This is a genomic window from Enterobacter sp. RCC_40, from assembly GCF_041360735.1.
Classification (GTDB): domain Bacteria; phylum Pseudomonadota; class Gammaproteobacteria; order Enterobacterales; family Enterobacteriaceae; genus Enterobacter; species Enterobacter ludwigii.
The window spans coordinates 1-209,743 of record NZ_JBFUPR010000006.1 but is presented as its reverse complement, the minus strand read 5'-3'; the positions used below and the strand labels follow the sequence as shown (position 1 = coordinate 209,743).

At 56.0% G+C, this 209,743-nt stretch carries 196 protein-coding genes; 79 read left to right on the top strand and 117 right to left on the bottom strand.

The annotated features are described in order from the left end of the window. From AB6731_RS19155 to fkpA, 9 genes are all read right to left on the bottom strand, one after another. Positions 1–287 (bottom strand): GTP-binding protein (locus tag AB6731_RS19155; RefSeq protein ID WP_000031683.1); only part of this gene is annotated, 287 nt, incomplete at its 3' end. A gap of 69 nt (positions 288–356) precedes the next feature. Next, complete coding sequence (gene fusA, locus AB6731_RS19150; RefSeq protein ID WP_014171904.1) at positions 357–2,471, bottom strand: elongation factor G; 2,115 nt, start codon at positions 2,469–2,471, stop codon at positions 357–359. Positions 2,472–2,567: 96 nt separating this feature from the next. Further along, the gene (gene rpsG / locus AB6731_RS19145) at positions 2,568–3,038 is read right to left on the bottom strand and encodes a 30S ribosomal protein S7 (protein WP_003861706.1); all 471 of its coding nucleotides are present in this window, start codon (positions 3,036–3,038) and stop codon (positions 2,568–2,570) included. Between the two features lie 96 nt (positions 3,039–3,134). Next, the gene (gene rpsL, locus AB6731_RS19140) at positions 3,135–3,509 is read right to left on the bottom strand and encodes a 30S ribosomal protein S12 (protein ID WP_000246815.1); all 375 of its coding nucleotides are present in this window, start codon (positions 3,507–3,509) and stop codon (positions 3,135–3,137) included. Positions 3,510–3,633: 124 nt separating this feature from the next. After that, positions 3,634–3,921 carry a sulfurtransferase complex subunit TusB gene (gene tusB / locus AB6731_RS19135; RefSeq protein ID WP_014171906.1) on the bottom strand — a complete coding sequence of 96 codons (288 nt, stop codon included), beginning with the start codon at positions 3,919–3,921 and terminating at the stop codon, positions 3,634–3,636. Between the two features lie 7 nt (positions 3,922–3,928). Beyond that, on the bottom strand, positions 3,929–4,288 hold the full coding sequence (tusC, locus tag AB6731_RS19130) for a sulfurtransferase complex subunit TusC (RefSeq protein WP_014171907.1): 360 nt from the start codon (positions 4,286–4,288) through the stop codon (positions 3,929–3,931). Continuing rightward, positions 4,288–4,674 carry a sulfurtransferase complex subunit TusD gene (tusD, locus tag AB6731_RS19125; RefSeq protein ID WP_020884604.1) on the bottom strand — a complete coding sequence of 129 codons (387 nt, stop codon included), beginning with the start codon at positions 4,672–4,674 and terminating at the stop codon, positions 4,288–4,290. The genes tusC and tusD overlap by 1 nt, the downstream gene beginning before the upstream one ends. Then, positions 4,674–5,396 (bottom strand): transcriptional regulator, encoded by a 723-nt coding sequence (locus tag AB6731_RS19120; protein WP_014171909.1) that lies wholly within the window; start codon positions 5,394–5,396, stop codon positions 4,674–4,676. Before AB6731_RS19120 ends, tusD begins: the two co-directional genes overlap by 1 nt. Before the next feature lie 166 nt (positions 5,397–5,562). Beyond that, positions 5,563–6,384 (bottom strand): FKBP-type peptidyl-prolyl cis-trans isomerase, encoded by an 822-nt coding sequence (gene fkpA / locus AB6731_RS19115; RefSeq protein ID WP_014171910.1) that lies wholly within the window; start codon positions 6,382–6,384, stop codon positions 5,563–5,565. Positions 6,385–6,621: 237 nt separating this feature from the next. Between fkpA and AB6731_RS19110 the strand changes: the two genes are divergently transcribed. Continuing rightward, positions 6,622–6,840: a protein SlyX gene (locus tag AB6731_RS19110; protein ID WP_020884603.1), complete on the top strand. Its 219-nt coding sequence runs from the start codon at positions 6,622–6,624 to the stop codon at positions 6,838–6,840. Between the two features lie 54 nt (positions 6,841–6,894). Here the strand turns inward: AB6731_RS19110 and slyD are convergent, their stop codons facing one another. The 4 genes from slyD to kefG all read right to left on the bottom strand — a co-directional run bounded on the left by slyD (position 6,895) and on the right by kefG (position 10,150). Next, entirely contained in the window at positions 6,895–7,485 is a 591-nt protein-coding gene (slyD, locus tag AB6731_RS19105; protein ID WP_014171912.1) for a peptidylprolyl isomerase, read from the bottom strand. 94 nt (positions 7,486–7,579) lie between these two features. After that, entirely contained in the window at positions 7,580–7,780 is a 201-nt protein-coding gene (locus tag AB6731_RS19100) for a YheV family putative zinc ribbon protein (RefSeq protein WP_013099038.1), read from the bottom strand. A gap of 13 nt (positions 7,781–7,793) precedes the next feature. After that, a complete protein-coding gene (gene kefB / locus AB6731_RS19095) occupies positions 7,794–9,599 on the bottom strand; it encodes a glutathione-regulated potassium-efflux system protein KefB (RefSeq protein ID WP_020884602.1) in 1,806 nt (601 codons plus the stop codon). Further along, positions 9,599–10,150 carry a glutathione-regulated potassium-efflux system ancillary protein KefG gene (gene kefG / locus AB6731_RS19090; protein ID WP_020884601.1) on the bottom strand — a complete coding sequence of 184 codons (552 nt, stop codon included), beginning with the start codon at positions 10,148–10,150 and terminating at the stop codon, positions 9,599–9,601. Before kefG ends, kefB begins: the two co-directional genes overlap by 1 nt. Before the next feature lie 138 nt (positions 10,151–10,288). Between kefG and AB6731_RS19085 the strand changes: the two genes are divergently transcribed. Continuing rightward, positions 10,289–12,193, top strand: a complete 1,905-nt coding sequence (locus tag AB6731_RS19085; RefSeq protein ID WP_073397612.1) for an ABC transporter ATP-binding protein — start codon at positions 10,289–10,291, stop codon at positions 12,191–12,193. A gap of 15 nt (positions 12,194–12,208) precedes the next feature. Continuing rightward, a complete protein-coding gene (locus AB6731_RS19080) occupies positions 12,209–13,159 on the top strand; it encodes a LysR family transcriptional regulator (protein ID WP_020884599.1) in 951 nt (316 codons plus the stop codon). On the opposite strand, the gene mdcH is transcribed toward AB6731_RS19080, so the two are convergent. The 8 genes from mdcH to mdcA all read right to left on the bottom strand — a co-directional run bounded on the left by mdcH (position 13,148) and on the right by mdcA (position 20,193). After that, a complete protein-coding gene (gene mdcH, locus AB6731_RS19075) occupies positions 13,148–14,044 on the bottom strand; it encodes a malonate decarboxylase subunit epsilon (protein WP_020884598.1) in 897 nt (298 codons plus the stop codon). The two genes, AB6731_RS19080 and mdcH, sit on opposite strands and share 12 nt — an antisense overlap. Continuing rightward, positions 14,044–14,661 (bottom strand): malonate decarboxylase holo-ACP synthase, encoded by a 618-nt coding sequence (locus AB6731_RS19070; protein ID WP_371006671.1) that lies wholly within the window; start codon positions 14,659–14,661, stop codon positions 14,044–14,046. The genes mdcH and AB6731_RS19070 overlap by 1 nt, the downstream gene beginning before the upstream one ends. A gap of 2 nt (positions 14,662–14,663) precedes the next feature. Beyond that, positions 14,664–15,623 carry an AEC family transporter gene (locus tag AB6731_RS19065; RefSeq protein WP_014171919.1) on the bottom strand — a complete coding sequence of 320 codons (960 nt, stop codon included), beginning with the start codon at positions 15,621–15,623 and terminating at the stop codon, positions 14,664–14,666. 122 nt (positions 15,624–15,745) lie between these two features. Beyond that, positions 15,746–16,546 carry a biotin-independent malonate decarboxylase subunit gamma gene (gene mdcE, locus AB6731_RS19060; RefSeq protein ID WP_032670503.1) on the bottom strand — a complete coding sequence of 267 codons (801 nt, stop codon included), beginning with the start codon at positions 16,544–16,546 and terminating at the stop codon, positions 15,746–15,748. Beyond that, positions 16,546–17,379, bottom strand: a complete 834-nt coding sequence (locus AB6731_RS19055) for a biotin-independent malonate decarboxylase subunit beta (RefSeq protein ID WP_014171921.1) — start codon at positions 17,377–17,379, stop codon at positions 16,546–16,548. Before AB6731_RS19055 ends, mdcE begins: the two co-directional genes overlap by 1 nt. Continuing rightward, positions 17,372–17,671: a malonate decarboxylase acyl carrier protein gene (mdcC, locus tag AB6731_RS19050; protein ID WP_371006670.1), complete on the bottom strand. Its 300-nt coding sequence runs from the start codon at positions 17,669–17,671 to the stop codon at positions 17,372–17,374. The genes AB6731_RS19055 and mdcC overlap by 8 nt, the downstream gene beginning before the upstream one ends. Before the next feature lie 9 nt (positions 17,672–17,680). Next, positions 17,681–18,538, bottom strand: a complete 858-nt coding sequence (locus AB6731_RS19045) for a triphosphoribosyl-dephospho-CoA synthase (RefSeq protein WP_371006668.1) — start codon at positions 18,536–18,538, stop codon at positions 17,681–17,683. Then, entirely contained in the window at positions 18,538–20,193 is a 1,656-nt protein-coding gene (mdcA, locus tag AB6731_RS19040) for a malonate decarboxylase subunit alpha (protein ID WP_014171924.1), read from the bottom strand. Before mdcA ends, AB6731_RS19045 begins: the two co-directional genes overlap by 1 nt. Positions 20,194–20,421: 228 nt before the next feature. Between mdcA and AB6731_RS19035 the strand changes: the two genes are divergently transcribed. Genes AB6731_RS19035 through AB6731_RS19025 form a run of 3 tightly spaced genes read left to right on the top strand, consistent with a single transcriptional unit; the run spans position 20,422 to position 22,559 of the window. Beyond that, positions 20,422–21,444 carry a hydrolase gene (locus AB6731_RS19035; RefSeq protein WP_014171925.1) on the top strand — a complete coding sequence of 341 codons (1,023 nt, stop codon included), beginning with the start codon at positions 20,422–20,424 and terminating at the stop codon, positions 21,442–21,444. Further along, entirely contained in the window at positions 21,441–21,659 is a 219-nt protein-coding gene (locus tag AB6731_RS19030) for a YheU family protein (RefSeq protein WP_003861664.1), read from the top strand. Before AB6731_RS19035 ends, AB6731_RS19030 begins: the two co-directional genes overlap by 4 nt. A 30-nt stretch (positions 21,660–21,689) precedes the next feature. Continuing rightward, a complete protein-coding gene (locus tag AB6731_RS19025; RefSeq protein ID WP_014171927.1) occupies positions 21,690–22,559 on the top strand; it encodes a phosphoribulokinase in 870 nt (289 codons plus the stop codon). 65 nt (positions 22,560–22,624) lie between these two features. On the opposite strand, the gene AB6731_RS19020 is transcribed toward AB6731_RS19025, so the two are convergent. Then, positions 22,625–23,029 carry an OsmC family protein gene (locus tag AB6731_RS19020; RefSeq protein ID WP_025202873.1) on the bottom strand — a complete coding sequence of 135 codons (405 nt, stop codon included), beginning with the start codon at positions 23,027–23,029 and terminating at the stop codon, positions 22,625–22,627. 311 nt (positions 23,030–23,340) lie between these two features. Here AB6731_RS19020 and crp point away from each other — a divergent pair, with 311 nt between their 5' ends. Beyond that, positions 23,341–23,973 (top strand): cAMP-activated global transcriptional regulator CRP, encoded by a 633-nt coding sequence (gene crp / locus AB6731_RS19015; RefSeq protein ID WP_000242758.1) that lies wholly within the window; start codon positions 23,341–23,343, stop codon positions 23,971–23,973. Positions 23,974–24,030: 57 nt separating this feature from the next. Then, complete coding sequence (locus AB6731_RS19010; protein ID WP_020884592.1) at positions 24,031–26,118, top strand: YccS/YhfK family putative transporter; 2,088 nt, start codon at positions 24,031–24,033, stop codon at positions 26,116–26,118. Here the strand turns inward: AB6731_RS19010 and AB6731_RS19005 are convergent. The 5 genes from AB6731_RS19005 to ppiA form a co-directional block, all read right to left on the bottom strand. Then, positions 26,115–27,335: an aspartate aminotransferase family protein gene (locus AB6731_RS19005; protein ID WP_252068777.1), complete on the bottom strand. Its 1,221-nt coding sequence runs from the start codon at positions 27,333–27,335 to the stop codon at positions 26,115–26,117. The genes AB6731_RS19010 and AB6731_RS19005 overlap by 4 nt on opposite strands. Positions 27,336–27,421: 86 nt before the next feature. Further along, a complete protein-coding gene (gene pabA, locus AB6731_RS19000; RefSeq protein WP_063215511.1) occupies positions 27,422–27,985 on the bottom strand; it encodes an aminodeoxychorismate synthase component 2 in 564 nt (187 codons plus the stop codon). A 30-nt stretch (positions 27,986–28,015) separates the two neighbouring features. Further along, on the bottom strand, positions 28,016–28,618 hold the full coding sequence (locus AB6731_RS18995; RefSeq protein WP_025202869.1) for a putative adenosine monophosphate-protein transferase Fic: 603 nt from the start codon (positions 28,616–28,618) through the stop codon (positions 28,016–28,018). Then, entirely contained in the window at positions 28,608–28,775 is a 168-nt protein-coding gene (locus tag AB6731_RS18990) for a YhfG family protein (RefSeq protein WP_014171935.1), read from the bottom strand. Before AB6731_RS18990 ends, AB6731_RS18995 begins: the two co-directional genes overlap by 11 nt. A gap of 107 nt (positions 28,776–28,882) precedes the next feature. After that, positions 28,883–29,455, bottom strand: coding sequence for a peptidylprolyl isomerase A (gene ppiA / locus AB6731_RS18985; protein WP_014171936.1), 573 nt, complete (start codon positions 29,453–29,455; stop codon positions 28,883–28,885). Between the two features lie 278 nt (positions 29,456–29,733). On the opposite strand from ppiA, the gene tsgA reads away from it, so the two are divergent. Then, positions 29,734–30,918: an MFS transporter TsgA gene (gene tsgA, locus AB6731_RS18980; RefSeq protein WP_371006667.1), complete on the top strand. Its 1,185-nt coding sequence runs from the start codon at positions 29,734–29,736 to the stop codon at positions 30,916–30,918. 4 nt (positions 30,919–30,922) lie between these two features. Here tsgA and AB6731_RS18975 read toward each other — a convergent pair whose 3' ends face one another. Continuing rightward, a complete protein-coding gene (locus AB6731_RS18975) occupies positions 30,923–32,239 on the bottom strand; it encodes a cytosine deaminase (protein WP_078774742.1) in 1,317 nt (438 codons plus the stop codon). 240 nt (positions 32,240–32,479) lie between these two features. Here AB6731_RS18975 and nirB point away from each other — a divergent pair, with 240 nt between their 5' ends. The 4 genes from nirB to AB6731_RS18955 all read left to right on the top strand — a co-directional run bounded on the left by nirB (position 32,480) and on the right by AB6731_RS18955 (position 37,172). After that, positions 32,480–35,023: a nitrite reductase large subunit NirB gene (gene nirB, locus AB6731_RS18970; protein ID WP_223398680.1), complete on the top strand. Its 2,544-nt coding sequence runs from the start codon at positions 32,480–32,482 to the stop codon at positions 35,021–35,023. Next, entirely contained in the window at positions 35,020–35,346 is a 327-nt protein-coding gene (gene nirD / locus AB6731_RS18965; protein WP_014171940.1) for a nitrite reductase small subunit NirD, read from the top strand. Before nirB ends, nirD begins: the two co-directional genes overlap by 4 nt. A gap of 136 nt (positions 35,347–35,482) precedes the next feature. Then, positions 35,483–36,856: a siroheme synthase CysG gene (gene cysG / locus AB6731_RS18960; protein WP_020884584.1), complete on the top strand. Its 1,374-nt coding sequence runs from the start codon at positions 35,483–35,485 to the stop codon at positions 36,854–36,856. A gap of 145 nt (positions 36,857–37,001) precedes the next feature. After that, the gene (locus tag AB6731_RS18955) at positions 37,002–37,172 is read left to right on the top strand and encodes a YhfL family protein (protein WP_148576885.1); all 171 of its coding nucleotides are present in this window, start codon (positions 37,002–37,004) and stop codon (positions 37,170–37,172) included. Positions 37,173–37,272: 100 nt separating this feature from the next. Here AB6731_RS18955 and trpS read toward each other — a convergent pair whose 3' ends face one another. The 12 genes from trpS to AB6731_RS18895 all read right to left on the bottom strand — a co-directional run bounded on the left by trpS (position 37,273) and on the right by AB6731_RS18895 (position 47,271). Continuing rightward, positions 37,273–38,277 carry a tryptophan--tRNA ligase gene (gene trpS, locus AB6731_RS18950; RefSeq protein ID WP_014171943.1) on the bottom strand — a complete coding sequence of 335 codons (1,005 nt, stop codon included), beginning with the start codon at positions 38,275–38,277 and terminating at the stop codon, positions 37,273–37,275. After that, positions 38,270–39,031 (bottom strand): phosphoglycolate phosphatase, encoded by a 762-nt coding sequence (gph, locus tag AB6731_RS18945; RefSeq protein WP_020884582.1) that lies wholly within the window; start codon positions 39,029–39,031, stop codon positions 38,270–38,272. Before gph ends, trpS begins: the two co-directional genes overlap by 8 nt. Continuing rightward, a complete protein-coding gene (gene rpe, locus AB6731_RS18940; RefSeq protein ID WP_014885523.1) occupies positions 39,024–39,701 on the bottom strand; it encodes a ribulose-phosphate 3-epimerase in 678 nt (225 codons plus the stop codon). Before rpe ends, gph begins: the two co-directional genes overlap by 8 nt. A 41-nt stretch (positions 39,702–39,742) precedes the next feature. After that, positions 39,743–40,555 carry an adenine-specific DNA-methyltransferase gene (dam, locus tag AB6731_RS18935; protein ID WP_014171946.1) on the bottom strand — a complete coding sequence of 271 codons (813 nt, stop codon included), beginning with the start codon at positions 40,553–40,555 and terminating at the stop codon, positions 39,743–39,745. Positions 40,556–40,622: 67 nt separating this feature from the next. After that, positions 40,623–41,948 carry a cell division protein DamX gene (gene damX / locus AB6731_RS18930; protein ID WP_371006666.1) on the bottom strand — a complete coding sequence of 442 codons (1,326 nt, stop codon included), beginning with the start codon at positions 41,946–41,948 and terminating at the stop codon, positions 40,623–40,625. Positions 41,949–42,040: 92 nt separating this feature from the next. Next, positions 42,041–43,129, bottom strand: a complete 1,089-nt coding sequence (gene aroB, locus AB6731_RS18925) for a 3-dehydroquinate synthase (protein ID WP_020884580.1) — start codon at positions 43,127–43,129, stop codon at positions 42,041–42,043. A 57-nt stretch (positions 43,130–43,186) separates the two neighbouring features. Next, positions 43,187–43,708: a shikimate kinase AroK gene (aroK, locus tag AB6731_RS18920; RefSeq protein ID WP_003861630.1), complete on the bottom strand. Its 522-nt coding sequence runs from the start codon at positions 43,706–43,708 to the stop codon at positions 43,187–43,189. Between the two features lie 286 nt (positions 43,709–43,994). Continuing rightward, the gene (gene hofQ / locus AB6731_RS18915) at positions 43,995–45,233 is read right to left on the bottom strand and encodes a DNA uptake porin HofQ (protein WP_371006665.1); all 1,239 of its coding nucleotides are present in this window, start codon (positions 45,231–45,233) and stop codon (positions 43,995–43,997) included. Beyond that, positions 45,145–45,549 (bottom strand): HofP DNA utilization family protein, encoded by a 405-nt coding sequence (locus AB6731_RS18910; RefSeq protein ID WP_371006664.1) that lies wholly within the window; start codon positions 45,547–45,549, stop codon positions 45,145–45,147. The genes hofQ and AB6731_RS18910 overlap by 89 nt, the downstream gene beginning before the upstream one ends. Beyond that, a complete protein-coding gene (locus AB6731_RS18905; protein ID WP_371006663.1) occupies positions 45,539–46,000 on the bottom strand; it encodes a HofO in 462 nt (153 codons plus the stop codon). Before AB6731_RS18905 ends, AB6731_RS18910 begins: the two co-directional genes overlap by 11 nt. A gap of 3 nt (positions 46,001–46,003) precedes the next feature. After that, the gene (locus AB6731_RS18900) at positions 46,004–46,498 is read right to left on the bottom strand and encodes a PilN domain-containing protein (protein WP_311382921.1); all 495 of its coding nucleotides are present in this window, start codon (positions 46,496–46,498) and stop codon (positions 46,004–46,006) included. Next, entirely contained in the window at positions 46,495–47,271 is a 777-nt protein-coding gene (locus AB6731_RS18895; RefSeq protein ID WP_311382922.1) for a DNA utilization protein HofM, read from the bottom strand. The genes AB6731_RS18900 and AB6731_RS18895 overlap by 4 nt, the downstream gene beginning before the upstream one ends. A 119-nt stretch (positions 47,272–47,390) precedes the next feature. Here AB6731_RS18895 and mrcA point away from each other — a divergent pair, with 119 nt between their 5' ends. Further along, the gene (gene mrcA / locus AB6731_RS18890; RefSeq protein WP_020884575.1) at positions 47,391–49,943 is read left to right on the top strand and encodes a peptidoglycan glycosyltransferase/peptidoglycan DD-transpeptidase MrcA; all 2,553 of its coding nucleotides are present in this window, start codon (positions 47,391–47,393) and stop codon (positions 49,941–49,943) included. Between the two features lie 71 nt (positions 49,944–50,014). Here mrcA and nudE read toward each other — a convergent pair whose 3' ends face one another. After that, on the bottom strand, positions 50,015–50,575 hold the full coding sequence (gene nudE, locus AB6731_RS18885) for an ADP compounds hydrolase NudE (RefSeq protein ID WP_014171956.1): 561 nt from the start codon (positions 50,573–50,575) through the stop codon (positions 50,015–50,017). A gap of 326 nt (positions 50,576–50,901) precedes the next feature. Between nudE and AB6731_RS18880 the strand changes: the two genes are divergently transcribed. The 5 genes from AB6731_RS18880 (at position 50,902) to pckA (ending at position 57,062) form a co-directional block, all read left to right on the top strand. Continuing rightward, on the top strand, positions 50,902–53,037 hold the full coding sequence (locus AB6731_RS18880; protein WP_371006662.1) for an intracellular growth attenuator family protein: 2,136 nt from the start codon (positions 50,902–50,904) through the stop codon (positions 53,035–53,037). Between the two features lie 67 nt (positions 53,038–53,104). Next, positions 53,105–53,788 (top strand): GMP/IMP nucleotidase, encoded by a 684-nt coding sequence (gene yrfG, locus AB6731_RS18875; protein WP_138014209.1) that lies wholly within the window; start codon positions 53,105–53,107, stop codon positions 53,786–53,788. Then, on the top strand, positions 53,785–54,186 hold the full coding sequence (hslR, locus tag AB6731_RS18870) for a ribosome-associated heat shock protein Hsp15 (RefSeq protein WP_371006661.1): 402 nt from the start codon (positions 53,785–53,787) through the stop codon (positions 54,184–54,186). Before yrfG ends, hslR begins: the two co-directional genes overlap by 4 nt. 24 nt (positions 54,187–54,210) lie before the next feature. Beyond that, positions 54,211–55,089: an Hsp33 family molecular chaperone HslO gene (gene hslO / locus AB6731_RS18865; RefSeq protein WP_014171960.1), complete on the top strand. Its 879-nt coding sequence runs from the start codon at positions 54,211–54,213 to the stop codon at positions 55,087–55,089. 353 nt (positions 55,090–55,442) lie between these two features. After that, on the top strand, positions 55,443–57,062 hold the full coding sequence (gene pckA, locus AB6731_RS18860; RefSeq protein WP_032680145.1) for a phosphoenolpyruvate carboxykinase (ATP): 1,620 nt from the start codon (positions 55,443–55,445) through the stop codon (positions 57,060–57,062). 47 nt (positions 57,063–57,109) lie between these two features. Here pckA and envZ read toward each other — a convergent pair whose 3' ends face one another. Both envZ and ompR read right to left on the bottom strand, forming a co-directional pair. Then, positions 57,110–58,456, bottom strand: a complete 1,347-nt coding sequence (gene envZ, locus AB6731_RS18855) for a two-component system sensor histidine kinase EnvZ (RefSeq protein ID WP_014171962.1) — start codon at positions 58,454–58,456, stop codon at positions 57,110–57,112. Next, on the bottom strand, positions 58,453–59,172 hold the full coding sequence (gene ompR, locus AB6731_RS18850; RefSeq protein ID WP_006177890.1) for a two-component system response regulator OmpR: 720 nt from the start codon (positions 59,170–59,172) through the stop codon (positions 58,453–58,455). The genes envZ and ompR overlap by 4 nt, the downstream gene beginning before the upstream one ends. A gap of 232 nt (positions 59,173–59,404) precedes the next feature. Here ompR and greB point away from each other — a divergent pair, with 232 nt between their 5' ends. The 5 genes from greB (at position 59,405) to feoC (ending at position 65,416) form a co-directional block, all read left to right on the top strand. Continuing rightward, positions 59,405–59,878, top strand: a complete 474-nt coding sequence (gene greB / locus AB6731_RS18845) for a transcription elongation factor GreB (protein ID WP_014171964.1) — start codon at positions 59,405–59,407, stop codon at positions 59,876–59,878. 88 nt (positions 59,879–59,966) lie between these two features. After that, entirely contained in the window at positions 59,967–62,297 is a 2,331-nt protein-coding gene (locus AB6731_RS18840; protein WP_014171965.1) for a Tex family protein, read from the top strand. A 292-nt stretch (positions 62,298–62,589) separates the two neighbouring features. Continuing rightward, positions 62,590–62,817 carry a ferrous iron transporter A gene (gene feoA / locus AB6731_RS18835; protein ID WP_020884570.1) on the top strand — a complete coding sequence of 76 codons (228 nt, stop codon included), beginning with the start codon at positions 62,590–62,592 and terminating at the stop codon, positions 62,815–62,817. A 30-nt stretch (positions 62,818–62,847) separates the two neighbouring features. Beyond that, a complete protein-coding gene (feoB, locus tag AB6731_RS18830; RefSeq protein WP_078774753.1) occupies positions 62,848–65,166 on the top strand; it encodes a Fe(2+) transporter permease subunit FeoB in 2,319 nt (772 codons plus the stop codon). Positions 65,167–65,176: 10 nt separating this feature from the next. After that, the gene (feoC, locus tag AB6731_RS18825; protein WP_014171968.1) at positions 65,177–65,416 is read left to right on the top strand and encodes a [Fe-S]-dependent transcriptional repressor FeoC; all 240 of its coding nucleotides are present in this window, start codon (positions 65,177–65,179) and stop codon (positions 65,414–65,416) included. 30 nt (positions 65,417–65,446) lie between these two features. Here the strand turns inward: feoC and AB6731_RS18820 are convergent, their stop codons facing one another. Further along, on the bottom strand, positions 65,447–65,716 hold the full coding sequence (locus AB6731_RS18820) for a YdgH/BhsA/McbA-like domain containing protein (protein WP_020884569.1): 270 nt from the start codon (positions 65,714–65,716) through the stop codon (positions 65,447–65,449). 111 nt (positions 65,717–65,827) lie between these two features. Then, positions 65,828–66,601, bottom strand: a complete 774-nt coding sequence (gene bioH / locus AB6731_RS18815; protein ID WP_371006660.1) for a pimeloyl-ACP methyl ester esterase BioH — start codon at positions 66,599–66,601, stop codon at positions 65,828–65,830. A gap of 36 nt (positions 66,602–66,637) precedes the next feature. Here bioH and gntX point away from each other — a divergent pair, with 36 nt between their 5' ends. From gntX to gntT, 3 genes are all read left to right on the top strand, one after another. Continuing rightward, positions 66,638–67,321 (top strand): DNA utilization protein GntX, encoded by a 684-nt coding sequence (gntX, locus tag AB6731_RS18810; RefSeq protein WP_020884567.1) that lies wholly within the window; start codon positions 66,638–66,640, stop codon positions 67,319–67,321. Between the two features lie 61 nt (positions 67,322–67,382). After that, entirely contained in the window at positions 67,383–67,958 is a 576-nt protein-coding gene (nfuA, locus tag AB6731_RS18805) for a Fe-S biogenesis protein NfuA (RefSeq protein WP_003861601.1), read from the top strand. A gap of 307 nt (positions 67,959–68,265) precedes the next feature. Continuing rightward, on the top strand, positions 68,266–69,582 hold the full coding sequence (gene gntT / locus AB6731_RS18800; protein WP_014171973.1) for a gluconate transporter: 1,317 nt from the start codon (positions 68,266–68,268) through the stop codon (positions 69,580–69,582). 52 nt (positions 69,583–69,634) lie between these two features. On the opposite strand, the gene malQ is transcribed toward gntT, so the two are convergent. Beyond that, positions 69,635–71,716 (bottom strand): 4-alpha-glucanotransferase, encoded by a 2,082-nt coding sequence (gene malQ / locus AB6731_RS18795; protein ID WP_047355675.1) that lies wholly within the window; start codon positions 71,714–71,716, stop codon positions 69,635–69,637. Between the two features lie 9 nt (positions 71,717–71,725). Beyond that, a complete protein-coding gene (gene malP / locus AB6731_RS18790) occupies positions 71,726–74,119 on the bottom strand; it encodes a maltodextrin phosphorylase (RefSeq protein ID WP_025202851.1) in 2,394 nt (797 codons plus the stop codon). Positions 74,120–74,704: 585 nt separating this feature from the next. On the opposite strand from malP, the gene malT reads away from it, so the two are divergent. Further along, complete coding sequence (gene malT, locus AB6731_RS18785) at positions 74,705–77,410, top strand: HTH-type transcriptional regulator MalT (RefSeq protein WP_020884564.1); 2,706 nt, start codon at positions 74,705–74,707, stop codon at positions 77,408–77,410. An 84-nt stretch (positions 77,411–77,494) separates the two neighbouring features. Here the strand turns inward: malT and AB6731_RS18780 are convergent, their stop codons facing one another. The 3 genes from AB6731_RS18780 to glpE are packed head-to-tail and all read right to left on the bottom strand — an operon-like array spanning position 77,495 to position 79,480. After that, positions 77,495–78,253, bottom strand: coding sequence for a DeoR/GlpR family transcriptional regulator (locus AB6731_RS18780; RefSeq protein ID WP_008503060.1), 759 nt, complete (start codon positions 78,251–78,253; stop codon positions 77,495–77,497). 16 nt (positions 78,254–78,269) lie between these two features. After that, the gene (gene glpG, locus AB6731_RS18775) at positions 78,270–79,100 is read right to left on the bottom strand and encodes a rhomboid family intramembrane serine protease GlpG (RefSeq protein WP_106503540.1); all 831 of its coding nucleotides are present in this window, start codon (positions 79,098–79,100) and stop codon (positions 78,270–78,272) included. Positions 79,101–79,147: 47 nt separating this feature from the next. After that, positions 79,148–79,480, bottom strand: a complete 333-nt coding sequence (gene glpE / locus AB6731_RS18770; protein ID WP_020884562.1) for a thiosulfate sulfurtransferase GlpE — start codon at positions 79,478–79,480, stop codon at positions 79,148–79,150. 252 nt (positions 79,481–79,732) lie between these two features. Here glpE and glpD point away from each other — a divergent pair, with 252 nt between their 5' ends. Further along, positions 79,733–81,241: a glycerol-3-phosphate dehydrogenase gene (glpD, locus tag AB6731_RS18765; RefSeq protein ID WP_020884561.1), complete on the top strand. Its 1,509-nt coding sequence runs from the start codon at positions 79,733–79,735 to the stop codon at positions 81,239–81,241. An 87-nt stretch (positions 81,242–81,328) separates the two neighbouring features. On the opposite strand, the gene glgP is transcribed toward glpD, so the two are convergent. The 6 genes from glgP to asd form a co-directional block, all read right to left on the bottom strand. Beyond that, complete coding sequence (glgP, locus tag AB6731_RS18760; protein ID WP_014171981.1) at positions 81,329–83,776, bottom strand: glycogen phosphorylase; 2,448 nt, start codon at positions 83,774–83,776, stop codon at positions 81,329–81,331. A gap of 18 nt (positions 83,777–83,794) precedes the next feature. Continuing rightward, the gene (gene glgA / locus AB6731_RS18755) at positions 83,795–85,228 is read right to left on the bottom strand and encodes a glycogen synthase GlgA (protein WP_371006658.1); all 1,434 of its coding nucleotides are present in this window, start codon (positions 85,226–85,228) and stop codon (positions 83,795–83,797) included. After that, complete coding sequence (gene glgC / locus AB6731_RS18750) at positions 85,228–86,523, bottom strand: glucose-1-phosphate adenylyltransferase (RefSeq protein ID WP_020884559.1); 1,296 nt, start codon at positions 86,521–86,523, stop codon at positions 85,228–85,230. The genes glgA and glgC overlap by 1 nt, the downstream gene beginning before the upstream one ends. Positions 86,524–86,540: 17 nt before the next feature. Beyond that, on the bottom strand, positions 86,541–88,514 hold the full coding sequence (gene glgX / locus AB6731_RS18745) for a glycogen debranching protein GlgX (protein ID WP_371006657.1): 1,974 nt from the start codon (positions 88,512–88,514) through the stop codon (positions 86,541–86,543). After that, positions 88,511–90,697, bottom strand: coding sequence for a 1,4-alpha-glucan branching enzyme (glgB, locus tag AB6731_RS18740; protein ID WP_086462856.1), 2,187 nt, complete (start codon positions 90,695–90,697; stop codon positions 88,511–88,513). Before glgB ends, glgX begins: the two co-directional genes overlap by 4 nt. Positions 90,698–90,928: 231 nt before the next feature. Continuing rightward, positions 90,929–92,032, bottom strand: coding sequence for an aspartate-semialdehyde dehydrogenase (gene asd, locus AB6731_RS18735; protein WP_371006656.1), 1,104 nt, complete (start codon positions 92,030–92,032; stop codon positions 90,929–90,931). A 177-nt stretch (positions 92,033–92,209) separates the two neighbouring features. Between asd and yhgN the strand changes: the two genes are divergently transcribed. Further along, positions 92,210–92,803, top strand: a complete 594-nt coding sequence (gene yhgN, locus AB6731_RS18730; protein WP_003861574.1) for an NAAT family transporter YhgN — start codon at positions 92,210–92,212, stop codon at positions 92,801–92,803. Positions 92,804–92,853: 50 nt separating this feature from the next. Here the strand turns inward: yhgN and gntU are convergent, their stop codons facing one another. The 5 genes from gntU to AB6731_RS18705 all read right to left on the bottom strand — a co-directional run bounded on the left by gntU (position 92,854) and on the right by AB6731_RS18705 (position 97,803). Next, positions 92,854–94,194: a gluconate transporter gene (gene gntU, locus AB6731_RS18725; RefSeq protein ID WP_014171987.1), complete on the bottom strand. Its 1,341-nt coding sequence runs from the start codon at positions 94,192–94,194 to the stop codon at positions 92,854–92,856. A gap of 3 nt (positions 94,195–94,197) precedes the next feature. Further along, positions 94,198–94,725 (bottom strand): gluconokinase, encoded by a 528-nt coding sequence (gntK, locus tag AB6731_RS18720; protein ID WP_020884556.1) that lies wholly within the window; start codon positions 94,723–94,725, stop codon positions 94,198–94,200. A gap of 126 nt (positions 94,726–94,851) precedes the next feature. Further along, entirely contained in the window at positions 94,852–95,847 is a 996-nt protein-coding gene (gntR, locus tag AB6731_RS18715; protein ID WP_014171989.1) for a gluconate operon transcriptional repressor GntR, read from the bottom strand. A 100-nt stretch (positions 95,848–95,947) separates the two neighbouring features. Continuing rightward, entirely contained in the window at positions 95,948–96,643 is a 696-nt protein-coding gene (locus AB6731_RS18710; protein WP_014171990.1) for a pirin family protein, read from the bottom strand. Between the two features lie 122 nt (positions 96,644–96,765). Further along, positions 96,766–97,803: an oxidoreductase gene (locus AB6731_RS18705; protein WP_371006655.1), complete on the bottom strand. Its 1,038-nt coding sequence runs from the start codon at positions 97,801–97,803 to the stop codon at positions 96,766–96,768. 255 nt (positions 97,804–98,058) lie between these two features. On the opposite strand from AB6731_RS18705, the gene yhhY reads away from it, so the two are divergent. Beyond that, positions 98,059–98,547, top strand: a complete 489-nt coding sequence (gene yhhY / locus AB6731_RS18700) for an N-acetyltransferase (RefSeq protein WP_014171992.1) — start codon at positions 98,059–98,061, stop codon at positions 98,545–98,547. Positions 98,548–98,586: 39 nt separating this feature from the next. On the opposite strand, the gene ggt is transcribed toward yhhY, so the two are convergent. Beyond that, the gene (ggt, locus tag AB6731_RS18695; protein WP_371006673.1) at positions 98,587–100,329 is read right to left on the bottom strand and encodes a gamma-glutamyltransferase; all 1,743 of its coding nucleotides are present in this window, start codon (positions 100,327–100,329) and stop codon (positions 98,587–98,589) included. 126 nt (positions 100,330–100,455) lie between these two features. Here ggt and AB6731_RS18690 point away from each other — a divergent pair, with 126 nt between their 5' ends. Continuing rightward, the gene (locus tag AB6731_RS18690) at positions 100,456–100,842 is read left to right on the top strand and encodes a DUF2756 family protein (protein ID WP_025202844.1); all 387 of its coding nucleotides are present in this window, start codon (positions 100,456–100,458) and stop codon (positions 100,840–100,842) included. On the opposite strand, the gene ugpQ is transcribed toward AB6731_RS18690, so the two are convergent. From ugpQ to livK, 10 genes are all read right to left on the bottom strand, one after another. Next, positions 100,823–101,572, bottom strand: coding sequence for a glycerophosphodiester phosphodiesterase (gene ugpQ, locus AB6731_RS18685; RefSeq protein WP_025202843.1), 750 nt, complete (start codon positions 101,570–101,572; stop codon positions 100,823–100,825). The genes AB6731_RS18690 and ugpQ overlap by 20 nt on opposite strands. After that, complete coding sequence (locus AB6731_RS18680; RefSeq protein WP_020884551.1) at positions 101,569–102,639, bottom strand: sn-glycerol-3-phosphate import ATP-binding protein UgpC; 1,071 nt, start codon at positions 102,637–102,639, stop codon at positions 101,569–101,571. The genes ugpQ and AB6731_RS18680 overlap by 4 nt, the downstream gene beginning before the upstream one ends. Position 102,640: 1 nt before the next feature. After that, the gene (ugpE, locus tag AB6731_RS18675) at positions 102,641–103,486 is read right to left on the bottom strand and encodes a sn-glycerol-3-phosphate ABC transporter permease UgpE (protein WP_371006654.1); all 846 of its coding nucleotides are present in this window, start codon (positions 103,484–103,486) and stop codon (positions 102,641–102,643) included. Then, positions 103,483–104,370 carry a sn-glycerol-3-phosphate ABC transporter permease UgpA gene (gene ugpA, locus AB6731_RS18670; RefSeq protein WP_014171998.1) on the bottom strand — a complete coding sequence of 296 codons (888 nt, stop codon included), beginning with the start codon at positions 104,368–104,370 and terminating at the stop codon, positions 103,483–103,485. Before ugpA ends, ugpE begins: the two co-directional genes overlap by 4 nt. Positions 104,371–104,443: 73 nt before the next feature. Then, positions 104,444–105,760, bottom strand: a complete 1,317-nt coding sequence (gene ugpB / locus AB6731_RS18665) for a sn-glycerol-3-phosphate ABC transporter substrate-binding protein UgpB (RefSeq protein WP_371006653.1) — start codon at positions 105,758–105,760, stop codon at positions 104,444–104,446. A gap of 227 nt (positions 105,761–105,987) precedes the next feature. Next, positions 105,988–106,701 carry a high-affinity branched-chain amino acid ABC transporter ATP-binding protein LivF gene (gene livF, locus AB6731_RS18660; protein WP_020884549.1) on the bottom strand — a complete coding sequence of 238 codons (714 nt, stop codon included), beginning with the start codon at positions 106,699–106,701 and terminating at the stop codon, positions 105,988–105,990. A gap of 1 nt (position 106,702) precedes the next feature. Beyond that, entirely contained in the window at positions 106,703–107,470 is a 768-nt protein-coding gene (gene livG, locus AB6731_RS18655) for a high-affinity branched-chain amino acid ABC transporter ATP-binding protein LivG (protein WP_014172002.1), read from the bottom strand. Next, positions 107,467–108,744, bottom strand: coding sequence for a branched chain amino acid ABC transporter permease LivM (gene livM, locus AB6731_RS18650; protein WP_014172003.1), 1,278 nt, complete (start codon positions 108,742–108,744; stop codon positions 107,467–107,469). Before livM ends, livG begins: the two co-directional genes overlap by 4 nt. Then, a complete protein-coding gene (livH, locus tag AB6731_RS18645; protein ID WP_020884547.1) occupies positions 108,741–109,667 on the bottom strand; it encodes a high-affinity branched-chain amino acid ABC transporter permease LivH in 927 nt (308 codons plus the stop codon). Before livH ends, livM begins: the two co-directional genes overlap by 4 nt. Positions 109,668–109,713: 46 nt before the next feature. After that, on the bottom strand, positions 109,714–110,823 hold the full coding sequence (gene livK, locus AB6731_RS18640; RefSeq protein ID WP_049022901.1) for a high-affinity branched-chain amino acid ABC transporter substrate-binding protein LivK: 1,110 nt from the start codon (positions 110,821–110,823) through the stop codon (positions 109,714–109,716). 424 nt (positions 110,824–111,247) lie between these two features. Here livK and panM point away from each other — a divergent pair, with 424 nt between their 5' ends. Continuing rightward, positions 111,248–111,640: an aspartate 1-decarboxylase autocleavage activator PanM gene (gene panM / locus AB6731_RS18635; RefSeq protein WP_020884545.1), complete on the top strand. Its 393-nt coding sequence runs from the start codon at positions 111,248–111,250 to the stop codon at positions 111,638–111,640. Between the two features lie 86 nt (positions 111,641–111,726). On the opposite strand, the gene livJ is transcribed toward panM, so the two are convergent. The 6 genes from livJ to ftsY all read right to left on the bottom strand — a co-directional run bounded on the left by livJ (position 111,727) and on the right by ftsY (position 118,716). After that, on the bottom strand, positions 111,727–112,827 hold the full coding sequence (gene livJ, locus AB6731_RS18630; protein WP_072126534.1) for a branched chain amino acid ABC transporter substrate-binding protein LivJ: 1,101 nt from the start codon (positions 112,825–112,827) through the stop codon (positions 111,727–111,729). Between the two features lie 196 nt (positions 112,828–113,023). Continuing rightward, positions 113,024–114,289 carry a 4-aminobutyrate--2-oxoglutarate transaminase gene (locus AB6731_RS18625; protein ID WP_032679136.1) on the bottom strand — a complete coding sequence of 422 codons (1,266 nt, stop codon included), beginning with the start codon at positions 114,287–114,289 and terminating at the stop codon, positions 113,024–113,026. Between the two features lie 135 nt (positions 114,290–114,424). Continuing rightward, positions 114,425–115,282, bottom strand: a complete 858-nt coding sequence (gene rpoH, locus AB6731_RS18620) for an RNA polymerase sigma factor RpoH (RefSeq protein WP_014172011.1) — start codon at positions 115,280–115,282, stop codon at positions 114,425–114,427. Positions 115,283–115,533: 251 nt separating this feature from the next. After that, positions 115,534–116,589: a permease-like cell division protein FtsX gene (gene ftsX, locus AB6731_RS18615; protein ID WP_014172012.1), complete on the bottom strand. Its 1,056-nt coding sequence runs from the start codon at positions 116,587–116,589 to the stop codon at positions 115,534–115,536. After that, on the bottom strand, positions 116,582–117,247 hold the full coding sequence (ftsE, locus tag AB6731_RS18610; RefSeq protein ID WP_014172013.1) for a cell division ATP-binding protein FtsE: 666 nt from the start codon (positions 117,245–117,247) through the stop codon (positions 116,582–116,584). Before ftsE ends, ftsX begins: the two co-directional genes overlap by 8 nt. 2 nt (positions 117,248–117,249) lie before the next feature. Next, positions 117,250–118,716 carry a signal recognition particle-docking protein FtsY gene (gene ftsY / locus AB6731_RS18605; protein WP_371006652.1) on the bottom strand — a complete coding sequence of 489 codons (1,467 nt, stop codon included), beginning with the start codon at positions 118,714–118,716 and terminating at the stop codon, positions 117,250–117,252. Positions 118,717–118,843: 127 nt separating this feature from the next. Between ftsY and rsmD the strand changes: the two genes are divergently transcribed. Next, complete coding sequence (gene rsmD, locus AB6731_RS18600) at positions 118,844–119,446, top strand: 16S rRNA (guanine(966)-N(2))-methyltransferase (protein ID WP_020884541.1); 603 nt, start codon at positions 118,844–118,846, stop codon at positions 119,444–119,446. Continuing rightward, positions 119,430–119,711, top strand: coding sequence for a DUF1145 family protein (locus tag AB6731_RS18595; RefSeq protein WP_014172016.1), 282 nt, complete (start codon positions 119,430–119,432; stop codon positions 119,709–119,711). The genes rsmD and AB6731_RS18595 overlap by 17 nt, the downstream gene beginning before the upstream one ends. Before the next feature lie 47 nt (positions 119,712–119,758). Here AB6731_RS18595 and AB6731_RS18590 read toward each other — a convergent pair whose 3' ends face one another. Continuing rightward, entirely contained in the window at positions 119,759–120,118 is a 360-nt protein-coding gene (locus AB6731_RS18590; RefSeq protein WP_032679142.1) for a DUF2500 domain-containing protein, read from the bottom strand. A gap of 129 nt (positions 120,119–120,247) precedes the next feature. Between AB6731_RS18590 and AB6731_RS18585 the strand changes: the two genes are divergently transcribed. Next, positions 120,248–120,874 carry a lysoplasmalogenase gene (locus tag AB6731_RS18585; RefSeq protein ID WP_014172018.1) on the top strand — a complete coding sequence of 209 codons (627 nt, stop codon included), beginning with the start codon at positions 120,248–120,250 and terminating at the stop codon, positions 120,872–120,874. Between the two features lie 76 nt (positions 120,875–120,950). Then, a complete protein-coding gene (gene zntA / locus AB6731_RS18580) occupies positions 120,951–123,137 on the top strand; it encodes a Zn(II)/Cd(II)/Pb(II) translocating P-type ATPase ZntA (RefSeq protein WP_371006651.1) in 2,187 nt (728 codons plus the stop codon). Between the two features lie 42 nt (positions 123,138–123,179). Here the strand turns inward: zntA and AB6731_RS18575 are convergent, their stop codons facing one another. The 4 genes from AB6731_RS18575 to tusA form a co-directional block, all read right to left on the bottom strand. After that, positions 123,180–124,466 (bottom strand): TRAP transporter large permease, encoded by a 1,287-nt coding sequence (locus AB6731_RS18575; protein WP_014172020.1) that lies wholly within the window; start codon positions 124,464–124,466, stop codon positions 123,180–123,182. Positions 124,467–124,476: 10 nt separating this feature from the next. After that, entirely contained in the window at positions 124,477–124,986 is a 510-nt protein-coding gene (locus AB6731_RS18570; protein ID WP_014172021.1) for a TRAP transporter small permease, read from the bottom strand. A gap of 11 nt (positions 124,987–124,997) precedes the next feature. After that, positions 124,998–125,969: a TRAP transporter substrate-binding protein gene (locus AB6731_RS18565; protein ID WP_346590180.1), complete on the bottom strand. Its 972-nt coding sequence runs from the start codon at positions 125,967–125,969 to the stop codon at positions 124,998–125,000. A gap of 191 nt (positions 125,970–126,160) precedes the next feature. Further along, positions 126,161–126,403 carry a sulfurtransferase TusA gene (gene tusA, locus AB6731_RS18560; RefSeq protein WP_020884537.1) on the bottom strand — a complete coding sequence of 81 codons (243 nt, stop codon included), beginning with the start codon at positions 126,401–126,403 and terminating at the stop codon, positions 126,161–126,163. Between the two features lie 166 nt (positions 126,404–126,569). On the opposite strand from tusA, the gene AB6731_RS18555 reads away from it, so the two are divergent. Beyond that, positions 126,570–127,235, top strand: a complete 666-nt coding sequence (locus tag AB6731_RS18555) for a 7-cyano-7-deazaguanine/7-aminomethyl-7-deazaguanine transporter (RefSeq protein ID WP_020884536.1) — start codon at positions 126,570–126,572, stop codon at positions 127,233–127,235. A 72-nt stretch (positions 127,236–127,307) separates the two neighbouring features. Then, entirely contained in the window at positions 127,308–127,865 is a 558-nt protein-coding gene (locus AB6731_RS18550) for a DcrB family lipoprotein (RefSeq protein WP_014172025.1), read from the top strand. Positions 127,866–127,869: 4 nt separating this feature from the next. Here AB6731_RS18550 and AB6731_RS18545 read toward each other — a convergent pair whose 3' ends face one another. Beyond that, the gene (locus AB6731_RS18545) at positions 127,870–129,087 is read right to left on the bottom strand and encodes an MFS transporter (RefSeq protein WP_324285060.1); all 1,218 of its coding nucleotides are present in this window, start codon (positions 129,085–129,087) and stop codon (positions 127,870–127,872) included. A 144-nt stretch (positions 129,088–129,231) separates the two neighbouring features. Here AB6731_RS18545 and AB6731_RS18540 point away from each other — a divergent pair, with 144 nt between their 5' ends. From AB6731_RS18540 to acpT, 20 genes are all read left to right on the top strand, one after another. After that, positions 129,232–130,281: an AI-2E family transporter gene (locus AB6731_RS18540; RefSeq protein ID WP_014172027.1), complete on the top strand. Its 1,050-nt coding sequence runs from the start codon at positions 129,232–129,234 to the stop codon at positions 130,279–130,281. Positions 130,282–130,604: 323 nt separating this feature from the next. Next, positions 130,605–130,994 (top strand): hypothetical protein, encoded by a 390-nt coding sequence (locus AB6731_RS18535; RefSeq protein WP_020884534.1) that lies wholly within the window; start codon positions 130,605–130,607, stop codon positions 130,992–130,994. 67 nt (positions 130,995–131,061) lie between these two features. Then, positions 131,062–132,126 (top strand): methyltransferase, encoded by a 1,065-nt coding sequence (locus tag AB6731_RS18530; RefSeq protein ID WP_014172029.1) that lies wholly within the window; start codon positions 131,062–131,064, stop codon positions 132,124–132,126. Between the two features lie 64 nt (positions 132,127–132,190). Then, positions 132,191–132,913 carry a beta-ketoacyl synthase chain length factor gene (locus tag AB6731_RS18525; RefSeq protein ID WP_371006649.1) on the top strand — a complete coding sequence of 241 codons (723 nt, stop codon included), beginning with the start codon at positions 132,191–132,193 and terminating at the stop codon, positions 132,911–132,913. Then, the gene (locus tag AB6731_RS18520) at positions 132,910–133,725 is read left to right on the top strand and encodes a 1-acyl-sn-glycerol-3-phosphate acyltransferase (RefSeq protein ID WP_078774767.1); all 816 of its coding nucleotides are present in this window, start codon (positions 132,910–132,912) and stop codon (positions 133,723–133,725) included. Before AB6731_RS18525 ends, AB6731_RS18520 begins: the two co-directional genes overlap by 4 nt. Beyond that, complete coding sequence (locus tag AB6731_RS18515; protein ID WP_020884530.1) at positions 133,706–133,963, top strand: phosphopantetheine-binding protein; 258 nt, start codon at positions 133,706–133,708, stop codon at positions 133,961–133,963. Before AB6731_RS18520 ends, AB6731_RS18515 begins: the two co-directional genes overlap by 20 nt. 13 nt (positions 133,964–133,976) lie before the next feature. Beyond that, positions 133,977–134,228 carry an acyl carrier protein gene (locus tag AB6731_RS18510; RefSeq protein WP_014172033.1) on the top strand — a complete coding sequence of 84 codons (252 nt, stop codon included), beginning with the start codon at positions 133,977–133,979 and terminating at the stop codon, positions 134,226–134,228. A gap of 6 nt (positions 134,229–134,234) precedes the next feature. Next, complete coding sequence (locus AB6731_RS18505; protein WP_014172034.1) at positions 134,235–134,822, top strand: hypothetical protein; 588 nt, start codon at positions 134,235–134,237, stop codon at positions 134,820–134,822. Continuing rightward, entirely contained in the window at positions 134,815–136,176 is a 1,362-nt protein-coding gene (locus AB6731_RS18500) for an AMP-binding protein (protein WP_221716997.1), read from the top strand. The genes AB6731_RS18505 and AB6731_RS18500 overlap by 8 nt, the downstream gene beginning before the upstream one ends. Continuing rightward, positions 136,163–136,516, top strand: a complete 354-nt coding sequence (locus AB6731_RS18495; protein WP_020884527.1) for a beta-hydroxyacyl-ACP dehydratase — start codon at positions 136,163–136,165, stop codon at positions 136,514–136,516. Before AB6731_RS18500 ends, AB6731_RS18495 begins: the two co-directional genes overlap by 14 nt. After that, the gene (locus AB6731_RS18490) at positions 136,507–138,198 is read left to right on the top strand and encodes a glycosyltransferase (RefSeq protein ID WP_025202833.1); all 1,692 of its coding nucleotides are present in this window, start codon (positions 136,507–136,509) and stop codon (positions 138,196–138,198) included. Before AB6731_RS18495 ends, AB6731_RS18490 begins: the two co-directional genes overlap by 10 nt. Positions 138,199–138,201: 3 nt before the next feature. After that, positions 138,202–138,624, top strand: a complete 423-nt coding sequence (locus AB6731_RS18485; RefSeq protein WP_014172038.1) for a thioesterase family protein — start codon at positions 138,202–138,204, stop codon at positions 138,622–138,624. Continuing rightward, positions 138,621–139,226 carry an outer membrane lipoprotein carrier protein LolA gene (locus AB6731_RS18480; RefSeq protein WP_025202832.1) on the top strand — a complete coding sequence of 202 codons (606 nt, stop codon included), beginning with the start codon at positions 138,621–138,623 and terminating at the stop codon, positions 139,224–139,226. Before AB6731_RS18485 ends, AB6731_RS18480 begins: the two co-directional genes overlap by 4 nt. Beyond that, the gene (locus tag AB6731_RS18475; RefSeq protein ID WP_371006648.1) at positions 139,195–141,519 is read left to right on the top strand and encodes an MMPL family transporter; all 2,325 of its coding nucleotides are present in this window, start codon (positions 139,195–139,197) and stop codon (positions 141,517–141,519) included. The genes AB6731_RS18480 and AB6731_RS18475 overlap by 32 nt, the downstream gene beginning before the upstream one ends. Next, positions 141,516–142,094 carry a DUF3261 domain-containing protein gene (locus AB6731_RS18470; protein ID WP_014172042.1) on the top strand — a complete coding sequence of 193 codons (579 nt, stop codon included), beginning with the start codon at positions 141,516–141,518 and terminating at the stop codon, positions 142,092–142,094. Before AB6731_RS18475 ends, AB6731_RS18470 begins: the two co-directional genes overlap by 4 nt. A gap of 1 nt (position 142,095) precedes the next feature. Next, entirely contained in the window at positions 142,096–143,265 is a 1,170-nt protein-coding gene (locus AB6731_RS18465) for a beta-ketoacyl-[acyl-carrier-protein] synthase family protein (protein WP_047355831.1), read from the top strand. Continuing rightward, the gene (locus AB6731_RS18460; protein WP_025202828.1) at positions 143,262–143,735 is read left to right on the top strand and encodes a 3-hydroxy-fatty acyl-ACP dehydratase; all 474 of its coding nucleotides are present in this window, start codon (positions 143,262–143,264) and stop codon (positions 143,733–143,735) included. Before AB6731_RS18465 ends, AB6731_RS18460 begins: the two co-directional genes overlap by 4 nt. Beyond that, on the top strand, positions 143,732–144,463 hold the full coding sequence (locus AB6731_RS18455) for a 3-ketoacyl-ACP reductase FabG2 (RefSeq protein WP_014172045.1): 732 nt from the start codon (positions 143,732–143,734) through the stop codon (positions 144,461–144,463). Before AB6731_RS18460 ends, AB6731_RS18455 begins: the two co-directional genes overlap by 4 nt. Beyond that, a complete protein-coding gene (locus tag AB6731_RS18450; protein WP_014172046.1) occupies positions 144,460–145,689 on the top strand; it encodes a beta-ketoacyl-ACP synthase in 1,230 nt (409 codons plus the stop codon). Before AB6731_RS18455 ends, AB6731_RS18450 begins: the two co-directional genes overlap by 4 nt. A 2-nt stretch (positions 145,690–145,691) precedes the next feature. Further along, positions 145,692–146,285, top strand: coding sequence for a 4'-phosphopantetheinyl transferase AcpT (gene acpT, locus AB6731_RS18445; RefSeq protein ID WP_025202827.1), 594 nt, complete (start codon positions 145,692–145,694; stop codon positions 146,283–146,285). Here the strand turns inward: acpT and arnF are convergent. The 8 genes from arnF to AB6731_RS18405 all read right to left on the bottom strand — a co-directional run bounded on the left by arnF (position 146,242) and on the right by AB6731_RS18405 (position 154,461). After that, positions 146,242–146,646 (bottom strand): 4-amino-4-deoxy-L-arabinose-phosphoundecaprenol flippase subunit ArnF, encoded by a 405-nt coding sequence (gene arnF, locus AB6731_RS18440; RefSeq protein WP_049021795.1) that lies wholly within the window; start codon positions 146,644–146,646, stop codon positions 146,242–146,244. The two genes, acpT and arnF, sit on opposite strands and share 44 nt — an antisense overlap. Then, positions 146,643–146,981 (bottom strand): 4-amino-4-deoxy-L-arabinose-phosphoundecaprenol flippase subunit ArnE, encoded by a 339-nt coding sequence (gene arnE / locus AB6731_RS18435; protein WP_014172049.1) that lies wholly within the window; start codon positions 146,979–146,981, stop codon positions 146,643–146,645. Before arnE ends, arnF begins: the two co-directional genes overlap by 4 nt. Next, positions 146,978–148,633, bottom strand: a complete 1,656-nt coding sequence (gene arnT, locus AB6731_RS18430) for a lipid IV(A) 4-amino-4-deoxy-L-arabinosyltransferase (protein WP_063435118.1) — start codon at positions 148,631–148,633, stop codon at positions 146,978–146,980. Before arnT ends, arnE begins: the two co-directional genes overlap by 4 nt. Next, positions 148,630–149,532 (bottom strand): 4-deoxy-4-formamido-L-arabinose-phosphoundecaprenol deformylase, encoded by a 903-nt coding sequence (arnD, locus tag AB6731_RS18425; protein ID WP_063215119.1) that lies wholly within the window; start codon positions 149,530–149,532, stop codon positions 148,630–148,632. The genes arnT and arnD overlap by 4 nt, the downstream gene beginning before the upstream one ends. After that, the gene (gene arnA, locus AB6731_RS18420) at positions 149,529–151,511 is read right to left on the bottom strand and encodes a bifunctional UDP-4-amino-4-deoxy-L-arabinose formyltransferase/UDP-glucuronic acid oxidase ArnA (RefSeq protein WP_371006647.1); all 1,983 of its coding nucleotides are present in this window, start codon (positions 151,509–151,511) and stop codon (positions 149,529–149,531) included. Before arnA ends, arnD begins: the two co-directional genes overlap by 4 nt. Further along, positions 151,508–152,491, bottom strand: a complete 984-nt coding sequence (arnC, locus tag AB6731_RS18415) for an undecaprenyl-phosphate 4-deoxy-4-formamido-L-arabinose transferase (protein WP_044858896.1) — start codon at positions 152,489–152,491, stop codon at positions 151,508–151,510. The genes arnA and arnC overlap by 4 nt, the downstream gene beginning before the upstream one ends. A gap of 1 nt (position 152,492) precedes the next feature. Beyond that, positions 152,493–153,632 carry a UDP-4-amino-4-deoxy-L-arabinose aminotransferase gene (arnB, locus tag AB6731_RS18410; protein WP_371006646.1) on the bottom strand — a complete coding sequence of 380 codons (1,140 nt, stop codon included), beginning with the start codon at positions 153,630–153,632 and terminating at the stop codon, positions 152,493–152,495. Positions 153,633–153,954: 322 nt separating this feature from the next. Next, on the bottom strand, positions 153,955–154,461 hold the full coding sequence (locus tag AB6731_RS18405) for a phenolic acid decarboxylase (RefSeq protein ID WP_020884514.1): 507 nt from the start codon (positions 154,459–154,461) through the stop codon (positions 153,955–153,957). Positions 154,462–154,560: 99 nt separating this feature from the next. Here AB6731_RS18405 and AB6731_RS18400 point away from each other — a divergent pair, with 99 nt between their 5' ends. Continuing rightward, positions 154,561–155,442, top strand: coding sequence for a LysR family transcriptional regulator (locus AB6731_RS18400; RefSeq protein WP_020884513.1), 882 nt, complete (start codon positions 154,561–154,563; stop codon positions 155,440–155,442). Between the two features lie 33 nt (positions 155,443–155,475). Further along, positions 155,476–156,270, top strand: a complete 795-nt coding sequence (locus AB6731_RS18395) for an SDR family NAD(P)-dependent oxidoreductase (RefSeq protein ID WP_025202822.1) — start codon at positions 155,476–155,478, stop codon at positions 156,268–156,270. Positions 156,271–156,274: 4 nt separating this feature from the next. Here AB6731_RS18395 and AB6731_RS18390 read toward each other — a convergent pair whose 3' ends face one another. Next, the gene (locus tag AB6731_RS18390; RefSeq protein ID WP_371006645.1) at positions 156,275–156,802 is read right to left on the bottom strand and encodes an NlpC/P60 family protein; all 528 of its coding nucleotides are present in this window, start codon (positions 156,800–156,802) and stop codon (positions 156,275–156,277) included. A 240-nt stretch (positions 156,803–157,042) separates the two neighbouring features. On the opposite strand from AB6731_RS18390, the gene AB6731_RS18385 reads away from it, so the two are divergent. Beyond that, positions 157,043–157,705 (top strand): HAD family hydrolase, encoded by a 663-nt coding sequence (locus tag AB6731_RS18385; RefSeq protein WP_014172059.1) that lies wholly within the window; start codon positions 157,043–157,045, stop codon positions 157,703–157,705. 45 nt (positions 157,706–157,750) lie between these two features. On the opposite strand, the gene AB6731_RS18380 is transcribed toward AB6731_RS18385, so the two are convergent. Then, positions 157,751–158,779: a TerC/Alx family metal homeostasis membrane protein gene (locus tag AB6731_RS18380; RefSeq protein ID WP_025202820.1), complete on the bottom strand. Its 1,029-nt coding sequence runs from the start codon at positions 158,777–158,779 to the stop codon at positions 157,751–157,753. Positions 158,780–158,944: 165 nt separating this feature from the next. Further along, the gene (locus AB6731_RS18375; RefSeq protein ID WP_020884509.1) at positions 158,945–159,343 is read right to left on the bottom strand and encodes a potassium channel family protein; all 399 of its coding nucleotides are present in this window, start codon (positions 159,341–159,343) and stop codon (positions 158,945–158,947) included. A gap of 334 nt (positions 159,344–159,677) precedes the next feature. Between AB6731_RS18375 and AB6731_RS18370 the strand changes: the two genes are divergently transcribed. Next, on the top strand, positions 159,678–161,012 hold the full coding sequence (locus AB6731_RS18370) for an MFS transporter (protein WP_371006644.1): 1,335 nt from the start codon (positions 159,678–159,680) through the stop codon (positions 161,010–161,012). A 37-nt stretch (positions 161,013–161,049) separates the two neighbouring features. Here AB6731_RS18370 and AB6731_RS18365 read toward each other — a convergent pair whose 3' ends face one another. Further along, a complete protein-coding gene (locus AB6731_RS18365) occupies positions 161,050–161,787 on the bottom strand; it encodes an IclR family transcriptional regulator (protein ID WP_068795387.1) in 738 nt (245 codons plus the stop codon). 169 nt (positions 161,788–161,956) lie between these two features. Here AB6731_RS18365 and AB6731_RS18360 point away from each other — a divergent pair, with 169 nt between their 5' ends. Both AB6731_RS18360 and AB6731_RS18355 read left to right on the top strand, forming a co-directional pair. Beyond that, a complete protein-coding gene (locus tag AB6731_RS18360) occupies positions 161,957–162,649 on the top strand; it encodes an RraA family protein (protein ID WP_371006642.1) in 693 nt (230 codons plus the stop codon). Beyond that, positions 162,649–163,587: an NAD(P)-dependent oxidoreductase gene (locus AB6731_RS18355; protein ID WP_371006641.1), complete on the top strand. Its 939-nt coding sequence runs from the start codon at positions 162,649–162,651 to the stop codon at positions 163,585–163,587. The genes AB6731_RS18360 and AB6731_RS18355 overlap by 1 nt, the downstream gene beginning before the upstream one ends. Positions 163,588–163,619: 32 nt before the next feature. Here AB6731_RS18355 and AB6731_RS18350 read toward each other — a convergent pair whose 3' ends face one another. Next, positions 163,620–164,816 (bottom strand): NAD(P)/FAD-dependent oxidoreductase, encoded by a 1,197-nt coding sequence (locus AB6731_RS18350; protein WP_049021804.1) that lies wholly within the window; start codon positions 164,814–164,816, stop codon positions 163,620–163,622. Between the two features lie 229 nt (positions 164,817–165,045). Here AB6731_RS18350 and pitA point away from each other — a divergent pair, with 229 nt between their 5' ends. Beyond that, complete coding sequence (pitA, locus tag AB6731_RS18345; protein WP_025202815.1) at positions 165,046–166,545, top strand: inorganic phosphate transporter PitA; 1,500 nt, start codon at positions 165,046–165,048, stop codon at positions 166,543–166,545. A gap of 54 nt (positions 166,546–166,599) precedes the next feature. Here the strand turns inward: pitA and uspB are convergent, their stop codons facing one another. After that, on the bottom strand, positions 166,600–166,935 hold the full coding sequence (gene uspB, locus AB6731_RS18340) for a universal stress protein UspB (protein ID WP_003861224.1): 336 nt from the start codon (positions 166,933–166,935) through the stop codon (positions 166,600–166,602). 283 nt (positions 166,936–167,218) lie between these two features. Here uspB and uspA point away from each other — a divergent pair, with 283 nt between their 5' ends. Then, the gene (gene uspA, locus AB6731_RS18335; protein WP_003861223.1) at positions 167,219–167,656 is read left to right on the top strand and encodes a universal stress protein UspA; all 438 of its coding nucleotides are present in this window, start codon (positions 167,219–167,221) and stop codon (positions 167,654–167,656) included. An 86-nt stretch (positions 167,657–167,742) separates the two neighbouring features. Here uspA and rsmJ read toward each other — a convergent pair whose 3' ends face one another. Then, positions 167,743–168,504 carry a 16S rRNA (guanine(1516)-N(2))-methyltransferase RsmJ gene (rsmJ, locus tag AB6731_RS18330; RefSeq protein WP_025202814.1) on the bottom strand — a complete coding sequence of 254 codons (762 nt, stop codon included), beginning with the start codon at positions 168,502–168,504 and terminating at the stop codon, positions 167,743–167,745. A 7-nt stretch (positions 168,505–168,511) separates the two neighbouring features. Further along, positions 168,512–170,554 carry an oligopeptidase A gene (gene prlC / locus AB6731_RS18325; protein WP_025202813.1) on the bottom strand — a complete coding sequence of 681 codons (2,043 nt, stop codon included), beginning with the start codon at positions 170,552–170,554 and terminating at the stop codon, positions 168,512–168,514. Between the two features lie 214 nt (positions 170,555–170,768). On the opposite strand from prlC, the gene AB6731_RS18320 reads away from it, so the two are divergent. The 3 genes from AB6731_RS18320 to AB6731_RS18310 all read left to right on the top strand — a co-directional run bounded on the left by AB6731_RS18320 (position 170,769) and on the right by AB6731_RS18310 (position 174,956). Continuing rightward, a complete protein-coding gene (locus tag AB6731_RS18320) occupies positions 170,769–171,611 on the top strand; it encodes a 23S rRNA (adenine(2030)-N(6))-methyltransferase RlmJ (RefSeq protein WP_020884500.1) in 843 nt (280 codons plus the stop codon). A gap of 71 nt (positions 171,612–171,682) precedes the next feature. After that, positions 171,683–173,035, top strand: a complete 1,353-nt coding sequence (gene gorA / locus AB6731_RS18315) for a glutathione-disulfide reductase (RefSeq protein ID WP_014172073.1) — start codon at positions 171,683–171,685, stop codon at positions 173,033–173,035. A 271-nt stretch (positions 173,036–173,306) separates the two neighbouring features. Then, entirely contained in the window at positions 173,307–174,956 is a 1,650-nt protein-coding gene (locus AB6731_RS18310; RefSeq protein WP_149376922.1) for an alpha,alpha-trehalase, read from the top strand. 61 nt (positions 174,957–175,017) lie between these two features. Here AB6731_RS18310 and AB6731_RS18305 read toward each other — a convergent pair whose 3' ends face one another. After that, positions 175,018–176,607: an STY4199 family HEPN domain-containing protein gene (locus AB6731_RS18305; RefSeq protein WP_032679187.1), complete on the bottom strand. Its 1,590-nt coding sequence runs from the start codon at positions 176,605–176,607 to the stop codon at positions 175,018–175,020. A gap of 148 nt (positions 176,608–176,755) precedes the next feature. Between AB6731_RS18305 and AB6731_RS18300 the strand changes: the two genes are divergently transcribed. Together AB6731_RS18300 and AB6731_RS18295 are read left to right on the top strand one after the other, a co-directional pair. Next, a complete protein-coding gene (locus AB6731_RS18300; RefSeq protein WP_032679188.1) occupies positions 176,756–177,295 on the top strand; it encodes a GNAT family N-acetyltransferase in 540 nt (179 codons plus the stop codon). Between the two features lie 71 nt (positions 177,296–177,366). Next, positions 177,367–177,705, top strand: coding sequence for a lysozyme (locus tag AB6731_RS18295; protein ID WP_020884495.1), 339 nt, complete (start codon positions 177,367–177,369; stop codon positions 177,703–177,705). Here the strand turns inward: AB6731_RS18295 and AB6731_RS18290 are convergent. Together AB6731_RS18290 and AB6731_RS18285 are read right to left on the bottom strand one after the other, a co-directional pair. After that, the gene (locus AB6731_RS18290) at positions 177,684–178,286 is read right to left on the bottom strand and encodes a response regulator transcription factor (RefSeq protein WP_020884494.1); all 603 of its coding nucleotides are present in this window, start codon (positions 178,284–178,286) and stop codon (positions 177,684–177,686) included. The two genes, AB6731_RS18295 and AB6731_RS18290, sit on opposite strands and share 22 nt — an antisense overlap. 173 nt (positions 178,287–178,459) lie before the next feature. Then, positions 178,460–179,218, bottom strand: coding sequence for an SDR family NAD(P)-dependent oxidoreductase (locus AB6731_RS18285; protein WP_371006640.1), 759 nt, complete (start codon positions 179,216–179,218; stop codon positions 178,460–178,462). Between the two features lie 119 nt (positions 179,219–179,337). Between AB6731_RS18285 and AB6731_RS18280 the strand changes: the two genes are divergently transcribed. The 3 genes from AB6731_RS18280 to AB6731_RS18270 all read left to right on the top strand — a co-directional run bounded on the left by AB6731_RS18280 (position 179,338) and on the right by AB6731_RS18270 (position 182,897). Further along, a complete protein-coding gene (locus tag AB6731_RS18280) occupies positions 179,338–180,237 on the top strand; it encodes a LysR family transcriptional regulator (protein WP_014172080.1) in 900 nt (299 codons plus the stop codon). 50 nt (positions 180,238–180,287) lie between these two features. Next, the gene (gene yhjD / locus AB6731_RS18275) at positions 180,288–181,313 is read left to right on the top strand and encodes an inner membrane protein YhjD (RefSeq protein ID WP_020884492.1); all 1,026 of its coding nucleotides are present in this window, start codon (positions 180,288–180,290) and stop codon (positions 181,311–181,313) included. 261 nt (positions 181,314–181,574) lie between these two features. After that, positions 181,575–182,897: an MFS transporter gene (locus AB6731_RS18270; protein ID WP_014172082.1), complete on the top strand. Its 1,323-nt coding sequence runs from the start codon at positions 181,575–181,577 to the stop codon at positions 182,895–182,897. A 60-nt stretch (positions 182,898–182,957) separates the two neighbouring features. Here the strand turns inward: AB6731_RS18270 and AB6731_RS18265 are convergent, their stop codons facing one another. Together AB6731_RS18265 and pdeH are read right to left on the bottom strand one after the other, a co-directional pair. Then, entirely contained in the window at positions 182,958–185,000 is a 2,043-nt protein-coding gene (locus AB6731_RS18265; RefSeq protein WP_371006639.1) for an AsmA family protein, read from the bottom strand. A gap of 65 nt (positions 185,001–185,065) precedes the next feature. Further along, positions 185,066–185,839 (bottom strand): cyclic-guanylate-specific phosphodiesterase, encoded by a 774-nt coding sequence (gene pdeH, locus AB6731_RS18260; protein ID WP_020884490.1) that lies wholly within the window; start codon positions 185,837–185,839, stop codon positions 185,066–185,068. 228 nt (positions 185,840–186,067) lie between these two features. Here pdeH and AB6731_RS18255 point away from each other — a divergent pair, with 228 nt between their 5' ends. After that, complete coding sequence (locus tag AB6731_RS18255) at positions 186,068–186,997, top strand: sugar kinase (RefSeq protein ID WP_063925797.1); 930 nt, start codon at positions 186,068–186,070, stop codon at positions 186,995–186,997. A 43-nt stretch (positions 186,998–187,040) separates the two neighbouring features. On the opposite strand, the gene AB6731_RS18250 is transcribed toward AB6731_RS18255, so the two are convergent. From AB6731_RS18250 to bcsR, 9 genes are all read right to left on the bottom strand, one after another. Further along, on the bottom strand, positions 187,041–188,534 hold the full coding sequence (locus tag AB6731_RS18250; RefSeq protein WP_371006638.1) for a M16 family metallopeptidase: 1,494 nt from the start codon (positions 188,532–188,534) through the stop codon (positions 187,041–187,043). 226 nt (positions 188,535–188,760) lie between these two features. Continuing rightward, positions 188,761–190,047: a dicarboxylate/amino acid:cation symporter gene (locus tag AB6731_RS18245; RefSeq protein WP_014172087.1), complete on the bottom strand. Its 1,287-nt coding sequence runs from the start codon at positions 190,045–190,047 to the stop codon at positions 188,761–188,763. 159 nt (positions 190,048–190,206) lie between these two features. Further along, positions 190,207–192,213 carry a biofilm formation regulator HmsP gene (gene hmsP / locus AB6731_RS18240; RefSeq protein WP_025202803.1) on the bottom strand — a complete coding sequence of 669 codons (2,007 nt, stop codon included), beginning with the start codon at positions 192,211–192,213 and terminating at the stop codon, positions 190,207–190,209. A gap of 119 nt (positions 192,214–192,332) precedes the next feature. Further along, a complete protein-coding gene (bcsC, locus tag AB6731_RS18235; protein ID WP_371006637.1) occupies positions 192,333–195,815 on the bottom strand; it encodes a cellulose synthase complex outer membrane protein BcsC in 3,483 nt (1,160 codons plus the stop codon). Next, on the bottom strand, positions 195,797–196,903 hold the full coding sequence (gene bcsZ / locus AB6731_RS18230) for a cellulose synthase complex periplasmic endoglucanase BcsZ (RefSeq protein WP_371006672.1): 1,107 nt from the start codon (positions 196,901–196,903) through the stop codon (positions 195,797–195,799). Before bcsZ ends, bcsC begins: the two co-directional genes overlap by 19 nt. A gap of 6 nt (positions 196,904–196,909) precedes the next feature. Further along, positions 196,910–199,330: a cellulose biosynthesis cyclic di-GMP-binding regulatory protein BcsB gene (bcsB, locus tag AB6731_RS18225; RefSeq protein ID WP_041162902.1), complete on the bottom strand. Its 2,421-nt coding sequence runs from the start codon at positions 199,328–199,330 to the stop codon at positions 196,910–196,912. A gap of 10 nt (positions 199,331–199,340) precedes the next feature. Then, positions 199,341–201,956, bottom strand: a complete 2,616-nt coding sequence (bcsA, locus tag AB6731_RS18220; protein ID WP_025202799.1) for a UDP-forming cellulose synthase catalytic subunit — start codon at positions 201,954–201,956, stop codon at positions 199,341–199,343. Beyond that, positions 201,953–202,705 (bottom strand): cellulose biosynthesis protein BcsQ, encoded by a 753-nt coding sequence (bcsQ, locus tag AB6731_RS18215; protein WP_020884482.1) that lies wholly within the window; start codon positions 202,703–202,705, stop codon positions 201,953–201,955. The genes bcsA and bcsQ overlap by 4 nt, the downstream gene beginning before the upstream one ends. Before the next feature lie 11 nt (positions 202,706–202,716). Beyond that, on the bottom strand, positions 202,717–202,905 hold the full coding sequence (gene bcsR / locus AB6731_RS18210) for a cellulose biosynthesis protein BcsR (RefSeq protein WP_020884481.1): 189 nt from the start codon (positions 202,903–202,905) through the stop codon (positions 202,717–202,719). 173 nt (positions 202,906–203,078) lie between these two features. Between bcsR and bcsE the strand changes: the two genes are divergently transcribed. Genes bcsE through bcsG form a run of 3 tightly spaced genes read left to right on the top strand, consistent with a single transcriptional unit; the run spans position 203,079 to position 206,504 of the window. Further along, positions 203,079–204,641 carry a cellulose biosynthesis c-di-GMP-binding protein BcsE gene (gene bcsE, locus AB6731_RS18205; protein WP_371006636.1) on the top strand — a complete coding sequence of 521 codons (1,563 nt, stop codon included), beginning with the start codon at positions 203,079–203,081 and terminating at the stop codon, positions 204,639–204,641. Further along, a complete protein-coding gene (bcsF, locus tag AB6731_RS18200; RefSeq protein WP_025202797.1) occupies positions 204,635–204,832 on the top strand; it encodes a cellulose biosynthesis protein BcsF in 198 nt (65 codons plus the stop codon). The genes bcsE and bcsF overlap by 7 nt, the downstream gene beginning before the upstream one ends. Then, the gene (bcsG, locus tag AB6731_RS18195) at positions 204,825–206,504 is read left to right on the top strand and encodes a cellulose biosynthesis protein BcsG (protein WP_020884479.1); all 1,680 of its coding nucleotides are present in this window, start codon (positions 204,825–204,827) and stop codon (positions 206,502–206,504) included. The genes bcsF and bcsG overlap by 8 nt, the downstream gene beginning before the upstream one ends. A gap of 45 nt (positions 206,505–206,549) precedes the next feature. Here the strand turns inward: bcsG and AB6731_RS18190 are convergent, their stop codons facing one another. From AB6731_RS18190 to murB, 3 genes are read right to left on the bottom strand one after another with little or no spacing between them, the layout of a single operon-like run. After that, positions 206,550–207,545: a glycosyl hydrolase family 8 gene (locus tag AB6731_RS18190; RefSeq protein ID WP_078774786.1), complete on the bottom strand. Its 996-nt coding sequence runs from the start codon at positions 207,543–207,545 to the stop codon at positions 206,550–206,552. Between the two features lie 6 nt (positions 207,546–207,551). Continuing rightward, on the bottom strand, positions 207,552–208,514 hold the full coding sequence (gene birA, locus AB6731_RS18185; RefSeq protein WP_032680102.1) for a bifunctional biotin--[acetyl-CoA-carboxylase] ligase/biotin operon repressor BirA: 963 nt from the start codon (positions 208,512–208,514) through the stop codon (positions 207,552–207,554). Continuing rightward, the gene (murB, locus tag AB6731_RS18180; protein WP_371006635.1) at positions 208,511–209,539 is read right to left on the bottom strand and encodes a UDP-N-acetylmuramate dehydrogenase; all 1,029 of its coding nucleotides are present in this window, start codon (positions 209,537–209,539) and stop codon (positions 208,511–208,513) included. Before murB ends, birA begins: the two co-directional genes overlap by 4 nt. Positions 209,540–209,743 lie beyond the last annotated feature (204 nt).

The following is a 209,743-nucleotide window of genomic DNA, read 5'->3' as shown; positions in this document are numbered from 1 at the left end:
GCACCGGTGATCATGTTTTTAACATAGTCGGCGTGGCCTGGGCAGTCTACGTGTGCGTAGTGGCGAGTCGGGGTGTCATATTCAACGTGAGAAGTGTTGATGGTGATACCACGCGCTTTTTCTTCTGGTGCGTTATCGATCTGGTCGAATGCACGAGCAGCACCGCCGTAGGTTTTAGCCAGTACGGTAGTGATTGCAGCGGTCAGGGTAGTTTTACCATGGTCAACGTGGCCGATAGTACCAACGTTGACGTGCGGTTTTGTACGTTCAAATTTTTCTTTAGACACGGCTATATTCCTTACTATAGTGCTCTCCCCTTCGGAGAGAGCACGGGACTTAGGTTTTAATCCTGTGGATTACTTACCACGGGCTTCGATAACGGCCTGAGCAACGTTGTTAGGCGCATCATCATACTTCAGGAATTCCATGGTGTATGATGCACGACCTTTGGTCAGAGAACGCAGCTGAGTTGCATATCCGAACATTTCAGACAGCGGAACTTCAGCATGGATCTTAACGCCAGTTACTTCGGATTCCTGACCGCGCAGCATACCGCGACGACGGCTCAAGTCACCGATAACGTCACCGGTGTTCTCTTCAGGAGTCTCTACTTCAACCTTCATGATTGGCTCAAGCAGAACTGGTTTTGCTTTCTTAAAGCCTTCTTTAAAGGCAATAGACGCAGCCAGTTTAAACGCCAGTTCAGAGGAGTCAACGTCGTGGTAAGAACCGAAGTGCAGACGGACACCCATGTCAACAACCGGATAGCCAGCCAGAGGGCCCGCTTTCAGCTGTTCCTGGATACCTTTATCAACGGCTGGGATGTATTCGCCAGGAATTACACCACCTTTGATGTCGTTGATGAACTCGTAACCTTTAGGGTTAGAGCCCGGCTCCAGTGGGTACATGTCGATCACAACGTGACCGTACTGACCGCGACCACCAGACTGCTTAGCGTGTTTACCTTCAACATCGGTAACTTTCGCACGAATCGCTTCGCGGTAAGCAACCTGAGGTTTACCCACGTTCGCTTCAACGTTGAATTCACGCTTCATACGGTCAACGATGATGTCCAGGTGCAGTTCACCCATACCAGCGATGATGGTCTGGTTAGATTCTTCATCAGTCCATACGCGGAATGATGGGTCTTCTTTCGCCAGACGGCCCAGAGCCAGACCCATTTTTTCCTGGTCAGCTTTGGTTTTTGGTTCAACCGCGATGGAGATTACCGGCTCAGGGAATTCCATACGCTCCAGAATGATCGGGTGATCCGGGTCACACAGGGTGTCACCAGTAGTCACGTCTTTCAGACCGATTGCTGCAGCGATGTCGCCCGCACGAACTTCTTTGATCTCTTCACGTTTGTTAGCGTGCATCTGTACGATACGGCCAAAACGTTCACGCGCCGTTTTCACGGAGTTCAGGATGGTGTCACCGGAGTTAACCACACCAGAGTAAACGCGGAAGAAGGTCAGGTTACCCACGAATGGGTCGGTAGCAATTTTGAACGCCAGTGCAGAGAACGGCTCTTCGTCGCTTGCGTGACGTTCAGCCGGAGTATCTTTACCGTCGTCCAGGATGCCGTTGATCGCAGGAACGTCAACCGGGGATGGCAGGTAATCAATTACCGCATCCAGCATCGCCTGAACACCTTTGTTCTTGAATGCAGAACCACAGGTTACCAGGATGATTTCGTTGTTCAGAACACGCTGACGCAGAGCTTTTTTGATCTCTTCTTCAGTCAGTTCTTCACCACCCAGGTATTTCTCCATCAGCTCTTCAGAAGCTTCAGCAGCGGATTCGATCAGGTTCTGGTGCCATTCGTCAGCCAGGTCCTGCATCTCAGCTGGGATATCTTCGTATTCGAAGGTAACGCCCTGGTCTGCATCGTTCCAGTTGATGGCTTTCATTTTCACCAGGTCGATAACGCCGGTGAAGCCTTCTTCAGCACCAATTGCCAGCTGCAGCGGAACAGGGTTCGCGCCCAGACGGGATTTGATCTGACCAACAACTTTCAGGAAGTTAGCACCCATACGGTCCATTTTGTTAACGAACGCGATGCGTGGAACTTTATATTTGTTCGCCTGACGCCATACGGTCTCAGACTGTGGCTGAACACCACCAACTGCGCAATAAACCATTACCGCGCCGTCAAGAACACGCATGGAACGTTCTACTTCGATGGTGAAGTCAACGTGCCCTGGGGTGTCGATGATGTTAACGCGATGCGGTTCGTACTGCTTAGCCATACCTGACCAGAATGCAGTAGTCGCTGCGGAGGTGATAGTAATACCACGCTCCTGCTCCTGTTCCATCCAGTCCATGGTGGCTGCGCCGTCATGAACTTCACCGATTTTATGGTTTACACCGGTGTAGAACAGAATACGTTCGGTAGTAGTGGTCTTACCGGCGTCGATGTGCGCACTGATACCAATGTTACGGTAACGTGCGATGGGTGTTGTACGAGCCATTTGATTCCTCGTTTGTTTCTTTAGGCGTTCAGTTAAGTAACCCAGGACGGGCAGCTTCGCTGAAGCGCCCGCCTGGTGACTAATACTCCGAAGGGATTACCAACGGTAGTGTGCGAACGCCTTGTTGGCTTCTGCCATACGGTGAACGTCTTCACGTTTCTTAACTGCAGTACCTTTGTTTTCTGCAGCATCAGAAAGTTCGTTCGCCAGACGCAGAGCCATGGATTTATCACCGCGTTTACGAGCAGCTTCAACGATCCAACGCATTGCCAGAGCATTACGACGAACCGGACGAACTTCAACTGGAACCTGATAAGTAGAACCACCAACGCGGCGAGACTTAACTTCTACAGTCGGGCGCACGTTGTCGAGAGCGACTTCGAAAGCTTCCAGTTCATTTTTACCAGAGCGCTGAGCCAGGGTCTCCAGCGCGCTGTATACGATTGCTTCTGCAGTAGATTTTTTACCATCTACCATCAGGATATTTACAAATTTTGCCAGCAGTTCTGATCCGAATTTCGGATCTGGAAGAATTTTACGCTGACCAATGACGCGACGACGTGGCATGGGAATACTCCGTTGTTAATTCAGGATTGTCCAAAACTCTACGAGTTTAGTTTGACATTAAGATAAATCAGTTTGGCCTTACTTAACGGAGAACCATTAAGCCTTAGGACGCTTCACGCCGTACTTGGAGCGAGCCTGCTTACGGTCTTTAACACCTGAGCAGTCCAGCGCACCACGAACGGTGTGGTAACGAACACCCGGAAGGTCTTTAACACGACCGCCACGGATCAGGATCACGGAGTGCTCCTGCAGGTTGTGACCTTCACCACCGATGTAGGAAGTCACTTCGAAACCGTTAGTCAAACGCACACGGCATACTTTACGCAGTGCGGAGTTTGGTTTTTTAGGAGTGGTGGTATATACACGAGTACATACGCCACGTTTCTGCGGGCAGGCTTCCAGTGCAGGCACGTTGCTTTTTGCAACTTTGCGCGCACGTGGTTTGCGTACCAGCTGGTTAACTGTTGCCATTAAATAGCTCCTGGTTTTAGCTTTTGCTTCGTAAACACGTAATAAAACGACCTCATACAATATGAGGACGCGAAATTTTAGGGCTACGTCGAAAAGGTGTCAAGAAATATACAGCGATCTCGGATCACCAGTTCATTTGACTGGCGTGCGTCACAGTAAGATTGACGAAATCAGTATAGCCAACCACGTCAATTTTGGCTGAAATTTGACCAGAAAGACCTCGCGCCTCAAGATCGTCTTTCAGCGCAGAGACGGATATGGGGGCATTGCTGAGAATTTCAACGAAACGACTCCCTTCAAGCGCAGCCAGTACGCCATCCTGAATCAGCAGCAGGTCATCACCTTCGCGCAGCATACTCAGTAATGCGTCGATATCACAATGCCACGGTGAACGGCTCAGGGTATGGAGCATGTTAGCCTCAGAAATTCAGAACAGTGTCGTAATGGGAAAGTTGGTCGCGCAGCGCGTCGGCCGGGAGGAGTGTTACATCCAGCACGAAAGACGTCTTATCGCTCAGACCGCGCGCAGCAAGAGAATCAGCGCAGACAAAAAAGGTTTCAATGTCGTAAAGCGGCAGCACTTTAAAGGTCGCGATGTAATCCCGCGCCAGAATAGCCTGCGGCTGCTGGCCTGCCAGAAGCTGAAACACGCCATCCCCTAAAAAGAAGACACCGATGTCTTCGGTCAGTGCTGATGTTGCGAGCAACGCATCCAGCCCTTCTCTGCCGGACGCACTACCGTGCGGAGCAGATGAAAAAACAAACGCCACGCGTTTCATCAGAATTGCACCACTCTGTCGCAGGTTAACGCAGCCTGTGCCAGTGCGCCCAGACCGCTCAACGTAAACCCCGGCTGCAGGTTGGCCCCTGGCAAGCCAAGACGTTCAGCTTCGGTGGCATCGGTCACGCCGCGACGCAGGGCTGCCGCCACGCAGATATGCAGCGCAACCCCCCTTGTCTCGTTCAGCGTCTGCCAGGCGCGCACCAGATCAAATTCATCGCTGGCCGGTGAGGTAAACTGGTTGGCGTTATACACCCCTTCCCGATAAAAGAAGACGCTCACCAGCTCATGTCCGGCAGCCAGTAACGCATGCGCAAACTGCAGCGCGCTGCTGGCCTGCTGAGTACCATACGCCGGGCCTGTCACCATCAGCGAAAAACGCATTACTTGTCTTGCCCCTGGAAATCACCGCTTTTGAACTGGCGGATGTAGAGGTAGACCGTATGCTTGGAAATGTTCAGGCGATCGGCCACCTGGTTAATGGCGTCTTTGATGTCAAAAATCCCTTTCTCATAGAGATTCAGCACGATCTGACGATTCTTGGCGTTGTTCGATACGTTGCGATCGGCATTCACCTCTTCGATAGTGAACTCAAGCGTCTGCGTCACCAGATCTTCAACCGAGGAGGCAAAGTTAACTGAGGAGCCAACGTCCGGCGTTTCAGGCGGTATGAAAGTGCTCATGATTTGCGAGAACGGCACATCAAGGTTCATGTTGATGCACAACAGACCGATCACGCGATGCTCGCGATTACGAATCGCGATGGTTTCTGATTTCATCAGTACGCCGCTTTTGGCGCGGGTGAAATAACATTTGGAGACGCTGCTGTCCGCGCCGGTCATGTCATGCAGCATACGCAATGCAAGGTCGGTGATTGGCGAACCAATTTTACGGCCAGTATGCTCACCATTAGCAATGCGGATGGCGGAACACTTAAGATCTTGCAGGGAGTGCAATACGATTTCGCAGTGGGACCCAATGAGCATCGCTAACCCGTCCACTACCGCCTCGTAGGATTTCAGAATATCGAAGTCGGTCTGGTCGAAAGGACGTTGATCCAGTAAATCAAGTTCACTGGTTTCGTTGGTTAAAAGCGACCTGGACATGAAAAAAACACTCCTTTTCAGGAGCCTGTCGTTAGGTTTTCAGGGCAGGCTCATTATCTACACGGACAACTAAATTAATACAGCGTGCATAACGCTTTCCAGTGTTAATTATATCTGCCCCACAATAAAAAAAACCGCCGCCTTAAAGGCGGCGGTTTTCATTCCATTACTTCTTCGCGTCTGTCGCAGCTTTCTGTTCTGCCTGCGCTTCTGGTTTCGCATCAGCTTTCGGCGCTGGCTTGATATCCAGCAGCTCTACGTCAAAGACCAGGGTAGAGTTAGCAGGGATACCTGGAACGCCGGTTTTGCCATATGCCAGATCCGGTGGAATAACCAGTTTGATCTTGCCACCTTTCTTGATGTTTTTCAGACCTTCAGTCCAGCCTGGGATCACACCATCCAGACGGAAGGAGAGAGGCTCACCACGGGTGTAAGAGTTATCGAACTCTTTACCGTCGATCAGCGTACCTTTGTAGTTAACCACGACAGTATCGCTGTCTTTAGGCGCATCACCGGTACCTTCTTTCTCAACTTTGTACACCAGACCCGTAGAGGAGGTTTTCACGCCCTTCTCTTTAGCAAAGGTATCGCGGTAGGCTTTGCCTTTCGCTTCGTTGTCTTTTGCATCCGCTTCCATCTTAGTCTGAGCGGCACCTTTCACACGTGCTTCGAACGCCTGCAGAGTCTGTTCAATTTCCTGGTCAGACAGTTTGCTCTTATCTGCAAATGCGTCCTGAACGCCCGCGATCAGCTGAGCTTTGTCCAGTTTAATGCCCAGTTTCTCTTGTTCTTTCAGAGAGTTTTCCATGTAACGACCCAGAGATGCGCCAAGTGCGTAGGCGGATTTCTGGTCGTCATTTTTGAACGCCGCTTTGCTGTCTGCAGTTGCAGCAGGCTTCGCAGCAGTATCAGCAGCGAAGGACAGCGGCGCGTTCAGCGCAACAGCCATCGTCGTCGCCAGCAGCGTTACTTTAAACAGTGATTTCATCCATATCTCCAGGGCCTGGGGACTCTCACCCCAGCGTTAAACGTAAATGAGTTACGTACTATAAAACGTTGCGGAAGAAATCTACAGACAGACTCTCCCGATTCTCGCCACTTTTCAGACTATTTTTGTTTAAATAAGTTTCTTGCCAAGGGGATAGATACTGAACTTAAGGATAAACTCAGTTAAACTTCGCCGCCGCTGGCCGATTGTGGTTAATGAGATACAACGAGGTGAATGATGAAGGACACAATGTTAGAAGCGAGAATGGCTGAGCTGGAAAGCCGCCTGGCTTTTCAGGACATCACCATCGAAGAACTAAACCAGACAGTGACCGCACATGAACTGGAAATGGCGAAACTGCGGGATCTCATGCGCCTGCTGACGGACAAACTGAAGGCCACACAGCCGTCACATATTGCCTCTCAGTCAGAAGAGACGCCACCACCTCATTATTGAGGCGTAAAAAAAGCGGGATTATTATCCCGCTTTTTTATTTTCCGCATAACGGAATTAGTGGCAACCGCAGCCGCCGTTACCGCAACCACCTTTACCGTGGTCGTGACCATGGTCGTGATCGTGGCCGTGACCACCGCAGCAGCCGTCGTGGCCGTGATCGTGGTCATGGTCGTGACCGTGTGCACCGTGAACGTGGCCATGAGCCAGCTCTTCTTCGGTCGCTTCACGGATCGCAACAACTTCTACGTTGAATTTCAGGTTCTGGCCAGCCAGCATGTGGTTGCCGTCAACCACAACGTGGTCGTCTTCCACTTCAGTGATTTCAACAGGAACCGGACCCTGGTCAGTTTCAGCCAGGAAGCGCATGCCAACCTGCAGTTCGTCAACGCCCATGAACACGTCTTTAGGAACGCGCTGCACCAGGTTGTCGTCGTACTGACCGTAAGCGTCGTTCGCGCCAACAGCAACGTCGAATTTGTCGCCAACGTCGTGACCTTCCAGCGCGTTTTCCAGGCCGGAAATCAGGGAACCGTGACCATGCAGGTAGTCAAGCGGCGCACTCACCGGAGACTCATCAACCAACACACCGTCTTCTGTACGTACCTGATAGGCCAGGCTGACCACCAGGTCTTTTGCTACTTTCATGATATCTCCTGAGCAAGGGAAAATTGCTGGCGCAGATTGTAGCGGAAATCTGCACCCGTGTACCCTTTAGCTTAAAAAAACTCAGGGCATATCGCTAGTCCGGATGAAAAATCCCGATAACTTGCTCTTCTTTGCGAACATGATCGCGGGCTTCTTTATCCGCCTCGCGCATCTGATGACCGCACTTAACACACTCTACGACATCAATATTATTTTCCCGCCACATCGCCAGCGTATCTTGCGCCTGGCAGCTCGGGCATTTTGCGCCCGCAATAAAGCGTTTACGTACAGCCATCTTTCGTTACCCTTTATTCAAATTCATCCCAGCCATCGAGCTGGCGTCGTTCCTGTTGCATCTCTCGCTGGAAAATTTCTTCCAGCTCGCGACGCGCTTCCCGCACGCGGGAGATCTGCGCCGTATCAGAGTGTACCGGCATTAATTCGCGCAGCATTCGCATGTCCAGCCGGCGAAAATGCATCTGGGCCCGCTGAGCCTGATGAGGATGCATGCCCAGCGAAATCAGCGCTTTACGTCCCAACTCCAGCGCACTGGAAAATGTCTCACGGGAGAAGTGCTTCACACCTGCCTGCAGCAGTTCGTGCGCTTCAACACGTCCACGCGCACGCGCCAGAATATGCAGATGCGGGAAATGCTGCTGACACAGTTCCACCAGCTTCATCGTATCTTCCGGATCGTTGCAGGTAATCACGATGGATTCTGCCGCTTCTGCCCCCGCTGAACGCAACAGTTCGAGCTGGGTCGCGTCGCCGTAGTAAACCTTGTAGCCGTATTTACGCATCAGGTTCACCGCGCTGATATCGCGCTCCAGTACCGTAATGCGCATTTTGTTCGCCATCAGCAGACGTCCAATCACCTGCCCAAAGCGGCCAAAGCCCACCACAATCACCTGCGGCTTATCATCCTCCACCCACGGCATCTCATCTTCATCCTCTGTCGGATTTAAGCGTCGCGAGAGCAGCTTATCCACCAGCCTGATGAGCAGCGGGGTGGTCATCATCGACAGCGTGACCGTCACCAGCAACAGCGCCATCTGATCGTCTTTAAACAGCTTCTGGGAGGAGGCGGTGGAGAACAGCACGAACGCGAACTCTCCGCCCTGACTTAAGACGCTGGCAAACTGCATGCGCTCGGAACTGCGCAGCCCGTATATCCGTGCCATGACGTACAGCACCAGCGTTTTTACCGCCACCAGCACAACAACGCTCATCACCACCCACAGCAAATGGGTATAGAGCACGCCCAGGTTGAGCGCCATTCCCACCGAAATAAAGAACAACCCTAACAGCAGCCCTTTAAACGGATCGATAGCCGTTTCCAGTTCGTGACGATATTCGCTTTCAGCAAGGAGCACCCCGGCGATAAACGTACCGAGCGCCATCGACAGCCCCAGCGCGTCCATAAACAATGCCGAGCCCAGCACCAGCAGCAGCGTCGCGGCAGTAAACACCTCGCGCACGCCAGAGGCGGCAATAAAACGAAACACCGGCCGCAGCAGGAAACGTCCGCCAATCAGCATGCCGGCGAAGGCCAGCACCTTCATGGAGATTTTGACCCAGTCAAAATGATCGTCACCAGAGCCTGCCAGTAACGGCACCAGTGCCAGCGCCGGGATCACGGCCAGGTCCTGAAACAGCAGTACCGAAAAGCCCAGCTGTCCTGCCTCGTTGCGGTTCATCCCTTTGTCACGCATTAACTGCAGCGCCATCGCTGTCGACGACATCGCAAGACCTATTCCGCCGATCACCGCCGCCTGCCACGAGAAGTTGGTCAGCATTAACAGCCCGGCCAGAATTGCGGCACTGAACAAGACCTGCGCCGCCCCCACGCCAAATATCGATCGCCGGAGCTGCCACAGTTTTGACGGGTTCAGTTCGAGGCCAATGATGAACATCAGGAACACTACGCCCAGTTCAGAGAAGTGGAGAATTTCATCCACATCGCTGATGAATCCCAGCCCCCAGGGGCCAATGGCGATCCCGGCCAGCAGGTAGCCCAGCACCGCGCCAATGCCCAGCCGGGCGGCCAGCGGAACCGCCACCACTGCGGCAAATAAAAACAGCACGCCGGCCAGGAGTAAATTCGATCCTTCCATTAGCGACCTCCCGCCGATATCGGTGATGCCAGCCAATCGCCATACGCTCTGGCGTGGCTCGCCAGCGCTTCAGGCTTCTGGCGACGCGCCCAGTAGACAATAATCGGGCTCATCCAGTGCATGCGGCACATCGCAGCCGTCAGCTCAAACGGCCGCAGGATATCACTCATGGGATAACGGTTAAGACCGTCGTGGCGGTAAGCGCTCTCTGGCTCACCGGTCGTAATGACACTGCGCCAGTACTTTCCCGCCAGCTGGTTGCCCCCCACCCCGCTGGAGAACCCCCGGCTCAGCACACGGTCCAGCCACTCTTTCAGCAGTGCCGGACAGCTATAGGTATAAAGCGGATGCTGGAACACAATCACGTCATGCTGACGCAGCAGTTCCTGCTCGTAAGGAATATCAATAAAGAAATCAGGATAGTGCGCGTAGAGATCGTGCACCGTCACATTGCTGAGCTGAGTAGCCGGCTTAAGCAGAACCCGGTTTGCCACCGAGTCCTGAGATTCCGGATGGGCATACAGCAGCAGCACTTTCGCTGTCTGAGACATCACTCCCCTCCCGGTTCTGTTTCTGTTTTTGTGTATCGTCGTTGTTTTGGGCTACCATGGCGGCCCGGTGCGGAAAATGGCCCACACCTTACATTATCATAATGACAAATTAACATAGTCGGAACATACGGCGCTTCTATGATTGTTTTCTCCTCGTTACAAATTCGCCGCGGCGTGCGCGTCCTGCTGGATAACGCCTCCGCCACCATCAATCCCGGTCAAAAAGTGGGTCTGGTCGGCAAAAACGGCTGCGGAAAATCGACCCTGCTTGCGCTGCTGAAAAACGAGATTAGCGCTGACGGCGGTAACTTTACCTATCCGGGTAACTGGCAGCTTGCCTGGGTAAATCAGGAGACGCCTGCCCTGAGCGAACCCGCTCTCGACTATGTTATCGACGGCGATCGTGAATACCGTAAGCTGGAAGCTGAACTGAACGCCGCCAACGAGCGTAATGACGGTCATGCTATCGCCACCGTCCACGGTAAGCTGGACGCCATCGACGCATGGACCATTCGCTCCCGCGCCTCCAGCCTGCTGCACGGTCTGGGTTTCAGCAACGAACAGCTTGAACGCCCCGTCAGCGACTTCTCCGGCGGCTGGCGTATGCGCCTTAACCTGGCGCAGGCACTGATTTGCCGTTCCGACCTGCTGCTGCTTGATGAACCCACTAACCACCTCGATCTCGATGCGGTTATTTGGCTGGAGAAGTGGCTCAAGAGCTATCAGGGCACTCTGATTCTGATCTCCCACGACCGCGACTTCCTCGACCCGGTGGTGGATAAAATCATTCATATCGAACAGCAAAACCTGTTTGAATACACCGGCAACTACAGCTCATTCGAGCGCCAGCGCGCGACGCGCCTTGCTCAACAGCAGGCGATGTACGAAAGCCAGCAGCAGCGCGTGGCGCATCTGCAAAGCTTTGTTGACCGCTTCAAGGCAAAAGCCTCTAAAGCCAAGCAGGCCCAGAGCCGCATCAAGATGCTGGAACGCATGGAGATGATCGCCCCGGCGCACGTCGATAACCCGTTCCACTTCAGTTTTCGCGAGCCCGAGAGCCTGCCGAACCCACTGCTGAAGATGGAAAAGGTGAGTGCTGGCTACGGCGATCGCATTATTCTCGACTCCATCAAGCTCAACCTGGTGCCGGGTTCACGTATTGGTCTGCTGGGGCGTAACGGCGCCGGTAAATCGACGCTGATTAAACTGCTGGCGGGCGAGCTTAACCCGGTCAGCGGCGAGATCGGCCTGGCAAAAGGCATTAAGCTTGGCTACTTCGCCCAGCATCAGCTGGAATTCTTACGCGCGGATGAATCGCCCATCCAACACCTCGCGCGACTGGCGCCGCAGGAGATGGAGCAGAAGCTGCGCGATTACCTTGGCGGCTTTGGCTTCCAGGGCGATAAAGTCACCGAAAACACCGAACGTTTCTCCGGCGGCGAGAAAGCGCGTCTGGTGCTGGCGCTTATCGTCTGGCAGCGTCCGAACCTGCTGCTGCTCGATGAACCTACAAACCACCTCGATCTCGACATGCGTCAGGCGCTGACCGAAGCGTTAATTGAGTTTGAAGGCGCGCTGGTTGTCGTCTCGCACGATCGTCACCTGATCCGCTCCACAACGGACGATCTCTATTTAGTGCACGATGGCAAAGTCGAGCCGTTCGATGGCGATCTGGAAGACTACCAGCAGTGGCTAACGGACGTGCAGAAGCAGGAAAACCAGCCGGACGACTCGTCGAAAGATAACGCCAACAGCGCCCAGGCGCGTAAAGACCAGAAGCGCCGTGAAGCGGAACTGCGTACTCAGACCCAGCCGCTGCGTAAAGAGATTGCCCGTCTCGAAAAGGAGATGGAGAAACTTAACGCTCTGCTGGCTACCGTTGAAGAGAAGCTGGGCGACAGCGGTCTGTATGACCAGAGCCGTAAGGCGGAACTGACCGACTGCCTGCAGACACAGGCGAAGACGAAATCCAGCCTCGAAGCGTGCGAGATGGCGTGGCTGGACGCCCAGGAACAGCTGGAAGCCATGCTGCAGGCCGACTAAATCCCCGGGAGGGTTATGAGTTTCGATATCACGAGCGACATTACATTTCGTAAACTCAGCATCTTCATGACCTTTATGGAGAAGGGCAACATCGCCCGTACCGCCGAAGCGCTTGGCCTGAGCGGCGTTAGCGTGCACCGCGCGCTGCATACTCTCGAAGAAAATGTGCGCTGCCCGCTCTTTACGCACAAAGGTCGCAATCTCATTGCGCTGCCTTCAGCCTGGACGCTGCTGGAATATTGTCAGGAAGTGATGCAGGTAATGGCGCGCGGGCTGGAAGAAGCGCGCAAAACGGCCGGTGTTGGCCAGGGACGACTGCGCGTCGGCACGCTCTACTCGCTGACGCTGGAAACCGTGCCACGCCTGATTATGGGGATGAAACTGCGCCGTCCGGACCTGGAGATGGACCTGACGATGGGCTCTAACGAGACCCTGTTGCGTATGCTGGACGACGGTTTGCTCGACGCCATCCTCATCTCTATTTCCGAAAGCGATATCGACCGCAACAGTCTGGAAGTGCTCCCCCTGTTCCATGACGACATTTTTCTTGCCGCACCGGCCTCTGCCACGCTGAACACCAGCGGGCCTGCCGACTTACGTGATTACAAAGACCAGAAGTTTGTCGCGCTGTCGGAAGGGTTTGCCACCTACGCCGGGTTTCAGGAGGCGTTTCATATTGCCGGTTTCGAACCGGAAATCGTCACCCGCGTAAATGACATTTTCTCGATGCTGAGTCTGGTGCAGGCGGGCGTGGGCTTTACGCTCATGCCAGGCAGAATGAAGAAAGTGTATGAGAACTCAGTACAGCTACTGAAGCTGGCCCAGCCGTATCAGATGCAGCAGTTGATTGCCATTGTGTTTGCCCGCAACCGCGAGCAAGACCCCAGCCTGCGGGCACTGGCAGCCGAAGGGCGAATGTATGCCCGCAGTATCGCCATCGACCCTGCGCAGACCCTACCGCTGTAGCCGCTTAGCGAGGTGTACCGCCACGTCTACACCACTGCGCTCCAGCGAAACCGACTCCCCTTCCCAGGCCGCCTGACGCGTCAGGCAGGTCAGTACTCCGCCTGGTGGCATTTCAATCGCCAGCCGAGCTTCACGCTCGTTGGCAGAAATCACCGCTTCCTGCCAGCGCACCGTGCGCGCCATATTCATCGCCAGATCGTCCGCGATTTTCTCAGGCGTCCAGAGCACGCGTCCTGTGCTGCCGCTCAGGTAAGCACAGCGCGGGCGTGTGAGCGTGACGGATGTGAATGCCTCCACCAGCTTGTGCGCCGGCTCCGCCAACAGCTCGCAATGGGAAGGCACGCTGACGGTCAGCCGATGCGCCTTATTAGCCCCTTTTGCAAGCGCGCGTTTCGCCACCTGCGCCATCCCCTCATCGGTGCCGGCGATCACAATCTGCGTTTCCGCGTTCAGATTGGCGATATACGTTCCGGTGCCTTCCAGCAACGCTTCAACCTGAGGCAGGGTCAGACCCATTATCGCGGTCAGGCCATAACCGTGCGGATAGGCTTGCTCCATGAGATCGCCACGCAGCGCGACCAGCTTCAGCGCGTCGGCAAATTCCAGCGCACCGGCAATGACCGCGGCCGGATACGCGCCAATAGACAGACCGCTGACGATATCCGGTGCCACGCCGCGTTGTTCAAGCTCACGCGCCCAGGCAACACCGGCAATTAACAACGAAAGCTGAACGGCTCGCGTGTGGGTTAACGCTGCCGCGGTATCCAGCGTATCGACTTCGCCACCCAATACCTCGCGGGCCTGCTCCAGCGTCGTGCCAGGCAGGTTTTGCAGCATACCGACATGCTGGGTGCCCTGCCCTGGAAAGGTAAACAGTATTTTCATCACTCCTCCCTGTGCCACGGGTCCGCCACCAGACGTGGCCCACGGCGGGCCTTCAGCAACGTTTTGCCGTCGCGCAGCCACTCCGTCAGCGCAAAGCCGCCTTCAGGGGTGTCGACCTGGGTGTCTGCCCGACATAACGCGCGGCTGAGCTGTGACGCCCAGACACGAAAAGCGTCAGCCGACAGAGGCTGAGGGGCTCGCACCAGCAAATCGAGATCGCTGTCGGCATGAATGACCGGAATACCGGTCGCCAGGGCGTAGCCCGTGCTGCCCGTAATTCCCCACGTCCATGGCCATGACTGCTGAGAAAGTTGCAACGCCACCTGAACCGGTGGCTGAGTCACAAACGGTGAACGCAGAAGATCGGCGGTCACGCTCAACGCCTCGGGTGAGATCACCCGCACGACGTTGTCTGGCTTCACCCAACCGGCCGACCGCTGGTCGCGGCGTAAACCGCGCACGCCAACGGGAATACGGCCAGCGTTATCAACATCACGCCGCACGACCACCGGTAAACCGGTATGCCATACCGCATCCACCCAGTCGTCAGTGATACCTTCCAGCGCGTCACGCGCGTTAAGCCAGATGAGGTCGTGAGGGCGTAATGTTGTGGTCATGATTACATTCCTGAAGTCAGCGAGATAAACAGTGGCAGCGACAGGATACACAGTACCGAGCTTAACAGCAGCACCGCTTCCGCATCCGGAGACTGCACGCCAAAGCGGTTACCGAACACCACGCCGAAGAAACCGGCTGAGAGCGCAATCATCAGGATAGCGGTGATCGCCACGGAGCCGTGCAGACCGAAGATCAGAACGATACCCCAGGCAATCGCAGGCTGGATCAGCAGCTTGGCTACGGTTGAGGTAATCACCATGGTGTTGATCTGCAGCTTACGCGCAGAGAGGATCACCCCGGTCAGGAACAGCGCGGCAGCCGTTGCAGAAAGGCCCAGTGGCTTAATGGCGGCCAGAACAAGTTCAGGCATTTTGATGCCGATAGCAGACAAAATCACACCCAGCAGGGGACCCATCACAATCGGTTTTTTAATCGAGCGCCACATCAGCACCGGCAGCATCGAGAGCGTTGAACCGGAGTTATTGCCTTCGGCACGCGCTTTTTCACGTTCCAGAATCAGCAGGCAGAACGGCGTCATCAGTACCGAACCACAGGCAATAGAGACCGCCACGGACAGTGAGGTTGAAGAGCTTTCACCCAGCACACTGCCCAGAATCGGCAAGCCAAGCGCGGCATAGTTTGGCAGCGCAACCGTCAGCGTAAGCACGGCGGCATCCTGTGGGGATTTTTTAAAGACGCTGGTCGCGAGGAAGTAAATGGCCGCGTAGGTTATCCACATCGCCAGGGTCAGCACCAGAATCAGCGGCGACTGGGCTACGATGCCGGTCCACGGGGTTTGCACCGTGGCGCTGAACAGCGCGGCAGGCAAAGCAAAATCCATGACGAAGATATTGAGCAGGGAGACATTTTTGTTATCGACCATCTTTGCCTTACCGGCCCAGAATCCCAGCAGCATGATGACGAAAATCGGTGCAAGAGCATGAACAATTACGTAAGTCATAATTCACCTGTAGTAAAAAAGTTTAAGCACTGGCGCGATGATTATTATTTTCAGGATGCAGGTTCCCGCGCGGACGTAACGGTTACGTCCGCGGGGAGTGCATCTGGCAGGTCTCTTTTTACTTACCAGCTTGCCCGCATGCGTTCGCGTACGAGGGCAGAGCTGCGGCGATTGTCAGCACCGAGACGGTTTTTCAGGGTGTTGTCCTGACGAGCGTCATGGATGGCCTGTTGCAGCGTGGTTTTCACCTGCGTCAGATCGTTTTCAGAAGGGGCATCCGGGTTGCTGATGTCCAGCAGGTTGGAAAGCAGCCCCAGTGTGGCGTAGTTGCTGATGTCATAGGCCATTGGCGGGATCGTTGCCGCCAGTTTTTCCAGCGCGTCCACGGTACGTAGCGTAATACGCGCCGCAGACTCTTTACCCATGGCATGGATCAGCACGCCTTTATCGTTAAAGGCAATCAGGCGGTTTGCCTGGTACCCGTGCGCCAGAAACGCGCCGGACATCGCTTTACCAACGATAAGCCCAATCACCGGATGACCGGCCAGACGCGCGTTAGCATAGGCCGCCGCCGCGCCGGCCAACGCCTGGTGAATACCAAATGCCTCTTCACGACGGCCATAGGCCTGGCTTGGCACGTCAATCACCGCCACGATCGGGCGCTTCACGGCGCTGTTGGCATCGGCGGCAACGGTTTCGCTCACCACTTTTGCCAGCGTCCAGCCTTCCAGCAGACCGACTTCCCCTTTCGCCGCGCGCGGGAAGTGGTTGTTGGCATCCGGTACCACGGCAACAAAACGTACCGTTTCACCGTTAAGTTCACCATCGGCCGCCTGTACGGACGGGCATAAACCCTCCAGGCGTCTGGCGTTCGGCGCGAGCGTTTGCAGCCAGAGTTCGCCACGGCTTACTGAGTTAGTCATCATTTCACCTCCCGGGCAAAGAGCGCTTTAATCTGTTCGGCATCGGCCTGTTTGCGGGTGTCGAAATTCGTCAGACGGTTCAGGTAATCGTCATAGTTATCGGTGCGATGTTTCGCAGGCACGCCTTTGGCAATCGCGTCGTTCATCGCCGCTTTCACCGCGTTCACGCCATCGCCAACCAGTGCATCCACCAGGCCGCTTTCATAGCGGACTTCGCCACCGGTCATGCTCCAGATAAACGGACGGTCGCGGGAGTCATACTCTTCAATCCCCGCTTCCTGCTCGATAACCTGAGGACCATTCAGACCGAGACGCGCTTCGCGGGTGACAATCAGGTAGCTGCACAGTGCAGCAGCGATAGACATCCCACCGAAGCAGCCCACGGTCCCGGCCACAATCCCGACCACCGGGGTGTAACGGCGCAGATCAACAATTGCCGCATGAATATCGGCAATGGCCGCCAGGCCCAGGTTGGCTTCCTGCAGACGCACGCCGCCGGTTTCGAGACACAGTACCGCCTGCGTCGGGATCCCGTTGCGGTTATCTTCTGCCGCCAGCTCCAGCGCCGCTGCCATTTTGGCGCCGGACACTTCGCCCATGCTGCCGCCCTGGAACGCACCTTCGATCGCCACCACTACCGCAGGCTGACCGTTGAGGGTGCCTTTGGCGACCACCATGCCGTCATCGGCCTGAGGAACGATGCCCTGCGGCCCCAGCCACGGGGAGATAATGCCTTCAAAAGGATCCAGCAGTTCGCGATAGCTCCCGTCGTCCAGCAATGCCTGCGCACGCTGGCGAGCTTTTAATTCAATAAAACTCCGATCATCACGCATGGCTCACCCCTTCAAAAACCTGTTCGATACGAATGCGTACCACCCCCGGCGTCGCGCCAAAGTCGTGGATCGTCAGTTTTCCTGCAGGCAGGCTGCTGACGATGTGCAGGCGGTTGAACAACGCCTCCCAGCGACCGCGGCTGTTGTCGACGGACGTGGTGATATCAATGGTTAACGTCTGGCCCGGTTCGGCGGCAAACAGCACCTCCATATCCCCGGAACCAACAACCCCTGAGAGCGCTTTGCCGCTTAACGCGCGGCTCGCTGGCATGGTTAATGTGATTTTTTCCATAACATCCTCTTAATGCTTTGAATAAGGCGTTTCGATGCGATCGAGAAACAGCGTGGCGGCAAGCAGGTCGGCAGCTCCGCCCGGTGAGGCATTGAGTGCCAGCATGTGACGGTCTAATCTCGCCAGCGCCATCTGGCCTGCGGATGTCGCGCATCCTCCGGTGCTCAGCACCGCACGCGCACCGTTCTGCATGGCCTCCAGCCCCGCCATCCCGGCGCGCGACAGCACGCAGGTGTCGGTAAGCGACGTCATGATGGCCATCAGCGCATCGAGCCTTGCGTACGTTTCGCTGCTGCCGTTAAGACGGCTCAGACGAAGCCGCGGCAGAGCACGCTGCATCACGTGTGGAAATGCCTGCTGAGCCTCTTCACGTGCGCCCGGAACCCGGTAGCGGCGCGTGGCGCGTAGCCCTTTGCTGAACACTTTCGGCGCCGCGTCATCGGGCAGTTTCGCCAGCTGTGCCGCGGTATTCGCTACCGCCTGCGCGCTGGCATCGCCACCGAGCATCGCCACGGCACTGACCAGCAGCCCCAGCGCCCAAATCGCGCCGCGGTGGGTATTTACACCGTCGGTAGCCGCCATCATCTGCTGCTCACCTTCACGGCCGAGTCGCCCTATGGTTTGCCTGAGCGCAATATCCGCCGGACGCTGCCAGCTGTGTTGCGCCAGCGCCTGAAACGTGGGGGTCAGGCTGCGCGCGGAACGCTCCATCAACGCGAGCGACAGATCGTGGTGCGCGCCGTTCCCCCGACTGTCCACCAGACCGGGTTTCGGGCTTAACTGTGCTTCGTCAATCAGACACTGCGTGGCGGTTCGCGCCAGCCATTCGGCACCGCCTTCAACCTGAATCTGGGGCAGAAGTTTCATTACCAGCTCCGGAATTTCGCAGGTGGGTTGTAAAGACCGCCAGACCATTCAACCAGGTCTGACACGCTGCCTGCTGCCAGCAGAGAACGGGTGGCGTCGGTGCGGCGAATCCCCATATCTTCCGGGTAAACCACTTTGCCGCTCTGGCGCAACTGCGCCACGCGCTTGGCATCGACGCCCAGACCGATATCGGTGATCCCCGCGACGGCCGCAACCATCGCCCGGCGCTCTTCAAGACTTTCTGCGCGATAGAGGTAAGCAATCCCCTCTTCCGTCAGCACATGTGTCACGTCGTCGCCGTAGATCATGACCGGAGCCAGAGGCATCCCGGACGCTTTCGCAACGTCAACAGCATCGAGTTTTTCCACAAAGGTCGGTTTCACGCCTGCCTGGAAGGTTTCCACCATCTGGACGACGAGTTTTTTACCGCGCTGCATCGGATCAGGTTCGGTGATCATGTTCAGCCAGGCCGGGGTGGCATGACGACGACCATGCGGGTCATGGCCCATGTTTGGCGCACCGCCGAAACCAGAGAGACGACCACGGGTCACGGTTGAGGAGTTGGCATACCCGTCAACCTGCAGGGTTGAGCCGATGAACATATCAACGGCGTACTGGCCTGCCAGCTGACAGAAGGCGCGGTTGGAACGCATAGAGCCGTCGGCACCGGTAAAGAAGATATCCGGACGTGCACGAATGTACTCTTCCATCCCCAGTTCGCCGCCGAAGCAGTGCACGCTTTCCACCCAGCCGCTTTCAATCGCCGGGATCAGGGTTGGGTGCGGGTTAAGGGTCCAGTGTTTACAGATTTTGCCTTTCAGGCCGAGCTGTTCACCGTAGGTCGGCAGCAGCAGTTCAATCGCCGCGGTATTGAAACCAATCCCGTGGTTCAGGGATTGCACCTGATGTTCCGCATAAATGCCCTTAATGGCCATCATCGCCATCAGGATATGTTCCTGTTTGATGAGACGCGGGTCGCGGGTAAACAGCGGTTCGATAAAGAACGGTTTGTCGGCCACCACCACGAAGTCAATCCAGGAGCCGGGAATATCAACGCGCGGCAGGTCGCATTCGTCGTCCACCAGCTCATTCACCTGTGCGATGACAATGCCGTCATGGAACGCGGCCGCTTCCACCAGCGCGGGAGTATCTTCGGTGCTTGCACCGGTATAAAGATTACCTTTTCGGTCCGCTTTAAAGCCGGCAATCAGCGCCACGTTTGGCGAGAGATCCACGTACAGACGTGAATAGAGTTCTATGTAGGTATGGATAGCGCCAATTTCGAGCTGACCATCTTCCAGCAGCTGCGAGATGCGCAGGCTCTGGGTACCGGAGAAGGAGAAGTCCAGCTTGCGGGCGATACCTTTCTCAAAGATATCCAGATGCTCACTACGGCCCACGCTTGGCATAATCATGTGCAGGTCATGCACGATTTGCGGGTTCACTTCAGCCAGCGAGCGTGAAAGGAAATCGGCCTGCTTCTGGTTATTACCTTCCAGAACGACTTTGTCGCCAGGCGCGATCAGTTTTTCCAGCATGGCGACAAGATCGCCGGTTGGCAGTACCTTGCCCTGCACCGGTACGGAGGCCAGACGACGCGCTTTCTCGGTGCGTCGTGTGTTCCATTGCCGGGTGGGTGTTTGCCCAGATAACATTATTAACCTCCTGATTCAGCACATCATTCTGATTTGCTTAACGTTGAGTAAAGTGTGCGCTGTGCCGAGGAAGTCATCAATTAAGCGCAGGGCGGAATCATTAGCCTGAGAGTAATAATCAAGGTAAATATTTGTGATCGAGATCAGTTCATGTTTCGGAAAACCAGGCTAAACGGGGTACAATTCGGAAAGAACAGAAAATAACTGACAAGAATTAGCATCGCCGTTATGAGCCAAATCATTCCATCAGACTTCGACATCATCGCCGAAGACAGCACCGAGTTCGTGCCCATGCGCGGCGTGGCCAATTGCCATCTGCAGACCATGCTGCCGCGACTCATCCGCCGTAAGGTTCAGTTCACGCCGCACTGGCAACGGCTGGACTTACCGGACGGTGACTTTCTGGACCTGGCATGGAGCGAAGAGCCAGAACAGGCGCGCCACAAGCCGCGTCTGGTGGTCTTTCACGGTCTGGAAGGCAGTCTGCACAGCCCCTATGCACACGGGCTCATCCAGGCAGCCAAAGCGCGGGGCTGGCTCGGCGTGGTGATGCACTTTCGCGGCTGTAGCGGCGAACCGAATCGCCAGAAGCGCATCTATCACTCGGGTGAAACCGAAGACGGCACCTGGTTTTTACACTGGTTACGGGAAAACTTTGGTACCGTCCCGACAGCGGCCGTGGGCTACTCGCTGGGCGGCAATATGCTGGCCTGCCTGCTGGCAAAAGAGGGCGACACCGTGCCGCTGGATGCGGCCGTCATTGTCTCCGCGCCCTTTATGCTGGAGCAGTGCAGCTACCATATGGAGAAAGGCTTTTCCCGGGTCTATCAGCGTTACCTGCTCAACCTGCTGAAAGCCAACGCGGCGCGCAAGCTGAAAGCCTATCCGGATACGCTGCCGGTGAGCCTGCGTCAGTTGAAAAAGGTCCGTCGCATCCGCGAATTCGACGATCTGATCACCGCCAAAATTCACGGTTTTGCCGATGCGATTGACTACTATCGTCAGTGCAGCGCCATGCCGCTGCTCAGTAAGATCACGCAACCGACGCTTATCATTCATGCCAAAGATGACCCGTTTATGGATCATCACTCTATTCCCGCGCAGGAATTTCTGCCTGCCAACGTTCACTATCAGCTGACAGAGCATGGTGGTCACGTGGGGTTCATCGGTGGAACGTTGCGTCGCCCGAAAATGTGGCTGGAGTCGCGTATTCCTGACTGGCTTACCCCTTATCTGGACGGTGCAAAATGATTATTCCGTGGCAGGACCTCTCCCCCGAAACGCTCGATAATCTGATTGAAAGCTTTGTCTTGCGCGAAGGTACCGATTATGGTGAACATGAACGTTCGCTTGAGCAAAAGGTCAACGATGTGAAGCGCCAGCTCAAAAGCGGCGACGTGGTGCTGGTATGGTCTGAACTGCATGAGACGGTCAATATCATGCCCCGCAACGCGTTTCATGGCTGATCTTTAAACCTTTCCAGTCAGGGAGTTGCTATGTCTGCCAGACATCCGGTTATTGCCGTTACGGGTTCGAGTGGTGCGGGAACCACCACGACCAGCCTCGCTTTTCGTAAGATTTTCGCCCAACTGAATCTCCGTGCGGCGGAGGTCGAAGGTGATAGCTTTCACCGCTACACGCGCCCGGAGATGGATATGGCTATCCGCAAGGCGCGCGATCTGGGTAAACACATTAGCTACTTCGGCCCGGAGGCCAATGACTTCGGCCTGCTGGAGCAAACCTTTCAGGAGTACGGCCAGAGCGGCAAGGGGCAGTCACGCAAATATCTGCACACCTACGATGAAGCCGTTCCCTGGAACCAGGTGCCCGGCACCTTTACCCCCTGGCAACCGCTGCCGGAACCGACCGACGTCCTGTTTTACGAAGGGTTGCACGGTGGCGTGGTGACGCCGCAGCATGACGTGGCGCGTCACGTGGATCTGCTGGTTGGCGTGGTGCCCATCGTGAACCTTGAGTGGATCCAGAAGCTGACGCGTGACATCAGCGAGCGCGGCCATTCACGCGAGGCGGTGATGGATTCCGTCGTGCGCTCCATGGAAGACTACATTACTTACCTGACGCCGCAGTTCTCCCGCACGCATATCAACTTCCAGCGCGTACCGACAGTGGACACCTCTAACCCGTTCGCCGCCAAAAGTATCCCGTCGCTGGATGAGAGCTTTGTGGTTATCCACTTCCGCAATCTCGACGGCATTGATTACCCCTGGCTGCTGGCGATGCTGCAGGGCTCGTTTATTTCGCACATGAATACGTTAGTGGTTCCGGGCGGAAAAATGGGGCTGGCAATGGAATTAATTATGATGCCGCTGGTGCAGCGGTTGATAGAAGGGAAGAAAATCGCCTGATGATTTCCCTCTCCGCGTGGGAGAGGGTTTCGGTGAGGGCATCGGGGTGAACGATGCCCCCAATATCAGGCGTCGATCACTTCATACGAATGCGTAATTTTTACCGCTTTCTCGAGCATTAAGGCGACCGAGCAGTATTTCTCCGCTGAAAGATCGACCGCGCGTGAGACCGCCGCGTCTTTCAGTTCTTTCCCGCTGACGATGAAATGCAGGTTAATGTGGGTGAACAGACGTGGTGCCTCTTCGCGGCGTTCTGAGGTGAGTTTTACTTCGCAGTCGGTCACATCGTGACGGCCTTTTTGCAGGATCGACACCACATCAATTGCGCTGCATCCACCTGCTGCCATCAGCACCATTTCCATTGGGCTTGGTGCTTTATCGCCGGAGTTACCATCCATCAAAATCTGGTGTCCTGAAGCGGACTCGCCCAGGAACGTTAAACCTTCAACCCATTTCACACGCGCTTGCATATTCACTCACTCCAACGTTGCATTTTTGGTGACAGATTACGCGTGCGTTACATTTCTCGCAATGGAAGGCGACCTGCGTCATGCTGAAGCGAGACACCAGGAGACACGCGGCGAAAGCTATGCTAAAACACTCAGGATGCTACAGTAATACATTGACGTTACACATGTATGCAGAGGACATCAAACTTTACTGGCTGCGAAACGTTACGATAGCCGACTTCCCAGGGTATGGGTAAGAATTCGATTGCAACCCCAGAGTCCGGATGCATCTTATGACTCTGGTGACAGCTTATAACAGAGGATAACAGCGCATGGTGCTTGGCAAACCGCAAACAGACCCGACTCTCGAATGGTTCTTGTCTCATTGCCACATTCATAAGTACCCATCGAAGAGCACGCTGATTCACCAGGGTGAAAAAGCGGAAACGTTGTATTACATCGTCAAAGGCTCGGTGGCAGTGCTGATCAAAGATGAAGAAGGGAAAGAGATGATCCTTTCTTATCTGAACCAGGGCGATTTCATCGGTGAACTGGGCCTGTTTGAAGAAGGCCAGGAACGTAGCGCCTGGGTTCGTGCAAAGACAGCATGTGAAGTGGCTGAAATTTCCTACAAGAAATTCCGTCAGTTGATTCAGGTTAACCCTGACATCCTGATGCGTCTTTCTTCGCAGATGGCGCGCCGTCTGCAGGTGACATCTGAGAAAGTGGGTAACCTCGCCTTCCTGGACGTGACCGGCCGTATCGCTCAGACCCTGCTGAATCTGGCGAAACAACCCGATGCGATGACTCACCCTGATGGCATGCAAATTAAAATTACCCGTCAGGAAATCGGTCAGATTGTCGGTTGCTCCCGTGAAACAGTAGGCCGTATTCTGAAAATGCTGGAAGATCAGAACCTGATCTCCGCACACGGTAAAACCATCGTGGTTTACGGAACGCGTTAATTCCGCTCAAACGGCGTGCCATCGCAAGGTGTCACGCCGTTTTTGTCTCTATTCCCCATGTGGCGCAGGCTGATTTATCACCCGGAAGTTAACTACGCACTGCGACAAACGCTGGTGTTGTGCCTTCCTGTGGCCGTAGGCCTGATTCTGGGCCATCTTCAGCAAGGTCTGCTCTTCTCTCTTGTTCCCGCCTGCTGCAACATTGCCGGTCTGGATACACCGCATAAGCGCTTTTTCAAACGGCTGATCGTGGGCGGCTCGCTGTTTGCGGGCTGTAGCCTCGCCGTGCAGCTTTTGCTGGCCCGCGATATCCCGCTGCCGCTGATCCTCACCGTCCTGGCGATGACCCTGGGCGTAACCGCTGAAATCAGCTCACTGCACGCGCGTTTGCTTCCCGCGTCGCTGATTGCCGCCATCTTCACGCTGAGCCTTGCGGGTAACATGCCGGTGTGGGAGCCGCTGCTGATCTACGCCCTCGGTACGCTGTGGTACGGACTGTTTAACTGGTTTTGGTTCTGGCTGTGGCGGGAACAGCCGCTGCGGGAATCCCTGAGCCTGCTCTACGTGCAGCTGGCGGATTACTGTGAAGCCAAATACACCTTGCTCACCCAGCATACCGATCCAGAAAAATCACTGCCGCCGCTGCTGACGCGTCAGCAAAAGGTGGTGGACCTGATAAGCCAGTGTTATCAGCAGCTGCATATGCTCGCCGCCAATAAGAACCACGAATATAAGCGGCTGCTGCGCGTCTTCCAGGTGGGGCTGGACTTACAGGAGCATATCTCCGTGAGCCTGCACCAGCCGCAGGAGGTGCAAAAACTGGTCGAGCGCAGCCATGCCGAAGCGGTGATCCGCTGGAACGCGCAAACCGTCTCCGCGCGCCTTCGGGTGCTGGCTGACGATATTCTGTATCACCGCTACCCCACGCGCTTTAACATGGACAAACAGCTCGGCGCGCTGGAGAAGATTGCCCGTCAGCATGAAGACAACCCGGTGGGTCAGTTTGCCGCCTGGCACTTCAGCCGTATCGCCCGCGTGTTACGAACCCAGCGTCCGCTTTATCCGCGCGACCTGATGGCCGACAAACAAAAACGCCTGCCGCTGCTGCCGGCGCTCAGAAGCTACCTCTCCCTTAAATCATCTGCCCTGCGCAACGCCGCGCGAATTAGCGTGATGCTGAGCATTGCCAGCCTGATGGGCATGGCGCTGCATCTGCCCAAACCGTACTGGATTTTAATGACCATCCTGTTTGTCACCCAGAACGGCTATGGCGCGACGCGGGTGCGCATTCTGCACCGGGCAGGCGGAACGATGGCGGGGCTGATCATTGCGGGCGTTACGCTGCACTTTCACGTGCCGGAAGGCTATACGCTGGCAGGGATGCTGGTGATCACGATGGTGAGCTACCTGATCATCCGCAAAAACTACGGCTGGGCGATGGTGGGCTTTACGGTAACGGCGGTGTATACCCTGCAGTTGCTCACGCTCAACGGCGAGCAGTTTATTATCGCCAGGCTGGTCGATACCCTGATCGGCTGCCTGATTGCCTTTGGCGGCATGGTCTGGCTGTGGCCTCAGTGGCAAAGCGGGCTGCTCAGACAGAACGCCCACGATGCGCTGGAGGCCGACCAGCAGGCCATTCGCCTGATCCTGAGTGACGACCCGCAGCCCTCCCCGCTGGCGTATCAGCGGATGAAGGTCAACCAGGCGCATAACGCCCTGTTTAACTCGCTGAATCAGGCCATGCAGGAGCCCGGCTTTAACTCGCACTATCTGGCGGACATGAAGCTCTGGGTGACGCACAGCCAATTTATCGTTGAGCACATCAACGCCATGACCACGCTGGCGCGGGAACATACGATGCTGACGCCCGATCTGGCGCAGCGCTACCTGCAGTCGTGTGAGATTGCCCTGCAGCGGTGTCAGCAGCGACTCGAGTATGACGCGCCTGGCGAGTCAGGGGATTCGAACATTCTGGAGGCGCCAGAGACGCTCACCCACGGGCCAATGAGTACCCTGGAGCAGCATCTGCAGCGCGTTCTCGGGCATCTGAACACCATGCACACCATTTCGTCGGTAGCATGGCGTCAGCGCCCTCACCACGGGATATGGTTAACCCGTCGCTTAACGAGAACGGAGTCTTAAGCGTTTACGATCTTCGCGACCGCCGCGGCAAAACGGTTTAACCCGTCTTCAATGTCCTGAGTTTCGACCACCAGCGACGGCGCAAAGCGCATCACGTCCGGTCCGGCATTGAGCACCATCACCCCTTCATGGGCGGCGGCGTGCAGGAAATCGCGCGCACGGCCTTTGTACTGTGGCTTCAGCTCCGCGCCGATCAGTAACCCCATCCCGCGGATCTCGCTGAAGACGTCATACTGGTCATCAATCTGCTGTAAATGCTTCACGAAAAGCTCACGCTTCGCGTTGACGCCGCTCAGAACCTCAGGGGTGTTGATAATGTCGAACGCGGCACCCGCGACGGCACTCGCCAGCGGGTTGCCGCCGTATGTGGAGCCGTGGGAACCCACGTGGAACGCGGAGGCAATCTCCTGCGTCGTTAATACCGCACTGACCGGGAAGCCGCCGCCGAGCGCTTTGGCGCTGGTCAGAATATCCGGCGTCACGCCGTAATGCATGTAGGCAAACAGGGAGCCGGTACGGCCCATCCCGCACTGCACTTCATCAAATACCAGCAGCGCCTGATGCTCATCGCACAGGTCGCGCAGCCCTTTCAGGAACTCAGGCGTGGCAGCCGTTACGCCGCCTTCTCCCTGGATCGGCTCCACCACCACCGCACAGGTGTGATCATCCATTACCGCTTTTACCGCATGGAGATCGTTAAACGGCACATGGATAATATCGGCCGGTTTTGGTCCAAAACCGTCGGAATACTTTGGCTGTCCGCCGACGGAAACGGTAAACAGCGAGCGACCGTGGAAGGCGTTGTGGAAAGCAATGATTTTGGTTTTGTACGGGCTGTGACGCGTGGAGGCATAGTAGCGCGCCAGCTTGAAGGCGGTTTCGTTCGCTTCGGTACCGGAGTTCATAAACAGCACGCGTTCGGCGAAAGTCGCGCTGATTAACTTACGGCCCAGACGCAGCGCCGGTTCGTTGGTAAAGACGTTGCTGGTATGCCACAGGGTTTCCCCCTGGGTTTTCAGCGCCTCTACCAGCGCAGGATGGCAATGACCCAGCGCCGTCACCGCAATCCCACCGGCGAAATCAACATACTCTTTCCCCTGCTGATCCCAGACTCGGCTGCCTTTCCCTTTTACCGGGATAAACTCAGCCGGTGCATAAATCGGCAGAATGACTTCATCGAATGTCGCGCGGGTAATTGCAGATTGTTCAGTTGCCATGTCATGACCATCCATTTTATGTCACAGTGATTGTGAAAATATAATCACAAAATATGCATAAAAAATCACAGCAAGGCAACCACTATTCAACGATTGAGGAAATTTGCCAGCAGCTGGTGTCCCTGCTCGCTGAGGATACTCTCCGGGTGGAATTGCACCCCTTCGAGGTCCCATTCACGATGTCGGATCCCCATGATCTCCCGGGTATCGCTCCAGGCGGTAATCTCAAAGCATTCCGGCAGCGTTGACGGGTCAATGACCAGCGAATGGTAGCGCGTCACGATAAGCGGATTATTAAGCCCCGTAAACACGCCCGTGCCGGTATGGGTCACCGGCGCGGTTTTGCCATGCATCACTTTGGCGGCGCGCACAATGGTGGCACCAAACACCTGCCCAATAGCCTGATGGCCCAGGCAGACGCCAAGAATGGGCAGCTTACCGGCGTAGTGACGAATGACATCCAGCGAAATGCCCGATTCCGACGGCGTGCAGGGCCCCGGCGAGATAACGATTTTCTGCGGGGCAAGCGCGTCGATTTCGGCCAGGCTGATGTCGTCGTTGCGGCGGACCACCACCTCTGCACCCAGTTCACAAAAATACTGGTAAAGGTTCCAGGTGAAGGAATCGTAGTTATCAATCAGCAGAATCATGGCGGCTCCAGAAAAACGTGCCGCCCTATTCTACTCAGTTTCCCGCGCTTCGCTCACTACTTTGGCAAAGATGGCGTTCAGGGCCGTTAAATCGCCCATTGCGCCGCTCTGGTTGGCCGCCGCCCATTTGCCCGGGTCGATATCTTTCCAGCTCAGCTGATAGCCTGCATGGATGGCAAGTTGTTCGAAGAAGATCCGCTGAGCGATACCGTTGCCAATCCGGAAGGGATGGAGCACGTTGATCTCACAGTAGTAGTGACTCAGGCGGGCCACAAACTCCTCTTTCTGCAGACCGTTGAGATACCCTTCTTCCTCGAGATCCTGCATCAGGACATTGCCCTCTTTCTCGATGTAGGCGAAGTGGCAGAAGCGGGTGTCGCCCTGATAAATATCGATTTCGCGGATATCGCCCGCCCAGTCAAAAATATCCTGATAAAGGTGGCGGTGGATTGCACAGAGATGCGGCAACCCCGGCGCCGACGGGCCTAAGCCGAGCGTCGCCACCCGCAGCGCGGTGATCTCATAGGATGCCTTTGCAAGACGGTCAGCCTGGCGGATATTCAGACGGTTACGCATCACATTCAGACCCGGGTAGAGATACGGGTCACGATCGTCACCGATTTTATCGCTCATAGTGCCTCCTGAGTTCTTCAAGACGGCTTTGCGCATCCTGGGCGTTTAGCGTAACGAGCGGGCTATCAACCCCCTCAAGGCGGCGGCTGGCCTGGAAATTACTGTTTCGCTGCTGCTCCCAGAGACGGGATTTTTGCTTATCGGTGAGTTTTTTCACTTAACGCCCCCCTGAAGATGTCCGTGTGCCACAAGTATAAGCAGCAAAACGCGCTTTCGCAGGGAGGGGAGCGAAACACGGGCGAGAAGCGCCCGTGTCAAAGAAGGTTACGGCAGAACTTTTGCAGAGAGGATCACAACCGGTTTTGTCGGCACATTCTGGTATGGGCCAACGTCATGGGACTGCACCTGAGAAATCTTGTCAGCCACATCCATCCCTTTCACCACTTTACCGAAGACCGCGTAACCGAAGTCGCGCTGGCCGTGGTCGAGGAAGGCGTTATCCGCCACGTTGATAAAGAACTGGCTGGTGGCGCTGTCTTTATCTGCCGTACGCGCCATAGAGATGGTACCGCGGGTGTTGCGCAGGCCGTTATCCGCTTCGTTTTTAATCGGTGCGTTAGGCTGCTTTTGCTGCATTTGCTCGTTAAAACCACCGCCCTGCACCATAAAGCCCGGGATCACACGGTGGAATGTGGTGCCGTTATAGAAACCGTTATTCACGTAGTCGAGGAAGTTTTTCACAGAAACCGGAGCTTTCTGGCTATTCAGTTCCAGCTCAATATTCCCGGCGGAGGTGGTCAGCAGAACGTGAGGGTCTCCTTTGGCTGCCAGCGCAGCAGGGGAAACGGCAGAAAGAGCAAACACAGCTGCGACAGCCGCCAGCGTTGATTTGAGCATGAGAATTCCTTAACAAAGCGCAGTATAAAAAGCGAATGGCTTGATTCTAAAGAGCAGTATGAACGGAGACCAGCCTTTTACCTAATTTTACGAAATTGAAACAGTTGTAACCACGCAAACGATTGGTTATGACGCCTATTAATGTGATCTGAATCACATAAAAACCTGCAATAGCGATAGAATTTCTCTTAAAAGATATGAATGGATCACTTTAATGTCTAAAATCTGCCCGCTCTCAGCGCCCCTCGGGCGCTTTTCTTTTCCTGAACAGGCCAGACATGACTAACAGCAATCGTATCAAGCTCACATGGATCAGCTTCTTCTCCTACGCCCTGACCGGCGCGTTGGTGATCGTCACCGGGATGGTGATGGGTAATATCGCAGATTACTTCCAGCTGCCCGTTTCCAGCATGAGTAACACCTTTACCTTCCTCAACGCCGGGATCCTGATCTCCATTTTCCTGAATGCCTGGCTGATGGAAATTGTTCCACTGAAAACGCAGCTGCGTTTTGGTTTCGTGCTGATGGTCGCCGCGGTCGCGGGTTTAATGGTGAGCCACAGCATCGCCCTGTTCTCTGCCGCCATGTTTGTGCTGGGTCTGGTGAGCGGTATTACGATGTCCATCGGTACGTTCCTGATTACCCATATGTATGAAGGTCGTCAGCGTGGCGCACGTCTGCTGTTTACCGACTCCTTCTTCAGCATGGCGGGGATGATTTTCCCGATGGTAGCGGCCGTTCTGCTGGCACGCAGCATTGAGTGGTACTGGGTTTATGCCTGTATCGGTCTGGTCTACGTGGCAATCTTTATTCTGACCTTCGGCTGTGAATTCCCGGTTCTGGGCAAAAAAGCGCAATCCACGGACGAGCCGGTCGCGAAAGAGAAATGGGGTATCGGCGTACTGTTCCTCTCCGTTGCCGCACTGTGCTACATCCTCGGTCAGCTGGGCTTTATCTCCTGGGTACCGGAATACGCCAAAGGCCTGGGCATGAGTCTGAACGACGCGGGTAAACTGGTGAGCGATTTCTGGATGTCTTACATGTTCGGCATGTGGGCGTTTAGCTTCATCCTGCGCTTCTTCGACCTGCAGCGCATTCTGACTGTGCTGGCAGGCATGGCAACCGTGCTGATGTACCTGTTCATTAACGGTTCACCGGAGCATATGCCGTGGTTCATCCTGACCCTGGGCTTCTTCTCCAGTGCGATTTACACCTCTATCATTACGCTGGGCTCTCTGCAGACTAAAGTGGCGTCACCGAAACTGGTGAACTTCGTGCTGACCTGCGGCACCATCGGCACCATGCTGACCTTCGTGGTCACCGGCCCGATCGTCGCCCACAGCGGCCCGCTGGCCGCGCTGCATACCGCTAACGGTTTGTACGCGGTGGTGTTTGTGATGTGCCTGGTTCTGGGCTTTGTGACCCGCCACCGCCAGCATAATATGGCAGCGGCGTCCCACTGATCCCCTACGCCCCTTTGCGCTCAGCGAAGGGGCTGTTTTTCGTGAAGATGTGCTCTTCCGCAACGTCGTCCATTTTGATCCACGTCTGCGCAAGCTGCGTCGTGGCAATCACTCGCCCCTCCCGAATCGACCAGCGCGCCGGCACCTGGCAGCGCACCGCTTCAAACCCGCTCTCCGCAGGCAGCACGATCAGGTTAGCCAGATTTCCCGTTTCGATACCGTAATCCGTCAGGCCGAAGGTTCGGGCGCTGTTGTGGGTTATCAGGTTCAAACCGTTGTCGATTTGCGAATACCCCATCATCTGACACACATGCAGCCCCATATGCAGTACCTGCAGCATATTGCCGGTGCCAAGCGGGTACCACGGGTCGAAGACATCATCATGCCCGAAACAGACGTTGATCCCCGCCTCCAGCAGCTCCTTCACTCGGGTAATCCCGCGTCGTTTGGGATAATCGTCAAAGCGTCCCTGTAAATGGATATTCACCAGTGGATTGGCGACAAAGTTGATGCCTGACATCTTCAGCAGGCGGAAAAGCCGCGAGGTGTATGCCCCGTTATAGGAGTGCATCGCCGTGGTATGGCTGGCCGTGACCCGCGGGCCTATCCCTGATTCATAAGCCAGGGTGGCCACCGTTTCCAGAAATCGGGACTGCTCATCGTCAATTTCATCGCAGTGGATATCCAGCGGACGGTCATATTTCTTCGCCAGTTCAAAGGCAATGTGCAGCGATTGCACGCCATACTCGCGGGTGAATTCAAAATGCGGGATAGCCCCGACCACATCGGCGCCCAGCTTCAACGCCTCCTCAAGCAGCGCCGCGCCGTCCGGGTAAGAAAGGATGCCTTCCTGCGGGAACGCCACGATTTGCAGCGTGATCCACGGCGCAACCTCCTGCTTCACCTCCAGCATGGCCTTCAGGGCGGTGAGCGTCGGGTCAGAGACGTCCACGTGGGTGCGCACAAACTGAATACCGTTGGCAATTTGCCCTTTCAGCGTTTTCCAGGCGCGCGCTTTTACATCCTCATGGCTAAGCAGTGCCTTACGCTCCGCCCAGCGCTCAATGCCTTCAAACAGCGTACCGGACTGGTTCCAGCTCGGCTCGCCTGCCGTCTGGGTGGTATCAAGGTGGATATGCGGTTCAATAAACGGGGGGATGGCAAGGCCGCCACGCGCGTTTAAGATTCTTACGTTTTCGTCTTCGGTATCGCCCATCGGCGTAATGCCACCAAAACGGCCCTGCTCAATGGCGATTTGCCACAGCCCTTCGCGACCCGGTAAGCGAACATTCTGGATAAGCCCAAGCGGTGTTGTAGACATGCCTTTCCCCTGAAAAACGCGGCTGAAATTTGGGAGTACGCATTTTTGACAATGCGCCCCTTAATTTGTACACAAAATCGGCGACCTCGAAAAGCCAGCGATTTCCACAACTTATAAAAATCCTGACAAATCAGTCATATACCACCTAAGGAGTAGGCGAAGGCGTATTTGATTTGCATCAATAAGTGCCCCTGCTGAATCGTTAAGGTAGGCAGTAATAGAAAAGAAATCGAGGCAAAAATGAGCAAAGTCAGACTCGCTATCATCGGTAACGGCATGGTCGGCCACCGCTTTATTGAGGATCTTCTCGATAAAGCCGATGCTAACCAGTTCGATATTACCGTGTTCTGTGAAGAACCCCGCAAGGCGTACGACCGTGTGCACTTGTCTTCCTACTTCTCCCATCATACCGCTGAAGAGCTCTCTCTGGTGCGCGATGGTTTCTACGAGAAGCATGGCGTGAAAGTGCTGGTGGGCGAACGCGCTATCACCATCAACCGTCAGGAAAAAGTGATCCACTCCAGCGCCGGACGTACGGTTTTTTACGACAAGCTGATCATGGCGACTGGCTCGTACCCGTGGATCCCGCCGATCAAAGGCTCGGAAACGCAGGATTGCTTCGTTTATCGTACCATCGAAGATCTCAATGCGATCGAATCATGTGCCCGCCGCAGTAAACGTGGCGCCGTGGTCGGGGGGGGGCTGCTGGGTCTGGAAGCCGCCGGTGCGCTGAAAAACCTCGGTGTTGAAACCCACGTCATCGAATTTGCCCCGATGCTGATGGCAGAGCAGCTTGACCACATGGGTGGTGACCAGCTGCGCCGTAAAATCGAAAGCATGGGCGTGAAGGTTCACACCAGCAAAAATACCAAAGAGATTGTGCAGGAAGGCACCGAAGCGCGGAAAACCATGCGCTTTGCCGATGGCAGCGAACTGGAAGTGGACTTTATCGTCTTCTCTACCGGTATTCGCCCGCGCGACAAGCTGGCCACCCAGTGCGGTCTGGCCGTCGCTCAGCGCGGCGGGATCATGATTAACGATACCTGCCAGACCTCCGACCCGAATATCTACGCCATCGGCGAATGCGCCAGCTGGAACAACCGCGTGTACGGTCTGGTCGCGCCTGGCTACAAAATGGCGCAGGTGGCCGTTGACCATATTCTCGGCAACCAGAACGCCTTCGAAGGGGCTGACCTGAGCGCCAAGCTGAAACTGCTGGGCGTAGACGTAGGCGGTATTGGCGATGCGCATGGCCGCACGCCGGGCGCACGCAGCTATGTTTACCTCGATGAAAGCAAAGAGGTGTACAAACGTCTTATCGTCAGTCAGGACAACAAAACCCTGCTCGGCGCGGTGCTGGTGGGCGATACCAGCGACTACGGTAACCTGCTTCAGCTGGTATTGAACGCCATCGAACTGCCGGAAAACCCGGACGCGCTGATCCTTCCGGCGCATGCGTCCAGCGGTAAGCCGTCCATCGGCGTGGATAAACTGCCCGACAGCGCGCAGATTTGCTCCTGCTTCGATGTGACCAAAGGCATGCTGATTTCGGCCATCAATAAAGGCTGCCATACCGTCGCGGCCCTGAAGGCGGAAACCAAAGCCGGTACCGGCTGCGGTGGGTGTATCCCGCTGGTCACACAGGTTCTGAACGCAGAACTGGCGAAACAGGGTATCGAAGTCAACAATAACCTGTGCGAGCATTTCGCTTACTCTCGCCAGGAGCTGTACCACCTGATCCGCGTGGAAGGCATCAAATCCTTCGACGAACTGCTGGCGAAACACGGCCAGGGTTATGGCTGTGAAGTGTGTAAACCGACCGTGGGTTCCCTGCTGGCCTCCTGCTGGAACGAGTACGTTCTCAAACCAGAGCACACGCCGCTGCAGGATACCAACGATAACTTCCTGGCGAACATTCAGAAAGACGGGACTTACTCCGTCATCCCACGCTCCGCCGGTGGCGAAATCACCCCGGAAGGGCTGGTCGCCGTTGGCCGTATCGCGCGTGAATTTAACCTGTATACCAAAATCACCGGCTCTCAGCGTATCGGCCTGTTTGGTGCACAAAAAGATGACCTGCCTGAAATCTGGCGTCAGCTGATTGAAGCAGGATTCGAAACCGGCCACGCCTACGCGAAAGCGCTGCGTATGGCAAAAACCTGTGTGGGCAGTACCTGGTGCCGCTACGGCGTAGGCGACAGCGTCGGCTTCGGTGTGGAGCTGGAGAACCGCTACAAAGGCATCCGTACACCGCATAAAATGAAGTTTGGCGTCTCCGGCTGTACCCGCGAATGTGCGGAAGCGCAGGGTAAAGATGTGGGTATCATTGCCACCGAGAAAGGCTGGAACCTGTACGTCTGTGGTAACGGCGGCATGAAACCACGCCATGCAGATCTGCTGGCTGCAGACCTCGACCGCGATACGCTGATTCAGTATCTCGACCGCTTTATGATGTTCTACATCCGTACCGCCGATAAGCTGACCCGTACCGCGTCCTGGCTCGATAACCTGGAAGGCGGTATCGAGTACCTGAAATCGGTCATCATTGACGACAAACTGGGCCTGAACGACCATCTGGAAGCGGAAATGGCGCGCCTGCGCGAGGCGGTGATCTGCGAGTGGACTGAAACCGTCAACACCCCGGCGGCGCAGACTCGCTTCAGACACTTTATCAACAGCACCCAGCGCGACCCGAATGTGCAGGTTGTGGCAGAACGCGAGCAGCATCGTCCGGCGACACCTTATGAACGTATTCCGGTGACTCTGGTGGAGGAAAACGCATGAGCCAGTGGGTAAACATCTGCAACATTAACGACATTCTGCCTGCCACCGGGGTCTGTGCCCTGCTGGGTAACGAGCAGGTCGCGATATTCCGCCCTCGCCATGATGAACAGGTTTTTGCCATCAGCAATGTCGACCCGTTCTTTGAGGCCAGCGTCCTGTCCCGGGGATTAATCGCAGAGCATCAGGGTGAACTCTGGGTCGCCAGCCCGTTGAAGAAACAGCGTTTTCGTTTACGCGACGGGTATTGCATGGAAGATGAGCGTTATTCCGTGAAGCCCTACGATGTCCGCGTGAAGGACGGTAAGGTGCAGCTGAAAGGCTAATCTCTCGCCTTTTCAATATGAAAAGCTTATGACCCCTTATGGGTAGCGGCAGGAAAAACCGTATGTTCTGTACGATTCCTGCTGTTATCCTGACCTCAATTTCTTACCCCCTCCTTGAATGCTGTGAGGTAATGTCGTGGACCACCTGCCGATTTTCTGTCAATTACGCCATCGCGACTGTCTGCTTGTAGGCGGCGGCGATGTGGCTGAACGCAAAGCGCGCTTGCTGTTAGAAGCAGGAGCCCGACTCACCGTTAACGCCCTGGCCTTCGCCCCGCAGTTTGAGGCCTGGGAAAAAGAAGGGATGCTCACGCTGGTGCAGGGGGGGTTTAATGAATCCCTGCTTGATACCTGCTGGCTGACCATAGCCGCCACGGATGACGATGAAGTGAATCAGCGCGTCAGCGACGCCTGTGAAGCGCGCCGCATCTTCTGTAACGTGGTGGATGCCCCGAAGGAAGCCAGCTTTATCATGCCGTCGATCATTGACCGTTCGCCGCTGATGATTGCGGTATCGTCCGGCGGCCGCTCTCCCGTTCTGGCCCGCCTGCTGCGGGAAAAACTGGAAGCCATTCTGCCGCAGCATCTTGGCCAGATTGCCCACTATGCCGGGCAGCTGCGTTCACGGGTTAAGCAAACCTTCGCGACCGTGGGTGAACGCCGTCGCTTCTGGGAAAAATTCTTTGTGAATGACAGGCTGGCCCAGTCGCTGGCGAATCAGGATCATAAAGCGGTGGAAGAGACGACGGCGCAGTTGCTCTGCGAGCCGCTGGATCATCGCGGTGAAGTGGTGCTGGTGGGTGCCGGCCCGGGCGATGCCGGTTTGCTGACGCTGAAAGGGCTGCAGCAGATCCAGCAGGCGGATATTGTGGTTTATGACCGTCTGGTCTCCGATGAGATAATGAACCTGGTCCGCCGCGATGCTGATCGCGTATTTGTCGGTAAACGTGCCGGGTACCACTGTGTACCGCAGGAGGAGATTAACCAGATCCTGCTGCGCGAAGCGCAAAAAGGAAAACGCGTGGTGCGCCTCAAGGGTGGCGATCCGTTTATCTTTGGTCGCGGCGGTGAAGAGCTGGAAACGTTGTGCAACGCGGGCATTCCGTTTTCCGTGGTGCCGGGCATCACGGCAGCTTCCGGCTGCTCAGCTTACTCGGGCATTCCGCTAACCCACCGTGACTATGCCCAGAGCGTACGCCTGGTGACGGGGCACCTGAAAACCGGCAGTGAGCTGGACTGGCATAACCTGGCCGCCGAAAAACAGACGCTGGTGTTCTATATGGGGTTAAACCAGGCCGCGACCATTCAGGCCAAACTGCTTGAGCACGGCATGGAAGAGGATATGTCCGTCGCGCTGGTGGAAAACGGCACGTCCATTAAGCAGCGCGTGGTGAACGGCGTGCTGACACAGTTAGGTGAGCTGGCACAGCAGGTTGAAAGCCCGGCGCTGATTATTGTCGGACGCGTGGTGGAGCTGCGCGATAAACTGAACTGGTTCTCGAATCACTAACGCATATTCCCCCTTCCCGGAGTAGTCCTTATGCGGACTACTCCCCTCTTACCGCTCCCGATAACATACCGCCCGCGAAATGGAATTTTTCCATTTATTCCCTCACGTTAGATCCAATTTTCGTTTTTTCAGACAAGGAATGCTTATGTTTAAACTGGCAAAAGCCGCCGTTCTGGTAGGCATATTATCGACTCTGACCGCCTGCACCGGTCACGTTCAAAATACCAAAAATAACTGCAGCTATGATTACCTGCTGCACCCGGCAATTTCCATTTCGAAGATCATCGGTGGCTGCGGCCCGGCCGCACAGCAGTAAGCGTTTTTCAGGCGTAAAAAAACCGGGAATGTCCCGGTTTTTTGTCTGGCTCAGCGCGTTTTTTGTCGGGGAGCGCTCATGCTTACCCGACAAAACAGGGTTACGGTTTACCCACAAACCCAATCGCCTGGTACACCGCTTTAAGGGTTTCAGACGCGCGGGCACTGGCTTTTTCCGCGCCCTCTTTCATCACTTTCTGCAGGAAAGCTTCGTCGTTACGGTAGCGGTGATAACGCTCCTGCAGCTCGGTCAGCATGCCGGAAACAGCATCCGCCACTTCCCCTTTCAGGTGACCATACATCTTGCCTTCGAAGTGTTGTTCCAGCTCAGGAATGCTCTGACCCGTCACACCGGAGAGGATATCCAGCAGGTTGGAGACGCCCGCTTTGTTCTGCACGTCGTAACGCACAACAGGTGGCTCATCGGAGTCGGTCACCGCACGCTTGAGCTTTTTAACCACCGATTTCGGGTCTTCCAGCAGGCCGATAACGTTGTTGCGGTTATCGTCAGACTTGGACATCTTCTTGGTTGGCTCCAGCAGCGACATCACGCGTGCGCCGGATTTCGGAATGAACGGCTCAGGCACTTTGAACACGTCGCCGTACAGCGCGTTAAAGCGCTGGGCGATATCGCGGCTCAGTTCCAGATGCTGTTTCTGATCTTCGCCAACCGGCACCTGGTTGGTCTGGTACAGCAGAATGTCTGCTGCCATCAGTACCGGGTAATCAAACAGACCGGCGTTGATGTTTTCTGAGTAGCGCGCGGATTTATCCTTGAACTGCGTCATGCGGCTCAGTTCGCCGAAGTAGGTGTAGCAGTTCAGCGCCCAGCCCAGCTGCGCATGCTCTGGAACGTGAGACTGAACGAAAATGGTGCTCTTCTCAGGATCAATTCCGCAGGCCAGATACAGCGCCAGGGTGTCCAGGGTGGCCTTACGCAGCTTCTCAGGATCCTGACGTGCAGTGATAGCATGCAGATCCACGATGCAGTAAATGCAATGGTAATCATCCTGCATGCTAACCCACTGACGTAACGCACCCATGTAGTTACCAATGGTCAATTCACCTGACGGCTGTGCGCCACTAAAAACGATGGGCTTAGTCATTATTCAATTCCTGATTATCACTGTGCGAAAGCCCGAGTGCGGGCAACAAATCTTTGAAGTGGTCGAACACGACGTCCGGCTCACTCAGCGTGATGGCCTCACCGTAGTTGTAGCCATAGGTTAATCCCACTGAAGGACAACCCGCCGCTCTGGCAGCCAGAATATCATTGCGGGAATCACCGACAAAGAGCAGCTCCGCGGGCGTTAAGGATAATTTTCCTGCCACCAGCAGTAACGGTTCCGGATGCGGCTTTTTGTTCTGCACATCATCACCGCCAACAATGACGGAAAAATACTTTGCGATGTCCAGCGCTTCCAGCAGAGGGGCGACAAAAGGTGTCGGTTTGTTTGTCACCAGCCCCAGCGGAATGCCGTTGGCATGAAGCGCACTCAGCGTTTCTGCGACATCCGGGAACAGGAAACTGCCCTCTTCGACCGTCTCTTCATAGAAACGATTGAACAATTTACGCAGGATACGCAGCTGTTCTTCCTGCGGGATATCCGCATGATCCACGCTCGGTTTACCCTGTGCGGAACGCTGGGACACACGCTCCTGGCGGGCCCATGTCAACGCGCGCTCCATCAGGACATCGGCGCCATTGCCAATCCACGTGATGACACGCTCTTCGCCCGCAACGGGCAGTTCAAGAGCATACAGCGCCTGGTCTACGGCGCTGGTTAAGCCCGGCGCGCTGTCAACCAGCGTGCCGTCGAGGTCAAATGCGATACCCCGGGTTGCCTGCAATTTATCCATGACTTACCTTCGCCAGTTCACGGCGCATTTCATCAATGACTTTTTTGTAATCCGGTTGGTCGAAAATCGCTGAACCTGCAACGAACATATCCGCGCCCGCTGCCGCAATTTCACCAATGTTATTCACTTTTACGCCACCGTCGACTTCCAGACGAATGTCGTAACCTGACTCATCAATACGACGGCGCACTTCACGCAGTTTATCCAGCGTATGAGGGATAAACGACTGACCGCCAAAGCCCGGGTTAACGGACATCAGCAAAATGACATCCAGCTTATCCATCACATGGTCGAGATAGCTCAGCGGGGTAGCCGGGTTGAAAACCAGACCTGCTTTACAGCCATTCTCTTTGATGAGCTGCAGCGTGCGATCCACATGTTCAGACGCTTCAGGGTGGAAGGTGATGATACTGGCTCCCGCAGCGGCAAAATCAGGCACGATACGGTCAACAGGCTTCACCATCAGATGGACGTCAATCGGCGCGGTAATACCGTAGTTACGCAGCGCTTTAAGCACCATCGGGCCAATGGTCAGATTAGGAACGTAGTGGTTATCCATAACGTCGAAATGGACGACATCTGCGCCCGCCGCGAGTGCTTTTGCAGTGTCTTCACCCAGGCGGGCAAAATCGGCCGACAGAATTGAGGGAGCAATCAAAAACTGTTTCATCCGCATCTCCTTGAAATGTGTTTACCGGCGGGCAAAACGGCTCAGGGGCGATAAAGAGCCAGGAGTTCGTCCACCTTTTTACGTGTGCCGCCGTTGCTGCTTATGCTACGCCGCACTTTGACCTGAAAATGCTTCGCGGCTTTGTACCATTCGCGCGTATCAGGGGTATCGTGATTCGAAATTAACACCGGAATTCTTTTGCTGACCAGCTTTTCCGCCATCTCCGCCAGACGGGCCTGCTCGGCCGGACTGAAGCTGTTGGTGTGATAAGCGGTGAAATTTGCCGTCGCAGACAACGGTGCGTAAGGCGGGTCGCAATAGACCACCGAGTTTACGCCTGCCAGCTCCATGCACTCTTCATAGGAGAGGCAGTGGAATTCGGCATTCTGCGCTTTTTTAGCAAAGTGATACAACTCATCCTGTGGGAAATACGGACGCTTATAACGGCCAAACGGCACGTTAAATTCACCACGAAGATTATACCGGCACAGACCGTTGTAGCCGTGTCGATTGAGATAGAGGAACAACAGCGCCCGGCGGAACGGATCCTGACTTTGATTAAATTCAGTGCGGAACTGGTAGTAAACGTCCGGATTATTGTGCTCGGGTGTAAACAGCTTCCGAGCCTCTTCCACGTACTCGTCGGTCCGCAGCTTGACGATGTTGTAGAGGCTAATGAGGTCGCTGTTAATATCCGCCAGGATATAACGAGAAAAATCGGTATTCAGGAATACCGATCCAGCGCCCACAAAGGGCTCGATAAGACACTCGCCTTTCGGCAGGTGCTTTTTAATATCATCGAGCAGGGGGTATTTCCCCCCTGCCCATTTCAGAAAAGCGCGATTTTTTTTCATGCTGACTAACTGATTACACCTTCTCCGGCTGTGGAGAAAGCTCCGACAGCATCCTGCGCTTTAAACATTACTTCAGATCAGCCTGAACCTGATGAATTGGCTTAGCCCATGGGTTTTTCGCCTGAACGTCGGCGGGCAGCGTTGCGACAGCACGTTTTGCTTCATCTTTTGAAGCATAAACGCCACTTACCAGCACGTACCACGGCTGACCATTACGGGTCGTCTGATAAACCACATAGTTTTTCAGATTTGTTTTCTTCGCCCAACCGTTGAGGTTGTCATAGTTAGACGAACTGCTCAGCTGCAGCGTGTAATTGCTGGACGGGGCTGACTTCAGTGAACCGACGTTACCTGCAGTCTTGCCTGCTGCGGCGCTGGTTGTTGCCGTCGCTGCAGGTGCAGTTGCAGTAGGCGCAGTTGCAGCTGGTGCCGAAGTGGCAGCCGGTGCCGTGGTGGTCGCCGTTGCTTTCGGTGCAGTCTGCGTAACCGGTGCTTTTGCCGGTTCGCTCACCGTCGTTTCAGTACGTTTTGTCTGAGCCGGCGCTTTCACTTCAGGCGCTTTGACGACTGCCTGAGGTTTGGTTTCACGCTTAGGTTCAATCACAGCCTGCTTACGTTCAGGACGGGTCGCAGGTTGCGTCTGGCGCGGTTTGGTTTCGGTTGCAGCCGTTTGCGGCTGAGCGTTACCACCGCGGATCGGCGCAACGGTCGCAGGTTCAGTTGGCAGCGTAGAGTTAACCACGGCATTGTCCACCTGCGCCTGATTTTGCGGCTGCGTCAGGGCATTGTTCAGGTCGCCCTGAACTTCTACACGCTGCTGGCCTTCCGGCGTGGCAGGTGCCTGACCCTGTGCGGGGGTAGAAGAAACTGGCGGCAGAGAAACATCCTGCGGCTGTGTTGTATTTCCGGCAGTCTGCTCGGCGGAGGTGGTACCCGGCGCTGGCTGCGCACCATTCGCCTGATCGGTCGCATCGTTACCAGAGAGGCTGATGCTCTTCTCAGTGGATGCCGCTTGCTCACCGGAAGGGGTCGAAGGCGCTTTTAGCGCAGAACCAATACCGACAATCAGCAGCACGAGCACCAGAACGCCGAGTCCCATCATGATGTACTGGCGGGAGGCGGGTTTCTGCGCAGCGGCTTTTTTACGTTTACGTGGGCGACGCTCTACAGGCTCTTCGTCCATTGAATCTTCTTCGGACTCATAACCCTCTTCTTCTTCTCGCTCATCACGTGCGTTGCGGCTACGCGAAGGGCGACGATCGTCTGCATCCAGATCAACATCGTCAAAGTTGATCTGCGGCTCGTTATCACGTTCTGAAGATTGACGAGAACGACCAGTACGACGATCGCTGGGATCGGGTTTCAGCTCGTCTTCTGGTTTGAATTCATCCATTTAACACCCCACTCAAAGGCTTATGCCAACGACTTTGCATTTCGCCTGAAGCTAAACGACCACCTGTAACAGTGGCCTGACCTTTCTAGTTGTTACGCCTGCTGACAGTCAGCAATAGCGCCAAGAACCACATCATGCGGCACTCCGCCGCGTACTTCACTCTTCCCTATTGCAAGCGGGAGTACAAGACGCATCTCACCTGCCAATACTTTTTTATCGCGCATCATGTGGGGTAAATACGCTTGTGCCGACATCTCTTTCGGCCCGGTTACCGGCAAGCCCGCACGCTCAAGCAGCGTGATGATGCGTGCCGTCTCTTCCGGTTTAAACTGCCCCAGACGTTCAGAAGTGCGGGCAGCCATTACCATTCCGGCAGCGACTGCTTCACCGTGAAGCCAGTTACCGTAACCCATTTCGGCTTCAATCGCGTGACCAAACGTATGCCCAAGATTCAGTAAAGCACGTAAGCCCGTTTCACGCTCGTCTGCAGCGACAACTTCCGCTTTCAGCTCACAACAACGACGAATGCAGTAAGCCAGTTTCGCCTCATCCAGGCGCAGCAACGCATCCATATTCTCTTCCAGCCAGTCAAAGAACTCGCCATCCAGAATAATGCCGTATTTGATCACTTCAGCCAGACCGGAAGCCAGCTCGCGTTTCGGTAGGGTTTTCAGACAGTCGAGATCCACCACCACCGATGCCGGCTGGTAGAACGCGCCAATCATATTTTTACCGAGCGGATGGTTAACGGCCGTTTTGCCGCCGACAGAAGAGTCGACCTGAGACAGTAACGTGGTAGGGATTTGAATAAAACGCACACCACGTTGATAACTTGCAGCCGCAAAGCCCGTCAGATCGCCCACAACACCGCCGCCCAGGGCAAGCAGTGTTGTATCGCGACCATGCGGTTTTTGCAGCAATGCGGTAAAGACGGTATCCAGTACCGCCAGGCTTTTATACTGCTCGCCATCGGGCAGAATCACACTGTCGACTTTAACGCCCGCCTGTTCAAGCAGGTGGCGAACGCGGTCGAGATAAAGCGGAGCCAGCGTCTCATTGGTGACCAGCATCGCCTGATCACCCGCTTTCAGTGGTAAAAAGGAAGCTGGGTCGTTAAACAAACCAGCCGCGATGGTGATTGGGTAACTACGTTCCCCGAGAGTAACTGTAATCCTCTCCATGACGCGACATCCACCTTTAATGCTTTTACCCGCAGGCGATTGTATATAAAGCCAGAATCAGTTGCTTTCCAGCATATGAATAATCTGGTTTGCAACCACTTTAGCGCTCTGATCGTCAGTACGAATGGTCACATCAGCAATCTCTTCGTACAGCGGATTGCGTTCATCGGCCAACGCTTCCAGAACTTCGCGTGGTGGCGTTTCAACCTGCAGCAGCGGGCGCTTTTTATCGCGCTGCGTACGTGCCAGCTGTTTTTCGATGGTCGTCTCGAGATAGACCACTACGCCACGGGCGGAGAGACGGTTGCGGGTTTCGCGAGATTTGACAGAGCCACCGCCTGTTGCCAGAACAATGCCCTGCTTTTCCGTGAGTTCGTTGATCACTTTTTCTTCTCGGTCACGGAAACCTTCTTCGCCTTCTACGTCGAAAACCCAGCCCACATCAGCTCCGGTTCGTTTCTCAATCTCTTGATCAGAATCGTAAAATTCCATATTGAGTTGTTGAGCTAACTGACGCCCAATAGTGCTTTTGCCGGCACCCATAGGCCCAACCAGAAAGATATTGCGTTTCTCTGCCATTTTATCGGTACTACTAAGACTATTCGTTAATGGTAATCCCCGCTTCGCAGACACCCGGCGTAGCAGGACATGAACTGAAACCTCATATGCAATAGAGCGAGAGTCAGACTAAAAATTATCTCAATACTCCGGCTTGTTTGGCAACTGATTAAATCACCGCACCAGACGCATAAGGCAATAAGACGTAAGTCCAACTCAAATCGGTACTCCTTGTATGCTAATTCATGCCCCACGTCAAACATCTGCAACAATCTGAATGCAAAATCATTGGGAGGATCGTGACTCTTCAGCGAATACCGACCAGTCGTGGTGTAATAAACACCACTAACTCCCGTCGTTCATTGTCCTTTCCGTCATGGCGAAAAAGCTGTCCAAGCCACGGGATGTTGCCCAGCCCAGGCACGCGATCGCTTCCGGTTTTATTCTTTTGCGAAAAAATTCCGCCCAGCGCCAGCGTTTCTCCGCTTTTTACTTCCACCTGGGTTTCAATTTCTTGTTTATCGATGGCGAGCGTTTCACCATCGGCCTGCTGTAGCACCTGTCCTGGCATATTTTCACTGATGTGCAGCTTCAGGCGTACGCGACCGCCGGGCAGCACCACCGGCGTCACCTCCATGCCTAACACCGCCTCTTTGAATTCCACGGAGGTCGCCCCGCTGTCACCGCTGGAGACCTGATATGGGATTTCACTGCCCTGCTTAATACTGGCCGGTTGCATATGCGAGGCCAGCAGTCGTGGGCTGGCGATGATATCGACCTGCTGCTTTTGCTCCAGCGCCGACAATTCCAAATCCAGCAGCCTGCCGTTAATCCGCCCAATGTTAAAACCCACATGGGTGGTGGCGTTTGCCACGGACAGATCGCTGCCAAGCGTTGTGAGTTGCCCGACCTTGCCCGCCTCCGTTGCGTCGGCGAGATTCCACTTCACCCCCAGCTCACGCAGGCTTTTTTCATTGATGGTCACGATATGCGCCGCCAGTTCCACCTGCTCGACAGGGATATCCATCTGCGTCGCCCAGTGCTGCAGCGTATCAAGCACCACCTGGTTATCCCGTATCAGCAGACGGTTCGTGCGCTTGTCGACAGACAAACTCCCTTTTGGGCTGAGCAGTTTTTCCGCCGCTTTTTGCAGTTCCCCGGCGTCAGCGTAAGAAAAAGGTATGCTGTGCGAGACCAGCGGCGCATCAAGCTGTCGGCGTGTCCGCTCCTGCTCTTTGCGTTCCAGCTGTTCACGCTGCCAGGCTGCGGTGTGAACATAAAAAATGCCCCCTTCTTCATGCAGAACAAGCCCGGCGCTGGTGACGACCGTCTGTAGCGCCTGTCGCCAGGGGACGCGTGTCAGATTGAGCGACAGCGTGCCGCTGACATCTGGCGATACCACCAGATTACGGTTCTCCTGTGCAACCATCGCCTGTAGCACCTGCACCACCGGTACCTCATCCACCACCAGCGTGATCGGCTTTGGCGCGGCGGCCCACAGCGGATGACTGAACGCCAGCAGCCACAGCGTTATCCTTATGTTCATTCTTTTTCGTTCCTTCTCGTTGCCACGTCCATTGTCTGGGTTCACATGCATCCCCCACATCGACGACCAGTTCCCTTTCATTGAGGGCCGTTACCCGCCAGCCCACCGGGAGATGCTGTTGCGGTGTCAGGCGATGCCAGCGCTTTTGCCCGTCCTGTAAAATGCCAGTGTCCTGCGTGCTGCCCACCATCCCGTGGTAATGCCACTGCGCCAGTTGCCCTACCGCACAAGGGTCATCCGGCGGGCGAAAAGGATCCCGCATCCCGGTCACTAACAGGGCGCAACACACCAGCAGGCAACGCGCGCTATTTTGCATGCGGCTCCTCCAGCTCCACCCGCAGGCGTAATGCCGAACCCTGTGCAGAGAGAGCAAAGGCGGCAACCTGAACATCCCACTGCGCCAGCCGGGTGAAAACTGTCGGGATGGCCTGCCATTCAGCATCCAGCGTCAGTTCCCCTCCGTTTTGCAACGGCTTCCAGTGAACCAGTCTTGTGCCCGCCCCCTGAAACTCGAGTGGCGAAAAAGGCGTCATTACCGTGGCTTCACGGGGTGCGTGACGCCGCGGCACCTGACTGGCGGCGGGCCATAGCGAGACATTAGCCTGTGCGGCCTCGCTGACCTGCCGCTGAAGTTCAGCCACCTGCTTTGCTACCGGTCGAAGCACCATGCCCCACGTCGTACTCCCCAGAAAGAGAACGCTCAGACACCAGCACAGCACCCGCCATCGGGGGCTGCTTTCGCACCAGCGTTCGAACAAGGTTTCCACGCATTAGCCCTCGCTTCGCAGATGAAAGGTGAACATCCAGCGCCCCAGGTCATCCTGCTGTAATTCCCCCGTCGGCCCCGCGGTAAACCCCGCCATCTTTCCGAGCCCATCCCGCAGAGCAGAGAGCGCGGGGAGTGTTGCGGCATATCCGGTTAACATCAGTGTAGGGGGCTGATAGCGCAGTTCGGTCAGCCAGACCTGGGATGGCATCATCCCGGCAAAGGACTCCAGCACCGGCTGCCAGGCGCGTCGTTGAGGCGCTGGCGCGGGCGTCGGCGTCTCTGTGCCTGACCTTGTACGAGACACCAGCGCCTGCTGCACGGACTGCATGCCCGCCAGTTGAATATGCAGCGCACGTGTCATCACGAGAGGATTCATCCGCAGGCTGAAAACCCCCATCAGTATCAGCAGCCACGTAGCGACAAACAGTACGCCCCAGAATCGCAGGCAGCGCACGCGTCGCTGCCGCCGCCACGGCAAAAAATTCGTCATGCTCATTCCGGCACCTCACTCATGGCCAGCGCCAGCGCGACGGTATAATCAGCGCCGCATGCCGGCAGAGGAGCATGGCAACGAACCAGGGCGTCCCAGGGGTCTCGCTGACTATCAAAGAGGGCAATGTCCTGCGGCGTGAGGGCCAGTAGTGCCGCGAGATCGGCCACGTTTTCCGCTTCCGTGGTAAAACGCCGTCCCCACTGATGGCGCATCGCCCACAGCCACTGATGCCCATCCCGCCAGGCGACACACTGCGCCGGCGCTACCGCAGGGAGAAGGTTCGCCAGCGCACTGGCATCCGGGGTGATCGTCACGAGCCGTAAACGCAATATCTTTGCCAGCGTCAGCAGGGGGTGAATCTCGTTGTTTTGTGCCGCGGTGACATGGAATGTATTGCTGAACGTATCCTGCGCATAATCAAAACAGAGCGTGTCAGCAGCCATCTCCAGTTCACGCGAGAGTGTCGCCCCCAGCCAGGAGAGCTGTTCGCTGTCGCGCAGCGCCACGCCCGGACGGGGAAGCGATCGTTGCAGCGTGCGTGCCGCCGGAAATGAGAGAAACACCCGGTGGGAGTGTGGCAACGTTTTCCGCCAGTCGCGCAAGGCGTCAACCAGTTGTTCAGGCTGGCAAATTTTGCCATCCCGGATAATCCCGTCGGCCAGAGTGATAGCCCACCAGCGGCACAAACGCCAGCCCGACCGCTCCCGGGCCAGCGCCACTATCTGCACCCTATCCTGTTGAATATGAACGCCTGTTTGCCATGTTTTAAAAGCCATGCTTCACGATCTCCTTATCGCCCGTCAGGTGACGGCTATATCAATGAATCAGGCTTGCCTTTATACTACCGCGCGATTGTTTAGAAACTGCCCAAGTGAAACCAAATGGGAAATCTCCGGTGAAGTTCGTAAAGTATTTATTAATCCTTGCAGTCTGTTGCATTCTGCTGGGAGCAGGCTCGATTTATGGTTTGTACAAATATATTGAGCCGCAGCTGCCTGATGTCGCTACGCTTCGCGATGTGCGACTCCAGATCCCGATGCAGGTCTACAGCGCCGATGGCGAGTTAATGGCGCAGTACGGCGAAAAGCGTCGTATCCCGCTGACCTTAAATCAAATTCCGCCCGTGATGGTCAAAGCCTTTATCGCTACCGAGGACAGCCGTTTTTACGAGCACCACGGTGTCGATCCGGTGGGGATTTTCCGTGCTGCAAGTATTGCGCTGTTCTCCGGTCATGCCTCTCAGGGGGCAAGTACCATTACACAGCAGCTGGCGCGTAACTTCTTCCTTAGCCCAGAAAAGACCCTGACCCGTAAGATCAAAGAGGTGTTCCTTGCGATCCGTATAGAGCAGTTGTTGAGCAAAGACGAGATCCTTGAGCTGTACCTCAATAAAATCTACCTCGGCTACCGCGCCTACGGTGTTGGTGCGGCCGCGCAGGTGTACTTTGGTAAACCTGTCGAGCAGCTGACGTTAAGCGAAATGGCGACCATTGCCGGTCTGCCTAAAGCGCCATCGACCTTCAACCCGCTCTACTCGCTTGAACGCGCTACGGCGCGTCGTAACGTCGTCCTGTCACGTATGCTGAGCGAAGGCTATATCAGCCAGAGCGAGTACGAACAGGCGCGCAACGATGTTATCGATGCCAACTACCATGCGCCGGAGATTGCCTTCTCTGCCCCTTATCTCACCGAAATGGTGCGTCAGGAGATGGTGAGCCGCTACGGCGATAAAGCCTACGAAGATGGCTACCGCGTTTACACCACCGTGACCCGCAACGTTCAGCAGGCGGCTCAGGAAGCGGTGCGTAACAACGTGATGGATTACGACATGCGCCACGGTTATCGCGGCCCGTCAAATGTGCTGTGGAAAGTCGGCGAAAGCGCCTGGGACAGCAAAAAAATCACCAGTACGCTGAAAGCGCTGCCCACCTATGGCCCGCTCCTTCCTGCCGTGGTGACTCAGGCCGATCCACAGGAAGCAGTGGCAACGCTGGCGGATGGAACGTCTGTCTCCCTGCGTATGGACGGGATCCGTTGGGCTCGCCCGTACCGCTCAGACACCCTGCAAGGCCCGACGCCGCGTAAAGTGACGGATGTCGTCCAGACCGGACAGCAAATCTGGGTACGCAAGGTGGGCGACAGCTGGTGGCTGGCGCAGGTGCCAGACGTTAACTCGGCCCTGGTGTCCATCAATCCGCAGAACGGTGCCGTGCTGGCCCTGGTCGGTGGGTTCGATTTCAACCAGAGCAAATTTAACCGCGCCACCCAGGCGTTGCGTCAGGTTGGCTCTAACATCAAGCCGTTCCTCTACACCGCAGCCATGGATAAGGGACTGACTCTCGCCAGTATCCTGAACGACGTGCCTATCTCCCGCTGGGATGCCGGTGCCGGTTCTGACTGGCAGCCGAAGAACTCACCGGCGGAATATTCAGGCCCTATTCGTCTTCGTCAGGGTCTTGGGCAGTCGAAAAACGTGGTGATGGTGCGCGCAATGCGTGCGATGGGTGTCGACTATGCCGCGGAATATCTGCAACGCTTCGGTTTCCCGGCTCAGAACATCGTGCGCACCGAATCGCTGGCGTTAGGCTCTGCGTCCTTTACGCCGCTTCAGGTGGCGCGGGGGTACTCGGTGATGGCTAACGGCGGCTTCCTGATTGACCCGTACTTCATCAGTAAAATCGAGAACGACCAGGGTGGCGTGCTGTTTGAAGCGAAGCCGAAAATTGCCTGCCCTGACTGCGATATTCCGGTCATTTACGGCAATACGCCAAAATCTGAGGTAATTGAAAACAAGGACATGGAAGACGTTGCCGTGTCTCAGGAGCAGACGAACCCTGTGTTGCCGCAGCCGCAGCTGGAACAGGCTAACCAGTCGCTGGTGGCGCAGAGCGGGGCGCAGGAGTATGCACCGCATGTCATCAACACGCCGCTGTCGTTCCTGATAAAGAGCGCGCTGAACACCAACATCTTCGGCGAACCTGGCTGGCAAGGGACCGGCTGGCGCGCAGGACGTGATTTACAGCGCCATGATATCGGCGGTAAAACGGGGACAACAAACAGCTCGAAAGATGCGTGGTTCTCCGGTTACGGCCCGGGCGTGGTGACGTCAGTCTGGATCGGTTTTGACGATCATCGCCGTGATTTAGGCCGCACCACGGCTTCAGGCGCGATTAAAGATCAGATTTCTGGCTACGAAGGCGGCGCGAAGAGCGCGCAACCGGCCTGGGATGCCTATATGAAATCCGTGCTGGAAGGCGTTCCGGAGCAACCGCTGACGCCACCACCGGGCGTGGTTACCGTCAATATCGACCGCAGCACCGGGCAGCTCGCCAATGGCGGCAATAGCCGTGCAGAGTATTTCATCGAGGGCACGCAGCCGACCACACAGGCGGTGCATGAGGTGGGTACAGAAATCATTGATAACGGCGAAACGCACGAGTTGTTCTAACGGGCAACGTAAAAACGGCAACCTCAGGTTGCCGTTTTTTTTGTTCTCTCACACGTTGCGGCATCAGGCTGTTATAACCGCCCCTGCCCCTTCAGCCATTCGCGTACCAGGAACAGCGCGCTCACGTTGCGGGCCTCGTTAAAATCAGGGTCTTCGAGCAGGTCCATCATATGGGCCAGCGGCCAGCGAACCTGTGGCAGTGGCTCCGGCTCGTCCCCTTCCAGCGATTCTGGATAAAGATCCTCAGCAACCACAATGTTCATTTTGCTGGAAAAATAGGAGGGTGCCATGCTCAGTTTTTTCAGGAACGTCAGTTCGTTCGCGCCAAAACCGACCTCTTCTTTGAGCTCGCGATTGGCCGCCTCAAAGACCGTTTCACCCGGATCGATGAGCCCTTTCGAGAACCCAAGTTCGTAAGATTCGGTTCCCACGGCATACTCGCGGATTAAGATCAGATGGTCGTCGACGACAGGAACAATCATCACCGCTTCGCGCGAAGAAGGGCGCATACGTTCGTAAACGCGACGCACACCGTTGCTGAACTCCAGATCCACACTTTCGACATTAAACAGGCGCGATTTTGCGACTGTTTCAACATTCAGAATGGTGGGTTTTTGTAGTGGTTTGCTCATCGTGATGGGGTCTTAGCAGTGGGAACTGGCTTTATTGTGCGATACGCCGCACGGTTTCGGCAATGTCAATTGTTCTGTATTTACATTTATGCAACGTAACAGGAATCAATCCTCAATTCAAAACAAATGTCAAGAGGTTGAAATGTTTCCAGGAATTTGCTGATATCGCGCCATAACAGGCTTTGCTATCATCATCGGTCACTGGGATGCGCTTCAGAATGCTCAAGTTCGACTCCATACTTGCCGATAGCCAACCACAGACTCTCATTCAATGTTAAAGGTGCTACTGACTACACCTGTAAGAAGATAAGTAAGATGGGGAAAGCATGAGCACCATTTTGATTGTTCTCGCTGCTATGCTGGCCAGCGCATTGGTTGCAGGGTGGGTATACAGGCGTCGCGTAAGGCGTCGTTACCGGCTGCCCTTTTTAAACGCCTTTGCCGGTGCGACGACGCGTAAACTGACGCAAGAAGAGCGCGATGCAGTAGAAAACTATCTCGAAACACTGAACCGTTCTCAGTTAACACCTGGGCCGACGGGGGCAACTGCTGCGCCGGTGGCGCTCAAGTTAAATGCGCAAAGTGACACAGTGCTCAGTGTGACGCGCTCCATCACCCGCTATGGCATCACCACAGACGATCCCAATAAATGGCGCTATTACCTGGATTCGGTTGAAGTGCATCTGCCCCCGTCCTGGGAGCAGTACATTAATGACGAAAACAGCGTAGAGCTGATCCATACCGATTCGTTGCCGCTGGTTATCTCACTCAACGGCCATACGTTGAATGAATATCTTCAGGAAGCCCCGCGTTTTGCGCTGGAACGCGCAAGTTCAACACAGGCCTCCATTCGTGGCGAAGAAACAGAGCAGATCGAGCTGCTGAACATTCGCCAGGAGACGCATGAAGAGTACGCCCTGAGCCGCCCTGACGGCATTCGCGAAGCGATTCTGATCGTGGCCGCGTTCCTGCTCTTTTTCATCTGCCTGCTGACGCCGGATGTGTTTGTCCCCTGGCTGGCTGGCGGTGCGGTGCTGTTGCTGGCAGCCGGGCTGTGGGGGCTCTTTGCCCCGCCGGCAAAAACCTCGCTACGTGAGATCCACTGCCTGCGCGGTACTCCTAAGCGCTGGGGTCTGTTCGGTGAGAGTGACCAGGAGCACCTCAATAATATCTCGCTCGGTATTATCGATCTTATCTACCCGCGCCACTGGCAGCCGTGGATTGCCCAGGATTTAGGGCAGAAAACCGATATCGATATCTACCTTGACCGCCATGTGGTGCGCCAGGGGCGCTTTTTATCCCTGCATGATGAAGTAAAAAATTTCCCGCTTCAGCACTGGTTACGCAGTGCGGTCATTGCCGGGGGGGCAGCGCTGGTGTTTATCATGCTTCTGCTGTTTGTCCCGCTGGATATGCCCATTAAATTTACCCTGTCATGGATAAAAGGGGCGCAAACCATTGAGGCAACCAGCGTCAACCAGCTGGACGAGGCTGGCGTGCGGGTCGGTGATACGCTGCGCCTGAAGGGCACCGGCATGTGTAACATTCATACGCCTGGCGCATGGAATACGCGTCAGAGCTCGCCGTTCATGCCGTTCGATTGCTCACAAATTATCTGGAATGATGCGCCGCCGCTGCCGCTGCCTGAATCTGAGGTTGTCAATAAAGCCACGTCGCTTACCCAGACGGTCAATCGCCAGCTGCACCCGAAACCCGATGACGACTCGCGCGTGAGCCCTGCCCTGCGCTCGGCCATTCAGAAATCGGGGATGGTGCTTCTGGACGACTTTGGTGACATCGTTCTGAAAACACAGGATTTGTGTTCCGCTCAGGACGAATGCGTACGTCTCAAAAACGCCCTTGTGAACCTGGGTAACAGTAAAGACTGGGATTCGCTGGTGAAACGCGCGGAAGCGGGCCGGCTGGATGGCGTTAACGTGCTGCTGCGTCCGGTCAGCGCCGAGTCGCTGGATAATCTGGTCGCCACGTCAACCGCACCCTTCGTGATGCGCGAAACTACCCGTGCGGCGCAGGCGCTGAACAGCCCGGCACCGGGCGGCTTTGTGATCGTCAGTGATGAAGGGAGCGACCTGGTCGATCAGCCATACCCGCAGGTCGCACTTTATGACTACCCGGCTCAGGAACAGTGGGGCCAGTTCCAGCGCCTGGCGCAGATGCTGATGCAGACGCCGTTTAGCGCTGAAGGGATTGTGACGAGTATCTTTACCGATGCCAACGGCACGCGCCACATCGGCCTGCACCGCATGCCGGACAGCGCAGGCCTGTGGCGCTACATCGGCACCTCGCTGCTGATGATTGCGATGCTGGTATGCATTTGCTGGAACGGTTTTATGGCGCTGCGTCGCTATCAGCGCTCACGCACCAGGCTTGCCGACATCCAGCAGTATTACGAAAATTGCCTTAACCCTAAGCTGATCCCCTCCTCTGAGAGCCTGATCTGATAACGTCGATGCGCGACAAGATGTGCTACCCTGTCGCGCACGTTTCTTCAGGCTGGAGTTCCCCCTTATGCATCTTGATATCGCCTGGCAGGAGGTTGATACCGTTCTGCTGGATATGGACGGCACGCTGCTCGATCTCGCCTTTGATAACTATTTCTGGCAAAAGCTGGTTCCGGAAACCTATGGTGAACAGCAGGGGATCTCCCCGGCAGAAGCGCAGGAATTCATTCGTTCGCAATATAGCGCGGTGCAGCATACGCTAAACTGGTACTGTCTTGACTACTGGAGCGAGCGCCTCGGTTTGGATATTTGTGCCATGACCACCGCCCAGGGCCCGCGCGCCGTACTGCGTGAGGATACCGTGCCTTTTCTGGATGCGCTGAAAGCGAGCGGCAAGCGCCGTATCTTGCTGACCAACGCCCATCCTCACAATCTGGCCGTGAAGCTGGAGCATACGGGTCTTGCTTCGCACCTTGATTTATTACTTTCCACCCACACATTTGGTTATCCGAAAGAGGATCAGCGGTTGTGGCATGCGGTGGCGGAAGAGACCGGTTTGCAGCCGGAACGCACGCTGTTTATTGATGACAGCGAGCCTATTCTGGATTCCGCGGCCAGGTTTGGCATTCGCTATTGTCTGGGCGTTACCAATCCTGACTCTGGCCTGGCTGAAAAAATCTATCTGCGCCATCCGGGGCTGAACGACTATCGCCAGATGATCCCCTCACTGACCGTGAAGGAGAGGCCATGAAAGAAAAACCCTCTGAAGGGGTAAGACTGGATAAATGGCTGTGGGCGGCCCGTTTTTATAAAACGCGCGCCCTTGCCCGCGACATGATTGACGGCGGTAAAGTGCATTACAACGGCCAGCGCAGCAAACCGAGCAAGCTGGTCGAACTGAATGCCACCTTAACGCTGCGTCAGGGCAACGATGAACGTACCGTGGTGATTAAAGCCATTACTGAACAACGACGGCCCGCAACCGAAGCCGTACTGCTGTATGAAGAGACGGCTGAGAGCATTGAAAAACGCGAGAAGACCGTGCTGGCGCGCAAAATGAATGCGCTGACAATGCCCCACCCGGACCGGCGTCCGGATAAAAAAGAGCGCCGCGATCTGATGAAATTTAAACATGGTGAGACCGAGTAACCCTCACCTGCACGAGAGACTATTATGGCCCAACACGACCAATTACACCGCTATCTGTTTGAACAATTCGCCGTGCGCGGCGAGCTGGTCACCGTATCCGAAACCTGGAAACAGATTCTGGAAAACCACAACTACCCGCTGCCGGTGAAAACCCTGTTGGGCGAACTGCTGGTTGCCACCAGCCTGCTGACTGCCACCCTTAAATTTGCCGGGGATATCACCGTGCAGTTGCAGGGTGATGGCCCTATGACCCTGGCGGTCATCAACGGTAATAACCAGCAGCAGATGCGCGGCGTGGCGCGCGTACAGGGCGATGTTCCTGAAAACGCGGACCTGAAAACGCTGGTGGGTAATGGCTATCTGGTCATCACCATCTCCCCGGAGGAAGGTGAGCGCTATCAGGGCGTGGTTGGCCTCGAAGGCGATACGCTGGCGGCCTGCCTGGAAGATTACTTCATGCGTTCTGAACAGCTGCCGACACGTCTGTTCATCCGCACCGGTGAAGTAGACGGTCAGCCTGCTGCTGGCGGTATGCTGCTGCAGGTTCTGCCTGCGCAGGACGCGCAGACCAACGACTTCGAGCACCTCGCGACCCTGACGGAAACCGTCAAAGCAGAAGAGCTGTTCACCCTGTCGGCGACCGATGTCCTGTGGCGTCTTTATCACGAAGAAGAAGTGACGGTTTACGACCCACAGTCGGTAGAATTTAAGTGCACCTGTTCACGTGAACGCTGCGCTGGCGCGCTGAAGACGCTGCCGGATGAAGAGATCGACAGCATCATGGCGGAAGACGGCGAAATCGATATGCACTGTGACTACTGCGGTACGCACTACGTGTTCAATTCGATGGATATTGCTGAGATCCGCAACAACGCCTCCCCGGCGGATCCTCAGGTCCACTAAGCAAAGCCTGCCCTCATCTTGCCCTCTCCCTTTTGCGAGAGGGCAAAGTGCAAAAAAGCCCTCTCTGGCTGAATCGTTTTTAACACTGTAACTCTTACGTAATTTTCTTACGTGTATGCGATTACATTCACATTCCTTCCGATAAAATCACCAGCCATTAACCTTTTCGGAACATTTTCCCCAACCAAAAAGCGATTCCTGCGATAATCCGCCTGCCCTGTGACTGGAGTCGCAGCGTTTTCCGTTAGTAAGGGTTTTGTCCAGATGCGTAAATCTATGAGCCCCGTCGCGGTTAACAACCTCACAAAAACCCTACAATTTCAGACAGTACATATTGGCTAAGGAGCAGTGATATGCGTGTTACTGGTTTAACCCCGCAAGATCTCAAGGCTTATGGTATTCACGACGTCCAGGAAATCGTCTACAACCCCGATTACGATACGCTGTATCAGGAAGAGCTCAATCCAGCACTGGAAGGATACGAGCGAGGTGTGTTGACTAACCTTGGTGCTATCGCCGTCGATACCGGTATCTTTACCGGTCGTTCGCCGAAAGATAAATACATCGTCCGAGACGAGACCACCCGCGACACACTGTGGTGGGCTGATAAAGGCAAAGGGAAGAACGATAACAAACCGCTCTCTCCGGAAACCTGGCAGCATCTGAAAGGGCTCGTTACCCATCAACTTTCCGGCAAGCGTCTGTTTATCGTTGATGCTTTCTGCGGCGCTAACGCCGACACCCGTCTTTCCGTGCGGTTTATCACTGAAGTGGCCTGGCAGGCGCATTTCGTGAAAAACATGTTTATTCGTCCTGACGACGAAGAGCTGCAGGATTTCACACCTGACTTCATCGTGATGAACGGGGCGAAATGCACGAACCCACAGTGGAAAGAGCAGGGTCTTAACTCCGAAAACTTCATCGCCTTTAACCTGACCGAGCGTATTCAGCTGATCGGCGGTACCTGGTACGGCGGCGAAATGAAGAAAGGGATGTTCTCGGTGATGAACTACCTGCTGCCGCTGCGCGGTATCGCCTCCATGCACTGTTCGGCAAACGTCGGTGAAAAAGGGGATGTGGCGGTGTTCTTCGGCCTGTCCGGCACCGGTAAAACCACCCTTTCTACCGATCCGAAACGTCGTCTGATTGGCGATGACGAGCACGGCTGGGATGATGACGGCGTGTTTAACTTCGAAGGGGGCTGCTACGCGAAGACCATTCGCCTGTCTGAAGAAGCGGAGCCAGATATCTTCCATGCCATCCGCCGCGATGCGCTGCTGGAAAACGTCACCGTGCGTGCCGATGGAACGATCGACTTCGACGATGCTTCGAAAACCGAAAACACCCGCGTGTCTTACCCTATCTACCACATCGACAACATCGTGAAGCCGGTGTCAAAAGCGGGCCACGCGACGAAGGTGATTTTCCTGACGGCAGATGCGTTCGGCGTGTTGCCTCCGGTGTCCCGCCTGACCGCCAGCCAGACGCAGTACCACTTCCTGTCTGGTTTTACCGCCAAACTGGCCGGTACCGAGCGCGGCGTGACGGAGCCAACGCCAACCTTCTCCGCCTGCTTCGGCGCAGCGTTCCTGTCGCTGCACCCGACGCAGTACGCTGAAGTGCTGGTCAAACGCATGCAGGCGTCCGGTGCACAGGCGTACCTGGTGAATACCGGCTGGAACGGCACCGGCAAACGTATCTCCATCAAAGATACCCGCGCCATTATCGACGCCATTCTGGATGGTTCACTCGATAACGCCGAAACCTTCACGCTGCCGATGTTTGATCTGGCAATCCCGACGGCGCTGCCGGGCGTAGAGACCCGTATTCTCGACCCACGCAATACCTACGGCTCACCGGAGCAGTGGCGTGAGAAAGCAGAATCGCTGGCGAAACTGTTTATTGAGAACTTCGAGAAGTATACCGATACCCCGGCAGGTGAAGCGCTGGTGAGTGCGGGTCCGAAGCTGTAACAGCTGACACGACCTGCAAAAAAAAGGGTGGCTTTTGCCACCCTTTTTTAACTCTCTCTCACCTGCCCGCGCGTCACCGGCACCGGTAACCATGCGCGAATGCTTAAACCACCCCGCTCACTGGTCCCAATCTCCAGCAAGCCGTTATGGTTATCCACAATACGCTGCACAATCGCCAGGCCTAAGCCGGTTCCGCTGGTACTGCGCGCGCTATCGCCCCGCACAAACGGCTGGAACAGATGCTTACGCTGCTCTGGCTTAATGCCCGGACCGTCATCTTCCACCTGGAACCAGGCGCGGTTGAGCTCAGATCCGCTGCTGACTTTAATCCAGCCATTGCCATAACGGGCCGCGTTAACCACCATATTGGCCACCGCACGTTTAATGGAAAGCGGGTGCATCCGCACCTGAATTTCACCGGCCTGCAGGTCGGTATCGATTTCCCGCTCGTAGCCGCTTTCCGCCGCGACCACTTCACCGAGTACCGCATTCAGATCGGCCATCTCCATCGGCATCTCCTGCCCGGTACGCAGGTAGTCAATGAACTGCTCGATAATGGCGTTACACTCTTCGATGTCCTTGTTAATGGACTCCGCAAGATAACCATCCTCTTCGCCCATCATCTCCGTCGCCAGACGGATACGCGTGAGCGGCGTGCGCAGGTCATGGCTCACGCCCGCCATCAGCAGCGTACGGTCGTCTGCCAGCTGCTTCACGCCGGCCGCCATATGGTTAAAGGCCCGCGTCACGGAACGCACTTCTGAGGCGCCGTACTCACGCAGTGGCGGAGGAATAATCCCTTTACCGACCTGCAGCGCAGCGTGCTCCAGGTCGACCAGCGGTCGGTTCTGTATACGAATAAACAGCCACGCGCCGCCTATCGCCAGCAGCATAATGGCAAGGGTGTAGCGGAACAGCGGTGAGAAGTCACCCTGGTGAATTTCGGTCAGCGGGACGCGCACCCAGATATTGGGTGACAGCCACGTTTTCAGCCAGACGACCGGCGAGCTTTTGTTGACCTCAACGCGCACTTCCGTCGGGCCACCTAACTGCTGCGCCATCTGCTGGCTGAGGAACTCATAATGCTGCGCCCAGCGCAGGCCAGCGTCTTCTGCCGCTTCGTTGGAGTAAAGCGAAATACCCAGCTCACGGTAGATTTCACGGCGAAACGCCGGGGGAACAACTAACTGCGTGCCGTCCTCCAGTTGCAGTTTATCGGTCATCAGCATACGCACTTCGTATGCCAGAACCTTATTGAACTGCTGGAGGCTCGGCAGGATCGCAAAGTTCAGCACCACCAGATAGGTTGTCACCAGGCTGACGAACAGCAGGGTGACAATCAGTAACAGCGTACGGGCAAATGAGCTTCGCGGAGAGAAGCGCATTCGCCTCATGCTTTAGCGCCGTCCGGGACAAACACGTAGCCCAGACCCCATACGGTCTGAATATAACGAGGATGCGCCGGATCTTCTTCCACCATGCGGCGCAGACGGGAGATCTGCACGTCAATGGAACGTTCCATTGCGGAGTATTCACGGCCACGCGCCAGGTTCATCAGCTTGTCACGTGAAAGCGGCTCACGCGGGTGGCTGACCAGCGCTTTCAGCACCGCGAACTCACCGCTGGTGAGCGGCATAGGTTCATCTTCACGGAACATCTCACGGGTACCGAGATTCAGCTTGAACTTACCAAACGCAATCACCGCTTCTTCCTGCGACGGTGCGCCAGGCAGTTCGTTCGCCTGACGGCGCAGCACGGCGCGAATACGGGCCAGCAGTTCACGCGGGTTGAACGGTTTTGGAATGTAGTCGTCAGCGCCGATTTCCAGACCAACGATGCGGTCAACCTCTTCCCCTTTCGCCGTCACCATGATGATCGGCATAGGGTTGCTCTGGCTACGCAGACGGCGGCAGATGGAAAGCCCGTCTTCACCAGGCAGCATCAGGTCGAGTACCATAAGATGGAAAGATTCGCGGGTCAGCAGACGATCCATCTGCTCAGCGTTGGCCACGCTACGAACCTGGAAGCCCTGCTCGGTCAGATAACGCTCAAGCAGCGCACGCAGGCGCATGTCGTCATCCACGACCAGAATTTTGTAGTTCTCTTGCATTGTGTGTACTCCCAAAGGTTCGGATAGTCTAATAACAGCGTATTCTAAAAAAGTGCACGTGTTCGACCAGCTAATTCTGGTATAAATTCTAGTCGAAATTGTTACAAAGCATATTTAACAGCAGCTTATCTGCACATTTCATCACATAAATCATTATTAACGTTGTCTGTTAGACTACGTGATACGTAATGTGCGCAAAGAATGCAATGATGTCGAGTCTTAAGGTCACCCCATGAAAACGCCCCTGATCACCCGCGAAGGGTATGAGAAACTCAAAAAAGAGATGGATTACCTGTGGCGCGAAGAGCGTCCTGAAGTGACCAAGAAAGTGACCTGGGCCGCAAGCCTGGGCGATCGCAGTGAAAATGCTGACTACCAGTACAACAAAAAACGGTTACGTGAAATCGACCGCCGGGTCCGCTATCTGACCAAATGCCTTGAGAACCTCAAAATAGTGGATTACTCCCCACAGCAGGAAGGCAAAGTGTTTTTCGGCGCGTGGGTCGAGATTGAGAACGACGATGGCGACACCCTGCGTTTTCGTATCGTCGGCTATGACGAAATTTTTGGTCGTAAGGATTACATCTCTATCGACTCACCAATGGCCCGTGCGCTGCTGAAAAAGGAAGTGGGCGATTTGGCCGTCGTGCAGACCCCTGGCGGCGAAGCCAGCTGGTACGTCAACGAAATTACGTACGTTAAATAGTCCGAGAGCGCCCTCCGCGGCTGGCATTTTGCCGTGTCAGCCCGTATAACTATCCCCTGATTTTTTCGACTCAACAGATGATAAAGCCATGATGAAAGATTCGCTCTGCCGCATTATTGCGGGTGAACTTCAGGCCAGAGCCGAACAGGTAGAAGCTGCCGTTCGCCTGCTTGATGAAGGGAACACCGTGCCGTTTATTGCACGTTATCGTAAGGAAGTCACCGGCGGTCTGGATGACACGCAGCTGCGTAACCTGGAGACCCGTCTCGGTTACCTGCGCGAACTGGAAGACCGTCGTCAGGCGATCCTCAAATCCATCGGCGAACAGGGAAAACTGACCAGCGAGCTGGAAACCGCAATCAACGGCACCCTGAGCAAAACCGAACTCGAAGACCTTTATCTGCCGTACAAACCGAAGCGCCGTACCCGTGGACAGATTGCCATTGAGGCAGGCCTGGAGCCGCTGGCCGAACTGCTGTGGAACGAACCGTCCCACGACCCGGAAACCGAAGCCGCGAAGTTTATCGATGCCGATAAAGGGGTTGCAGACACCAAAGCCGCACTCGACGGCGCGCGCTACATTCTGATGGAGCGCTTCTCCGAAGATGCCGCCCTGCTCGCGAAAGTGCGTGACTATCTGTGGAAAAACGCCCACATCGTCTCTACCGTGGTCAGCGGGAAAGAGGAAGAAGGCGCCAAGTTCCGCGATTATTTCGATCATCACGAACCCATCTCTACCACCCCTTCACACCGCGCGCTGGCGATGTTCCGCGGCCGCAACGAAGGCGTGCTCCAGCTCTCCCTGAATGCCGACCCACAGTTTGACGAGCCACCAAAAGAGAGCCACTGCGAGCAGATCATTATCGACCACCTCGGCCTGCGCCTGAACAACGCGCCGGCAGACAGCTGGCGCAAAGGCGTGGTGAGCTGGACGTGGCGCATCAAGGTGCTGATGCACCTCGAAACCGAACTGATGGGCACCGTGCGTGAACGCGCCGAAGACGAAGCAATCAACGTCTTCGCCCGTAACCTGCACGACCTGCTGATGGCCGCACCTGCCGGCCTGCGCGCCACCATGGGTCTCGATCCGGGTCTGCGTACCGGCGTAAAGGTGGCCGTGGTTGACGGTACCGGTAAGCTGGTGGCTACCGATACCATTTATCCGCATACCGGCCAGGCGGCGAAGGCTGCCGTCGTGGTTGCGGCGCTGTGCGAGAAATACAACGTGGAGCTGGTGGCCATCGGCAACGGTACGGCCTCCCGTGAAACCGAGCGTTTCTACCTCGATGTGCAGAAACAGTTCCCGAAAGTCACCGCACAGAAAGTGATTGTCAGCGAGGCGGGCGCTTCCGTCTATTCGGCGTCTGAACTGGCCGCCCTGGAGTTCCCGGACCTGGACGTTTCCCTGCGCGGTGCAGTTTCTATCGCCCGTCGTCTGCAGGATCCGCTGGCGGAGCTGGTTAAGATCGACCCGAAATCCATCGGCGTCGGCCAGTATCAGCATGACGTGAGCCAGACTCAGCTGGCCCGTAAGCTGGATGCGGTCGTGGAAGACTGCGTAAACGCCGTCGGCGTTGACCTGAACACGGCCTCTGTTCCCCTGCTGACCCGCGTGGCGGGCTTAACCCGCATGATGGCGCAAAACATCGTTGCCTGGCGTGATGAAAACGGCCAGTTCCAGAACCGCCAGCAGTTGCTGAAAGTGAGCCGTCTGGGGCCAAAAGCGTTTGAGCAGTGCGCGGGCTTCCTGCGCATCAACCACGGCGATAATCCGCTGGATGCCTCAACCGTTCACCCGGAAGCGTACCCGGTAGTGGAACGCATTCTGGCCGCAACCCAGCAGGCGCTGAAAGACCTGATGGGCGACAGCAGCGCGCTGCGTAACCTGAAGGCGGTCGATTTTACCGACGAGCAGTTCGGGGTGCCGACGGTCACGGACATCATCAAAGAGCTGGAAAAACCGGGCCGCGATCCGCGTCCTGAGTTTAAAACCGCGACCTTCGCCGACGGCGTTGAAACCATGAATGACCTGCTTCCAGGCATGGTACTCGAAGGGGCGGTCACTAACGTCACCAACTTTGGCGCGTTTGTCGATATCGGCGTGCATCAGGATGGTCTGGTCCACATCTCTTCCCTTGCCGATAAATTCGTTGAAGATCCGCATACCGTGGTCAAAGCGGGCGACATCGTGAAGGTGAAGGTGATGGAAGTGGATCTGCAGCGTAAGCGTATCGCCCTGACGATGCGTCTGGACGAGCAGCCAGGTGAAACCAGCGCGCGCCGCGGCAGTAACGGCGGCGGACGCGAGCAGCAGCGCCCGGCCGCAAAAGCGGCGAAGCCACGCGGACGTGACGCCCAGCCTGCGGGCAACAGCGCCATGATGGATGCGCTGGCGGCAGCAATGGGTAAGAAACGCTAACCGCATAAAAAAGGCCCGGTGATGCGTCACTCACCGGGCCGTTATCCCGCCGAAATTAATTGTAAAATATGAAACCGGTTGTATATCTATATTTCAACCATCAGTGATCACACTATTAACAAATAAGCCTTTCCTCTCCCTGCCGCAGAATCAGTAAATATTGAGCAAGGTCAAACAGGCCGTAAATTAATACCGCAAACAACATTCCGTCACAGTTTTATTATTGCTGATAAAAACTATTCTCATTATCATCCCATAGTAGATATTTTAACCTCTCGTGGAATCAGGCATTATGCAATTCACTCCAGACAGTGCATGGAAAATTACCGGTTTTACCCACGAAATTAGCCCGGCCTATCGACAAAAGCTGCTGTCGCTGGGCATGCTGCCCGGCTCGTCATTTCAGGTCGTGCGCGTCGCCCCGTTAGGTGATCCGGTGCATATCGAAACCCGACGCGTAAATCTGGTATTGCGTAAAAAAGATCTCGCATTAATAGAAGTCGAAGCCTTATCCCGATAACAAGCCAGCGGTTTCAGTGAGTCCAGAAAAATGAAAAAATTAACTATTGGCTTAATTGGCAATCCTAATTCCGGCAAGACAACGCTATTTAACCAGCTCACGGGTGCGCGCCAGCGCGTCGGTAACTGGGCTGGCGTAACGGTTGAACGTAAAGAAGGCCTGTTCTCAACAACAGATCACCAGGTCACACTGGTTGACCTGCCCGGCACGTACTCCTTAACCACGATCTCCTCGCAAACTTCGCTCGATGAGCAGATTGCCTGCCACTATATTCTTAGCGGCGACGCGGATCTGCTCATCAACGTGGTTGATGCCTCAAACCTTGAGCGTAACCTCTACCTGACGCTGCAGCTGCTGGAGCTGGGCATTCCCTGCATCGTGGCGCTCAACATGCTCGACATTGCAGAGAAACAGAAACTGCGTATCGACGTCGATGCCCTCTCCGCACGGCTGGGGTGCCCGGTCGTTCCGCTGGTGTCGACGCGCGCCCGCGGTATTGATGCCCTGAAACTGGCTATCGATCGCCACGCGGGAAATCGTAACGTTGAGCTGGTGCACTACGCCCAGCCGCTCCTGCGCGAAGCGGATCTGCTGGCGCAAGAGATGGACAAAAGCATGCCCGCGAAACAGCGCCTGTGGCTCGGCCTGCAAATGCTGGAAGGGGATATCTACAGCCGCGCCTATGCTGGTCATGCGGCAGATAAACTGGACGTGGTCCTCGCCCGTCTGAGCGACGAGCTGGATGACCCGGCCCTGCATATCGCTGATGCTCGCTATCAGGCCATCGCCGCGATTTGCGACGTGGTCAGTAACGCCCTGACGGCGGAACCGAGCCGCTTCACCGCTGCCGTGGATAAGGTTGTGCTTAACCGTTTCCTCGGTTTGCCGGTCTTCTTGCTGGTGATGTACCTGATGTTCTTGCTCGCCATTAACATTGGTGGCGCACTCCAGCCGATTTTCGATGCCGGTTCCGTTGCTATCTTTGTTCATGGCATTCAGTGGGTGGGTTACACCCTGCATTTCCCGGAATGGCTGACCATCTTCCTTGCCCAGGGGATTGGCGGTGGTATCAACACCGTACTGCCTCTGGTGCCGCAAATCGGCATGATGTATCTGTTCCTCTCCTTCCTTGAGGATTCCGGTTACATGGCGCGCGCCGCCTTCGTCATGGATCGCCTGATGCAGGCGCTCGGTCTGCCGGGCAAATCCTTCGTGCCGCTGATCGTGGGCTTCGGCTGTAACGTGCCCTCGGTTATGGGTGCCCGTACGCTGGATGCGCCGCGTGAACGTCTGATGACCATTATGATGGCACCGTTTATGTCCTGCGGTGCGCGACTGGCTATCTTCGCGGTCTTTGCCGCGGCCTTCTTTGGGCAGCAGGGGGCGCTGGCGGTCTTCTCGCTGTACGTGCTGGGTATCGTCATGGCCATTCTCACGGGGCTGATGCTGAAACACACCATCATGCGCGGCGAAGCGTCGCCGTTCGTTATGGAGCTGCCGGTCTACCACGTCCCCCATCTTAAAAGCCTGGTGATCCAGACGTGGCAGCGCCTGAAAGGCTTCGTCCTGCGTGCCGGTAAAGTGATTGTTATCGTGAGTATTTTCCTGAGCGCGCTGAACAGCTTCACCCTGAGCGGACAGGCTGCGGATAACATCAACGACTCCGCCCTCGCCTCCGTCAGCCGCGTCATAACCCCGGTCTTCAAACCGATCGGCGTCCATGACGATAACTGGCAGGCGACCGTCGGTCTGTTCACCGGTGCGATGGCGAAAGAGGTGGTCGTCGGGACCCTGAATACGCTCTACACCGCGGAGAACATCCAGGAGCAAGGGTTCAATCCGGCAGAGTTTCATCTCGGTAACGAACTACTGGGCGCCGTCGAAGAGACATGGCAGAGCCTGAAAGACACCTTCAGTCTGAGCGTGCTGGCGAACCCTATCGAGGCCAGTAAAGGTGACGGCGAAATGGCAACGGGTGCCATGGGCGTGATGAGCGAGAAATTTGGTAGCGCCTCTGCGGCCTACAGCTACCTCATCTTTGTTCTGCTCTATATTCCGTGCATCTCCGTCATGGGCGCGATTGCCCGCGAGTCCAGCCGTGGCTGGATGGGCTTCTCCATTCTGTGGGGGCTCAACATCGCTTACTCGCTGGCGACACTCTTTTATCAGACCGTTAACTTTAGCCAGCACCCGCGTTATAGCCTGGTGTGCATCCTGGCGGTTGTGCTGTTTAACGTGCTCGTTCTCGGCCTGCTACGCCGGGCACGCAGCCGGGTTGATATCAACCTGCTGGCAAACCGCAAAACGGCTGCCACCTGCTGCAACAGCCCGGCGGGCGACTGTCACTAAGGGGTAAGCCATGGCATCGTTGATTCAGGTACGTGATCTGCTGGCGTTACAAGGGCGAATGGAGGCGAAACAGCTGAGCCTCACCCTGCATACGCCGCAGCCGATGATCGATGCCATGCTGGAAAGGCTGGAAGCCATGGGAAAAGCGGTGCGTATTCAGGAAGAGGCGGAGGGCTGCCTGTCCGGCAGTTGTAAAAGCTGCCCGGAAGGAAAAGCCTGTCTCAGAGAGTGGTGGGCACTGCGCGCATAAAGCCGGGCATCGCTGCCCGGCATTAACGTATTACTTATAGACGTCCGCCGTTGCGCGCACGTTTTTGGTCTGTTTTTCTGCACTGGTGACGACGTAGTACTTCCCACCCAGCTCATCCGCTTTCTTAGACAGCTCTCTTTTAGCGTCCATCGGCGCGGTCGTGTCAGACGTAGAAATCTCACCAACTTTGGTCAGATTCATCCCGGCAACTTTATCTTTTTCCAGCTCTTGTGCCGCAAAGGCGCCAAATGAAAGTGACCCAATAACCAGAGAAGTGACGATACCTGTAACAAGTTTCATAGCCTGACTCTCCATAGGATTGTTGTTTTGATTATCGTAGGCAGAACAACCGCAACGACATCTGGAGTATGGTTGCGGTGTGAAACTTTTTCCAGGCTGGATAGAAAATAATCAGTCTAAACGTTGACTTAACGCAATCAGCGCTGAACAAAACTCCGCCGGATGAGAGATAAACGGCGCATGCGCGGCTTTGTTTATCACCAGAGACTCACTTTGTGGCCAGAGTGAATCCAGCACTGGAACCACTTTGCGCGGCACCAGCCCGTCGAGGTAGCCGTAGATACGCAGGTGCGGCATCGCCAGCGCGGCCAGCGCCTCACGCAAATCGACGGTTTTGAGGATCTCAAGCCCCCCGTTAAGCACCTCAACGTCCGGCATCGGCAGGGAAAGCACGGTCTGCTTCAGCGCTCTGGCATCCTGACGCGCGGTGTCGGTTCCCATTGTCTGCAGGGCCAGGAAACGCTCAACGGTCCGCTGGAAGTCTTCGCTCAACTGTTTCTGGAACCCGGCCAGCACATCCGGTTTTATGCCCGGCCAGTCGTCCTTTGCACTGAAGCACGGTGACGAGGCTACCGTGACCAGCGCACGCACGCGCTCGGGATGGGTCAACGCAATCTGGCTCGCCACCAGTCCGCCCAGGCTCCAGCCCAGCCAGATGGCGTGTTGCGGCGCAGCGTCCAGCACCTGCTGCGCCATCTCCTCGACCGACATTGCCCCAAAGCCGCGGCTGCGGCCAAAGCCCGGTAAATCCACCAGATGCAGGGTAAATTGCGAGGCGAGTTCCCCGGTTATGCAATTCCATACTTCGGCATTCAGGCCCCATCCGTGCAGCAGCACAAGATGGCAATTTCCCGTCCCTACGGTCTGCCACCACAGCGTCTTCATCAGTTACTGTTCTCTTTTTTCACATGGAGGTTGCACATGTTAACAGTGCCTGGCTTGTGCTGGCTATGCCGGATGCCGCTTGCCCTCAGCGCATGGGGCGTCTGCTCCGTTTGCACCCGCTCGCTGAAAAGGCAGGCGATGACGTGTCCGCAGTGTGGGCTAAATGCCACCGGCCGGGACGTTCCCTGCGGCCGCTGCCTGAAAAAAGCGCCGCCGTGGTGTGCCCTGGTGGCTGTGGATGATTATGTTGCGCCGTTAAGCGGCCTTATTCATGCGCTGAAGTTTGCCGGCCAGAGTGTGCTGGCGCGTCCCCTCGCCCGCCTGTTACTGCTGGCCGTTTTACAGGCGCGACGCACCCGCGGCCTGCCGAACATCGACATGGTGGTCAACGTGCCTTTATACCGTCGCCGACACTGGCGACGCGGCTACAACCAAAGTGATCTGCTCTGCCGCCCGCTCGCGCGATGGCTCGGTTGCCGGTACGACGCCCGTGCGCTCAAACGCGTCCATAATACGGCTATCCAGCATCAGCTCACGGCCCGGCTTCGCAAAAGGAACCTCAAAAATGCCTTTCGTCTTGAATTCCCGGTCAAAGGCCTCCATATCGCGATTGTGGATGATGTCGTCACCACAGGCAGTACCGTTGCTGAACTTTCCCGACTGCTTTTGCAAAGCGGCGCCGCGTCGGTTCAGGTATGGTGTCTGTGCCGTACCTTGTAGCCCTTCTTCAATGGGCGTATGATTATACCCAGGTAATTTAGTCAACTATTAGGCCAAAGCTATGATCCGTATTTCCGATTCTGCACAAGCGCACTTTGCCAAACTGCTGGCAAATCAGGAAGAAGGGACGCAGATCCGCGTGTTTGTGATCAATCCAGGCACTCCGAATGCAGAATGTGGTGTCTCTTATTGTCCTCCGGACGCAGTGGAAGCGACTGACACTGCCCTTAAATTTGAACAGCTCACGGCTTACGTTGATGAGCTGAGCGCACCGTATCTTGAAGATGCGGAGATCGACTTCGTCACCGATCAGCTGGGTTCTCAGCTGACCCTGAAAGCGCCAAACGCCAAAATGCGTAAAGTGTCTGACGATGCCCCACTGATGGAGCGCGTCGAGTACCTGCTGCAGTCTCAGATCAACCCGCAGCTGGCGGGCCACGGCGGGCGTGTTTCCCTGATGGAAATTACTGAAGACGGCCTGGCGATCCTGCAGTTCGGTGGCGGTTGTAACGGTTGTTCAATGGTTGATGTCACGCTGAAAGAAGGGATCGAGAAGCAGCTGCTGAACGAATTCCCGGAACTGAAAGGTGTGCGCGATCTGACCGAACACCAGCGCGGCGAGCACTCTTACTACTAAGCGTCCGCCTGCTTTTGCCCGGTGGCGCTATGCTTACCGGGCCTGTTTTCCCCTCCCTGCCTTGCCTCCCCATATGTTGACCTGCGTCTCATAATTCAAATTTAGCCCCCCAGGGTGATTCTCAACCACGACATGTTACCCGTATCATTCTCGTGAGCACTAAGCACCTTCATAACAGCCGACTAAACTTAATAGTTTCCAAGGCAACAGTATTAGTGCCGTTAACACTCTGTTCCCAGTTGGGACAATCGGAATTTGTCGTTGAAACAATGACGTTACCCATAACAATTCAAAGGCCAGGTAAATCATGCCATTAGTCATCGTTGCTATCGGTGTTGTGTTATTACTGCTCTTGATGATCCGTTTCAAAATGAACGGGTTTATCGCTCTGGTTCTGGTGGCACTTGCAGTCGGTCTGATGCAAGGGATGCCGCTGGTGAAAGTCATCAGCTCCATTAAAGCCGGTGTCGGTGGCACGCTCGGTAGCCTGGCACTGATCATGGGCTTTGGCGCTATGCTCGGCAAAATGCTGGCGGACTGTGGGGGCGCCCAGCGTATTGCCACCACGCTGATTGCCAAATTTGGTAAGAAGAATATCCAGTGGGCAGTTGTGTTAACCGGGTTTACCGTCGGTTTCGCACTGTTCTATGAAGTGGGCTTCGTGCTGATGCTGCCACTGGTGTTCACGATCGCAGCGGCAGCGAACATTCCACTGCTGTATGTCGGTGTACCGATGGCCGCCGCGCTGTCCGTTACGCACGGTTTCCTGCCACCACACCCGGGTCCAACCGCGATCGCCACCATCTTCCATGCCGATATGGGTAAAACCCTGCTGTTCGGTACGATTCTGGCAATCCCGACGGTGATCCTGGCCGGCCCGGTTTATGCCCGCTTCCTGAAAGGGATTGATAAGCCTATCCCGGAAGGTCTGTACAGCGCGAAAACCTTCACGGAAGAAGAGATGCCTGGTTTTGGCGTCAGCGTCTGGACCTCTCTGGTGCCGGTCATCCTGATGGCGATGCGTGCCGTGGCGGAAATGATCCTGCCAAAAGGCCACCCGTTCCTGTCCGTTGCCGAGTTCCTGGGCGACCCGGTGATGGCGACGCTGATTGCGGTGCTGATTGCGATGTTCACCTTCGGCCTGAACCGTGGTCGTTCAATGGATCAGATTAACGACACGCTGACCTCTTCCATCAAAATCATTGCCATGATGCTGCTGATTATCGGTGGTGGCGGTGCGTTCAAGCAGGTGCTGGTCGACAGCGGCGTGGATAAATACATCGCGGCCATGATGCATGAAACCAATGTGTCACCGCTGCTGATGGCGTGGTCTATCGCTGCGGTGCTGCGTATCGCGCTCGGCTCTGCAACCGTTGCGGCAATCACCGCCGGTGGTATCGTTGCGCCGCTGATTGCGACGACGGGCGTGAGCCCTGAGCTGATGGTTATCGCGGTAGGTTCCGGTAGCGTGATTTTCTCTCACGTGAACGATCCGGGTTTCTGGCTGTTCAAGGAATATTTCAACCTGACTATCGGTGAAACCATCAAGTCCTGGTCTGCACTGGAAACCATTATTTCAGTGTGTGGTCTGGTCGGGGTTCTGCTGTTGAACATGGTTATCTGATATCAAAAAGCCGGGTAGCTTGCGCTTACCCGGCTTTCTTCTCTCTGCGAGACTACCGCGTTTTACCCACCGCTTTTCTGCGCTTATCCAAATCCTTAATCAGCCTGTTCACCCCGTCATCGGCAAACATCTTCTCAAGCGTGATGGACAATTTGCGACGCCAGTTCTTGTACTGATAGCTGGTACCCGGAATGTTCACCGGCTCCGCCATATCAATCCAGTCTTCCGGCTGCAGACCCAGCAGGGCACTGTTGCTGTCGGCGATATAGCGCTGCAATCCGCGGTTGAGCGTAGGCGTCATCGACATCAGTGATGCCTTATGCCCGGCGCGTTTCGGCAGGCAGCCATGCTTGTGTAACGCATCAAGCAACCCTTGCTTCGCCAGCTCGCGATCCTGATACAGCCCGCGTAAGACCTCTTCATCCGGATACAGGCCCAGCGTTTTACCGAGCGTCAGATCGCCGCTTTCCCAATAGCCACGAAGCGTAGGAAGGTCATGCGTCGTCGCGACTGCCATTGACTGTTCAGGGTACGCTTTCGGCGCGCGGAAGGTTTTCTCATGGTCGTTTTCAAAATAGAGCACTTTATAGGAGTAAACACCGCTGTCGCGGAGCTTACTGACAATCTCAACCGGCACGGTACCGAGATCTTCGCCGATCACCATGCACTGATGACGTTTACTCTCCAGCGCCAGGATCGAGAGCAGATCGTCAACCGGATACTGTACATACGCGCCGTGGTCAGCCGTTTCACCATAAGGGATCCACCACAGACGCAGGACGGACATCACGTGGTCAATTCGCAGCGCGCCGCAGTTTTGCATGTTGGCGCGCAGCAGGTCGATAAACGGCTCGTAAGCCCGCGCAGCCATGACGTGCGGATCCATCGGCGGCAAGCCCCAGTTCTGGCCGAGCGGGCCAAGAATATCCGGCGGTGCGCCCACGGAGGCCTTCAGGCAATAAAGCTCGCGGTCACACCAGGTTTCCGCCCCGCCTTCTGCCACGCCAACGGCCAGATCGCGGTACAGGCCGATCGGCATTTTATAGCCCTGGCTCACCTGCCAGCATGCGGCAAACTGGCTGTAAGCCAGCCACTGCAGCCAGAGGAAGAAATCCACCTCGTCAGCATACTTTTTGCAGAACGCCTGCACTTCGGGCGTATCGACAGATTGATACGCTTCCGGCCATACCGGCCAGCCCCAGCGCATTTCGTCCTCTTTTACCTGATAAGCGTGCAATGCATCGAACGCCGCCTGCCAGTAAAGGCTCTCGCCTTCCTGAGCTACAAACTGGCGGAAAGCCGACATTTGCTCGTCATCACGCTGCGAAAAACCTTTCCACGCCAGACGTAACGCGGCCATTTTCAGTGCGGTGACGGTGGCATAGTCTACCCAGTCCGTCTCGCGCGCCTGCTTCAGCGCCTGCTGAGTGGTCGTGAGGTTCCACCACGCCTGCGCCTCTTTGCTGCTTTTGAAATCGTCTAAGGCATTCACGTCAATGTAAATCACGTTCAGCCAGCGACGGGATGACGGGCTGTACGGACTGGCACTTTCCGGGTTCGCCGGATAGAGCGCATGAATGGGGTTGAGGCCGATAAACGCACCGCCGCGCTCGCCCACATCCGCCAGCATCTTTTTCAGGTCGCCAAAATCGCCGATACCCCAGTTGCTGTCAGAGCGCAGCGTGTAGAGCTGCACGCAGGCCCCCCACAGCTTTTTACCCTCGAGCAACGCCTGCGGCTCATAGCAGCGTTTTGGCGCAACAATCACCCGACAATGAAAACGCTGGTCGTCCTGCGTGAGGGTTAATGTGTGATAGCCCTCCGGCAGTTTTGCCGGAAGGTTAAGCGCTTTGCCACCGGTGGCGTGGCCTTTGTGCTGTTGCCCCTCTTCAGTCGTGAGCAGCCAGCTAAATTCGCCGCGCCCGTTTACCGTAAGCGGCATCTTTTTACCGGCGGTAAACACCTTCACGTTCGGCACCGGAGCAACCGACGCTTTCGCGTCGGCCTTGTGCATGGCATCCAGCAAACGTCTTTTGGTGTCGGCGCCAATAGACTGTGGTTTGCCGTGAGCATTAATGTAACTGAGGCTGATCCCCGCCGCCTGCGCGGCACTGTCCAGACGTTTACTCTCCATCGCGCTTCCTTAGCGTTTTGCCTGCCAGATACGAGCCTGATAATCACGGATTGAGCGGTCAGAACTGAACATCCCGCAGCGGGCGGTGTTCAGAATGCACGCCCGGGTCCACGCTTCCTGGTCGCGATACAGCACGTCGACCTGTTTTTGCGCGTCCACATAGGCCGTAAAGTCCGCCATGACCAGATACGGGTCACCGCCGTGTTTGTCCATGCTGTGCAGCATCTGGTCAAAGGCATGTTTATCGCCATCGCTGTACTTACCGCTTTCCAGCTCTTTCAGAACCGCATCAAGAACTTTGTCTTTCTTACGCCATTTCACCGGGTCGTAACCTTTGGCCTTGAGGGCTTTCACTTCTTCGACGGTATGGCCGAAGATAAAGATGTTCTCTTCCCCCACCTTTTCGGCGATCTCGACGTTCGCGCCGTCGAGCGTACCGACGGTCAGCGCACCGTTCAGCGCCAGCTTCATGTTGCCGGTACCGGAAGCTTCTTTCCCTGCCGTGGAGATCTGCTCGGAGATATCCGCCGCCGGGATCAGCATCTCAGCTGCAGAGACGCAGTAGTCCGGCAGGAACACCACCTTCAGCTTGTCACCCACTTTCGGATCGTTATTGATGGCCGCGGCCACTTTATTAATGGCGAGGATAATGTTTTTCGCCAGGTAGTAGCCCGGTGCGGCTTTCGCCCCAAACAGGAACACGCGCGGTACACGGTCAGCCTGCGGGTTCTCGCGGATCTCTTTATACAGCGCCAGAATGTGCAGCAGGTTCAGGTGCTGGCGTTTGTACTCATGCAGACGTTTGATCTGAATATCGAAAATGGCGTTCGGGTTGATCTCAATCCCGGTACGCGCTTTGACAAAATGCGCCAGACGCACTTTGTTTTCGAGCTTAATGGCGCGGTACTGCTCGCGGAATGCCGCGTCGTCGGCATACTTTTCCAGATTGATAAGCTGGTCCAGATCGTTGGCCCACTCTTTCTTCAGGGTTTTGTCCAGCAGGCCGGCCAGCAGCGGGTTGCACTGCTTAATCCAGCGACGCGGCGTGATGCCGTTGGTCACGTTATGGAATTTGGTCGGCCACAGCTGGTGGTATTCCGGGAACAGGTCTTTCACCACCAGATCCGAGTGCAGCGCCGCCACACCGTTCACCGCAAAACCGCTCACCACGCACATGTTCGCCATGCGCACCTGTTTGTCATGTACCACAGCCAGCTTCGCCCACACCGCTTTGTCGCCCGGCCAGGTTTTATCCACTTGCTTTTTAAACGCGTCGTTAATCTTGTTGATGATCTGCATATGACGCGGCAGCAGGGCTTTCACCAGCTTCTCATCCCAGCACTCCAGCGCTTCAGGCATCAGGGTGTGGTTGGTATAGGCAAACGTACGGCTAGTGATCGCCCACGCGTCATCCCAGCTCAGCTGGTGCTCGTCAATCAGCACGCGCAGCAGTTCAGGAATCGCAATCGTCGGGTGCGTATCGTTAAGCTGGATCACTTCGAAGTCTGGCAGCTGCGCCAGCTTGCGGCCCGCCAGGTGATGACGACGCAGAATATCCGCAATGGAACAGGCACACTGGAAGTACTGCTGCATCAGACGCAGTTTCTTGCCCGCCAGATGGTTGTCGTTCGGGTAAAGGACTTTGGTCAGTTTCTCGGCGTCGATCCCCTGCTGCTCGGCACGCAGGAAATCGCCGTCGTTGAATTTGGTCAGGTTGAAGGGATGAGCATGCTTTGCCTGCCACAGACGCAGCGGTTGCGCCACGCCGTTACGGTAGCCCAGCACCGGCAGATCCCAGGCTTCGCCGGTCAGGGTAAACGCAGGCTCCCACAGCCCCTGCTTCGTGACTTTACCACCAATGCCCACCTGCACATCAAGCTGTGCATTGTGGCGGAACCAGGGGTAAGTATTGCGGTGCCAGTCATCCGGCGCTTCCATCTGATGACCATCAGCAAACGACTGACGGAACAGGCCGTACTGGTAGTTCAGACCGTAGCCAATGGCCGACTGACCCACGGTGGCCATCGAGTCAAGGAAACAGGCCGCCAGACGTCCCAGACCACCGTTACCCAGCGCCGGGTCAATCTCTTCTTCCAGCAGGTCGGTCAGGTTAATGTCATGCTCTTTCAGCACATCACCCACCTCCTGATACCAGCCGAGGTTCAACAGGTTGTTACCTGTCAGACGGCCAATCAGGAACTCCATTGAGATGTAGTTAACGTGGCGCTGGTCTTTCGCCGGTTTTGCCAACGGTTGAGCATCCAGCTGCTCCGCGAGCGCACCGCTCACTGCCTGCCACCACTGGTGAGGCGTCATCTCGTTTGCAGCGTGAAGGCCAAAACGCTGCCACTGACGCGTCAGGGCAGCCTGGAATTGAGCTTTGTTAAAGGTAGGCTGTGACATAGGGAATTGGCATCCTGTAGAGAGAAAACACATGTTGGCGCTAGTGTGCCAGGCTCATTTCGCCTCTTCCTCATCCCGCAGGGGATTAGGCAGGGAGGAGTAGCGGGGATGAGCATAAAAGTGTGATCAAGGCCACTCTGAGAGCATAGTGTGAGTGTGCCAGGAAGAAAAAAAGATAACCGGGGAGAATGTCAAAAAAATGAAATACAGTTTCGGATGAAATTAATCCGCGCCGAAATGATTACTTACGCAGAATAATATTTCTGCAATGGGGCCTTACCTAAGGGGATTATTAATCTCACTCAACTTTACCCGAACTTTATTAAATTTGACGTCACTATACCTTTCTGAAACCAGTTTCAGCGTAACCGTGTGACACTGGGACAAGCCAGCGCTGACGCGGTGTTAAAGCCATTCTGGAAAAGTTCCGGTACTCGCCTGAATGTTTTGTGACAGAGTGCAAATTCAGAGCCACAAAACCCAGACATAACTTGCAATAGTTCTCTTTCTGGCCGACCTTATAGCTATTAATTACGAAGCGCAAAAAAAATAAATTCTCTCGTTCCCCACAGTGAAGTGAAAACTATGTTGATTCCGTCTAAATTAAGTCGCCCGGTTCGTCTTGACCATACAGTGGTCCGCGAGCGTCTGCTGGCTAAACTTTCCGGCGCGCATAATTTCCGACTGGCGCTGGTTACGAGCCCTGCAGGTTATGGAAAAACAACGCTCATTTCGCAATGGGCCGCAGGTAAGAGCGACCTTGGCTGGTACTCCCTTGATGAGGGCGATAACCAGCAAGAGCGTTTTGCCAGCTATCTGATTGCCGCCATTCAGCAGGCAACCAACGGACACTGCGTCGCCAGTGAGGTCATGGTGCAAAAGCGCCAGTACGCCAGCCTGTCTTCCCTTTTCTCACAGCTGTTTATCGAACTGGCCGAATGGCATCGCCCGCTGTACGTGGTGATTGATGATTATCATCTCATCACTAACCCGGTTATCCATGAATCGATGCGTTTCTTCCTGCGTCATCAGCCGGAAAACCTGACCCTGGTCGTGCTGTCGCGTAACCTGCCGCAACTGGGCATCGCCAACCTGCGCGTGCGCGATCAGCTGCTGGAAGTCGGCAGCCAGCAGCTGGCCTTTACCCATCAGGAAGCCAAACAGTTCTTTGACTGTCGACTGAACTCGCCAATTGAGGCCTCCGAAAGCAGCCGCCTGTGTGATGATGTCGCCGGCTGGGCGACGGCGCTGCAGCTGATTGCCCTCTCTGCCCGGCAAAATAACAGCCCGACGCACCAGTCTGCGCGTCGCCTGGCGGGGATTAACGCGAGCCATCTTTCTGATTATCTCGTCGACGAAGTGCTGAACAGCGTTGATCCGTCGACCCGAAATTTCCTGCTCAAAAGTTCTCTGCTGCGTTCCATGAACGACGCGCTGATCGTGCGCGTGACCGGCTGTGAAAACGGTCAGCTGCAGCTGGAAGAGATTGAACGCCAGGGCCTGTTCCTGACCCGAATGGACGATCCCGGCGAGTGGTTCAGCTATCACCCACTGTTCGGCAGCTTCCTGCGCCAGCGCTGTCAGTGGGAGCTTGCGACGGAACTGCCGGAAATCCATCGCGCCGCCGCCGAAAGCTGGATGGCGCAAGGTTTCCCGAGCGAGGCGATTCACCACGCGCTTGCCGCCGGTGATGCCGGCATGCTGCGCGATATCCTCCTTAACCACGCATGGGGCTTGTTTAACCACAGCGAGCTGACGCTGCTTGAAGAGTCACTGAAAGCCCTGCCGTGGGAGAGCCTGCTGGAGAATCCGCGCCTGGTGCTGCTGCAGGCCTGGCTGATGCAGAGCCAGCATCGCTACAGTGAAGTAAATACCCTGCTGGCACGTGCCGAGCAGGAGATGGAAAGCGATATGGATGCCACCCTGCACGGCGAATTCAACGCCCTGCGAGCGCAGGTGGCGATTAACGACGGTGATCCGGAAGAGGCAGAGCGCCTGGCGATGGTTGCGCTGGATGAACTGCCGCTGGCCAATTTCTACAGCCGTATTGTGGCCACCTCGGTACACGGTGAAGTTCTGCACTGCAAAGGCGAGCTGACGCGCTCCCTTTCGCTCATGCAACAAACTGAACAGATGGCCCGCCGCCACGATGTCTGGCATTACGCGCTGTGGAGCCTGATCCAGCAAAGTGAAATTTTGTTTGCGCAGGGGTTCCTGCAGGCCGCCTGGGAAAATCAGGAAAAGGCCTTCCAGCTGATTCGTGAGCAGCATCTGGAACAGCTGCCGATGCACGAGTTCCTGCTGCGCATTCGTGCACAGCTCCTTTGGGCATGGTCGCGTCTGGATGAAGCGGAAAGCTGCGCCCGTCAGGGTGTGGACGTTCTCTCCAGCTTCCAGCCACAGCAGCAATTGCAGTGCCTGGCGCTGCTGGTTCAGTGCTCGCTGGCGCGTGGCGATCTCGATAACGCCCGCAACCACCTTAACCGTCTGGAAAACCTGCTCGGTAACGGTCAGTACCACAGCGACTGGGTGTCCAACGCCGATAAGGTACGGGTGATTTACTGGCAGATGACCGGCGACAAAAAATCCGCCGCCAACTGGTTACGTCAGACCCCTAAACCGGAATTTGCCAACAACCACTTCCTGCAGAGCCAGTGGCGCAACATTGCCCGCGTCCAGATCCTGCTCGGTGAATTAGAACCTGCCGAAATCGTGCTGGAAGAGCTTAATGAAAACGCCCGTAGCCTGCGGCTGATGAGCGATCTCAACCGCAACCTGCTTCTGCTGAACCAGCTTTACTGGCAGGCGGGCCGCAAAAACGATGCCCAGCGCGTCCTGCTGGAAGCGCTGCAGCTGGCGAACCGCACCGGGTTTATCAGCCACTTTGTCATTGAAGGTGAAGTGATGGCCCAGCAACTGCGACAGTTGATTCAACTCAATACGCTGCCAGAGCTGGATCAGCATCGTGCCCAGCGTATTCTGCGCGAGATTAACCAGCACCATCGCCATAAGTTTGCGCACTTTGATGAGAACTTCGTTGAACGTCTGCTGAACCATCCGGAAGTACCGGAACTGATCCGCACCAGCCCGCTCACTCAGCGCGAATGGCAGGTGCTGGGGCTGATCTACTCAGGCTACAGCAACGAGCAGATCGCCGGTGAACTGGCGGTGGCGGCGACCACCATCAAAACCCATATCCGCAATCTCTATCAGAAGCTGGGCGTCGCCCATCGTCAGGATGCGGTGCAGCATGCACAGCAGCTGCTGAAGATGATGGGGTACGGCGTGTAATTCTGGTGCGCGTGGGTGCCCTCACCCGGGCCTGTTTTGCAGAAACTAAAAACGGCAACCTTCGGTTGCCGTTTTGCTTTTACGTCAGCACAGTTCCAGCTGCAGATTATTATCCTTAATCACCTGCATCACGCCTGCCGGCGGCATCACGTCGGTATAAACTGCATCAACCATGCTGATGCTGCCCATATTCACCATCGCGTTACGGCCAAACTTGGAGTGGTCCACCACGAGCATAACGTGGCGTGAATTCTCAATAATCGCGCGCTTGGTGCGGACTTCATGATAATCAAACTCCAGCAGGGAGCCATCGCTGTCGATACCGCTGATCCCGAGAATGCCGAAATCGAGACGGAACTGAGAGATAAAGTCGAGCGTCGCTTCACCGATGATGCCGCCGTCGCGGCTGCGTAACTCGCCGCCCGCAAGAATGATGCGGAAATCGTCTTTCTGCATCAGGGTATTCGCGACATTCAGGTTATTGGTCACGACGCGCAGGTTTTCATGATCCAGCAGCGCATGGGCGACCGCTTCCGGCGTGGTGCCGATATCAATAAACAGCGTCGCCCCGTTAGGGATCTGGCTGGCGACTTTCCGCGCAATGCGCTCTTTCTCCGCCGTTTGCGTGGCTTTACGGTCATGCCATGAGGTATTGACCGAGCTGGACGGCAGCGCCGCCCCGCCGTGGTGGCGCAGAATACGGTTTTGATCGGCAAGGTCGTTCAGGTCACGACGAATGGTCTGCGGGCTGACGGCAAACTGCTCGACCAGCTCTTCGGTACTGACATATCCCTGTTTTTTAACCAGTTCGATAATGGCGTCATGACGTTGTGTTTGTTTCATCAATTATCCCTGAGAATTATGTTCGTTTTCGCGCATGGAGCGTGTCGGCAAACGCCATCGCCAGCCCAACGGCCAGCCCGGTGACGTGTGCACCATTGGCGATAGACATACCAAACAGATCAAACCATCCGGCAATTAACCATATTAACGCAAAGGTTATTAACCCGCGTTGCAGATAGATGCCACTTTCAGGATCGCGCTCACCTCTGAGCCAGACATAGCCCATCAGGGCATACACAACACCTGATAATCCGCCAAACCACGGGCCGCTGAATTTGTGCTGCACATAGCCACTCAACAGGGCACTGATGACGGTGATCACAATCAGCTTCCCGCTGCCAAGACGCTTCTCGACGGCACCGCCAAGGTACCACCACCACAGCAGGTTAAAGAGAATATGCATCACCGAGAAGTGCATCAGCGCGTGGGTAAAATAGCGCCAGACGTCAACGTCCAGTGAAGGGTCATAGGGCCATGCCAGGGCGATCATGACGCTCTGGTCGCCGACCACGTTCATCATAATGAACACGATAATGCAGGCCGCCATCAGCAGCAGCGTAAAAGGACCCGCGCGTTCGCGCACGGTGGCAAAAAAGGGAAAACGGCGATAGTGCAGCCCGCTGTCCGTCTGGCCTGATTGCCAGCTTGCGGCCAGATAGCGCGGGTCGCCAGGGTTCTCAAGGAATCGCGCCAGCTCCTCATTTACCCTCGCGGCCTGGCTCTCGTCGGCCAGCCACACATCGGTCTGATGATGTTGCTGGATGGTCAGAATAACGCCCTGCGTCGCCATATAGTCGACAAACGCCTGGGCGACGCGCGGGTTGGTAAAAGAGGTGATCATCAACATGGGCAGCCGTCGCTTATTTCCACACAAAAGGGGACAGTATAGCGGTATCAGCGCTCAAACGCGTATTCAACTTCTGCCGGGAAATGACGATGCCAGGCATCGAAGCCGCCATCAACGCTGTAAACCGCATCGTAGCCCTGCTGAAGCAGGTACTGCGCTGCACCTTTACTGCTGTTGCCGTGGTAGCACATGACCATCACCGGCGTGTCGAAATCGTTATCGCGCATAAACGCGCCCAGGGAGTCGTTGGTCAGGTGGAACGCGCCTGGCGTGTGGCCCATCGCAAAGCTCTGTGGATCGCGGATGTCCACCAGCACAGCCGTTCCCTGGTGCATTTTCTGATGGGCTTCTTCTACGTTAATACATTCAAACTGATCCATGGTGCTCTCATCTTATATTCAGGTGTGGTGCGCTTCCTCTCGCCCCCACTCTCTCCTGAAGTGAGACGGTTGGGCGAGGGCATCAAGCGGCACTATTTTACCCCGTAGTGTACGTCCTGGCGGCGGGTAAACGCCATTATGTTATCCATATCACTCTAAATTGTTTTTTTGATGTTACCAAAAGCGCGTTCCTTTGCTATTATGAGCGATATCGAACATTTCTGAGCTTTAACGAAAGTGCGTGAGGGTGTTATGGAAACCAAAGATCTGATTGTGATAGGCGGTGGCATCAACGGTGCCGGGATTGCGGCCGATGCTGCAGGACGCGGTTTATCCGTGCTGATGCTGGAAGCTAACGATCTCGCCTGCGCGACTTCGTCCGCCAGCTCCAAACTGATCCACGGTGGCCTGCGCTACCTGGAACACTACGAATTCCGCCTGGTCAGCGAAGCCCTGGCCGAACGTGAAGTGCTGCTGAAAATGGCCCCGCATCTGGCGATTCCGATGCGCTTTCGCCTGCCCCACCGCCCGCATCTGCGTCCGGCGTGGATGATTCGAATCGGTCTGTTTATGTACGATCATCTGGGCAAACGTACCAGCCTGCCAGGATCGACCGGTTTGCGTTTTGGCTCAGAATCGGTCCTTAAACCTGAAATCGTGCGCGGATTCGAATATTCCGACTGCTGGGTAGACGATGCGCGTCTGGTCCTTGCCAATGCGCAGATGGTGGTGAAAAAAGGCGGCGAGGTGAAAACCCGCACCCGCGCCACGGCTGCCCGTCGTGAAAACGGCCTGTGGGTTGTTGAAGCGGAAGACGTGGATACCGGCGAGAAGTTCAGCTGGAAAGCGCGCGGCCTGGTAAACGCCACCGGTCCGTGGGTGAAACAGTTCTTTGATGAGGGAATGCACCTGCCTTCGCCGTACGGCATCCGCCTGATCAAAGGCAGCCACATTGTCGTGCCACGCGTGCATACCCAGAAGCAGGCCTATATCCTGCAAAACGAAGATAAACGTATCGTGTTTGTGATCCCGTGGATGGACGAGTTCTCCATCATCGGCACCACCGACGTGGAGTACAAAGGCGATCCGAAAAATGTCGAGATCGACGAAAGTGAAGTCAGCTACCTGCTGAAAGTGTATAACGCGCACTTCAAAAAACAGCTGGCACGCGATGACGTGGTCTGGACTTACTCCGGCGTGCGTCCGCTGTGTGATGACGAATCGGACTCACCGCAGGCCATCACCCGCGACTATACGCTGGATATTCATGACGTGGACGGCCAGGCACCGCTGCTGTCGGTCTTTGGCGGCAAGCTCACTACCTATCGTAAGCTGGCCGAACACGCGCTGGAAAAACTGGTGCCGTACTACAAGGGCATTGGCCCGGCCTGGACTAAAGGTGCCGTATTGCCTGGCGGCGATATTGGGGATAACCGCGATGATTATGCCGCGAAACTGCGCCGTCGTTACCCGTTCATCACCGAAGGGATGGCGCGTCACTACGCCCGTACCTACGGCAGTAATACGGAATGGATCCTGGGTGAAGCCAAAACGCTTGCCGACCTGGGTGAACATTTCGGTCACGAACTTTACGAAGCCGAACTGCGCTATCTGGTTGAAAACGAGTGGGTGCGCCGCCTGGATGATGCCATCTGGCGTCGTACCAAAGAAGGGATGTGGCTGGATGCCGAGCAGCAGTCGCGCGTGGCGCAGTGGCTGGCGCAGAACGCGGGAAAGCGTGAGCTGTCATTAGCATCATGATGTAAAAAAGCCCGGTGGCGTTACGCTTCCCGGGCCTGCAGATCGCATAAGCCGGGTCAGGCGAAGCCGCCACCCGGCTCTGTTTTTTTATAACCGCACGGGATCGATATGCCAGATAGTTTCAGCGTATTCTTTGATAGTACGGTCTGATGAGAAATAGCCCATATTGGCGATGTTATGCATCGCGGCGCTGGTCCACTTCTCCTGCTGACGGTACAACTCGTCCACGTTGTCCTGGCAGTCGACATAGCTGCGGTAATCCGCCAGCACCTGATAGTGGTCACCAAAGTTAATCAGTGAATCGACCAGATCGCGATAGCGGCTCGGCTCTTCAGGGTTAAACACGCCGGTGGCGATTTGCGTCAACACCTGGCGCAGCTCTTCATCTTCTTCGTAGTACTCGCGCGGCGAGTAGCCCTTCCTGCGAAGCGCCTCCACCTCCTCCGTCGTGTTACCGAAGATAAAGATATTCTCTGCCCCGACATGCTCCAGCATCTCAACGTTCGCACCATCCAGCGTACCGATGGTCAGTGCGCCATTCAGGGCAAACTTCATATTACTGGTGCCGGAGGCTTCCGTACCGGCCGTGGAAATCTGCTCAGACAGGTCCGCCGCAGGAATGATCAGCTGCGCCAGACTCACACTGTAGTTCGGGACAAAGACCACCTTCAGCTTGTCACCGATATCCGGATCGTTGTTGACCACCTTCGCCACATCATTGATGAGATGAATAATGTGCTTGGCCATGTAGTATGCCGACGCCGCCTTACCGGCAAAGATTTTCACCCGTGGCACCCAGTCGGCCGTTGGGTCGGCTTTGATGCGATTGTAGTGCGTGATGACGTGCAGCACGTTCATGAGCTGTCGCTTGTACTCATGGATACGCTTGATTTGCACATCAAACAACGCTTTCGGGTTGGCCACTACGTTCAGGTGCAGCGCAAGATACACCGACAGCCGCTTCTTGTTCAGAAGCTTGGCTTCACGCACGGCTTTGTTCACCGCCGGGAAATCCAGGTGCTGTTCAAGCTCGCCCAGCTGACTCAAATCGGTACGCCAGGTGCGGCCAATATGTTCGTCCAGGACGTCGGAGAGCGGCTGGTTAGCCAGCGCCAGCCAGCGACGCGGGGTAACACCGTTCGTCACGTTGCAAAAACGCGTCGGGAAGATCTTCGCGAAATCAGCAAACAGCGACTGCACCATCAGGTTCGAGTGCAGTCCGGAAACCCCGTTCACCTTGTGGCTGATCACCACCGCCAGCCAGGCCATACGCACGCGGCGACCGTTGGATTCATCAATGATTGAAGCCCGGCTCAGCAGGCCAGTATCGTTCGGATACTGCTCCTGCAGCGTCTTCAGGAAGTAGTCGTTAATCTCAAAGATAATCTGCAGATGGCGCGGCAAAATTTTACCGAGCATGTCGACCGGCCAGGTTTCCAGCGCTTCGCTCATCAGGGTGTGGTTGGTGTACGAGAAGACCTGGCAGGTCACTTCAAACGCATCATCCCAGCTGAATTTGTGCTCGTCGATCAGCAGACGCATGAGCTCGGGGATCGAAAGCACCGGGTGGGTGTCGTTGAGGTGAATGGCGGTTTTTTCCGCCAGGTTACTGTAGGTTTTGTGCAGCTGATAATGACGGCTCAGGATGTCCTGAATCGTCGCGGACACAAGGAAATACTCCTGACGCAGACGCAGTTCGCGTCCGGAATAGGTCGAGTCATCCGGATAAAGTACGCGGGAGACGTTTTCAGAGTGGTTTTTATCTTCCACCGCCGCAAAATAGTCGCCCTGGTTGAATTTACCGAGGTTGATTTCGCTACTGGCCTGGGCGCTCCACAGGCGCAGGGTATTGGTGGCATCGGTGTCGTAGCCGGGGATAATCTGGTCATAGGCCACGGCCAGGATCTCTTCCGTCTCAACCCAGCGGGATTTTTTTCCCTCCTGCTGAATACGGCCACCAAAGCGCACTTTGTAGCGCGTATTGTGTCGTTTGAATTCCCACGGGTTGCCGTACTCAAGCCAGTAGTCCGGAGACTCTTTCTGTCGGCCTTCCACAATGTTCTGTTTGAACATGCCGTAGTCGTAGCGAATCCCGTAGCCGCGGCCCGGCAGGGCCAGCGTCGCCAGCGAGTCCAGGAAACAGGCGGCCAGACGCCCCAGGCCGCCGTTACCGAGGCCCGGGTCATTCTCTTCGTCAATCAGCTCTTCTAAATCTAACCCCATCTCTTCCAGTGCGGTTTTGACGTCGTCATAGATACCGAGCGACAACAGCGCATTGGACAGCGTGCGGCCAATCAAAAATTCCATCGACAGGTAATAAACCTGCCGCGTTTCCTGCGAGAGCTGGGCGCGATTAGAGCGCAGCCAGCGTTCCACTAAGCGGTCACGCACGGCAAACAGCGTGGCGTTCAGCCACTCGTGTTTGTTGGCGATGACCGGGTCTTTCCCGATGGTAAACATCAGCTTATAGGCGATAGAGTGCTTTAACGCCTCAACGCTGAGCGTGGGTGAAGAATAGCTAAAAGGAGCATTCATATCAGTAACTTCGCCTCGTTACATCAAGCGTTGATAAAGGTCGCGGTATGACTGCGCCGCAACGTGCCAGCCAAAGTCCAGGGACATCGCCTGACGCTGAACGTAACGCCACAGAGATGGACGGGACCACAAGACGAAAGCACGCCGAATCGCCCGCAGCAGCGACCAGGCATTACTGTCCTCAAAGACAAACCCGCTGGCGATACCGTCCGCAAGGTTTTCCAGAGAACTGTCCGATACGGTATCCGCCAGCCCGCCGGTACGACGTACCAGCGGCAGCGTGCCGTATTTCAGGCCATAAAGCTGCGTCAGGCCACACGGTTCGAAACGGCTCGGCACCAGAATGACGTCAGCACCGCCCATAATCCGGTGCGAAAACGCTTCGTGATAGCCAATCTGCACCCCTACCTGCCCGGGGTGTTCCGCCGCTGCCGCAAGGAAACCTTCCTGCAGCACCGGGTCGCCGGCACCGAGCAGCGCCAGTTGTCCCCCCTGCTCCAGTAAGCCCGGCAGCGCCTCCAGCACTAAATCCAGCCCTTTCTGGCTGGTCAGACGGCTGACGACGGCGAACAGCGGCACTTTATCGTTCACCTTCAGCCCCATCGCAATCTGCAGCTGGCGTTTGTTTTCCGCTTTGTCTTCCACGGAATCGCGGCCATAGCGTGCCGCCAGCAGAAGATCGGTCTCCGGATTCCAGATCTGCTCATCAACGCCGTTGAGGATCCCCGACAGGCGGCCCTCACGATGGCGCTGTCGCAGCAGCCCTTCCAGACCGTTACCAAACTCCGGCTGGGTAATTTCCCGGGCGTAGGTCGGGCTCACGGCCGTAATGTGATCGGCGTAGTAGATGCCGGCTTTCAGGAACGAAATCTGCCCGTTAAACTCCAGCCCGTGCATGTTATAGAACGACCATGGCAGATCGATGTCATTCATGTGATGGGCATAGTACATGCCCTGATACGCCAGGTTGTGAACGGTAAAGACCGATTTCGCCGGGTGGCCGCGCGCCGCCAGATACGCCGGTGCAAGCCCGGCGTGCCAGTCGTGAGCGTGTACCACATTCGGGCGCCAGAACGGATCCAGCCCGGTTGCCATTTCAGCACCGACCCAGCCGAGCAGTGCGAAACGCAGCACGTTGTCGGTATAGGCGAACAGGTTCGTATCGTGATACGGGCTACCCGGTCGCTCGTATAAATGCGGCGCATCAATCAGGTAAATGCCTACGCCATTGTAATGTCCAAACAGCAGGGTGATGCGTCCGGCGAAGGTTTCACGACGAGTGACAACCTTTGCATCTGGAATACCACGCCGGATATCCGGAAAAGCGGGCAACAGAACTCGGGTATCTACACCCCCGGCGATTTGCGCCGCAGGCAATGCGCCAAGAACATCCGCCAGACCGCCCGTTTTTAACAACGGGAACATCTCAGAACATACATGTAAAACCTGCATTATCGCTCCTGTTTGACCTGCAGCTTCCGCAACATTTCCCGTGTTACTAACACGATCCCCTCTTCCGAACGGTAGAAACGACGCGCGTCTTCTTCCGCATTTTCACCAATCACCATGCCTTCAGGTATGACGCAGGCACGGTCGATAACGCAACGGCGCAGACGGCATGAGCGTCCGACCCAGACATCCGGCAGCAGCACCGCCGAATCGATATTACAGAATGAGTTCACGCGCACGCGGGGGAACAGCACCGACTGCACCACCACCGATCCTGAGATAATGCATCCGCCGGACACCAGCGAGTTCAGCGTCATGCCGTGACTGCCGGAGCGGTCCTGAACGAATTTCGCCGGCGGCAGCGATTCCATGTGGGTACGGATTGGCCAGTTCTGGTCGTACATATCCAGTTCAGGCGTCACCGACGCGAGATCGAGGTTTGCCTTCCAGTAGGCCTCAAGCGTTCCGACGTCGCGCCAGTAAGGTTCAGCATTCGGATCAGACTGCACGCAGGACAACGGGAAGGGATGTGCATACGCCATGCCAGCTTTGGTAATTTTCGGAATGATATCTTTGCCGAAGTCGTGGCTGGAGTTTTCGTCTTTGTCGTCTTCTTCCAGCAGCGCGTAAAGATAATCGGCATCAAAGACATAGATCCCCATGCTGGCGAGCGATTTGGTATCGTCCCCTGGCATTGTCGGTGGGTTCGCCGGTTTTTCGACAAAATCGATAATCTTGTCGTCGGCATCGACGTGCATCACCCCAAATGCCGTCGCCTCAGCAACAGGCACGGGCAGGCATGCCACGGTGCAACGCGCCCCTTTTTCGACGTGGTCGATCAGCATGTGGGAGTAGTCTTGCTTGTAGATATGATCGCCCGCGAGGATCACGATGTATTCCGCGTTATAACGACGAATAATGTCGAGGTTTTGCGTCACCGCATCCGCCGTCCCGCGATACCAGTTCTCACCGTGAACGCGCTGCTGGGCAGGCAGAAGATCGACAAACTCATTCATCTCTTCACTGAAGAATGACCAGCCGCGCTGGATGTGCTGCACCAGAGTATGCGACTGATACTGCGTAATGACGCCAATGCGGCGAATGCCTGAGTTCAGACAGTTGGAGAGCGCAAAGTCGATAATACGGAACTTACCACCAAAGTGGACGGCAGGTTTGGCGCGTTTGATGGTCAAATCTTTCAGACGAGTACCACGCCCGCCTGCGAGTATCAGGGCAACAGTTTTTAATGGTAGCTGGCGTGCCAACATTAAGGGATCGTTCTTCTCTAATCTAACCATGACTAACTCCTTTTTTATCATCTTTGGAATACGCACACTCCGTGCGCAGGCCCGTGCCAGACAGCCATTACTACCGGATTATCCGCTCCGGCAAATGGGGGAACAGCGCGCCATTCCCCGTCAGGTAAAACAATCTCAGCGACGTCATCCGTCGCGTTCAGCGTGACCAGCCACCTCTCCGAAAGCAGGATTTGCAGGCGTGGTACGCCGTGTTGCCACTCTTGCGCGCTTAAGGGTTGCGCGTCTTGATTCAGCCAGCGGACATTACCGTCGCCCTCTTCCCACCAGCGATCGGCGGTGAGCGCGGGAATTTGCTGGCGAAGATGGATCAGCGCAGCGGTAAAGTGAATCAACCCGCTGTTCGCTTCACCCCAGTCGAGCCAGGTCAACGTGTTGTCCTGGCAATACGCATTGTTGTTACCATGCTGACTGTGACCATGTTCATCGCCTGCCAGCAGCATCGGCGTGCCCTGCGACAATAACAGCGTTGTCAGCAGCGCATGCACGCTGGCGCGTCGCCGCTCGATAACATCAAGGCTTCCGCCTAACCCTTCTATACCATGATTGAAGCTATGGTTATTGTTAGTGCCATCGCGATTCTCCTCGCCGTTCGCTTCATTGTGTTTCTGATTGAAACAAACGCAGTCCCGGAGCGTAAAACCGTCGTGCGCCGTCAGCAGGTTGATCGTCGCAGACGGTCGTTTGCCATCGCGCTTAAAAAGATCGCTGGACCCGGCAAAGCGTCCGGCGAACTCCCCCAGCGACAGATTCCGTTCCAGCCAGAAGCGGCGCGCGGCATCGCGATAGTGATCGTTCCACTCGGCAAACAGGGGCGGGAAATTCCCGACCTGATACCCCCCTTCACCGATGTCCCACGGCTCGGCAATGAGCTTCACCTGTGACAGCACCGGACAGTTTTTGATCGCTTCAAACAGCGGCGCCTGCTGGCTGAAGGCCGGCGTACGCCCCATAACGGGTGCCAGATCAAAACGAAAACCGTCGACGTGGAACGTGTCCACCCAGTACTTCAGGCATTCATACGCGAAATGCATGACCGCCGGGTGGCTGAGATTGAGCGTGTTACCGCAACCGGTCCAGTTGAAGTAATCGCCATCGTCCCTGATCCAATAATAGCTACGGTTATCAATTCCGCGCATGGAGAGCGTCGGTCCATCGAGATCGCTTTCCGCACTGTGGTTCAGTACCACGTCCAGAATGACCTCAATACCTGCCGCATGAAGCGCCTTTACCGCATCACGAAACTCGTCCCGCGCCTTGTCCGGATGAGTGGCATAGCGGGGTTCGAGCGCAAACATCGCCAGCGGGTTGTAGCCCCAGTAGTTACTGAGCCCCAGCCGCTGCAGACGAGGTTCACTGGCAAAATGCGCGACGGGCAACAGCTCCAGGGCCGTGATCCCGAGGTGCTTGAGGTAGGCAATCATGGTCGGATGACCGAGCGCCTTGTAGGTGCCGCGCATCTCTTTCGGGATTGATGGATGCAGATACGTCAGCCCTTTAACATGCGCCTCGTAGATAACGGTGTTGCCCCACGGCGTGCGCGGCGGGGCATCGTCTTCCCAGTCGTAGAGATCGTTCACCACCACGCTTTTAGGCGCCACGGGGGCGCTGTCGCGGTGGTCGGGTTCACCGTAGCCGACATGGAAAATAGGGTCGTCTTTAAACTCGCCATCCACGCGGTGCGCACACGGATCGAGCAGCAGCTTCGCCGGGTTAAACCAGTGCCCCTGCGCAGGTGCCCACGGGCCGTGTACGCGATAGCCGTAGTGCATTCCTGGCCGTCCCCCGGCCAGGTAGCCGTGCCAGGTATCTCCTGTGCGAGACGGCAGGTCGTAACGATGTTCATTACCCTCGCCGTCAAATACGCACAGTTCAACCCGCTCCGCATGGGCAGAAAAGAGCGTGAAATTCACCCCCTTTCCATCAAAATGTGCCCCGAGCGGTTCGGGTTTACCTGCCGTAAGCTGGGTCATTCCCCCTCCCGGATCAGCCAGATGGTACTGAGCGGCGGTAGCGTAAGGCTCAGGGAATTCGGTCGCCCGTGGCTTTCAATGGCATCGCTTTGCACCAGACCACCGTTACCGGCATTGCTGCCGTGGTAGTGCGTGGAATCGGTATTCAGGATTTCACGCCACTTGCCGGCCTGGTTAATCCCGAAGCGATAATGATGGCGCGGTACAGGGGTAAAGTTGCTGGCGACGATAATTTCGTTGCCGGCTTTATCCCGCCGCACAAAGACAAACACCGAGCGCTCATGGTCATCCACCACCAGCCACTCGAAACCGTACGGGTCAAAATCAAGCTCATGCAGGGCTTTGTGGTGACGGTAGGTCAGGTTCAGGTCCCGCACCAGACGCTGCACGCCGTGGTGCCAGTTGTCGCCCCCTTCCAGCAGATGCCAGTCGAGGCTGGTGTCGTGGTTCCACTCGCGCCCCTGGGCGAACTCATTGCCCATAAACAGCAGTTTTTTACCCGGGAAGGCGAACATCCAGCCGTAGTAGGCACGCAGGTTGGCGAACTTCTGCCATGCATCGCCCGGCATGCGGTCGAGAATGGATTTTTTGCCATGCACCACTTCGTCATGCGACAGCGGCAGCATGAAGTTCTCGGTGTAGTTGTAGAGCAGCCCGAAGGTGAGTTTGTCATGGTGATACTGACGGTAGACGGGATCCAGCTTCATGTAGTCGAGCGTGTCGTGCATCCACCCCAGGTTCCATTTGTACCAGAACCCCAGTCCGCCGGTTGACGGTGGACGGGAGACGCCAGGGAAGTCGGTGGACTCTTCCGCCATCGTCACCGCACCTTCTACCTGCTCGCCGATAATACGGTTGGTGTTGCGCAGAAACTCAATCGCTTCCAGGTTTTCACGGCCGCCATACTCGTTTGGGATCCACTCGCCTTCTTTGCGGCTGTAGTCGCGGTAGATCATCGACGCCACGGCATCAACGCGCAGGGCATCAATGCCAAAGCGCTCAATCCAGTACAGCGCATTGCCCACGAGGTAGTTTGCCACTTCACGACGACCGTAGTTGTAGATCAGCGTGTTCCAGTCCTGGTGATAGCCTTCGCGCGGGTCGCTGTGCTCGTACAGCTTAGTGCCGTCAAATTCTGAAAGACTAAAATCATCGGACGGGAAATGGCCCGGCACCCAGTCGAGGATCACGTTTAACCCGGCGGCGTGCGCGGCATTGATAAAATAGCGGAAGTCATCGCGCGTGCCGAAGCGACGCGTCGGGGCATACATCCCGGTCGGCTGATAACCCCAGCTTCCGTCGAACGGGTGTTCATTAATTGGCAGCAGCTCAAGGTGGGTAAAGCCCATCCATTTCGCGTACGGAACCAGCTGGTCGGCAAGCTCCCGGTAGCTGAGCCAGAAGTTGTTATCGGTATGGCGACGCCAGGAACCGAGATGCACTTCGTAGACGGAGATTGGCGCATCAAAGCGGTTGGCCTGCTTGCGTTCTTCACTCTGGACAACTTTTTCCGGCAGGCCGCAAATCATTGACGCGGTTTCCGGACGCATCTGCGCTTCGAAGGCGTACGGGTCGGACTTAATACGCAGCTTGCCTTGCGCATCGATCATCTCGAATTTATACAGCTGGCCGTTGTGCGCGCCGGGGATAAACAGCTCCCAGATACCGCTTTCGCGGCGCAGACGCATCGGGTGACGACGGCCATCCCAGTAGTTGAACTGGCCAACAACGGAGACTCGCTGGGCGTTAGGCGCCCACACGGCAAACCGCGTGCCGGTGATGCCATCCATCGTATCGGCATGGGCACCCAGCGTTTCATAAGGTCGCAGGTGGGTACCTTCAGACAGCAGCCACGCGTCCATCTCCTGTAAAAGAGGCCCAAAGCTGTAGGGATCATCGATGAGATTTTGCTGACCATGCCAGATAACGGCAAGCTGATAACGAAAAGGGTTTTTACGACGGGGCATTACGCCCGAAAAGAAGCCACGAGAATCGAGGCATTCCAGATTGCCGACCTTGCGGCCGGTTTTGGGTTCGATAACCCACACTTCTGTGGCATCCGGTAACAGTGCCCGGACTTCCAGCCCGGCCTCGGTACGGTGCATCCCCAGTACGGAAAAGGGGTCGGCAAAATGACCCGCAATAAGCGCATTAATCACGTCTCTATCCACACGATCGGACATGGTATTCATCCTGTTTTTTATGTCGTCCTTTTTTAGCGCCTGGGACGACTTTAATGTGACCTGAACGGGCATCCTCTCAGCCCCGTCCTAACCTCAGGTAAGAAATAACTCTTCCTTAAAGCATAGCCAACGCTCTAAATGACTCCTGATAAAAAATAAGACATATGCGTTTTACTCCATGTAGTACGCGGAAAAGGGGGTGAAAATCACCCCCCGGGGTTTAACAAATTATTACGCCAGCTGGCGCAGCATGCGACGCAGCGGCTCGGCTGCGCCCCACAGAAGCTGGTCGCCGACGGTGAATGCAGAAAGGAACTCCGGCCCCATGTTCAGCTTACGCAGACGACCCACCGGGGTGGTCAGCGTGCCGGTGACGGCAGCCGGGGTCAATTCACGCATGGTGATGTCGCGATCGTTTGGAACCACTTTCGCCCACGGGTTGTGTGCAGCCAGCAGCTCTTCCACGGTCAGAATCGACACATCTTTTTTCAGTTTAATCGTGAAGGCCTGGCTGTGGCAGCGCAGCGCGCCGATACGTACGCACAGACCGTCAACTGGAATGGTGTTCGCGGTATTGAGTATTTTGTTGGTCTCAGCCTGACCTTTCCACTCTTCGCGGGTCTGGCCGTTATCCAGCTGTTTGTCGATCCACGGGATCAGACCACCGGCCAGCGGTACACCAAAGTTATCCACCGGCAGCTCGCCGCTGCGGGTCAGCTCGGTGACTTTACGCTCGATATCGAGAATAGCGGAGGCCGGATTTGCCAGCTCGGTCGCAACGCTGTGGTGCAACTGGCCCATCTGCGTCAGCAGTTCGCGCATATGACGCGCACCGCCGCCGGACGCGGCCTGGTAAGTCGCCACGGAGACCCACTCCACCAGGTCCTGTGCGAACAGGCCACCGAGGGACATCAGCATCAGGCTGACGGTGCAGTTACCGCCGACAAAGGTTTTTACGCCGTTGTTCAGGCCGTCGGTGATGACGTCCTGGTTGACCGGGTCGAGAATGATGATGGCATCGTCTTTCATGCGCAGTGAAGACGCCGCATCAATCCAGTAGCCCTGCCAGCCGCTTTCACGCAGCTTTGGATAAATTTCGTTGGTATAATCGCCGCCCTGGCAAGTGACAATAATGTCGAGTGCCTTCAGCGCTTCCAGATCGAAAGCATCCTGCAACGTACCGGTGTTGCCGCCAAAAGAAGGTGCAGCCTGGCCGAGCTGGGAAGTGGAGAAGAAGACCGGGCGGATGGCGTCAAAATCGCGCTCTTCAACCATGCGTTGCATGAGAACAGAGCCGACCATACCGCGCCAGCCGATAAAACCAACGTTTTTCATAGCATTTTTTTCCTGCAGAGGGTGTGTGCTGATTGTGCAAACCAGTATTCAACTGGGATATGCTTCACATTACAAAATGCTGCCAAAGTCGCAAGCGAAATTAATCGATGATGGCCCGCCAATCAGAAATAGCGCTAATCATCATAATAACCATAGAGAGTTTCAGGGATAATTTTAATGAGTGAAATCATATCCGCGGCGGTTTTATTGATCCTGATAATGGATCCTCTGGGCAACCTGCCTATCTTCATGTCGGTGCTGAAGCACACCGAACCCAAACGCCGTCGGGCGATCATGATCCGCGAGCTGCTTATCGCGCTGCTGGTGATGTTCATCTTCCTGTTTGCCGGTGAGAAAATCCTCGCCTTCCTGAATCTGCGTGCCGAAACGGTTTCGATTTCCGGTGGGATTATCCTGTTCCTGATAGCGATTAAGATGATTTTCCCGAGCGCCGAAGGCAGCAGCAGCGGCCTGCCCGCGGGGGAAGAGCCGTTTATTGTGCCGCTGGCGATTCCCCTTGTCGCCGGACCGACGATTCTGGCAACGCTGATGCTGCTGTCGCATCAGTACCCTAATCAGATGAGCCATCTGGTGATTGCCTTGCTGATTGCCTGGGGCGGGACGTTTATCATTTTGCTGCAGTCGTCGTTGTTCCTGCGCCTGCTGGGTGAGAAAGGCGTAAACGCGCTGGAGCGCCTGATGGGGTTGATTCTGGTGATGATGGCAACGCAGATGTTCCTGGACGGGATCCGCGCGTGGATGAAGGGCTAGGTAAAAACAAAAAAGGACAACTCACGTTGTCCTTTTGCTTTTAGCCGGGTTTAACTCAGCAGCGTAAACGCAATCATCCCGACAATGGCACCCGTCGTGCCGAGGATGGTTTCCATCAGTGTCCAGGTTTTCAGGGTTTGCGCTTCGGTCGCACCGGTAAATTTACCGAACAGCCAGAAGCCTGCGTCGTTGACGTGTGACACCACAATCGAACCGCCCGCAATGCAGATTGAGAGCGCGGCCATCTGGGCACCGGAGTAGTTAAGCTGTTCAATCACCGGCATCACCAGACCCACGGCGGTTAAACATGCCACCGTCGCAGAGCCCTGGATGATACGCACCGCCGCAGCCAGTACGAAACAGGTCACCGCAATGGGCAGCCCCATGCCGGTCAGGGCTTCGCCCAGCGCCGGACCCACGCCGGAATCCACCAGCACCTGTTTGAACACGCCACCGGCACCGATCACCAGCAGAATGATACCCGCAGGCTGCAGCGCATGGCCGCAGATTTCCATCACTTTGTCTTTCGGCATGCCCTGACGCATCGCCAGGCCATACATCGCCACCAGACACGCCACCAGGATCGCGGTGAACGGGTGGCCGATAAACTCAAACCATTCGTACGCGGTAGACCCCACCGGCACGAAACGCGCGGCGATGGTTTTCAGCCCCACCAGCACCAGCGGCAGCAGGATCAGCGCCAGGCTGAAGCCGAAGGACGGCATTTTACCTTCGCCAAGGTGTGGCTCGGTGACGTCATCCGGAATGTGAAGCTCAACGTAACGGCTGATGAAGTTGCCCCACAGCGGGCCGGCAATAATCATTCCCGGGATCGCTGCACACAGGCCAATCAGGATCATCCAGCCAAAATCGGCGTGCATCTGAGAAGCCAGCAGCATCGGCGCAGGCCCAGGCAGCAGGAACGCCGCCGCAGCCGCCACGCCCGCAAACAGCGGAATCACCAGCTTCACGAGGTTAGTGCCGGTATGGCGCGCCATCGAGAACGCCACGCTAATCAGCAGCACCACGGCCACTTCGAAGAACAGCGGCAGCGCACAAATCAGACCGGCGAGGCCAATCGCGTAGTGCGCACGGCTGTGTCCGAAGGATTTGAGCATTTTGACGGCAATCTGGTCGACTGCGCCCGTCTCATGCAGGATCTTGCCAAACATCGCGCCCAGCGCGACCACAATGGCCAGGAAACCCAGCGTGCCTCCCATCCCTTTTTCCATCGTCGCTGCGATCTTATCGAGCGGCATACCGGAAAAGAGACCTGCACCAATAGACACCACCATTAAGGCAACGAAAGCATGCATACGCGCTTTCATCACTAAAAACAGCAGCAGCAATACGGAACCAACTGCTGTTAAAACTAGCGTTAATGTACTCAAAACTTACTGCCTTTTATTAATGACCTCGATGGTGCTGGCAACAACACCCTCCAGTGACTGATCGATATCAACCACTAAGACGTCTTTCTCATCGTCACCCGGCTCCTGCAGCGCTTCGAACTGCGTCACCAGCATCTGGGTTTTGAAGAAGTGACCTTTACGCGCCTTCAGACGGCTCTCAATCACCTCGAAATCGCCTTTCAGGTAGATGAAAGAGAGGTTCGGGTTGCCGTCACGCAGCAGGTCGCGGTAGGTTTTTTTCAGCGCGGAGCAGACGATCAGGGAAACCTTGTTGGTACGCTGCATCGCGAACGCGGCGTCATTCAGCGCCTGCAACCACGGTTTGCGGTCGTCATCGTTCAGCGGCTCGCCGGAGGCCATTTTCATGATATTGCTGCGCGGATGGAGGAAGTCGCCATCAAGAAACGCCGCATGAAGTTGATGCGCCACTTCGCTGGCCACGGCAGATTTACCGCTACCGGAAACGCCCATCAGGACGTAAACGTGGTGATCATGATTAGTCGTGCTCAAAGGGTGTCCCTCAGTCAATTGTTACGGGTAACAGTTATCGGTAACATTGTCCTGCCGGGGCAAAAGAGAAGCAATATCCAAACGTGCGCGAAGTGAATAAGTGTGACCCACTTCAAATTTGTCAGCTTAAATAGATCCACCCGGTGACAAGGTGAAACCTAAATCTAACATTTTCGGCGTCACCGTTTCGCCACGTATGCGCGCCAGCAGGCGTTCTGCGCCAATACGGCCCATACGTTCACGCGGTGTCAGGACGCTCGCCAGACGGGGTTCCATCACCTGGCCGATATCGTGGCCGTGGAAACCGGCAATCGCCATATCTTCGGGGATCTTCAGCCCCAGACGCTGGCATTCGAACGCTGCACCGACCGCAAGGTCATCGTTGGTACAGAAAATACCATCCAGTTGCGGATACTCGCGTCGTGCCTGACGCATCAGCTCAATACCCGACGTATAGGATGACGACTGCTCAACCATCACGCTGTACGGTGTTAAACCGGCGTCGAGCATTGCCTGCTCGTATCCCTTCTGTTTGATGATAGTACGTTCATCCAGACGTGCACCCAGGTAGGCAATATGCCGATGGCCGCGGGCGATGATGGCCGCCGTCATCTGGCGCGCCGCTTCGAAGTTATCAAAGCCCACCGCAATATCGAGACACGGCGACTGGCTGTCCATCAGCTCCACCACCGGAATGCCTGCCACTTCAATCATTTTTAGCGTACGGGGGGTGTGAGTACGTTCGGTTAAAATCAGACCGTCGATGTTCCAGGAGAGCATGGATTCCAGACGTTCTTCTTCCAGTTCCGGCTTGTACCCATAGTGGGCGAGCATGGTCTGATAGCCAAAGGCATCGGTCACGCTTTCAATGCCGCGCAACACTTCGGCAAAAACCTGGTTGGTTAAGGAAGGCAGGAGGACGCCAACCGCGCGGCTGGTCGCATTCGAAAGAATATCGGGGGCGCGGTTAGGGATATACCCCAGTTCATCGAGGGCAGCGGCAATCTTGCCACGCAACGCCACGGAAACCTGTTCCGGGTTACGTAAAAACCGGCTGACCGTCATTTTGGTCACACCGACGCGATCGGCTACATCCTGAAGTACGGGGCGTTTCTTTTTCATCGTCCTGAGAAATCGTAAGTGATAGATTTGCTCAGTTTATCACGGACAAAGCCCATCCTTCCCCTGTCAAAGGGAAGGATGGGCATTTATTTATGATTTATTACACCGGTGGCAGATCAAACAGCAGAATTTCGCTTTCACTGTCGGCATGCACGGACAGTGCCTGCTCATCCCAGATTGCCAGACCATCCGCCGTGGTGGCTTTCGTGCCGTTAATAGACACCTCGCCTTTCACCACCTGGATCCAGACGCGGCGGTTAGCGGCAATCTGATGGACAGACTGTTCGTCTTTTGCCAGCGCCCAGCGGTACAGTTCCATATCCTGATGCACTTTCAGCGAACCGTCACGCGCATCCGGAGAGAGCACCAGTTGTTTACCCTGTTTAGCATCAAAGCGGCGCTGTTCGTAGCGCGGGGTGATGCCGGTTTCTTCCGGAATGATCCAGATTTGATACAGGTGCAGTTTTTCCGTTTTGCTTGGGTTGTATTCAGAGTGACGCACCCCGGTACCCGCACTCATAATCTGGAACTCGCCCGCCGGAACCTGCTCTTTGTTGCCCATGCTGTCCTGGTGCTCAACCGCCCCTTCCAGCACATACGTCAGGATTTCCATGTCTTTGTGCGGGTGGGTACCGAAGCCCTGGCCTGCATCAATCACGTCATCGTTAATGACGCGCAGTGCGGAGAAGCCCATAAAGTTCGGGTCGTAGTAGTCGGCAAACGAGAATGAATGCCATGAGTCCAGCCAGCCATGATTCGCGTGACCACGTTCGTTTGCTTTGCGTAAGTAGATCATTGTTTCACCCTCAGTTCGTTTCGATGGAGTAAGTGTGGACGCAAACGGCCTGGGATCATAGAGGGTGAAAATTGACTCCTCTGTTCAAAAATTTAGAACAAGCAAAGAGGAGTCATAATTTCTTATCTGGCGAGGGTTATCGTGGCAGGAGAGGCCTGTTCGAAGGCCCGTTCAAGGAGTTCGAGATTGGTCATAACTTCAGATTCCTTGACGTAATTGGGCGCACCGTTAGTCAGGGTCTCATACAGCGCATCGTAAACGCGGCCATAGTCACCCGCTTCGGGTTTCACGTCCTCTTTAACGGTGATTCCCTCTGCGTTGACGTACTCCAGCACGCCCACGGAGTCATCCGCCGCAAAGCCCGGCTCACCGGGCATAATATTGGCCTTCAGGCTGGTCTCCTGTTGGTCAATACCGTATTTGATAAACGAGCCTCGGGTGCCGTGAACGATAAATTTCGGGTAGTCAATTTTCACCAGATGGCTGGTTTTGACGATGGCTTTCAGGTCGCCGTAAAACAGCTGGGCTTCGAAGGTGTCATCCGGATTGGCTTTGTTGCGCAGGCTGCGGATGTCGTACGCCATGTGGTCCGGTCGGCCAAACAGAGAGATGATTTGATCGAGCGTATGCACGCCCAGACCATAGAATGAGCCATCCTGCGGCAGGCCGGGATGCGTTTCGGCCACCGGGCGGTAGTAATCAAAGTGGCTTTCAATCTCGACGATGTCACCCAGTTTACCGCTCTCAATCACTTTTTTTGCCGTCAGGAAGCAGCTGTCAAAGCGTCGGTTTTGGTACGGCGTGACGGTCAGCCCTTTGCGCTTCGCCAGGTCAAACAACGTTTTCGCCTCTGTCATTGTCGGGGTAAACGGCTTTTCCACCAGCACGTTTTTGCCCGCCTCCAGCGCGCGTTTTGCGTACTCGAAATGGCTGTCAGCGTGGGTACAGACAATCACCAGTTTGACCTGCGGATCGTTGAGGACCTCATCAAGATCGCAGGTGAAATGAATATGGGAGTACTGGGGAGACTGCTCTTCCGGCTTCGCGCGACGCCGGTAGATATGGGCAACGTGCCAGCTGTCTTTGCGGTTGAGGACATACGGTAGATGATAGCGGGTCGTACTTTTACCAAATCCAATAAATGCGCAATGTAGTGTCATGGCTCAGTCCTTTTGGAAGGTGATTGAGTCTAACCATAACAAAAAAAAGCCAGCTAAAAGCTGGCTAAAGTAATACTGGAAGCAATGTGAGCAATGTCGTGCTTTCAGGTTCCCGTCGTGGTCTTCCTGAACGCAGAGCAATAATAATCATTCTCATTCGCACTTGTCCAATCTTTTTTGCAAAAATTAGCAGTTGACTCAAATTTTAATCTCACTGATGTTGGAATGGACGTTTAACTGACTGAGGATGAAGGAATGAGTGAGATTGTGATACGCCATATCGAAGCCCGCGATGCAGAAGCGTTACGTGACATTATGTCGCATCCTGGGGTGTATCACGACACGCTACAACTTCCCCATCCCTCAATGGATATGTGGCATGACCGGGTCGCGACGAAACCGGGAAGACGGCATCTCGTCGCCTGTCTTGACCAGCGAGTGGTTGGCCATATGGCACTCGATGTGATGGAAAATCCCCGCCGCAGCCACGTTGCAACGTTCGGCATTAGCGTGGCCGCTGATGTACAGGGACGCGGTGTGGGTCGTGCGCTCATGCGCGAAATGGTCAATCTCTGCGACAACTGGTTGCGCATTGAACGCATTGAGCTCACGGTTTTTGCGGATAACCCTGCGGCACTGGCGCTGTATAAGAAGTTTGGGTTTGAAATCGAAGGGACCGGCAGGAACTTCGCCCTGCGTAACGGCGACTATGTGGACGCGTATTACATGGCGCGGCTGAAGTGATAAATTGCCCGGTAGCGCGACGCTTACCGGGCAACAAAATCAGAACCCCGCCGTCAAATCATCCACCGAACGCGGATCCGAGGCCCCAAACAGCGTGCCGTCCGGGCCGACCATAATGCTCTGGGTGCTGCCCATTGCCTCTTTCAGCGCCACCTTCTGTCCGCGCTGCTCCAGCAGTTTTAAGGTGTCCGGGCTAAAGCCCTTCTCAACACGCAGCTCGTCCGGCAGCCATTGATGATGGAAACGTGGTGCATTCGTCGCTTCGGCGACATTCATTCCAAAGTCGATGCTGTTCACCACCATCTGCAGCACCGTGGTGATAATACGGCTGCCGCCAGGGCTACCAGTCACCAGCCAGGTTTTACCGTCTTTGACCACGATGGTAGGCGACATGGACGACAGCGGACGCTTCTTCGGCCCGACCGCATTTGCATCCCCACCTACCAGCCCGTAGACGTTCGGCACGCCCGGTTTGGCCGAGAAGTCATCCATCTCGTTATTGAGCAGAATCCCGCTATTGCCTGCCACGATGCCTGTACCAAAGGTGGTGTTGAGGGTATAGGTCACCGCCACCGCGTTACCGTCTTTATCCACCACCGAGAAGTGGGTGGTCTGGTTGCTCTCATACGGTGCCAGCTTGCCCGGGCGGATCTCGCTCGACGGTTTGGCTTTGTTGATGTCAATCTCATCAGCAATCGATTTAGCATAAGCTTTATTGGTCAGCGCCTGCCACGGCACCTTCACGAAGTCCGGGTCGCCCAGGTATTCTGAACGGTCGGCGTAGGCGCGTTTTTCCGCCTCTGCCATCACCTGCATGGCATCCGCGCTGCCGAAGCCGAACTTGTGCATATCGAAGTTTTCAAGAATGTTAAGGATCTGCACGATGTGAATGCCGCCGGAAGACGGAGGTGGCATTGAGAAAACGTCATAGCCGCGATAGCTTCCGTGAATCGGCTCACGCTCGACGGCCTTGTACTCCGCGAGATCCGCTTTGGTGATAAGCCCACCGTTCTTTTGCATCTCTTCGGCAATCTGGTCGGCAATCGCCCCTTTGTAGAACGCATCCGGGCCGTGCTCCGCAATCAGCTCCAGACTTTTTGCCAGGTTCTTCTGCACCAGCTTATCGCCCTTCTTCAGCGGTTCGCCGTCTTTCCAGAAGATAGCCTTGCTGTTTTCGTGATTCGGAATCACTTCGCTGCCATAGGTTTTAAGATCGTCAGCCAGGGCGTCATTCACCACAAAACCTTCGCGGGCGAGCTTAATCGCAGGCTGTACCACTTTGTTGAGCGGCAGGGTGCCATATTTTTCCAGCGCCAGGGAGAAGCCTGCGACGGTGCCCGGCGTACCGGAGGCGAGATGCGAGGTCAGGGATTTTTTGCTGTCCGGGTTGCCTTGATCGTCAAGGAACATATCGCGGGAAGCCTGTCCGGGGGCCATCTCACGGAAGTCGATGGCGGTGGTTTTGCCGTCTTTGGTCCGCAGCATCATAAAGCCGCCGCCGCCCAGGTTCCCCGCCTGCGGATGCGTCACCGCCAGCGCATAGCCCACCGCGACTGCCGCATCCACCGCATTACCGCCCTGCCGGAGAATATCGACGCCCACTTTCGTTGCCAGCGCATCCACCGACGCCACCATACCGTGCGTTGCCCGCACGGGATGAAAAACATCTTCCTCCACGCCGTACGAAACTGGCGGAGCCGCTGGCGGGTTGGCCGCCACGCTAAATGTGCCGCCTGCCATCAGCGCGGCGATCGCTATCCAGCGAAAAAACGTTGGTTTCATCATTATTGTTCTCCAGGTGAAGAGGGCCATATTCCCCGCTTAAGCCTGGTTCACAACTCCTAAAAAATCATCGTCATGGTGAAATCAGGGTAAACTTAAGAGAAGCCTCAAAAGAAGGAGATGACAATGAAACGCTTACTGATTCTTACGGCGCTGCTTCCGTTTGCCGCGCTCGCACAGCCACTCAATACGATGAACAACCCGAACCAGCAGGGCTACGTCATTCCAAGCCAGCAGCGTATGCAAACGGAGATGATGAGCCAGCAGCAACAGCAGAAAGGGATGCTGAACCAGCAGTTGAAAACGCAGACCCAGGTGCAGCAGCAAAGCCTGCAAAACCAGATGAACACCAACACCCAGCGCATACAGCAGGGTCAGGTGCGTGAGCAGCCGCTGCCTAACCCGAACGGCGGGATGCTGGGCGGGATGACCTCGTCGGGCAGCGGACAGCAGCATATGCTGCCGTCCCAGTCACCGTCGAATGGCGGGATGCTTAATTCTTCGCAGAATTAAAGTTCGGGCCGATCACGTCAATCGCATCGGTACAGATACTGTCCACCCCCCAGCGCAGCAGCTCCGCCGCACGCTGGGGTTTGTTGACGGTATAGACCAGGATATGCAGCCCCGCCGCTTTCAACATGTTCACCCGCGCCTCATCCAGCAGCGCGTGGTTCAGGTGAATCGACACACACCCTAAACGGCTGGTCAGCTCACGCCAGTCATCACGCCACGTGTCGAGCAACAGTCCGCGCGGCAACGCCGGAACGGACGCCTGCGCCGCCTCCAGGGCATCAATGTCAAACGACGACAGCAGGGGTGGCGTCATGCCCTCCCACAGCTCACGCGCGGCCAGCGCAATGACTTTACCTGTGAGTGGCCCGGTGCCGGTGGTTGGTTTGATTTCGATATTGGCCATCATGCCGTGCAGACGACAGCGGTCGGCCACTTCCGCCAGCAGCGGCAGCGGCTCGCCTTTGAACTCGCTGCTGTACCAGCTTCCGGCGTCGACGTTCAGCAGATCGCGCCACGGCAGATCTCCCGCCACGCCCCAGCCATTGCTGGTGCGTTCGAGGTTGTCATCATGCAGAAGGAAAATCTCGCCGTCTTTCGATAGCTTGGCGTCGAACTCGATCATCGTGTGACCGTAATGCGCGCCCATATCGATAGCCGCCAGCGTGTTTTCCGGTGCCAGTTTACCGCCGCCCCGGTGGGCGACGATGTGGGGATAAGGCCAGTTACTCATATACGTTGTCCTGTTTCACCGTCGAATACGTGCAGGTGATTTTCCGGCAGATGCAGCCACAGCGTGCTGCCTGCTTTAGGGCGCTCCTGATGGGCCAGACGCACCACCATTTTTTGTTCACCCCAACGTCCGTGCGCCAGGTTGTCAGCCCCCAGCATCTCCAGCGTGTCCATCACCAGCGGCACGCCGCCTTCCGCCTGTGAGGTTAACCCAATATGTTCCGGGCGGATACCGAGCGTCATCTTACGCCCGGCATAGCCACGATAGTACCCGTTTACGGGCAGCGCCATCCCACTTTCCAGCTCAAAGTGCGTACCGGCGCTGCTGATCCGCCCTTCCAGCAGGTTCATCGCCGGGCTGCCAATAAAGCTCGCCACAAAGCGGGAGGCCGGTTTCTCGTATACCTCCACCGGGGTGCCAATCTGCTCGGCGACGCCTTTGTTCATCACCATCACGCGTTGAGCGAGGGTCATCGCTTCCACCTGATCGTGCGTAACATACAGGGAGGTGGTTTTCAGACGACGGTGCAGCTGCTGCAGCTCAAGGCGCATCTGCACGCGCAGCTTGGCATCAAGGTTTGAGAGCGGTTCGTCGAACAGGAACACCGCGGGGTCACGCACAATGGCGCGCCCCATCGCCACGCGCTGGCGCTGTCCGCCGGACAGTTCACGCGGACGCCGCTTGAGCAGGCCATCCAGCTCCAGAATACGCGCCGCCTCTTTCACGCGCTCATCGATATGGCTTTTGCCCATCCCGCGGATTTTCAGCCCCCATGCCATGTTCTCTTCCACGCTCATGTGCGGATAAAGGGCGTAGTTCTGAAACACCATCGCGATGCCCCGGTCCTTCGGCTCCATCTCGGTCACGCGCTGGCGATCGATCCAGATATCGCCGCTGGTCACACGTTCAAGTCCGGCAACCATGCGCAGCAGCGTTGATTTGCCGCAGCCTGACGGGCCAACCATCACGATAAATTCCCCGTCCGCCACGTCGAGCGTTAACGGCTGAATGACCTGGGTTTTGTTGTCCCAGCTTTTGGTCACTGCCTGTAATTTTAAACCTGCCATCTTATTTCTCACTGTCCACTAAACCACGCACGAACGCACGCTGCATGGCTAAAACGATAACGACCGGGGGGATAAGGGTGAGCAGCATCGCCGCCATCACCTGATTCCAGAGCGTGGTGCCTTCACCGGTGGCGATCATGCCTTTGATGCCCGCCACGGCGGTGCCAAGATTGACGTCCTGAATAATCAGCAGCGGCCACAGATACTGGTTCCAGCCGTAGATAAAGGTGATGACAAACAGCGCCGCAAGGTTGGTTTTCGACAGGGGCAACACGATGTCATGGAAGAAGCGCATCGGCGAGGCACCGTCAATACGCGCGGCCTCAATCAGCTCGTCCGGCAGGGTCATAAAGAACTGGCGGAACAGGAAGGTGGCGGTGGCCGAGGCCATCAGCGGCAGGGTTAAACCTGCGTAGCTGTCCAGCATCTTCAGGTTGGCGATCACTTCCACCGTCGGGAAAATACGCACTTCGACCGGCAGCATCAGGGTGATGAAGATCATCCAGAAGAACAGGCTACGCAGGGGAAAGCGGAACCAAACGATGGCGAACGCCGAGAGCATCGACACCGTGATTTTGCCCACCGTAATACCGAACGCCATGATGAAGCTGTTCAGCATCATCAGCCAGAATGGCGCGCTGTTAGCGCCCACGCCCTGGGTCCAGATGGTTTTCATGTTTTCGAAAAGATGCCCGCCTGGGATCAGCGTCATCGGCGTATCAAACACCGCTTTGGTGTCCAGCGTGGCGGCAACGAAGGCCACATACAGCGGGAACAGAATGACGATGATGCCCAAAATCAGCATGGTGTGGCTGAACATCGTCAGCCCGCGACGGTTCTCGATCATTGGTAGCGCACCTTACTTTCGACATAACGGAACTGCACTACCGTGAGAAGGATGACGAGGAACATCAGCACGACCGACTGGGCGGCGGATGCCGAGAGATCCAGACCGGCAAAGCCTTCGCGATAGATCTTATAGATAAGCGTCGTAGTGGCCTGCACCGGGCCACCGGCCGTGGCGGCGTCGATCACCGGGAAGGTGTCGAAGAAGGCGTAAACCAGGTTGACCACCAGCAGGAAGAAACTCACCGGGGCAATCAGCGGCAGTGACAGCCTAAAGAAACGACGGACCGGCCCTGCACCATCAATCGCCGCGGCTTCAACCAGCGAGCGCGGAATAGACTGCAGCGCAGCAAAGAAGAACAGGAAGTTGTAGCTGATCTGTTTCCACACCGATGCAAAGACCACCAGGAACATCGCCTGACCGCTGTTCTGGGCGTGGTTCCAGTCGTAGCCGAACTCCGCCAGAAAATGGGTAATCAGCCCGCGCCCTGGGTTAAACAGGAAGATCCACAGCACGGCGGCGACGGCTGGCGCCACGGCGTAAGGTAGCAGCATCAGCGTCTGATACAGACGGCTGCCGCGCACCACGTAATCCACCAGCGCCGCGAAAAAGAGCGATGCGACAAGACCGCTGACAGTGACCAGCGCGCTGAACTTCATGGTCGTCCAGAAGGCGTCGAGGTAATAGCTGTCATGGAACAGCGCGGTAAAGTTGTCCAGCCCGACAAACTGGCTGGAAAGCCCAAACGGATCGACGCTTTGTACCGAGTACCAAAGCGCCTCGCCCGCAGGCCAGATAAAGAAGATAACGGTGATGACCAGCTGCGGCGCGACCAGCAAATACGGCAGCCAGCGCGAACGGAACACCGGACGGGATGAGGACATAGTTTAGCTCAGCGTAGGTAGCCCTCATCCCAGCCCTTCCCACAGGGAGAGGGACAGGATGAGGGTAAAATGATTAAGACTTTGTTGATTGCTCAAAGCGGCGCAGCAGCTGATTACCGCGCTCTACCGCAGAATCCAGCGCCTGCTGTGGGGTTTTCTTCCCGGTCCACACGCTTTCCAGCTCTTCATCTACGATGGTACGGATCTGCGGCATGTTCCCCAGACGCAGGCCTTTGGTGAACGGCAATGGCGGCTTGTTGAGCATCTGACGCGTCGCGATATCCGCGCCCGGGTTTTTGCTGTAGAAGCCCTGCCCGCGGGTCAGGTCATACGCGGCCGTGGTGATAGGCAGGTAGCCGGTTTTCTGATGCCATTCGGCGGCATTCTCTGGTTTCGCCAGGAAGTCGAGGAACTCGGCCACGCCCTTGTAGGTGCCCTTGTCTTTGCCCTGCATGACCCACAGGCTCGCCCCACCGATGATGGCGTTCTGCGGTGCGCCTTTCACGTCAGCGTCGTAAGGCATCATGCCTACGCCGTAGTTGAATTTTGCGTAATGACGGATATCCGCCAGAGAGCCGGAAGAGGCGGTCGTAATCGCGCAGTCACCGTTGTAGAACTTCTCGGTGGATTCGTCTTTACGCCCGAAGTAGCTGAAATCGCCCTTCTTGTTGAGATCGGCAAGCAGAGCGATGTGCTTCACCTGCTCTGGCTTGTTGAACTCCAGTACCGCGTCGGTGCCGTCGAAGCCGTTGTTTTTAGTGGCCACCGGCAGGCCGTGCCAGGCGCTGAAGTTTTCAATCTGGATCCAGCCCTGCCAGCCGCTGGCGTAGCCGCACTTCATCCCCGCCGCTTTCAGCTTAGCGGTGTACGCCGCCAGATCCTGCCAGGTTTTTGGCGGTTGTTCCGGATCTAAACCGGCTTTCTTGAAGGCGTCTTTGTTGTAGTACAGCACCGGCGTGGAGCTGTTAAACGGCTGAGACAGCAGATGACCGGTTTTGGAATCGGTGTAGTAACCCGCCACGGTCGGCACGAACTGCGATTCGTCGAAGTTGATACCTGCGTCTTTAAACACTTCGTAGACCGGTTTAATGGCTTTAGAGGCCATCATGGTCGCAGTACCGACTTCGTAAACCTGAAGCAGCGCAGGTGCATTACCGGTACGGAAAGCGGCAATGCCCGCGCTCAGGCTCTGCTCGTAGTTACCTTTGTACACCGGCACAATTTTGTAATCCGGATGGGTGTCGTTGAAACGCTGCGCCAGGGAGTCAACTTCTTTACCCAACTCCCCTTCCATGGAATGCCAGAACGGAATGGTGGTGACAGCCATTGCGTTCGCCGCAAAAGTCAGCCCCATTGCCAGACCCAAAGCTGTGTGTCGTAACGATGTCATTGTCATCTCTCTTATTGTGCCGGATGCGCGATATCACGCGTTTTTATGCTCGCGTGGTAACATGACATGCTCGAATGACAGAAAAATAACTGTTTCTTTACAGTGAGATGACAACAAAACGTCAGGCGGATGATGGTTGTGTGAAGGCGGTTGGGGTAAGTTCGGTGCGGTCTGGTGCCCTGCATGAAAAAAGGCAACTGACGTTGCCTTTTTGCTTTTGCTTTTATCTAGCCGCCGAGATAGGCGCTTCGCACCGCTTCGTTTGCCAGCAGCGCGTCGCCGGTATCGGAGAGCACCACGTGGCCGTTTTCCAGCACGTAGCCGCGGTCGGCGAGCTTCAGCGCCTGGTTGGCGTTCTGCTCGACGAGGAAGATGGTCATCCCCTCTTTACGCAGCTGTTCGATGGTGTCGAAGATCTGCTGAATGATGATCGGCGCAAGACCGAGCGACGGTTCATCCAGCAGCAGCAAACGCGGCTGGCTCATCAGCGCGCGGCCAATCGCCAGCATCTGCTGTTCACCACCGGACATCGTGCCGGCCCGCTGAATACGGCGCTCCCACAAACGCGGAAACAGCTCATAGACCCATTTGATGCGGGACTGGTACTGGTCGCGGTCAGCAAAGAAGCCGCCCATCGCAAGGTTCTCTTCCACCGTCATGCGTGAGAAGACGCGACGCCCTTCCGGGACAATCGCTACCGCTTCACGCATGATTCTGGCGGTTTGCCAGTCGGTAATATCTTTGCCATCAAAGACAATCCGCCCGCTGGTGGCGCGCGGGTCGCCGCACAGGGTGCCGAGCAGCGTGGTTTTACCCGCACCGTTCGCGCCAATCAGGGTGACGATTTCGCCCTGATTGATATGCAGGCTGACATCGTGCAGCGCCTGTATCTTGCCGTAGTGAGCATTAACCTTGTCGAACGTTAACATCGCTTTTTCCATCTTATGCCTCACCCAGGTATGCACGGATCACGTCCGGGTTGTTGCGGATCTCTTCCGGCGTCCCGTTTGCCAGCGGCGTGCCCTGGTTCACCACGTAGATACGGTCAGAAATGCCCATCACCAGCTTCATATCATGCTCAATCAGCAGGATGGTGGTGTCGTGATGATCGCGCAGTTCGGCAATCAACTCGTCCAGCTCTTTGGTCTCTTTCGGGTTAAGCCCTGCCGCCGGTTCATCGAGCATCAGGATTTCTGGCTGCGTCACCATGCAGCGCACGATCTCCAGACGACGCTGGTCACCGTAGGCCAGGTTGCTGGCCTGACGGTTCGCATGCTGCAGCAGGCCGATACGGTCGAGCCAGGTGGCGGCGCGGTCGAGCGCTTCATCCTGAGCACGGCGGAAGGCCGGGGTTTTCAGCAGGCCAGAGAAAAGACCGGTTTTGAGCTGCAGGTGTTGCGCCACCAGCAGGTTCTCTATCACCGTCATCTCGCGGAACAGACGCACGTGCTGGAAGGTACGCACCACCCCCATGCGGGCAATCTGCTGGCCCGGAAGCCCTTCCAGATGCTGGTCGCGCAGCTTGATGGTGCCACCCGTCGGCTTGTAGAAACCGGTCAGGCAGTTAAAGACCGTGGTTTTCCCCGCGCCGTTAGGGCCAATCAGGGAGACAATCTCTTTCTTGTGCAGATCCAGATTCACGTTGTTGACGGCCAGCAGGCCGCCAAAACGCATCATCAGGCCGTTAACAGATAATAATGGCTGGCTCATGCCTGCTCTCCTTTCGCTTGCCCGTTTTTCAGCTTCAGCTGTGGACGGGTCATCGGCAGCAAGCCCTGCGGACGCCAGATCATCATCAGCACCATCAAACCACCCAGCATCAGCATGCTGTATTCGTTAAAGTCGCGCATCAGCTCACGGGAGACCACCAGCAGAATGGCCGCCAGGATAACGGCAAACTGCGAGCCCATACCGCCGAGCACCACAATCGCCAGTACAAAGGCAGATTCAGCAAAGGTAAACGATTCGGGGCTGACAAAGCCCTGACGCGCGGCAAACAGCGTACCGGCAAAACCGGCAAACGCGGCGCTGATGGTAAACGCGGTCAGCTTGATGCGGGTCGGGTTGAGGCCCAGTGAACGGCAGGCGATTTCATCTTCACGCAGCGCTTCCCACGCACGGCCCAGCGGCATACGCAGCAGACGGTTAATCACGAACAGGGTTAGCACCACCAGCAGCAACGCCACCAGGTAGAGCCAAATCACCCGGTCGGACGGATCGTACTTCACGCCAAAGAAGTTGCTGAAGGTATCCCAGCCCCCTTCGCGAGCCGTACGGCTGAATTCCAGACCAAAGAAGGTCGGTTTCGGGATCTGGCTGATCCCGTTCGGGCCGCCGGTCACTTCGGTGTTGTTGAGCAGCAGGATACGCACGATTTCGCCGAAGCCTAAGGTCACAATCGCCAGATAGTCACCGCGCAGGCGTAAGACCGGGAAGCCCAGCAGGAAGCCCGCCGCGGCGGAGACCAGGCCCGCCAGCGGCAGACAGGTCCAGAAGCCGAGACCGTAATAGTGGTTCAGCAGCGCGAAGGTATAGGCCCCGATGGCGTAGAAACCACCGTAGCCCAGCACCAGCAGGCCAGACAGCCCCACCACCACGTTCAGGCCCAGACCGAGGATCACGTAGATCATGGTCAGGGTCGCGATATCGACCGTACCGCGAGAGACCACAAACGGCCACGCCACCGCAGCCACCAGCAGCGCCACGAAGAACAGCTTCTGCTTAACGGTTGAGCCGTCGAGAGCCGGCAGAACGAATTTCGGACCGGAGACACTTTTCAGCGTCTTCTGGAACACAGGACGCAGCATCTGGAACAGAAACACAACCGCGGTGCCAATGAATATCCACTGCCAGCGAATGTCGGCGGCGGTATCCACCACCAGTTTTGTGCCGTCCAGCTCTAACTGGACGCCCATAAAGACGCCTGCCAGCACGAAGAACATGGCGGCAGAGAGGAGCGCCATTGCGAAATGCATCGGTTTCATACTTTCTCTACCTCCGGACGACCCAGAATACCGGTAGGCATTACCAGCAGAACCAGAATCAGCAGGGCAAACGACACCACATCTTTATATTCCGTACTCAGATACGCGGAGGAGAGCGCTTCGGCCACGCCCAGGATCAGGCCGCCAATCATCGCGCCTGGAATACTGCCGATACCGCCCAGGACCGCCGCGGTGAAAGCTTTCATCCCGGCCATAAAGCCGATGTACGGGTTGATAACGCCGTAGAACTGCCCCAGCAGGACACCCGCGACCGCCGCCATCGCTGCCCCAATCACAAAGGTCAGGGCGATAACGCGGTCGGTGTTGATGCCAAGCAGGCTCGCCATCTTCAGATCTTCTGCGCAGGCACGGCATGCGCGTCCCATACGCGAGTAGCGGATAAAGACCGTCAGGGCGAGCATCGCAACGAAGGTCACCACCCAGATCACCAGCTGCATGGTGGTGATAGAGGCAGAGAAGTTCTCGCTGGCACCGACCACCCACTGACCGTTGAACAGGCTTGGCAGCGCCACGTCGCGCGAGCCTTCCGTCAGGCTGACGTAGTTTTGCAGGAAGATCGACATCCCGATGGCGGAGATCAGCGCAATCAGCCGTTTGGAGCTACGCACCGGCCGGTACGCCACGCGTTCAATGCTCCAGCCATAGGCGCTGGCAATCACAATCGCGCCGACAAACCCGGCGGCGACCAGCAGCCAGCTGCTGTCGATACCCATCATCATCAGGGCGGCGATAATCATAAAGGAGACATAGCTACCGATCATGTAGACCTCGCCGTGGGCGAAGTTAATCATGCCGATAATGCCGTAAACCATCGTGTAGCCGATGGCGATCAGCGCGTAGGTGCTTCCCAGCGTGACGCCGTTAAACATCTGCTGCAGGAAATAGAGAAACTGCTCGGACATATGCAAACCTTTTTATACCCGCCCGGCGGTCCGGGCGGTGGGATAATTATTTGGCGACCGAGGACGAACCGTCGGCGTGCCACTTAAAGACACCAAACTCAAATCCCTTCAGATCGCCTTTCTCATCCCAGTTCAGCGGCCCAATCACGGTGTTCGCCCCGTGTGCTTTTAAATCTTTCACCAGATCCAGCGGTTCTTTGCTGCCGGTGCGATCCAGCGCGGTTGCCAGAGACTGCACCGCCGCGTAGGTGATCCAGACGTACGGACCACTTGGATCTTTCTTCTGCGCCTTGAGCGCGTCTACGATAGCCTTGTTCGCAGGATCCTGGTCATAGCGTTTTGGCATCGTCACCAGCATGCCTTCGCCTGCGTCCCCGGCGATGTTCGACAGGGAGGCGTTACCGACGCCTTCTGGCCCCATAAACTGGGTTTTCAGCCCGACCGAACGCGCCTGACGCAGCATCTGACCCATTTCCGGGTAGTAGCCGCCGTAGTAAACAAAATCGATATTCTCTTTTTGCAGACGGGCGATCAGCGCGGAGAAATCTTTCTCGCCAGCGGTGATGCCATCAAAGAAGACGATATTCGCGCCGCCTTTTTTCAGCCCGTCCTGAACGGAACGCGCCAGGCCTTCGCCGTACTGCTGTTTGTCATGAATAATGGCGATGCGCGTCGGCTTGACGGTGTCGAGGATGTATCGGGCGGCGGTTGGTCCCTGAGACGAGTCCAGACCGGCAGTACGCATGATGTGCTGATAACCGCGCTGAGTCAGTTCAGGGTTGGTTGCGCCCGGGGTAATCATCAGAATGCCTTCGTCTTCGTAGATATCCGACGCAGGCTGGGTGGACGACGAGCACAGGTGGCCAATCACGTACTGGATGCCATCGTTCACGATTTTGTTAGCGACCGCGACGGCCTGTTTGGGATCGCAGGCATCGTCATATTCCACGCCAACCAGCTTGTCGCCTTTGATGCCGCCTTTGGCGTTGATGTCTTTGATTGCCTGGCGAGCACCGTTGAACTCCATGTCCCCCCACTGGGCAACAGGACCGGACATCGCACCCACTACAGCAACCTTAATATCTTCCGCCATGGCTGCATGCGAAATCGCCAATGCAACCATCCCCGCGAGTAACGTCTTCGCGTTCCTTTTCATCTCTGAATCCCCATTCGTGATGTCGTGTATATATTTTGTTTTATTATGGTTAAAAAGCATTCTGTACTTTTAATGCACAACGCTATTTTTACCAGCGCCTTTAATGGTTTAGCGCAGTTTTTTCATAAAAACCAGACTAAAATCTCTATTTTTCAGGCGATTAAGCAAAGATAATATTCTGAAACAAGGCAGAGATAAACAAATAAAATTGCAGTTTGCAGCATAAAATAACGGTACAAAGCGCCGAATAATTCACTGCCATTCAGGTTAAAATTCTGCTTATTTTTCGATCCATGTGTTTTCAAACTGCCCTTCGCGCTGCCAAAAAACTAATCACCTGGTGAGCCGGGATAAAAAGAGGAAGCCGCTGAGGGAATAAATTGAGTACACTGCCCCTACTCAATTTGATTTGGACAAGCAGCTAATGAAACTGACTATCGTGCGTCTGGTGACCTTTAGCGACCAGGATCATATCGACCTGGGCAAGATCTGGCCGGAATATTCCCCTTCTTCACTCCGCGTCGATGAGACACACCGCATCTACGCCGCACGCTTTAACGAGCGTCTGCTCGCCGCGGTTCGCGTGACCCTGAGCGGCACCGAAGGGGCGCTGGACTCACTGCGCGTACGTGACGTGACCCGTCGTCGCGGTGTGGGGCAGTATTTAATTGAAGAGATAATCCGTGAAAACCCGAACGTTACCTCCTGGTGGATGGCCGACGTGGGCGTGGAAGACCGCGGCGTGATGGCGGCGTTTATGCAGGCGTTAGGGTTTACGGCGCAGGAAAACGGGTGGGAGAAACGTCAGGTTTGCTGAATGCCGCCTGATGCCCTCCCCCCGCCCCTCTCCCACAGGAGAGGGTGCAAATACTAAAACGGCAACCGAAAGGTTGCCGTTTGCTTTTATTTGGCGTCGGTCGCCGTTCCGTTAGCATGCCAGTCAAACACGCCGAACTCGAAGCCTTTCAGATCGCCCTTCGCATCCCAGGAAAGCGGACCCATCACGGTATCGACAGAGTTGGCTTTCAGCCAGGTGGCAATCTCAGCCGGATCGGCTGACTGGTTCAGACCCGCCTGCAGAGACTGCAGCGCAGCGTAGGTGGTCCAGACGAACGCGCCGCTTGGATCCTGTTTCTTCGCCTTGATGGCATCTACGATCGGTTTGTTCGCAGGCACCTGGTCATAGTTCTTCGGTTTGGTCACCAGCAGGCCTTCAGCAGACTCACCGGCGATGTTAGACAGGGAAACGTTCGCAACCCCTTCCGGACCCATAAACTGGGTTTTCAGGCCGGCCGCACGTGCCTGACGCAGGATCTGGCCCATTTCAGGGTGATAGCCACCGTAGTAAACGAAATCAATATTCTCTTTCTTCAGACGTGCCACCAGAGTGGAGAAGTCTTTCTCACCGGCGGTGATACCGTCGAAGAAGACCACATTGGCATTGCCTTTCTTCAGACCATCCTGCACGGCACGTGCCAGACCTTCACCGTACTGCTGTTTGTCGTGAACAATCGCGATACGCTTCGGCTTCACGTTGTCCAGAATGTATTTTGCCGCGGTTGGGCCCTGGTCTGAATCCAGACCGGTGGTACGCAGGGTCAGCTTATAGCCACGTGCGGTCAGTTCCGGCGCCGTTGCAGCCGGGGTGATCATCAGAATGCCTTCGTCTTCGTAGATATCAGACGCGGGCTGCGTGGAAGAGGAGCACAGGTGACCGATAACGTATTTGATTCCGTCGTTCACCACTTTGTTCGCCACGGCAACCGCTTGTTTCGGGTCACAGGCATCATCATATTTTACGATCTGCAGTTTTTCGCCCTTGATGCCGCCCTTAGCATTAATGTCTGCAACCGCCTGTTCTGCGCCGGTAAATTCCTGGTCGCCGTACTGTGCTACCGGACCGGACATCGCGCCCACGACAGCCACTTTGATATCGGCCTGTGCCATCGTGCTGAATGCCAACGCAATACATCCTGCCAGTAACGCTTTACCCTTCATATTCATCCTGAGATTCCCCATTATTATGGTTATTACGATTGTCGTGATGTTGTTGTGTAGCGCTTTATTTCAGTTATAGGTATGACAGTCGCGCTTTTTCAGCATACTCTGCTAAAACATACCCCATTTTTATGATTTTGGAATAGCTAATTTGAAATGAATATATGATAAGCCCGGCAGGGATCACCGCCGGGCCAGGGCTTTAACGTGTCAGCGACGCGGAGATAATATCCAGCGCTTTACGGAACTGAACTTCGGGGATGGTAAGCGGATAGAGGAAACGGATAACGTTGCCGTACACGCCGCAGCTCAGCAGCAATAGACCTTCCTGCAACGCACGCTCCTGGACCTGACGCGTGAATTCCGGCGACGGCAGTCCGGTTTGCGGGTCGTTAAACTCCACCGCCACCATTGAGCCCTGAGCACGGATATCGGCAATAAACGGACAGTCCCCCTTCGCTTTGTTCAGCACTTCCACCAGATGATGGCCAAGATGCGCCGCGCGCGTGCAGAGATCCTCTTCATCAATCACATCCAGCACGGCATGGGCTGCGGCAATTGCCAGCGGGTTGCCGGCGTAAGTCCCGCCCAGCCCGCCAGGTGCGGGGGCATCCATCACTTCCGCCCGGCCAGAGACCGCCGAGAGCGGCATCCCGCCGGCCAGGCTTTTCGCCATGGTGATCAAATCCGGCTTCACGCAATGGTGTTCCATCGAGAACAGCTTGCCGGTTCGCGCAAAGCCACTTTGCACTTCATCGGCAATCAGCAAAATTCCGTGCGTATCGCACAGTTCGCGCAGGGCCTGCATAAAATCGGCGGGGGCAATGTTGAATCCCCCCTCCCCCTGAACCGGTTCCAGGATAATGGCCGCCACCTGGTCCGGCGCAATGTCGGCTTTGAAGATGCGTTCGAGGCTTTTTAACGCTTCTGCCGTGCTGACGCCGTACAGATCATTTGGATAGTGTGCGTGATAAACCGATCCGGGAAACGGACCGAAACCGAGTTTGTACGGCGCCACTTTCCCCGTCAACGCCATCGTCATAAAGGTACGGCCGTGGAAGGCACCGCCAAAGGCGATCAGGCCAGGACGACGGGTATACGCGCGGGCAATTTTTACCGCGTTTTCGACCGCCTCTGCTCCCGTAGAGAAGAAAGCCGTTTTGGCAGGCCCATCAACGGGTACACGTTGGTTGATGCGCTCGGCAAGCGCCACATAGCCTTCGTACGGGACAATCTGGTATGCCGTATGGGTAAATGCGTGGAGTTGTTTTTCGATGGCGGCAATGACTTTTGGATGCCGATGGCCGGTATTCAGCACCGCAATCCCGGCGGCGAAGTCGATATACTCGTTACCCTCGACGTCCCACACCGTGGCATTTTCGGCTTTATCGGCGTAGAAGTTACACATCACGCCGATACCGCGCGGCGTCGCCTGCAAACGCCGGTCATTCAGTTCACTGTTTTTCACCCTGTCCCCCTGAGAAAGTCACCTGCTTAGCGCATCTGTAAGTGTTTGCCAGGGGGAGGGAATTCGCCAGAGCGGGAGATAAAAAAACAAAACCCCCGAATTTGCATTCGAGGGTTATCGGGGACATCGCGGAAATTACGCTTCGATAGCGGCGCGAAGTTTTTTCATGGCGTTCTTTTCAAGCTGACGCACACGTTCAGCGGAGACGCCGTAGCGATCGGCCAGCTCCTGCAGCGTGGACTTGTTGTCTTCGTCCAGCCAGCGGGCGCGGATAATATCCTGGCTACGTTCGTCGAGGCCTTCCATTGCTGAAGTCAGCTTGTTCGCGGCCTGATCTTCCCAGTTATCCTCTTCAATGCCGTCAGCAAAGTTAGAAGTTTTATCCTGCAGATACAGAACCGGTGCCATTGGCTGGCTGTCAGAGCCGTCGTCGTCGGAGGACATATCGAAGGTCATGTCCTGCGCGGCCATACGGGATTCCATCTCACGCACGTCTTTGCTGGATACGCCCAGCTCGCGCGCCACCATTTCAACTTCATCCTGATTGAACCAGCCCAGACGCTGCTTGGTTTTACGCAGGTTGAAGAACAGTTTACGTTGCGCTTTTGTCGTGGCGACTTTCACGATACGCCAGTTGCGCAGCACGTATTCATGAATTTCTGCTTTGATCCAGTGCACGGCGAAGGAGACCAGTCGCACACCCACTTCCGGGTTGAAGCGACGTACAGCCTTCATCAGACCGATGTTACCTTCCTGAATCAAGTCCGCCTGCGGCAGGCCATAGCCCGCATAATTACGAGCAATGTGAACAACAAAGCGCAGGTGAGACAGGATCAGCTTTTTCGCTGCTTCCAGATCGCCCTGGTAATGCAGCTTTTCAGCAAGCTCCTTTTCTTCCTCGGCCGTTAACATCGGCCAGGTGTTCGCAGCCCGGATATAAGATTCCAGGTTACCAACAGGGGCTAAAGCTAAAGTTTGCATTTCTTTGGTCATTCATTCCTCTCAATGTTTCTTCTGGTCCAGGCTGTCCCCATCAGGCAACAACCATGCCAAAGCGTTTGAGCCACGAGATTAGCATTCACTCTTTTATCAGACAGTGATTTTATCCACAAGTTCCAGGTGCAACGGTGAATAAATTACGCACAAATTGTGACATGGAGATGATAACAGGGGAAGAGACAACAGGGACGCTTTCCCTGCAGAGCGAACATCTCGGTGCAGGGAAAGATTATATCACGCTTTTATTAGTCGGGAGTAAAGTGACGTAAATGTTGCACGGTTGCCAGCCATGCTGCCACCCAGCCGATCATCGAGCACACCAGCAGCAGTAACAGGCACTCATCGAACCCTAAGCCGCTGATATCAAACTTCGTTCCGAAAACCTGCGCCACCTCGGTTACGGCAGAGGACAGCCGCATCACCAAAATTTCTGACAATATCAGTGAAAGAAATGCGCCGGAAAAACCGAGCAATGCGCCACCGTACAGGAACGGACGCAGGATGAAGCCATCCGTCGCACCAATCAGTTTCTGCACGTTGATGGTGTCGCGACGCGCGAAAATGCTCAGGCGCACGCTGTTACCGATGACGAGGAAGACCGCCGCCACCATCAGCACACCAATCATCGCCGCCACGCGCCCTACCAGCCCGGTCAGCGCAGCAAGACGCGCAAACCAGCTGTCATCCATGCGCACTTCATCAATCCCGTTGATACGGGTGATGCGGTCACGCAGGGTGTTGAGCGAATCGGTCCCCTGGAAATCGAGTTTCGGGATCACCACCGCCACGGCCGGGAGGGGGTTCTCTTCAAGCATGTCCAGCGCACCGCCAAAGCCTGACCAGTTACGGAACTCACCCAGGGCTTCTTCACGAGAGAGATAATTCACTTTCTCTACGCCCTGTTCGGCCTGGATTTGCCCCACAACCTGCGCCGCTGCGTTATCGTCGAGCGCCTTATCCAGATAGACCGTGATCTGCGGAGAAGGATAGTACTGCGACGCCGCCTGGTTAACGTTTTTATAGACCATGTAGCAGACGCTTGGCAGCGTCAGGGAGATGGCAATCACCATCACCGTCAGGAACGTCGCCAGCGGTTTGCTTTTCAGGTCCTGCAACGCACCGTGGAACGCATAACGCACCTGCTCGTTGAACACGTTGGTTTTGCGGGAGTTCGGCTTAGGCGCCGCTTTCGCACGCTTTGGCGCATTACGATTGCCGTCACCGCCGCCCTGCGGCTTACGGAAGCGGTCAAACCGGTTTCCGAACTGCCGAATCTGGTTTATTGCATCACGCTTATTCACCGAGGCCTCCGTGCAAATGACCGTCGCTCAGGGTCAGCATGCGGTACGAACGACGGGAAATCAGCCCGATGTCGTGCGTTGCCATCAATACCGTCACCCCAACGCGGTTAAATTCCTCAAACAGACGCAAAATCCCTTCTGACAGGGCGTCGTCCAGGTTACCGGTCGGTTCATCCGCCAGCAGTACCGCAGGTTTGTTCACCACCGCACGGGCAATCCCCACACGCTGCTGTTCACCGCCAGACAGCTGGATCGGGAAGTTCTTCGCTTTGTCCAGCAGCCCGACTTTATCCAGCGCCGCAGAGACGCGACGACGGATATCATCATAGCTGGCACCGGCAATAATCAGCGGAATGGCCACGTTATCGAAAACGGTGCGATCCATCAGCAGGTGGTGGTCCTGGAAAATCATGCCAATCTGACGACGCAGGAACGGCACCTCACGGTTTTTCAGACGGCTAATATCATGGCCGCTGAACCAGATTTTCCCGGCGCTCGGCCGCTCGATCCCACAGATAAGCTTGAGCAGGGTACTTTTCCCCGCGCCGGAATGGCCGGTCAGGAATGCCATCTCGCCTGGCTGCAGGTGGAATGTCACCCCCTGCAGCGCTTGTCTCCCACCGAGATAGGCCTTGCTGACGTGTTCAAAGCGAATCATTGTTAGTCCTCTCGGGCAAATAGTGCCTCAATAAAGTCGTCCGCTTTAAACGGACGTAAATCCTCAATACGCTCGCCCACACCGATGTAACGGATAGGAATATTGAACTGATCGGCCACGGAGAAGATCACCCCGCCTTTCGCGGTGCCGTCCAGTTTGGTCAGCGTGATCCCGGTCAGCCCTACCGCTTCATGGAACAGCTTCGCCTGGCTGATGGCGTTCTGTCCGGTGCTGGCATCAATGGTCAGCATAATTTCATGCGGTGCCTCTTCGTCCAGCTTCTTCATGACACGGACGATTTTCTTCAACTCTTCCATCAGGTGCGCTTTGTTCTGCAAACGCCCTGCGGTATCGGCAATCAGCACATCCACGTTACGCGACTTCGCCGCCTGGATAGCGTCAAAGATAACGGAGGCGGAATCCGCACCGGTATGCTGCGCAATCACCGGGATGTTGTTACGCTGGCCCCAGACCTGCAGCTGCTCAACCGCCGCCGCACGGAAGGTATCACCTGCCGCCAGCATTACCGATTTGCCCTGCTGCTCAAACTGTCGCGCCAGCTTGCCGATGGTGGTGGTTTTCCCCACACCGTTCACGCCAACCATCAGAATAACAAATGGCGTTTTGCCTTCAATATTAAGCGGTTCGTCAACTTTTGCGAGGATTTCGCCCATCTCGTCTTTCAGCAGACCGTACAGCGCTTCGGCGTCACGCAGCGCCTTGCGGCTCGCCCCTTCGGTCAGACTGGCGATGATCTTACGGGTTGTTTCCACCCCAACGTCGGCGATCAGCAGTTGCTCTTCCAGCTCTTCAAAGAGATCGTCGTCGATCTTCTTGCCGCGGAACAGACTGATAAATCCGGAACCTAAGTTTTCTTTGGTTTTAAGCAGGCTACGCTTCAGGCGGGCGAAGAAACCTTCTTTGGTGGGTTTTTCCTGCTCCTGAGCAACCTCTTCACCCTGCCCTGGTTGCGCTTCCACCGGCACGACGATAACCGCTTCTTCCGCCGCGTCTGCCGCCAGCGCCTGGGCTTCCAGCTCTTCGTCGGTAAGCGCTGGCTCGTCTTGTGCTTCTTCTTCCACCGCCTCAACAATTTCGACGGTTTCTGCCTCGGCCTGCCACTCCTGCGCTGAAACCTCTTCGGCTTTCACCTCTTCCGGCAGCGGCAACGTTTCATGCTCGATAATCGCCTGCGGCGTATCGATAACGCCTTCTACCACAACGGGTTCTGGCTTCTCGCTTTCCTGAACCTGTTCGGTAACTTCCACCACCTCTTCAGCAAAGGCTTCGGTCTCTTCTTTGCTGTGCGCGTGCTCTTCCGCGTCGACAACGGCGGCAGTTTCTACCGGCGTTTCAGGCTGAGACTGCTCTTCAACGGCTTGTTGTTCTTCGGTTTTCTGCTCTGTTTCTTGCTCTTTTTCACCGAAGCCCAGCCAGGAAAAGAAGCCACGTTTTTTTTGTTTTGCCATCTGCGACTACACTCCTCGCGGCGCTATATACATGGAAGCTAAAAAAATGATGAAATAGTCTAACACTTTACTTAATTGACATCACCGCCCGCAATCGCAGGCCAATTGTTAACAGAGCTTTCCAGAGATGAAGAAACCCAACCGCGCCCCAGCCGGTCAAATTCGTATTATCGGCGGCCAGTGGCGAGGCCGGAAATTACCGGTGCCGGATAGCCCCGGACTACGCCCAACCACGGACCGCGTACGCGAAACGCTGTTTAACTGGCTGGCCCCCTCAATGGTGGATGCCCACTGCCTGGACTGCTTCGCGGGCAGCGGCGCGCTGGGTCTGGAGGCGCTGTCGCGCTATGCCGCCAGCGCCACGCTGCTGGAAATGGAGCGCGGCGTTGCGCAGACGTTGCAGCAAAATCTGGCAACGCTGAAAGCGACCAACGCCAAAGTAGTGAATACCAACACACTGAGCTTCCTCGCGCAAAAGGGCACGCCGCACAACGTGGTGTTTGTCGACCCGCCGTTCCGCAAGGGGCTGCTGGAAGAGACGTTATCCCTGCTGGAAAACAACGGCTGGCTGGCGGATGACGCGTTAATCTACGTCGAAAGCGAAGTCGAAAATGGTTTACCGCCGGTCCCGGTTCACTGGGATCTGCACCGAGAAAAAGTGGCAGGTCAGGTCGCTTATCGTCTGTATCACCGTCAGGCACAAGGAGAATCCAATGCCAGTACTGATTAATGTGGGACGTTTGTTGATGCTGGGCGTCTGGGCATTTCTGCTCCTCAATCTGGTGCACCCGTTCCCGCGCCCGATGAACATCTTTGTGAACGTGGCCTTTATCTTTACCACCTTCATGCACGCCCTGCAGATGGTGATGCTGAAAAACGGCCTGCCAAAAGACGGTCCGCAGATGACCGGCTGGCAGCAGCTGCGCGTGTTTATTTTTGGCGTATTTGAACTGCTGGTGTGGATGAAGAAATTTAAGGCCCAGGCGAAGAAGTAAGGCGCCTCAAGCCTCAGCCTACCCCTCTCCCTGCGGGAGAGGGAACATTACCGATCTGGCGTAAACCCTTCAAACCGCGACCCCTTGTAACTCAGAATCCCTTTTTCTCCCACCGTCAGTTGATGGTACTGCTGCGCCTCCAGACGGTAGGTCATCTCCAGCCCGCCGGTTTCCGGCTTAAAGCTCGCTTCATAGCGCATGGTGGCTCCCGCCGGCGTAACCTGCTGCTGGCGCGAGCGTCGGTCATTGAGGGCTTTCTCGCGTTTATTGCTTACCACCACGCGTTTTTGCATCAACGGCGCGGCATCGTTGTCCGCCTTCTCACGGCGCTGCTGCACGAAACGAAAGGAGGCGGCAATGACGATAATCGCCACCACGATAACGAAAAAAAGCGGCATCTTGCTCATTCAAAAATCCCATCAGATTATACGGAATTCAGGATACCTTGCCTTCCCCGGCATTGCCAAACGCCTGCCCCCATCACTACACTGAAGAAGAAACTGATTATTCAGACTCAACAGTTACAGGGAGTTAATATGCTTTGGTCATTTATCGCTGTCTGTTTTTCCGCATGGCTTTACGTCGATGCATCCTATCGCGGCCCTGCCTGGCAGCGATGGTTGTTTAAACCCGTCACGCTGTTGTTACTCCTGCTGCTTGCCTGGCAAGCGCCCATGTTTAACGCCGTCAGCTATCTGGTTCTTGCCGGTCTGTGTGCGTCCCTGATTGGTGATGCCTTAACCCTGTTGCCGCGACAGCGCCTGCTGTATGCCGTTGGGGCATTTTTCCTGTCGCATCTGCTTTATACCATTTACTTCGCCAGCCAGATGACGCTCTCCTTCTTCTGGCCGCTGCCGCTGGTGCTGCTGGTCATTGGCGCGCTGCTGATCGCGGTGATCTGGACGCGTCTGGAAGAGATGCGCTTGCCTGTCTGCACGTTTATCGCCATGACGCTGGTGATGGTATGGCTGGCGGGTGAACTGTGGTTCTTCCGTCCGACGGCACCGGCAATGTCCGCGTTCTTTGGTGCCACGCTGCTGTTACTCGGGAATATCGTCTGGCTGGGCAGCCACTATCGTCGCCGCTTCCGTGCGGATAACGCGATTGCCGCCGCCTGCTACTTTGCCGGGCACTTCCTGATTGTGCGTTCACTGTATATCTAAATAAGCCTTGACTCTGGAGTCGACTCCAGAGTGTATGCTGCGGTTAATGAGAAAATTATCATTACCGGAGACTGCCATGTCGACTCCAGAAACACCTAAAAAAGTTCCACAATTCTCGGCACTTAAGCTCAGCCCCGTTCCCGCGAAGGACGACTGCTGCTGCGACGGCGCATGCGAAACGCAAAACACGCCGCCGCTCCCGGAAAGCGCAAACCGCTACAGCTGGGTGGTTAACGGTATGGACTGCGCGGCCTGCGCCCGTAAAGTCGAAAACGCGGTAAAACAGGTCCCCGGCGTCAGCCACGTCCAGGTGCTCTTCGCCACCGAGAAGCTGCTGGTCAGCGCCGATAATGACATCAGCACGCTGGTTGAAGCCGCCGTCAGTAAGGCCGGTTACAGCCTGCGCAGCGAAACCGCACCTGTCGAAAAGACGTCAGCCCTGCGAGAAAACCTGCCCATTATCACCCTTATCATCATGATGGCCCTGAGCTGGGGTCTGGAGCAATTTAACCACCCGTTCGGTAACCTGGCGTTCATCGCCACGACGCTTGTCGGACTGTTCCCGATTGCCCGTCAGGCCGTGCGGCTGATGAAAAGCGGAAGCTGGTTCGCCATCGAAACGCTGATGAGCGTGGCAGCGATCGGCGCGTTGTTTATTGGCGCGACGGCGGAAGCGGCCATGGTGCTGTTGCTGTTCTTAATTGGCGAGCGCCTTGAGGGCTGGGCGGCGAGTCGGGCACGGAAAGGGGTCAGCGCGCTGATGGCGCTGAAACCGGAAACCGCAACGCGGGTGACGGGCAGCGAACGCCAGACGGTGGCAATTAACACGCTGCGCCCGGGTGATGTGATTGAGGTCGCCGCCGGCGGGCGTCTGCCTGCGGACGGTGAACTGCTTACCGCCACGGCGAGTTTCGATGAAAGTGCCCTCACCGGCGAGTCGATTCCGGTTGAACGCTCAGCGGGCGAGAAAGTGCCTGCAGGCGCCACCAGCGTCGATCGTCTGGTGCAACTCACGGTCCTCTCCGGACCGGGTGAGAGCGCCATCGACCGCATCCTGAAGCTGATTGAAGAGGCCGAGGAGCGTCGCGCACCCGTTGAGCGCTTTATCGATCGCTTCAGCCGGATCTACACCCCCGCCATCATGCTGGTCGCTCTGCTGGTGACAATTATTCCACCGTTATTCCTGGGCGCAGCCTGGGAAGGCTGGGTTTATAAAGGTCTGACGTTGCTGCTGATTGGTTGCCCGTGCGCGCTGGTGATCTCCACGCCGGCGGCCATTACCTCCGGTCTGGCGGCCGCGGCGCGTCGTGGAGCGCTGATTAAAGGCGGTGCGGCGCTGGAGCAACTGAGCCAGGTACAACATATCGCCTTCGATAAAACCGGTACGCTGACGGTGGGTAAACCGCAGGTCACGGGCATTTATCCTCAGGAGGGCAGTGAAAATACGCTGCTCACCCTGGCCGCTGCCGTCGAACAAGGCTCCACCCACCCGCTGGCACAGGCAATAGTCCGCGAGGCGCAGTCGCGTGGGCTGGACATCCCTGCCGCCACCGCACAGCGGGCGCTGGTCGGGTCCGGGATTGAAGCCGACGTTGAAGAGAATAACGTCCTGATCGTTGCCGCGAATACGTTTCCGGCGGCCGGGCTGAGTCAGCAAGTCCAGGCGCTGGAACAGGCCGGGCAAACCGTGGTGATGGTGGTGCAAAACGGCGTGGCGATAGGGATGCTGGCACTGCGTGACACCCTGCGTGACGATGCAAAAGACGCCGTCGCCGCGCTGCATCAACTGGGCGTGCAGGGGGTGATCCTCACCGGGGATAACCCGCGAGCCGCGGCAGCGATTGCCGGTGAGCTGGGGCTGGCGTTTAAAGCCGGGTTATTGCCTGCGGATAAAGTGCGCGCCGTAACGGAACTGAACAACCATGCACCGCTGGCAATGGTGGGTGACGGCATCAACGATGCCCCGGCGATGAAAGCCGCCACCATTGGCATTGCAATGGGCAGCGGCACCGACGTGGCGCTCGAAACCGCCGACGCGGCGCTCACCCACAACCGCCTGACCGGGCTGGCACAGATGATTGCTCTGGCGCGCGCCACGCGGGCCAATATCCGTCAGAACATCGGGATTGCGCTGGGCCTGAAGGGGATTTTCCTGGTCACCACGCTGCTCGGTATAACCGGCCTGTGGCTGGCGGTGCTGGCGGATACTGGCGCAACGGTACTGGTGACGGCGAACGCGCTCCGCTTATTACGTCGACAATAACACAAGATGCCCTCTCCCACCGGGAGAGGGCGGAAAACGGCGTTACTGCATCCCTAACACGCGCGGCAGCCACAGCGAGATGGCTGGGATGTACGTCACCATCGCCAGCACCACCAGCAGCATGCCGTAAAACGGCAGCATGGCGCGAACCACATGCTCGATTTTCTGTTTACTTACCGCGCTCGCCACAAACAGCACCGAACCGACCGGCGGCGTAATCAGCCCGATCCCCAGGTTCACCATCATGATCATCCCAAAATGCACCGGATCGATGCCCAGCGAATTGGTTACCGGCAACAGCACTGGCGTCAGGATCAGGATGATCGGCGCCATGTCCATTAACGTGCCGATCAGCAGCAGCATGATGTTGAGATACATCAGGATCACGTACTTGTTATCGGAGAGCGAGGTGAAGAACTCGGTGATACGGCTCGGGAGCTGCATGTAGGTCATCACCGCGCCAAACGCCGCCGCAAAGCCAATCAGTATCATCACGATGGTGACGGTTTTCACCGTCCTGCACATCAGCTTCGGCAGCTCGTTCCACTTGTAGTCCCGGTAGATAAACATGGTGACAAAGAACGCCCACAGACAGGCCACAGCAGCGGATTCCGTTGCGGTAAATATCCCGGACAGTATCCCGCCGAGAATAATCACTACAGTCATCAGCCCCCACAGCGCGTCCAGCGTGATTTTCAGCGCCTGCTTAAAGGGAATTTTTTCCCCTTTCGGGTAGCCACGTTTGCGGGCAAAGCCCAGACACATTGCCATCAGGCTTACGCCGAGCAGCAGCCCTGGCAGCACCCCCGCGATAAACAGCGTCGCGATAGAGACCGTTCCGCCTGCCGCGAGGGAATAAATTACCGAGTTGTGGCTGGGCGGGATCAAAATCGCCTGTACCGATCCGCTGGCGGTCACCGCCGCCGCATAATCGCGCGGATAGCCCTTCTTCTCCATCTCCGGGATCATTACGCTGCCAATGGAGGCCGTATCCGCCACCGACGAGCCGGAAATCGCGCCGAAGAACGTGGAGGCCACAATATTCACCAGCGACAGCCCACCGCGAATAAAGCCAACAAACACGTAGGCGAAATTGACCAGCCGTCGGGCAATCCCCCCTTCCGCCATAATCGCACCCGCGAGAATAAAGAAGGGGATCGCCAGCAGCGTGAATTTATTCACCCCGCTGGTTATCTGAATCATCAGCGCCTCGAGGGGTAAATCTATCCACAACGCGCCCGCGACGGCGCTTAGCCCGACAGCAAAGGCCACCGGCATCCCCAGCGCCAGCAAAATGGCGAGGGTGAATAACAAAACGAATGCATCCATTGTTCACCCCTTAACTGTGGTTGCCGATCAGCACGACGGGACGGTTTTCCTGCGAGCCAAACAGCAGGCGCTCAATCACAAACAGGATCAGAACGGCAGAGCCCACCGGCAGCGGCAGATAGCTCTCGCCGGAGGTCAGGACCGGAAATTCGGCGACCGGTTGCTCCCAGAGTTCGACGCACAGCCAGTAGCTGTACCAGAACATCAGGCCAGCGATCAGCAGCATCAGCAGATCAACGGCCCGTGCGCAGACGGTTTTTAACGGCCCGGGCAGCCGGTCGGTGAGCATATTCACCGCAATGTGCGAACCGGCACGGTAGCTGACCGCCGCGCCGATAAAGGTGAAGGTCACCATGCAGATGATGGCAACCGGCTCCGGCCAGGATTCACCGCGGTTAAGCACATAGCGCGAAAAAATGCCGATGGGGATCACAATCGTCATCACCAGCAGCGAAATGCCCGCCACGGCCATCGCCAGCAGGTAGAGACGGTCCATCCACTTCAGATAGAGTTCGGACATACGTACTCCGGTTACTTGACGTCAGCGATGGCTTTCATCAGACCCTGATGCTTTTCGCCATACTGGGCGCGCACCGGCTCTGTGGCTTTGATAAATACCGTTTTGTCGATCTCGTGGAACTGCACCCCGCCAGCCTTCATTTTTTCCAGCGCCTGGGCGTTATAGGCTTCCCACAACTTACGTTGTTCAAACTGGGCTTCACGGGCCAGGGTCAGGATCTTTTTCTGCTCGTCGGCGCTGAGTTTGTCCCACTTCACTTTTGAGTAGAGCAGCATTTCCGGGGTGATAAAGTGGCCGCTGAGGGTGTAGTTTTTGGCGACCGGCATATAGTTATGCGCGACATAGGTCGGTGGATTATTCTCCGCGCCGTCAATCACGCCGGTTTGCATTCCGCTGTAAACTTCGCTTACCCCCATTGCCACCGCGTTAGCGCCCATATCTTTCAGCGTCGCCAGCGCCACCGGACTGCCCTGTACGCGGATTTTCTTCCCTTTCAGATCGTCGGGTTTAACAATCGGATCTTTGGTGATCAGGTTGCGGGTGCCGGAGTCCATCCAGCCGAGGAACACCAGTCGTGATTTCGGGTTGGCAGTTAGCTTATCGCCAATTTGCTTGCCGATATCCCCGTCGATCACTTTGTGCATGTGGTCTTCATCGCGGAAAACGTAGGGCAGCGTGAAGACTTCGATATCGGGCAGGATGGCCGCCACCGGCGCCATCGAGACGCGGATCATATCGATCGCCCCCATCTGCGCCTGCTCAATCATCTGTTTTTCATCCCCCAGCACGCCGCCGGGGAAAACCTTGATCTCCAGCTTGCCGTCGGTTTGTTGTTTGAGTTTTTCACCCATTTGCTGAACCGCCACCACGTTCGGGTAGCCTTCAGGGTGCACATCGGCGGCTTTGATGGTTTGCGCAGCGACAGAGCAGGCAAAAGCGGAGAGGCACAGGGCGGCCAGTAACGGCTTGAGGGTCGTTTTCATCGGGTCAACTCCAGGGTAGTGAGATAAGCGTTAAAACAGTGTTTTATTTTTGTACGCTTAAAAACTAGACTACGGCCGGAAAAGCGGAGGTGAAGCGCCTCACAAAAGCGTGAAATTTTGAAACGATGGTTTAGAAAGGTTTTCTCCCTCTCCTTGTGGGAGAGGGTCGGGGTGAGGCCATCAGGCCGCACTTACCCTTTACGGATCACATACCGGTACGGCAGCGTTTCGGTCTGCTGTGCCACCAGCTCATGTTCCATAAAGGTACAAAAACCGGGAATGTCGCGGGTGGTGGCGGGGTCGTCGGCGATGATCAGCAGCGTCTCACCGGTCTGCATGTTGCGCACGGTTTTACGTACCATCATTACCGGCTCCGGGCAGCGAAGGCCCTGAGCATCAAGGGTGTGGTCTGGGCTGGAAAACAGATCGGTCATGTTCTTCTCGGTCAGGTAAAAACGGCTGTAGTTTACGCCCCATCGTCGGCAATGCAACCAGGTTAACGATTGCGTAAAAACTAACCATTGCAATGTCCGGCCAAAGCAGTATCATGCTGCGGTTTTTATTGGGTTCCCTCACCCCAACGTATAAAAAGGTTACAACATGATGCAGTTTTCTGATTCACAGCGCGTTAAAGCGTTGTTCTGGCTTTCGCTTTTTCATTTGCTGGTGATTACCTCCAGCAACTATCTGGTGCAACTCCCGATCTCCATCTTTGGTTTTCATACCACGTGGGGCGCGTTCAGTTTCCCGTTTATTTTTCTCGCCACTGATTTGACCGTGCGTATTTTCGGCGCACCGCTGGCTCGCCGCATTATTTTTGCGGTCATGCTGCCGGCGCTGTTCATTTCGTACGTGATCTCTTCCCTGTTTTATATGGGAAGCTGGCAGGGGTTCGAGGCGTTAACGCACTTCAACCTGTTTGTTGCCCGTATCGCCTCCGCCAGCTTTATGGCCTACGCGCTGGGGCAGATCCTCGACGTTCACGTGTTTAACCGCCTGCGTCAAAATCATCGCTGGTGGATGGCACCCACGGCGTCCACGCTGTTCGGCAACGTCAGCGACACGCTGGCCTTCTTCTTTATCGCATTCTGGCGTAGCCCGGATGCATTTATGGCCCAGCACTGGATGGAAATCGCCCTTGTGGACTACTGCTTCAAGGTGCTTATCAGCATTGTGTTCTTCCTGCCGATGTACGGCGTCCTGCTGAATATGCTGCTGAAAAGACTCGCAGATAAATCTGAAATCACAGCATTGCAGGCTGGTTAAGGGTTCGCTTTATCAGTTGTGATAAGATGAGCCAATCAGCCGTTATGGCCGTTTATCGAAAGGAAGAAGTTAATGCGCAATCTGGTTAAATATGTCGGGATTGGCCTGCTGGTTGTGGGCCTTGCAGCCTGTGATAACAGCGACACGAAAACGCCTGCTCAGGGCGCGTCTGCAGAGAGCAACGCCACCGGTCAGCCGGTGAGTCTGCTGGACGGTAAACTCAGTTTCTCTCTGCCAGCAGATATGACTGACCAGAGCGGCAAGCTGGGTACCCAGGCGAACAATATGCACGTTTACTCCGATGCAACCGGGCAGAAAGCCGTTATTGTGATTGTGGGCGACGACACCAGCGAAGACCTGGCCGTCATGACCAAACGTCTGGAAGATCAGCAGCGCAGCCGCGATCCGCAGCTGCAGGTCGTGACCAATAAATCTATCGAACTGAAAGGCCACACGCTGCAACAGCTGGACAGCATCATTTCAGCAAAAGGCCAGACCGCTTACTCTTCCGTGGTGCTTGGTAAGGTTGATAACAAACTGCTGACCCTGCAGATCACTCTGCCGGCGGAAAATCAGCAGAAAGCGCAGACGGCTGCTGAAAACATCATTAACACCATCGTGATCCAGTAATTCTTCACGATGATGACGTGGCCTCCGGTGCCTGCACCGGGGGCCATTTTTTTAGCCGCCATGTCAGCATCAATGCGATAACCACCAGACCCGCCGCGGCAAGATAGATTACCGGAACCCCTGCCCACGCCATCACCAGCCCCGCCAGCGGCCCGGTAATGCCCAGCGACATGTCCATAAACACCGTGTAGGTCGCCAGCGCCGACCCCTGGTTCTGCTGTGGCACGGCTTTTACCGCGACCACGCCGAGTGCCGGGAAGACCAGCGAAAAGCCAGCGCCGGCGAGGAAAACGCCCATTTTCGCCATCCACGGTGCGGTGGCAATTCCGGTCAACACCAGCCCGACAATCTCTACCGCAAAGCAGATCAACGCCACATTCAGTCCCCCCAGACGGTTGATACCGTTCGGGAAGAGCAAACGCGCGCCGACAAATGCACAGCTAAACAGCGTCAGGGCAAAGGCTGCGCCGTCCCAGCCTTTGGCGTCATAGAAGAGAGTGATGAACGTGGCGATCACGCCGAAGCCGGTGGTTGCCAGCGCCAGCGCCATACCATAAGGCCAGACGCGCCCTAACACCGCCCTGAACGGCAGCGGCTTGCCTTTGCTGGCCTTCACCTTCGGGCGCGGCAGGGCAAACAGAATCGCGAGCAGCGCGACGACCATAATGGTGATAGCCAGCCCGGATAGCCCGCCATAGGCATAACAGATCACCCCCAGCGGTGCGCCCAGTGCCATCGCGCCGTAGGTGACGATACCGTTCCAGGAGATCACCCGGCCAATATGGGACGCACCCACCACACCCACGCCCCACAGCGTCGAACCGGTACCCGCCAGACTTTGTCCGATACCCAGAATCACTCGCCCCAGACAGAGCAGCGCCAGGCTGACCAGCGGCCAGTGGCTGGTGGTGGCGGCCAGCAGGTAGCCCAGACCACTCAGAAAACAGCCGCAGAGCCCCACAACGACGATGAGCTTTGGCCCATACAGATCCGCATAGCGCCCGGCATGCGGGCGGCTCAGGAGCGTGGCGAAATACTGCAGGCTGATGACCAGCCCCGCCCAGAATGCGCTAAAACCCATGACGTCATGGACATAGCCCGGCAACACCGCCAGCGGCAGGCCAATCGTCAGATAACTGGCGAAGTTAAAAATCACAACGGAAACAATGCGCAGATTGAGGCGCAATCCGCTCAGCGCCGGTTCGGCGGCATGCTCTGGCATGGGGTTTAACCTGAATTTTTACAACAGTGTTTCACTATTACCACGGCAGGATAAGAAAATCAGCACTGACTTTCAGATTATCGGCTCCAGACGAAGCGGCCACCGGGCACTACACTTAACGGGCTATCACATTAAGGAACCCGCATGATACCGAACCAGTCCGACAAAGCAGGACTTCACATCTTATTAAAACTCGCCTGCCTGGTGGTTATCCTCGCAGGTATCCATGCTGCCGCTGACATCATTGTCCAGCTCCTGCTGGCGCTCTTTTTTGCCATTGTGCTTAATCCGCTGGTGACCTGGTTTTTGCGCCGGGGCATCAGCCGTCCGGTGGCCATTACTATCGTGGTCATCGTGATGATGATTGCCCTGACAGCGCTTTTCGGCGTGCTGGCGGCGTCGCTCAGTGAATTCTCCACCATGCTCCCGCAGTACAACAAAGAGCTGACGCGTAAGATCGTTTCGCTTCAGGAGATGATGCCTTTTCTTAACCTGCATATCTCACCCGAGCGGATGTTACGCCGCATGGATTCAGAGAAGGTCATGACCTACGCCACCACCCTGATGACCGGCCTTTCCGGCGCGATGGCCAGCATCCTGCTGCTGGTGATGACGGTGGTGTTTATGCTGTTCGAGGTCCGCCATGTTCCTTATAAGCTGCGCTTTGCGCTGAATAACCCGCAAATTCATATTGCGGGTTTACACCGGGCCCTGAAGGGCGTGTCCAAATATCTGGCCCTGAAAACGCTGTTAAGCGTCTGGACCGGGGTGATTGTCTGGCTGGGACTGATGCTGATGGGCGTGCAGTTCGCGCTGATGTGGGGCGTACTGGCGTTTCTGCTGAACTACGTACCCAACATCGGCGCGGTGCTTTCCGCCGTGCCGCCGATGATTCAGGCGTTTCTGTTCAATGGCTTTTACGAGTGCATGCTGGTGGGGGCGCTGTTCCTGGTCGTGCATATGGTGCTGGGCAATATCCTTGAGCCGCGCATGATGGGCCACCGTCTCGGAATGTCGACGCTGGTGGTGTTCTTGTCGTTGCTGATCTGGGGATGGCTGCTGGGGCCGGTCGGGATGTTACTGTCAGTCCCGCTGACCAGCGTGTGTAAGATCTGGATGGAAACCACCAAAGGTGGCAGCAAACTGGCGATCCTGTTGGGTCCCGGACGACCGAAAAGCCGATTGCCGGGATAACGGCTCCCACAACGCGTAATTGTGCAACACACCGAAAATTACCGCGACGCTCACCGCGCGGTAATTTTCATTTTCGTTAAGGAGGATTTCGCGTTATTTATCCCGCCCTAATAAATGAATTGTCATGCAAATATTTATTTAACGCAAATTACATGACATATAATTCTCACCCTTTCGTTTCAATGCATTACACCTCCCCTCGCGTAAAATAAATACCCACTTTTATATCGACAAAAATTATCCTCATTAGCGATAATACTCCGCCAAAATATAATTTTTTAAAATTACTGATTTAAATTGTTATTATTGATACGGAGTTGTTGATGAAAAAGATCATTAAATGGTTTGCTGCTGTTGCTGTCGTCGGCGCACTGGCCGGTTGCGCGCGTACCGCCCCAATCGATCAGGTTCACGCTACTGTCAGTACAGGCCACACTGCTGAGCAGGTGAAAACCGCCATTCTGAAAGCAGGCCAGAAGCGCGACTGGATCATGAGCGAAGCGGGCCCGGGCGTAATTAAAGGCCGTCTGCAGGCACGCGACCACTCGGTCGAAATCCGTATTCCTTATTCTGCGACAAGCTATTCAATTAATTATGAAAGCAGTATGAACCTGAAAGCCGCCGACGGCAAAATCCACAAGAACTATAACCGCTGGGTGCATAACCTCGACCACGATATTCAGATGAACCTCTCTGCAGGTGCCGCGCTGTAATATTTTCCTCATGTCGGGCCGAAATGGCCCGATAACGTTTTTCTCGGCCTCATAAGGTTACGCACGCATGTACGAAAAGGACACCCTCAACGCGCTGGACGCCATTACCGAAGCGCAACGCATCGCTTTTGCGCCGATGCTGTTTCAGACCGCGCGTTGTCTGCGTAATTCGGGCGTGCTTTCCTGGCTGGATAAAAAAGGGAAAACAGGGGCAAGTCTCGAGGAAATAACCGAAAACAGTACCCTGAGCAGTTATAGCGTAAGCGTATTGCTGGATATGGGATTAAGCGGACGGATCGTTACCTGTAAAGAAGGACGCTATTTCCTGGCAAAGGTGGGCCATTTCTTATTGCATGACACCATGACCCGCGTGAATATGGATTTCACGCAGGATGTTTGTTACCAGGGGTTATTCCATCTGGCCGATGCCCTGCAGGAAGAAAAACCGGCGGGATTATCCGTGTTTGGCAACTGGCCAACTATCTATCCGGCATTATCACAATTACCCGCGCAGGCAAAAGAGAGCTGGTTCGCTTTTGATCATTACTATTCTGATGCCGCTTTCGACGCGGCGCTGCCATATATATTCGCAAGCTCGCCGACAAAATTGTACGATGTGGGCGGAAATACGGGTAAATGGGCGTTACGCTGCTGCCGCTATGACGACAATGTTGCCGTGACGATCCTTGACCTGCCACAGCAGATAACGCTGGCGCAGGAAAACATCGAAAAAGCAGGTTTATCTCATCGCATTGGCTTCCATGCTGTCGATATGCTTAGTCATGCGACATTGCCGGGCGAAGCCGATATCTGGTGGATGAGCCAGTTCCTGGATTGTTTCTCTCCGGACCAGATTGTCGCCATGTTGACTCGCGTTGCACAGGTTATGAAGCCCGGCGCGCGACTGTGCATCATGGAACTGTTCTGGGATGCCCAAAAATTTGAAGCCGCCTCATTCAGCCTGAATGCTACCTCGCTTTATTTCACCTGTATGGCGAACGGCAACAGCCGGTTTTACAGTGTAGAGAAATTTTATCACTACCTGGAGCGGGCCGGTTTCCACGTAGAACAGCGGCTGGACAACCTTGGGGTAGGTCATACCCTATTGATTTGTCAAAAAATTGAACAATAGAGCAGTTGAACTGCCCGGCAGGCTTGCCTGTCTTTTAATGATGGTTTTCCGCGGACGCGCGTAGATGAAATTTTCACTGAACATAATTGACTGGCAGGCAAGAGCGCCAGGCCTGAGCGATGTCGCAGAGTGGCAGGCGTGGTCACGCCAGCACCTTACCCTCGACCCGGCTGCGCCGCTGCCTAAGCTTACCGAACTGCCGATGATGACCGCGCGCCGCCTCAACTCGGGCAGTAAACTGGCGGTTGACCTCGGACTCACCCTGCTTCGCCGCCACGCGATTGATGCCGTTGTCTATTCCAGCCGTCATGGCGAACTGGAGCGTAATTTCCGCATCCTGCACTCCCTGGCGACCGGTCAGGCCGTCTCGCCGACAGACTTTGCCATGTCCGTGCACAATTCGGCGGTGGGCAACCTGACGATCACTGCGCGACACCCCATCGTCTCGTCTTCTGTTTCTGCCGGGCTGGACACCTTCCAGCAGGCATTATGTGAAGTGTTGAGCCTGCTTCAGGCGGGCTATTCCCGCGTCTTGCTGGTCGATTTTGACGGCGCCCTGCCCGATTTTTATCATCCGGGTTTACCGCCGCAGATGCCCACCTGGCCCTACGCGCTGGCCCTGGTGATTGAAGCCGGGAGCACACTGCAGTGCGAAACCCGCAGCGGCAGCACGGGTGAAGAACCTCCCCTGCCGCAGAGCCTGATGTTCCTGCAACGTTACCTCCGCGATGAACGGCAGTTTGTGGTTTCAGGCGAACGTCTGCTGTGGCAATGGACACGCGAATGAGCCGCCTGACTGCCCGTATCAACTGGTTATGGCGTCTCATGATGACCGGCTTCTGCTTCGTGCTGTTTGGCACGGGCGGGCTGTTGCTGTCGCTGGTGTGGTTCAATCTGCTGTTGCTGGTTCAGCGCGACCGCGCCAGACGCCGTCGCCTGGCGCGTCGCAGTATCGCGGCCAGCTTCCGCTTTTTCTTACATGTCGCCCGTGGCACCGGGGTACTGGACTATCGCATTCACAATCTTGACGCCCTTCGCGGGGACCGCGGTTGTCTGGTGGTGGCCAATCACCCGACACTGATTGATTACGTGATCCTGGCGTCCGTCATGCCCGAAACCGACTGTCTGGTGAAAGGTGCGTTGCTCCGCAACCCCTTTGTCAGCGGCGTCATTCGCGCAGCGGATTACCTGATTAACAGCGAAGCGGAAACGCTCCTCAGTGCAAGCCAGCAGCGTCTGGCCCAGGGCGACACGCTGTTAATCTTCCCGGAAGGCACACGAACCCGGTCGGGAGAGGCAATCTCCCTTCAGCGCGGCGCGGCAAATATTGCCGTGCGCTGCCACAGCGACCTGCGCATCGTGGTGATCCACTGCAGCGAACCTCTGCTGGATAAAAAAAGTCACTGGTACGACGTACCGCCCGTAAAACCTGTTTTCACCGTAGATGTTCGCGATCGCGTGAATATCGACGCTTTTTACGATGCAAAGACACAAGAACCGGCACTGGCGGCAAGGCAGTTAAACCGGCATCTGCAGCATCGATTAATATCAGGCCTTCAATCTTTGTCAGGAATTAATGATGCAAGCGCTTCATCTTGAAATTAAAAATCTCATCATCACCACGCTGAATCTGGACGAGCTTACCGCCGAGGATATCGATACCGATGCTGCGCTGTTTGGTGATGGACTGGGTCTCGACTCTATCGACGCCCTCGAACTTGGCCTGGCCGTGAAAAACCAGTATGGCGTGGTGCTGTCTGCCGAAAGCGAAGAGATGCGTCAGCACTTCTTTTCCGTCGCCACGCTGGCTTCTTTTATCAACGCTCAACGCGCCTGAGATGTGATCCGTTATGACTGAACAAGAAACCATTTATCAGGAAGTCTGCGAACTCCTGGCTACGCTGTTTGAACTCGACCCACAGGAAATCACGCCTGAGGCTCGCCTGTACGAAGATCTGGATCTGGACAGCATCGATGCAGTGGACATGATTGTTCACCTGCAGAAGAAAACGGGGACGAAAATCAAACCGGAAACCTTCAAATCTGTCCGTACCGTGCAGGATGTGGTTGACGCTGTCGCTCAGCTTTTGCGCGACGAGTAAACCACCGTGCCTGGAGGACGAGCGTTTCCGGCGATCCCACTCCTGACGGGAGTCGTGTTGCTGGCGTGGCCATTCCTGATTGGATTGGGGCTGACGCACAACGGTCTGCACTGGCTGTTGCCGCTGATGGCCCTGGTGCTGGTGCTGCGTCTGCATCAGGCGCGGCGAAACGCAGGCCCGATGCGGTATGTGGTGCAGTGCATTGCGCTGGCAGGCCTGGCACTCTGCGCGGCAAGCTATCTGCTGAAAGCGCATCAGTGGCTGCTGCTCTATCCGGTGGTGGTTAATCTCGTGATGCTGGCCGTGTTTGGCGGCTCACTGTGGACAACCATGCCGCTGGTTGAACGGCTGGCACGTCTGCGTGAACCGAATTTGCCTCCGGCGGGTGTGCGATATACCCGTAAGGTGACGCTGGTGTGGTGCGGGTTTTTCCTCGGTAACGGTGCGATAGCCCTGTTTACCGTGCTACACGGCGATATGCATGTCTGGACAGTGTGGAACGGTATGGTGGCTTATTTTCTGATGGGCACGCTGATGGCGACAGAGTGGCTGGTGCGTCAACGGGTGATGAAAAAAGAGAAGCTCGATGAATAAACCCCTCCCGCTTGGCCAGTGGTTAAATGCTCCACGCCCTGACGACATGCCGATCGCCTGGCTTGACGATCGCACCTGGACGCTGGGTGAGTTGCGCCACGATGTCACCTTGCTGGTAGAAGCATTGCGACAGCAGGAGGGTGAACGCTGGGCGCTGTGCTTTGAAAACAGCTACCTGTTTATTGTTGCGCTGCTGGCCTCACTGCATGCCGGTAAAACCCCGGTCATTCCAGGCCATAGCCGGGTCTCTCTGCTCGACGAACAGCAGTCGCTGTTTAGCGGTGTCCTGAGCGATCAGACGCTGGATATTCAGGGAAAGGTCATTGTGGTGACCTCCTCCCCCCAGACCGCGCGCCAATGGGCACCGTTGCCCGTCATTGACGACGCGCGCTTTGTTGAGCTTTTTACCTCGGGCTCCACGGGCACCCCACGCCGGGTCATTAAGCACATCACCAGCCTGGACCGTGAAGCATGCCTGCTGGCGAACCGTTTTGGCGAACGCCTGGCGGGCTGCAGCATTGTGGCCTCGGTCGTACCACAACATCTCTATGGCCTGACGTTCCGCATCATGTTGCCAATGGCGATGGGGCTTCCGCTGCACGCCGCCATGCTCTATTACGCTGAGCAGCTGGCGGCACTCCCTCACGACAGGCAGTACCTTTTTATCAGCAGTCCGGCGTTCCTGAAACGGCTGGATACCGAGCTGACTGCCCCTCCCGTCGTGATGCTGATCTCCGCCGGGGGAATGCTGCCCTGGTGCGATGTCACGGAGACCCATGGCTGGCTTAACGTCTGGCCGGATGAAATCTATGGCAGCACCGAAACCGGGATCCTCGCCTGGCGGCACCGTCAGGCGGACAGCGTACCCTGGTTCGCCTTCCCCGGTGTGGTGTTCCACAGTGAAGGGGAAATCTGCCGCGTGACCTCCCCGCTCATTCACGAAGCCGCAGGGTTAGAGCTGGACGATATCCTGCACTTCGACAGTAACGGTTTTTTTAGCATTGCCGGACGTCGTGGTCGGGTGGTCAAAATCGAAGAAAAGCGTATCTCACTGAACGAGATTGAACGTCGCCTGCTGGAGCTTGAGGGCATATGTGAAGCCGCAGCATTACCGGTTACCCGCGGAGGTCGTCAGGGTATAGGTGTCCTGCTGGTTCTGGATGAGAAGACCCGTCAGCGCTGGCATCAGCAGGGCAAAAAAACGCAGGAACTGGCCTGGCGCCGCGCCCTGCGGCCCTGGCTTGAGCCGGTCGCCGTCCCCCGCTACTGGCGCATTATCGATGAGATGCCGGTAAACAGTATGAACAAGCGTGTCTATGCGCAGTTACAGGAGTTGTTTCATGAAAATTCATGAAATCGAACGCCACCAGGCACAGCCGCAGCACCTGGAAATCGTTTTGCATCTTGACCCCTCCCTGTTCTGGTTCCAGGGGCATTTTGCCGTACAGCCGTTGCTGCCAGGTGTGGCACAGATTGACTGGGTCATGCACTACGCCACCACGCTGCTGGCGCCGGGTTACCGTTTTCACAGCATCCAAAATGTGAAATTCCAGGCCCCTCTGCTGCCGGATACCACGGTCACGCTGGTCCTTAACTGGCATGCCGAACGTCAGATACTGACTTTCAGCTACCAGCGCCATGCCGGTGACGATCGCCATACTGCCAGCAGCGGGAAGATTCGCCTGTGTCAGTAACCTTCCGCCCCTGCGTGCTGATCCCGTGCTACAACCATGGCGCGATGATGGCAAAGGTACTGTCGCGGCTGGCGCCGTTCGGCTTGCCCTGCCTGGTGGTCGATGACGGAAGTGACGAGCAGACGCGCCGTATTCTGGAGCGTCTGGCCGCCGGGCAGCCCCAGGTTACGCTGGTACGTCTGGCGCAAAACGCAGGTAAAGGTGCCGCGGTCATTAAGGGGCTGGAAGAGTCGGCCCGCGCGGGCTATACCCACGCCGTACAGGTGGATGCCGACGGCCAGCATGCTATTGAGGATATCCCCAAAATGCTGGCTCTGGCTGAGCGTCACCCGGAGGCGCTGATATCTGGCCAGCCCATTTACGATGAGTCCATTCCGCGCTCCCGCCTCTACGGTCGCTGGATAACGCACGTCTGGGTATGGATTGAAACCCTGTCCCTGCAACTTAAAGACAGCATGTGCGGTTTTCGGGTCTACCCGGTCTCGCCCACGCTGCAGCTGGCCGCACGCGTGCCGCTTGGTAAACGTATGGACTTTGACACCGAAGTGATGGTCCGTCTCTACTGGCAGGGCAATACCAGCTATTTTCTGCCGACCCGCGTTACCTATCCGCCGGACGGGTTATCCCATTTCGACGCGCTCAAAGACAACGTGCGGATCTCACTGATGCACACCCGGCTGTTCTTCGGCATGCTGACCCGCATTCCCACCCTGCTGTTTCGTCGTCGCCGCCAGCACTGGGCGCAACAGGACGAGGTGAAGGGCCTGTGGGGAATGCGCCTGATGCTGCGCGTCTGGCAGCTGTTTGGCCGCCGGGCCTTTACCGTGCTGCTGTGGCCGGTTATCGGGGTGTACTGGCTTACGGCCCGACCGGCGCGACAGGCTTCACAGCAGTGGACAGCACGAGTGAAGCAGGTGCTGACGCAGCGGAACATGCCTGTTCCGCCACGCCTTAACAGCTTTTTCCATTTTATGCGCTTCGGTAACGCCATGCTGGATAAAGTCGCCAGCTGGCGCGGCGAACTGAAGTTTCATCGTGACGTGGTCTTTGCTCCCGGTGCGTATGACGTGCTGGATGCTGACGCATCGCAAGGTAAACTGCTGCTCGCATCGCATCTTGGCGATGTGGAAGCCTGCCGGGCACTGGCTCAGCTGGAAGGCAGCAAAGTCATCAACGCGCTGGTCTTTAGCGATAATGCGCAGCGCTTTAAACAGATCATGACCGAGATGGCACCCCAGGCCGGGGTTAACCTGATGCCCGTGACGGACATTGGCCCGGATACCGCCATCGCCATCAAAGAGAAGCTTGAGCGCGGTGAATGGGTCGCCATTGTGGGCGATCGCATAGCGGTCACGCCACAGCGCGGCGGCGACTGGCGGGTGATCTGGAGTTCGTTTATGGGACAGCCCGCCCCGTTCCCGCAAGGGCCGTTTATCCTCGCCTCCATTCTGCGCTGCCCGGTGGTGCTGATTTACGCCCTGCGTCAGCAGGGTGCGCTCACGATACACTGCGAGCCGTTTGCCGACCCGCTGCTTCTGCCACGCGGGGAGCGCCAGCAGGCGCTGCAACAGGCCGTCGATCGCTATGCACAGCGGCTTGAACATTACGCCTTAATGTCACCGCTCGACTGGTTTAATTTTTTCGATTTCTGGCACCTGCCGGATGCCAAAGAGAAGGAGTAAAGGGTGCTGACCGATCCCCGCTTTACGACCGAAGTAGAAATCACCGTTCCGTTCCACGATGTCGATATGATGGGTGTGGTCTGGCACGGCAACTATTTTCGCTACTTTGAGATTGCCCGCGAGGCGCTGCTCAACCAGTTTAACTACGGCTATCGCCAGATGAAGGCGTCAGGCTATGTCTGGCCGGTAGTCGATACCCGGGTGAAATACCGCGATGCGGTGACCTTTGAGCAGCGCATCCGTGTGCGCGCGCACATCGAAGAGTATGAAAACCGTCTGCGCATCGCCTATCAAATTTTCGACGCGCAAACCGGTAAACGCACCACCACCGGCTATACCATCCAGGTGGCCGTCGAAGAAGCCAGCCGTGAAATGTGCTTTGTCAGCCCGGCTATATTGTTTGAACGAATGGGAGTTACGCCATGAGATGGTTGCCTGTGCTGGCACTGATGATCAGCCCGCTGGTGAGCGCCGTGACGCTGGATGAGCTGCAGCAGCGGTTTACCGGGCAACCTGTCGTGCGCGCACATTTCGAACAGGTCCGGACGATTAAGGATCTGCCGCAGCCGCTGCGCTCGCAGGGCGAAATGTTGATCGCACGCGACAGCGGCCTGCTGTGGGATCAAAAAGCGCCTTTCCCCATGACGTTGTTGCTGGATGATAAACGGATGATCCAGACGATCAACGGCCAGCCTCCGCAGACCATCACCGCCGACAATAATCCGCAGATGTTCCAGTTCAACCACCTGCTGCGGGCGCTGTTCCAGGCCGACCGCAAGGTGCTGGAAGAGAACTTCCGCATCGATTTTCGCGATCTCGGCGAAGGCCGCTGGTCGCTGGTGCTGACCCCCACAACGACACCGCTGGACAAAATTTTCGCCACCCTCGATCTGGGCGGCGCGACCTACCTTGAGACGATTCGCCTCAACGATAAGCAGGGCGACCGTACCGATATCGTCCTTTCCCGCCACACACTGACGCCCGCCAGCCTGACCGATGACGAACGCCAACGCTTTGCCGCACCGTAAATCCCTGCGCCCGGCGCTGCTGTGGGCGACGGTATGCCTGATTCTGTTGGGCGTGTTGCTGTCGCTGCTGCCCGGCGCGCGTCTGAACAGCAGCGTACTGGCTATGCTGCCGAAGCAGACGCTCGGGGCAATCCCGCCGGCACTCAACGACGCGTTTATACAGCGTCTTGACCGCCAGCTTGTCTGGCTGGTCAGTCCCGGTAAAGAACCCGATCCGCGGGTGGCGCAGCAGTGGCTGGATCTGTTGAAAAACAGCCATTCGCTCAGGGAGGTTAAAGGCCCGATGGACGCCGCCGGGCAAAAGGCCTGGGGCGAGTTCTTCTGGCAGCATCGCAACGGCCTGATTGATTCGGCCACCCGGGCCCGCCTGCAAAACGGCGGTGAGGCGCAGGCGCAGTGGATTTTATCCCAGCTCTACTCGGCCTTTTCCGGCGTGAGTGGCAAAGAGTTGCAAAACGATCCTCTGATGCTGATGCGCGGCTCGCAGCTGGCGCTGGCGCAAAACAGCCAGAAGCTACGGCTGATGGACGGCTGGCTGGTTACCCAGGATGCCAGTGGAAATTACTGGTATATGCTGCACGGTGAGCTGGCGGGATCATCGTTTGATATGCAGCAAACCCATCAGCTGGTAACCACCCTTACCGCCCTGCAGGAGACGCTGAAAACGCGCTTTCCGCAGGCGCAGCTGCTCTCACGCGGTACCGTGTTTTACAGTGATTACGCCAGCCAGCAGGCAAAACGGGACATCTCCACGCTGGGCATCGTCACGATCCTTGGGGTTATCCTGCTGATCCTGGCAGTGTTTCGTTCCCTGAAACCCCTGCTGCTGTGTCTGATTTCCATTGCCACAGGTGCGCTGGCGGGCACGGTGGTGACGCTGCTGCTGTTTGGCGAATTGCATCTGATGACGCTGGTGATGAGCATGAGCATCATCGGAATTTCAGCGGATTACACGCTCTATTACCTCACCGAACGCATGGTGCACGGCGCAGAACATTCCCCGTGGCAAAGCCTGGCCAAAGTGCGTAATGCGCTGCTGCTGGCGCTGCTGACGACCGTTGCCGCCTACCTGATTATGATGCTGGCCCCCTTCCCCGGGATCCGCCAGATGGCGGTGTTTGCCGCGGTGGGGCTGAGCGCCTCCTGCCTGACGGTGATTTTCTGGCATCCCTGGCTGTGCCGTGGTTTGCCGGTGCGTGCGGTTCCGTTTATGGTCCTGATGTTGCGCTGGCTGGCCGCCTGGCGACGCAATAAAAAACTCTCTGTGGGCCTGCCTGTGGTACTGGCGCTGGTCTCGGCTGCCGGGCTTGCCACCCTGAAGGTCAACGACGATATCGCCCAGCTACAGGCGCTGCCCAAAGACATTCTGGCGCAGGAGAAAACCATTACCGCCCTGACCGGGCAAGGTGTCGATCAGAAATGGTTTGTGGTGTATGGCGCATCGCCGCAGCAAACGCTGGAACGGCTGGAAGCCTTTACCCCGGCGTTAGCCCAGGCCCAAAAAGCGGGGGATATTACCCGCTGGCGGACCCTGCCCTTAAATTCGCTGGCGCGCCAGAAAAGCGATCTGCTGCTGTTGCAGCAGGCCGCGCCGGCCATAACGAACGCGCTGCGAAACGCGGGGCTGAACACCGTCACACCGAATCTGAACGCCATGCCCGTGAGCGTGGAGGCGTGGCTCGCCAGCCCGGCCAGCGAAGGCTGGCGTCTGCTGTGGCTGACCCTGCCTGACGGCGAAAGCGGTGTGTTAGTGCCGGTGGACAACGCCCGCAACAGCGCCGCACTCAGCGAAGTAGCCGCCCGTCATGCGGGCGTCGTCTGGGTCGATCGCAAGGCCAGTTTTGACAGCCTGTTTGCGCTCTACCGCACGCTGTTAACGGGACTCTTGTTTGTCGCGCTGGCGGTGATTGCCTGCGGGGCGATGGTACGCCTCGGCTGGCGAAAAGGGCTTATCAGTCTGGTCCCGTCCGTGCTGTCGCTCAGCTGCGGGCTGGCCGCGCTGGCCGTCACGGGGCATTCGGTAAATCTGTTTTCACTGCTGGCGCTGGTCCTGGTGCTCGGCATTGGCATTAACTACACGCTGTTTTTCGGCAACCCGCGCGGTACGCCGCTGACGTCGATGCTGGCCATCACGCTGGCGATGATGACCACGCTGCTGACGTTAGGCATGCTCGTGTTCAGCGCCACGCAGGCCATCAGCAGCTTCGGTATTGTGCTGGTGAGCGGCATTTTTACCGCCTTCCTGCTGGCGCCGCTGGCGATGCCTGTTAAGAAAGAGAGAAAACGAAAATGAATGCTTTTTACCGCGCAGCCGCGCTGGTCGCGACGCTGCTGCTGGCAGGCTGTAGCCATTCGACCGATACTGAAGGGACACGTCCGCAGGCCTGGCTTCAGCCGGGAACCCGAGTGACGCTGCCGCCGCCCGGTATTACCCCGGCGGTCAGTTCGCAGCAGCTGCTGACCGGAACCTTCAACGGACAAACGCAGTCCCTGCTGGTCATGCTCAACGCGGATGATCACAAAGTGACGCTTGCCGGGCTCTCTTCCGTCGGTATCCGTCTGTTCCTGGCGACTTACGACGACACCGGGATCCACACCGAACAGTCGATCGTTGTACCGCAGCTGCCTCCCGCCAGCCAGGTACTGGCCGATGTGATGCTCAGCCACTGGCCACTCAGCGCCTGGCAGCCACAACTGCCGAAGGGCTGGACGCTTAAAGACAAGGGCGATCGGCGCGAGCTACGCAATGCCAGCGGCAAGCTGGTCACTGACATTGTCTACCTGCAACGCAAAGGCAAGCGCGTGCCAATCAGCATCGAGCAACACGTCTTTAACTACCACATCACCATTCAATATCTGGGTGACTGAGATGATTTACATTTCTGCTGTTGGCATGGTCAACGCGCTGGGTAACTCGCTGGATGAGATTGCCGCTAACCTGACGGCGGGCGTAGCCCCTGGCATGCATTGTCGGTCCGGCTGGTTGCAGGATGCGCCCGACGCCGTGCTGGGTGGCGTGGAAGGCGAGTTGCCGTCCATTCCGGATACCCTGTCCGCGCACCGCACCCGCAATAACCAGCTGCTGCTGGCCGCGCTGGCACAGATTCAATCCGCCGTTGACGACGCGATTGCCCGGGTCGGCCGCGACCGCGTGGCCGTGGTTTTGGGTACCAGCACCTCCGGCCTCGATGAAGGGGATGAGCACGTACGATTAACGCTCAACGGCGAAGCCAGCACCCGGTGGCAGTATCCGCAACAGGAGCTGGGCGATCCGTCCCGCTTTCTGGCAAACTGGTTACAGCTCGAGGGCCCGGCATATACCCTCTCGACCGCCTGCTCCTCCAGCGCGCGGGCAATCATCAGCGGCCGGCGTCTGATTGACGCCGGGCTGGTGGATATTGCCATTGTTGGCGGCGCAGATACCCTGAGCCGGATGCCCGTCAATGGCTTTCACAGTCTGGAATCGCTTTCTCCAACGCTCTGCGAGCCGTTTGGCCGCGACCGTCGGGGTATCACCATTGGTGAAGCCGCTGCGCTGATGGTGTTGACCCGTGAGCCCGCCGGGGTCGCGCTGCTGGGAACAGGCGAGTCCAGCGATGCTTACCATATTTCGGCGCCGCATCCGCAGGGTGAAGGCGCCATTCGCGCCATTACCCAGGCGCTCAATGACGCGGGTCTGCAGCCGGAGGATATTGGCTATATCAACCTGCACGGCACCGCCACACCGCTCAACGATCAGATTGAATCACACGTGGTACACGACCTCTTTGGAGAAAACGTGCCCTGCAGTTCTACCAAACACCTTACCGGCCATACGCTGGGCGCTGCCGGTATCACCGAAGCGGCGTTGAGCTGGCTTATTCTGACGCGTGACCTGCCGTTACCCCCACAGGATTTCGCCCGCTACGCGCCGGACGAGACGCTGTCGCCGTGCGGCGTGCTGCACCAGAGCACCGCGCTGAAAAAACCGGTCATTTTATCTAACTCGTTCGCGTTTGGTGGCAACAATGCCAGCATCCTGTTGGGGAGAGTGTCATGAGCTACTTATCACCCGTCGACTATCTGCCGCACGATGCGCCAATGATGCTGCTGGGATCCGTTGAACGCGTCACAGACGATTCCGCCGTATGCCGTGTCGCGGTCAACGGCCAAAGCGTACTGGCGCCCTTTTTGAATGCGGAGGGCGATTTACCTGGCTGGTACGCGCTCGAACTGATGGCGCAGACCGTTGGCGTCTGGTCAGGCTGGCATCGCCAGCAGAAAGGGCAAGATCATATTGCGCTGGGCATGGTGCTGGGTGCGCGCGAGTTGGTCTGCGCCAGTGGACGTTTCGCAAAAGACGCGACGCTGGACATCACCGTCAGACTGCTGATGCAGGATGAACGCTTCGGCAGTTTTGAATGTACGATCTCCTCAGGTGAGGAGACGCTGGCCACGGGCCGGGTCAATACCTTCCAGCCGAGCGCAGAAGAATTAACATCGCTTTTTAATCAGGGATCTCACGCATGAGTCGTTCCGTACTGGTCACCGGGGCCAGCAAAGGCATTGGTCGTGCCATCGCCTGCCAGCTTGCCGCTGACGGGTTTACCGTAGGCGTACATTACCACCGTGACGCCGCAGGCGCGCAGGCGACGCTGGATACCATCACACAGGCGGGCGGTCAGGGTCGCCTGCTCTCTTTCGATGCAGGTAACCGCGAACAGTGCCGTGACGTGCTGGAGCAGAATATCGAGGCCCACGGCGCATGGTATGGCGTGGTCAGTAATGCCGGTATCACCCGCGACGGTGCGTTTCCGGCCCTCAGCGAAGACGACTGGGACAGCGTCATCCATACTAATCTCGACAGTTTTTATAACGTTATTCAACCCTGCATTATGCCGATGATCGCCACCCGAAAAGGGGGGCGCATTATCACTTTATCCTCCGTGTCCGGCATGATGGGCAACCGCGGTCAGGTGAACTACAGCGCGGCAAAAGCGGGCATTATTGGCGCGACCAAAGCACTGGCAATTGAGCTGGCAAAACGCAAAATCACCGTGAACTGCATTGCGCCGGGGCTGATTGATACCGGCATGATTGAAATGGAAGAGGCTGCGCTGAAAGAGGCAATGTCCATCATTCCCATGAAACGAATGGGCCAGGCCGAAGAGGTTGCAGGACTTGCCAGCTATCTGATGTCAGATATTGCAGGCTACGTTACCCGCCAGGTCATTTCCATTAACGGAGGAATGCTATGACGCGTCGCGTGGTGATTACCGGTATGGGCGGCGTTACCGCCTTCGGTGAGGACTGGCAATCCGTTTCCCGCAGGCTGCTGGCGTATGACAACGCGGTACGCAAAATGCCGGAGTGGCAGGTTTACGATGGCCTCCACACTCTGCTGGGCGCGCCGATTGATGATTTCACCCTGCCGGAACACTATACCCGCAAGCGTATTCGCGCCATGGGCCGCGTGTCGTTGATGTCGACCCGCGCCACCGAGCTGGCGCTGGAGCAGGCGGGGCTGATTGGCGAGGCGGTGCTCACAAATGGCCAAACCGGTATCGCCTATGGTTCCTCCACAGGCAGTACCGGGCCGGTCAGCGAATTCGCCACCATGCTCACCGAAAAACACACCCACAACATCACCGGTACGACCTATGTGCAGATGATGCCGCACACGACCGCGGTGAATACCGGCCTGTTCTTTGGCCTTCGGGGTCGCGTTATCCCGACGTCGAGTGCCTGTACGTCGGGCAGTCAGGCTATTGGCTACGCCTGGGAAGCCATTCGTCACGGTTATCAGACCGTGATGGTCGCAGGCGGAGCAGAGGAGCTTTGTCCGTCAGAGGCGGCGGTATTTGACACCTTATTCGCGACCAGCCAGCGCAACGATGCGCCGAAAACCACCCCTTCGCCATTTGATACGCAGCGTGATGGTCTGGTCATTGGGGAAGGCGCAGGCACCCTGATTCTGGAAGAGCTTGAGCATGCCAGAGCACGCGGTGCAACTATCTATGGCGAGATCGTTGGCTTCGCCACCAACTGTGATGCAGCCCATATTACCCAGCCACAGCGAGAAACCATGCAAATTTGTATGGAGCAGTCGCTGGCGTTAGCAGGGTTAAGCGCGCGGGACATGGGGTACATCTCCGCGCACGGTACCGCCACCGACCGCGGTGATATCGCCGAAAGCCAGGCCACCGCCGCCATCTTTGGCGACAACGTGCCAATTTCGTCGCTGAAGAGCTATTTTGGCCACACGTTAGGCGCCTGTGGGGCGCTGGAAGCCTGGATGAGTCTGCAGATGATGCGTGAGGGCTGGTTTGCCCCGACGCTCAATTTAAGACAACCGGATGAGCAATGTGGTGCTTTAGATTATATTATGGGTGAAGCCCGTCAGATTGACTGCGAGTATCTGCAAAGCAATAACTTCGCATTTGGCGGCATCAACACGTCGATAATCATCAAACGCTGGGCGTAACTATGTACCAGTTTATACTGGGAAAGATCTCCACCCTGAGCGCAGACCCGCTGGCGTCGACGCTTGCACATATGGCACCTGCGGGTGCACGAAATGCATCCTGGCTGGCGGGGAGAACCCTGCTCGCCAAAACGCTTTCTCCTTCTCCGTTACCCGAGATCGTCTATGGTGAGCAAGGGAAGCCGGCCTTCGTGGATGCGCAGCCCTTCTGGTTTAACCTGAGTCACAGCGGCGATAATATCGCGCTGCTGCTGAGCGACGAAGGCGAAGTGGGATGTGATATCGAAGTTATCCGCCCACGTGAAAACTGGCAGGCGCTGGCTAACGCCGTCTTCAGCGTGGCGGAACATGCGGAGCTGGAGCGCGAAGACCCGGAGACAAAGCTTTCTGCTTTCTGGGGGATCTGGACGCGTAAAGAGGCCATCGTGAAGCAGCGAGGCGGCAGCGCCTGGCAGATTGTCAGCATCGACAGCACGTCGCAGACGCATTCGGTAAGCCAGCTCCAGTTCGGCTCGCTCAGTCTTGCCGTCTGCACCTCAACGCCTTATACCCTTACCGCCGGGACGATTGCTCACCACGGGATGTCCGTGGCATAAAAATCACCAGCACGCCGAGAATAATCATCCCGACCCCCGCCAGCCCGTGCCAGGAAAAGTGTTCGTTCCAGCCGGGCAACAAAATGGCCGCGGCCCACACCAGAATGTAACTGAGGCTCAGCAAGGCATACGCTTTGCTGAGTGCCATGCGATGCAACGCCAGATACCAGCAGCCCATCGAGGCCACATACCCCATGAGTCCCAGCAGCAGCGCGCCAGTACCGGATGAGAAGTGCCAGAGCGCCGAGACAAACGCATAAAGCTCGCTGACTGGCGGCAGGGCCTGCATGGCATAGCGCAGCAGCAGCTGCGCCGCGCTGACCAGCATTACGCTGCATAACGCCCAGAACGTTCCTCTCACAGGCTTCCTCCGAGGATAACAATGCCGATGATGATGAACCCGACGCCCAGCCAGTGATGCAACGCGACTTTTTCATGCCAGAATGCTTTCGCCGCCAGGGTCACCCAGACAAAATTGAGGCTCAGCATAGGGTAGGCAACGCCGACAGGCAGGCGTTGCAGGACCACCAGCCAGACCAGCATGCCGCTGCCCAGTGCCAGCAATGCCAGGCCCAGCCACAGCATAATATGCGCGCCACGCCGCCCGGCTTTCGCCGGACGGGTGGCCTGCTTCTGACACAGCTGCCCTGCGCAGGTCAGCAGGCTTGCCAGTATCAACCAGAGCCAGGTCGTCATTGCGGTAAATACTGCAGCCAGGCCAGACGGCCCTGAATATACAGGCTGTCCGGTTCTGGCAGATGAGCCCGCTTAATATCGTCGTGTTTTGACAGCAGGATCACCAGTGACACGCCCCCCTGCTGGCGATGCGTTGCCAGCCACTGCGCAAAATTATCTTTCTCGACAAACCGGTCTTTCACATCCGGGTACGCTAGCCCGTAGCTCAGCTCGCCGCTCTGACCAAACAGAATGATGTCATTACGCTTAAGCTCCCACGCCAGACCGGAGGCCACGCCAACATTGTTCGCCAGCACAAACCGGCTGCTCTGAAGCGGGTCACGGATGGTATCCACCAGCGACTGCGGCTGTTTGGAATCCACCACCAGGTTAGGAATGGCAAACCCGATCAGCAGCGCCACGCCAGCAGGACACAACGCCGCCAGCCACCAGCGCTGCGCGCTTTGCCGCACGGTAAACCAGCCGACAGCCGCCCAGACGAGAAACGCCAGCACCGCGCAGAAGACTTTATACAGCTCAACGGATGTCCAGACCGGATGCTTAGCAACCCCCCACGGTGAGACCACCAGCGCCGCCACCACGCCAATCACACCAAACGCCAGGTTAATCCCGCCGTTAATGCGTAACGCTCTGGCCCCTTTGTCCGCCGCGATGCAGGCATAGCGCGCCATCAGGATAGCCAGCGGAGCAAAACACGGCAGGATGTAGGTTGGCAGTTTGCCTTTGGCAATGCTGAAGAACAGCAGCGGCATCACGACCCATCCAAGCAGATAAAAGCCACCGCCCGTGTTGTCTCTTTCGCGCCAGCCCAGCCGAAACGCGCCGGGCAACAGCGCCAGCCACGGCAGACTGCCGGCCAGCAGGAACGGCAGGTAGTACCAGAACGGCGCCTTGTGCTGAGCATCGCTCTGGGCAAAGCGCTGAATATGCTCAACCCAGAAGAAGTAGCGCCAGAAATCAGGCTCTCGGTGCGCAATGGCCAGCGCCCAGGGCAGGACGATCAGCACACAGCTCACGATGGCCAGCCAGCCAAAGATCAGCACCTCTTTCCAGCGCTTCTGCGCAATCACCCACGGCAGCACGCCTATCACCGGCACCGCCAGCGCCAGGAATCCTTTGGTCATCACCCCCATGCCGCAGGCAAGCCCGAGCAGCACGTAGCCACCCGCTTTTCCGGCCACGGTTTCAGCCTGCGAGGCCAGCCAGAAGCTGCACATAGCGGCCACCAGCCACAGGGTAATGATGGGATCCAGCACGGCGTACGTACCAATGCCATACACCAGGAACAGGGTCAGGAAGATAAGGCCTGAGAAAATGGCAACGCGCTTATCCCGCCACAGGCGCCACGCCATCCAGATCACCAGCAGAGCCGTCAACCCGGTTGAGAATATGGCGCCGGCGCGCACGGCAAAGTTAGTATGCCCAAACAGCAGTTGCCCGATACTGTTGATCCAGTAGCCCGCAATCGGCTTTTCAAAGTAACGCAGCCCCAGAAAATGCGGGACAATCCAGTCTCCAGACGCCAGCATTTCGCGGCTGATTTCCGCATAGCGCGTTTCATCAGGCTGCCACAGCAGGCGGATATCGATCGGAATGAGGTAGTAAACGATAAACAGTGCGAGAAGCGCTAAGCCATAACGAGCTGCTTTCATGATACCGGACTCACGGTTTGTTGATAGCCAAGCCAGCCTTCCCGGCCAGCCAGTTCATTACGCACAATTTTGCCCACGGGCAGGACGCTAAGATCCTCTGGCAGCAATTCGCTCAATGGACAAAACTGAATCTCCTCCTGAGCGGCCATCGTCAACAGTGCATCGAAATCATGCTGATACGCAATCCCTTCCACTTCCGCGTGGATGGTATAGACGGGCGTACCAGCGTCGCGATGAATGCAGTCCAGAATATAGCGATTGAACCCTCCGGCACTGACCTCGCGCCCAACCACTTCATCCCAGGTGGGAAGCGTGACCGGGATTTGCACCGTCCCCAGGCGATTCTCCCCGATGAGCGGCAAAAAAGGCCCGGTGCCGCGGCAATCGCTGTTGTAGCGAAACGCGAAGGGTTCTTTAGCTTTCACCACGCGTTGGTCGGCACGCCATCCCGCCACGGCGGAACAGCGAATCGTCTGACCGGTAATGGCCTCCAGCTCCAGCATGCCGCGCTCAACTTCACGCGACAGGCGTGGAATATCCCAGACGCCAGCCCAGGCCTGCCAGGCATGGTGATCCCAGGCATGCAGTCCAACCTCATGGTGCTGTGCCGCGTCGCGGATAACGGCTTCATTACCCGCGCCAATGCGCCTGCCGGGCCATGCGGTTCCGGCCAGCAAAATATCCCAGCCGTAGAGAGAGGCTGCGCGTGAGCGCAGCATTTTGAACAGAAATGCCGGTTTAACCAGACGCCATAAATGACGTCCCATATTGTCAGGCCCCACGCTGAAGAAAATGGATGAGCGCACGTTGTGCTTGCTCAGCAGTTCCAGCAGTTTGGGTACGCCGTCACGCGTCCCCCTGAAGGTGTCGACATCAATGCGTAAACCGACTTTTCTCATGAGACCTGTTCCGACAGCTCCACGGTGCGCAGGAAGAAATCGAGCGTTTCATCAATGGTCTGATCCATCTTCACCGTCGGTGTCCAGTTCAGGCAGCGTTTCGCATTACGAATGCTCGGTTTACGGTGCTCAACGTCCTGATAACCGTTACCGTAGTAGCTGCTGCTTTCCACTTCACGGAAACCGGCAAACGGCGGGAAGCGATCGCGCAGCGGATGACGTTCAAAGCTTGCCAGCAGCATCTCAGCCAGCTCGCGAATGCTCGCTTCGTTATCCGGATTACCGATGTTGATGATCTCTCCGTTGCAGCGACCCTCTTTGTTTTCGATGATGCGGAACAGCGCCTCGATACCGTCGCTGATATCCGTAAAGCAGCGTTTTTGTTTACCGCCTTCGATAAGCTTGATGGGCGAGCCTTCCACCAGGTTCAGGATCAGTTGGGTGATGGCACGTGAGCTGCCGATACGCGCCGCGTTAAGGTTATCCAGACGTGGCCCCATCCAGTTAAACGGACGGAACAGCGTAAAGCGCAGACCCGCTTTCTCGCCGTAGGCCCAGATCACGCGGTCGAGCAGCTGCTTGGAGACGGAATAAATCCAGCGCTGTTTGTTGATCGGCCCGACGACCAGGTTAGAGGTATCTTCGTCGAAGTTTTTGTCAGTACACATGCCGTACACTTCAGAAGTGGACGGGAAGATGATGCGCTTGTCGTATTTCACACAGTCGCGGATGATCTTCAGGTTCTCTTCGAAGTCCAGCTCGAACACGCGCAGCGGGTTACGGGTGTACTCAATCGGCGTGGCAATCGCCACCAGCGGCAGCACCACGTCACATTTTTTAATGTGATATTCAATCCACTCGGAGTGAATGCTGATATCCCCTTCCACAAAGTGGAAACGCGGGTTGTCGAGGAAACGACTGATGGCATCAGCACCGATATCCAGACCATAAATTTCGTAGTTATCGTCTTTCAGCAGACGCTCGGTCAGGTGGTTGCCGATAAAGCCGTTGACGCCGAGGATCAGCACGCGGGTGCGGCGTTTGATGGCCACAACCGGTGCGCTGGTGATCAGTGCGCCAGTGACCAGCCCCAGAGACTGAGCCAGCTGCGCGCCCTGAACGTAAACGCCGTTATCGGTTTGCCCGGTAACGATCTCCAGCGCCTGCTCGCCACAGCTGACAATCAGCGGGGAAGCCGAGACAACGGTGCCCGGTTTGGCGGCAGGAATGTCGTCGCGTACGCGGGATTTCCAGACGATAAATTTACTTACGCCTGCAAAGCTGTACGCCCCCGGCCAGGGGTCGGTAACGGCACGCACCAGGTTGTGCAACTGACGAGCCGGCTTGTTCCAGTCCAGACGGCCATCTTCTGGCCGGCGACGGCCAAAACAGCTCGCCTTGCTCTCATCCTGCGCGGTCTCGCTGAAGGTGCCGTTAAGGATCGTCGGCAACACATCACGTAGCAGGCTTTGCGCTACGGTGCAGAGCTTCTGATGAAGCTGCAGCGCAGTTTCATCCGCGTCGATAGCCACGCGCTGCTGCGCGATGATGGCACCGGCATCTGCGCGGTGCACCATACGGTGCAGAGTGACGCCAGTTTCCGTTTCGCCGTTCACCAGCACCCAGTTCAGCGGTGCGCGGCCACGGTAGGCGGGCAGCAAAGAGCCGTGAAGATTAAATGCCCCTTTTGCGGCCAGACTTAAAATCTCATCGCAAATCAGGTTGCGATAATAGAACGAGAAGATGGCATCAGGCGCGAGCGCCCGGATGCGATCCACCCACAGCGGATGGTTGACATCGTCCGGGGCGTAAACCGGAATACCGCGCTCTGCGGCGATACGCGCCACCGAGCCAAAGAAGTTATTCTCTCCGGCCGTGTCCGGATGCGTGAAGATTGCAGCGATTTCATAGCCCGCTTCCAGCAGGGCCAGCGTGCCCGCACACCCCATATCGTGATAGGCAAAGACAACAGCTTTCATGGGTGAATTTCCTCTTGAGATGCTTTGTGTTCCTGGCGGACAACACGTTGAATAAAGTAGCGCGGACGTGCGCGAACATCGTTATAAATACGGCCAATGTATTCCCCGAGCAGGCCCATCCCGACAAACTGGGCGCCGATGAACATAAACAGCACGGCAAAGAGCATGAAGACCCCTTCCGCCGCCCATTGGGGACCGTAGATCAGGCGGAGTAACACCAGCAGCACGGAGAGCGCGAAGCCGAACACGGCAATGATGCTGCCGAAAACGCTCAACAGGCGCAGCGGCGTGGTGGTCAGGCAGGTGATAAGGTCGTACATCAGGTTGATGAGACGCATAAAGCTGTACTTCGATTCCCCGTGCTCGCGCTCGGCGTGCAGTACCGGGATTTCCGTCGCCTTACGGGCAAAGGTGTTCGCGAGAATGGGAATAAACGTGCTGCGTTCATGGCAGTGCAGCATGGCGTCGACAATATGGCGGCGGTAGGCGCGCAGCATGCAGCCATAATCGCCCATCGCTTTGCCGGTGGTCCGCTGGATCAGACGGTTGATTGTGCGGGAAGCCAGCTTACGGAACAGGCTGTCCTGACGGTTTTGCCGCACCGTGCCGACCACGTCGTACCCTTCATCGGCCTTTGCAACCAGACGCGGGATCTCTTCCGGCGGGTTTTGCAGATCGGCATCAAGCGTAATAATCAGATCGCCCGTCACGTGGCTGAACCCGGCCATAATGGCGGAGTGCTGACCGTAGTTACGGTTAAGCAGCACGGCAACAATATGGCTGCCCTCGACCTGCGCGGCTTCGGTCAGCATCAGCGCGGAATTATCGCTACTGCCATCATCCACCAGCAGTATTTCATAGGCTTTGCCGAGCGTGTCGCAGGCGGCCGTCGTGCGGCTGATCAGTTCGGGCAGGCTCTCCTGTTCGTTGTAAACGGGGATAACCACAGAAACTTTTTGTACAGGCGGTGCGCTGAACATATCAATTTCCTGCAAGCTGATGGAGCGCGGTAATGACGCGGGTTGTGTCGTCATGAGTCATGTCCGGGAAAAGGGGGAGAGAACAAATACGCGCGCTATTCCATTCAGAATTCGGGAGCGATACATCAGGAAAACGCTCGCGGTAGTATTTTTGCGTGTGCGCCGCGCGGAAATGCAGGCCGGTACCAATGCCTTTTTCCTTCAGGGCTGCCATCAGGTTGTCGCGAGAAATCCCGCAGCTGGCTTCATCCACGCGAATGATGAACAGGTGCCAGGCGTGGACGTGCGGCCATGAAGGAATACGCAGCGGCTGGAACGGCGTATCGGCAAGCTCGCGCAGATAGCGTTCAGCAATGTCATGACGTCGTGCGTTGGCCTCTTTCAGTTTGCCCAACTGCACCAGCGCCAGCGCGGCGTTGATATCCGCCAGGTTGTATTTGAAGCCGGGCGTGATAACTTCTGCCTGCGGTGCACGACCGTGCGTCTGGCGGTCGTAGGCATCCACACCCAGGCCGTGGAATTTCAGGCTACGGATCCGCTGCGCCAGTTGCGCATCGTCCGTGACCACTAACCCGCCTTCGGCGCAGGTCATGTTTTTAATGGCGTGGAATGAGAAAATCGCGGTGCCCTGCCAGCCCACGTGACGCGAGTGGTAGTACGTGCCGGCTGCATGCGCCGCATCTTCAATGACCGCGATACCGTGACGCTCCCCGATGGCGCGAATGGCGTCGATGTCACACGGCGCGCCGGCATAATGAACCGGAACAATCGCTTTTGTGCGCGGCGTAATGGCGGCGTCGATCGCATCCGGCGTGACCATCAACGTATCCCGGTCCACATCAATCATCACCGGGGTTGCGCCCAGCAGCACAATCATATTCAGTGTGGATACCCAGGTCAGGGAGGGGGTAATCACTTCATCGCCTGGACCAATACCCAGCGCCATCAGCGTGACATGCATTCCCGCGGTCGCTGAGCTGACGGCAATCGCATGTTGATTCCCGGTTAGCTGACAAAATGCCTCTTCAAGCGCCTGATTTTTCGGTCCTGTGGTGATCCAGCCGGAGGTTAATACCTCCTGCAACGCCGCTAATTCCTCGCTACCCATGGACGGCCGGGAAAAAGGCAAAAAATCACTCATCATTAATTTCCTTGAAATAAGAATGGCACGCTTTTGATATTAACCAAATGCCGGCTCGTTTATTTCAACGAACCATAAACTTATATCAAGGTAGCTAACATTTCTTAGGGAAAAATTAAGAAAGACATTCCATTCACTTTATCCACCCATTAACCACTTAAAATACAAAGAGTTAAATTATTATGAATTATTTATTGTGTGATCAAACTCGACCTTTGCCTGCAATTTTTTAAACATAACATCAACAAACAAAAAAAATCCCGGCTATTTCTTTTAAAAGAAGAAATAGCCGGGAACTTTTCTTTTTAGTTAATTGTCGCGCTTATTTTAAATTATCAGGAAAGTTTTTTGGTAACTCGCTCGCCGCACAGGCAATAACGCTTTCATTATTCGCCCCACAGTCGCGAACAAAGGTGATCGTCGCAAATTCATCAATGACTTCAGTGGGGTATGCCGGGCCCGCATCACGATACGCATTCATCAATGGAATATGATCGTTCTGGAAGCAGACGGTTTTTTCTGGATTGTTGATCACCCAACGCGGGAAGAAGATGGTGCCGTGGAACAGTTTGTCACCCAGGTTTGCTATCAGGCTCACGTCGGTACCGGTTGGTTCTGTCCAGGAAATTTTATAGATGCTCTCCCCTACACGAACAATATAAGCCTGCTGATCTTTCACCCAACGGTTCGCCACAATCCCGCTGTGAATACGGTAATCAAGGGTAGTTTCATTTTTGACATAAATCTCGTAGTTCCAGCCATTATCGTAGGTATATACAAGGTGTTTGCCGACGAAGCCGCTTAAGTCATGTTTGTCGAAGGTGTTCATAATGTGTCTCCTTTGTTTTGATGAGACGATCGTACCCCTTCAAAAAATGAATGAATAACGCTATGTTTGAATCAAACTCATCCAAATTTTAGATTAATCATGCATAAGACGACGCTTGAACAATGGTCATTACTGGAAAGAGTGGTCGAGGCAGGTAGCTTTGCCAAAGCAGCGGAAGAGACCAACCGCAGCCAGTCCTCGGTCAGCTATAACCTGTCGCTGCTGCAGGAGCGGCTGGGCGTGGCGCTGCTGGTGCCCGAGGGGCGGCGGGCTGTCTTAACCCCGGCCGGCGAACTCCTGCTCAACCAGGTTAAACCGTTGCTGAAAGCCTTCGCCTATGTTGAGACCCGTGCGGCAAGCCTGCGTAACGGAATGCGCACGCGGTTAGATCTGGTGGTGGACAGCATTTTCCCGCGCCGACGCCTGTTTGCTATTTTGCGTCAGTTCCAGCAGCTGTATCCGCAAACGCAGGTCCGCCTCACCGAAGTGCTGGAAAATAGCCGCACCGATGTCATTAATGATGAAGCCGACGTGATGGTGTTAACCCGCCGCCAGGACATAACCGGTCTTGGCGAATGGCTGATGAATATCGACTTTGTTGCCGTGGCGCATCATCAACATCCCCTCTTTAGCCTCGACGCGCCGCTTAACGACGATATGCTGCGCCCGTGGCCGCTCATTCAGATAGCCGACAGCCAGACCGCCGCGCGTGCGGCCGGCGAGTCGTGGACCTTTTCCACCATTGACGCAGCCATAGAGGCGGTGATGTCTCAGGTCGGCTATGGCTGGCTGCCAGAGGAGCGTATTCAGACCCAGCTTGATCTGGGGGTACTTAAACGCCTGCCGCTTAGCCATGGCGCACGCCGGGCTACGCCGCTGCACCTGATTGTGAAACGCTCCCTCGGCCCGCTGGATGAACAGGTTGAGACCCTGCTGCGCCTTTTTAGCCAGGAGCCGCCATCCTCACCTGCTACGCTTTAAGGTCCGAACGTTAAACACGATAAGGAGCAGATGATGAAGATCGATTTTACGGGGAAAGTCGCGCTGGTGACCGCCTCTACCGGCGGGATCGGGTTCGCCATAGCCCGAGGGCTGGCTGAAAGCGGTGCGGAAGTGATCATCAATGGCCGTAGCACGGAATCTGTGAATAAAGGTATCCAGCAGCTACAACAGGTTGTGCCTGGGGTGCAGGTACGCGCCGCGATTGCCGACCTCAGCACGGCTGAAGGGGTGGAATCGCTGCTGAACGTGGCGACCCACGTCGACATCCTGGTCAACAATGCCGGCATTTACGGCCAGCAGGATTTTTATGGCACCGACGATGACACCTGGGAGCGTTACTGGCAGACAAACGTGATGTCCGGTGTGCGTATCTCCCGTGCGCTGCTGCCGGGTATGGTGCAGAAAGGCTGGGGACGCGTGGTGTTTATTTCGTCCGAGTCGGCCTGCAATATTCCGGCAGACATGATCCACTATGGCGTGACCAAAACGGCGCAGCTGTCGCTCGCTCGCGGGCTGGCGAAGTTCGTGGCGGGAAGCGGTGTCACGGTGAACAGCGTATTGCCCGGTCCCACCCTTTCAGACGGTTTTGCCGGCATGATGAAAGACGAGATCGAGAGAACCGGCAAATCGCTGGAGGAACTGGCGAAAGAGTTTGTGATGACTCACCGCCCGAGCTCGGTTATCCAGCGTGCCGCGACGGTGGAAGAAGTCGCCAATATGGTGGTGTATGTCTGCTCGCCCCAGGCCTCCGCCACCTCGGGCGCGGCACTGCGCGTCGATGGCGGCGTGGTGGATGACATCATCTGATCCCTCAGACAGAACGGTCTGTGACCCGTCGGGCAGTAATATAGTGCGCCTGCCAGTAGTCATCAGTCAGGGTTGAGACGGTTACGCCCTGGCTGCGTGAGGCATGAATAAACTGGCTATTGCCGATGTACACGCCCACGTGCCTTCGGTCTGGACCGGTCTGAAAGAAGACCAAATCCCCCGCCTTCAGACGGTATTGCGCCACCTTCACGCCGCGATGGATCTGTTCGCCCGTCGTGCGCGGCAGATTAAGGTTCGCCGCATCGCTGAACAGATGCTGCATCAGCGCGGAGCAGTCCACGCCCCGATGTGTGGTCCCGCCCCACTGATAGTGGGTGCCTTTCCACTTCTGGTATTGCTCAAGGATCCGGGTACGCAGTGGTCCTGTTTCCTGGTGCAGCAGCACGGATTTTGCCGGAGAAAGGGCAAGCTCGCGGTTCATTGACAGCATCGACGCCGGTAGTTGAAAACTCAATGCCGAAAACGAAGCCAGACTTAACGAGAGGATTGAAATAAGCGATCTAAACGTCATATCAAAATAGATTCAGTGAGTGGATATTTTCCTTACCGGTGGGGGCCAACGTTCCCCCGAAATAGCGCTCAATGTGGCGATAATATAGACAGCTCGCTTTTCAACCAATTATTATTGAGACCAAAAATGGACTCACTTTCCGATCGCAAGATCGCGAAAAAAATGCTCAAGACAGAAGGACAGACAGGGTAAAGCAGGTAAACTAATCAACAGAATGTGTATTTTAGCTAAGACGTATTTATGACCAATATGATTGCCGACGAGGCCGTGGCCAAATCCAACGTGCTCTCCGTCTTCGACTTTGATGGAACACTGACGCACCACGACAGCTTTATCCCTTTCCTGCGTTTTGCCTTTGGTAAACGTTACTTCGCGGGCCGCCTGGTGCGTATGGCCTTACCCACGCTGCACTGCGTGCGTCGTAAGCTGACGCGCGATGAGCTGAAGGAAGTGCTGATTAAAACGTTCCTGACGGGCGTGGATGAACACTGGCTACGGCAGCAGGCGGAAGCGTTTTGCGAAAAATACTGGGACAAGCTGATGCGCCCTGCCGGCGTACTGGCCGTCGCCGCAGAGGTGAATTCCGGTGCGGAAGTGACCATCTGCTCCGCCTCTCCGGCGCTGGTGCTCCAGCCGTGGGCTGACAAGCTGGGGATTAAGCTGATTGGCACGCAGCTGGAAGTGAAAGACGGCAAGCTGACCGGGCGTATCACCGGCAACAACTGCCGCTGTGCCCAGAAGGTGGCGAGGCTGGAAAAAGTGTATGGCGATCTGAATAGCTACCACCTGCGCGCGTGGGGCGATACCCGCGGCGACCATGAACTGCTGGCGGCGGCGCAGGATGCACACTGGCGGCACTTCCATCCGCCGCGCAAGCGTCGACATTCACCGATTAAGTGTTAGACACTGTCTACCCGAAAACGGCAACCAAAGGTTGCCGTTTTGCTTTTAATGGGCTTCTTTCTTCCCCGGGAACATCACGCTGGTGATAATCCCCAGCGCCAGCACGCCAAGCACCACAAACAGGCTTGCCGTGGCACCAATGCTGTAACCGTGGTGCCAGAAGTGATCGGTGGCATTTAATCCGAGCTTGAACGCCACGAAGAACAGCAGCAGCACCACCGCTTTCTCCAGATGCACCAGATACTGCTTCAGCGCTTCCAGCACGAAGTAGAGCGTACGCAAGCCGAGGATGGCAAACATCATTGCGCTGTAAATAATAAGCGGCTCACGGCTGACGGCAATAATGGCCGGCACGGAGTCAAACGCGAACATCACATCAGAGAGTTCCACGACCGCCACGCAAAGCAACAGCGGCGTTGCGTAGCGTTTCGCCTTCTTCACGCGGCCAACCGTTACGTCCTGGTTTTCAGGTTTCTCCAGCTCCGCGTCCACCTCTTTCTGGGTCAGAATAAAGGCATTGCTGCTGATTTTAGGCCAGACAGGATAGAAGCGTTTCACCAGACGGTAAGCCAGATGGCCGGAGTAATCTTCAACCTCGTCACTCTCTTCATTGCGTCTGAGCATCATCACCGCCGTCCAGCCGACGACCAGCGCGAAGATAACCTCGACGTAAGGCCCCAGACTTAACAGGCTGGTACCAATGGCCACAAAGATACCGCGGAAAACAATCGCCCCGAGCACGCCCCAGTAGAGGACACGGTGACGATATTTATCCGGCACGCCGAACCAGGCAAAAATCGCCATCATCACAAACAGGTTATCGACGGAGAGCACCTCTTCCAGCGCGTAACCGGTGAGGAACAGGCTCGCCATCTCTGCGCCGTGGTGAACATACAGGAACCCGGCGAAAGCCATGGCCATCATGACCCAGAAGAGGGACCACATGGCAGCGCTTTTCAGCGAGATCGGTTTATCGTGACGGTGCATAAAGAGGTCGATAAACATCGCCCCGACGGCCATTACTACAAAGACAACAACGGTTTCAGTCGGGAAACCGAGATGAGCAGCAGACATACACAACCCTTTTGGCAGACAAAACACAACACCATGCAAACTGGCGTAAACCAGGAACGGAAAGGGGCAGGCTGTTTACCAGCCTTTAACCCTTAAAGCCGCGGCCTTTCAGGCCCGGCAAAGAGAGGTACTTTACCGCACTCCATGGGGTCGCGCATCTGCCGTTTAGGCGCTCATGCCGCGCAAACGCTGCAGTACGGCCACCAGAACCGCCACTGACCAGCCCACCATCAAGGCGCCGACCAGACCTTCCACGCCCCCAATCAGCCGCCAGTGCTGAGGCAACGTGACATCGCCGTATCCCACCGTGGCGTAACTGACCAGCGAAAAGTAGAAGCTGGTGTTCCAGTCGTTAAACGCATCAATAACAAAATAAAACCCGGCGAACAGACCGGCTTCAAGAAGATGGGCGAAGATCATGGAGATAACGATCCCGACATTACGCAAAACCACACGCACCGCAGAGTCGACCTCTAAGTTAATGAATTTTAAAACGCAAAACATCCACAGCGAATGGATGACCACCGTAAGGGTAAGCAAAATAATGATGCTGAGTAGCTGCATGAAAGGTGCTCTGACCGGGAAGAAAAATGACCCCGCGAACGCAGCGGGGCACCTGGAGTTGTCTGGCCTGGTCGAAGCTTAGCGGATCGGAGGAAAAAAGTTGGTGCAATAATTGCGCTGCGTGATTATCACCCTTATAGAGTCTCCTCTTTGCGGCTGGTTCGACTGCTATGAGCGATATATCTGGAGCGCACTATCTGTGAGTCACCTCTTATTTACATCATTTAAACCTTCCATTAACTGGATAAAAAGAACGCGCCGTCGCTATAGTGGTTTTGTTTAATAAAACTCAGTTGTACCTAATAAAACAAAGAACATACCCTGCGAGGACACAATGACAGAACATTTACGTAACGGTGCTACCGCCACCGAGGACATAGAAAGAGAGACGATGCGGAAGGTGATCTGGCGTATTCTCCCGTTTCTGATTGTCAGTTACCTGGTCTCCATTATCGATCGCGGGAATATCGGCATGGCTTCGCTGCAGATGAATGAGGACCTTGGCCTCAGCAAAGCTGCATTTGGCTTCGCCAGCAGTCTTTATTTCGTGGCCTATTTTCTGTTTGAAGTACCCAGCAACCTGGCCATGCAGAAAGTCGGCGCCCGTCTGTGGATCCCGCGCATTATGATCAGTTGGGGCATCGTCTCCATGTGTATGTCCCTGGTGCAGAACACCACGTCGCTCTATATCGTCCGTTTTCTTCTCGGTGCTGCAGAGGCGGGTTTCTTTCCGGGCGTCGTGCTGTATCTGACCTGGTGGATCCCGTCCCGCTACCGCGCACGCATTATTGCGTCCTTTATGGTCGCCATCCCGCTCGCTAACTTCATTGGCTCCCCGCTTTCCGGGTTGATACTGTCACTGGATGGCTGGCTGGGTCTTCGCGGCTGGCATCTGCTGTTCATTATTGAAGGCTTGCCGGCGGTGCTGCTGGGTATTGCCGCCTGGTTTATTCTCCGGGATCGCCCTCATCAGGCGAGCTGGCTTAGCAGTGAACAGAAACAATGGCTGGAAACCACGCTGGAAACCGAGCGCAATCAGCAAAAGAATATCGGACACCAGACCACCTGGCAGTTGCTAAAGCATCGCCAAATCTGGCTGATGGCGCTGATTTACGCGGGTGCATCGTCCGCGGGTACCACCATCAGCGTCTGGTCTCCTCAACTGCTGAAATCCTTCCATCTCGATAATCTTGAGACAGGTCTGCTTAACGCCATTCCTTACGGTCTGGCATCTGTTCTCATGATTGTATGGGGACGGAATTCCGATCGTACCAACGAACGCCGCTGGCATACCGCACTCACGCTATTCATAATTGCCGCCGGCGTGTTCGCCGCCTTTGTGAGCGTTTCGCTGTCTGCCACGATCGTTATCCTCAGCATTATGCTGATAGGCGCCTATTCAATGAAAGGGCCTTTCTGGGCGCTGGCGTCCGGTTGGATGAGCAGTACCTCAGCGGCGGCGGGACTGGCCGCGATTGGTGCCATCGCAAACCTGATAGGCGGGGCGGTGATGGTAAACGCGTACGGCATTATCAATGAGCGTACGGGCAGCTACACGCTGGCGATGCTTCCGCTGGCCGCGCTGTGCGTGACCGGGGGGATAGCGGTGCTCATTATGGGCCGACAGGCCCGCAACGCTCAGCTACACGAAAAACAGGTCACGCATTAGCGTTGACAGAAGCGGGACAACTGTCCCGCTTCTGCATTTAAAGATGTTCTTCCGCCGTATCGCTCGTTTCCCCAAAAAACTGCTGACAGAAGAGCTTACTGGCTCCCATTTTCTGCGACAGACGGCTTGCTGCCGCCTTCATCAACTGACCTATCTCCTTCTCACGACGATCTTCCGTCAGCCGTGAGATGGGGCCGGTCAGGGCTAACGCCGCAACCAGCTTGTCGTGAACGCCGAAGACAGGCATCGCAAACGCAGCGGTGTGGGGATCGCGTGCGCCTGACGTGTAGAATGGGAGTTCAGCGTCTCCCTCCGGCAGGCTCTCATTGAGCCCCCAATGGCGTAATACCTTACTGATGGCCGAATTATCGAGCGGAAACTGGCTACCGGGAAGATTGCTGTGTCGCAGGCCATGCGACGCTTCAGCGCGAAACAGGCAAAGCCGCTGCCCTCCCTCCAGCACATACCAGCTGGCACTCTCCTGAGACGCCAGGGATAAGGCCTGAAGCTCTGGCTGAACCACTCGGGAAAGATGGAAAGAGTGTTCATACAGCTTGCCGAGGTAAAGCAGACGTGGGCCCAGCGCATAATTGCCGTCTTCATGCCTGACGACGTAATTCATCCGTTCAAGAGAATTCATCAAGCGGTAAACCGTGGTTTTGTGATAACCCGATAGCTGTGCCAGCGCGGTCAGCGTCAGGCTCTCATCTCCAGGACGGAAGCAATCCAGTAAAGCCAGCGCTTTTTCAACCGCTACAACGCCTTCATTCCCCATCATTATCTCCTTGTTAGCCCGGCAGTGAGTGTACCTCAAATTTTGTGAGTCACTTCGTGTTTACATCACAAACGCCATCTCGGGTCTGGCTAAAAGGAAAGCAACACCGCTATAGTTGTTTTGCACTGTACACCTGCATTGTACTTAGTAAAACAATATGGAGGCATTCATGTCCGTTACTGAAAAAAAATCGATTAATCGCCAGTTTGATCGCGTTTCTGCCGAGGACGTTCGTCGGGCTGCCGAGTATCAGGCCGCTATTCTGGCCGACGTGGCCGGTCGCCGCGGTACACTTCATGGCCGCATCAAACCGCTGGCCCCACACATGTCCGTTGCGGGTCCGGCCATCACCGTTGAAGTCCGTCCGGGTGATAATCTGGCGATTCATGCCGCGATGGCGGTGGCGCAGCCCGGCGATGTCCTGATCGTCGATGGCAAAGGCGACCTGAGCTGCGCACTGCTTGGGGAAATCATGGCCACTCAGGCTCAGGCGAGCGGCATTGCGGGCATTATTATTGACGGCGCTGTACGAGACGCCGATACCTTGAGCAAAGGTCACTACCCTGTCTTTTCTGCCGGTCTGAATCCCTGCGGCCCGACAAAGCTAATTTCTGGTCGGGTTAATCATCCCATTTCAGTCGCCGGGGCGACGGTTCAGGCCGGGGATCTGGTTGTCGCGGATATCGACGGCGTGGTAGTCATCCCGCGCGATGAGGTTCAGGAAGTTATCGCGCTGGCAAAAGAAAAGCTGGAGATGGAGACCCGACGCCTTGCCGCCATCCGTGAAGGCGATTTACGTCCACACTGGCTTGATGACGCGCTGCGTAAGGCAGGTATGTTAGATGACGGGGAGACGCTGTGATGGGGGGCAAAGACGTAGTTCTGGTTACCGGAAGCGACCTGGCGGAGCAGGCCATGGTGATGTTGCAGGGCTTTGAGGTGGTGTTTGCGGGCCGCCAGCCCACAGAAGATGAACTGATCGCGCTGTGTGAACGACACAATCCTGTGGCGATTCTGGTACGTTACGGCAAGATTACCGCGAAAGTCATGGATGCCGCCCCCGCTCTGCAGGTTATTTCCAAGCACGGAAGCGGGATCGATGTGATAGACCAGAGGGCAGCGGCCGAGCGAAACATCGCCGTCCGCGCTGCGCCAGGTGCAAACGCGGCGGCAGTGGCTGAACATACCTGGGCGCAGATCCTCGCCTGCGCAAAGTCGGTGGTACCTCTGGACAAGCGCCTGCGAGACGGGCACTGGGATAAGGCAACGCATAAATCCATTGAACTGGAGGGCTTAACGTTAGGGCTCATCGGATTGGGTGCTATCGGCTCGCGTGTGGCACATATTGGCCACGCATTCGGCATGAAGGTGCTGGCTTACGATCCCTATGCTAAGTCCATGCCTGCCCTGTGTGAACGCGCAGAAACGCTGAATGGACTTCTTTCCCGTTCCGATGTCATCTCTTTGCACTGTCCGCTGACCGATGAGAATCGGGGGATGATCAATAGCCAGACGCTCGCACACTGCAAGCGGAACGCAATTCTGGTAAATACGGCACGCGGCGGACTGATCGACGATGAATCGTTACTGGCGGCGCTCAGGGATGGCACGCTGCACAGCGCAGCGCTGGACAGCTTTACCCACGAGCCGCTGACGGCGCCGCACCTCTGGCAGTCCGTAGAAAACGTGGTTATTTCACCGCATATTGGCGGCGTTACCGCAGCGTCATATATCAAGATGGGGACAGTGGCCGCAAGCAATATTCTTGCTGTAACAGACGTAACCACCGTCAGCCCGTAAAGCCATCTGTGACGAGTGGCAGTGCTCTTATGTCACTTGTCTTCTGCCAGCGCCTGAGCGCACGCCCAGGCACTTGCCCATGCCCACTGGAAATTGTACCCGCCGAGCCAGCCGGTCACATCCATCACCTCACCAATAAAATAGAGCCCCGGCACGTTGCGCGCTTCCATGGTGCGTGAGGAGAGTTCATGGGTGTCGACCCCGCCAAGCGTCACTTCCGCCGTGCGGTAGCCTTCGGTGCCGTTGGGCTGCACCCGCCAGGCTGTCAGCGTCTCAACCAGCACCGCCTGTTCGCGGCTGTTAAGCTGCTTGAGCGACACATCGGGGATCTGACCCAGCACCTGCAAACATTCCACCAGACGTTTTGGCAACTGCATGGCCAGCGTGTTTTTCAGGCTTTGATTCGGGTGCGCCGCGCGTTGCTCGTTGAGGAAAGCCTCCAGGTCGCAATCGGGTATCAGATTAACCGTGACAAACTCCCCCGGCTGCCAGTAGCTGGAGATTTGCAGTACCGCCGGGCCGGAAAGACCACGGTGGGTAAACAGCAGGTTTTCACGGAACACCGTACCGTCTTCAGCCGTAATGACCGACGGCACCGAGACGCCAGAAAGCGTCTGGAGCTGTTCCAGCAGAGGCTTATGCAGGGTGAACGGTACCAGCCCCGCACGGGTGGGCAGCACGTTCAGGCCAAACTGTTCGGCAATCTTGTAGCCGAATGGTGAAGCCCCCAGCCCCGGCATGGAGAGGCCACCGCTGGCAATCACCAGGTTATCGGCGCTGACGCTTTCCCCGTTTAACTGCAGCGTGTAGCCCTGCTCATCGCGGGACACCTCCAGCACTTCCGTGCGCAGGCGCATCACCACCCCGCCCTTCTCACACTCGGCCACCAGCATATCGACAATCTGCTGGGCGGAGTCATCACAGAACAGCTGGCCCAGCGTCTTCTCATGCCATGCGATACCGTGCTTACCCACCAGGTCGATAAAGTCCCACTGGGTGTAACGCGCCAGGGCCGATTTGCAAAAATGACGGTTCTGGCTCAGATAAGCTGCAGGTTCGACATAGAGATTTGTAAAGTTGCAACGCCCGCCACCGGACATCAGAATTTTACGTCCTGGCTTTTTACCGTTATCCAGCAACAGCACGCGACGACCCGCCTGTCCGGCCATCGCCGCACAAAACATACCCGCCGCACCGGCGCCAATTACCACGGCATCAAACCTTTCCACGTCAAAATCCTCTTCGTTAACTGCCGCGGATTGTAAAGTTTCCTCTGTGGTCACACCAGCGCAATTAACCGAGATATCAGTCATATACTTGAAATATAAAATATATTTCTTTACCTAACGCCAACAAAGCCGAAGTTATATCAAAAAAAAGCTATATTTCACTTTGCCCGCCGCGCATTTGTCCTGGATAATGCGCCGCGTTCATGTCCTCAAAATGGCGTAACGTCCTATGCTACATTTGTTTGCTGGCCTGGATTTACATACCGGGCTTTTATTATTGCTTGCTCTGGTTTTTGTACTGTTTTACGAAGCGATCAACGGCTTCCACGACACTGCAAACGCAGTAGCAACGGTTATCTACACTCGCGCAATGCGATCGCAGCTCGCGGTTGTTATGGCGGCGGTATTTAACTTTTTTGGTGTTCTTCTGGGTGGACTGAGCGTTGCATATGCGATCGTGCATATGTTGCCAACGGATCTGCTTCTCAACGTTAGTTCTGGCCATGGCCTCGCTATGGTGTTCTCAATGCTGCTTGCTGCAATTATCTGGAACCTCGGTACCTGGTATTTCGGCCTGCCTGCATCCAGTTCTCACACCCTCATCGGCGCGATTATCGGTATTGGGTTAACGAATGCCCTCATGACCGGTACCTCGGTTGTTGATGCGTTAAACATCCCGAAAGTGCTGGGAATTTTCGCCTCACTGATTGTCTCCCCTATCGTGGGTCTGGTGGTCGCAGGCGGATTGATTTTCATCCTGCGTCGTTACTGGAGCAATACGAAAAAACGCTCCCGTATTCACCTGACGCCGGCAGAGCGTGAGAAGAAAGACGGCAAGAAAAAGCCGCCATTCTGGACGCGGATTGCCCTGATCCTTTCCGCTATAGGCGTTGCCTTCTCTCACGGCGCGAACGACGGTCAGAAAGGCATTGGTCTGGTAATGCTGGTACTGATTGGCGTCGCACCGGCGGGATTCGTGGTTAACATGAACGCCTCCGGTTACGAAATCACCCGTACCCGTGATGCGGTGAACAATGTTGAAATCTATTTCCAGCAACACCCTGAGCTGCTGAAGAAGGCAACCGGCGTTGACCAGTTGATCCCTTCTCCTGAAGCAGGCGCTACCACTGCGCCGGGCGAATTCCACTGCCATCCGGCAAACGCGATTAACGCGCTGGAACGTGCCAAAGGCATGCTGGGTAATATCGAAAGCTACGACAAACTGTCCGTTGAGCAACGTGGTCAAATGCGTCGCATTATGCTGTGCATCTCTGATGTCACGGATAAAGTGGCGAAGCTGCCAGAAGTGAATGCTGACGACCAGCGTCTGCTGAAGAAACTGAAAGGCGATATGCTCAATACTATTGAGTACGCGCCAATCTGGATCATCATGGCTGTCGCACTGGCTCTCGGTATCGGTACGATGATTGGCTGGCGTCGTGTGGCGACCACCATCGGCGAGAAGATCGGTAAGAAAGGCATGACGTATGCGCAGGGTATGTCCGCGCAGATGACGGCGGCGGTTTCAATCGGTCTGGCGAGCTATACCGGTATGCCAGTTTCGACCACCCACGTACTCTCCTCTTCCGTGGCAGGGACCATGATTGTTGACGGCGGCGGTCTGCAACGCAAAACCGTGACCAACATTCTGATGGCCTGGGTATTTACCCTTCCGGCCTCTATCCTGCTGTCGGGTGGGTTGTACTGGATTTCGCTGAAGCTTATCTAATCGGCAGAACGCGATAAAAAAGCGGGTCAGGAAACTGACCCGCTTTTTTTATGCTCAGTGCCAAATCATCAAGGCAATCATGCTGACCACAACCAGACCACACAGGGCGCTGGTTAAAATGAACTGACGGCGAAGACGCTCGCAACGGCGAATAAACTCTTCATCGTGGTGATCGCGATAGCGCTGGTAATAGATATACCCTACCAGACGCATCTGCTTGCTGGGCTGTCCGTGCGAGGTGAAGAACCCTCCACCGTCCACATACTGATAAAGCAACGGATCGCAACCACGAAGTACCACTAACAGCGCACGTAACGATGAGAAGTAGCGCGCCATATTCACTATGCAAACCACGCATAACGCCCAAAACAATGCGACGGTGCTAATCATACATCCTCCCCGGCGTACGCCCACGAAGCAAGGCCTCTGAGCTACCGCACTCCAGTGCCCTGACAGACAGTTCAGTGAAAGAATGAACAAAAGTCGATCCGGTTCGCGTTTTAATATCCGAACGGCTCATTAAATAGTGTAGGAGATCCGTTAATTTTTTTGCCACAAGGTTAATCGTTATCAACACCAAAGCTTGAAAAATATGTTTTACTGGGCCGTAATGAAAGCATCAGACGACGGCTTTTCCATTTAGTCATCGATAACTTAAGGAAGGAGTAACACTATGGCTTACAAACACATTCTCATCGCGGTAGACCTCTCTCCGGAGAGTAAAGTGCTGGTTGATAAAGCGGTATCCATGGCACGCCCTTACAACGCGAAAGTTTCTCTTATCCACGTTGATGTGAATTACTCCGACCTCTATACCGGTCTGATTGACGTCAATCTCGGTGATATGCAGAAACGCATCTCTGAAGAGACACACCACGCCCTGAGCGAACTGTCCACCAACGCGGGCTACCCTATCACCGAAACCTTAAGCGGCAGCGGCGATCTGGGTCAGGTGCTGGTTGATGCGATTAAGAAATACGATATGGACCTGGTCGTTTGTGGTCACCACCAGGACTTCTGGAGCAAGCTGATGTCTTCAGCGCGTCAGCTGATTAACACCGTTCATGTGGATATGCTGATTGTTCCACTGCGTGACGAAGAAGACGAGTAAGTCTGCTTTCCCTCTCCCAAAGGGAGAGGGAACCGTTCGAGCCTTTTTCCAGCGCGGGTTGGGGTGACAGCATCAAACTGCACACCCTAACCTTCCTGTTCCGGCGTCCCCGAATAAATATCAAACCGGTGCCCTTTGGTAACCACCGCATTGGCCGTGGCCACGTCCGCCAGCGGCGGCGCATAGTCCGGGCGTTTCACCACCACGCGCTTCGTGGCTAGCTGACGAGCAGGCGCCAGCAAACCATCCGCGTCTAAATCCGGTCCGACCAGCGACTGGAACACCCGCATCTCTTTCTTCACCAGCGCGCTTTTCTGCTTATGCGGGAACATCGGGTCGAGGTAGACCACCTGCGGACGCGGAGTGATATCGGTCAGCGCCGTCAGGCTGGAGGCGTGAATCAACTGCAAGCGCGCCTGCAGCCATGGTCCAATCTCCGGGTCGGCATAGCCGCGCGTCAGCCCGTCGTCGAGCAGCGCGGCCACGACCGGATTGCGCTCCAGCATCCGCACGTGACACCCTACCGAGGCCAGGACAAACGCATCGCGCCCTAAACCCGCCGTGGCATCCACCACATCCGGAAGATAGCTTCCTTTGACGCCAACCGCTTTGGCAACCGCTTCACCGCGACCGCCGCCGAACTTGCGCCGGTGCGCCATAGCGCCCCCCACAAAATCGACAAATATCCCGCCGAGCCTGGGTTCGTCACGCTTACGTAATTCCAGATGCGCCGGCGTCATCACCAGCGCCATCAGGTTTTCATCATCATGCTCCAGGCCCCAGCGGGCGGCCAGAACAGATAAGGCGCCGTCTCCGGCGCCTGTTTCATCGACTAAACAGATCTTCACGTAACGGTTAGCCTTTAATTCCGTAGTGCTCAAGCATCGCATCCAGCTGCGGCTCGCGGCCACGGAAGCGTTTGAACAGCACCATTGGCTCTTCAGAACCGCCGCGCGTCAGGATGTTATCAAGGAACGACTGGCCGGTTTCACGGTTGAAAATGCCCTCTTCTTCAAAGCGAGAGAACGCATCCGCCGCCAGTACGTCGGCCCACAGGTAGCTGTAATAGCCTGCCGCATAGCCACCCGCGAAGATATGGCTGAACGCGTGCGGGAAGCGGCCCCAGGTTGGCCCTGGAATAACGGCGACCTGCTTTTTAATCTCGGCCAGCGTCTCGAGGATTTTCGCCCCCTGCTCCGGACTAAACTCGGCGTGCAGACGGAAGTCGAACAGGCCGAACTCCAGCTGGCGCAGGATAAACATCGCCGCCTGGTAGTTTTTCGCCGCCAGCATTTTATCCAGCAGTTCTTTCGGCAGCGGTTCGCCGGTTTCGTAATGGCCGGAGATGAACGCCAGCGCGTCCGGCTCCCAGCACCAGTTTTCCATAAACTGGCTTGGCAGTTCGACCGCATCCCATGGCACACCGCTGATACCGGCAACGCCTGCGGTTTCGATACGGGTCAGCATATGGTGCAGGCCGTGGCCGAACTCGTGGAACAGGGTAATCACTTCGTCATGGGTAAACAGCGCAGGCTTGCCATTCACCGGACGGTTAAAGTTACAGGTCAGGTACGCCACCGGCTTCTGCAGGGAGCCGTCCGCTTTACGCATCTGCCCGACGCAATCATCCATCCATGCACCGCCGCGTTTGTTCTCGCGAGCGTACAGATCCAGGTAGAAGCTCCCGCGCAGCTCGTTCTTCTCGTCATACAGTTCGAAGAAGCGCACGTCCGGATGCCAGACGTCGATGTCGGTACGTTCTTTGGCGGTGATCCCGTAAATGCGTTTAACCACTTCAAACAGACCGTTAACGGCTTTGTTTTCCGGGAAGTAAGGGCGCAGCTGCTCATCGCTGATGCTGTAAAGGTGCTGTTTCTGTTTTTCACTGTACCAGGCGATATCCCACGGCTGCAGCTCGTCGACACCGTATTCCGCTTTCGCGAAGGCGCGCAGCTGTGCCAGCTCTCTCTCGCCCTGCGGACGCGCACGTTTCGCCAGGTCAGTCAGGAAATCGAGGACCTGCTGTGGATTTTCCGCCATTTTGGTGGCGAGGGATTTGGAGGCGTAGCTCTCAAAGCCCAGCAGCTGTGCCAGCTCGTGACGCAGCGCGAGGATTTCAGCCATCACCGGGCTGTTATCCCACTTACCGGCATTCGGGCCCTGATCGGAAGCGCGGGTGCTGTACGCACGGTACATCTCCTCGCGCAGCGCCTGATTGTCGCAGTAGGTCATGACCGGCAGGTAGCTCGGGATGTCCAGGGTTAAGAGGAAGCCTTCCTGCTCTTTAGCTTCGGCCTGCGCTTTCGCCGCCGCCAGCGCGCTTTCCGGCATACCGGCCAGCTCGGCTTCGTCGGTAATCAGCTTCGTCCAGCCCATGGTCGCGTCCAGCACGTTGTTGCTGTACTGGTTACCCAGCTCAGACAGACGGGCCGCAATTTCACCGTAACGGGTCTGTTTCTCTTTCGGCAAACCAATGCCGGAGAGTTCGAAATCACGCAGAGCGTTATCGACCGATTTTTTCTGCGCGGTATTGAGTTCGGCATAGTGGTCGCCATCGCGCAGGTCGCGATAGGCTTTGTACAGCCCCTCGTGTTGACCAACCCAGGTGCTGTACTCAGAGAGCAACGGCAGGGTTTGTTCATACGCTTCACGGAGTTCCGGGCTGTTTTTCACTGAATTCAGATGGCTTACCGGGGAGAAGAGGCGTCCCAGCACGTCATCCACTTCGGCCAGCGGCTGACACAGATTTTCCCAGGTGTACGGGGCGCCCTGCGCCACCACGCTTTCTACCGCCGCTCGGCAGTTGTCCAGCGCCTGTGTTACGGCTGGAACCACATGCTCAGGGAGGATTTTAGAAAACGGTGGCAACGAAAAAGGCGTCAGTAATGGATTGGTCATAAACGCTGTCCTGTTGAATAAGATGAATGAAGCGCGCATCCGGCGCTGTGCATATGCGATCTAGAATGGGGATAAGTGTAGAGGATTTCAATGCCAGACGTTGCGCTTTCGCGGCAGGATAAACTTTTCTGTATACTGTGGCGATACGCTCTATTTTTGCCCGATGGCGCTACGCTTATCAGGCCTACGTTTACTACCTGGAACACAATCATTCATGCTCAGTTATCGCCACAGCTTTCACGCAGGCAACCACGCCGACGTCCTTAAACACACCGTTCAGAGCCTGATCATTGAATCACTTAAAGAGAAAGATAAACCGTTTCTCTATCTGGACACCCACGCGGGCGCGGGACGTTATCAGCTGAGCGGCGAACATGCCGAGCGCACCGGAGAATACCTGGAAGGGATCGCCCGCATCTGGCAGCAGGACGACCTGCCGGCAGAGCTGGAGCCCTACATTGGTGTGGTGAATCATTTTAACCGCAACGGCCAGCTGCGCTACTACCCTGGCTCGCCGTTGATTGCCCGCCAGCTGCTGCGCGAGCAGGACAGCCTTCAGCTGACCGAGCTGCACCCAAGCGACTTCCCGCTGCTGCGTTCTGAATTCCAGAAAGACAGCCGCGCCCGTGTGGAAAAGGCGGATGGCTACCAGCAGTTGAAGGCCAAACTGCCGCCGGTATCCCGTCGCGGTCTGGTGCTGATCGACCCGCCTTATGAGATCAAAACCGATTATCAGGCGGTAGTGAGCGGTATTAACGACGGCTACAAACGTTTTGCGACGGGCACCTATGCCCTGTGGTATCCGGTGGTGCTGCGTGCGCAAATTAAACGCATGATCAAAGATCTGGAAGCGACCGGTATCCGCAAAATTCTGCAAATTGAACTGGCCGTGCGCCCGGACAGCGACCAGCGCGGCATGACCGCTTCCGGCATGATTGTGATCAACCCGCCATGGAAGCTCGAAGCGCAGATGAACAACGTGCTGCCGTGGCTGCACAAGACGCTGGTGCCGGCCGGAACGGGCCATGCCACCGTCAGTTGGATCGTGCCTGAGTAATCGCAGTCATCGGTGGAAACTATTGATTTCAGGTATACAATCGCGGCAATTCACGATTAAGGATAAAAGCTATGACTAAGCATTATGACTACATCGCAATCGGCGGCGGCAGCGGCGGCATCGCCTCCATCAACCGCGCGGCCATGTATGGCCAGAAATGTGCGCTGATCGAAGCCAAAGCGCTGGGCGGCACCTGCGTCAACGTGGGTTGTGTACCGAAGAAAGTGATGTGGCATGCGGCCCAAATCCGTGAAGCAATCCATATGTATGGCCCGGATTACGGCTTTGACACCACCATCAATAACTTTGACTGGAACAAGCTGATCGCCAGCCGTACTGCCTATATCGACCGTATTCATACCTCGTACGACAATGTGCTGGGCAAGAACAACGTCGATGTTATTCATGGTTTTGCGCGCTTTGTTGATGCGAAGACGATCGACGTTAACGGTGAGACGATCACTGCCGATCACATCCTGATCGCGACCGGCGGGCGTCCGAGCCACCCGGATATTCCCGGTGTGGAATACGGTATCGACTCCGACGGTTTCTTCGAGCTGCCTGCTCTGCCAGAACGTGTTGCCGTGGTGGGCGCGGGATACATCGCCGTAGAACTGGCCGGTGTGATTAATGGCCTGGGCGCAGAAACGCACCTGTTCGTGCGTAAACACGCGCCGCTGCGCAACTTTGACCCGCTGATCGTCGATACGCTGGTCGAAGTGATGAATACCGAAGGCCCAACGCTGCACACCCACGCCGTGCCAAAAGCGGTTGTGAAAAATGCAGACGGTAGCCTGACGCTTGAGCTGGAAGATGGCCGTAGCCAGACCGTGGATTGCCTGATCTGGGCGATTGGTCGTGAACCGGCTAACGACAACTTCAACCTGGCGGCGACGGGCGTTAAAACCGATGAGAAAGGGTATATCGTTGTCGATAAATTCCAGAACACCAGCGTTCCGGGCATTTATGCGGTGGGCGATAACACCGGTGCGGTCGAACTGACGCCGGTTGCGGTTGCCGCGGGCCGTCGCCTCTCTGAGCGTCTGTTTAACAACAAACCGGAAGAGCATCTGGACTACAGTAACATTCCGACCGTGGTCTTCAGCCACCCGCCAATCGGCACAGTGGGCTTAACAGAACCCCAGGCGCGCGAGCAGTATGGCGACGACCAGGTGAAAGTGTATAAATCCGCGTTCACCGCGATGTATACCGCCGTCACCTCTCACCGTCAGCCATGCCGCATGAAGCTGGTCTGCGTGGGTCCGGAAGAGAAGATTGTCGGTATCCACGGCATTGGCTTTGGCATGGACGAGATCCTGCAGGGCTTCGCCGTGGCGTTGAAAATGGGTGCCACCAAGAAAGACTTCGATAACACCGTTGCGATCCACCCGACAGCGGCCGAAGAATTTGTCACCATGCGTTAAGCAAAATGCCCCTCTGCGGAGGGGCGTTTGTTTCAGACATAAATCGTTGCACAACGAATGCTCTGAATTATTTGCCCCATAAATCTTTCTAAAAATCCCTTTTATCCTTTATTTTTCAGCCAATTACTGTTTTAACTCCGCAAATACCCCGCGCTTAAAAACGTGATCAACCGCACATTTCCCTCAGCCAACACCGAAGCGAATGTCTACGCTTATAAGACGCCCGGAAAAAACTGTTATTTTGAACACACAACCGGAGGTCCTTATCGCCATGTTCAACCAGAAACTACAGGCTGCCGAGAACATCGAGTTCGAGATTGCAGAAGAGCTGCGCTACGAGACCGATCCCTGCGAGTTAAAACTGGATGAAATGATTGAGGCGGAGCCGGAACCCGAAATGATTGAGGGGCTACCCGCCTCTGATGCTCTGACGCCCGCCGATCGCTATCTGGAACTGTTCGAGCACGTGCAGTCGACACGGCTGTTTGCGGACAGCAAAACCTTCCCCGACTGTGCCCCGAAGATGGATCCTCTAGATATTCTGATCCGCTATCGCAAGGTCAGGCGCCACCGGGATTTCGACCTGCGCCGGTTCGTGGAGAACCACTTCTGGCTGCCAGAGACCTATACCACGGAATATGTCTCCGACCCCGGCCTGTCGCTAAAAGAGCACATTGACAGCCTGTGGCCCGTGCTGACGCGCGAGCCGCAGGACCACATCCCCTGGTCCTCTCTGCTGGCGCTGCCGCAGGCCTATATCGTGCCCGGCGGGCGTTTTAGTGAGACCTATTACTGGGATTCCTACTTCTCTATGCTGGGTCTGGCAGAGAGCGGACGTAACGATCTGCTGAAATGTATGGCGGATAACTTCGCGTGGTTGATTGAACGCTACGGCCATATCCCGAACGGTAACCGTACCTATTATCTCAGCCGCTCCCAGCCGCCGGTATTTGCCCTGATGGTGGAGCTGTTTGAAGAGGATGGTGTGCGCGGTGCAAAGCGCTACCTTGAACACCTCAAAATGGAGCATGCCTTCTGGATGGACGGGGCGGAATCGCTGCTGCTTAATCAGGCCTATCGCAGTGCGGTGCGTATGCCGGATGGCTCGCTGTTAAACCGCTACTGGGACGACCGTGACACGCCGCGCGATGAATCATGGATTGAGGATGTGGAAACCGCCCGTCACTCTGGCCGTCCGCCGAATGAGGTTTATCGCGATTTGCGCGCAGGTGCGGCCTCCGGCTGGGATTACTCCTCGCGCTGGCTGCGGGAGCCTGGCCGACTTGCCAGCATCCGCACCACGCAGTTTATCCCTATCGATTTGAACGCGTTCCTGTTCAAACTGGAAAGCGCGATCGCCAATATTTCGGCATCGAAAGGGGATAAAGAGACCGCGGAACTGTTCCGCCAGAAAGCCAGCGATCGCCGCGCCGCGGTGAACCGGTATCTGTGGGATGACGAGAATGGCTGTTACCGCGACTACGACTGGCGCCGCGAGGTCATGGCGCTGTTCTCAGCGGCGAGCATTGTGCCGCTGTACGTTGGCATGGCGACCCACGAGCAGGCTGAACGCTTGTCTGATGCGGTAAAAGCACGTCTGCTGACGCCGGGCGGGATTCTGGCCACCGAGTACGAGACCGGCGAGCAGTGGGATAAACCCAACGGCTGGGCACCGCTGCAGTGGATGGCGATTCAGGGCTTCAAACAGTACGGCAATGACTCGCTGGGCGATGAGATTGCCTGGAGCTGGCTGCAGACGGTGAATCATTTCTATAAAGCCCACCATAAGGTGATTGAGAAATATCACATCGCCAGCAGTACGCCGCGCGAAGGGGGCGGGGGTGAGTACCCGCTGCAGGATGGCTTCGGCTGGACTAACGGCGTGGTACGGCGGTTGATTGGGTTGTATGGGGAGCCGTGACCTTCTGCGGTCTGATGCCCGTATTCCATCCCTCTCCTCCCGGGAGAGGGAGAAGACAGGATTAACGAATCACTTCATAAATGGCGGTCTGGATGGACTGCCATTTTTTTGTGGTGGCATCCGGCTGTGATTGTGCCCGACGCGTCGCCAAATCCAGATCATGCTGCTGGCGCTTCACCACGGCAGGCACGGTGCAAAACGCCTTCAGATACTGTTTACGCATTGACGTCAGGGACTCGCCATTCGACATGGCATGGCTGAGCGTGTTGATAAAGCGCCGGCACGGCTTCTGTTCCACCATGTTCTGTCGGTAGCGCAACATCAGCTCCAGAACGTCGTCATAGTCAGCCGACATCGCCTCTTCCGTCCAGGAGAGCTTCCAGTCCATCCCTCCCTGCAAAAACAGCAGTGCCACCCGGGTATCATTGCGGTTAATCGCCGAGCGGAAATTATTCTCGTCCCAGGTCACGCCCATGCGCGACAGCGTCTCGCGCGAGGAGGGGGTTTCGCGCATCTCCTGAGGCTGGGCCGTTTCTGCAACGTTCCCGGCTGCAGGCTGGGGTTTACTGCTGGTTACCAGCCAGAAGCCGCCCGCCACAATGGCAATCACCATCACGCCAACCGCCCCCCATAACGCGCCGGAAATAAGCTGCTCACGCTGTTCTGGCGTGCGCGGTGCGCGCTGGGTCGGTTTTTCAATCGTGTCACGAACCTCAAAGAGATCCCCGCCGGTCACACGATCCATTTTCTGCGCCTTTTCCCAGAAAGCATGCAGCTCGCTGGCATCCACCGCCATCAGTCCGGCCGGGTTGACGCGGGTTCTCCCCTCTTCAAAAGCACGTTGAACCGGTCGGGTGATCTGCGTGTAGTAGTTATCCAGCAGCTGGATTTGCGCCGAACTTAACGCTTTCTGCACGGTAATATTGTTGCGGATTTGCCGAATATCATCGAGGAAGGTTTGCAGGGTTTTCCGCGGTTCCACCATCAGCGTGAGCATTGACGGATCGCTAAACAGCGAGGCGTAGTAGCGGCTGAACTCTTTTTTATCCACCAGCATCTGTGCCAGCTCACTGAACATCATGCCACTCAGCACATCATTGATGTCACCAAGCTTCAGCCAGCGCCGCACGCGGTCCGCGTTAAACAGGGTTTTAAGATGGTTATTCAGCCGCACCTGATCGGGCCAGGCCTGCTGGATGAGCCCTTTTATCATCAACTCAATCGTACGCACCTGCTTGTGCGCCTGTTGCTGCTGGAGTTCACTGCCAGGCGCCACTTCGGTGCTGTAGGTCAGAAGAGGCTGTTGCAAACGAAGGTGCTCCAGCGTAGTCACAAACCGCATCGCGGCAATCAGCTGGTTTTCACTGACATCCTGACCGCTTTCGTACTGAGGAACACGCTGCTGAAGCAGACGCAATTGCAGCGTGAATTCGGACATCTCCGCGTCATTCAAATTGAGCGTCTTCGCAACCGCATTCCAGCCCCCCAGGCCTAAACGCGCGCTGTCCAGTTGTTCCAGAAACCAGCGTGGATCTTTTCCCTCAGAAACATGTACATTCAGGAGAAGTAAAATTTCAACCGAGGCCTGGCGAATAACCGCCAGACAGTGTTCGAACTGTTCGCGGATAGGGTGTGCTGTGCTGAGAGTCATTGTTTTCCTTAAGCGACAACGAAGACAACCAGAATGGGCCCGTAATGGCCGTTTTTCTTTTTATTTATACGAGGTTAACCATACCTGACTTTCTGTTGAAATAAAGTGACACCACGAAAATCATTTTAAATGTTTCAGGAGAATCTGAATGCCTGTCTTAACGACATCGCGTCTTATCTGTTCACCGCTGCAAGACCATGACTGGCCCTTTTTCCTGGCGTTGCAGCACGACCCCGAGGTGATGCGTTTTGTCGCGGAAGATCGCCCCGTGGAGGCGATCCGCGAGGCGTTCGAATCTCGTCTGACGCCCTGGACGCCGGGCAGCGCGCACTGGCTTTGCCTCGTTGTGCGTGACGCCACCTCCGGCGTACCGCTCGGCGTCACCGGTTATATTCATCGCGATGACGATTGCGCGGAAGTGGGTTTTCTTTTTGCACCTGCGGCCCAGGGGAAAGGCTACGGCTTCGAATCGCTGCAGGCGCTGTGCGGTTACGCCTTTCATCAGGGCGGCATACGCCGCCTCACCGCCACCGTCACGGCGGGGAATATCGCCTCCAGACGCCTGCTGGAAAAAACGGGCTTTCGTCTGGAAGGTGAGTTACGCGAGAGTTATTACCTTGGCGGACAATGGCATAATGACTGGCTGTTCGGTTTATTGAAGCAGGAATATCTCAGCAATTATTCCTGACCTATAGCCATTTGGCGGATATTTCGCGTGTGTCGTTTCCTCTACAATATTGCCATTAAGAGGAAACGAATATGAAAGGTCATGCGCTGAAGATATCTTCTGCCGCCATTGCGTTAATAAAAAAACACCAGGGGCTTTCTCTGGAGAAATATCGTGATGAAAACGGTTTATGGGTTATTGGCTATGGCCATGTTATTCGCCAGGGCGAATGTTTTCAGCGTCTTATCACGCCGCTACAGGCTGAATATTTACTTTACGATGATATTCAGCTGTGCGAAACGCTGCTGCGGGAAAAATTTAAACGCCCGTTAACCCAACAGCAGCACGACGCGCTGGTGTTGATGATGCTCAGTTTCGGTGAGACGACCTCACTACCGACCGCAATTCTTCAGGCCGTCGCCCGGGTATAGTACATCGCGGCCTGGGTTCTGTTTTTCACCTCCAGGCGGCGGAAAAGCGCTTCCAGGTGCGCTTTCACCGTGGCGGCGCTGATGTTGAGATTACGCCCGATCTCTTTATTGGACTCCCCCGCCGCCAGTAACTTCAGGACTTCGCGCTGGCGTTCGCTTAAGGATAATAACGCCTGCGGCGCCGACGGTTGCCTCACCCACTCACCGGGGAAGCACACCATTCCTCGGGAGACCGAATCCAGCACCGCGGAAAAGCGCTCCGGGTGCGCATTGCGGGGAACAATGGCCATCACGTTTCGCTGCAGCAATTGTTCAACCCATCGGGCCTCTTTTTTAGCCAGAACCATTACCACGCGTATCGTCGGAAAACGCTGCATGATCGCTTCCAGCCAGGCGATCCCCTCATCCTCAATTAAATTCCCGTCAATCATGACGATAGCAGAGGGTGACGCTGAAATTTGCGCCCGTATATCTTCTGCCTGACAGCTTCCCGTAATATTTATTTCCGGAATTAATTTCTGAAGACTGTGTATCGCTCCGTGAATAAACAGGGACTGCCTGTCAAACATAATTACCCGCATCGTTTTTCTCCCTCTGAGAGTTGCGAAGGGAGATTCTACAGAGGCATTATTTAAGAAAAAACTCAATGAACGGAGACGTTACAAATCCACCAGTGTTATTTATATCTCCCAGTATCTGGACACATTCAATTTGAGGATTTCCTTAAGAGGTTCCTTCCCCTTAAGCGAAGGCATCACAGGAACATACCGCCTGACACTTCAATACGTTGCGCATTCATCCAGCCCAGTTTATCGCTGAGCAGCGCCGCAATGGCATCACCGATATCATCCGGCAGCCCTACGCGCCCGAGCGCCGTCTGCGTTGCCAGCATCTGGTTAAGCTGCGCGTTGTCACGCACGCGTCCGCCGCCAAAGTCGGTTTCTATCGCACCGGGAGCAATGATATTGACGGAGATACCGCGCGCGCCCAGCTCTTTCGCCTGGTAGCGGGTCAGCACTTCCATCGCCCCTTTCATTGCCGCATAGGTGCCGGAACCGGGTTGCGTAAAACGGGCCAGCCCGCTGGAGACGTTCAGGATCCGCCCACCGTCGTTCAGCAAGGGAAGCAAACGCTGCGTCAGGAAAAAAGGCCCTTTGAAATGGATATTCAGCGCCTCATCAAACTGGGCTTCCGTTGTCTCGGCATAGGGCGCGTACAAGCCCGTCCCGGCGTTGTTTAATAAATAATCAAAGGTTTCACGCTGCCATACGGTCTTAAGGATTTCCTGAAGTTGAGCGGCAAAAAGGTCGAAACTGGCAACATCTCCGACGTTGAGCTGCAATGCGGCCGCGTTAACGCCCTTTTGCTGAATTTCGTGCACAACATCCAGCGCGTCCTGTTGGCTTCGGTTATAGGTCAGGATAATTCCCGTTCCGTCTGCTGCCAGCTTTAAGGCCGCGTTTTTACCCAGACCACGGCTACCACCTGTGACTAATGCAATACGTTCAGACATAAGAAACCTCGTTTTGACTGTTGTGGAGATTGAGAAAGAGCTTATTAGGTGATAGAAGATCAATAAAGATGTCGCAGAGCGCTTCACTGTTTCAATTGCAACAACAATGAGCTTCGTCTATGGATAAAATTCACGCAATGCAGCTGTTTGTTCGTGTCGCGGAACTGGAGAGTTTTTCCCGGGCGGCGGAGTCACTGACGCTGCCGAAAGGCAGTGTTTCGCGGCAAATTCAGGCGCTGGAAAACCGACTGGGAACCCAGCTATTGCACCGAACCACGCGTCGCGTAAGCCTGACGCAGGACGGCATGGTGTATTACGAGCGGGCAAAAGATCTTCTGACAAACCTGGATGAACTGGACGGTATGTTCCAGCATGACCCCTCCACCATCAGCGGTCGGTTACGCGTGGATATGCCCGTCAGCGTTGCTCGAAATTTAGTCATCCCCAAACTGCCTGCTTTTCTGCAGCAATATCCGGGCATCGAGCTGGAACTTAGCAGCAGCGATCGCCTGGTGGATGTTATTCGTGAAGGGTTTGATTGTGTGGTACGCGTCGGCGCGCTCAAAGACTCGGGACTTATCGCCCGCCCGCTGGGCAAGCTGTCGGTGATTAACTGCGCCAGCCCGGATTATGTCACGCGTTTTGGCTATCCGGAAACGCTGGAAGATTTGGGTTCACACGCCGTCATTCACTACGCCGCCACGCTGGGAACACGTCCCCAGGGCTTTGAGTTTTATAACGGCACGTCGACGCAGTGGGTGAAGACGGGCGGGGTTTTGACCGTCAACAGCACAGAAACGTATCAGGCGGCCTGTATCGCCGGGCTAGGTATTATCCAGGTGCCGCGCGTTGGCGTGCGTGACGCTCTGCGCACCAGGAAGTTGATTGAAGTTCTCCCGCAGTACCGGGCGGAACCGATGCCGGTATCGCTGATTTATCCCCACCGGCGCAACCTCTCCCGTCGGGTACATCTGTTTATGGAGTGGCTGACTGCACTCACAAAAGCTTACGTGGATTAGTCGCAAGCTATAATTCAATAACATCCAGCCAAACGAAAAGGAAAAGTCGCGTGACGCCGGAAAACAACCCGCAACGACCTACCCAACATTTAGATTACGAACCCATCCAGAAGATGGAAACCGGGCCCGAAGAAGTAAAAATGCCAGGCACCGCCAGCAAAGCGCTGGGGACTGTCACCAGCCTGGCAGAGCGGATACAGCAGTTCCCCATGATTGCGCACCTGATACGCGCGACAGAGCGGTTTAATGACCGCATGGGTAACCAGTTTGGGGCTGCCATCACCTATTTCTCTTTTTTATCGATGATCCCGATCCTGATGGTGTCTTTTGCCGCAGCCGGTTTTGTGCTCGCGTCACACCCAACGCTGCTTCAGGATATCTTCAATAAAATCCTGAATAACGTCAGTGATCCGACCCTCGCCACCACGCTCAAAAACACCATTAATACCGCCGTACAGCAACGTACGACGGTCGGTATCGTCGGTCTGTTGATTGCCCTTTACTCCGGGATTAACTGGATGGGCAACCTCCGCGAGGCCATTCGCGCCCAGTCGCGCGAGGTGTGGGAGCGTAAGCCTCAGGACCAGGAGAAAATCTGGGTTAAGTATCTTCGCGACTTTGTTTCGCTGATTGGCCTGCTCGTCGCGCTGATTGTGACGCTCTCCATCACCTCCGTCGCCGGTTCGGCGCAGCAGATGATTATCTCTGCGCTCTATCTGGATTACATCGAGTGGCTGAAGCCCGCGTGGCGCGGCATTGGACTGGCTATTTCCATCTTCGCCAACTATCTGCTGTTCTTCTGGATCTTCTGGCGCTTGCCCCGCCATCGTCCGCGTAAGAAGGCGCTGATCCGCGGCACATTGATTGCGGCGATAGGCTTTGAAGTGATCAAAATTGTGATGACTTACACTCTGCCATCGCTGGTGAAATCCCCTTCTGGCGCGGCGTTTGGCTCGGTGCTGGGGCTGATGGCGTTCTTCTACTTCTTCGCCCGCCTGACCTTGTTCTGCGCGGCATGGATTGCCACCGCCGAGTACAAAGACGACCCGCGCATGCCGGGTAAAACACACCGATAACGTCTCTCCCGGGCTGAAACTTCAGCCCGATTCATCATTTCAGCATATAAATCCAGTCCGTAACTTTTATTTAACCAAAAACCAGTTTGATCAGCTGATATCTGAAAACTGTGAAGCATTTCATAGAAGTGTTTTGTCTGGCCTGAACATTATCCGCTCTTTGTTACTTTTATCACCAGTGCGCGGCTTTGTTACAGATTGAAATGTCGCTTTTGCTGTGCGTAATATGGCCTTTCGTCCGACTAAAAATAAGAAAATATTATGCAAGCAACAGCCACAACACTCGACTCCGGTGCGGAAACCGCGCCGGTTAACTCGCGAAACAAAGTTGTCGTCGCCTCGCTGATTGGCACCGCCATTGAGTTCTTCGACTTTTACATTTATGCCACCGCCGCGGTCATTGTCTTCCCGCATATTTTCTTCCCGCAGGGTGACCCGACGGCAGCCACGCTGCAGTCTCTGGCTACCTTTGCGATCGCGTTTGTTGCGCGTCCGATTGGCTCTGCCCTGTTTGGACACTTTGGCGATCGCATCGGCCGTAAGGTCACGCTGGTGGCCTCGCTGCTGACGATGGGGATCTCCACCGTCGCTATCGGCTTGCTGCCTACCTACGAAACCATTGGTATTCTGGCCCCGATGCTGCTGGCGCTGGCGCGTTTTGGTCAGGGTCTGGGGCTGGGCGGTGAATGGGGTGGTGCGGCGCTGCTGGCCACGGAGAACGCACCGGCACGCAAACGCGCGCTGTACGGTTCATTCCCGCAGCTTGGTGCACCGATTGGCTTCTTCTTTGCGAACGGGACTTTCCTGCTGCTCTCCTGGCTGCTGACGGATGAACAGTTCATGAGCTGGGGCTGGCGTATTCCGTTCGTCTTCTCCGCCGTGCTGGTGCTGATTGGCCTGTATGTCCGCGTGTCGCTTCACGAAACGCCGGTTTTCGCTAAAGTTGCCGCCGCGAAAAAACAGGTAAAAGTGCCGCTGGGTACGCTGCTGACTAAACACGTCCGCGTGACGGTACTGGGCACGTTTATCATGCTCGCGACCTACACGCTGTTCTATATCATGACGGTCTACTCAATGACGTTCAGCACCGCCGCCGCGCCGGTTGGGCTCGGCCTGCCGCGTAACGAAGTGCTGTGGATGTTGATGATGGCGGTCATTGGGTTTGGCGTCATGGTGCCGATTGCCGGCCTGCTGGCGGATAAGTTTGGTCGTCGCTCAAGCATGATTGTTATCACCACGCTGATCATTCTGTTTGCCCTGTTCGTCTTCCCGCCGCTGCTGGGTTCAGGTAGCCCTGCGCTGGTGATGGCGTACCTGCTCATTGGTCTGAGCCTGATGGGCCTGACCTTCGGCCCGATGGGCGCGCTGCTGCCAGAGCTGTTCCCGACGGAAGTGCGTTATACCGGCGCGTCGTTCTCCTATAACGTTGCCTCTATTCTGGGTGCGTCCGTTGCGCCTTATATCGCCACCTGGCTGCAGGCAAATTATGGCCTGTTCTACGTGGGCGTTTACCTGGCCGCCATGGCAGCGCTGACGCTGATTGCCCTGCTGCTGACCCACGAGACGAAGCACCAGTCTCTGTAATTCACCGCGGCCTGATACCCTCTCCCCCAGGGAGAGGGTAAAGGTCCCGAAAGCCGTACGTTATTTTTTCATCTGCGACAAAATGTTCCGGCACTGATTCGCATCCCCTTCTGACGGCGAAATTAACGCCAACAGCGCCGCCGCTGGCGTAACCAGCGTCGCGAGTGCTGCCGCCACCGCGCCGCGCGCAATCAGCGGACCGGGTTTCACACCCGCCTGCGGATTTTTAAAGGTCCCACGCACGTAGAGCGGCGAACGCAGGGTGATGATACGAATCCCCTTACTTTCCGGATCGATGGTTAAATCAAGCTGCTCGGAGGCCATACTGGCGGTGCCGGTCACGTTGATGACCGCGTTCTCCGTATCGAAGGCAAAAATTTGCGGGCGCGCCACGCCGTTGACCAGATCCAGGTTGGCCGCCGCACAGTTCACCCGCACCTCATCATCACCGAAGATTTGCCCGATGACGTAGTTCCCGACGTTCAGCCCAAGGATCTCCATCAGGTTGCGGCTCACCAGCCCGTCATTCATCAGAAGCTTCAGGTTACCGTTACTGCTCCCGAGCAGTGCAGCCACAGAATTCCCCACGCCGCGGATATCGGCATCGCCGTTCATTTCACCCAGGGTTTTCTGCATCAATTCCACGTTCGGCATCAGCTCTTTCAGTTTGAGCCGGCGGGCCTTGATATCGGCACGCCCCTGCATCGGCTTTTTATCGCCTTCGAGGTGAATGTTCGATGAGATGGTCCCACCCGCCATACCAAACTTCAGCGGTTGCAGGCGTAAATCGGCATTTTTAAGCAGGATATGGGTCGAAAGATTACTGATCGGCAGCGTACTGCCATGTTCGATTTTGCCCCCTTTAAAGCGAACATCCGCATCCATTACGTCCCACTTATCGGTTTCAAAGCGATCGTAAGGCAGGACTTTCCCCGCCGGCTGGCGATCTTTCTTCACCTCTTTTGATTTCGTGCCTTTACCGGAATCAATCCCGATCAGCGGCCCCAAATCGGCCAGCCGCAGCTGGCGAGACTCCACATCGCCTTCCAGTTTCGGACGCGGTTTTCCGGTGGTGTAGGTCAACGAGCCATGGATATCGCTGTCGCCAATACGGCCATTGAAATCGCGATAATCAAATACCGACGATTTTTCCGTGTCGATTTTTGCCACCAGATGCCCGTCCGTCTCAAACGGTGGCGTATCTGGCAGCAGGACGCCAGTGAGTTCATACAGTTCACCCAGCGAATCACCGGCAAATTTCAGCCGCAGATCAACGCCCCCCATGTTCATAGGGTCGTTGACGGTCCCGGTGAAGGCCACCCGCGTGTTCCCGGAGCGGAAATCCGCCTGCACAGGAAACGGCGTCGAGTCGCTTCGAAGCGCCAGCATGCCGCCAATTTTACCGGTGCCGGTCAGGGGCTGCCCTTTGTAGCGTCCTTCGGCCTTCAGGCCGAAAACGTAATCCCCGGCTTTGGCATTATCGCCCTTCGCTTTTGCGCCGGTCACTTCGCTAAACGGCAGCGGTTTGCCCAACGGATCGACCAGGATCTCGATATCAGCTTTGCTGACCTTGTCGTCGATGGCGATCCGCCCGCGATCGAAGAGAATATTGTCGAGACGGAATGACCATGATGAGGGTTGCACATTGGGATCTTTTTCGTCGCTGCTGGCGAGATCAAACGTCCAGTTGTTGTTCTTTTCGGAAAGGCGGATCAGACGCGCATCGGGCTGCTGAAGCTTGATCCACGGCAGGTAAACCGTTTTGGTCAGTAGCGCTAACGGGGCCAGCGTGGCTTCTACGCGGGGCAGATGCACCATTGTCACGTCAGGAATATCCGGCGGGTTGCCGAGAATGATGTCGTCGGCGTGGACATGTGGCCAGGGGATCCAGCTTCGCCAGCCGGTCTCCTCTTTCTGGCGTTCCCACACCACCCCGAGATCGCCGCGTATGGCGAAGGGGCGATTGAGTTCGGTGGAGACTTTCTGGTTGATGGTCGGCTTAAGGCGGTTCCAGTCAAACGTCGCGATAATGACGACGGCGACCACGATCAACAACAATAAAATCCCTGCTGTCCAGGCGATTACCCTGGTTGTTTTTGTCATTGTTATCCCCTTTCCTGATGACCTTACCTGTAAAACTATAGTTCAGACAAAGGGAAGCGGGCAGATCAGAGGATCGTTATCACGGAATCGAGGGTATCCATTGGGACCGGACGAGAGAGGAAATAGCCTTGTGCCGCCGCCGCGGGAGAATTTTGCACATCACGCCACTCTTCCAGCGTTTCCACACCTTCCACTATCACGCCCTGGCAGTAGCGGTTCATCAGCTGTAATAACAGCGTAAACAGATTCCGCCCTTCCGGGGTCTGGCGCAGCATAATGAACAGGTCGCGGGCCACTTTAATGTAGTCGTAACGCACTTCGCTGAGGGCAGAGAAGTTCGCCATCCCGGTGCCAAAGTCATCCAGCCACAGCGGGCCGAATTCGCACATCGAGGCAAATGATGAGTCCTGTGGCAGACGAACATGCTCCACCAGCTCAAAGCGCATCCACGGTAAGGAGGCGATCAGCTCCTGTAATTTCGCGTTCTGGCGCAGCGCCAGCAGGGTGGGTCCATCGACGTTGACCGAGGCGAGGATAGCGTGCTGTTCGAAAAAGGCCTGTTTGGTTGCCAGCATACGGAGCTGTTCTTCCAGCACATCCAGGCGCTGGCGCACGGCAACTTCGGCAAAATAGCGGTCCGGTGCGATACGCTGTGAGGGGTTTGACGGGTGCGTCACGACGGTCAAAATTTCAATAGCCATCAGTCGACCGTCCGTTCGGTAGATCGGCTGATAGGTGTACGCACGCTCACATTGCAGCCAGTAGCGATGCTCCTGCAAGTTCTCAATACTTGCCTCAGGCGTAGTGCTCAGCCGCTGGATAACCTGCTCTGACTTCATTTCAGATGTCCTGTTGTTGGATGGCCTTTCTGGACTCGTCAAAGGGTTATCGGCCCGGCAATTGAGAACTTTATGTTCAATTCACCGGGAAAATGAAATTAAGCGGGCAGAAATTAACAGGAACACGCGCTGGCTCAAATAAAATAATGGAACGTCGTTTTAATATAGTTGACCGCATAATTCACTCAGCGCACACTACCGAAAATTACTCTGTTCAGGTTCACGACTATGACCAAGAAAATTGCCGTGATTGGCGAATGCATGATTGAGCTGTCACAAAAAGGCGCGGAAGTCAGCCGCGGTTTTGGTGGCGATACGTTAAACACCTCCGTTTATATTGCCCGTCAGGTTGCCCCAGAGGCCCTTACCGTGAACTACGTCACCGCCCTGGGGACGGACAGTTTCAGCCAGCAAATGCTGGAAGCCTGGCAGAGTGAGCAGGTGGACACCTCGCTGATACAGCGTATGGAAAACCGCCTGCCGGGGCTTTACTACATTGAAACCGACGATACCGGCGAGCGGACCTTCTACTACTGGCGTAACGAAGCCGCGGCCAAATTCTGGCTGGAGAGCGACGCTGCGGCTGCCATCTGCGAAGCGTTAGCCACCTTTGATTATCTTTATCTGAGCGGGATTAGCCTGGCTATTTTAAGCTCAGCCAGCCGTGAAAAGCTGCTGTCGTTACTGCGTGAATGCCGCGCCAATGGCGGCAAGGTTATTTTCGATAATAACTACCGTCCGCGCCTGTGGGCCAGCCGTGAAGAGACGCAGCAGGTTTATCAGCAGATACTGCAATGCACCGATATCGCCTTCCTGACGCTCGATGATGAAGATGCGCTGTGGGGTGAGAAACCCGTTGATGAGGTGATTGCGCGTACGCAGGCCGCCGGCGTAAGTGAAGTGGTGATTAAGCGCGGGGCTGATTCATGTCTGGTCGCCATCGCAGGTGAAGCCGTCATCGACGTTCCTGCGGTGACGTTGCCGAAAGAGAAAGTGATTGATACGACGGCGGCGGGTGATTCATTCAGTGCGGGCTATCTGGCGGTGCGTTTGACGGGCGGGACGCCAGAAGCGGCGGCCCAGCGTGGACACCTGACGGCGAGCACCGTGATCCAGTATCGCGGGGCAATTATTCCGCGTGAGGCAATGCCACAGTAAAAAAAACCCTCTCCGACAGGGAGAGGGTTTTGAATGAGGGGCATTACTGCCCCTGCGGGATATCCGTTGCGTCCTGGTGCAAATCATCTGCCGTAGCAGCCTGCGATGGCTGCGGCGCGGAGGCCATAATGGTATTCCAGGTCGACTGAAGTTCCTTCATGTCATATTCCGGCTCGCCTTTCGGCTGCAGAAGAATCAACGCCATTTCCTGCGACAGCTGCTGACGTAAGTCCTGATTCAACATATCAACGGTCAACCCCTCCAGGAAGTCCTGACGAAGCTTCTGGTACTGCTCCGGCGCGATATCCACCACCTGATTCTGCAGTGAGCGCATACGCTGGCTGATCAGAATGTCGGTATCGGCGCGGGCATACGTTGCAAACAGCTTCTGCAGCTCAAGTTTTTTCTGCGCGACCAGCGCATTGAACTCTTCTTCCGACAGGCCCTCTTTGCGCACTTTTGCCAGCTCTTTTGCCACCACGCCCAGATTCGCATTCAGCTTATCGCCCGGCGATTCAACGTTAATGGCACACTGTGCACGCTGGAACAGCACGCGGCAGTCAAAGCCGAGACCGATATTCTTCACGTTATTCTTGCTGAGCGTCTGCTGAACGTGCCAGAACAGCGCTTCACGTGCCAGATCGGCACGCCAGTAGCGCAGCAGCGCCGCTGACTCACGAATTGGCTGCCAGGCGTTATCCCACATGACGGAGAGGCGATCCTGACGAACGGTATCCGTCATAATGCTGACAGGCTCTGCACGCAGTGGAGAGAGCGTTGGGACAGGGGCCGGTGTTTCGCGTTTGCCTTTCAGTTCGCCAAACGCTTTGTTGATCTGCTCCACCACCGCACGGCTGTCCACATTCCCCACCACGATAAGCGTCATCGCGTCCGGGGTGTACCATTTCTGGTAGAACGATTTTACCTGCTCAGCGTCCACCGGCTGTTTCAGCGGCTCGGCCGGGTCATGCCCAAGCAGCGTTGAACCCTTCAGGCGGTAACGCCACCAGCCCTCTTTGGTGTCCACAGGCCAGGTGGCAACCATGTCACTGTTGCTCAGCGCATAGTTAACGGTTTCCGGCGTAATCGCCAGATTGCCCGACGCATCGGCGAGATACGTAAGGGCTTCTTTGAGCAGGTCGTTACGGTTATTTGGCAGGCTCAGGTTGAACATGGTGTAGTCATACGAGACCACTGCCGGCGGAAGCGGGCGTTTCGGATCAATGGCCTGTTGCCAGAGCGAACGCACCTGAACTGCTTGCAAACTGCCGCTCTGCGTGAGCGCCAGTCGGGGAATAAAATGGCTAAAACCGGTTTGCTGAGTGCTTTCCGTGAGGGAGCCGGTATTGACAGACAGACGGATTTCAACACGGTCACTCGGACGTTGTGGGGTGGCTAAAACCTGCCACTGAAAACCGTTCGCTAGTGTCCCTTGTTGCCAGGCCGGGTCTGGCTGGAGCGCATCTGCCTGCACATAACTGGCTGCTGCCATCATCAGCAAACCGCCGGTTAAGAGTCGAATTTTTGTGCCCTGCATGTGAACCCCTGATCAACATTCCTGGTTAAAGAGAGTGTCTCGCGACGCGTTTCACTCTAAAAGATGACGATGAAAACACGTCGATTAGACCGCGTGTTCTACAAAACGTCACGGTCAGAAGTGAAATATACCCAAAAAAAATCTTGTCGAATTATGACAGGTACGAACAGTTATTATGCGCAGGAGCCCGCATCCCGACAAGGGAATGCGAGCATTTGTGACAATATTAAGAGGATAAACCAGGAGTTTTGCTGTCTGACTGGCGATTATTTAACGTATCGTCGAGCTTTTTGTGATCCAGCTCTTTCACCCATTTTGCCACGACTACCGTTGCCACACCGTTACCTACGAGGTTGGTTAAGGCACGGGCTTCAGACATAAAGCGGTCAATACCGAGAATCAGCGCCAGACCCGCCACCGGCAGGTGTCCGACCGCGGAAATGGTGGCCGCTAGCACGATAAAGCCACTGCCAGTGACACCTGCGGCCCCTTTAGACGAGAGCAGGAGCACCACCAGCAGGGTAACCTGATGGAAAATGTCCATATGGCTGTTGGTCGCCTGAGCGATAAACACGGCCGCCATTGTCAGGTATATCGAGGTGCCATCAAGGTTGAAGGAGTAGCCCGTCGGGATGACCAGCCCCACCACCGATTTACGGCAGCCCAGCTTTTCCATCTTATCGAGCATGCGCGGCAGGGCCGATTCTGATGAAGAGGTCCCCAGAACAATCAGCAGCTCTTCGCGGATATAACGGATAAATTTGAAAATGCTGAACCCTGCCGCGCGGGCGATTGAGCCCAGCACCACCACCACGAACAGAATACAGGTGATATAGAAGCAGATGATGAGCTGACCCAGCTGCACCAGGGTACCCACACCGTACTTACCGATGGTGAATGCCATCGCACCGAAGGCCCCAATGGGCGCCAGGCGCATGATCATATTGATGATGCCGAAGATGACCTGCGAGAAGCTTTCGATGACGTTAAAGATCAGCTGGCCTTTGTTGCCCAGACGGTGCAGGGCAAAGCCAAACATGACGGCAAACAGCAGCACCTGCAGAATGTTGCCGCTGGCAAATGCACCAATGACGCTGCCTGGGATAACGTCCAGCAGGAAGGCCACTACCCCCTGGTCTTTCGCCTGATCGGCATACACCGCGACCGCTTTAGCATCCAGTGTCGACGGGTCAACGTTCATCCCCGCGCCGGGCTGCACCACGTTCACGATGATAAGACCAATAATCAGCGCAAGGGTACTGACCACTTCGAAATAGAGAAGCGCCACTGCACCGGTACGGCCTACCGCCTTCATGCTTTCCATGCCAGCGATGCCCGTCACGACGGTACAGAAGATCACCGGGGCGATGACCATTTTGATGAGCTTAACGAATGCGTCGCCAAGCGGTTTCATTTGTGCGCCAAGTTCAGGGTAATAGTGACCAAGCAAAATACCGATTGCGATGGCTGTCAGGACCTGAAAATAGAGACTTTTGAAGAGTGAGGTTTTCATAGGGTGTCCTTGGGAAGAAAAACCACAGGCTTTGTAAGGTTATGGTTAACCTGCGGCTTTAAAATAACACCCGTATAACAGGACAGAAATAAACCCAGTTCAAATTTGAAACACAAATGTTAAGAACTTTGAGCTGGCTCGCACAAGCCAGCAACAAAATTACACGTTTGCGCTATTGTCCCCACCGGAAAGGTAGCGTTGTTCAAAGACATCCGACGGAACAGCCGGTGCAAACAGGAAGCCCTGTCCGCCCTCCACGCCCGCTTCAGCCAGCCAGGTGCGCTGCGCGTCTGTCTCAATCCCTTCGGCAATCAGCTGCAGTTTCAGGCTGCGGGCCAGCTGGATAATGGCCTGGACCATGCTGCTGTCTTCCGGCAACCCTTCAACAAAGGCTTTGTCGATTTTCAGCACATCCACCGGCAGGGTTTTCATATGCTGGAGCTGACGCAGCCCGGCATAACCCATACCGAAATCGTCCAGCGCGATGCGTATACCGGCATTACGCAGCGGTTTCAGAATCGCGACCGCCTCATTAGGATCGTCAATACGCCGGCTTTCCGTGACTTCCAGCGTCAGCGTATCAGGCTTGATCCGGTAACGATGGATCAGCTCCAGCATCTCAGACACCATGGTCGGATGCATTAGCTGCAGGGCGGACAAGTTGACCGACAGCGGGAGCGTCACGCCTCGTTCCTGCCAGGCAGCAAGCTGTCGGCACGACTCCTCCAGCACCCAGTAACCGACGGTGACCATCAGGCCACAGGATTCAATGCGCTCAATGAGCCCTTCCGGCAATTCCCATGAACCATCCGGCTGCTGCACGCGCAGCAGCGCTTCCGCGCTGATCACCTCGCCCGTCAGCAAATTCACCTGCGGCTGGAGCCAGAGGGCAAACTGACGGTTATCCAGCGCGGTCAAAATGTCGCTCTCTTCCGTCAGGCGCTGCTGCGCCCTTTCCATCTGTTCCGGGTCGAAGAACTGGATCTGATTTTTCCCTTTGCGCCGGGCGGTAAACGCCGCCGAGAAAGCACGACGGTAAAGCTGTTCCGCCGTTAAGTCACCGTAGTACATCGCAATACCGATACTGGCGCTTGGACGAAGCTGGATGCCCTGAATGGGCAGCCGCTCATTAATGACAGTGAGTACTTGCTGACCTAACGTGATCGCATGCCACGGCTCTTTCACGCCGTTGGCAATTACCACCAGGTCATACCCGCTGACCTGGGTCAGCACCATGCGCGGGGCCAGCACGGACTTCACTTTCTCCACCAGCGTCAGGAGCAGCATTTCACGCTGGTTCTCTTTGAGCACGCCGGCGGTGTCCTGCAGGGTTTCACAGGCGATCACCATCAGCGCGGTAGTTTGCTGGCGGGCAACAGTCTGTTCCAGCATCGCCATCAGGAAGGCTTTATTGGGCAGCTCCGACACCGGGAAGCGCGTGGCGCTGCTGTTCAGCTCATCCTGCTGGCGCTGCATCCGCTGCTGGTTGAGGTTATAGCTGCGTACCAGCATACCAATCTCGTCATCATGATGAAGACGCGGCAGCGGAAGCTGATGCCCCACCTGGTCCTGCGGTGAAAGCGTGTTCAACTCCCGGGCAATCCGGCGTAGCGGATGCACAATCAGACGGTTAATACACCAGGTCAGCGCCACGCTCAGAATAAGCGTCATAAGTAAGCAAGTGGTCACTAACGTGACAACCCAGCTCATGACGAACTTGTACATGCGGTACGAGTCCGCCTGCAGAACAAGGTAGGCCAACGGCTGCGGATTCGCGGGACGCTCAAGCGAATAGACCGGCAGCGAAATCTGCACCGGCAGTTCAAACAGCCGCATCACCATCATGGGGACCGGGCGCTCGGGGATAAAACTCATCCGCAGCGCCTGAAACTGATTGGGTAACACCACGTCTGCGCGGCTCACGACACCGGCAGGCTGAATGCGTTTTAAAATGGTTTCCGCTTCGGGAATATCCCCTTTCAAAATAGAGGCAGAGAGCGGGCCACGCACCGAGCGGGCAATACTTTCTAATTGCGAAGCCGTGTTATAGCGATTCTGCTGTACGGAATGAAACAGCAAAATTACGCAAAAAAGGAGTACAAACAGCATTGTGACGGCAGAAACCATCGCCATCTGTTTGATAGTTAAGGAACGGCTGACACGCAAAATGACTCTCCACAAAACTCGAAGCGCAGGGCGCACCAGGGTGTAAACCTGGTGCGCCTGAGTATACCCGATTGCTGTACTTTTAAGAGAGACTTACAAATGGATTAAGTTAAATCCGATTACCAGTCCGCGTAAGGGATCAGCGGCTGCGGCGGTAAGTCCATATCGCCCTGCCAGCCTGCAGCAGAGTAGCGTACATAAAGCAGTGCGTGGCTTGGGGTATAATCTTTTGCTTCCTGAATATCCACACCGAGGCCCACAAACCAGTTGGACGTGACCCGGCGCTCGATAATGGCCCGTGCGGTATAACCCGTGCCTGAGGAGCTGCTGCCGGTTTCCATTTCGCCTCTGTCGGTGTAGCGACCGGGCTCATCGGTCGGAATCAGTCCCTGAATGGGATAACGCATCACGTCGTTAGTTTTAGAATGAGACCATGACACCGATCCGCCCAGCTCCCAGGACCAGTTCTCGGTACGTTTACGCCAGGTGACAGGCAACGCGAAGGAGACATACTCCTGCGGGCTGTAATAACCGCCCTGACCCAGGGTATAACCGCTCAGATCTTTATCGTAGTGCCAGAGCATGTTGCTCACGCCGACGGTCAGACGCTCATTGTTTTTATTGATGAGCTTGTAGTAGTAACCGGTCATCCAGCGGACGCGCCAGTTATCTTCCACATTTTTACCCGTCAGCGTTTCCGCATTCAGGCTCGACCAGACGCCGTGCGCCTCACCTTTGTCATAACTGATGCTCGCGCCACCGCCGGTTGCGCGCACGCCGCCCCAGGTGGTGCCGGTGTTGGTATCTTTTTGCCCGGCAAAGGCGAGCAGAGAGCTGGAGATCGGGCGACGATGGGCGTTAACGGTGTAACCGATTGGCCCCAGGTCGCTGCTGTAGCTTACACCGCCGACCACGTCGACAACGTCAAAGCCCATCGGCGTGGTCCCAATATCCCACGCCCAGGTTTTATTCTGCCAGCCCACGGCAATACTCGCGCCATTTGCTGACTGATGCGTGTTGCCGCTACACGGCGTTTCGTAACAGGTGCCCCATTTCGGATCGTAGGTACCGTTATCGGTGGAAAAGGACCCGGCATCCATATTGACCAAATCGCTACGCAGGAACATACGGCCATCCGCCAGTGGCGCATCCGCCTGTAACATGGTGGTATGCGCTTTAAGATCGGAATAGCCGCCGGTGCCGCTGGAGCCCCAGTAATCATGCTGCAGCGTGACGTTAACATCCTGCTGACGGTACAAATCACCGGCGTCGCTACGCACGCCGCGTTTCAGCCAGTCGTCTTTTTCGTCGTTACGCGTCAGGCGGGTAAAGCTGTCATTGTCAGCCGGACGTGTCGTCGTGACGCCTGACGACACCATCGCATCTTTATACGTTTCCAGTGCCTGCTGAGGCTGACCATTTTGCGTCTGGAAACGGGCGGCATCACGTAATACCAGCGCGTTTTCCATAGATGCAGGCTGTGATTTCGCCTGAGGAATAATCTTGCTGAACGTCTGCTCTGCGGCGGCGGAATCCCCAAGGCCTGCCTGCGCCATCGCGATCCGGCGCTGCATATTGAGCGACAGCGGCTCTCCGTTTTGCGCGGCAGGCAGTTTTGCCAGCGCGGCACGGGCTGCCTCTTTGTTGCCCTGGGCGCTATACACTTCGGTCAGACCGAGGATCGCATCTTCGTTCTGCGGTTCACGCTCCAGCACGGTGTTATAAGCCGTTTTCGCGGCCTCCAGATCGCCACGCTGCTGCGCCCAGTCCGCAAGGGTTAAGTCGATACGGGTAGAGGACGGCTGCTGGCGAAGGAGGTTTTCCGCCTCCTGCTCTTTGCCGCTGTCGCGCAGTCGGTTTGCCGTTTCCAGCGTCTGGTTACTCTGCAGGCGGTCGGCAAGCTCCTTAATATTAGCGTTCCACTGGCTGCGCGGAAGCGTCTCCAGATGCGTGAGCGCGGCCCGGTCCTGATCGTTTCCGGAGAGATACAGCCCACTGGCATACACCTGTTCCGGATCGGACGGTTTCTGGCTGGCAAGCTGGCGCATCAGGGTATCCGCCTGGCTGCGCTGGCCCGCGCTATAGAGATCGCGCGACAGACGGTAGGTTATCCAGACGTCGCCCGGAGAGAGTGCCAGACGACGACGCTGAATTTCCGCCGCCTGAGCGTATTGGCCCTGGTTTTCCAGCTGTTCCGCCTGGGCTGACAGCTGCTCGTTGGTCAGGCTACGTTCAATGTCATCAATGCTTCGGCGCTGGCTGGCAGAGAGCGTCTGGATAAACTGCGCGGCCTTTTCCGGGGACTGCGCACGATAAACATTGGCAAGGCCACGAACGGCATTGCTGTTACCGCTGTCCATACGCAGCGCCTGACGGTAATAACGTTCCGCCGCAGCCGTGTCTTTACGCGCCGCCGCGGCATCTCCCAGCCCCAGCACCGCATAACTGTCGGTATTGTCGAGGGCACGCGCCTGCTGGTAATAACGTTCCGCCTGCGCCGTATTGTTCGCTTTCAGGGCGGTATCACCCTGCTGGATCAGCAGCCAGTAGCGGTTAACTTTCAGCAAACTGTCCCATTTGCCGCGGTTATCGCTCTGCGGATCGAGGGCGATCGCCTTTTCAAACTGCGCCACCGCACGGGCGCGATCGCCTTTCTGAGAGTACGCCTGTCCAAGCGCGCCCACGGCTTCGCTGTCGGCATGATTTGCGCTGACCGCTTTTTGCAGATCCGCCACCGCCTTATCGCCCTGCCCGGCATCCACCGCCGCCAGCCCTTGTGCTTTAGCACGGAACGTTGGGTCGGCGAGCTGTTTTTGCTGCGTATCAAGTTGAGTACGCGCCGCCGCTACGCTGTCGCCGTCGCTGAAGACGCTCAGGTATTTTTGCAGCGCGCTGACGCTGGCGTTACTGACAGGCTGATCTTTGATCTGCTCATACCACATATCAGATGCCTGGCTGCGGCCATTGCTGGATTTGGCCATCTCCTGCAACACCGCAAAGCCTTCATCGCGACGACCGGTCTGGAACAGCAGCTGTGCCAGCGTGCCCTGCAGCTGCGTATTGCCCGGGCTGCTGGCGTTAATTTTCTTCAACTGGTTAATGGCGACGCTACGGCGGGCAGGATCTTTCGCCACAACATTCCAGTATTCCGTCGCCACGTCACCGCCCGGCGGATTACCGTCAAAAAGCTTGTCATAGGCCGCAATGGCCTCCTGAGTATGACCCGTTGTAGCCAGTAACCGGGCCTGCTGTAACTGCTGACGGCCTTCAGGCGTAGAAAGCAGCATCGTATTGCGCGAGGACTGATACGCACTGGAGCCCGGCGCGATCCCTTTCAGACGATCCAGCTCTTTTTGCGCACCGGCGTTATCACCCTGACGAAGCAGGTAACGAAAGCGCGCCGCAATGACGTCGGGGTTGTTCGGGTCAATCAGCTCAAGGCGGTAGAGCGACTGACGAACCAAATCCTCACGCTGCGTCGATTCACCCAGCCGCACCTGTTGCAGCAGCTGTTGCTGCTGCGGGGAGTTAGCGGCCTGAGCCAGCGGCATCAGTGCCAGGCCAAGCGATAAACTGAGTAGATTTACTGTGAAGTTGCGCATTCCTGGCCCCAGTCCGGTATTAATTCACCTTGCGCGGTGAAGCGAAAACGATGCTGATCCCATCCTTGCCCGAAGAGAGTCAGTACGTAGCTGTAATAGGCATTATTATCGGGAAAATTATCTGCAACGCGCTGGCGCTGTACCGCCTGCACATCACGCTGCTGTAAAAAAGGCAGCATCGCAGCGGAAAAGCCGACCGGCCCCTTGCCCGCAGGCTTCCCGCTCGCCACATCCACTTTTTCCGGCGGTACACCGTGTTTCGTTGTCATTGTCGCCATCGGCCGGAAGCGCGTAAGCAACCGGGCTTTCTGGGCGTCTTTGTCACTCATCATTCCGACCCAGAGGTAGACGCGGATGGCGTCGTAGCCGCCCACCAGCGATTTATCCTGCTGCAAATGCCAGCCTCTGTTTTTCTGATACTGCACCCAGTCCGGCGAAAACCCCTTTGGCGCCGTTTCCAGCAACAAGCGCAGATTGGTTTCACGAAGGGTCGTCCACGGGGCACCAAAGCGCGTGAAATAGCTCGCTATCTGCGGGGGAAGATAGCTGGGGTTAAAGCGCCAGGCTTTCTCCTCGGCAAAACCGACCTTCCCGGGCAGCAGCATGGAGCCGAGTCCCGGTACTTTCACCACTTCCTCATGGGCAATGCGTTTAAGGAGCGCCTTACCCGTGCGGGTATAGTCCGGATGTTTCCACAGCCGACCCGCCTCAAGCAGTGACCAGGCAATCCAGACATCAGCATCCGAGGCGGAGTTGGTATCGATTATCGCCCAGTTGTCGTGGTCTTTCTGACCCCATAGCCAGGCGGGCAAATTATCGTTCAGATTGCCCCCGGCCAGGTTGTCGCGCGTCCACGTCAGCAATTGATCAAAGGCTTTGCGATCGTTCGCGGCCAGGGCAAAGAACAACGCATAGCTTTGCCCTTCCGACGTGGTGATTTTGCGCGTGTCGCTGGGATCAATGACACGCCCGCTCTCACTGATGTAATCCTTTTTAAACTGCTCCCAGGCAGGCCAGGTGCAGGCGGCGCGAAGAGGGATCGCCGCCAGCATCAACGCTGCTAACACACACCAGCGAAACGCTTTCATCACCTGTTACTCATCCGGGTTAAGGCGACGACGGCTGATGATACGCAGCAGACGCCACAGCACCCACGCCAGCAACACCACGCTGACGGCGGCCAGGATAGCCAGCAGAACCGGATGGTTAGCCAGCGCATACCACAGACGCTCGAACCACGGCAGATGGCCCACGTAGTACACATCGCCCACACGCAGGCTATTGACCCCAGACTCGCGGATCACCGCCACCGAACCAAACATCGCGGCACGTTTGCCGCTGTCGTTCATCGCGCTGTTGAGTAACGCATACCCACGCGGGCTGTCCGCCAGGAGCGCCACTACGCTACGCTGCTCGTTGTAAGGTGACTGGAAGCCAACCACCGCGGCCATTGGCCCCTGAGACGTAACGGTTGTCTGCACGCTGGCCTGACGATCGTTGATATCCGGCATAATGCTCGGGAACTCGGTCTGACGCAGTGGCGTGTTAACCCAGGACTGCGCTGCTTTGACCAGCAGATCGATACGCTTGTCATCCTTCAGCTTATCCGGGATGTTACCGATCACCATGATGTCCGCGTCTTTGTTTTGGATCTGGCTACCATCGTCAGTCAACGTGACGTTAATTGCCGGTAATCCGGTCTGCGCACCCACGGACGCCATGGTGTCCAGCAGGGTCGTCACCTGGCCCTCATTTGGCGCTTTTGGCATGACGACAATGGATTCAGAGAGATCGGCCATACGGCTGAACGGGAAGCTGGCATTGGCAAATGCACGCAGGTCCGGCATGGCAAGGAAGTGATAATACTTCGAGAAGTCGATGGTTGACTCATCACCAATCACAACGTGGTTCTGTACTTGCTGGAAGGTGATGCAGTTATCCACCGAGCCGCCAGGCATCGGGTTCATGTACTGGAAATCAAAGCGCAGCTGGTTGATCGCCCCAAGCTTCAGCGCCGGAATAGAGACGTCCGTTTTCCCGTCCAGCAGCCCCTGCAACACCGGCAGACGGAGCATCAGTCGGTTAGTATCCTGCGTACTTGTCAGACTGAAAGATTGCAGGAACTGGTTGTTCAGGCTGATATCCATGCGCGAGCTGTCTTTGGTTGCCGGCGCGGTGTAACGGTAGCTCAGATTGATATCAATGCCGTTGGTGCGCAACAGGTACAGGTCTGGCGGCAGATTCAGTGACAGACTAATTGGGGCTGGCTCAAGCCCCGTCGCCTGCAGCTGTTCTTCATACGTTTTCAGTTCGCCAAACGTGACGGCACGGTCAGTACGCACCCAGTTTGGTGCGTCATAAGGTTTACGCGGCAGCAGCGGTTTAACCTCATCCACCACCACGCTGTTTCCACGGAACAGAACGTTACCCTGGGCAATGCCCTTGGCCGCCTGCACCAGGTCTTTATCATCACGCCCGAAGACCACCAGCAGCTTCACGTACGGGTTATCCGGGTGGCTCATCATCTCAATGGTCGGCGCTTTTACGTCCGGGTGATCGCGCAGGAAGGCAGGACGTTTCGCGTTGGTCGCAAACACGATCGCGTTTCTGTCCGGCATTTTGTCGTACATCACCGGGAAGTTCTGCCCGCGCCAGCCGGAACGTGAACCAAACCACGATGCCACAATGGTGGCCGCCAGCTGCTCGGTGACGTCCGGAGACGCCGCAAACACCATTGGCAGCACTAACTGACGATTATCACGCGGATCAAAGAACGGAACCGGGAACGACGAGAGGTCGTTTTTCAGCGCCAGCGACTGGTAGGTCATCTGCAGCGAAGAGTTGCGTCCTACGTCTACCCACAGGGTATTGCTGGCAGGGTTCTCACAGACGTCACGGTAGTGACCGACAAACTCCAGACGTATGCGGTTAAAGTCGGTGATGAAAAGAGGGTTAATCGGCACCTGGGCCTGTGTTTTCTTACCCAGTTGCTCTTTTGTGACGGGCAGGACGTCCATCAGCTCATCATTCAGGTAAACCTTCAGCTGAGACTGTACCGGCAACAGCGACGGCGATGGCGTGTATTCAAGGTTCAGCATGGCGTGAGAGACCACCTCATCGCTGCGCATACCGAACTCAATGCCGCCGTTAGGGTTAATACCGCGCAGCACCATGCTGCCCGGCGGCGGCGCAATCTGCGCAAAGCTCAGCTTCACGTCCCGTGACGGGGCATCTTCCGCGACAATAGGCGCGTTTGCTCCCTGTACGCCCGGCATCACCTGGCCGACGACATTGCTGTCTGCCGGCAGGGTGTTGCCGTCCGTAGGCTGGTTCGGAATGACGTTTTCCGTTTGACCGGGTGCCGCGGTGATAACCGGATCGGTCGCCTGGGCGACCACAGGTACCGTCGGAGCAGGCGTTGCCGCTGCGTTATCGGGTGCTGCGTTAGCCATCGTTGTGGGGAGCGCACTTACCCCCATTGCCACTGCACATAACCAGGAAAGTTTAGTTTTCATCGCGTTATCATCATTGTTGAGCCATAACCGGGTCCGCCTGCTTCGCCTCATCCCGCTCGGGACGACGAGGAACGAACGATACGATCCAGGAAACCAGCGAAGTAAGGGACCGGAAAATTAATTTCACCGACGACGGGGCAAATTCTGCAAGGTGACGATAGCCACGGAACCCCAGCTTCAGAATATCCAGCAGGCTTTCCAGAGGTTTATCTTCCGGGAAGCTGTCCTGCCAGAGAGCCCACGTGTCCGCGCGGGCAAACGTACACTGCACAAAATCAATATGTTGCTTTTTCGTCAGCGGCATCAGCTGCAGACCGACTTCATTACCGGCTACACGCACCACCTGCGTCGGGAAGACGTACTCCTGCTGGCCGCGCTTCAGCAGCAGGTTAACCTTCTGCCCTTCCAGCACCTTCGCCTGACCGTTGATTTTTATCCCCAGACCACCGTCTGAGAAGTCGTGCACGGTACAGGAGAAGAGGTGACCATCTTCACGGGCGATTGCCGCAGGCATGCAGATTTCCACGCGATGCGCACGGCGGACCTGTTTGCTCTCCACCGACACCGCAACCGCGCCGCCGAGGATAATCAGGTTGTAGAACACCCATGCCATGCTCACGAACACGGTCAGGATCTCGTTTTCCGGGCCGTAGAAGTAGCGCCAGATACCGGCAATCACGCCCACGATATTCAGCAACACCAGGAAGATGTACGGCCGGGAGATGACCCAGTCGACATACTCCTCTTCCACCAGACCGCCCTTCGCGGTGACGTTGAATTTACCTTTGTGCGGGTTGATCAGTGCCACCATCGTCGGCGGCGCGATGTACCAGGCCAGCACCGTTTCGTAGATTTCACTCCAGAACGAATGGCGGTATTTACCCTGAATCTTCGAGTTCGTCAGGCTCGCGTGGATCATGTGCGGCAGAACAAACAGCGCAATCATCAGCGCAGGCGCGTAGATGATATAGGCGTGAAGAAGCAGGAATGCCAGCGGCGCGGTCAGGAAGATGAGGCGCGGGATACCGGACAGGAAGTGGAACATGGCGTTGACGTAGCACAGACGCTGCGCGAGTTTCAGCCCTTTCCCAATCAGGGGGTTATCGAGACGGAAAATCTGCACCATGCCGCGCGCCCAGCGAATACGCTGGCCGATGTGCGCCGAGAGAGATTCCGTTGCCAGACCCGCGGCCTGCGGAATACGCATATACGCGGAGGTGTAGCCCCGACGGTGCAGGCGCAGCGAGGTATGCGCATCTTCGGTGACCGTTTCGACGGCAATGCCACCGATCTCATCCAGCGGTTTACGACGAATAACCGCACAGGAACCGCAGAAGAAGGTCGCATCCCACATGTCGTTCCCGTCCTGCACCAGGCCATAGAACAGCGTGCCTTCGTTAGGGGTTTTACGGAAACGGCCAAGGTTACGTTCAAATGGATCTGGCGAGAAGAAGTGGTGCGGCGTCTGCATCATCGCCAGCTCTTTCTCCTTCAGGAACCAGCCCATCGTCATCTGCAGGAACGAGCGCGTCGGCACGTGGTCGCAGTCAAAGATTGAGACAAACTCACCTTTGGCATACTTGAGGGCGTTGTTGATGTTCCCGGCCTTGGCGTGTTCATGCGTGGTACGGGCGATGTACTCGACACCCACCTCTTCCGCGAACTGGCGGAACGCCGGGCGGCCGCCGTCATCCAGGACCCAGATTTTGAGTTTATCTTTCGGCCAGTCGATACCCAGCGCGGCGTAAATCGTGTTTTTTACCACGCTCAGGTCTTCGTTGTAGGTCGGCACGAAGAGATCGACAGACGGCCATTGTGACGTGTCTTTTGGCAGCGGAACCGGCTGACGGTTGAGCGGCCAGATGACCTGGAAATACCCCAGCACCAGTACAACCCAGGCGTACGTTTCCGCAAACAGCAGAACCAGACCGCACACCAGGCTGACCGGGTCATCCCAGTTGAGCGTTGAGGTGTAACGCCACCAGATGTAGCGACAGGAGACGGTCAGTGACAGCACAATCAGCATCAGGGCGGAGAAGCGTCCCGGGATACGGCGCACCAGCAATGCCACGCCCCACAGCAGGATCAGGAAGGTGAACTGCGCCAGAGGGTTAAAGGGCTGCGTAATACAGACCAGGGCCAGAATGAGCGAGAAAACGACGATTACGCCGAGTATAAAACGCCGCAAGCCCGGGTGCAGATGCCCGAGCTCTTTATGGTTATCCAGATGGCTGGTCTTGTCACCCACACGGTCAGGCAAACTGTCCAGCCACTGGTGATAGCGCTCACGTAAATGTTGCACGCGGGAGAAGCTGCGCCAGCGCGGCGCTTTGTTTTCTGAGCGGGACGACGTGGCCACCAGCCAGACAGCCTGAATGATATAACGCGCCGGATCCAACGGTCGCGGGCGGTCGGGATGAATATGCGGATATAACTCACTGTGCTGCGCACGAATGCGCTGCCAGCGCGGGTGTTCGAGGGGAATGAACGTCCAGGCCAGAATCATCCAGAAGCAGCCGAGCGCGGCGCTGAATGCCGAAGCTCCGTGCCGGCGAAAATGCCGGTAATGTTCGCTCAAACGCGAACTGACCGGCGGGATGAGTAACCAGCTGGCGAGACGGCTCATACAGAACTCCCTGCAGGCTCTGCCCCTTTGGCAAAGTGCAGCAGACACCAGTTCGCCAGCGTCAGGATCTCTTCTGCCGCCAGGGAATCGCTGCGGTATTCACCGAGTGGCTGTTTGGAGGCAAGGCATTCCGCCATGCCCTCATCACGATGGATAACAATCGGCAGCAGACGGCGCTGGCTTTGCAGCCAAACCTGATACAGATCGTCCTGGATCTGGCTGCCAATGCGTAAATCATTAATCAGGATATGACCATTTTCAGGCAACCCTTGCTGATGCAGACGGATATGGCAATTCGCGTCGACGTTCACAATCGACAGCACGCGATCGCACTGCGCCATAAGCTGTCGGGTCAGCGTGCCGGCGCCGTGCGGCAGATCCAGAAGGATCCACTTATAATGGCCTTTTTCTTTCAGCTCCTGCAGCGCGACGGTGAACTGGGAAAACAGACGCTGATAGGCAGCTTCATTTTCACGCTCGGTAGTGGTCAATTGGCCAAAGGGCAGTAAATCAAGCTGCGAGGTATAACGCATACCCGCATCGCGCCAGTCTTTATCATCAAGCAGCGCGCGAGCCCAACCCTCTGTACGCGTAAAGTCGACATTAAACGACATGCGCAGCAAATTATCGGCACAGGCGTCAATCACCAATACCGATTCACCTAAAAGCTGTAATGACCACGCCAGCGCCGCGGTAACGGATGTTGTACCTACTCCACCACGGACGCCCTGTAATCCTAGTATGGCCATCAATGGCTCCCTTATTGTTGTTGGGCAAATTCAGCTAATAGCGGCCAACGTTTAATAGCCGCGGCCAACTGTTCCCGCTGGGAAATGTCGGTGTAATCTATTTCAGGTAATGAAAACGCCTGCGTCAGCGCCAGAAAGTCGTTCTGGAATGTGTAACCCAGGGTTGAGTCGACTGGGGTGCCGGGTTCGTTATTATCCATTCTATTCCATCCCTTTGAGTAAAATCGCACAATCAGAAGTAGCGAGGCTTCCTGCCCTATCAAATTTCATTTACATGCTAAATCTGATGTTCTTTAATTTCAATGTTAGGTTTATTTCTACGCTTTCGCTAGTAAACTGAGATACAGAGAAATTAAACGAAAAGAGGGACACCGTGGACTCCATATTTTCTATTGGCATCCAGTCATTATGGGACGAATTGAGCCACATGCCAGTCGGAGGAGTCTGGTGGATTAATACGGATCGTAATGAAGATGCTATCAGTCTGGTAAACAAGACAATTGCCGCTCAGGGCAAGGATTCCCGCGTGGCCGTCGTGAGCATGGGCGAAGAGCCAAAGAAAATTATCACCCTTGAAAACGATCGCGGTCCGCAGACGGTGCGATTATTTTCCATGCCTGCGGAGGCCGATAGTCTATACTTTTTGTCCCGCGACATTCAGTGCTCTATTGATCCGGATCACTATCTGGTGATTCTGAAATGCTCAAATAACGCCCTGCAAAATATCCCTGCTGAAAAACTACTGCCCTGGCTGGAAAAAATCAATAAATGGGCAAAATTTCAAAATTGCACGCTATTGATAGTCAATCCTGGCAGTAATAACGACAAACTGTTTTCCCTTTTAATGGGCGAATATCGCTCCCTGTTTGGTCTGGCGAGTCTTCGGAACCAGGCAGACAGCTATCTCTACGATATTGCGTTCTGGTGTAATGAAAAAGGCGTAAGCGCCAGACAACAGCTCACCCTTAAACATATTGAGGGCGAATGGCACCTGGCGCAGCAGGAAGAAACCGTGGTGCAACCGCGCAGCGATGAAAAACGAATCCTGAGCCATATTGCCGTTTTAGAGGGGGCACCTGCGCTCTCGGAAAATTGGTCGTTGTTTGATTCTAACGAAGCGCTTTTTAATGAAGCTCGCACAACCCAGGCGGCAACCATTGTTTTTTCGCTCATGCAAAATAACCAGATTGAAACGCTGGCGCGACAGATCCATACCTTACGTCGCCAGCGCGGAAGCGCCTTAAAAATAGTGGTGCGCGAAAATAACACCAGCCTTCGCGCCACGGATGAGCGCCTGCTTCTGGGCTGCGGTGCCAATATGGTCATTCCGTGGAATGCGCCGTTATCACGCTGCCTGACGCTTCTCGAAAGCGTTCAGGGTCAGCAGTTCAACCGTCACGTACCGGAAGATATCTCCACCCTGCTCTCCATGACGCAGCCGATGAAGCTGCGCGGATACCAGAAATGGGATACCTTCTGCGACGCCGTCGGCAACATGATGAGCAACACGCTGCTTCCTGCAGACGGGAAAGGGGTGATGGTTGCCCTGCGCCCGGTACCGGGTATCCGCGTTGAACAGGCGCTCACGTTATGCCGTCCGAACCGCACAGGAGACATTATGACCATCGGCGACAACCGCCTGGTGCTGTTCTTGTCTTTCTGCCGGATAAACGATCTTGATACCGCCCTTAACCATATCTTCCCCCTGCCAACCGGGGATATTTTCTCGAACCGTATGATCTGGTTCGAAGATAATTCTATCAGTGCAGAGCTGGTGCAGATGCGCGCCCTCGAGCCTGAACAATGGGCGAAACCGCTCACCGTGAAGAGCGATGACAAACCGATTCTCAACGCCCGACATGACGGACACGTCTGGCGGCGAATACCGGAACCCCTTCGCCTGTTAACTGAGAATGGGGAGAACGCACCATCATGAATATCAGCGATATCATTCAACTGGTCGTATTCTGTGCGCTGATCTTTTTCCCGCTTGGCTACTATGCACGCCATTCCATACGCCGTATCCGCGATACGGCCAGAGTGCTGTTTGTAAAACCTCGCTATGTAAAACCAGCCGGAACACTGACACGGGCATCACACGTCAAGGCAGACCGAAAACATGACTAATTCTACCTATACCGCTTCGTCACCATCGCCGCTCTGGCAATACTGGCGCGGCCTTTCCGGCTGGAACTTCTACTTTCTGGTGAAGTTTGGTCTGCTGTGGGCAGGCTATCTGAATTTCCATCCCCTGCTCAACCTGGTGTTTATGGCTTTCCTGCTGATGCCTTTGCCCAATATCAGGCTGCATCGCTTGCGTCACTGGATTGCTATCCCTGTCGGCTTTGCTCTGTTCTGGCATGACACCTGGCTGCCGGGACCGGACAGCATTATGAGTCAGGGTTCGCAGGTGGCAGGGTTTAGCGCCAGCTATGTCCTTGACCTGACCGAGCGCTTTATTAACTGGCAAATGATAGGTGCCGTCTTTGTGCTGCTGGTGGCCTGGCTGTTCCTGTCACAATGGATCCGCGTCACGGTATTTGTCGTCGCCATTATGATCTGGCTGAACGTGCTAACGCTTGCAGGTCCAGACTTCTCCCTGTGGCCCGCGGGTCAACCCACGACCACGGTGACCACTACCGGGGGAAGTGCAGCGGCAACCGTCACGACGGCAGGTGATACGCCTGTGGTCGGCGATATCCCGACGCAGACCGCACCGCCGACGTCCACTAACCTGAACGCCTGGCTCTCCAGCTTCTATACCGCGGAAGATAAACGTCAGACCAAATTCCCGGAAGCCCTGCCGGCGGATGCTCAGCCGTTTGAGCTGCTGGTGATCAACATCTGTTCCCTCTCCTGGGCTGACGTCGATGCCGCGGGTTTGATGTCTCACCCGCTGTGGTCCCATTTCGATATCCAGTTTAAAGACTTTAACTCTGCCACCTCGTACAGCGGCCCGGCAGCAATTCGCCTGCTTCGCGCAAGCTGCGGTCAGACATCGCATAAGAACCTGTATCAACCCGCCGGCAACCAGTGTTATCTGTTCGATAACCTCTCAAAACTGGGCTTCACGCAGCATCTGATGCTGGGACATAACGGCCAGTTCGGTAACTTCCTGAAAGAGGTGCGCGAACAGGGTGGTATGCAGGCACAGCTGATGGATCAAACCGGACTGCCGGTCACTCTGCTGGGCTTTGACGGTTCACCTGTTTATGACGATACCGCCGTGCTGCAACGCTGGCTGAAGACCATCGAAAAAGACAGTAATCCGCGCAGTGCAACGTTCTACAACACGCTGCCGCTTCACGATGGTAACCACTTCCCTGGCGTGAGCAAAACGGCCGATTATAAAGTTCGTGCGCAGAAATTCTTCGATGAACTGGACGCATTCTTTACGGAGCTGGATAAATCGGGCCGTAAAGTGATGGTGGTTGTGGTACCTGAACACGGCGCCGCGCTGAAAGGCGACAGAATGCAGGTGTCAGGTCTGCGTGATATCCCTAGCCCGTCTATTACCAACGTACCGGCAGGCATTAAATTCTTTGGTATGAAGGCACCTCATCAGGGCGCACCGATTGAGATCGCTCAGCCAACCAGCTATCTGGCCATTTCAGAACTGGTTGCCCGCGCGGTTGACGGCAAACTGTTTGTGGAAGACAGCGTGAACTGGGATCAGCTCACCAGTAACCTGCCGCAAACTGCCGAAGTCTCTGAGAACGCGAACGCGGTTGTGATTCAGTATCAGAACAAACCGTACGTTCGCCTGAACGGTGGAGACTGGGTACCTTATCCGCAGTAAACCGCATTTCCCTCTCCCCCCAGGGGAGAGGGCTCACCCGTTCCGTTATGGCTGCTCAGCAAGCCATACAAGCATTTTCAGGCTTGCGGAGTAGTAATCATCCTTTGCAGTGATCTCGGGTTCTCCGGATGGCTGTCCCATCGTTAAATCACGTACTGCCAGCAGCCCCCCTTCCATCATGTAAGGCGCATATTCATTGGTCGTCACGTTTACCCATGCGGGAGTTTGTTCGCGGGGGAACTGACCGAACCAGGCTCGCCACGGCGTTAACAGCGGGCTCTTCTTATCGGACCAGGCCAGGTAAAGTGGAATGCGGATCGCGTCGTAGCTCATCCGTGGCGGCCAGGCTTTGGCCGGGGACAGCGTGCCCGTAGAGCCCAGTGAGACCCAGTCCGTGGGCAGTCTGGCTTTACCCGATCCCATTTTTGCCAGCAATCGATGGCCATCCTGAATCAACTTGCCCCAGACCGGCGAATGGCTGCGGCTGGCAAAGGCCTGCCAGGCCGGGAAGACGAAATAAGAGGGGTTAAGCACGATCTCACCGTCGAGGGTAAACCCCTGGACGCCGGGCAGCATCACGCGGTAACCCGCATAACGGGTCACGGTGTGGCTAATGAGTGCTTTCGTTATCGCATCCGATGCGGTGCTGTACTGTTTGTCATGCCAGCGCGAATCCGCTTTCAACAGCGCCCAGGCAATCAGGACATCGCCATCGGCGGCGTTATTTTTGTCAGCAATCGGGTTGGACTCGGCAGGGTTATAACGCCAGTAAAACAGACCATTTTCTTTGTTCTTCAGCGTACCGTCAGTCCATTTCCAGAGCTTATCGAACGTGGCTTTATCGTCGTTAGCCACCGCCATCAGCATGGCGAAGCCCTGGCCTTCAGTATGCGAAACATTGCCGTTGCCAGTATCGACAATCCGCCCTTCCGGCGTAAAGAAGCGTGCTTTGTAACTCTCCCAGGCCTGGCCCGCCTGAGAGAGGGGGGAGAACAGTAAACTCATCATGACGGCCAGAGCGGCGCATGCGGGTTTTCGCATAATGGGTTATTCCGCGCTGCGCAGTGAAATCTCACCGCCCACCCAGGGTTTGATCACGCCATCCTGCTCCAGGAGCAACGCGCCCTGTGCGTCGATGCCGCGGGAAATACCGTAGATCTCTTTATCACCAATCAGCAATTTCACCGGACGGTTAATAAAGTTATCCAGCTTTTCCCAACGGGACAGGAAGGATGCCAGCCCCTCTTGTTCAAAGAGCGAAAGCGAACTGCGTAATTCTTTAATCATACGCACGGCAAGGGTGTTGCGATCAATGGTGATCCCCGCTTCCTGCAGGTTGGTCCACGCCTGATTCACCACGTCATTTTGTACATTGCGCATCACCATATTGAGACCTGCACCAATGACAATTTGCGCCGCGTCGCCTGTTTTACCCGTTAATTCAACGAGAATACCGGCAAGTTTACGATCGTTCAGATAAAGATCGTTTGGCCATTTCACCCGCACCTTATCAGCACCCAGATCGTGCAGCACTTCCGCCATCACAATCCCGATGACCAGACTCAGGCCAACAGCAGCAGCGGGACCCTGCTCCAGACGCCAGTACATGGAGAGATAGAGGTTGGCACCAAATGGCGAAAACCACTTGCGGCCTCGACGGCCACGCCCGGCCTGCTGGTACTCGGCTACACAGGCATCCCCGGAGGATAATTCGCTGAGTCGATCCATAAGGTACTGGTTGGTCGAATCGATCACCGGCAAGACCGCAACATTGCCATGCTCTACCTGGCTGCGGATCAGCTCTTCATTCAGCAGCTGAATCGGCTCCGGCAGGCTGTAGCCTTTTCCGGGTACCGTAAAGACATCGACACCCCAGTCGCGGAGGGTCTGGATATGCTTGTTAATGGCGGCACGGCTCATGCCCAGGTGTTCACCCAGCTGCTCGCCGGAATGGAATTCACCGTCGGCAAGAATGCTTATCAGGGTTAAAGGGATAGTATTGTCCTTCACGCGATAACCTCCACGGCATTCACTTCACCCGTACGGCCAATGAAGCGGACCTCTGGCTCCAGCCAGACGTTAAATTTTTCGCCCACTTGCTGACGGACGTGATGGGCCAACCGGACAACATCCTCGCTGGTCGCATCGTTTTGATTAATCAGCACCAGAGCCTGCTGGCGATGAACGGCCGCACCGCCCACGGAGGCGCCTTTTAACTGGCATTGATCGATAAGCCAGCCCGCGGCCAGCTTCACGCTACCATCCGCCTGTGGGTAATGGGGGGCGGCAGGCCAACCAGCAAGAAACGCTTGTGCGTTTTCGCTGCTGATAACCGGGTTTTTGAAGAAGCTTCCCGCATTTCCATTCACTTTAGGATCAGGAAGTTTGGTCATGCGCATATGGCAAACCGAGTCAAAGACGTCACGGGCAGTCGCCGTTTCGGGATCGAGACGCGTTAAATCACCGTAGGTCAGCACCGGCTGCCAGTTTTTTGACAGACGCAGGCCTACGGCGACAATCACGTAGCGATCCTGATATTCATGCTTGAAAATACTGTCACGGTAGCCAAAACGGCACTGTTCAGCGGTTAAACGCTGAGCCGCGCCGGTCGACAGCTCAATACAATCTACGTATTCACAAACGTGTTTCAGTTCGATGCCATAGGCACCGATATTTTGAATGGGGGATGATCCGGCGCAGCCAGGGATAAGGGCAAGGTTTTCCAGTCCTGGCATCCCTTTGTCCAGGGTGTATTGCACCAGATGATGCCAGTTTTCACCGGCGCCAACGTGCAGATGCCAGCTATCGGCGCGCTCTTCCACATCAATTCCCATGATGCGGTTAACGATCACCGTTCCCGCAAAATCATCGAGAAACAGGACATTACTTCCTTCGCCCAGAATCAGTACAGGTTCGTCTTGTTCTGTTGCGCTTTGCCAGGCATCCAGCAGCTGCTGTGCAGTATCGGCACGTACAATTTTATTAGCATTACGTTGAATGCCAAAGGTATTCCAGGGCTTAAGGGAGTGATTCATAGACGCTATCCTGAGACAAAAACCGGGATAGTTTACCGTATATACGGGGGGATAGGTGATTAGTTTAGAGAAACGAGGAAGGGATAAAAACGCAAAAAGGCCATCCTTTCGGATGGCCTCTTCACTTATTTGATGCCTGGCAGTTCCCTACTCTCACATGGGGAGACCCCACACTACCATCGGCGCTACGGCGTTTCACTTCTG

Excerpts from the sequence above, each read along its gene's own strand:
- fusA (WP_014171904.1), bottom strand. The coding sequence starts at position 2,471 with ATGGCTCGTACAACACCCATCGCACGTTACCGTAACATTGGTATCAGT.
- rpsG (WP_003861706.1), bottom strand. The coding sequence starts at position 3,038 with ATGCCACGTCGTCGCGTCATTGGTCAGCGTAAAATTCTTCCAGATCCG.
- rpsL (WP_000246815.1), bottom strand. The coding sequence starts at position 3,509 with ATGGCAACAGTTAACCAGCTGGTACGCAAACCACGTGCGCGCAAAGTT.
- tusB (WP_014171906.1), bottom strand. The coding sequence starts at position 3,921 with ATGCTCCATACCCTGAGCCGTTCACCGTGGCATTGTGATATCGACGCA.
- tusC (WP_014171907.1), bottom strand. The coding sequence starts at position 4,288 with ATGAAACGCGTGGCGTTTGTTTTTTCATCTGCTCCGCACGGTAGTGCG.
- tusD (WP_020884604.1), bottom strand. The coding sequence starts at position 4,674 with ATGCGTTTTTCGCTGATGGTGACAGGCCCGGCGTATGGTACTCAGCAG.
- AB6731_RS19120 (WP_014171909.1), bottom strand. The coding sequence starts at position 5,396 with ATGTCCAGGTCGCTTTTAACCAACGAAACCAGTGAACTTGATTTACTG.
- fkpA (WP_014171910.1), bottom strand. The coding sequence starts at position 6,384 with ATGAAATCACTGTTTAAAGTAACGCTGCTGGCGACGACGATGGCTGTT.
- AB6731_RS19110 (WP_020884603.1), top strand. The coding sequence starts at position 6,622 with ATGAAGGACACAATGTTAGAAGCGAGAATGGCTGAGCTGGAAAGCCGC.
- slyD (WP_014171912.1), bottom strand. The coding sequence starts at position 7,485 with ATGAAAGTAGCAAAAGACCTGGTGGTCAGCCTGGCCTATCAGGTACGT.
- AB6731_RS19100 (WP_013099038.1), bottom strand. The coding sequence starts at position 7,780 with ATGGCTGTACGTAAACGCTTTATTGCGGGCGCAAAATGCCCGAGCTGC.
- kefB (WP_020884602.1), bottom strand. The coding sequence starts at position 9,599 with ATGGAAGGATCGAATTTACTCCTGGCCGGCGTGCTGTTTTTATTTGCC.
- kefG (WP_020884601.1), bottom strand. The coding sequence starts at position 10,150 with ATGTCTCAGACAGCGAAAGTGCTGCTGCTGTATGCCCATCCGGAATCT.
- AB6731_RS19085 (WP_073397612.1), top strand. The coding sequence starts at position 10,289 with ATGATTGTTTTCTCCTCGTTACAAATTCGCCGCGGCGTGCGCGTCCTG.
- AB6731_RS19080 (WP_020884599.1), top strand. The coding sequence starts at position 12,209 with ATGAGTTTCGATATCACGAGCGACATTACATTTCGTAAACTCAGCATC.
- mdcH (WP_020884598.1), bottom strand. The coding sequence starts at position 14,044 with ATGAAAATACTGTTTACCTTTCCAGGGCAGGGCACCCAGCATGTCGGT.
- AB6731_RS19070 (WP_371006671.1), bottom strand. The coding sequence starts at position 14,661 with ATGACCACAACATTACGCCCTCACGACCTCATCTGGCTTAACGCGCGT.
- AB6731_RS19065 (WP_014171919.1), bottom strand. The coding sequence starts at position 15,623 with ATGACTTACGTAATTGTTCATGCTCTTGCACCGATTTTCGTCATCATG.
- mdcE (WP_032670503.1), bottom strand. The coding sequence starts at position 16,546 with ATGACTAACTCAGTAAGCCGTGGCGAACTCTGGCTGCAAACGCTCGCG.
- AB6731_RS19055 (WP_014171921.1), bottom strand. The coding sequence starts at position 17,379 with ATGCGTGATGATCGGAGTTTTATTGAATTAAAAGCTCGCCAGCGTGCG.
- mdcC (WP_371006670.1), bottom strand. The coding sequence starts at position 17,671 with ATGGAAAAAATCACATTAACCATGCCAGCGAGCCGCGCGTTAAGCGGC.
- AB6731_RS19045 (WP_371006668.1), bottom strand. The coding sequence starts at position 18,538 with ATGAAACTTCTGCCCCAGATTCAGGTTGAAGGCGGTGCCGAATGGCTG.
- mdcA (WP_014171924.1), bottom strand. The coding sequence starts at position 20,193 with ATGTTATCTGGGCAAACACCCACCCGGCAATGGAACACACGACGCACC.
- AB6731_RS19035 (WP_014171925.1), top strand. The coding sequence starts at position 20,422 with ATGAGCCAAATCATTCCATCAGACTTCGACATCATCGCCGAAGACAGC.
- AB6731_RS19030 (WP_003861664.1), top strand. The coding sequence starts at position 21,441 with ATGATTATTCCGTGGCAGGACCTCTCCCCCGAAACGCTCGATAATCTG.
- AB6731_RS19025 (WP_014171927.1), top strand. The coding sequence starts at position 21,690 with ATGTCTGCCAGACATCCGGTTATTGCCGTTACGGGTTCGAGTGGTGCG.
- AB6731_RS19020 (WP_025202873.1), bottom strand. The coding sequence starts at position 23,029 with ATGCAAGCGCGTGTGAAATGGGTTGAAGGTTTAACGTTCCTGGGCGAG.
- crp (WP_000242758.1), top strand. The coding sequence starts at position 23,341 with ATGGTGCTTGGCAAACCGCAAACAGACCCGACTCTCGAATGGTTCTTG.
- AB6731_RS19010 (WP_020884592.1), top strand. The coding sequence starts at position 24,031 with ATGTGGCGCAGGCTGATTTATCACCCGGAAGTTAACTACGCACTGCGA.
- AB6731_RS19005 (WP_252068777.1), bottom strand. The coding sequence starts at position 27,335 with ATGGCAACTGAACAATCTGCAATTACCCGCGCGACATTCGATGAAGTC.
- pabA (WP_063215511.1), bottom strand. The coding sequence starts at position 27,985 with ATGATTCTGCTGATTGATAACTACGATTCCTTCACCTGGAACCTTTAC.
- AB6731_RS18995 (WP_025202869.1), bottom strand. The coding sequence starts at position 28,618 with ATGAGCGATAAAATCGGTGACGATCGTGACCCGTATCTCTACCCGGGT.
- ppiA (WP_014171936.1), bottom strand. The coding sequence starts at position 29,455 with ATGCTCAAATCAACGCTGGCGGCTGTCGCAGCTGTGTTTGCTCTTTCT.
- tsgA (WP_371006667.1), top strand. The coding sequence starts at position 29,734 with ATGACTAACAGCAATCGTATCAAGCTCACATGGATCAGCTTCTTCTCC.
- AB6731_RS18975 (WP_078774742.1), bottom strand. The coding sequence starts at position 32,239 with ATGTCTACAACACCGCTTGGGCTTATCCAGAATGTTCGCTTACCGGGT.
- nirB (WP_223398680.1), top strand. The coding sequence starts at position 32,480 with ATGAGCAAAGTCAGACTCGCTATCATCGGTAACGGCATGGTCGGCCAC.
- nirD (WP_014171940.1), top strand. The coding sequence starts at position 35,020 with ATGAGCCAGTGGGTAAACATCTGCAACATTAACGACATTCTGCCTGCC.
- AB6731_RS18955 (WP_148576885.1), top strand. The coding sequence starts at position 37,002 with ATGTTTAAACTGGCAAAAGCCGCCGTTCTGGTAGGCATATTATCGACT.
- trpS (WP_014171943.1), bottom strand. The coding sequence starts at position 38,277 with ATGACTAAGCCCATCGTTTTTAGTGGCGCACAGCCGTCAGGTGAATTG.
- gph (WP_020884582.1), bottom strand. The coding sequence starts at position 39,031 with ATGGATAAATTGCAGGCAACCCGGGGTATCGCATTTGACCTCGACGGC.
- rpe (WP_014885523.1), bottom strand. The coding sequence starts at position 39,701 with ATGAAACAGTTTTTGATTGCTCCCTCAATTCTGTCGGCCGATTTTGCC.
- dam (WP_014171946.1), bottom strand. The coding sequence starts at position 40,555 with ATGAAAAAAAATCGCGCTTTTCTGAAATGGGCAGGGGGGAAATACCCC.
- damX (WP_371006666.1), bottom strand. The coding sequence starts at position 41,948 with ATGGATGAATTCAAACCAGAAGACGAGCTGAAACCCGATCCCAGCGAT.
- aroB (WP_020884580.1), bottom strand. The coding sequence starts at position 43,129 with ATGGAGAGGATTACAGTTACTCTCGGGGAACGTAGTTACCCAATCACC.
- aroK (WP_003861630.1), bottom strand. The coding sequence starts at position 43,708 with ATGGCAGAGAAACGCAATATCTTTCTGGTTGGGCCTATGGGTGCCGGC.
- hofQ (WP_371006665.1), bottom strand. The coding sequence starts at position 45,233 with ATGAACATAAGGATAACGCTGTGGCTGCTGGCGTTCAGTCATCCGCTG.
- AB6731_RS18910 (WP_371006664.1), bottom strand. The coding sequence starts at position 45,549 with ATGCAAAATAGCGCGCGTTGCCTGCTGGTGTGTTGCGCCCTGTTAGTG.
- AB6731_RS18900 (WP_311382921.1), bottom strand. The coding sequence starts at position 46,498 with ATGAGCATGACGAATTTTTTGCCGTGGCGGCGGCAGCGACGCGTGCGC.
- AB6731_RS18895 (WP_311382922.1), bottom strand. The coding sequence starts at position 47,271 with ATGGCTTTTAAAACATGGCAAACAGGCGTTCATATTCAACAGGATAGG.
- nudE (WP_014171956.1), bottom strand. The coding sequence starts at position 50,575 with ATGAGCAAACCACTACAAAAACCCACCATTCTGAATGTTGAAACAGTC.
- AB6731_RS18880 (WP_371006662.1), top strand. The coding sequence starts at position 50,902 with ATGAGCACCATTTTGATTGTTCTCGCTGCTATGCTGGCCAGCGCATTG.
- yrfG (WP_138014209.1), top strand. The coding sequence starts at position 53,105 with ATGCATCTTGATATCGCCTGGCAGGAGGTTGATACCGTTCTGCTGGAT.
- hslR (WP_371006661.1), top strand. The coding sequence starts at position 53,785 with ATGAAAGAAAAACCCTCTGAAGGGGTAAGACTGGATAAATGGCTGTGG.
- hslO (WP_014171960.1), top strand. The coding sequence starts at position 54,211 with ATGGCCCAACACGACCAATTACACCGCTATCTGTTTGAACAATTCGCC.
- pckA (WP_032680145.1), top strand. The coding sequence starts at position 55,443 with ATGCGTGTTACTGGTTTAACCCCGCAAGATCTCAAGGCTTATGGTATT.
- envZ (WP_014171962.1), bottom strand. The coding sequence starts at position 58,456 with ATGAGGCGAATGCGCTTCTCTCCGCGAAGCTCATTTGCCCGTACGCTG.
- ompR (WP_006177890.1), bottom strand. The coding sequence starts at position 59,172 with ATGCAAGAGAACTACAAAATTCTGGTCGTGGATGACGACATGCGCCTG.
- greB (WP_014171964.1), top strand. The coding sequence starts at position 59,405 with ATGAAAACGCCCCTGATCACCCGCGAAGGGTATGAGAAACTCAAAAAA.
- AB6731_RS18840 (WP_014171965.1), top strand. The coding sequence starts at position 59,967 with ATGATGAAAGATTCGCTCTGCCGCATTATTGCGGGTGAACTTCAGGCC.
- feoA (WP_020884570.1), top strand. The coding sequence starts at position 62,590 with ATGCAATTCACTCCAGACAGTGCATGGAAAATTACCGGTTTTACCCAC.
- feoB (WP_078774753.1), top strand. The coding sequence starts at position 62,848 with ATGAAAAAATTAACTATTGGCTTAATTGGCAATCCTAATTCCGGCAAG.
- feoC (WP_014171968.1), top strand. The coding sequence starts at position 65,177 with ATGGCATCGTTGATTCAGGTACGTGATCTGCTGGCGTTACAAGGGCGA.
- AB6731_RS18820 (WP_020884569.1), bottom strand. The coding sequence starts at position 65,716 with ATGAAACTTGTTACAGGTATCGTCACTTCTCTGGTTATTGGGTCACTT.
- bioH (WP_371006660.1), bottom strand. The coding sequence starts at position 66,601 with ATGAAGACGCTGTGGTGGCAGACCGTAGGGACGGGAAATTGCCATCTT.
- gntX (WP_020884567.1), top strand. The coding sequence starts at position 66,638 with ATGTTAACAGTGCCTGGCTTGTGCTGGCTATGCCGGATGCCGCTTGCC.
- nfuA (WP_003861601.1), top strand. The coding sequence starts at position 67,383 with ATGATCCGTATTTCCGATTCTGCACAAGCGCACTTTGCCAAACTGCTG.
- gntT (WP_014171973.1), top strand. The coding sequence starts at position 68,266 with ATGCCATTAGTCATCGTTGCTATCGGTGTTGTGTTATTACTGCTCTTG.
- malQ (WP_047355675.1), bottom strand. The coding sequence starts at position 71,716 with ATGGAGAGTAAACGTCTGGACAGTGCCGCGCAGGCGGCGGGGATCAGC.
- malP (WP_025202851.1), bottom strand. The coding sequence starts at position 74,119 with ATGTCACAGCCTACCTTTAACAAAGCTCAATTCCAGGCTGCCCTGACG.
- malT (WP_020884564.1), top strand. The coding sequence starts at position 74,705 with ATGTTGATTCCGTCTAAATTAAGTCGCCCGGTTCGTCTTGACCATACA.
- AB6731_RS18780 (WP_008503060.1), bottom strand. The coding sequence starts at position 78,253 with ATGAAACAAACACAACGTCATGACGCCATTATCGAACTGGTTAAAAAA.
- glpG (WP_106503540.1), bottom strand. The coding sequence starts at position 79,100 with ATGTTGATGATCACCTCTTTTACCAACCCGCGCGTCGCCCAGGCGTTT.
- glpE (WP_020884562.1), bottom strand. The coding sequence starts at position 79,480 with ATGGATCAGTTTGAATGTATTAACGTAGAAGAAGCCCATCAGAAAATG.
- glpD (WP_020884561.1), top strand. The coding sequence starts at position 79,733 with ATGGAAACCAAAGATCTGATTGTGATAGGCGGTGGCATCAACGGTGCC.
- glgP (WP_014171981.1), bottom strand. The coding sequence starts at position 83,776 with ATGAATGCTCCTTTTAGCTATTCTTCACCCACGCTCAGCGTTGAGGCG.
- glgA (WP_371006658.1), bottom strand. The coding sequence starts at position 85,228 with ATGCAGGTTTTACATGTATGTTCTGAGATGTTCCCGTTGTTAAAAACG.
- glgC (WP_020884559.1), bottom strand. The coding sequence starts at position 86,523 with ATGGTTAGATTAGAGAAGAACGATCCCTTAATGTTGGCACGCCAGCTA.
- glgX (WP_371006657.1), bottom strand. The coding sequence starts at position 88,514 with ATGACCCAGCTTACGGCAGGTAAACCCGAACCGCTCGGGGCACATTTT.
- glgB (WP_086462856.1), bottom strand. The coding sequence starts at position 90,697 with ATGTCCGATCGTGTGGATAGAGACGTGATTAATGCGCTTATTGCGGGT.
- asd (WP_371006656.1), bottom strand. The coding sequence starts at position 92,032 with ATGAAAAACGTTGGTTTTATCGGCTGGCGCGGTATGGTCGGCTCTGTT.
- yhgN (WP_003861574.1), top strand. The coding sequence starts at position 92,210 with ATGAGTGAAATCATATCCGCGGCGGTTTTATTGATCCTGATAATGGAT.
- gntR (WP_014171989.1), bottom strand. The coding sequence starts at position 95,847 with ATGAAAAAGAAACGCCCCGTACTTCAGGATGTAGCCGATCGCGTCGGT.
- AB6731_RS18710 (WP_014171990.1), bottom strand. The coding sequence starts at position 96,643 with ATGATCTACTTACGCAAAGCAAACGAACGTGGTCACGCGAATCATGGC.
- AB6731_RS18705 (WP_371006655.1), bottom strand. The coding sequence starts at position 97,803 with ATGACACTACATTGCGCATTTATTGGATTTGGTAAAAGTACGACCCGC.
- yhhY (WP_014171992.1), top strand. The coding sequence starts at position 98,059 with ATGAGTGAGATTGTGATACGCCATATCGAAGCCCGCGATGCAGAAGCG.
- ggt (WP_371006673.1), bottom strand. The coding sequence starts at position 100,329 with ATGAAACCAACGTTTTTTCGCTGGATAGCGATCGCCGCGCTGATGGCA.
- AB6731_RS18690 (WP_025202844.1), top strand. The coding sequence starts at position 100,456 with ATGAAACGCTTACTGATTCTTACGGCGCTGCTTCCGTTTGCCGCGCTC.
- ugpQ (WP_025202843.1), bottom strand. The coding sequence starts at position 101,572 with ATGAGTAACTGGCCTTATCCCCACATCGTCGCCCACCGGGGCGGCGGT.
- AB6731_RS18680 (WP_020884551.1), bottom strand. The coding sequence starts at position 102,639 with ATGGCAGGTTTAAAATTACAGGCAGTGACCAAAAGCTGGGACAACAAA.
- ugpE (WP_371006654.1), bottom strand. The coding sequence starts at position 103,486 with ATGATCGAGAACCGTCGCGGGCTGACGATGTTCAGCCACACCATGCTG.
- ugpA (WP_014171998.1), bottom strand. The coding sequence starts at position 104,370 with ATGTCCTCATCCCGTCCGGTGTTCCGTTCGCGCTGGCTGCCGTATTTG.
- ugpB (WP_371006653.1), bottom strand. The coding sequence starts at position 105,760 with ATGACATCGTTACGACACACAGCTTTGGGTCTGGCAATGGGGCTGACT.
- livF (WP_020884549.1), bottom strand. The coding sequence starts at position 106,701 with ATGGAAAAAGCGATGTTAACGTTCGACAAGGTTAATGCTCACTACGGC.
- livG (WP_014172002.1), bottom strand. The coding sequence starts at position 107,470 with ATGAGCCAGCCATTATTATCTGTTAACGGCCTGATGATGCGTTTTGGC.
- livM (WP_014172003.1), bottom strand. The coding sequence starts at position 108,744 with ATGAAACCGATGCATTTCGCAATGGCGCTCCTCTCTGCCGCCATGTTC.
- livH (WP_020884547.1), bottom strand. The coding sequence starts at position 109,667 with ATGTCCGAGCAGTTTCTCTATTTCCTGCAGCAGATGTTTAACGGCGTC.
- livK (WP_049022901.1), bottom strand. The coding sequence starts at position 110,823 with ATGAAAAGGAACGCGAAGACGTTACTCGCGGGGATGGTTGCATTGGCG.
- panM (WP_020884545.1), top strand. The coding sequence starts at position 111,248 with ATGAAACTGACTATCGTGCGTCTGGTGACCTTTAGCGACCAGGATCAT.
- livJ (WP_072126534.1), bottom strand. The coding sequence starts at position 112,827 with ATGAATATGAAGGGTAAAGCGTTACTGGCAGGATGTATTGCGTTGGCA.
- rpoH (WP_014172011.1), bottom strand. The coding sequence starts at position 115,282 with ATGACCAAAGAAATGCAAACTTTAGCTTTAGCCCCTGTTGGTAACCTG.
- ftsE (WP_014172013.1), bottom strand. The coding sequence starts at position 117,247 with ATGATTCGCTTTGAACACGTCAGCAAGGCCTATCTCGGTGGGAGACAA.
- ftsY (WP_371006652.1), bottom strand. The coding sequence starts at position 118,716 with ATGGCAAAACAAAAAAAACGTGGCTTCTTTTCCTGGCTGGGCTTCGGT.
- rsmD (WP_020884541.1), top strand. The coding sequence starts at position 118,844 with ATGAAGAAACCCAACCGCGCCCCAGCCGGTCAAATTCGTATTATCGGC.
- AB6731_RS18595 (WP_014172016.1), top strand. The coding sequence starts at position 119,430 with ATGCCAGTACTGATTAATGTGGGACGTTTGTTGATGCTGGGCGTCTGG.
- AB6731_RS18590 (WP_032679142.1), bottom strand. The coding sequence starts at position 120,118 with ATGAGCAAGATGCCGCTTTTTTTCGTTATCGTGGTGGCGATTATCGTC.
- AB6731_RS18585 (WP_014172018.1), top strand. The coding sequence starts at position 120,248 with ATGCTTTGGTCATTTATCGCTGTCTGTTTTTCCGCATGGCTTTACGTC.
- zntA (WP_371006651.1), top strand. The coding sequence starts at position 120,951 with ATGTCGACTCCAGAAACACCTAAAAAAGTTCCACAATTCTCGGCACTT.
- AB6731_RS18575 (WP_014172020.1), bottom strand. The coding sequence starts at position 124,466 with ATGGATGCATTCGTTTTGTTATTCACCCTCGCCATTTTGCTGGCGCTG.
- AB6731_RS18570 (WP_014172021.1), bottom strand. The coding sequence starts at position 124,986 with ATGTCCGAACTCTATCTGAAGTGGATGGACCGTCTCTACCTGCTGGCG.
- AB6731_RS18565 (WP_346590180.1), bottom strand. The coding sequence starts at position 125,969 with ATGAAAACGACCCTCAAGCCGTTACTGGCCGCCCTGTGCCTCTCCGCT.
- tusA (WP_020884537.1), bottom strand. The coding sequence starts at position 126,403 with ATGACCGATCTGTTTTCCAGCCCAGACCACACCCTTGATGCTCAGGGC.
- AB6731_RS18555 (WP_020884536.1), top strand. The coding sequence starts at position 126,570 with ATGATGCAGTTTTCTGATTCACAGCGCGTTAAAGCGTTGTTCTGGCTT.
- AB6731_RS18550 (WP_014172025.1), top strand. The coding sequence starts at position 127,308 with ATGCGCAATCTGGTTAAATATGTCGGGATTGGCCTGCTGGTTGTGGGC.
- AB6731_RS18545 (WP_324285060.1), bottom strand. The coding sequence starts at position 129,087 with ATGCCAGAGCATGCCGCCGAACCGGCGCTGAGCGGATTGCGCCTCAAT.
- AB6731_RS18540 (WP_014172027.1), top strand. The coding sequence starts at position 129,232 with ATGATACCGAACCAGTCCGACAAAGCAGGACTTCACATCTTATTAAAA.
- AB6731_RS18535 (WP_020884534.1), top strand. The coding sequence starts at position 130,605 with ATGAAAAAGATCATTAAATGGTTTGCTGCTGTTGCTGTCGTCGGCGCA.
- AB6731_RS18530 (WP_014172029.1), top strand. The coding sequence starts at position 131,062 with ATGTACGAAAAGGACACCCTCAACGCGCTGGACGCCATTACCGAAGCG.
- AB6731_RS18525 (WP_371006649.1), top strand. The coding sequence starts at position 132,191 with ATGAAATTTTCACTGAACATAATTGACTGGCAGGCAAGAGCGCCAGGC.
- AB6731_RS18520 (WP_078774767.1), top strand. The coding sequence starts at position 132,910 with ATGAGCCGCCTGACTGCCCGTATCAACTGGTTATGGCGTCTCATGATG.
- AB6731_RS18515 (WP_020884530.1), top strand. The coding sequence starts at position 133,706 with ATGCAAGCGCTTCATCTTGAAATTAAAAATCTCATCATCACCACGCTG.
- AB6731_RS18510 (WP_014172033.1), top strand. The coding sequence starts at position 133,977 with ATGACTGAACAAGAAACCATTTATCAGGAAGTCTGCGAACTCCTGGCT.
- AB6731_RS18500 (WP_221716997.1), top strand. The coding sequence starts at position 134,815 with ATGAATAAACCCCTCCCGCTTGGCCAGTGGTTAAATGCTCCACGCCCT.
- AB6731_RS18495 (WP_020884527.1), top strand. The coding sequence starts at position 136,163 with ATGAAAATTCATGAAATCGAACGCCACCAGGCACAGCCGCAGCACCTG.
- AB6731_RS18480 (WP_025202832.1), top strand. The coding sequence starts at position 138,621 with ATGAGATGGTTGCCTGTGCTGGCACTGATGATCAGCCCGCTGGTGAGC.
- AB6731_RS18475 (WP_371006648.1), top strand. The coding sequence starts at position 139,195 with ATGACGAACGCCAACGCTTTGCCGCACCGTAAATCCCTGCGCCCGGCG.
- AB6731_RS18470 (WP_014172042.1), top strand. The coding sequence starts at position 141,516 with ATGAATGCTTTTTACCGCGCAGCCGCGCTGGTCGCGACGCTGCTGCTG.
- AB6731_RS18465 (WP_047355831.1), top strand. The coding sequence starts at position 142,096 with ATGATTTACATTTCTGCTGTTGGCATGGTCAACGCGCTGGGTAACTCG.
- AB6731_RS18460 (WP_025202828.1), top strand. The coding sequence starts at position 143,262 with ATGAGCTACTTATCACCCGTCGACTATCTGCCGCACGATGCGCCAATG.
- AB6731_RS18455 (WP_014172045.1), top strand. The coding sequence starts at position 143,732 with ATGAGTCGTTCCGTACTGGTCACCGGGGCCAGCAAAGGCATTGGTCGT.
- AB6731_RS18450 (WP_014172046.1), top strand. The coding sequence starts at position 144,460 with ATGACGCGTCGCGTGGTGATTACCGGTATGGGCGGCGTTACCGCCTTC.
- acpT (WP_025202827.1), top strand. The coding sequence starts at position 145,692 with ATGTACCAGTTTATACTGGGAAAGATCTCCACCCTGAGCGCAGACCCG.
- arnE (WP_014172049.1), bottom strand. The coding sequence starts at position 146,981 with ATGACGACCTGGCTCTGGTTGATACTGGCAAGCCTGCTGACCTGCGCA.
- arnT (WP_063435118.1), bottom strand. The coding sequence starts at position 148,633 with ATGAAAGCAGCTCGTTATGGCTTAGCGCTTCTCGCACTGTTTATCGTT.
- arnD (WP_063215119.1), bottom strand. The coding sequence starts at position 149,532 with ATGAGAAAAGTCGGTTTACGCATTGATGTCGACACCTTCAGGGGGACG.
- arnA (WP_371006647.1), bottom strand. The coding sequence starts at position 151,511 with ATGAAAGCTGTTGTCTTTGCCTATCACGATATGGGGTGTGCGGGCACG.
- arnC (WP_044858896.1), bottom strand. The coding sequence starts at position 152,491 with ATGTTCAGCGCACCGCCTGTACAAAAAGTTTCTGTGGTTATCCCCGTT.
- arnB (WP_371006646.1), bottom strand. The coding sequence starts at position 153,632 with ATGAGTGATTTTTTGCCTTTTTCCCGGCCGTCCATGGGTAGCGAGGAA.
- AB6731_RS18405 (WP_020884514.1), bottom strand. The coding sequence starts at position 154,461 with ATGAACACCTTCGACAAACATGACTTAAGCGGCTTCGTCGGCAAACAC.
- AB6731_RS18400 (WP_020884513.1), top strand. The coding sequence starts at position 154,561 with ATGCATAAGACGACGCTTGAACAATGGTCATTACTGGAAAGAGTGGTC.
- AB6731_RS18395 (WP_025202822.1), top strand. The coding sequence starts at position 155,476 with ATGAAGATCGATTTTACGGGGAAAGTCGCGCTGGTGACCGCCTCTACC.
- AB6731_RS18390 (WP_371006645.1), bottom strand. The coding sequence starts at position 156,802 with ATGACGTTTAGATCGCTTATTTCAATCCTCTCGTTAAGTCTGGCTTCG.
- AB6731_RS18385 (WP_014172059.1), top strand. The coding sequence starts at position 157,043 with ATGACCAATATGATTGCCGACGAGGCCGTGGCCAAATCCAACGTGCTC.
- AB6731_RS18380 (WP_025202820.1), bottom strand. The coding sequence starts at position 158,779 with ATGTCTGCTGCTCATCTCGGTTTCCCGACTGAAACCGTTGTTGTCTTT.
- AB6731_RS18375 (WP_020884509.1), bottom strand. The coding sequence starts at position 159,343 with ATGCAGCTACTCAGCATCATTATTTTGCTTACCCTTACGGTGGTCATC.
- AB6731_RS18370 (WP_371006644.1), top strand. The coding sequence starts at position 159,678 with ATGACAGAACATTTACGTAACGGTGCTACCGCCACCGAGGACATAGAA.
- AB6731_RS18365 (WP_068795387.1), bottom strand. The coding sequence starts at position 161,787 with ATGGGGAATGAAGGCGTTGTAGCGGTTGAAAAAGCGCTGGCTTTACTG.
- AB6731_RS18360 (WP_371006642.1), top strand. The coding sequence starts at position 161,957 with ATGTCCGTTACTGAAAAAAAATCGATTAATCGCCAGTTTGATCGCGTT.
- AB6731_RS18355 (WP_371006641.1), top strand. The coding sequence starts at position 162,649 with ATGGGGGGCAAAGACGTAGTTCTGGTTACCGGAAGCGACCTGGCGGAG.
- pitA (WP_025202815.1), top strand. The coding sequence starts at position 165,046 with ATGCTACATTTGTTTGCTGGCCTGGATTTACATACCGGGCTTTTATTA.
- uspB (WP_003861224.1), bottom strand. The coding sequence starts at position 166,935 with ATGATTAGCACCGTCGCATTGTTTTGGGCGTTATGCGTGGTTTGCATA.
- uspA (WP_003861223.1), top strand. The coding sequence starts at position 167,219 with ATGGCTTACAAACACATTCTCATCGCGGTAGACCTCTCTCCGGAGAGT.
- prlC (WP_025202813.1), bottom strand. The coding sequence starts at position 170,554 with ATGACCAATCCATTACTGACGCCTTTTTCGTTGCCACCGTTTTCTAAA.
- AB6731_RS18320 (WP_020884500.1), top strand. The coding sequence starts at position 170,769 with ATGCTCAGTTATCGCCACAGCTTTCACGCAGGCAACCACGCCGACGTC.
- gorA (WP_014172073.1), top strand. The coding sequence starts at position 171,683 with ATGACTAAGCATTATGACTACATCGCAATCGGCGGCGGCAGCGGCGGC.
- AB6731_RS18310 (WP_149376922.1), top strand. The coding sequence starts at position 173,307 with ATGTTCAACCAGAAACTACAGGCTGCCGAGAACATCGAGTTCGAGATT.
- AB6731_RS18305 (WP_032679187.1), bottom strand. The coding sequence starts at position 176,607 with ATGACTCTCAGCACAGCACACCCTATCCGCGAACAGTTCGAACACTGT.
- AB6731_RS18300 (WP_032679188.1), top strand. The coding sequence starts at position 176,756 with ATGCCTGTCTTAACGACATCGCGTCTTATCTGTTCACCGCTGCAAGAC.
- AB6731_RS18295 (WP_020884495.1), top strand. The coding sequence starts at position 177,367 with ATGAAAGGTCATGCGCTGAAGATATCTTCTGCCGCCATTGCGTTAATA.
- AB6731_RS18290 (WP_020884494.1), bottom strand. The coding sequence starts at position 178,286 with ATGCGGGTAATTATGTTTGACAGGCAGTCCCTGTTTATTCACGGAGCG.
- AB6731_RS18285 (WP_371006640.1), bottom strand. The coding sequence starts at position 179,218 with ATGTCTGAACGTATTGCATTAGTCACAGGTGGTAGCCGTGGTCTGGGT.
- AB6731_RS18280 (WP_014172080.1), top strand. The coding sequence starts at position 179,338 with ATGGATAAAATTCACGCAATGCAGCTGTTTGTTCGTGTCGCGGAACTG.
- AB6731_RS18270 (WP_014172082.1), top strand. The coding sequence starts at position 181,575 with ATGCAAGCAACAGCCACAACACTCGACTCCGGTGCGGAAACCGCGCCG.
- AB6731_RS18265 (WP_371006639.1), bottom strand. The coding sequence starts at position 185,000 with ATGACAAAAACAACCAGGGTAATCGCCTGGACAGCAGGGATTTTATTG.
- pdeH (WP_020884490.1), bottom strand. The coding sequence starts at position 185,839 with ATGAAGTCAGAGCAGGTTATCCAGCGGCTGAGCACTACGCCTGAGGCA.
- AB6731_RS18255 (WP_063925797.1), top strand. The coding sequence starts at position 186,068 with ATGACCAAGAAAATTGCCGTGATTGGCGAATGCATGATTGAGCTGTCA.
- AB6731_RS18250 (WP_371006638.1), bottom strand. The coding sequence starts at position 188,534 with ATGCAGGGCACAAAAATTCGACTCTTAACCGGCGGTTTGCTGATGATG.
- AB6731_RS18245 (WP_014172087.1), bottom strand. The coding sequence starts at position 190,047 with ATGAAAACCTCACTCTTCAAAAGTCTCTATTTTCAGGTCCTGACAGCC.
- bcsC (WP_371006637.1), bottom strand. The coding sequence starts at position 195,815 with ATGCGCAACTTCACAGTAAATCTACTCAGTTTATCGCTTGGCCTGGCA.
- bcsZ (WP_371006672.1), bottom strand. The coding sequence starts at position 196,903 with ATGAAAGCGTTTCGCTGGTGTGTGTTAGCAGCGTTGATGCTGGCGGCG.
- bcsB (WP_041162902.1), bottom strand. The coding sequence starts at position 199,330 with ATGAAAACTAAACTTTCCTGGTTATGTGCAGTGGCAATGGGGGTAAGT.
- bcsA (WP_025202799.1), bottom strand. The coding sequence starts at position 201,956 with ATGAGCCGTCTCGCCAGCTGGTTACTCATCCCGCCGGTCAGTTCGCGT.
- bcsQ (WP_020884482.1), bottom strand. The coding sequence starts at position 202,705 with ATGGCCATACTAGGATTACAGGGCGTCCGTGGTGGAGTAGGTACAACA.
- bcsR (WP_020884481.1), bottom strand. The coding sequence starts at position 202,905 with ATGGATAATAACGAACCCGGCACCCCAGTCGACTCAACCCTGGGTTAC.
- bcsG (WP_020884479.1), top strand. The coding sequence starts at position 204,825 with ATGACTAATTCTACCTATACCGCTTCGTCACCATCGCCGCTCTGGCAA.
- AB6731_RS18190 (WP_078774786.1), bottom strand. The coding sequence starts at position 207,545 with ATGCGAAAACCCGCATGCGCCGCTCTGGCCGTCATGATGAGTTTACTG.
- murB (WP_371006635.1), bottom strand. The coding sequence starts at position 209,539 with ATGAATCACTCCCTTAAGCCCTGGAATACCTTTGGCATTCAACGTAAT.